This is a genomic window from Streptomyces sp. NBC_01520, assembly GCF_045040375.1.
In the GTDB taxonomy this organism is placed as follows: Bacteria; Actinomycetota; Actinomycetes; order Streptomycetales; family Streptomycetaceae; genus Streptomyces.
In genome coordinates this window covers 2,639,536-2,870,221 of the sequence record NZ_CP109404.1, presented here as the reverse complement: position 1 = coordinate 2,870,221, position 230,686 = coordinate 2,639,536, and the positions used below count along the sequence as shown (strand labels likewise).

Sequence of the window (230,686 nt, the reverse complement as noted above, 5' to 3'; positions counted from 1 at the left end):
ATGCCGCGCTGGTCGCACAGCTCGATGAAGTGAGCGCCCTTCTGGGCGGACTCGGAGAACAGGATCCCGTTGTTGGCGACGATGCCGACCGGATGCCCGTGGATCCGGGCGAAGCCCGTGATCAGCGTCTGGCCGTACTCCGCCTTGAACTCGGCGAACCGGGAGCCGTCCACCACCCGGGCGATCACCTCCCGTACGTCGTACGGCGTCCGCGAGTCGACGGGCACCGCCCCGTACAGCCCGGCGGGACCGACCTTCGGCTCGTCCACCGGCTCCACGGACCAGGGGAGCGCCCCGCGGTCCGGGAGCGTCGCGACGATGTTCCGGACGATCCGCAGCGCGTGGGCGTCGTCCTCGGCGAGGTGGTCGGTGACCCCGGAGGTACGCGAGTGGACCTCGCCGCCGCCGAGCTCCTCCGCCGTGACGACCTCACCGGTGGCGGCCTTCACCAGCGGCGGGCCGCCCAGGAAGATCGTCCCCTGGTTGCGGACGATGACCGCCTCGTCGCTCATCGCCGGGACGTACGCCCCACCGGCCGTGCAGGAACCCAGCACCGCCGCGATCTGCGGGACACCGGCCCCGGACATCCGCGCCTGGTTGTAGAAGATGCGCCCGAAATGGTCCCGGTCGGGGAACACCTCGTCCTGCATCGGGAGGAACGCACCCCCGGAGTCCACCAGGTACAGGCAGGGCAGCCGGTTCTCCAGGGCCACCTCCTGGGCGCGCAGGTGCTTCTTCACCGTCATCGGGTAGTACGTGCCGCCCTTGACGGTCGCGTCGTTGGCGACGATCACGCACTCGCGCCCGCTGACCCGCCCGATTCCGGCGATCACCCCGGCAGCCGGGGCGGCGCCCCCGTACAGCCCTTCGGCCGCCAGCGGGGCGAGCTCCAGGAAGGGCGAACCCGGGTCCAGCAGTGTGTCCACCCGCTCCCGGGGCAGCAGCTTGCCGCGCGCCACATGCCGGGCGCGGGCCTTCTCACCCCCGCCGAGCCGTGCCGTGGCGAGCCGCGTGCGCAGCTCCTCGGCGAGCGCGTGATGCGCCGCCTCATTGGCCTGCCAGGCCTCCGAGGCGGGATCGGCCGCGCTCACCAGGACCGGTGCCTGCTGCATCCTGTCGAGCCCCCTTGCCCGTACCGCATGAGTCACGGTGTCCTCCGCGACGGAGCGCGGGTTCGGATGTCCCGCTCCTCCGCTTGTGGCATCGTCGCGGGGGACACCGTTAATGAGCGTTAACACATTGCGAACAGGTTAACGAGCGCTAACCCGCCTGTCTAGAATGAATCTCCATGAGCACCAATGCCGCCGACCGCAGCGCCGCCCGTGCCGTCTCCCGTGCCGCGGCTCCCACCCGCCGTGAGCAGATCCTCCAGGAGGCCGCCCGCCTCTTCGCCGAGCGCGGCTTCCACGGGGTCGGGGTCGACGAGATAGGGGCGGCGGTCGGCATCAGCGGCCCCGGCCTGTATCGCCACTTCCCCGGCAAGGACGCGATGCTCGCCGAACTGCTCGTCGGAATCAGTGAGCGGCTGCTCGAGGGCGGCCGGCTCCGCGTCACCGAGGACGCCGACTCACCGGGCGGTTCCCCCCAGGCCCTTCTGGACGCCCTCATCCAGGGCCACATCGACTTCGCCCTGGACGACCGCCCCCTGATCACCCTCCACGACCGTGAGCTGGACCGCCTGCGCGACACCGACCGCAAGCGGGTCCGCCGGCTCCAGCGGGAGTACGTCGAGGTCTGGGTCGAGGTCGTCCGCGCCCGCTACCCGGCCCTCGCGGAGGACGAGGCCCGGGTCACCGTGCACGCCGTCTTCGGCCTGCTCAACTCCACCCCGCACCTCGCCCGCCCCGAAGCCCTCCCCGGCCGCGAGGCCACGGCCGCCCTGCTCCACCGCCTCGCCGGCGGCGCCTTCGACGCGGCGGCCGGCCCCAGCTGACCGGTGGGCTGCCCGTCGCTGGGAGACTACAGACCGCAAAGCGGGCGATATGCCCGCTTTTCGCGTCCTTCACCTCCCAGCGACCGCCCTTACGCGCGCTGGAGGTTCACCGGCCGCGGGCGCTCGGCGGCCGGAAGGCGTCCGGCGGGCCCGGGTGGTGTCCGACGGTCAATACCACCGGCACACTGCGCGTTCCTCACGGCACAATGGGTTCATGCCGATACCCAGCCGTGCCGCACTCGTCGAGCACCTCGTCCGCACACGTATCGCGGGCGATGTCGCCACTCCCCGCGACAACAACCTCTCCCACTACCGCAAGCTCGCCAACGGCGACCGCCACTACTGGCTGGGGCTGGAGCTCGGTGACCGCTGGCGCGACGAGCAGGACGTGCTCGCCGTGATGGCCGAGCGGTGCGGGGTCAGCGACGACCCGGAGCACCGGCAGGGGCAGGACACCATCGACCCGGAGCTGACGGTCGACGCCCTGGACCGGATGGCGGCCCGGCTGCGGAAGGCCGCGGCGGACGGTGAGCGGGTGCTGTTCGCGACCGGGCACCCGGGCGGGCTGCTCGATGTGCACCGGCAGACGGCCGACGCGCTGCGGAGGGCCGGCTGCGAGATCGTCCGGATCCCCGGGGGTCTCATGGCGGACGAGGGAATGGTCTTCCAGTTCGCGGACGTGGCCGTGCTGGAGCGGGGCGCGACCTTGTGGCACACGCACTCCCCGGTGCCGATGGCCGCGATCCTGGACGGTCTGGAGCGTGAGGGCCGGCCGCAGCCGGACCTGGTCGTGGCCGACCACGGGTGGGCCGGGTGCGCCGGGCAGCGCGGGCTCGACTCCGTCGGTTACGCGGACTGCAACGACCCCGCGCTGTTCCTGGGCGAGGCGGAGGGCACCCTCCAGGTCACCGTGCCGCTGGACGACCACGTCACCGACCCGCGGTTCTACGACCCGATGACGGACTACCTGCTGGACGCGGCCGGACTGCTCTGATCCGTTCCGTTCGCCGATGCGGCCGGACTGCTCTGATCCGTTCCGTTCGCCGAAGCGGCCGGACTGCTCTGATCCGTTCCGTTCGCCGAAGCGGCCGGACTGCTCTGATCCGTTCCGTTCGCCGATGCGGCCGGACTGCTCTGATCCGTCGACCCGCCGGACGCGGCCGACCGCTCTGATCCGTCCTGCCCGCTGGGCGCTGCCGGACCGCTCTGATCCGTGGACCGGGCGTAGCGGGCCGCCAGCTCCCGCAGGTGCGCGACGAGCTCGGGCGGCTCCGTCACGGTGAAGTCGAAGCCGAGCATGCCCAGGTGCACGGCGAGGCTGTCCAGCGAGTCTGCCCCGGTGTCCAGGACGCACGTCGTCCCGTCGACGACCTCCACCGAACCCACCGCGGGGCTGACGCGCTCCAGCACCGCGTCCGCGGGCGCGTGCACCGTCACCCGGGCCCGGTGGCGCCAGGCCGCGGCCGACGCCTTGCCCGCGACGTACGCGGCCGCGTCGCCCTGCGGGTCCGCGCGCGGGGCGAAGCGCGGGCCCGCCGGGGTGCGCGGGGTCATCCGGTCCGTGCGGAAGGTCCGCCAGTCGTCCCGGTCGACGTCCCAGGCCACCAGGTACCAGCGGCGGCCCCAGTTGACGACGCGCTGGGGCTCCACGAGCCGCCGGGTGACCGCCCCCGCGTGGTCGCTGTAGTCGAGACGCAGCCGCTCGTGATCGCGGCAGGCCGCCGTCAGCGTCATCAGCAGGTCGGTGTCCACGGCGGGGGTGGGCCGGTCGGCGGGCACCGGCACGGCGTACCTCTGGAGCGTCCGCACGCGTCGGCGCAGCCGGGCCGGCAGCACCTGCTCCAGCTTGGCCAGAGCCTGGAGCGAGGTCTCCTCCATTCCGGCCATGGCGCTCTGTGCCACATTGCGCACGGCGACCGTGACCGCGACCGCCTCGTCGTCGTCGAGGAGCAGCGGGGGCATGGCGCTTCCGGCGGCCAGCCGGTAGCCGCCCGTCGATCCGCGGGTGGCGTCCACCGGGTAGCCGAGCGTGCGCAGCCGCTCGATGTCGTTGCGCACGGTCCGGCCGCTCACGCCGAGCCGCTCGGCGAGTTCCGTCCCCGGCCATGAGCGGGGTGACTGCAGAAGGGACAGGAGCCGCAGCAGCCGTGCGGAGGTTTCCAGCATGGTCCGCAGCCTGCCGCCCCTCTAGGAATGAACCGTGCCTATATCGATCCTAGGATTCCATTCATGGAGAACAGCAGCAACACCGCAGACACGTCCGTCCGCCCCTTCCGGGTCGAGATCCCGCAGGCCGACGTCGACGACCTCCGGCACCGTCTCTCCCGCACCCGCTGGAACACCGGTGTGCGGGGCCTGGACGACTGGTCGCGCGGTGTGCCGGCCGGCTATCTGAAGGAGCTCGCCGCGTACTGGGCCGACGGCTTCGACTGGCGGAAGGCAGAGACACGGCTGAACCAATTCCCGCAGTACGTCACCGGGATCGACGGCCAGGACATCCACTTCGTACATGTCCGCTCGGACAACGCCGACGCGACGCCGCTGCTGCTGATCCACGACTGGCCGGGGTCGTTCGTCCAGTTCGTCGACGTCATCGAGCCGCTGTCGCGCGACTTCCACGTCGTGGTCACCTCCACGCCCGGGGTCGCCTTCTCCGGACCGCTCTCCTCGGCCGGCTGGAACACCGGCCGGATCGCCGGGGCGTTCACCACCCTCATGGCCCGCCTCGGCTACGACCGTTACGGAGTCCAGGGCAACGGCGGCGGCGCCTGGATCGCGGGCGAGATGGGCCGGATCGCCCCCGCGGACGTGGTGGGCATCCACGTCAACGGCCTGGTCACCTTCCCGTCCGAGGACCCCGCCGACTTCTCCGGGCTCACGGAGGGTGAGCAGACCCGGCTGGAGCGGCTGCAGCGGTTCCGCGACGACAAGATGGGCTTCAACGCCATCCAGTCCACCCGGCCCGACACCGTGGCGTACGGGCTGAACGACTCACCCGTCGGCCAGCTCGCCTGGATCGTCGAGAAGTTCAAGGAGTGGACGGACACCGCGAGCGAACTCCCCGAGGACGCGGTGGACCGCGACACCCTGCTGACCAGCATCAGCGTGTACTGGTTCACCGGTACGGCGGGTTCCTCGGCCCACCTGTACTACGAGACGGCCCACGACCCGAGCGCCTGGGCGCCCAAGGAGCGCGGCACCGTACCCACCGCGGTCGCCGTCGCCCTGCCCTCCGACGTGGCGATCCGCCGATTCGCCGAGCGCGACCACCACGTGGTGCGCTGGACCGAGTTCGAGCGCGGCGGCAACTTCCTCTCCCTGGAGCAGCCGGAGCTTCTGATCGGCGACGTACGGGAGTTCTTCGCAGGCCTGGGCTGACATCCCGCGGTACGTCGCCGGGGCCGGCTAGCCACCTGCGGCCCGGCGCCGTCGGCCGAGGCCCGGTGTCGGGTCGAGGTAGACCCGGCGGATCGCGGGGTAGCGCTCCCGCAGCTGCTGCTCGGCCTCCTCGCACGCCCACTCGACCTGCTCCGCGCTCGCCACGTCCCGGAAGTCGATCTTCGCCGCGATCAGGGTCTCGTCCGGACCCTGGATGAGCGTCGTCAGCTCCAGTACGTCGATGATGTGCGGGACGGAGAGCAGTTCCTCCCGCACCCCGGCCCGCACCGCCTCCGGCAGCGGGCGCCCGATCAGGAGCTGGGCGTTGGACCGGCCGAGCACCCAGGCCACGTACACCAGCAGGATCCCGATGAGGACGGACGCGATGCCGTCCCACACCCCGGAACCGGACAGCTGGCCGCCGAGCAGCCCGCCGGCGGCCAGCAGCAGCCCGACGAGGGCGGCCGAGTCCTCCATCACCACGGCCTTGACGGCGGTGTCGGAGGTGCGGCGCAGATAGTGCGGCGCCCCCACGCCCAGCCCGGCCGCCGCGCGCCGCACCTGCCGGACCCCCGTGCGCAGCGAGTAGCCCTCCAGCAGGAACGCGACACCGAGCACGAGGTACGAGACGAGCGGGTCGCCGAGTTCCTCCCCCTGCGTCAGTGTGTGGATGCCGTCGTACAGCGAGAAGACCGCGCCGCCGACGAAGGTCGCGACGGAGGCGAGCATCGCCCAGATGTACCGTTCGGCGCCGTACCCGAGGGGGTGTTCCTCGTCGGCGGGTTTCCCGCCGCGTCTGAGCGCGGTCAGCAGCATGACCTCGGTGACGGTGTCGGCGACCGAGTGCGCGGCCTCCGAGAGCATCGCGCTCGAACCGCTGATCAGGCCCGCCACCAGCTTCGCCGCGGCGATGCCGAGGTTGGCGGCGGCCGCGACGGCAACGGTGAACCTGGACTCCCCGCCCGTGCTCTTCTCGTCACTCATGGTGGGGAGTATGTCCGCATACGGGGCTTCAGTCCCGGGGGACGCGGACCACACCTTCCTGGATGACCGTGATGGCCAGCTGTCCGTCCGCCGTGTAGATCCTGGCCTGGCCGAGACCGCGCCCGCCCGACGCCGAGGGTGACTCCTGGTCGTACAGCAGCCATTCGTCCGCCCGGAAGGGCCGGTGGAACCACATCGCGTGGTCCAGGCTGGCCCCCACCACGTCACCTACGGCCCAGCCGCCGCGCCCGTGGGCGAGCAGCACGGAGTCGAGCAGGGTCATGTCGGAGACGTACGTCGCCATGCACACGTGCAGCAGCGGGTCGTCCGCCAGCTTGCCGTGCGTCCGGAACCAGACCTGGGAGCGCGGCTCGCGCGGTTCACCGGCGGTGGCGAACGGCGGGGCGTCCACGTACCGCAGATCGACGGCGGCCCGCGCCTCCAGCAGCCGGTCCACCATGCGCGGATCGGCGAAGCGGTCCGCGTACCTGGGCAGCATCTCCGCGGCCGTGGGCAGCGTCTCCGGATCAGGGGCGTACGGCATGGGCGCCTGGTGGTCCATGCCCTCCTCGTGCACCTGGAAGGACGCCGAGAGGTGGAAGATCGGCTTGCCGTGCTGGACCGCGACGACCCGCCGGGTGGTGAAGGACCGCCCGTCCCGGATACGGTCCACGGTGTAGACGATCGGCGCGCCCGGATCCCCGGGGCGCAGGAAGTACGCGTGCAGGGAGTGGGCCGACGGCGTCTGTCCGGCCCCGGACGCACCGGGGCCTCCCGACGTGCCGGGGGCTGCGGACGGGACCGTGCGGCCCGCGGCGACCAGGGCCTGTGCCGCGACCTGGCCGCCGAAGACCCGGGGCACGACCGCGCTGCGGCTCATGCCCCGGAAGATGTCCTGCTCGATCCGCTCCAGGTCGAGCAGATCGAGCAGGGATTCAAGTGCTGCGCTCATGGAGGAGAACGTAGCCGCTCTTACAGGCCCATGGACTTGGCGATGATCGACTTCATGACCTCGCTGGTGCCGCCGTAGATGCGGTTGACCCGGTTGTCCGTGTAGAGACGGGCGATCGGGTACTCGTTCATGAAGCCGTAGCCGCCGTGCAGCTGGAGGCAGCGGTCGATCACGCGGTGCGCGACCTCGGTGCAGAACAGCTTCGCCGAGGCGGCCTCGGCGGGGGTGAGCTCGCCGGCGTCCAGGGCCTCGATCGCGCGGTCGCAGACGGCCTCGGCCGCGTCGACCTCGGCCTTGCAGGCGGCCAGCTCGAACTTGGTGTTCTGGAAGGATGCGACGGTCTTGCCGAAGACCGTGCGGTCCTGCGTGTACTGCTGGGCGAACCGCACGGCGGCGGCGGCCTGCGCGTACGCGCCGACGGCGATGCCCAGGCGCTCCTGCGGGAGGTTCTGACCGAGGTAGGAGAAGCCCTTGTTCTCCTCGCCCAGCAGGTCGTCGACGGGCACCTTGACGTCGACGAAGGCCAGCTCGGCGGTGTCGGAGACCTTCAGGCCCAGCTTGTCGAGCTTGCGGCCGACCGAGTAGCCCTCGGACTTGGTGTCGACGACCAGGAGCGAGATGCCGTGGCGGCGGTCGTCGGCCTTGGGGGCGTCCGTACGGGCGCAGACGATGACCTTGTCGGCGTGGACACCACCGGTGATGAACGTCTTCGCGCCGTTCAGGACGTAGTGCGTGCCGTCCTCGGAGAGCTTGGCCGTCGTCTTCATGCCGGCCAGGTCCGAACCGGTGCCCGGCTCGGTCATGGCTATCGCGTACATGCTCTTGCCGCTGACGAAGTCGGGCAGCCAGCGCTTCTTCTGCTCCTCGGTGGCGTACGCCTTGAGGTACGGCAGGCAGAGCAGGACGTGGACCCCGGAGCCGCCGAAGGAGATGCCCGCGCGCGCGGTCTCCTCGTAGAGGACCGCTTCGAACTTGAAGGACTCCTCGCCCGCGCCGCCGTACTCCTCCGGCACCTCGATGCCGAAGATGCCCAGCTCGGCGAGCTTGTAGTAGAAGTCGCGAGGTGCCTGACCCGCCGCGAACCACTCGTCGTAGACGGGGACGACCTCGGCCTCGATGAAGGCGCGGATGGTCTCCCGGAACGCCTCGTGGTCCTCGTTGTAAACCGTACGGCGCACGGAGTGCCTCCTCAGTGGGCTTCAGCATCGGGCGGGGTCTGGCTAAGCGCTTGCTCAGTCCTGGTCAAAAGTTACCCGGGAGTCACGGTGGCTGTCCAGGGTGATACGCAGCACGCCCGCTGCTGCGGCGCTCCGCCGGTTCGCCCCACCGCCTCGCTTCCGTGGCGGAGGGTTTCCGGGGGTGAGCGCTGCGTATACCCCGATGGCGGTGGGCGGAGGGCGGGCGCACAGTGAGATGAGGAGCCGGCGAGGAGGAGAGCCGCCTTGCCGCAACAACCCTCTGTGAGGCAGCCATGGTTGATGTCGAGTCCCTGGGCGGGAGTTCAACGACAGGCAGGAGCGGGGGAGGCGCCGTGCGCGGCAGGACCACGATCGCCGACAACGTGGTGGCCACCATCGCCGGAATCGCCATCCGTGAGACGGACGGCGTGTATTCGGTGGGCCGGGGCGCGTCCAAGGCGCTGGGCGCTGTCGCGGGGCGGATACCCGGGTCCTCCGGCGGTGAGCGCTCCGTCAAGGTGGAAGTGGGCAAGAAGCAGACGGCGATCGATGTCGACATCAAGGTCGACTACGGCGTACCGATCCATGAACTCGCCGACCGGATCAGGGGCCGCGTCACGGACGCGGTGGAGACGATGACCGGTCTGGAGGTCGTCGAGATCAACATCAACTTCTTCGACGTCCACGTCCCGGGCGAGGACGACGACGATGACGACGGCTCGGCGGCGCCCACGCGCGTGCAGTGAGCCGAGCCCGGTGCGCAGGGCCCCGCACCGGCGTGCACCGGGCGGGGCGTGTGCAGGCCTGTGCGGGGCGTGTGTCATGGGGGCGTGCGGCGTGTGCGTGAGGGCCGGGCCCCCGGGGAACGGGACGGGGGCCCGGGAACCGCGCCTACTGGGGCTTGAACGAGCGGATCTGGTAGTTCCCCTGGAGGTTGCCGCCCTGTCCGGCCGGCGTGGAACCGACCCGTGAGTTGAAGTTGGTCTGCGTGTAGTACTGCACGCGGTGCTCGGTCTTGTTCCACACGGACAGGACGTTCCTTCCCTCCCGGACGAACGAGCAGTTGTCGGCGGTGTTCCGCATCTCGGCGGCCGTCCACTGACAGCGGGTCCCCTCGCCGTTCCATCCGTCGAAGGCGCAGAAGTACCCGTGCGTGCACCGGGTGAACGCGGCGCTCGGCGCGGCCGCCGCCGAGACGGTGGGCCTGCCGGCGTCGGTGGCCGACACGGGCCCGGTGCCCAGCCCGAAGGCCAGGACGATCGCGGTGGCGGCGAGTGCGGTGATGCGGTTCACGATGGAGCCCTTTCGCTGTTCGGTGACCGGGTGTCGTGCCTGGTCGCCAGCAGCGTGGCACGGCTGTGACCTGCGCAGACAGGACCAGAAGGAGGGCGCGCGAGGTCTACGGAACAGGCCTGGGCGCGCCTGCGTACCCCGGCGTGGAAGTGGCGTGCGCGGGGTGTTCGGCGGTGCGTTCGCAGGGTGTTGTCAGTGGTGTGGTGCAGCATCGGGCTGACGGAGCACCGAGCGGAGGGGGATCGCCGTGGCGATCACGAACCAGCACATGACGGAGTACGCGTTCCTGCGGGGGCTGTACACGGACGGCTACTTCCCCGACCACGTCGTCGACAAGGGCAAGGCCGTCCTGGTCCGGCTCTGCGAGCGGATCGAGGCCGAACCCCCCGCCGATCTGGCGGCGTTGTACGTGCTGACGACGGCGGCGACCGACGAGTTCAACCTCCTGGAGGCGGAGTTCGAGGCTGCCGGGAGCGAGATCGAGACGGTCGCCCGCGAGGAGATAGCCGAGGACTTCTGGGTCATCGCGACGGCGTACGGGTTCGCGGACGCGGACGTGGAGGAGCTGATCGCCACCAGGGAATGGTGACGGGACGCGGGAGCGGCATCAGGCCGCGGGGCACGGCGTCACCTCGTCGAGCACCGCGGCGACGGCTTCGATCTCCACGAGCTGGTCGGGGTAGCCGAGCACGGTGACGCCCAGCAACGTACTCGGGGCGTCATGGTCACCGAACGCCGCCCGGACCACGTCCCAGGCGGTCACCAGGTCCTCGCGCCGCGCGGACGCGACGAGCACCCTCGTACTGACGACGTCCTCCAGGGACGCGTCCGCGGCGGCGAGAGCGGTCCGCATGTTCTCGAAGGCCTTCGCCGCCTGGCCCGCGTAGTCCCCGACCGCCGCCGTCGAGCCGTCCTCGTCCAGCGGGCACGCCCCGGCGAGGAAGACCAGCCGTGCGTCGGCGGGTGCCGTGGCCGCGTAGGCGTACTCGGCGACGTCGGACAGGTGGGCGGAGCGGATCAGGGTAACGGTACGGGGCATGGCGTACAGGTCCTCCTGGGTGGAAGTGCCTTCATCCTCACAAGAGTTCTCCGTCTGCGCCTCGCCTTTTCGGCAGGCCCGCGCCGGGCCTCTAAGCTGAGGGAATGGGTGATGTGTACGCAGTGGATCTCGCGCTCGACCTCCGGGCTTCCGTGCCGGGCGCCGTGCTGGACGACCTTCGCCGGCACCTCGGGGCGCATCCGGGCGGGCAGGACGAGTCGCACGACGTCGAACCCCTGCTCGCCGAGCGGGGGCCTGCGGGGCGCATCGGTGGGCTCCTGGTGGGAGAGATCGCCCGCACGGGCGACGGCTGGTCCCTGACCGCGAGGCAGGAGATCCATGCCCAGCTCCTGCCCGATCTGGACCCGCTGCTGGAGCGGCTGGCACTCCACTCCGGCACCGAGGGCGTCATCGGGCAGATCCGGTTCTACGAGGACCACGTGCCGGACCTGCTGATCAACGAGGGGGGCACGCTCGTGAGGATGGCTCTGAGGCCTGCGCCGACCGGTGGCATCCCGGCACGTCCCCACGGGTGAGCGGCCGGCTCACAGCAGGCCGGTGAGATCGGGCCCCACCCCGTCGGCGGCTTCGACAGCCGGAACCTGAGCGCGCGCCCGGTCGGCGTACGTCTCCGAGACGCGGTGATCGGCCGGGAGCGGGACGGGAGTTCCGGTGCTGCTGGTCATGCTTTCGATCTTGCCAGGCGGCACTGACAGCAGTAGGAGCATCAACGAGCCCGGGACCCCTCGTGGGCCGGGGCGTTCAGGATCCATCGGGCCGCACCGCTCCGGCCGGCCGCGCGGTGTCCGGCGGTGTCCGTACCGTGGGCGCGCCCGATGCCGCCCGTGCGGTGGACGGGCGGACCAGCCGGTGCTGGGCCAGGCAGGCCAGCGCGAGCGTGGCGCCGAGCACCGGCCAGGCCGACGGCCCCACGCTCACGGCGACTCCGACGACGACCGGCCCCAGACTGCGCTGCGCCGACTGGGCCAGGCCGTGCACACCGAGGTAGGCGCCCTGTGCCTCACCGGGAGCGAGGGCGACGGAGAGTTCCCAGGAGGAGAGGGAGTGCAGGATCTCCGCCAGGGTGAAGGCGACGGCCGCGACGAGTACGGCGGCGGTGGCGAACCAGGGCCCGCCGGTGGCCGAGACGGCGAGCGCCGCCCCTCCGGTGAGGAAGGCGGCGCCGATCGGGACGAGCAGCCGGCGGGCGGCGGCCCGGGTCTCCCCGAAGCGCGACAGGGGAACCTGGAGGGCGATCACCAGAACGCTGTTGAGTACGAGGACGATCGGTGCCAGCCCGACCGGGGCGTCGGTGGCGTGGACGATCCACAGCGGGAATCCGACCTGGAGCACGCTGTCGTCCAGGAACAGCCAGATCTCCGTAACCGTGAACGAGAGATAGCGGCGGTCACGCCAAGGCGTCGGCACCTCGGTCCGCGCGACCGGAAGGGCCCTGTCGGTCGTACCGCCCTTCCCCATGACGACCCGGCCGGGGGCCGGCGGCTCCGTGCACCGCAGCGTCAGGACAGCCATGACCAGGTAGGACGCGGCGTTGGCGAGCAGCAGCACCTGATACGCGGCGACGGTGCCCACCGTGAGTACGGCGGCGGCTCCCGTACCTCCGACAGCCCATCCGATGTTCACCGCGGTGCGCTGGATCGCCTGGTAGCGCACGCGCTGCGGGCCGGCCACCCGCGCGGCGAACAGCTTGGTCAGCACACTCGACGCACGGTCGGGCAGCGCTCCCAGTGCCGAGTACAGGACCAGCAGCGCGAAGTCGTGCGTGGTCAGCAGCGCCACCAGGGCCGCGCCCCGCACCAGTTGGGCGGCGACCAGGAGACGGGTGACGGGAAAGCGGTCGGCCAGCCGCCCGGCGAGCGGGGGCCCGGCGATGCCCAGGACGCCGGACACGCCCAGCAGCATGCCGATCTGAGCGACCGACAGATGGGTGACGTAGACGAAGTAGAGCGTCGCCACACCCATCCACAGGCCGGTACCGACCTTGTCGATGATCGCGACCACCAGCATCAGGCGCCCGTCCCGGCCGCCCGGGACGGAGAACCGCCGGACGGACGGGACGCGGCTCGGTGTGGGCAGCATCAGGATCCCCCTTGACAAGCTTTTTGTATCGGTACAAACTCTGTGCTGTGGCAGAACAATATGGGATCACGGGCGGTACAGCCAGAGAGATTTCCGCTTCGGTCGAAAGCCGCGTGGCCGACGGCACGCTGGGGCCGGGCTCCTCGCTGCCCCCGGTGCGCCGGCTCGCCGAGGCGCTGGGTGTGAGCGCGGGGACGGTGGCCGCCGCGTACAAGGAGCTGCGCGGGCGCGGGGTCGTGATGACCCTGGGGCGCGGCGGCACGGTGGTGGCGTCCGCCCCCGCCGTCACCTCGCGGCGCCCTCCCCGGGTGCCGTCCGGGCTGCGCGACCTGGCGGGCGGGCACCCCGATCCGGCCTGCCTCCCGGTGCTGACCCCGCCCGCCCGGGTGGAGCCCGTGCCCGGATCCCACCGGGCCTCCCCGCGGCTGCCCGCACTGGAAGAGGCGGCCCGCGCCTGGTTCGCCCGCGACGGCGTGCCCACCGGATCGGTGACGTTCGCCCACGGGGCGCTGGACTGCATCGGGAGGCTGCTGTCCACCGAGCTCAAGCCCGGTGACGCCGTTGCCGTCGAGGACCCCGGCTTCCACCACCTCCTCGACCTGATCCCCGCGCTGGCACTGCGCATGCTGCCGGTGACGGTCGACGACGAGGGCATCCGCCCCGAGGCGCTCCGCGCGGCCCTGCGGGCAGGAGCCCGCGCGCTCGTGTGCAGCCCCCGGGGCCAGAGCCCGCTCGGAGCGCGCTTCACCCCCGGCCGTAGGGACGAACTCCTGTCAGTGCTGGGCGACTTCCCCGACGTACTGGTCATCGAGGACGACCACAACGCGGACATCGCCGGCGCGCCCCCGGTGAGCCTCAGCTCCGGCGGACCGCGCCGCTGGGCCCAGGTCCGTACCGTGTCCAAGCACCTGGGCATCGACCTGCGCTGGGCCGCCCTCGCCTGCGACCCTGCCACGCTCGCGCGCCACGACGGCCGGCTGCTGCTGACCTCGGGATGGGTCAGCCACATCCTCCAGACGACGGTGGCGGACCTGTTGACCGACCCGGCGGTGACCCGACTGGTGGCAGGGGCCGCCGACACGTACACCACCCGCCGTGAGGCCCTGGGCGCCGCGCTCGCTCAGCACGGCATCCCCTCCCACGGCGCGAGCGGCATCAACGTGTGGGTGCCCGTCCGTGACGAGTCCGCCGTCGTCAACGGGCTTCGTACACGCGGTTGGTGGACGGCGGCGGGCACCCGCTTCCGCATCGCGTCCCCGCCCGCGGTGAGGGTCACCACGGCGACCCTCACCCCGGACGAATCGACTGTCCTCGCCCGGGACTTCGCGGACGTACTGGCGGAGTCGCAGGCGGTGTACGGGGGTTAGAGGCGCCCGGCCTTGACGGCGGACACGAACGACGACCACTCGGCGGCCGGGATCACCAGGGCGGGGCCTTGGGGCGACTTGGAGTCGCGGACGGGGACGCCGGAGGGGTGGCCGTCCACGACTTCGAGGCAGCTGCCGCCTTCGGTGTTGCTGTAGGAGGACGCGCGCCAGCCGGTCAGTGCGGAACCGTCCTCAATGGTGTGCCTGGTCATGGGATTCGTAGCCCTTCGCTGTCGCGCGCAGCAGGTCGAGCGACTCCTTCAACGGCAGTGCGTCGCTCATTGCGAGATCGTAGATGCTCTGGAGGCGCGTGACCACGGCCGGGGAGTCGTGCAGCTTGCCCATGTGGAGCCCCTCGGAGTACGCCACAGGAGGCTGGTCCTCGAACCACATCAGAGTCAGCATGCTCTGCAGGAGCTGGTAAGCCCCGACGCCGTACGGCACCACATGGATACGAAGCCGTCGCTGCTCGGCCAGGCGGACGATGTGCCTGATCTGCTCGGCCATGACCGCAGCGGACCCGACGGTGCGATGCAGTACGCCCTCATCCAGCAGGGCCCAGACGACGGGTGCCACCGGATCGTCGAGGACGGTTGCCCGGTCGAGGCGTGTGACAACGAGCCTGTCACATTCCGCTTCACTCACAGGAGGGAACGCCGCGCTCAGAACCGCACGCGCGTACCTTTCCGTCTGGAGGATCCCTGGAACAAAGGCGTACGCGAACTCGCGGATCATTGTCGCTTGCTGTTCGAGCTGCCGAGCTGACTCGAAGTAGTCGGCGACAGCCGCGTCGTCTTCCGGCAGGAAGCTGCTCAGTACATTTCCCGTGTTCAGGGCCTTGTCGAGCCGTCGCGCGTCCTCCTTCGAGGGGATGCGGCGGCCCGCTTCGATGTGCGCGATGTGCGAACGGGTCATGACCGACGCGTCGGCCAGCTCCTGTTGGGTCAGCCCTGCGGCGAGGCGCTGTTCCTTGAACCAGTCCCCATAGCTGTTACTCAACGTCAACTCCCATGTGACGAAGCATTTGTCACCAACGACCCCCTGGCGAGCCTAGCCCGGCTCGTCCCACTCTGTGAGTGGATCGCTACCCAGCGACAGACGCCCAGGTCTGGCCCATGGGCACAGCCATGGGCATCACCCCTCACCACAAGGGAGTTGACGACGTGCTGCACCGCATCATCCGGATCCTTGAGACACTGCTGCGCCTCCTGCGACCTGCCCCGCCGACGTACCGGTTCCCTCCCCCTCCCGCACGGGTGACCTCCGAACCCGTCCTGGAGCGAGGGCTGTGGCTCGCGATGTACGGCATCGACATCAGGCCCTGCCCGACCTGCGGTGCGACGGTGACGGCATGACCGGGCGGGTGTCCGGCGCGGCACGGCTTCTGCCGTGGGCCGGCCCGGAGGGAAAGCCCTGCTATGTCCTCGGTGACGGGACGGGTGACGTCTCCCGGGTCGCGGACAACGTGGAGCGGGTCCAGCTCGGGATGGCTGGCGATCTTCTCGCCCACGCAGCCGACATGCTGGACGACCGCCAGGTCACCTCCGCGCAACTCCGCTACGTCGTGGCGCGCATGGCCGAGGCTCTGCGCGACGTGCACCGGATCGCGGAGAGCCGGGGCGCGCGCCTGGGCGCTGTGTCAGGACGGGAGTAGCGGGTCGGGCGGAGCCCGAAGGCTGGTCCGCAGGGATGTTCCCGTGAGAACCGCGAAAAATACGACACAAGGTGTCTGGTTTCGGGCCGAGCATGGTGTCACCGGTCCGCGTCGATGACGGACGTGGACCAGGCCGTGCGAACAGATGAGGAACGCAATGGGATTCACGCCCGACACATCGGCACCGGACCTAGACGGGAAGATCGCGCTGGTCGCGGGTGCGACACGGGGTGCCGGGCGGGGCATCGCCGTCCAGCTCGGGGCGGCTGGTGCGACGGTCTACGTCACCGGCCGCACGACTCGGGAACGGCGCTCGGAGTACGACCGCTCCGAGACGATCGAGGAGACCGCGGAGCTTGTCACCGCCGCAGGCGGAACCGGCATCGCGGTGCCGACCGACCACTTGGTGCCCGAGCAGGTCCGTGCGCTGGCCGGGCGCATCGATGCCGAGCAGGGGCGGCTCGACGTGCTGGTGAACGACGTCTGGGGCGGAGAGCAGTTGTTCGCGTTCGACAAGCCGGTGTGGGAGCACGACCTCGACAACGGGCTACGTCTGCTCCGACTGGGTGTGGAGACCCACGCGATCACCAGCCACTTCGTGCTGCCACTGCTGGTGCGTCGGCCGGGCGGACTCGTGGTCGAGATGACGGACGGGACGTCCGCGTACAACGGCACGCGCTACCGCAACTCGTACTTCTACGACCTGGTCAAGAACAGCGTGCTGCGCATGGCGTTCGTGCTGGCACACGAGCTGAAGCCGCACGGCGGGACGGCGGTGGCGCTCACTCCGGGCTGGATGCGTTCGGAGATGATGCTCGACGCGTTCGGCGTCACCGAGGACAACTGGCGCGACGCGTTGACCGAGGTACCGCACTTCTGCGTTTCCGAGAGTCCGTCGTACGTCGGACGCGCGGTCGCGGCGTTGGCCGGCGATGCCGGTGTCGCGAGCCGGAACGGTCAGTCGCTGTCCAGCGGGCAGCTGGCGCAGGAGTACGGCTTCACCGACCTCGACGGGTCGCGGCCTGACTGCTGGCGCTACCTGGTCGAGGTCGTCGACGCGGGCAAGCCGTCGGACGCGACGGGCTATCGGTGACGGGCACCGCTCACAGGCAGGAGACGGAGTCCTTCGTCACGGGGCCGTCCGGCCCTTCGTCGTCCCCAGCTCTGGCCCGAGTGTCATTCGGGCGTGTACACCGTCTGGATGCGGCGAGTGCGACACGAATCGGGTGGGAGTCGTCACCCGGATTTCATGTCGAGAGGATTTGAACATCGTTACGCTGCACCGCAGTTGTCGACAACGCGGAGGCCTGCAGTGGCGGAGCCGACATTCGGGGTCCTGGGGCCGCTCCAGGTGAAGGCGCAGGGTGTTCCGGTACGGATCGGCGGGGCCAAGCCCCGCGCCGTACTGGCGACCCTGCTGCTCCAGCCGAACGGCTTCGTCTCGCTGGATCTGCTGACGGAGGTCCTGTGGCCCGGCGGCGCACCTCGGTCCGCGGTCGCCAATGTGCGCACCTACGTAAGGACGCTGCGGCAGCGGCTTCCCCCTGCCGCCGTCGCGGGACTGCGTACCGAGCCCTCCGGTTACTCTCTGGACGCCGTACCCGGGGAAGTGGACATGCTGCTCTTCGAGCAGCAGCTCGCGGCGGCCCGTGCCGCCCGCGCCCGCGGAGAGGACGCCGCCGCACTGCGTGCCTACGAATCGGCCCTGGGGCTGTGGCGCGGCGGGGTGCTCCAGGACGTGCCCTCCAGCGTGGTGTGGGATCCGGCCATCACGCGCATGGAGGGGCTGCGGTCGGTCGCGGCCGACGAGTGTCTGGAGTTGCGGCTCCGGCTGGGGGACTACGCCCATCTGGTCTCCGGCCTGAGGTCCCGGCTGACCGAGAGTCCCCTGCGGGAGGACCTGTGGCGGATGCTGGTGCACGCGCTCGACGGCGCGGGCCGCAGCGCCGAGGCGCGGTCCGCGTACGCCGAGGCGGAGCGGGTGATCGCCGCCGAGCTCGGGATCGAGCCGAGCGAATCGCTGCGGGCCATCGGCGCCGAGGTCAACGGTTACGCCGGCCGCCGCCGTGCGGCGATGGCCGTTCCCGTCTGCCAACTGCCCATGGACATACCTGACTTCACCGGCCGCGCTGTCGAGGTCGCCGACCTGGAGCAGCTGCTGTCCACCGCCGGGCGGCAGCCGGTGGTCGCGGCGGTGTCGGGGCCGCCTGGTGCCGGCAAGTCCACGCTGGCCGTGCACGTCGCCCACCGGGTGCGTGACGCGTTCCCCGACGGGCAGCTCTACGTCGACCTGGCCGGAACGAGCGAGTGCCCCCGAGAGCCGGTGGACGTCCTGGCCGAGATGCTGCGTGGCCTGGGCGTCATCGACAGTGCGATACCCGGCGAACCGGGCGAACGCGCCGCGATGTTCCGTGCCCGTCTCGCCCAGCGGCGATTCCTCATCGTGCTCGACGACGCCGTGGACGGCGCACAGGTGAGTCCGCTGCTCCCCGGCACCGGCGGCTCGGCGGTGCTGGTCAGCTCGCGGCGCCGGATGCCCGGCCTGCCGGCGTATGCCTGCGCGCTCGGGCTGATGCGGCACGACGACGCCCGCGCCCTTTTCGGGGCCATTGTCGGCGCGGACCGGCTGCGCCGGGAGGGGGCCGACGCCGACCGTGTCCTCGCCGAGTGCGGATCACTGCCGCTGGCGGTACGGATCGCGGCCGCGCGGCTCGTGAACCGGCCCGGCTGGAGCGTCGGCACGCTGGCCGACTCGCTGCGCGACGAGCGTGGTCGCCTCGGGGCGGTCCGCCCCGGTGAGCTGGAGGTGCGGGCCGGTGTCGAACTCAGCTACCGCCATCTGCCCGAGCCCGCCGCCCACACCTTCCGCACCTTTGGCGACCTGCCCGACGACGCGGTCCCCGGCTGGCTCGTCGCCGTTGCGACGGGGTGCGACAGCGAGACCGCGGGAGGTCTGGAGACCCTGTTGGACGAACACCTCGTCGAAGTCGTGGGCAGGGACCATCTCGGGCTGAACCGCTACCGCATGCACGATCTGCTGCGGTCCTACGCCCGGGGCCTGACCTTGACGGGCGACCAGGACATACGGTTACGGCGCCGTCTCCACGTCATAGACGCGCTCATCGCCCTCGCCCGCACCGCCAACGCCGCCATGCCCACCCGCTTCCTCGGTGTGCTGGGCGAGCCCGACGAGCGGGGCCTGCCCGACGGACCGGCGCACGCTGTCGCCCCCACGGTGCGCGCCCGTCCCGTGGACTGGTTCGAGAGTGAGCACCGCAACCTCGTCGCCGCCGTCGACGCGGCCGTCCGGCTCGGGCGGACCGACCGGGCCGCCGACCTCGCGATCGAACTGGCGGGCTTCTTCGACATGCGCGGCTACTACGGGGACTGGCTGCGGACCCACCGGCTCGTGCTCGACGCCATGCCCCGTCACGACGACATCAGGGCGGCGGCTCTGCTGCGCAACCTCGGCCAGCTCCATCTCTACCAGGACCGGTACGCGGACGCGCTCGTCTCCTTCGACCGGGCCAGGGCGCTCTTCGCCGAGCTCGGCCACCGGACGGGGGAGGCGGTCGCCGCGGTGGGGTCCGGCTCGGTCCACCGGGTCATGGGTGAACTCGGTACCGCGCTGGAGACGTTCACCGCCGCGCTCCAGGACTTCGCCGCGACCGGCGACCGGCACGGGGAGGCGGTGGCACGCAACGCGATCGCCTCCGTCTGGCTGGAACGCAAGGACCCGGAGACCGCGGCCGGCTGGCTGAGCGGGGCCCTGGAGCTGTCCCGTGCCGACGGGGACCGGCACCGCGAGGCCCAGGTGCGCCGCCGGGTCGCCGTACTGCACGAACTGCGTGGCGAATCGCAGTCGGCGCGTGGCGAGCTGGAGCGCGCCCTCGGCATCTTCGACGAGCTGGCCGATCTGCACTGCGCCGCATACGTGCAGCAGAGCATCGCGGAACTGTGCCTGCGGCAGGGCGACGCCGGTGAGGCGTCGGCGCTGTTGATCGGGGCACTCGCCGTCCAGCAGCAGCTCGGGGACCGCCGTGCCGAGGCCCGGGTGGCCGGCCTGCTCGGTGAGTTGCACGACGCGACCGGCCGCAAGCAGACCGCGCGGCACTACTTCCACCGCTCCCTCGCGACGTGGCGCCGCCTGGGCCTGCCCGACGAGGCCGGACGGATGGACGCCAAGCTCCGCTCGATGCGCTGAGCGGCGGAGAAGGAGCCGGGTGCCGGGTGCCGGGGCCGGGTGCCGGTGCGACCACGGTCGCTCCGGCACCCGGCACCCGGCGGTGTGTCAGCATCTGTTGGTGCTGGTCTGGTTGCGCTTGAGGTAGTCGTTCCAGGTGACACCCTGGACGACCGCGACGACGACGGCTCCGTTGAGCTTCTGCTCGTAGTGCAGATGCGGGGTGATGTCGTAGAGGGCGGACGTGTTGCCGACCTCGCCGATCTTCTGGCCCACCCCCACCGTGTCGCCCGCGCTCACCGAACGCGTGTTCAGATGGGCGTACCGCGTCTGCCAGCCATCCCCGTGACCGATGACTATCGTGTTGCCGTACCCGGCGCCCGTCGAGTAGTACGACTCGAGGACCGTGCCACCGGCGCTGGCGAACACCCGGCGTCCCAGGTCGTCAGGGTTGCCGTTCGCGTCGTAGTGGTTCCAGTCGATCGAGTGCGCGGGACTGTGCCCGGACCAGTTGCTGCCGAGCCACGTCTGGCCGCACTCGAAGGGCATCTTGAAGGCGGGCCGTGCGGCCACGGCGGCTTCCGACGAGTCCACGACCGGCGCCGCCACAGCGACCGGAGCGGTGAGCGTGACTGCCGCGAACGCGGCCATGGTGATCAGCGACCGGCGAACATTCCTGTGCATGGTTCTCCCCTTGTCGTCGGGTGACACGGCGATTCAAGGAGGCGGGCATACACAGCGGATACATTCCGCCCGCCGAGCCCCACGAGCGCACTCCACGGTTCGGGGATACGGGTGGTGGGGGTGCGATGACGTCCTTCGCCATGGGGTCGTCCGGTCCTTCGCCGTTCCCCGCTCCACCGGGTGTCATTCGGGCGTGTGGACCGTCTGGATCAGGCGGTTCGACCGGCCCTTGCGGATGAGCACCCCTCGGCCCGCCGGCTGCCGGCTCGCGTACACCCCGGGGAACAGCTGGCCCTCGCTGCGGTCACCGGACATGAGGACGGCGGCCGCTCCCGACTCACGCAGACCGTGGACCAGCGGCTCGTACATGCCCCACGACGCGCCCGTCACCTGGCGTGACAGGACGAAGTGGAGGCCGATGTCCACCGCCGAGTGGATGTACGGCAGGAACGGGGCGAGCGGCGAATAGCCGTCCTCCATCAGTACGTCGTAGTCGTCGACGAGCACCACGATCCGGGGGCCGGTGCCCCGGCGACCGGGCTCCCCGTCCTCGGGGTCCTCGGGAGGAGTGCTGTCGTCGGGCAGCCGCTTCTCCAGTTCGGTGGCGACTCCGGCGGCGAGCCCCTCGCACAGCTTGGCGTTGTGGGCGTAGCCGCCGTCGAACTCCTCGGGGACCGCACCGCGCAGACCCTGCCGCGGGTCGATGACGGCGAAGATCAACTCGTCCTCGCCGTAGCGGTCGATGAGGCCGCGGGCAACGGTTCTGAGGAGATTCGTCCTGCCGCACCCGCTGTCGCCCAACACGATCAGGTGCTGGTCGTGGTGGAAGAGATCGAGCAGAACAGGAGCGAGCGCATCCTGGTCCAGGCCGATCGGCACCTGCCGGGGCTCGGCGGCCGGGCCGGGGAGCAGATGCGGCTCCAGGACGAGGGGCAGCACCAGGACGGGCTGGGCGACCTCACCGGTCCAGGCGGCGCGGACCGTACGAACCGTGCGGCCGAGGACCGCCTCCAGATCGATCGTGTCCACGAGTCCGTCCGTTCGCGGGAGCGCGGTCTGGGCGAAGAGTCCGCCGTCGGTCAGGACACGGCCCGGTTCGTGGGGTGACAGCGTCCCGGCGAGTGTCCGATCGATGCCGGACTCGCCGGGGTCGCTCAGGCACAGCTCGACCCGGGTGCCGAACGGCGCCTGGGTGGTGCCGGACCCGTCGCTCCGGCTGAGCGACCCGGCGACGACGTGGATGCCGTAGTCGCCGCCCCGCTCCAGGAGGTCGGCGACCGTGTCGTACAGCTCGTCGAAGTCGTCGCGCAGTTCGTCGAAGCCGTCGATGACGAGCACGATCTCGGCGGACGCCAGCTCGGGCAGCCGTCCCGCGGTGTGCAGGGTGCGCAGCTGTTCGACGGACGCGATGGCGTGCTCGCGGAAGAGGTCCTCGCGCGCATCGAGCATGCTGTGAACCATCTCGACCGTACGCACCGCGCGCTCGGGTTCCGCACGGCCCGCGATGCCGCCGACGTGCGGCAGCCCGGAGAGGACCTGGAGGCCGTCGTCGGCCAGGTCGAGGCCGTAGACGCCGACCTCCTGCGGGGTGTGGGTGAGTGCGAGGGACAGGACCAGTGTGCGCAGGAGGGTCGTCCTGCCGGACTGCGGGCCACCGATGACGGCGACGTGGCCGTCAGCCGCTGCGAGGTCCAGATACCACGGGCCCTGACTCTGTCCGGTCGGGTCGTCGAGCAGACCGAGCGGAACCTGCAGCGGGCCCTGCCGGCCGGCGAGCTGCATTCCGCGCGGGCCGGCTTCCAGCGGACCGGCGGCCTTGTCGAGGGCGAGCGCGACCGGAAGCGGTGGCAGCCAGATGCCGCCTACCGCAGGTGCTGCGTCCTCCAACTGCTCTACCACGACGTCCAGCTCGGTCGGCACGGCCTCCCGGTGCCCGGACACCGGTTCCCTCCGGCCCGAGTCGTCCGGTGCGGGCAGGGTGTCGAACGCCTTGTACTCCAGGGCGAGAGGCAGGCTCTCCACCTCGTTGGCCTGCGGTGTCGGTCCCCGGTAGTCGCCGGAGACATGGCCGGCCCTGAAGCGCTCGTAGTGACCGGTATCGGTCTTGAGGTAGCCGAAGCCCGGCAGCGGCGGCAGGTGGAAGGCGTCCGTGGTGTCCAGGACCGTGAGCGACTCGTCGGCGGAGAAGGTGCGCAGACCGATCCGATACGAGAGGTGGGTGTCCAGACCCTCAAGGCTGCCGTCCTCGATACGCTCGCCGGACAGCAGCAGATGCACACCGACGGAATGGCCGATACGGCCGACGATACGGAACAGGTCCACGAAGTCGGGCTTGGCGTCGAGGAGTTCGGCGAACTCCTCGACGACGACGAACAGGTGCGGCAAGGGATCCAGCTCGGGCCGTTCCCCGGAGCGCAGCGCGGAGTATTCACCGATGCCGGCGATGTCGCCCGCATCTTCGAGGACCTGCCGGCGGCGCTCCACCTCACCGGCGAGGGAGGCGTGGAGGCGCTCGACGAGGCCCGCCTCGTTCTCCAGGTCGGCGAGGGCACCTGCGACGTGGGGAAGCATCGCGAACGGCGCGAAGGTCGAACCGCCCTGGTGGTCGACGAGGATCAGGGCGAGGTCCTCGGGCGGGTGCGTCGTCACCAGGGCGAGGACGAGGGAACGCAGCAACTCCGCCCTCCCCGAACCGGTGGCGCCGACACACAGCCCGTGCGGGCCCATGCCGAGCTCCGAGGAGTCCTTCAGGTCGAGCAGCACCGGTTCGTGCGTGTCGCTGGTGCCGATGGGCACGCGCAGGAAATCGCGTTCGTCACGTGGGGCCCACAGCCGTGACAGGTCGAGGTGTGCCACGTCGCCGATCCCGAGCAGGCCGCCGAGGCCGACGGGGCCCGACAGCGGGGCGTCCAGCAGCGCTTCGGCGGACAGCCGCAACGGCGCCAGCATCCGGGCCAGGCTCTCGGCGAAAAGGGTGCTGACCTCGTCGACGGTGCCGTGGGCACTGACGGGTTCGGCTTCGCGCAGGTCCTCGACGAGCAGCTCGGAACCTTCGACAGTGATCCGGATGCCGACGTGTCCCGGTTCCTGAACACGCTGTTCGAGCAGGTGCAGGACGGTGACGCCCATGTCGGACAGGCCGACCGTGTTGTCGGGACGGGGCAGATCGACGGCGTCCTCGCCGTGCCCGTCGATGACGACGAGGAGCGGAGGAGCCACGGACAGGGCGTCCTGTCCGGCCGTTCCGGCCAGGCCCCGGCGCGCCTCGGCCGCGTAGGACGCGCGGCGGCGCAGGTCGGGGCCGAGCTGCCGCGCGAGCTGAGGGGGCGACGGGGCGATGCGGCGGGCGGCGACCGGGCCGTCGAACTGCTCCGCGTCAAGGAGGTGCGGGAGCCACATCGCCCAGCCCCAGTCGGCGATCCGGTCGCCGGGCACGGCGAGTGCCATGGCCACGTCGTCGGGGGCATGTGTCGCGGCGGTCTGGACGAGCAGGGCGCGGACCACTTGCAGGCAGTCCTCGCGGGGGCCGATCAAGCTGATGTTGCCGACCTGGTTCAGCGGAGCCGTGAGAGGCAGGTCGATTCCCGTACGGAAGCGGTTCACCAGCGCCGACGCCTCGTTGAGCATGAAGAGGTCCGGCGGAGTGAGGACGGACGAGCTCCCGTCGGCGATCCGCAGATCGCACACGGTCACCTCCCCGATGCCGACCCGCACACGCAGGAAGTCCGCATCGCTCCGGCGGCGTTCCCACAGGCGCGCAGGGTCGCGCACGATGTCGTACAGGGCGTACGGCGGCGGATCGAGCACATCGGCACGCTCCCGGCGCACACGCTCCTCCGAGGCGAACTCCTCACGCAGGTCCTCGACATAGGCGAGGTAGGCCTTCCGCCGGGTACGGCGGGTGCGCTGGGCCCTGCCGTACGGGGAGAGGAGGAGCGCGACGGAGCCGATGACAGTGGCGACGAGGACCATCGCCCCCAGTGCGGCGAACTGGTTGTCGCGTAGAACGGTCATCATCACGACGGACGTCATGACCCCGGCGACGGGGAGCAGCGACATCGCGATGGTGCCCGTCATCCCCTCGGGGAGGTTGGGCGGGGCCTCGATGGTGCGTGCCGGTGTGGCGGCCGGGGGTCGGATGGTCCTGGCCGGGCGGTGTATCAGTCGGGTGCTCATGGACGTCCGTCACTCACGCTCGGGCTCGGCATGGGGTCAGCGGCGCTTCTGCGACAGTTGGAAGACGTCCGCGGCGAGCCGGGTGACGGCCTGCCGGGTCGCGTGAGCGAGCAGTTCCGTACGGATGGCTCCGCCTGCGGCCAGGTGGCGGTCGAACGGGAGGACCTGGACGCTCGCTCCGGTGGACGCGAGCCGCTGCGCGGCCTTGTCGAGATCGATCCCCACATGTGGCGTCTGTTCGGTGAGTACGACGACCGTGCCCTCGATCACCTGGCGCGGCAGCGCCTGGATCCACTCCAGCACGTTGTGGGTGCTCGTGACGCCTTCCAGCGTGGCCGGTGCGGTCAGTACACGGGCCTGGGACGCGGAGAGCGCGACCCGGGCGACCTCGGCGGGCAGGGTCTCGCAGTCGACGACCGTCACGCCGAAGTAGCGGCGCAGGGAGACCATCACCTGCTCGTACGCCCTGGTGTCCAGCATCGCGCCGATCCGGCCCTGACTGCCGGGCAGCAGCCAGGCGTTGCCGGGGAGCTGGACGAGATAGCCGGTGACATCGAGCAGGGACATCTGGGGTTCGACGATGTCCGCCATGTCACCGGTGGTCCAGCGCAGCGACTGCGCACCGAGCCGCAGAGGCAGCGATCCGAGGGCCGGGTCCGCCTCGACGAGCAGGACCGGGTCCTGCCTGTAGTGCGCGTACGTGGTGCCGAGCAGCGCGGCGACGGTCGACTTGCCGGCGCCGCCCCTGATCGACGTGACGGCGATCTGCCGGCCGGTCGTGACGGGCTGCTGAAGGCGCTCGGCGGTGCGGGTGATCTCGGCCACCTCACGTGCCGCCGACGAGGAAACGATTCGTCGCAAACCGCGCACCGCCCGGGACGCGAAGGGCTCGCCGTGCCGCGGCTTGCGTACCGTTCCGGCCAGGCCGTCGTCCACCACGGGCCGGGAGTCGGGGGCGGCACGCGGCGGCCTGCTGCCGGGGGTGTACGACGCGGCGGGCGTCTGCTCCCGGCCCTGCTGAACCGCGGGTGCGGGTCCGGGGACCGTACGGGCGGCGTCCGGCAGCGGGGCACCGGGCGGTGGCAGGCCGGGCCCCGGCGCGGGGGCGCCGGTGCCCTGTGCCGGGCCGGTTCCGCCCCGCCCGGCGGGTGCGGCGGCGCCCCTCAGGTCGCGCAGCACATCGCCCTGCCAGTTGTCCGTGTTCGGCATGTCTGTCTTTCCCCTCCACCGCGCCGCCCCCGGCGGAGCGCCCGCGCGTTGACCCAGAACTTGTTGAGCAGCCGTCCGGGACTCAGAACTTGTTGAGCAGCCGTCCGAACACGCCGAACACACCTACGGCGAGCGGGAAGAGCGCCACCATGCCGATGGATTCGACCAGATCCGCCGTGCGGCGCAGCCGGACCCGCACATGCTCCGGCGGCTCCACCGCCAGCACCAGCAGCGGCAGCAGCGCTGCCGCACCCAGCACGGCGATCGCGCCCGCGCCCCCGGCATGCTGCATCCACAGCATCATCAGGCGCACCAGGAGGACCCCGGCGGCGGCCACGAGCGCCACCACCTCCACCACCAGCGGGAACGCGCGTGCCCTCGACAGGAGCACCACGGCGACGACGGAGGCCAGCACCACCGTCCACACCGTCGGCCGCCCGGACGAGGCGAGCAGCCAGCCCGCCGCAGCAGCCGAGACCGCCGCGACCAGGGTCGCGAGGGCCAGTCCCCGGTGCGTGGCCGCGAGAGCGTTGCCCACCTCGTGGCGGCTGACGGAGACGCCTCCGGAGCGGCGGTCGTCGAGCGCGGTGAGGCCGGACGCCATCAGGGCGATCCTCGGCAGCACACCGAGCAGCACCACCGAGAAGACCGCCATGGCGGCTCCGAGCCGGGCCGGGTCCTGCTGGACGGCGGCGACACACTCCCACACCACGGTGCCCGAGGCGGTCGCCGCGGCGCCGATCAGCCCGCCGCGGCCGAGCGGCGAGAAGTATCCGAGCAGCACCAGGGTCAGCACCAGCGCGCCCGCGACGGCGGCCAGACGCACGGTTCCCGCCCAGTCGTACGCGTCGGCCGCGGTCCATGCGGTGAGCACGCCGAGACCGCCGGAGACGGACAGCAGTGCGGTCGCGAGCCCACGGTTGCCCTGCTTGGCCCTGGCGGCGAGCGCACCGGACGCCAGGAGGACGAACGTGACCAGGGCGAGGGTGCCCGCGAGGGCGCCGAGCGAGAATTCCCGGCGGGCGAGCACTGCGGCGACCACCGCGAAGACGGTGGTGGCCACGCCCGCACTGGCCCGGCGCGCGACAGGACGCCAGCGCCAGGCCCGCAGATCGAGGTCGTCGGCCACCTGGTCCGTGACGTCGTGCACCACGGGGGCGGGCGGCGCGGAGTGGGACCTGACGAGCCGGAGCACGGCGCCGTCGGATATCCCGGCCGACGCCAGGGTGCTGTCGTGCGGCAGTGCCGAACCGTCGGACGTCAGCAACTGCCGGGTCAACGGGCGCGATGCGACCCGATCGTCGAGCAACTGGAGAATATCCGGGAGCAATTGCCCGATCGGTGTATCGGAGGGCAGGACCATGTCGGCCCGACGCCGCTCGCCGACCAGGGTCACCCGGCTCAGTTCCGTCCGGGATGTCATTGCTGTGCTCGCCACTTACGGCAACCTATCATCGCGATGTCGGGAGATTTCGGGCCAACTACGCATAGTCGTACGGTCGGCCTTCGGTCATTCCGGGAGAGGGCTCGCCACGGGCACGGAAAGCAAGGTGCCCATTTCCGGCCCGAATGCGGAATCTTCCTCGGTCAGGGTTGTTTCGTCGGTTTCGGTGCGGGCTGCCCGTAGTCCTGGGCCTGACGCTGCTGCTTGTCCTGCTCCGCCTGCTGTTTCTCCAGCGTGTGCTGGAGAAAGGACCACCCCACACACCCCGCGCACAGGACGGCCGCGACGGCGATCCCCGCGAATGCCTTCCCGAGCCGTTCGTCCGCCGTACGCCGGGCCCGCTGCGCGCCGAACAGGAGCGCGTCGCGCATCCGCCGACGGCGTACTCCCACCGATTCCAGCAGTTGGCTGTCGTAATCCCGTGCCATTCCGCTTCCACCCCCGTTGCTTTGCCTCTGCAACATAAGGCACCGGTTCGGGGCAGCACACCTCAGGGTGTGTGGCGCCCCGGACACCTGAGACCCCGTCACGCGCGGTCCGGACCCTCGTCAGCGCAGCGCGACCCACAACTCCGTGCGTACGTCCATGTCGTCCAGGTCCGCGTCCAGCAACGACGCGCACCGGGCGACGCGCTGACGGACCGTGTTGCGGTGGATCTTCAGGGCCACCGCGGTCCGGTCCCAGCTGCCGTGCAGGCTCAGCCAGCAGCGCAGGGTCTCGGCCAGGGGCTCCGTGAGCGGGGCCAGCAGGGTGCGGGCGTGGGCCTCGGCCAGGTCGGCGGGGATCAGCGCGGCCAGGCCGCCGGCGCCCGTGCGGTGCGTGGCCAGCGGGACGCGGGTCGCCTCCGCGCGGCCCAGGGCGCGGGCCGCCTCGGTGTCGGCGGCGGGCAGGGCCGTGACGGGGCACGGGGCGGAGGTGCCGAGGATCCAGCCCGTCTGCGCCGTCGCCTCGCGGGGGGCGGCGAGCAGGACCCGTACCGTTTCGCGGCCCGCGTCGACCAGGGGGGAGCCCAGCGAGGCGCCGAGGGCTCCGGCGGTGAGCGGGTCCGGGGTCCTGCCGTCCGTACGGCGGGCATGGACCACCGTCCAGGGAGCCCCGTCGTCGGCCAGGAGCGGGGCCACCTCCTGCGGGGAGGCCCCCAGCAGCATCCGTACGAGCGCCGCCGAGCGGCCCGCCGCGTCCGCACCCTGGTGCGGGGCGGTCAGCAGGGCGAGCAGGACGGCGGCGATCCCGGCGACGGTGTGGTCGCCGGGACCGCGGCCGCGGGTCGCCAGGGCCAGGGTCAGCCCCTGGCCGCCGCCGAGTGCGTAGGCGGACAGCTGCGTGCCGTCCAGGGTGTCGGTCGCGGAGGCGGGGGCGGACGTCCGGCGGCCGGGGGAGACCACCCGGGACAGCTGGGCCAGGGCGGCCCGCTCGTCCGGAGGGGAGCCGCCCGCCGCGTGCAGCTCCTCGCCCCGTGCCGTGAGCAGCACCGCCCGGCCCTCCAGCTGTACGGCCAGCTGGTGCAGCACCGCCGGCACCGGGTCGGGGCGGGCAGCCGCGGCCGCGAGGGCCTGCTGGGCGCGGGTCACCCGGCGCAGCTCGCGGTGGCGGGCCTCCGCCATCAGCCGCCACACCGCGCGCGCGATCGCCGTGAAAGGGGTCTCGGGGGGCACTTCCAGCAACGGCAGCCCGTGCCGGTCGCACGCCTCCACCAGTTCCGCGGGCACCGTGTCGTGCACCGGGGCCACCCCGAAGCCGAGCGCCGCCGCCCCCGCCTCCACCAGCCGCGCCACATACGTGTCCGCGTCCGTGAGCAGCACCCCGGCGCTCAGCAGCAGCTCACCGCCGAGCAGATACGGATACGGGTCGGCCATCTCGGAGGTGTGCACCCACAGCAGCTCCGCCCGGTCCGGCCCGGCGATCCTGCGCAGCCCCAGCTCCTTCCGGGCCAGCAGCTCGGCCAGCGGGATCGGAGGGGTCGGAGGAGCCGCGGGCGTCCGGTGTCCGGCGGGGGAGTCCGGCATGGAGGTTCCATCCGTTCAGTTGGCCGAGAATGGATGAAACGTACACTTCAGCATCGGCTTCCGGCCACCTACCGTCTTCACCACGCACGACCTGTGCGACGGGACGGGACGGAGGAGACCCATGGCCCATGGCTGTCGACTACGCGGTGATTGTCGTCCGTCCGGCCGGCATCCTCGTCATCGGGCCGGCCGCCATCGGCATCGCCATCGCACTCAGCAACGTCGTCGAAGCCCTGACGTGGCGTACAACCTGCTGGTCGGCGGACTGCTGGTGCCGATCCCCGGGGGTCTGCTCCGGCGCCGGGGCACGGCGGCGGGCGCGCCGGCCGCCGTCCGTGTGGGCGGCGTCGCGGTGATCGGGCTGATGGCTGCCTACGGGATCCTCACCGACGAGCCGGTCTCCTACGGGCTGCTGTCCTCGCTCGCGGTGTACGTGATCGTCCCGCCGGCGACGAGGCCGACGGACACCGCGGTGCCGACCGCCTGGCGCGAACGGCCGGCGGGGCGGGGTCCGGAGACCGGGCCCGCGGCCGTCCCGGAGCCGGCCACCACCTGACCCCCTGGCAGGACCCGTCGCGGTGGGCCCCGCGCCCCGCCGCACCCCGCACACTGGATACCGTACGAAAACCGAAGGAAAGGCACTCCGCCCCATGAGCAGCAACGAATCGCCGCGCGGCCCCGTCGACTCCTCCCGCGTCCCGCGGTACGCCGGTCCCGCGACGTTCGCCCGGCTGCCCCGGCTCGACGAGGTCGGCTCGGCCGATGTCGCCGTCGTCGGAGTGCCCTTCGACAGCGGCGTCTCCTACCGCCCCGGCGCCCGCTTCGGCGGCAACGCCATCCGTGAGGCCTCCCGGCTCCTGCGCCCCTACAACCCGGCGCAGGACGCCTCCCCCTTCGCCCTCGCCCAGGTCGCCGACGCCGGTGACATCGCCGCGAACCCGTTCGACATCAACGAGGCCGTCGAAACGGTCGAGGCCGCCGCCGACGACCTGCTCTCCACCGGCGCCCGGCTGATGACGCTCGGCGGCGACCACACCATCGCGCTGCCCCTGCTGCGTTCCGTCGCCAAGAAGCACGGCCCCGTCGCCCTGCTCCACTTCGACGCACACCTGGACACCTGGGACACCTACTTCGGCGCCGAGTACACCCACGGCACCCCGTTCCGCCGGGCCGTCGAGGAAGGCATCCTCGACACCGAGGCGCTCTCCCACGTCGGCACGCGCGGCCCGCTGTACGGCAAGCAGGACCTCACCGACGACGCCAAGATGGGCTTCGGCATCGTCACCTCCGCCGACGTCATGCGGCGCGGCGTCGACGAGATCGCCGACCAGCTGCGCCGGCGCATCGGCGACCGGCCGCTCTACATCTCCATCGACATCGACGTCCTGGACCCGGCGCACGCCCCCGGCACCGGCACCCCCGAGGCCGGCGGCCTCACCTCGCGCGAGCTCCTGGAGATCCTGCGCGGCCTGTCCTCCTGCCACCTGGTCTCCGCCGACCTGGTCGAGGTGGCCCCCGCGTACGACCACGCGGAGATCACCTCCGTCGCCGCCTCCCACACGGCGTACGAGCTGACGACGATCATGGCCCGCCAGATCGCGGCGGCCAAGGGAGCGCGGGGCAAGTGAGCCACGACCACGACGACCGGCCGCAGCTCACCCCCGCACAGGCCGAGGCGGCGCTGAACCCCCCGCCCGGACGCAACGGCGGCGACCTCGTGATCGAGACCCTCCAGGGCCTCGGCGCCACCACCGTCTTCGGGCTGCCGGGCCAGCACGCGCTCGGCATGTTCGACGCGCTGCGCCGCTCCTCCCTCACCTACGTCGGCCTGCGCGTCGAGAACAACGCGGGCTTCGCCGCCGACGCCTACGGCCGGATCACCGGCGAGGTCGCCCCGCTGCTCCTCTCCACCGGACCCGGCGCACTGACCTCGCTGGCCGCGCTCCAGGAGGCTGCGGCGGCGTCCGCGCCCGTACTGGCGGTCTCCAGTCAGATCCCGACCGCCGGACTCGGCGGCGGGCGCCACGGCTACCTGCACGAGCTCCGCGACCAGCAGGCCTCGTTCCGCGACATCGTGAAGTCCGTGCACACCGTGCGCACGCCCTCGCAGATCCCCTCCGCGATCGCCGCCGCCTGGGAGTCCGCGCTCACCGCCCCGCACGGTCCTGTCTGGGTGGAGATCCCGCAGGACGTGCTGCTCGCCGAGACGGTCCTGCCGGTCGTCAGCGCCCTCGACGCCACCCCGCGCGAGGTCTACCCGCGCCCGGAGCTCACGCTCGTCGCGGCCCACCTGCTGTCGCACGCCGAACGGCCCGCGATCATCGCGGGCGGCGGCGTCGTACGGTCCGACGCGACCGGCAAGCTGCGCGCCCTCGCCGAGAAGATCAACGCCCCGGTCGTCACCACCTTCGGCGGGAAGGGAGCCTTCCCCTGGGAGCACCCGCTCTCGCTCCGCTCCTGGCTGGAGGACCGGCACACCACGGACTTCCTGGAGGACGCGGACATCCTGCTGGTCGTCGGCTCCGGGCTCGGTGAACTCTCCTCCAACTACCACACGTTCGCCCCGCGCGGCCGGGTCGTCCAGATCGAGGCCGACGCCGGGAAGCTGGAGTCCAACCACCCCGCGCTCGGCATCCACTCCGACGCCCGCGAGGCTCTCTCCGACCTCCTGGACACGGTGGAGCCCCGCCCGGACGGCACCGCCGCCGAGCGCGTCCGGACGGTGCTGCACGCCGTCCACGACCGGATCGCCGCCCAGGACCTCACCCTGGAACAGCAGGTGATCGCGTCCGTCCGCGAGGCGCTGCCCGACACCGCGCCCAGCTTCTGGGACATGACGATCCTCGCCTACTGGGCCTGGTCCGCCTTCGACGCCCGCCACCCCAACACGATGCACTCGGCCCAGGGCGCGGGCGGCCTCGGCTACGCCTTCCCGGCCGCGCTCGGCGCCGCTGTCGCCGACGCCACGAAGCCCGTCCTCGCGGTCTCCGGGGACGGCGGAGCGATGTACTCGATCGCCGAGCTCGCCACCGCCCGGCAGTACGACCTGCCCGTCACCTGGCTGATCGTCGACGACGGCGGCTACGGCATCCTGCGCGAGTACATGACGGGCGCCTTCGGCGAGACCACGGCGACGGAGCTCTCCCGCCCGGACTTCGTGGCCCTGGCCGAGTCCTTCGGCGTCCCCGGGGTCCGCACGACACCGGAATCCCTGGCCGCCGACCTGGGCAAGGCCCTGGCGGCTCCGGGGCCGTCGGTGGTGGTGCTTCCCGCGCTGCTGAAGATGTTCGAGCCGACGCACCTCTAGCCGGTCCCGGTGGCGGCCGGGTCAGCCCCCGGCCGCCGCTCGCGCCTCGCCCACGGTCTCCGGTTCGGGCCCCACGGAGGAACGAACCGTGTCCGCGGCCTCCCGGGCAGTGAACGGCCGCGAGCGGAAAGACGACCCAACGAGTGACGGGAGCCCCGTCGGTTGACGCCGTGGTCCCAGGACCACCCGAGCCCCGCCTCCGACCATGGGCCGAAAATTGTTGCAGCGGGATGAAATCCGCAGCTGGGCGCGTTGGTCACGTGCGGTAGGTCAGGCGGATGCGGTGGGGCGAACGGGAGGCACGGGGTGGCGGTCGCGAAGGAGCAGGACGCGAAACAGGGCACGGAGCACCTGGACACGGAGCAGCAGGCCGTGCTGCCGCAGGGCTGGGGGCGGCGGCTGACCGGGTACGCCTGGCGCTACCGGCGCAACGTCCTGCTGGCCCTGGGCTCGTCCCTCGCCGGCATGGGCGTGATGGCCCTCGTACCCCTCATCACCAAGGTGATCATCGACGACGTCGTCGTCGACCACACCCGCTCCCTCGGCCTCTGGACCGGCCTGCTCATCGGCGCGGCCGTCCTCGTCTACATCGCCACGTACATCCGCCGCTACTACGGCGGCCGGCTCGCCCTCGACGTCCAGCACGACCTGCGGACCGACATCTACACGACCCTCACCGAACTGGACGGGAAGCGGCAGGACGAGCTGTCCACCGGGCAGGTCGTCGGGCGTGCCACCAGCGACCTGCAGCTGATCCAGGGGCTCCTCTTCATGCTCCCGATGACCATCGGGAACGTCCTGCTCTTCCTCATCTCCCTGGTGATCATGGCGTGGCTGTCGCTGCCCCTGACCCTCGTCGCCCTCGCCGTCGCCCCCGCCCTCTGGTTCATCGCCCGCCGCTCCCGCACCCGTCTCTTCCCCGCCACCTGGTACGCCCAGAGCCAGGCCGCCGCCGTCGCCGGAGTGGTCGACGGGGCCGTCTCCGGGGTGCGCGTCGTCAAGGGGTTCGGGCAGGAGGAGCAGGAGACCGGCAAGCTCCGGGAAGTCGGCCGCAAGCTCTTCGCGGGCCGGCTGCGCACCATCCGGCTGAACTCCCGCTACACCCCCGCCCTGCAGTCCGTACCGGCCCTCGGCCAGGTCGCGATGCTGGCACTGGGCGGCTGGCTCGCCACCCGCGGCGAGATCACCCTCGGTACGTTCGTCGCGTTCTCCACCTATCTCGCCCAGCTCGTCGGCCCCGTCCGGATGCTCGCCCTGGTCCTCACCGTCGGCCAGCAGGCCCGCGCCGGGGTGGAGCGCGTCCTGGAACTGATCGACACCGAGCCGTCCATGCGGGACGGCACGAAGGTGCTCCCCGCCGACGCCCCGGCGAGCGTCGAGTTCGACGACGTCCGCTTCGGATACGCCGCGCTGCGCTCCGCCTCCGCTCGTGACGAGGACCCTGGAAGCGGAGCCGCCGACCGCCCCGTGCTCGACGGGTTCTCCCTCACGATCGAGCCCGGCGAGACCGTCGCCGTCGTCGGCGCCTCCGGCAGCGGCAAGTCCACCGTCTCGCTCCTGCTGCCCCGCTTCTACGACGTGACGCACGGCGCCGTCCTGGTCGGCGGCCACGACGTCCGCGAGCTGACCCAGGACTCGCTCCGCGCCGCCGTCGGACTCGTACCGGAGGACAGCTTCCTCTTCTCCGAGTCGGTCGGCGCCAACATCGCGTACGGGGTCCCCGACGCCACCCGGGAACAGATCGAGCGGGCCGCACGCATCGCCCAGGCCCACGGATTCATCTCCGAGCTGCCCGACGGCTACGACACCAAGGTCGGCGAGCACGGCCTCACCCTGTCCGGCGGCCAGCGCCAGCGCATCGCGCTGGCCCGCGCCATCCTCACCGACCCCCGGCTGCTCCTCCTCGACGACGCCACCTCCGCCGTCGACGCCCGGGTGGAACACGAGATCCACGAGGCCCTGGCCCAGGTCATGGCCGGCCGCACCACCCTGCTGATAGCGCACCGCCGCTCCACCCTCGGCCTCGCCGACCGCATCGCCGTCCTCGACCGGGGACGCCTCGCGGACATCGGCACGCACGCGGAGCTGGAGGAGCGCTCCGCGCTCTACCGGCGGCTGCTCACCGACCCGGACGAGCTGGGCGGCACCTCACCCGGCCACCGGCCGGTCGAGGCCGCGGTGCCCGAGGACGACGACCGTGCGCTCCAGGAGGAGCTGGACGCCGAGTTCGACGCCGAGCGGGGCATCACCCCCGAGCTGTGGATCCGCAAGGAGGAGCCGCGCGACGCGGCGGCGGCCGGGATGCCCGCCACCCCCGAGCTGCTCGCCCAGGTCGACGCGCTGCCGCCCGCCACCGACACCCCCGACATCGACGAGGCGAGCGCCGTCCGGCCGGAGGAGTCCTACGGGCTTCGCAGGCTGCTGCGCGGCTTCGGGCTGCCGCTGCTGGCGAGCCTCGGCCTGGTCGCCGTGGACGCGGGCATGGGCCTGCTCCTGCCCGTACTGATCCGGCACGGCATCGACGACGGCGTCACGCAGATGGCGCTCGGCGCCGTCTGGGCGGCGGCGGGACTCGGTCTGCTGGCCGTCCTCGTCCAGTGGGCGGCGCAGATCGGGGAGACCCGGATGACGGGCCGCACAGGCGAACGCGTCCTCTACTCCCTGCGCCTCAAGATCTTCGCGCAGCTCCAGCGGCTCGGCCTCGACTACTACGAGCGTGAGCTGACCGGCCGGATCATGACCCGGATGACGACGGACGTCGACGCGCTGTCCACGTTCCTGCAGACGGGCCTGGTCACCGCCTTCGTCTCGGTCGTCACCTTCTTCGGCATCACGGTCGTGCTCCTCGTCCTCGACGTCCAGCTGGCCCTGGTCGTCTTCGCGACCCTTCCGGTGCTGGTCGTCGGCACGTTCTTCTTCCGCCGCAAGAGTGTCGAGGCGTACGAGCTCGCCCGTGAACGCATCAGCGTCGTCAACGCCGACCTCCAGGAGTCCGTCGCCGGGCTGCGGATCGTGCAGGCGTTCCGGCGCGAGCACGACGGCGCCGAGCGGTTCGCGGCGCGCAGCGACCACTACCGCCAGGCCCGGGTGCGCGGGCAGTGGCTGATCTCCGTCTACTTCCCGTTCGTGCAGCTGCTGGCCTCGGTCGCGGCGGCCGCCGTGCTGATCGTCGGCGCCGGCCGGGTCGACAACGGCACGCTGACGACGGGTGCGCTGGTCGCCTACCTGCTCTACATCGACCTGTTCTTCGCGCCCGTGCAGCAGCTGTCGCAGGTCTTCGACGGCTACCAGCAGGCCACCGTCTCGCTCGGCCGGATCCAGGAACTCCTGCGGGAGCCGACGTCCACCGCCGACCACGACCGGCCGAAGGACGTGAGGTCGCTGCGGGGTGACATCGCGTTCGAGGACGTGTCGTTCGCGTACGGATCGCTCGACGACGCGACGGTGAAGGAGGAGGCCCTCACCGGCATCGACCTGCGGATCCCGGCCGGTCAGACGGTCGCGTTCGTCGGTGAGACGGGTGCGGGCAAGTCGACCCTGGTCAAGCTCGTCGCCCGGTTCTACGACCCGACGGGCGGGCGGGTCACGGTGGACGGCGCCGATCTGCGCACCCTCGACATGACCGCGTACCGGCACCGGCTCGGCGTCGTGCCCCAGGAGTCCTACCTCTTCGCCGGCACGGTCCGCGACGCCATCGCCTACGGGCGGCCGGAGGCAACCGACGCGCAGGTGGAGGCGGCGGCCCGCGCGGTCGGGGCGCACGACATGATCGCCACCCTGGAGGACGGCTATCTGCACGAGGTCGCCGAGCGCGGCCGCAACCTCTCGGCCGGCCAGCGCCAGCTGGTCGCCCTCGCCCGCGCCGAGCTCGTCGACCCCGACATCCTGCTGCTCGACGAGGCGACCGCATCCCTGGACCTCGCCAGCGAGGCCCTGGTCAACCAGGCGACGGACCGGCTCACCGGCCGCCGCACCACGCTGGTCGTCGCCCACCGGCTGACGACGGCCGCCCGTGCGGACCGGGTCGTGGTCATGGCCGACGGCAGGGTCGCCGAGGACGGCACGCATGACGAACTCGTCGCCAGGGAAGGCCCGTACGCCCGGCTGTGGCGCACCTTCATAGGAGAGGGCATAGGCGAGGACGCCCCGGCGGGCGTCTGACACGCGCCGCGGCGCCGGAGAGGTCGGCGGGCGGGTTCGGTGGGAGGTCCGGCCGGAGGGAACCCTTCCGCCCGCTCCGTGCGTCGTACGCACATGCATACGCATGTGTGTACGAAGGCCGAAGGTTCGAGGGAATGGGTGGGGTGGCCGGGATGGTGAGACCGCTGAGGTCGTCGAGGCCCAGGAGAGGGCCCGTCGCCAGACGGCTGGGGGCCGGACTGCTCGTCCTCCCGCTGCTCGCGGCGGTCGGCCTGGTCCAGGCCACGTCCGGGGCGGCTCCGGCGCACGCCGCGTCGGCCTGTTCCGGACGGCTGGTCAAGAAGGTGACGTTCTCCACCGGTTCGCTGCGCGTGTACGAGAGCCGCGCCTACGCGTGCGCCGTCACCGTCGCCAAGAAGCCGGGCAAGCGCCGCACGATGCGGGTGTCGCTGCAGCCGCGCGGCGGCCGGGCGGTCGTCGACAGCGGCAACTACACCAAGCTGGCCGGGCCGGTCACGGTCCACGCGCTGAACCGCTGCGTCCGCGCGTCCGGTTCCGTCGCCGGGGTGTCGGCGTCCACCGGGTGGATCCTGTGCTGAGATCCAACCGGGTCTGGCGTGAGCGGTGTTACCCCCGCTAGGTTCACGGCGAATGTCGTGAATCAAGGGGAGGGTGCATGCGCAAGGCGCTCAGAGGGGTTCTGTCGCTCGCGGTGCTCATAGGCACGGTGAGTGCGACGGGAGCCTCGGCCGGTGCGGCCACCGCCGCGGAACCGACCGCGAAGCAGAGCAGCGGCTTCACCAGCAGCAGCGAGAGCAGCAGCGAGGACATCAAGGACCGCATCCTGGCCATCCCGGGAATGAGTCTGATCCAGGAGAAGCCGTACCCCGGCTACCGCTTCTTCGTCCTCGAGTACACCCAGCCGATCGACCACAAGCAGCCGTCCAGGGGCACCTTCCAGCAGCGGATCACGCTGCTGCACAAGGACACGACCCGCCCGACGGTCTTCTTCACCAGCGGCTACCACGTCTCGACCAATCCCAGCCGCAGCGAGCCGACGCAGATCATCGACGGCAACCAGGTCTCCCTGGAGTACCGCTTCTTCACGCCGTCCCGTCCGGAGCCCGCCGACTGGTCGAAGCTCGACATCTGGCAGGCCGCCAGCGACCAGCACCGGGTGTTCAAGGCGCTGAAGAAGATCTACTCCGAGAACTGGCTGACCACCGGCGGCTCCAAGGGCGGTATGACCGCCACCTACTTCGAGCGCTTCTACCCGAAGGACATGGACGGCGTCGTCGCGTATGTCGCGCCCAACGACGTGGTCAACAAGGAGGACTCGGCGTACGACCGGTTCTTCGCCGAGGTCGGCACCAAGGAGTGCCGCGACCGGCTGACCGGCGTCCAGCGCGAGGCACTCATCCGCCGTGAGCCGCTGGAGAAGAAGTACGAGGCGTACGCCGCCGAGAGCGGCTACACCTTCGAGACCGTCGGCTCGCTCGACAAGGCGTACGAAGCCGTCGTCATGGACTACGTCTGGGCGTTCTGGCAGTACAGCATGGTCGCCGACTGCGAGGCCCTGCCCGCCGACGCGCCCAACGCGACCGACGAGGAGATCTGGGACTCGGTCGACGGGATCTCCGGCTTCTCCGCCTACGCGGACCAGGGCCTGGAGGCGTACACGCCGTACTACTACCAGGCGGGTACCCAGCTCGGCTCGCCCGACATCGCCCAGCCCTGGCTGGGCGACCTGAGTCGCTACGGCTACCAGCCGCCGCGCTCCTTCGTGCCGCGCTCCATCCCGATGAAGTTCCAGCCGTCGGCGATGCGGGACGTGGACAGCTGGGTCAGGAACAACGCCCGGCGGATGATGTACGTCTACGGGCAGAACGACCCGTGGGGTGCCGAGCCCTTCCGCCTCGGCAAGGGCGCCCGTGACAGCTACGTCTACACGGTGCCTGGCGGCAACCACGGCTCCAAGGTCGCCGGTCTCGTCGCCGACGAGAAGGCGAAGGCCACCGCGGCCATCCTGCGCTGGGCCGGCGTGGCCCCGGCGGCCGTCGAGGCCGACCCCGCCAAGGCGAAGCCGCTCGCGAAGTTCGACGCGCGCCTCGACAAGCGGGACGCGGAGCTGGAGCGCAACGAGGGCACGCTGAGGCCGTAAGGCCGATCGGCGGGTCCGGCCTGAGGGCCTGACGGCCTGAGGGCCTGACGGCCTGACGGCCTGACGGCCTGGCCCTGTCCGGCCCTGTCCGGCCGTCAGGCCGCGTGCACCGGGTGGTCTCACACCCGGTGCACGCAGCCCACCGGCCGCTCGCCGCCCAGCTGGACGAAGAGATCGGTCGTGTCCGGGCACAGCGCGCGCCGCGCCACCGCCGAGCGGATCCCGAACTCCGGTGGCCGCTCGCCCGATCCGTCGCAGGCAATCTCCCTGACCTCGCCCTCGCGGGAGCCGTAGAGGCAGTCCCCGACGACCGTCGGCGGCCGCCCTGCCCGGGATCGCCCGGATGCGGGGGTTCCAGATTGCGCATGCACGCGTATCCGCGGGGCACGGCCGCCTTCCGGGAAGGCCCGCCCCCCGAGATGTGCAGCACGAAGTCCGTCGTGGGCGGACAGGCCGGGCCGTCCGACCTCGCGCCCGTGTGCCGCTCCAGCACGCGGGCCGCCGCCTTCTCGCTGCCGCACGACACCTCGCGCACCACGTCCCCGCGCGAACCGCAGTCCGCCGGTCCCAGGAACACCGCCCCGTGGCCCGGCGGCGGCGTACCGGCGGCCGTACCCGGCGTACCGCCCGCGGGCTGCTGACACGGCCTTGGGGCCATCGGTACAGCGTTGGCGTTACGCACTTGATCTTGGTCGTTTGGCACACATGATCGGCTCGCCGGGGGTGTTCAGCGGAAGATCCACGACCACGTGCGGCGGCTGGTTACGTCCGCGATATGCCCGTGGAATTTTTGACTGATGAGCAGGCCACCGCGTTCGGATCGTTCGCGGATGACCCGACGGAGACCTGAGCTGGAACGGTTCCTCTTCCTCGATGACGAGGACCGGAAGCTGATCGCGAAGAGGCGTGGTGATCACAGCCGTCCCGGTTTCGCGGTGCAGCTCTGTCCAGTCCGCTATGTCGGGCTGTTCCTGGACTACGACCTGCGTCGAGCGTCTCGTACGTTTCGAGGAGCCCCTCGTCGCGAGATTCCACCAGAACTCGGACCCCGGAAACGTGATGGACCTCATGCCTTTGGTAAGGCGTGCTGCACCCCAGCGCCTTTGGTCGATTCAGTGAAGCCCGAGTGATACGCGTGCGCTCCTGAGCTCGCGCGTTGGTGTCAGGAACGAAGGGTGCGCAGGCCGGTGCGGATTTCGCTGACCAGGATCTCGGGCTGTTCCAAGGCCGCGAAGTGCCCGCCCTTGTCGGCCTCGCCGTAGTGGATCAGATTGCTGTAGGTGTCTTCGATCCAGCTTCGTGGCAGGAGTGGGATGTCCTTCGGGAAGACGGTCACCGCGACCGGAAGCGTCAGCTTCGGGCCGGCGAGAGTGCCCGATTTGTTCTCCCAGTAGATGCGACCGGACGACGCTGCGCTGTTGGTGAACCAGTAGAGGGATATCGCGTCGAGCATGTCGTCCATGCTGAGGGCGTCCTCGGCGAGCCCGTGGTTGTCGGTCTTGGACTGGAACTTCTCGTAGATCCAGGCTGCCTGACCGGCGGGAGAGTCCGCCAGGGCGAATCCGACAGTCTCCGGCTTCGTGCGCTGAAGGTGGTTCGACCCACCTAGATCGTCGGTGTAGAGGGCGAGGGTCTCCACGGCGTAGCGCTCTTCGGGCGACAAGGTGTCGGGTATCTGTGCGGGAAAGGCGTACTGGGTGTTCAGATGAATTCCGAGAAGTCCCTCAGGTTGCATGGCCCCGAGGGCGGTGGTGACGACGGCACCCCAATCGCCGCCTTGCGCGGCCCATCTCGTGTAGCCGAGACGCTTCATCAGCTCCACCCACGCGCTTGCGATGCGCGATACGGTCCACCCGGTCTCCGTGGGCTTCTGGGAGAACCCGAACCCGGGGAGCGACGGGACGACGACGTCGAATGAATCGGCGGCGTCTCCTCCGAACGAAACCGGATCGGTCAGCGGGCCGATCAGCTTCAGGAACTCGACGATCGAGCCCGGCCATCCGTGCGTGAGTACCAGCGGCATCGCGTTGGGGTTCTTGGACCTGACATGGATGAAGTGGATGTCCAGCCCATCAATCTCGGTCAGGAATTGGGGGAAGCGATTGAGCTCGGACTCGAAGCGCCGCCACTTGTAGCCGCGCTTCCAGTAGTCGACCAGAGCTCTGGCGTTCTCTACGCGAACCCCTTGCGACCAGTCGCCCACCGTTTCCGGATCCGGCCATCGAGTCCTGGCCAGTCGCTGCTTCAGTTCGTTGATCTCCGAATTCGGGATCGAGACGGTGAACGGGCGGACGAGGGCCGTCCCCGCGTCGGCTCCAGGCACCGAGCCCGTCGACGCCCGCGCCTGGGCGGGGTGCGCCACGCCCACGAGGCCGAGTGCGACGCCGAGGGACAGGGCTTTTCGCCTGCTGTGATTTTCCATTGACTTACCTGCTTCCCTGAGAAGGCCAGACGGTTCTGGATTCCTTCGCGGACCTGCCAGTTGTGTGACCAATGTGTGGTGAGTCTGGTCGCACGGATGTGATTTTCCATTGACTAGCGAGGTGTGTTGTCGTCGGTAATGGTGGCGACCGAGGGCTCGTGGCCAATGTTGGCCCGCGGTCCGCCCAGTCCCCCTCCGGGGCGACTGCCTTCTTCTCCTGGGCTTCGAAGCACAGCGCAACGCTCCGTTGCACACTGGTGTGCAACGTACTTCATTGCACAGTGGTGTGCAAGAATGATGTCGTGCCTACCGAGTCCTCCCGCGTGCGCTCGATGAACGAGACACGCGATCGCATCCTCGACGTCGCCCTCGACCTGCTGGGAGAGAACCCCGACGCCGGCATGGGCGACATCGCCTCCGCTGCCGGCGTCGTCCGTCGTACCGTCTATGGCCATTTCCCCTCGCGCCTCGACCTGGTTCGGACACTCACGGAACGGGCCGTCACCGAGATGGCAGCCGTGCTCACCGAAGTCAACGCCTCCGACGCGGGAGCGGACGCGGCGTGGGCCGAGTTCATCGCCCGCCTCTGGCCGGTGGCGCACCGGTACCGAGTGCTGCTGGCGCTGCGCCGTGGCGAGTACGGCGAGGCGATCCACGCCCTGCTCGGGCCAGTCGACGAGCTCCTCGCCGACCTCGTGAAACGGGGCCAGGACAGCGACGTGTTCGCACAGCACCTGCCGGCGGGCATTCTGAGCCAGGTTGCCTACGGCGTCGTGTTCAGCATCGCGGACAGCGACCTGTCGAACGGGACCCCCGGCGCCCGAGCGGCGACGATCACGAGCCTGCTGATGCTGGGAGTTCCCGAGACGCGCGCAACTGCTCTCGTGGGCGACCGTCCCTGACCCGCAGCACTCGAGCGGAGCCGCGGATCGTCCTGCTTTGGACACGACATCGACACCGCACCCCGCCAAGAATCCGGTGAGAACAGGGCGATCGCGACGATGTGAGTAGCACGGTGCGGCTGGAGAGTGTGCCCGCGCAGACTGCCTCCCTCTCAGGCCCGTCGCCGACTTCTCACCAATGACCATCTGTGAGGGTTCTGCGAGAGCCTCCAGAGTGATCACGTTTCCGCAGGTCGCCACTCGCAAGGCATCCAGCTCGAACTCCTCACCGGGCCGCTCACCGGGATCTACGACCCCGACGGCATGGGCGCGATGTTCTTCGCGGTGCTCGCGGTCGCCGGGCAGATCGAGCGGAACCACATCCGGGAGAAGACTCTCGAAGGCCAGGTCATCGCCGCGTCCAAGGGCAACCACGGCGGACGGCCGAAGGCCATCGACGACGACATGCTCACCTCCCAAGGCCGTGACAGGCGGTCAGGGACAGCGCCGCCACCACGGGCAGCAGCGAGCGCCACACCGCCACCGCGTGGCGTTCGTCCATGGATGACCCCCGATACGTCTGTGGAAGACGTATACCCAGCGTGACCCGCCGGAGCGGGTACACGCCAGGTGTGCGGGTGCTTTGCGCCTCTTGGTGCCGGTTCGCCTACGCGCTCGGCGTACGTCTAGTACGACAGTCCGTAGCCGACCGGGTACAGCGTCTGCGTGGGTGTGTCCGCGCGCTGCACCGGCACGGGCAGCTTGCCCTCCGGGTCGGCCCGGCCGGCGATCACCCGGGCGGCCGCCCGTAGTTCGACGTCCGTCCAGGAGTACGCGGCGAGGCTCGCGGTGTACCCGGTGCCGGCCAGCTGGGCGATGTCGTACGGGTTGCGGATCGCCACCGTGACCACCGGGACCCCGGTCGCCGCGAGGGCGCTGACCAGGGTGCGCTGGGAGCTGGTCGCCGAGACGTTGTACGTGCCCACGATCACGGCGTCCTTGCCCTGCGCGGCGGCCACCGCCTCGGCGATCTTCGCCTGGGAGGGTGCCGTTCCGGTGGACAGGGCGGTCGCCGTGAAGCCCAGCTCGTCGAAGGCCCCGGCGAGCGTGGTGGTCGGCGGGCCGGTCGTGCCGGACGGGGAGGCCGGGTCCGCGCCGACCACGAGCAGATTCCGGTGGGACCTGCGGGACAGCGGCAGCAGCGAGCCGGTGTTGGCGAGCAGCGTGGTCGTGTGCTCGGCGATCCGGTCGGCGGCGGCCAGGTGTGCGCGGACGCCGACGGTGCGGTCCACGCGCCGGGACGTGACGTAGGGGTCGCGGAAGAGCCCCAGCTTCGCCTTCAGCCGCAGGATGCGCAGGACCGATTCCTCGATGCGGGCCACGCTGATCTCGCCGCTCTTCACCGCCTGCAGGACGGCGTTCCAGGCCACGGACAGATTCGGCGGGTTGAGCAGCTGGTCGACGCCGGCCTGCAGCGCGAGTACGGGGACGCGCTCGTCGCCGTACTTCGTGCGGACGCCCTCCATGCCGAGGGAGTCGGTGACCACGACACCGTCGTAGCCGAGCTCCTCGCGCAGGATGCCGGTGAGGATCGGCCGGGACAGCGTGGCCGGGTCCTCCGAGGGGTCCAGGGCGGGGACCACGATGTGCGCCGTCATGATCGAGTCGATGCCCGCGGCGACGGCTGCCCGGAACGGCGGGGCGTCCAGCTCGGTCCACTGCTCGCGGGTGTGGTGGATGTAGGGCAGACCGGTGTGGCTGTCCGTGTTCGTGTCGCCGTGGCCGGGGAAGTGCTTGGCCGTGGCGGCGATCCCGGCGCCCTGGTAGCCCTTCACCTGGGCGGCGACCATGCCCGCCACCGATTCGGGGTCGGAGCCGAAGGAGCGTACGCCGATGACCGGGTTGGCCGGGTTGACGTTGACGTCGGCGACCGGGGCGTAGTTCTGGTTGATGCCGACGGCGGCCAGCTCGGCCCCCGCGAGACGGCCCGCCGCCCGCGCGTCGGAGCGCGAGCCGCCCGCGCCCAGGGCCATCGCGCCCGGGACCAGCGTGGCCGGCTCGCCGACGCGGCAGACGATGCCGTGCTCCTGGTCCGTGGAGACGAGGAGCGGCAGGGGCGTCGGCCCGGCGAGCCCGGCCCGCTGGATGCCGTTGGAGAGATCCGCGATCTGGTGCGGGTCACGGGTGTTGTGCGCCCAGGTGAAGTAGATGATCCCGCCGACGTGGTACGTGGAGATCAGCTCGGCGGCGGTGCGGACCCCGATCTCGGTGAGGTTGGCGTCGATGTCCGCCTGGTCGGGCGCGGTGGCGGAGTGCCCGTACACCCGCATCACGAAGAGCTGGCCGACCTTCTCCTCCAGGCTCATCCGGGCGATGAGCCGCTTGAGGCGGCTGTCCGTGGAGGTGCCGGACGAGGCCTGGGCGGTGCCGGGAACGGTGACGACGCCGGTCGCCGCCGCGGCTGCGGTGGCTGCGGTGACGGTGAGGAGGGTGCGTCTGGAGGTGCGGTGGTGCACGTGAGCCCCTTCCGGTGCTGAAAGAAACTTCCAAGAAGGTACGGATATATGGAAAGTAACTGCCAGTCAAGAGGGCCGTCCGAGAAAGGGAGTGACACGCGGGAGGGTGGGTGGACATGCCCGGACATGGCCCGCAGTCGTGCCGCACGGCGGCCCCGGCGCACCGCTGCCACTCGCCCGGAGGCCCCGGCCAGGTGGTCGGCGCCTCCCTCAAGCGCTCGGGCACCCCCCGGCGCACCCCCGCTGAGCGCTCAGCACCACCGTCAAGCGCTCAGCACCCCCGCGCCGTGCTCCTGGAGCGCCGTCACCGCCGCCGTGATCGCCGGCCGTCGCGCCGCCCCGGAGCGCCACAGCGCGTACAGCCTGCGCACGGGGACGGGGTCCAGTCGCACCGCCACCACACCCGGCGGCAGCGGCCCCCTGCCGAGCCGCGGGATCATCGCCACACCGAGCCCGGCGGCGACCAGGGCCAGCTGGGTGTGGTTCTCCTCCGCCCGGTGCCGGATGTCCGGCTCGTACCCCGCCGCCCGCAAGGTCCGTACGAGCCAGTCGTGGCACACCGTGCCCGGTGGCTGGCACACCCACCGCTCCTTCGCCAGCTCCTCGCGCCGCACGGCCCTGCGCCCGGTCAGCGGGTGCCCCTCGGGCACCAGCAGGTCGCACCGGTCGTCGCCGATCACCGCCTGCGCCACCCCCTCCGGCGCGGGCAGCGGCGCGATGTCCCAGTCGTGCGCGACCGCGAGATCGATCACGCCCTTGGCCACCAGATCGACCGAGAGGTGCGGATCGACCTCGGTGAGCCGCGCGTCCAGGTCCGGATGGTCGCGTGCCAGCTCCGCCAGCACGCCCGGCAGCAGCCCGCGTGCCGCTGAGGCGAACGCGCCGACCGACAGCCGTCCGGCCGGCAGCCCCCTGCGCTCCTCCAGGCCGGTCTCCGCCCGCTCCACGATCGCCAGCAGTTGCTGTGCCGTGTCCGCGAGACGGAGGGCCTCCTCGGTCAGCGCGACCCCGCGTCCCCGTCGTTCGAGCAGGGTCGTCCGGGTCTCCCGCTCCAGCTTGGTGATCTGCTGGGAGACCGCCGACGCGGTGTAGCCGAGTGCGCTCGCCGCACCGGCGACGGAGCCGTGGACGGAGACGGCGTGCAGGGCGCGCAGCCGGGACAGATCGAGCACCGTGACCTCCGGACAGAAAGCATGAGGAACGCTTAATCCAACCATGAAGAAATCCGCGCTGGTGCTACACGGTCCGCGCGTCCGATCCTCGGTGCATGCGTCCCCTCCACATCGCCCTGGCCGCGCTGGTCGCCGCCGTCTGGGGTGTGAACTTCGTCGTCATCGAGATCGGCCTCGCCCACTTCCCGCCCCTGCTCTTCTCCGCCCTGCGCTTCCTCGTGGCCGCGCTGCCCGCCGTGTTCCTCGTCGGCCGGCCCACCGTCGCCTGGAAGTGGATCATCGGTGTGGGCCTGGTCCTCGGGGTGGCCAAATTCGGACTGCTCTTCGTCGGCATGGACCGGGGGATGCCTGCCGGGCTCTCCTCCCTCGTCCTCCAGGTCCAGGCGGTCTTCACCGCCCTCTTCGCGGCCCTGGCGCTCGGTGAACGGCCCGGCAGGGTACGGGTACTGGGGATGGGAGTGGCGCTCGCGGGCATCGGGGTCGCCGCCGTCGACGAGGGGGCGGGCGGCCCCGTCCTCGCCTTCGTCCTGGTCGTCGCCGCGGCGGCCTGCTGGGGCGTGTCCAACGTCCTCACCCGCAAGGCGGCCCCGCCCGACTCCCTCAACTTCATGGTCTGGGTGTCGACCGTCCCCGTCCTGCCGCTGCTCGGCCTGTCCCTGCTCGTCGAAGGCCCGGAACGCGATGCCGAGGCCCTCGCGGCGCTCGACCCGAGCGGCGTCGGCATCATCGTCTACGTCGCCTGGATCACCACGGTCTTCGGCTTCGGGGCATGGGGCTACCTCCTCCGCCACCACCCCGCCTCGTCCGTCGCCCCGTTCACCCTGCTCGTGCCGGTCTTCGGGATGTCCTCGGCGGCGCTGTTCCTCGGCGAGGACATCAGCCCGCTGCGATGGTGCGCAGCCGCATTGCTGGTCGGCGGGGTGGCGCTGACCTCGCTGCCCGGCGCCCGCGCCACCGTGCCGCGGACGCCCTCGCCCGCCGGGGAGCCGGCGGCGCGGGTCTGAGGCCTACTGCTTCGGCGCGCCCAGCCGCAGCAGGTGCTCCCGCCCCGCGGCCAGCAGCCCCGGCAGCTCCGGCGCGCCGGGGTGCCAGCGCTTCTCGTACTCCCAGCACACCCAGCTGTCGGCGCCCAGCACGTCCAGGGCGGCCTTCAGCGGCAGCACCCCGTCCCCGAGGGCCAGCGGCGCGGTGTCCTCGGCCGACGCGATGTCCTTCACCTGGAGGTATCCCAGGTGCGGGGCCAGCACCGCATGACTGACCACCGGCTCCTCGCCCGCCAGCCAGGTGTGCATGACGTCCCAGAGCGCGCCGATCCACCCGTGCCCGACGGTCCCCACCACCCGGGCCACGTCGGCCCCTGCGCGGTGCGAGTCATGGGTCTCCAGGAGGATCCGTACGCCCAGGTCGGCGGCGTGCGGAGCCGCCGCGCCCAGCCGTCGTGCGGCCGTCGCGTCGGCCTCGGCCGGGTCCTGGCCGCCGCCGCCCGGGAACACCCGGACGTGCGCCGCCCCCAGGTCGCGGGCCAGCTCCACCAGCTCGGCGAGCTCGGCCAGCACGGGCGCGTCGTCACCTTCGGCGGCGACCCGCACGTACCCGGCGAGGGTCAGGATCTCGACCCCGCCCCGCTTGAACTCCTCGACCACGGCGGCCCGTTCGAGCGGGGTGAGCCCAGGGTGCACGGGCTCCTCGGGATGGGTGCGCAGCTCCACCCCCTGGTACCCGTGCCCGGCGGCGAGCCCTACCACCTCGGCCACGGGCATCCCCGGCACTCCGAGGGTCGAGAAAGCGAGCTTCACGTAGGTGTCCTTCCCCTGGTCAGTTGAGGGAGCCCGGTCCGGCGCCCTCACCGGCTCCTGCCCGCCGGACCGGCCGGCACTCCTGTGCGCGGGCGCCCGGGGCCGCCGTCAGCCGGTGCCCCGCAGCACCTGCTCCAGACTACCGAGCAGCCTCAGCGCGTCCTCGCGCTGCGCTCCGCCCAGGGCACGGGCGGCGGCCACCGGGCCGTCCGCGTCACGTTCCGGGGTGACCACCCGCAGGGCCGCGGCGGCCTGCCGGGCGAACATCGCCAGCAGGTCCAGCTCGCGCAGACCGGACCGGGCCTGGGGCGACGGGTCCAGCACCTCCAGCACCCCGAGGATCCGGGAGTCGCTGATCAGCGGGGCCGCCATCAGCGCGTTCGGCACATAGGCGGTGGACTCGGCCAGCGAGCGGTCGAAGGACGAGTCGGCGGTCAGGTCGTCCACCACCATCGGCTCGCCCGAGGTCGCCACCCAGCCCGCGATGCCGCGCCCGGCCGGGAACCTGCGGCCCACGAGGAATTCCTCGCCCTCCCCGGAGACGGCCTGGAAGACCAGCTCGTCCGCCTCCTCGTCGAGCAGGAAGACCGAGCTGGCCGCGGCGCCGAAGATCGCGCGTGCCACGTCGACGACGGACTGGAGCAGTTCGCGCCGGGGGCCGTCGGACGGGGCGGCCGGGGACGCGAGGGGGGAATCAGTTCTCGGAGTCGTCACGGGTGTCTCCTGCCGCTGTGGAAGGACGCGGGCCCTGGTGCACGTTGGCCGCGGACAGATAGAGGGCGTTCTTGAGCTGGAAGACCGTCACCGTGGGGTGCGCGGAGAGGATGCGGGCGCACAGCCCGGCGACGTACGGGGTGGCGAAGCTGTTGCCGGTGGTGCGGATCGTCCTGCCGCCCAGCCACGGCACGGACACGTTCTGGCCCGGCCCGAAGAACTCCACCGGGGGCTCCGGGTTGTACAGGTGGAGCCCGGGATCGTCCTCCTGGTGGCTGCCGACGGAGATCACCGAGGCGAACCGCCAGGGGAAGCTCTCCACCGGGGTGTTGTGGGCCGAGGCGACGATGACCGTACGGGCGAAATAGGCGTTGTCGGCCAGGCTGTGCAGCTCCTGGGCGAAGCGGGTACGAGTGGTCGACAGGCTCAGGTTCACCACGTCGAAGCGCTGCTCCACCGCCCAGCGCAGCCCGGCCATCAGGACGTCGCCCGTCCCGGAGAACCGTTCGCCGAGCACCCGGACGCTGTGGATCTCGCAGTCGGGAGCGGTCCGGCGGATGATGCCCGCGCACGCCGTCCCGTGCCCGCAGGTGTCCCCGGTGGTTGTCGGCTCCACCGTGATGTCGCCACTCTCCCCGTCCTTGACCACCACCCAGGACCCGGCGAGCGGGCCGACCTGCGGATGGTCGCGCTCCACCCCCGAATCCACCACGCACACCCGCACGCCCCGCCCCGTGGCGGGTTCCTCGGGCAGCCCGCCCGGCGGTCCCGGATCCGCCAGTACGGGCACATCCTCGGGGCTGCGCCCCCGCAGGCTCCAGGTCAGTCCCTGCCCCGGTGCCGTTCCCGTGGTTCCCATCGGTCAGCTCCTCTCCGTCGTCGTGACCACGGGCCCGTCCCCGGCCCGGGTGAGACCGGCGGCCCGGCGGACCCCCGGCAGGTGCCCCTTGCTTGCGAAGTGGTTCCGTGCGGCCCGTGCCGACGCCAGGGCCTCGGCCCGCCGGCCCAGCGCGGCCAGCGTGCGGGCCCGGTCCAGCTCCGCCGTCGCCTGGACCAGCGGGGAATCGGTGAGCAGGGAGGCCCGTACCGCCCGGTCCGCGTGGACGACCGCCTCGGCCGGACGCTCACGGGCCGCCGCGAGCCTGCCCCGCAGGCCCTCCAGGTCGACGGCGTCGGCATGACTCAGGTCCGACGCCCCGCCCACGGAGGCGGCCCAGGCCGCCGCCCGCTGCGTCCGGCCGTCGTCGAGTTCGAGACGGGCCGCGTCGAGCGCGACGGCCGTCCGCATGCCGTCCGCCCCGGTACGCCGGGCCGCCTCGTCCGCCCGCGCCAGCAGCGCGAGCGCGGCGGAGCCGTGCCCGAGCAGCGACTCGACCGCCGCCCGGAACACCGGCAGGAAGACGTCCGCCTCGGCGAACCCCAGCTTCAGGGCCAGCGCCTCTGCCTCGGCCAGCGCGCCGTGCGCCTCGTGGGGCCTGTCCTGGAGCGCGTACAGCACCGCCAGCGGGCAGTTGAGCGTGAGCCGGACCGTGGGCCTGCCCGCCCCGTGCGCCGCCAGCAGGGCGCGGCAGCGGGTCACCGCCACAGGGGCCGGGACCGGGCCGCGCCACAGGGAGATCCCGATGGCCCCGAGGGCTCCGGCCCGTTCCGGTTCCGCCCCGGCGAGCACCGCGTGCTCCAGGGCCCGTGCCTGGTCGCGTTCCGCCTCCTCGTGCCGGCCGGAGCGCTGGAGCTGCTGGGCGAGCCTGAGGTGCGCCCGGGCCCGGCCGACGGAGTCCCCGGCCGCCTCGAAGACCGGCAGCACCGCCCGGGCCGTGGCCGCGGGGCCGGGCCCGGGGCCACGGGGATCCAGGACCGCGAGGGCCAGCCGGGCGTGCGCGGCCTCCACCGGGGCGGACGTCAGATCCCTTACCCGGCGCAGCAGTTCGGCCCCGGCCTCGGTCTGCCCGAGCGCCACCCGTACCTCGCCGAGCCGGCGCACGGATCCCGCACCCCCGGGGTCCAGGTCCACCGCCCGCTCCAGCAGGCTGTGCGCCCAGGGCAGGTCGGACCGGGCGGCGGCCTGCGCCCCGGCCCGGCCCAGCGCCGTGGCGGCACGGTCCCGCAGCCGCCGGGTGCGGTCGTCGAGCAGCCCCAGGTCGGCGCGGTAGCGGTGGGCCCGCTCCAGATGGCCGCCGACGGCACCGTCCCCGGCACGCAGCACACTGGGCAGCTCGGCCGCCCAGGCGTGCCGGTCCGCCTTGGCGCGCTTGGACAGCGAGGCGTACGTCACCTCGTGCACCAGCCCGCTGCTGAACCGGTACGCGGTCAGGTCCGTCGCCGGCGGGGCCGACTCCACCAGGCGCCGCCGGCCCAGCACCGTCAGCGCCTCCTCGACGCGCCGCAGGTCCTGCGCCCGGTGCCCGACGGTCACCGGCCCGGAGGCGTGCTCCTCGGCCGCCCGCGCGGACAGCTCCAGCAGCACCAGCTCCGCGGCGGTGAACTCCCGGCCGATCACGGCCGCCAGGTCGACCACGTTGCGCTCCGCCCTGGCCAGTGCCCCGATCCGGGCACCGAGCAGCGCCTGGAGCGTGGGGGGCAGCTCCGCGTCCGCCCCCATGGCTCCGTCCGCCCCGTCCGCTCCGTCCGGCGCACCGACCAGCAGCTGTTCCAGATAGAGCGGATTGCCTTCGGAACGGGCCAGCAGACGTTCGTCCACGGGGCCTCTCCGGCCGTCGATCCCGGCGAGTCCGGCGGCGAGCAGCGCGGCCTCCCGCGGTGGCAGCCCGGTGAGCTGCAGATGGCCGGCGTTGCGGCCCGGCCCTACGGGGCCGTTGTCCGCCGCGTCCGGCCGGCCCACGCAGACCACCAGCACCCCTGCGGGTCCCGCACGGTCCGTCAGCCGCTCCACCGTGCGCACCAGGAGGGGCGCCGCCGCGTGCCAGTCGTCGAGCACGAGGAGGACCGGGCGGGTCCGGGCGGCCCGGTCCAGCACCGTGGTCAGCGCGGCGCACATGTCCTCGAAGGGCGCGTTCGGGGTGCCGTCGTGGAGCAGGCCCCCGGAGAGCAGCGCCCGCGCGTCGTCGTCCGCGCCGTCCTCGTCCGGGTGCGCCGGGGCGGTCGCCGGCAGGGCGCGCAGGGCGTCGGCGAGGGGGGTGAGCGTGCCGTGGTCCCCGTAACTGCGGCACCGGCCCGCGCCGTACGCGAGGACGCCCTCGGCCGCGCGCCGCACCACCCACTCCCGTACCAGCCGGGTCTTGCCGACGCCCGCCTCGCCCGTGAGCCGCAACAGGCCCGGGCCGCCGCTGCGCACGGTGTCCTGCAACGTCGCGTCCAGGGCGCTCTGTTCGGCATGGCGTCCGACGAACGGGACGTCGAAGCGGCGCAGCTGCTCCGGGTCGTCCGTGCCCAGTGCGAGCAGCCGGTAGGCGTCCACGCTGTCCTGCTTGCCCTTCAGCCGGAGTGGTCCGGTGGCTTCGGCGGACACCGTCGGCCCGGCGGCGCGCAGGGTGTCCGGGCCGATGAGGATCTCGCCGGGGCCCGCGTTCTGTTCCAGGCGGGCGGCGATGTTGACCGTCTCCCCGGACACCAGGGCCTGGCGGGCCGTCGCGTCGCCGCCGGCCACCACCTGGCCGGTGTTGACGCCGATCCGGGTGGCGAGGCGGATGCCGAGCGTGGTGTGCAGCTCCTCGTTGAGACGCGCCAGCGCGTTCCGCATCCCCAGGGCGGCGGCCAGCGCGCGGCGTGCGTCGTCCTCACGGACCACCGGCACCCCGAACACCGCCATCACGGCGTCCCCGATGAACTTCTCCGGGGTGCCGCCCCGCGCCACGATCTCCGCGCTCATCGCCTCGAAGTACCGCAGCGTCACCGTGCGCAGGGTCTCCGGGTCCAGCACGCCGGACAGCGCCGTGGAGCCGACGAGATCGCAGAACAGCACCGTCACCGGCTTGCGTTCGTCGTCGGCCGGCGCGACGGTGACGGCGCACGGCGTTCCGCAGGAGGAGCAGAACCGGGCGTCCGGCGGCAGGTCCTGACGGCACGAGGGGCAGGTCATGAGAGTCCTTCTCTCCGGGAACGGGCGGCACTGCCCGGCGGGCGTCGGCCGGCACGGCCGTGACGTACCGGCCGCACCGGCCCCGACTCCGGGGCCCCTAGAACAGGGCCCCGCCGGCTATCTCGCCGTGTGCCTGGACCTCGGGTTCCACGGCGTCGAGCCTGCTCTTGATGTCGAGGAGCACGGCGAGTTCCTCCGGGGTCAGCTCGCTGAGCACGAGACGCTGCTCGTCGGTGAGCAGGTCCACGGGCAGCCCGGCCTCGTACAACGCGGCGGGCAGGACGGGCGGGCCCCCGCCGCCGTCGGCCGGGCGGGGGGCTCCGCCGCTCCCTGGCGGTCCGGTCATGGTGTGACTCCCATCGGTGAGGAAGGTCCGGCCCCCCGTGGCGACGGCGTCGCCGCGGAGCGCCCGAGCCGGACGAACAACTGGGTGAGCGCGTCGAGGGAGTGCAGTGCGCTGACCGTCACGGCAGCCTCCTGGTCCCGGGTCAGCGGCAGCCGGTCCAGCAGTGCGTACAGCTCGTCCAGATGGCCCGTGTCGAGCGCGGCGTGTTCCCGTACGGTCCGCAGTGCGGCGTCGGGCAGTCCCGTCAGCCGGGCGACGCGGGGGGTCAGACCAGGGGAGGGGGCGTAGCCCTCCAGCACCGCGATGTAGCCGAGCAGCGTCACCGGGTGGTGGTGCTCGATCCAGTAGTACTGGGCGCCGGCGAGTCCGGCGACGACCGGCGAGGGCATCGGGCCGAGGGCGTCCGCGGGGACCCAGCCCGCCGAGCGGAGGTCCTCCAGCAGCCAGGTGTCGTGCCCGTCCTCCTCCTGGACGTGCTCCGCCAGATAGCCGGCCAGCGGAGCGCCCAGCGGGTCGCCACAGGTGTCCAGCAGCCGGGCGCGCTCCCGGGCCCTGAGCATCAGCGGGACGGAGGCCCGCACCACGGCGTGCATGGCGCACAGATACCTCCGGTAGCGGGGCAACAGGTCCTCGGCACGCCACATGTGGTCCAGCGCGGCCCGCAGCCCGCTGTCCCCCAGCCCCAGGGTGATCCGCAGCCGCGCCGACGGGCTCGGTCCGGTGGCGCTCACCGGGCGCTCCGCCGGGCAGCGCCGGTGACGGAGCCGGTGGCCGGCCCGCCCGCGACGACGAGTGGTGCGTACGCCGCGCAGCCGTGCCGCCGGACGACTCCCTGCGGCCCGTCCGCCGCGCCCCGGTGGGCCGCCGCCAGGTCCAGCAGCGCCCCCGCCGCCCCGGACGCCAGTGCCCCGGCCACCGCCTCCTCGTCGGCGCCCAGTGCCCGGCAGCCCTCGCAGTACGAACCGGGCCGGGACACGGAGGACCGGGCGGACAGATGCGTGGGACCGACCGTACGGATCATGCGCAGCACCGGGGACTCCTGGGCGCGCCGGCGTACGGCCGCCCAGTCGTCGACCGCGATGTGCCCGAGGTCCAGGTGCGCGGGGACGGGCCGCCGGTCGACGGTGTCCTGGTTGCAGCAGGCCAGCACCCTGCCGTCGAAGGCGACCACGGGCCAGGCGGCCATCGCGCACGGCGACGCCGCGCCCGCGTCCGGCGCGGTACGGGCGGGCCGCGCCCAGGACGCGGCCCGGCCGAACGGGCGCACCTCGTTGACGAGGCAGGGCACCCGGCCGTCGAACTCCTCGTCGACGGCCCGGGTGATGTCCGCGAGATAGGGATCGGCCGCACCCGTCCCGGTGAGATGGAAGCTCACGGCCACACCCGTCTCCCGGATCCGGTGCACGGCACGGAACACGTCGGCCCGCGGGACCTCCCGCTCGTGGTGGACGTCCAGGCTGGCGGAGAAGTGGTCGACCCGGCCGATCGCGCGCAGGACCGCCGGCGGAATCTCCCGGGAACGGGCGAAGAACATGCCGCTGAGCAGCGCGGTACGCGAGCCGGCCCGGCGGGCGAGGGTGCTCAGCTGCCCGGCGAGCTCGGGCAGCAGCAGTGGCTCCCCGCCGGTCAGCATCACGACCTCGGGACGGTTCTGCTCGGTGAAGGAGCCCACGAAGCGCAGCAGTTGGCCTGCGTCCGGCTCCTCCCGCACGGTCATGGCCGATCCGGTGGAACAGTGGGAGCACCGCAGAGGGCAGCGCCGGGTGAGGCCGAGCAGCAGACCGGCGGCGGGGAAGGGCCGATGTCCGACGAGTTCGCCGAGTTCCATGCGGGGCCGCCTCCTTCAGAGGGCTGAGGCACGTCGGGCGCGTACCCAGGTTGCGCCGCGGCGGTTCGGCGACGGTCCACAACCGCTTCAGGAGCGGTATGTGCGCAGGTCGCCGGGGGGTCGAAGCCCGTCGTGCCGCCCGGGAACCGGCCGTCCGGCCGCGGCGAACTGGTCCCATACCGGTGCCATACCGGCGCCGAAGCGTTCGCCAGGCCACCCCTCCTAACTTTCTCGGCAACGGCAGGCACCGGGCCGCGGCGGACAGCCGAAGGATCCGGGCCGGCACAGCGACGAGTGGACGGAGACCACCATGTCCGAGAACACCAAGCCCGCCGACGACAACGAGACCCCCGAGGTCGAGGCGCACTCCGTCCTGGACCTCCAGGAGTCGGCGACGATCGACGGCGAGCAGCCGCCCGGCAGCTGCATCAGCCTGCTGAGCGTCGTCGAGGGCTGACCGGCTGCCGGCCACGTGCCACGTCCGTCCGAGGCCGACACCTCGGCGCCGTGGCGCCCGGCCGGCCGGAGACGGGGCGGCCTCCGTGGTTCACGGAGGCCGCCCCGCCCCGCTGCCCGGCCCGGTTCCCCTCTCGGGCCGCTCCTCCGCTCCAGCCGCCCCGACGCACAGGGAGCTCCCGATGGCCACGCCGCTCCGCTCCAACCGGGATTTCCGGCTGCTCTGGATGAGCGGCCTCTTCGCCGTTCTGGGCGCCCAGACGGGTGCCCTGGCCCTGCCCCTGCTGGTCCTCAAGGAGACGGGATCCGCGGTGCAGGCCGGCGCCGTGGGTACGGTGTCCGTCGGTGCCGTGCTGATCACGATGCTGCCGGGCGGAGTCATGGCCGACCGGGTCGAACGCCGCCGCCTGATGCGGCTGTGCGACGCGGGGAGCCTCGCGGCGGTCACCGCCCTCAGCCTCGCCGTCTGGTACGGGCACGCCCCCCTGGCGCTCGTCCTGCTGGTCGCGACCGCCGGAGCCGTGCTCAACAGTGTCTACGCCCCCGCCGCCTTCGGCCTGATGCGCGCGGTCGTGCCGCCCGACCAGATGGGCACGGCCACCGCGCGGCTCCAGGCGCGCACCTCCACGGTCCGGCTGGTCGGCCCTCTCGCCGGCGGTGCGCTGTTCGGTGTCCACCCCGCCCTGCCCTTCACGGCCCAGGCCCTCGGCCTGCTTCTGTCGACCGTCTGCGTCGCCCTCGTACGCACCCGCTCCAAGGCCAGGACCAAGGCCGGTTCGGTGTTCAGCCGCCGGGAACTCACCGCCGGGCTCACCTTCCTGTGGCAGCTGCCCTATCTCCGTACGGTGCTGCTCGTCTTCGGCCTGGGCATGAACTTCGCGTTCGGTGCGCTCACGTTCACGGCGCTCAGCGTCTTCTCCCAACACGGGAAGTCCGGTCTCGGCGGCGGATTCGTCATCACCTGCGTGTCCGCGGGCGCACTCCTCGGCGCGCTGCTCGCGCCCCGGATCGGCCCCGACCGGTACGGCCGGGCCCTCATCGTCGCCACCTGCTGGACCTGCGTGCTGACGGCCGCCGCACTGGCCTGGCTCCGCAGCCCGCTGGTGGCCGGCGTGCTGTGCGCGGTCTGCATGTGCCTGGCAACGGTCGCCAGCATCGGATTCCTGTCCACCCTGCTGACCGTCACCCCGGAGGACCGTGTCGGCAGGGTGCAGAGCGCGGCGACCTTCCTGTCCTCGGTCGTCCAGCCGTTCGGGCCGCTCGCGGGCGGCGCCCTGCTGACCGCCCTGGGCAGCCGCGCCGCCTTCGGCACGATCGGCTGCGTGCTGGCCGTGTCGGCGGCCGTGGTGACGCTCGCCCCCTCGGTCCGTGCCGGGGCGGCCCCGGCGGCCGGCGGGGCAGGTGAGGACACCAAGGACGCGAAGGCCTCCGACGGCACAGGCCCCGAACCGGCGGGAGCGGCCCTCGCACGCCCGGGGGACTGACGAAGAACGGTCGCGCGGCCAGCCCGACCGACCCCACGACGCCGCCGGTCCCGGCGCGCCCCGAGGAGGAAAGCCGTGCCCGGCATCCAGGAGACCCAGCTCTATTGCCTCGCCGACCGTACGTACTACGAGACCCCGGCACGGCTGCCGGACGAGGCGACCCGCTACCCGCTTGACGCCGCACCGCCACCGGCCGGATGGCGGCGCGCCGCCGCGGGCCTGTGGACCTCGCTGCTGCCCGAGGACCGCGAACCGGCCGAGCAGGGCTGGAAGATCCACGTCTCCACCGTGCCCGACGAGGCCGCCGCGACCCTGCGCGACACCGCCCGGATCTGCCTCCGCCACGGTGTGCCGTTCAAGTTCCTGCGCAGTGAGCAGGCACTCCTGCTCATGTCCGGCAAGTACATGGCCCGCAGCGGCGCCGGGAAGTTCCTCACGCTCTACCCGCCGGACGAGACCGTCTTCCTGACGCTGGTCGACGAGCTGTCCCGGGCCCTGCACGGGCGCCGGGGCCCGTACATCCTCAGCGACCTGCGCATCGGCGACGCCCCGGTCTACGTCCGCTACGGGGCGTTCGTCGCACGCTGGTGCCGCGACGCGGAAGGCGCACGTGTGCCCGCCCTGCGGCACCCGTCGGGCGAACTCGTGCCCGACACACGCGGTGTGGTGTTCCGGATGCCCGCATGGGTCACCGTCCCCGAGGCGCTCCGCCCGCACCTCGCCGCCCGTGCCGCCGCCGGCGACACCACCTTCCCCTACACCGTCACCGAAGCCCTCCAGTTCTCCAACGCCGGCGGGATCTACCTGGCCCGGCACCGGGACACCGGCCGGCAGGTGGTGCTGCGCGAGGCCCGCCCGCACTGCGGCCTCGACGCGGCGGGCGACGACGCGGTGCTGCGGCTGCACCGCGAGCACCGGGCGCTGACCGCGCTGGCCGGGCTGGACTGCGTGCCCGAGGTGTACGGGGTGCGGACCGTGTGGGAGCACCACTTCCTGATCGAGGAACACATCGAGGGAACCACCCTCTTCAACGAGATCGTCGCCCGCTTCGCCCTGGTGCGCGGGGCCGGATCGCCCGCCGAACTCGCCGCCTACACCGCCTGGGTGGACTCCGTGACCGACGGACTCACGCGCGCGCTGGCGGCAGTTCACGAACGCGGTCTGCGCTTCGGCGACCTGCACCCCTCCAACATCATCGTCAGGCCCGACGGCCGCGTGGCCCTCATCGACTTCGAGTACGCCACCGCCCTCGACGACCAGGACACCCCGCTGGCCGGCGCACCGGGCCTCCAGGCGCCGAGCGGCACACCCGGTGCCGAGGCCGACGCCTACGCGCTGTGGGCGACCTGGCTCACCATGCTCATGCCCCTCATGGAAATGGCCGGACACGACCGGGCCAAGGCCGTCACACTCGAACGGTGGGCCCGCACGCGCTACGGCCTGGCGCCCGGCGCCGGACCCCAACGCCCGGCCGCCCTGCGGGCCGTGTCCGGACCGCACAGCCGGGAGGGCGAGATCGCGGCCCTCCTCGGCGGCCCCGCCCCCGACTGGCAGGAGCTCCGCGCCCGCCTGCTGGCCGGCATCCACGCGGCAGCGACCCCCGACCGCCCCGACCGCCTCTTCCCCGGGGACCCCAAGGCGTTCGCCACCGGCGGGACGGACCTCGCGCACGGTGCGGCCGGGGTGCTCTACGCCCTGCACCGGATCGGCGCCCCCGTCCCGGACGCCTGGACGGACTGGCTCGCCGCCGCCGCCCGACGCCGCGACCCCGCAGCGGCGGGCGGCCTCTTCGACGGACTGCCGGGCACAGCCGTGGTGCTGGCCGGGCTGGGCCGCCGGGCGGAGGGCAGGGAGATCCTCGAACGGGCCTCGGCCGCCGCACCCCCGGCCGCCTCGGCCGACCTGCTCACCGGCCGCGCCGGCATCGCGCTCGCAGCGCTGCGCATGGCCCGCACGGGCGGCTCGGCACCCGACCCCGAGCTCCTCGAATCGGCCGTACGCACCGCCTGGAGCCTCGACTGCCTCGTCCGGGGCGACGCCGACGGTCCGCAGGTCCCCGCATCGGCCGGACTGCTGCGCGGGCTGAGCGGCATCGCCCTGCTGCACCTGGAACTCCACGCCCTGACCGGTGAGGGCTGGCTCCTGGACGCGGCCCGCACCGTCCTGGACCGGGAGGCCGGGCACTGCGTCACGATGCCCGACGGCACCGTCCAGGTGAAGGACGGGCGGCGCCATCTGCTCTACCTCGACCAGGGCAGCGGCGGCTTCGCCCTGGTGGCGCAGGCGTACCTGGCCCGGCGCGAGGCGCCCGGCCTGGCTGCCCTGCTCCCCGGGGTCCGCAAGGGCTGCGCCCTCGAATTCGTCCGCGAACCAGGCCTGTTCACCGGCCGCGCCGGACTCGTCGCCACCGCCGGCCAGCTGGGCGGGGACGACCGCACGGGTGCCGAGGTGCTCGCCTCCGTTCGCAATCTGTCCTGGCACCTGATCGCCGACGAGGACCGGCTGCTGGTCCCCGGGGCGCGGTTGCGGCGCTGCTCCGCCGACCTCGCCACGGGCGCGGCGGGTCTGCTGCTGGCCCTGCACTTCCTGTCCGGCGGCGAAGGGGCGCGACCCGGTGAACGGGCGGCGCCCCCCGGCCTGCTGGAGCTGCTCACCCTCGGATGAGCGGCAGCACCGGTCCGGTCCGCTCGCGGGCGTACAGACAGAGCAGGCGCGGTACCTCGTACAGCGCGGCGTGCGCCGTGACCTCCCCGGCCGGGGAGGTCACGGCACCGGAGTCGATGAGCGACTCGACGGTGCGGATCGCCACCCGTTCCCCGCATTCCAGCACGTCCATCGCGCTGTCCAGGGTGAAGCCGCCGTCCTGCGCGAGTCCGGCGAGCCGGGCCAGCGCCCTCCGGTTCTCCCCGGTCAGGTCCTGCCAGCCCGAAGCGATCCGCGACCGTACGGACACGTCCCCGGCGACCAGCTCGTCCAGCGCCGCCGACGGGTCGTCGAGCCGGGCCGCGTACTCCGCGAGCGGCAGATGCCGCAGCACCGCGAGGCGCATACCGCTCACGGACACGGCCAGCGGCAGCGCCCCGCAGGCCCGTACGATGCGCAGCGCCGAGGCCGGGTCCGTCCGCAGCCGCCCCGTCCCGATCAGCCTGCCCAGCAGGTCCAGCGCCTCCCCGTCGGCGAGCGCGGCCAGCGCGACCCGGTGCGCCGGGGCCAGTCCGGCCAGCTGACCGCGTGCGGTGAGGATCACCGAACACCGCCCGGACCGCGGCAGCAGCCCGCGCACCGAGGCCTCGTCGGGTACGTCGTCCAGGACGACCAGGGCCCGGTGCTGTGACAGCCAGCCCTGCCAGGCCTCCTCGGCCTCCGTCCCGTCCGGCGGGACGCGCACCCCGCACAGCCGCCCCAGCTCGCCCAGCACGTCGGCCCGGGTGCGGGCGACGCCGTCCTCCCGCCGCACCCGGACGTGGACCCGCCCGTCGGGGAACCCGTCCGCGAGGAGGTGGGCCGCCCGTACGGCCAGCGCCGACTTCCCGGCCCCGGCAGGGCCGGAGACGATCAGCACCCCTCCCTCCGCGCGGCCCGATTCGTCCAGCACCTCGCGCAGTTCGTCGTTGCGTCCGGTGAAGTCCCGGACGGCGGCGGGCAGCGACACCGGGGTGTCCCGGGCGGCGGCGGGCCGGGCCGCGCGGCCCCGGCCGAGCATGTCCGCGTAGAGGGCAGCCATCGCCGGACTGGGTTCCAGGCCCAACTCCCGCGCGAGCAGCTGCCGGTAGTCGTCGTACACCGCCAGCGCCTCCGCCTGCCGTCCGGACTGGTGCAGGGAGTTCATCCAGGCCGCCCGGAGCCGCTCCCGCAGCGGGTGGCGCTCCACCAGGTCCCGCAGACCGTCCACCGCGACGGCCGCCCGGCCCGTCTCGATCTCCGCCTCCGCCCAGTCCTCGTAGACCGTCAGACACCGGGACTCCAGACGCCCGGCTTCCTCCGCCACCCCGGCGGAGTCCCGCAGGTCGTGCAGCGGCTGCCGCTCACCCCACAGGTCGAGCGCCTCCCGCAGCAGCCGTGCGGCCGTGCGCAGGTCGCCCCGCTCGCCGGCCGCCCGGCCCGCGCGCGCCAGCGCCCCGAAGCGCAGGGTGTCCAGCTCGCCCTCGCCGATCCGCAGCCGGTAGCCGCCGTAGCCGTGCACCACCCGGTCACGGTCACCGTCACCCACGGATCCGAAGAGGGTGCGGGCCGCGCTGATGTAGACCTGAAGGTTCTTGCGCGCCGTGCGGGGCGGCGCGTCCGGCCACACCACGTCGGTCAGCACGTCGACCGGCACCGGAGTGTTGGGGCGGGACAACAGGGTTGCCAGGACCAGCCGTTGCTTGCGCGGGCCGAGCGGCAGCGGCCTGCCGTCCGCCACGGCGGTGAGCGGACCGAGGAGGGAGAAGTACACCGCACCGGTGGGAGCGGGAAGGACGGGAGGACGGATCATCAGCGGGCCTCCTGGGGTGGGGACGGGCGGCAGGCTGCCGTACCCCGCCGATCCTTCCGCCCCGCCGACCGGCGCACATCGGTGATCCACCCGCATCTTCCGGGGGCGCACCCGACCCAAAACGGCCCGTGCCCCCATGTTGCCGTGGCCTCCCCCCATCCCCCGGGCAGCAGACCCCGGCCCGGGGGACTTCAGGCGGGCTCGACCGCGTACTCGGCGGCGTACTCGCACAGGGCGGCCCGGTTCGCCCGCCCGGTCTTGCTGAGCAGACTGGCCATGTGCTTCTCCACCGTGCGGGGCGAGATGGACAGCCGGCGCGCTATCTGCTGGTTGCCCGGCCGGTCGGCCAGCAGCACGAACACCTCGTACTCGCGTGGCGTCACCCCGTTGGTGCGCAGCGACGAGGGGATCCGGTCCCGGCCACCGCGGTGCTGGGTGACGCTCGCCCCCGCCTGCCGCAGGGCGGCCCGGCACGCGGCCGCCACCGGCTGCACCCCGGCCCCGTAGAAGAACTCCTCGGCGGTACGCAGCCAGGCCACCGGCTCCCCCCAGCCGTCGGCACGGGCGGCGTCAGCGACCAGCCGCAGGCCGAGGTGGCGGGCCACCGGGAACTCCGCCGACCGTGCGTCGAAGGCGGCCACCAGCCGGGCCGCACCGGCACGGTCGCCGTCCCGGCCCAGCAGCACGGCCTCCGCCAGATCCAGGAACTGCCTGTTCCAGGCCAGGCAGGCACCCGGCGAGGCCGTCACGGCGTCGTACTCCCGCCGGTCCGCCTCGCCCGCCAGCACCCGCAGCAGCGGGCGCAGCCCGTAACGGCCGCTCAGGTAGAAGTAGCTGGGGTGGTCGCTCTCCCACGTCAGCGCGGCGTCCAGGTCCGACAGGGCGCGGCCCCGGTCCTCGTCCAGCAGCGCGCCGATCGCACGGCAGAGCCCCAGGCGCAGGGGCACCAGCAGGGACTGCTCCCCGCCCGCCCGGCGGAACGCGGTGAGAGCCCGGTCCATCTCGCGCCGGCGGCCGCGATGCGCGGCCATCGTCGCCCCGGCCAGCAGCAGATAGCGGTGCGCCGACAGGTTGCCGACCCGGGCGCTGGCCTCCGCCGAGCGGTCGATGATCTCCTGCGCCTCGCCCCACCGGGCGCACATCACCGCGTTCATCGCGAGGAGTCCGTCGACCGTCCGGGTCAGCAGCAGCGCGCCCAGCTCCGTGGCCGCCGCCCGCGCGGAGTGCAGCCGGGCCGCGTCACCGGTCCGCATGAAGCTGTTCGCACCCAGCCGCACCAGCGCCTCCACCCGCCACAGGGGCAGGGAGTGCTCGGTGGACAGGGTGAGCATCCGTTCCAGACACGCGTCGGCCGCGTCGAAACCCTTCTCCCGGGACAGCAGCGCCAGCAACTGCCAGGCCTGACAGGCGACTACGGGAAGGCCCTCGGCCTCGGCGGTCTCCGCGGCGGAGAGGGCCGCCCGCTCGGCCTCCCCGGGATCCCCGCGGTCCTCACCGGGGAGCAGCGACAGATGGCCGTCGACGACGACGAGCGCCGCGCGCCGGGCCGGGGAAGGCTCCGGGCCGAGCAGAGCGTGCGCCGCGCCGATCTGGCGGGCCGCGTCGGCGGCCCGCTCCGCCATCACCGCCACCCAGGCGATCTTGATGTGTGCGTCGCCCCGCCGGGCGGCGGCCTCGGAACGCGCCGGCACCGGCGGCAGCCCGTCCGTCAGCGCCAGGGCGCCGTCCAGATCCCCGCTCTCCGCACGGGCCACGGCAAGACCCTCGGCGATGGCGGCCCGGTCGGACTCGGCGGCCAGGGAGTGCGCCCGCTCCAGCAGCACCACGGCCGAACCGTGGGACCCCGAAGCGAGCATCCGTCTTCCGGCCTCCGCGAACTGGAGGGCCGCTCCCGTACGGTTGCCCGCCGCCAGTTCCAGGGACGCGACGAGCTGCTGTCTGTCCTCGTCCAGAGGCTGACCCGAGTGTTCGACGGCCGCGGCGGCACGGCGGGCGAGGGCGGCACGTTCGGCGGGGGCCAGCGAGGAGACCAGCGCCTCGGCGGTGAGCGCGTGCCGGAAGGTGTAGCGGTCGGGGGCCGCACCGTCGGGGGCGATCACGCCTGCCTCGACGGCGGATCTCAGGTGGGTGAACAGGGCCCGGTCCTCGAAACCGGTGACGGTCTGCAGCACGGTCACCGAGAACTGGCTGCCCAGGGTCGCCGCCGTCAGCAGCAGGTCCCGCACCGGCTCTTCCAGCCGGTCGAGCCTGCGGGCCCAGCTCCGCAGGATCCCGGACGGCAGGGCGCCGTCCGGCTGGTCCACGGCTTCCCAGCCGTCGTCGGCCGCGCGTAACTGGCCGGTGTCGAGCAGATCGGCGAGCAGCAGCTCCACCAGGTACGGGTTGCCCGCGGCGCGTTCGGCCAGCCGCCGCTGGACCACGGGCGGTATCCGCTCCGGCGGGGTCTCCAAGCAGGCCCCGGTCAGCAGCCGCACCTGTTCGTCGCCGAGCGCCCGCAACTCCCGCACCACCGCCGTGTGACGCTGCTCGGCGGAGCGTACGAGGTCCAGCGCGGCCCCCGCCTCCGGCCGCAGGGTGCCCAGCAGCAGGATCGGCAGGTCGGCCAGATTGTCGATGACGTACTCGACGACCGCGACGGTCTCCGTGTCGGAGTCGTGCAGGTCCTCCAGCAGGATCACGCAGCCCCTGTCCCTGCCCAGCACGGACAGCAGCCGCAGCAGCGCCTCCGCGAGCTCGACCACCGTCTCCGGATAGCCCGGGGACGAATCGCGCCGCCACTCCGGCACCAGCCTCGCCAACGCCGGGTGGTACGGCGCCAGTTCCGGATCGGTGGGTGTCCCGGCCGCCCGGAAGTGGGACGAGAGCGCCTCCACCAGCGGGCGGTACGGTACGACGAGACCGGTCGAGCTGGCCCGCCCGCGCAGCACCGGCATGCCCGACCCGTAGGCGCGGTAGGCGCATTCGCCCACCAGCCGGGACTTGCCGATGCCCGCTTCACCCAGGAGGAACAGCGCGCGCCCCGAACGCCGTTGTGCGGCGTCCAGGGCGCTGCTCAGCAGGCCGATCTCATCGTCTCGTCCGACGGTGACCGGCGAAGTGGCTCGCATGGCCGCAGGCTACTGGAGCGGCAGAGCGTGCGGCAGAGACCACATTCGGTGGATTACGGTGCGATATCGGGCGATGTGGTCACAACGGGTTCGTCATGGTCGTCCACGGCAGGTCGTGGGAGTAGCCGATGTCGCCCTCCGAAACGCTCAGGAGCCTGCTGCGCAGGCCCAGCGCTCCGCCGTGTCCGAGGGATATCTGTCCCGCGGGGTGCTCGGGGGCACCCTCGTGCGCCGTGACGGCTGCCTGCATGGCCGTTTCGCTGATCTGCGTCATCATCTCTGCCTCATCTGACTGGTCGACAACGGAGGGTGGAAGGGGACGTCGTCCCCGTGGTGGCCCCGGTGGAGGGGCGCATGAGCAGTGCCGGGCCGATCCGGTCGGGGAATCCCGCCCGCAGCAGCCCGTGTCCTATTCCCGCAAGGCCGGTGAGCAGCCCGGGATGAGGTACGTGCCCGGGCGTCCCGCAGTGCGGTCCCGCCCGGTCGGCGGCGGCCAGGAGTGTTCCGGTCCGGCGCACCCAGTGGGCGCGGACGCCCGGCAGGGCGCCGTGGCCGAGGAGCTCCAGCACACCCAGCTCGCCGTGGCAGAGGCTGTCGTTGGCCGGCGGTGGTGCCTCCGCCAGCTCGCCGGCCCGGGCGGCGAGCCAGCCGGACAGCTCCGGATCGGCCAGCGCGTCGGGGCTGTCGGCGACCGCGAGCGCGATCCCGGCCGCACCGTCGCACCAGGCCTGCCCGCCGCCCGCGCCGGAGACCGCGCGACGCAGGGCGTGCAGGCCGGCGGCGCGGTGACGGGACGCTCCGGGGGCGGGTGCGGGGTCGCGTTCGTTCCTTGCCCCGGACCCGGCTCGGGCTGCGGCCTCCGCCTGCCCCTCCGCTTCGGCCTCGGCTTCCGCTCCGGCGAAGCGCAGCAGTGCCCAGCCGATGCCCGCGGCTCCTTCGGCGAAGCCCCCGGCTTCCGGGAGCGGCGCCGCCGCGATCCGCTCCGCGCACCGCTCGGCGCCCCGCCAGGCCTCGGCCCGGCCGGTGGCCCGGTGCACCGCGAGCAGCGACACCAGCCCGCCCGCCGCACCGCCGCGCACCCCGTACCCGGCCTCCGCCGGACCCGCCGCGCAGCACAGCCGGGTGGCCGGTCCCGCCCAGTCCAGCACCTGGCGGTCGTCCAGCAGGACTCCCACCTCGGTCAGCGCGTACGCGATACCACCGAGTCCGGCGAAGGCACCCGAACCGAGCAGCCCGAGGTCGTCCACCCGCTCATGGAGGGCGTCCAGCAGCCCGGGGACGGGGGCCAGCGCCTCGCGGGCCGCTTCGGCATACCGCGACACCCCGGTCAGGGACGCCAGTTGGGCCAGGAAGAGCGCCGGTCCCGTGTAGCCGCCCGCGAGGTCCGCCGCCATCGGGGTGAGCCGCCAGTAGCGTTCGCCGAGCAGTTCCAGGCCGATCCAGTTGGTGCGGCCCCCGTGGTGGTAGGCCAGCGAGACGAGCTGGTCCCCCACCGACCGCGCGGCGGAGAGCAGGCGCTCCGGTTCCGGCGCGGTGGCCACGGTCAGCGGCCGGAGGCCGGTACCTGCCCGGTGCGCGGGCTCGGGGGAGGTGCTGACCATGGCGGCGCGGATGACGCGCTCCTGGTCCTGCCGGTCCACGGTGTCCAGGGCGCGCACCTTCGCCTCGACCCGCGCCAGCCCGGTGGCGGCCTCGGGACCCGGGACCCGGCGTCCGGTACCGCTCCACAGGTCCGTGGAGTCCGGCCTGGCGGCGAACACCGGTACGTCCCCGTGCCACAGCTCCGCGATCTCCTCGTCCTCCAGCCCCGGCAGCGCGGTGCTGCCCAGGGACGGGGTCCGCAGCAGCGCGAAGATCCGGTGCCGTTCGGCGGCGTCCCGCATCAGATCGGGGTGGGTGGACTCGTCCAGCAGGGTGGTGTACGTCCAGGTCGGCCGGGGCACGACACGTATCTCGTCCCCGGCGAAGAGGCGCAACAACCCCTTCTCGCCCAGGAGTTCACTCCGGGCTTCACTGACGGCCGTGTAACCCGCCCGGAATCCGTCGCACAGGGCCTCGGTGAACGAGGAGGGGTCGGCCGGAATCCCGCCGAGCCGGGGCCGGTTGGCCGACTCGGTGAACCGGCCGGCCTTCCGGACCAGCCGCATCCCGTCCGTCCCCGCCGCCGCCCAGCCCGCCGTCTCGATGGGGGAGTGGCCCGCCCGGCCGCCGCCGATCGCGGACATGTCGAGCGCGGTCGTGTCCCCGACGAGTAACTGGGGCAGCAGCCCGACGCGGTGCACCGAGGCGTGCAGCGCCCGAGCGGCCGGATCGGAGGACCGGGCCGGGACCAGCGGCGGATGGAACAGGGTCTCCACATCGACCAGGACGGGGTGCGGGCCGCAGGCGATCAGGTTCTCGTGGTGCAGGTCGGTGCCGTCCAGCATGTGCAGGAGCGCCAGCAGGGCGCCCTGACGCCGGTAGAAGCGGGTGGTCTCCTCCGTCGACTCGCAGGGCCGCTCCTCGACGAACTCGACCCAGCCGTACGCACCCCGGTCCAGCACCCTCGGGGTCCGCAGACCGGGCGTCGCGGGCAGTGAGTTGAACCATTCGACCAGGGTGTTGAAGTGCTGGTGGGCGGCGAGCGGGCGCGGCTTGTACACCAGCCGGGAGCCGTCGCCGAACCGCAGCAGCATCACCGACCTGCCCCCGCGGTGACTGTCACCCGCTCCGGCCTCGACCCCGGTCGGCCCCCCGGGCTCCCGGTCACCGAGGGCCCCGGCGCCCCGGTCGCCCAGCACCCCGGAGGCCCGCAGCAGCTCCCGGTCGGCCGCGAGCCTCCCCAGCATCTCCGCGAACGCCTCGGCCGCGTTCATGCTCGCCCGCGCCATGATCCGGGCCAGCACGGGATACCGGGTGACGAGCGAGGCGAGACCGGACCGGCGTGCCGTCAGCCGGAGGAAGTCCCGGAACCGCTCCCGCGTCCCGTCCCCGCCGAGCCGGCCGTCCCGCCGTGCCTCGTGCAGCTCCAGCACCAGCGTCCGGGCCGCGAGCCGGGCCAGGCGAGGGGCCAGATGGCACCGGAAGTCGTCCAGCACGGCGGCGGAGCACATCACGGGCCCGGACGCGTCGACTTCGGGCGTGACCGGCCCGCCCGCGCTCCCGCCCCAGGTCTGCCCGGCCACCTGTCCCGCCACCCGGTGGGCCGCCCGTGCCGCGAACGGTGCCACGACCAGCTCGAAGCCGGTCAGCCCCGGGTACTCCCGGTCCGGGACCACCACGTCGCGCGGTGCGTCCGCCACCACGTCCCGGACGAACACCGCCCAGTCGGGCTCCTCGGCGGGCCGCTGCCCGACGACACCGGACAACCACCACGGATCGCCGCCGTGCCCCCGGGGACCGAGAAGGCCGGAGGCGTCCGGCGCGTGCTGTTCCGCGCCGACGGCACTCGCGCGCCCGGCCGGCACATCAGGAAGAGAGGCGATCGGGTTCGCTCTGCCGTTCGGATCCTTCTGCGCCACCGCACACACCCCCCTGGCCCGGGGAGGCCTACCGGTCCTCCCGCACCCCATCCTGGGGGCGGGAGCGGGCCCGGCGCATGGGGGAGTCGCCCCCATCTTTAGGGTGCGTGGGCGACGGAGACGCAGGTGCTCCCTGAGCGGACGTACCGTCACATCCATCGCAGCGACGGATGGTTCACCCCCGGGGCGGAGCCGTGGACCCCCGCACCATCAGTTCCGCCTCGATCGTCGCGATGCCCCCCGGCGGCGGTGTCTCCTTGCCCATGGCCAGCCGCCCCGCCCGCGCGCCCGCCTCGAACAGCGGCAGCCGTACGGTCGTCAGGGCCGGCACCGCGTCCACGGAGAACGGCAGGTCGTCGAAACCGGCCACCGACACGTCCTCCGGGATGCGCAGCCCGCGGTCCCGGATCGCCGCACCGGCACCCAGCGCCACGGTGTCGTTCGCGGCGACGACCGCCGTCACCTCCGGTGCGCGGCGCAGGAGTTCGAGCGTCGCGTCGTAGCCGGAGCGCCGGTCGTACGGGCCGTGCACGGTGAGGTTCTCCTCGTCCGCGTACAGCCCCGCCGCCTTCATCGCCTCACGGTGGCCCTCCAGGCGGTGCCGGGTCGTGGTGCGTTCCAGCGGGCCCGCGACGTAACCGATCCGCCGGTGGCCGAGCTCCAGCAGGTGTTCGGTGAGGCACCGGCCGCCGCCCCGGTTGTCGAAGGCCAGCGCGGCCACGACCGCGTCCGTGTCCGGCAGCGGCGGACGCCCGCAGAAGACGATCCGGGTGCCCGCGTCCGCGAGCTTCGCCAACTTCGCGGCCATGGCGGCCTGATGGGCGGGATCCTCCAGCGCGCCACCGGTGAGGACGACGGCCGCGGCACGCTGGCGCTGGAGCAGCGTGAGATAGGTGAGCTCACGCTCGGGGGAGCCCCCGGTGTTGCACACGACGGCGAGCTTCTCGCCGCCCCCACGGCCGGAGCCGTCCCCGGGACCGCCGATCTCGCTCTGCGCGGCGCCCGCCATGATTCCGAAGAACGGGTCGGCGATGTCGTTGACGAGGATCCCGACGAGGTCGGACGTGGCGGCGGCGAGGGAGCTGGCCGGGCCGTTCAGCACGTAGTCCAGATCGTCCACCGCGCGCAGGACCCGGTCCCGGGTGGACGCGGCGACCGGATAGTTGCCGTTCAGCACACGGGACACGGTGGCCGGGGACACCCGGGCGCGGGCCGCCACGTCCGCCAGGGTGACTGTCATCGCTGTCCTCCGAGGAGTTGTGGAGCGGCCCCTCTTGTCCGGGCCGCTGTCGGCAGGCTAGCGTCATACCGAATAGAAAGCGCTTGCTACGGCTGTATGGAGGGAACTTTCGTGACACGCAGGACAGTGCGCATCGCCATGAACGGCGTCACGGGACGCATGGGATACCGGCAGCACCTGGTGCGCTCGATCCTCGCGATCCGCGAGCAGGGCGGCCTCGACCTCGGCGACGGCGAGGTGCTGTGGCCCGAGCCCGTCCTCGTCGGCCGCCGCGCCCACGCGCTGGAGGCGCTCGCCGCACAGCACGGTCTGACCGAGTGGTCGACCGACCTCGACGCGGTGCTCGCCGACGAGTCGATCGACATCTACTTCGACGCCCAGGTCACCTCCGCCCGCGTCGACGCGATCAAGAAGGCGATCGCGGCGGGCAAGCACATCTACACCGAGAAGCCCACCGCCACGGACGTCGAGGGCGCGCTCGAACTCGCCCGCCTCGCCCGCGACGCCGGAATCAAGCACGGCGTCGTCCAGGACAAGATCTTCCTGCCGGGCCTGCTGAAGCTGAAGCGCCTCATCGACGGCGGCTTCTTCGGCGAGATCCTCTCCGTGCGCGGGGAGTTCGGCTACTGGGTCTTCGAGGGCGACTGGCAGGACGCCCAGCGGCCGTCCTGGAACTACCGCGCGGAGGACGGCGGCGGCATCGTCGTCGACATGTTCCCGCACTGGGAGTACGTCCTGCACGAGCTGTTCGGCCAGGTCACGAGCGTGTCCGCGCACGTGCAGACACACATCCCGCAGCGCTGGGACGAGCAGGGCAAGCCCTACGCCGCCACCGCCGACGACGCCGCGTACGGCACCTTCCAGCTGGCGGGCGGCGCCGTCGCCCAGATCAACTCCTCCTGGGCGGTCCGCGTCAACCGCGACGAGCTCGTCGAGTTCCAGGTCGACGGCACCCACGGCTCCGCCGTCGCCGGACTGCGCAACTGCCGCGTCCAGCACCGCTCGGCCACACCCAAGCCCGTCTGGAACCCCGACCTGCCGGTCACCGAGCCGTTCCGCGACCAGTGGCAGGAAGTCCCCGACAACGCCGTCTTCGACAACGGCTTCAAGGCCCAGTGGGAGCTCTTCCTGCGCCACATCGTCCTCGACGAGCCCTACAGCTGGGACCTGATGGCCGGCGCGCGCGGTGTCCAGCTCGCCGAGCTCGGCCTCAAGTCCTCCGCCGAGGGCCGCCGCTTCGACGTACCGGAGCTGAGCCTGTGACCATCCACCTCCCGCAGGGGCCCTACGAGCCCCGCACCACCCCGCTCGACCTCGCACCGGGCAGCGCCGCGCTCGCCTCCCGTACGGTCTTCTCCGCAGCCCACGTCGTCGCCGACCCGTACGCCGACGTGAGCCCCGACGCTCCCGCCGTCGTCGACTGGGACGCCACCCTCGCCTTCCGCCGCCACCTCTGGTCGCACGGCCTGGGCGTCGCGGAGGCCATGGACACCGCGCAGCGCGGCATGGGCCTCGACTGGGCGGGCGCCGCGGAGCTGATCCGCCGGTCGTCCGCCGAGGCGAAGTCCGTCGGCGGCAGGATCGCCTGCGGTGTCGGCACCGACCAGCTCACCGGCCCCGCGACGCTCGCAGAGGTGCGTGCGGCGTACGAGGAGCAACTGGCCCTCGTCGAGGAGAGCGGCGCCCAGGCCATCCTGATGGCTTCCCGCGCGCTGGCCGCCGCGGCGAAGGGCCCCGAGGACTACCTGGAGACGTACGCCCATCTCCTGCGCCAGGCCACCGAACCGGTCGTCCTGCACTGGCTCGGACCGATGTTCGACCCCGCGCTGGAGGGCTACTGGGGTTCCCCGGACCTCGACGCCGCCACCGACACCTTCCTGAAGGTCATCGCGGAGCACCCGGACAAGGTCGACGGCATCAAGATGTCGCTCCTGGACGCCGAACGCGAGATCGACGTACGCCGCAGGCTGCCCGGCGGGGTGCGCTGCTACACCGGCGACGACTTCAACTACCCCGAGCTGATCGCGGGCGACGACCGGGGCTTCAGCCACGCCCTGCTCGGCATCTTCGACCCGCTGGGCCCGCTGGCCGCCCACGCGGTCCGGGTACTGGACACCGGTGACGTGGACGGCTTCCGCGCCCTCCTCGACCCCACCGTCGAGCTGTCCCGTCACCTCTTCCAGGCGCCGACGCGCTACTACAAGACGGGCGTGGTCCTCCTCGCCTGGCTGGCGGGCCACCAGGAGCACTTCACGATGGTCGGCGGCCTGCAGTCCGCTCGCTCGCTGCCGCACCTGGCGAAGGCGTACGAACTGGCGGACCGGCTGGGCCTGTTCCCGGACCCCCAGCTGGCCGAGTCCCGGATGCGCGCCCTGCTGACCGTCCACGGAGGAAGCCGATGAGCACCGACCTGTCCCGTCTGTCCATCAACCAGGAGACGGTCCGGCAGCTGTCCCTGCCGGAGCTCGTCGAGGGCTGCGCCAAGGAGGGCATCGGCAACGTCGGCCTGTGGCGCGCCCCGGTGCAGGAGTACGGCATCGAGCGCGCGGGGCAGCTGATGAAGGACGCCGGCCTCACCGTCACCAGCCTCTGCCGCGGCGGCTTCCTCACCGCGACCGACCCCGCGGAACGCGCCCGGGCACTGGACGACAACCGTGCGGCGGTCGACGAGGCGGCGGGCGTGAACACCGACACCCTCGTCCTGGTCTCCGGCGGCCTCCCGCCCGGCGAGAAGGACCTGCACGCCGCCCGGGAGCGCATCGCCGACGCACTGGCGGAACTGGCACCGTACGCCGCGGAGCGCGGCATCCGTCTCGCGATCGAGCCGCTGCACCCGATGTTCGCCTCGGACCGCTGCGTCGTCTCCACCCTGGCCCAGGCCCTCGACCTCGCGGAACGCTTCCCCGCGGAGCAGGTCGGCGTGGTCGTCGACGCCTACCACATCTGGTGGGACGACCAGGCGCCCGCACAGATCGCCCGGGCGGGCGCGGGCGGCCGGATCCACTCCTTCCAGCTCGCCGACTGGATCACCCCGCTCCCGGCGGGAGTTCTGGTGGGCCGGGGTCAACTGGGCGACGGCAGCGTGGACTTCCGTACGATGCGCCGCCAGGTCGAGGCGGCCGGCTTCGACGGACCGATCGAGGTCGAGATCTTCAACGAGGACCTGTGGGCCCGTGACGGCACCGACGTACTGGCCGAAGTCGCGTCCCGCTACCTGGAACATGCCTGCTGAGAGTCCTGCCGACAGGCACGGGTAAAGAGAGCGTCAAGGCGTACAACCATTTCGCACCATGCCCTGTCGTACTCGGCGTCGGGACTTCCGGGGAGGGGTCCGGGGGGATCGGGAAGCCCGACGGAGGGGGAAAGCGAGGGGGGTCCGGCCTGGTGGCCGGGCCCCATTCCGCTTCCTGGGGCAGCCGAACACGGAGATCGGCAACCCCTGACCACCCGCCTCACCTGACCACCACGCCTCACCTGACCACCACGCCTCAGTCGAACAGGTCGACGAGACCGTTCACCCAGATCGAGCAGAACGCGAGCACGAGGACCAGGCATCCCACCTTCGCGACGGACTCGGTGAACGAGCTCTTCCCCGGCTCGCCGCCGGAAGGGTCCAGGTGCGTGTCCCAGTCGACGGACCGGCCGAGGGCGGCGCTCGCAGCGATGCGCAGGGATGCCAACTGCTGCGCGGCGAAGGCGGAATCGGCCGCGGTCTCCGGGCCGCGCCAGGCCAGCGCCCTCATCCTGCGCACCGGATCGGCGTACCGCTCCTCGAAGGCGGCCGTCTCCTGCGGAGTGCGGTCCTCCTCCAGGTACATCCAGCGCCCGGCCTCGGCATCCTCGCCGTACAGCCGGTAGACCTCCGCCAGGCGCCGACGCGGCGCCTGCTCGCGGGGGAAGGACGAGACCAGCCCACGCAGCCGCTGCCGTGCCACGGGTATCCGTCCGACGGCCAGGTCCGCGTCGACGCGCGCAAGTGTTCCGGCGAGTGTCATGGGCGCATTCTCGACGAGCAACGGCCCGGCGAACGAACGGATTTCAGGACACCCGGACTCGTACGACACGCAAGTGCGCGGCGTGGCGGGGGCGGATCAGCCCCGCGGCGCCCGCCCGGTCCAGGCCCATGCCGCACCGCCCGGGGCCGCGACCGCTTTCCCGGTCTGTGCGCACCACCCGTCAGCCGTCGAATTCGCTCCGAGCCGCCTCGATGTGGCCGATGTGCCGGTGGGTCCAGTCGCACATCACGTCGACCGTCTTCCGCAGCCCCTGACCCGGCTCGGTCAGCGTGTACTCGACCTTCGGCGGGACCGTGGGGTACACGGTCCGCTCGACCAGGCCGTTGCGCTCCAGCATGCGCAGGTTCTGGGTGAGCATCTTGTGGCTGATGCCCTCGACCTCGCCCCGCACCTCACCGAAGCGCAGGGTGCGGTCGCCCAGTGCCTCGATGATCAGGAGCGCCCACTTGTCGGCGACGTCCGAGAAGATCTCCCGCGCCAGGGAGTCCGCGCGCCTCAAATCTGCCTGGGCCTCGGGCGAGCCCTTGAACTGCTTGGTAACCATCAGGTTCCCCAGTCACTGAAAAGTGCGTTCTTCCACGTCAGCCCACACTCTCCTACGGTTCCTGAGTAACCACAAGAGAGCACGCGCAGGCCGCTGGGGCCCGCGTGACAAGGAGGCGGACGGCATGGCCATCACCCTGACGAACCCCACGGGGCTGCCGGAGATCGACGTCTACCGACAGGTGTCGGTCGCGACCGGGACGAAGCTGGTCTTCATCGCCGGGCAGGTCGCCTGGGACGCCGACGGAACCACCGTCGGGGAAGGCGACCTGGCCGCCCAGGTCGAGCGGTGCTACCTCAACATCGGCACCGCCCTCGCCGGAATCGGCGGCACCTTCGAGGACGTGGCGAAACTGACCGTCCACGTCGTCGACTGGACGTCCGACAAGATGCCCCTGCTCCTGGAGGGGATCTCCCGGGCGTCCGCGAAGCTGGGCATCACCCCCGTACCGCCCGCCACGCTGCTGGGCGTCGCGGCACTGGACGTCCCCGAGCACCTGGTCGAGATCGAAGCCACCGCGGTCATCGACTGAGGGCTGCTGGGAAGGTCGTTGGGGAGTTACGGACGCCCGTATCGGACATATGGTGCCGTTTCCCGTCCGTAACTCCGCAGCGACTCTCAAACGGCTCCGGGGAGCGGGTTCTGGAACAGGGCGGACCAGAGGAAGTGCTTGCCGAAGCGGGGGGAGTCGGCTGGCTCGTCCCGCATCCGGCGCAGCGACGCGCGGGCGGGATCGACGCCGACGGCCTCCACACCGCGCTCGGCCAGCAGGAGGGCGAACACCCCGGTCCCGCACCCGATGTCCAGCACCCGGCGCGCCCCGAACTCCTCGGCCATCAGCAGGTAGGCGTCGAGGTCACCGCGATCGGGGTCGAGCGGGTCGTAGACCGCGGCGAGCCGGGGGTGCGCGAAGCATTCGTCAGCCATGCGGCCGAAGGTATGCGGAGTGGGCCGCCTCCGCCACGGCCGTGCGGCCGGCTCCGCCCGTCGCCGCCGAGCGGCCGACGCCCTCGCCCGCGTGATGTCGGTGCCGACCGGTACCGTCACTTCATGTCCACCGTGCCCAACATGGCCGTACTCGAAGGCGTCCTGGAGCGGATCACCTACGCCAACGAGGAGAACGGCTACACCGTGGCCCGCGTCGACACCGGGCGCGGGATGAACGACCTGCTCACCGTCGTCGGTTCGCTGCTCGGTGCGCAGCCGGGCGAGTCCCTGCGGATGGAGGGGCGTTGGGGCTCCCATCCACAGTTCGGGAAGCAGTTCACCGTCGAGAACTACACGACGATCCTCCCCGCCACGATCCAGGGCATCCGCCGCTACCTCGGATCGGGCCTGATCAAGGGCATCGGTCCCGTCATGGCCGACCGCATCACCACGTACTTCGGCGTCGACACCCTGGACATCATCGAGCAGCAGCCCAAGAGGCTCGTCGAGGTGCCCGGCCTGGGCCCGAAGCGGACGAAGATGATCGCCGCGGCCTGGGAGGAGCAGAAGGCGATCAAGGAGGTCATGGTCTTCCTCCAGACCGTGGGCGTCTCCACGTCCATCGCCGTCCGCATCTACAAGAAGTACGAGGACGCCTCGATCTCCGTCGTGAAGAACCAGCCCTACCGGCTGGCCGCCGACGTCTGGGGCATCGGCTTCCTCACCGCCGACCGCATCGCCCAGGCCGTCGGCATTCCGCACGACAGCCCGGAGCGGGTCAAGGCCGGGCTGCAGTACGCGCTGTCCCAGTCCACCGACCAGGGGCACTGCTTCCTGCCCGAGGAGCGGCTGATCGCGGACGCGGTGAAGCTCCTCCAGGTGGACACCGGCCTCGTCATCGACTGCCTGGCCGAACTCGCCGAGGACCCCGAGGGCGTCGTACGGGAGAAGGTGCCGGGGCCCGAGGACGGGCAGCCCGTCACCGCCGTGTACCTGGTGCCGTTCCATCGCGCCGAGATCTCCCTCGCCGCCCAGGTGCAGCGCCTGCTGCGTACGCCGGAGGACCGCATGCCGGCCTTCCAGGACGTCGCATGGGACAAGGTGCTGGCCTGGCTCGCGCGGCGTACGGGAGCCACCCTCGCCCCCGAGCAGGAGGCGGCCGTCCGGCTCGCGCTCAGCCGGAAGGTCGCCGTCCTCACGGGCGGTCCCGGCTGCGGCAAGTCGTTCACGGTCCGGTCCGTCGTCGAGCTGGCCCGTGCCAAGAACGCGAAGGTGGTGCTGGCCGCACCCACCGGGCGGGCGGCGAAGCGGCTCTCGGAGCTGACCGGCGCCGAGGCGTCCACCGTGCACCGGCTGCTGGAGCTGAAGCCGGGCGGGGACGCGGCCTACGACCGGGAACGGCCGCTGGACGCCGACCTGGTCGTCGTCGACGAGGCGTCGATGCTCGACCTGCTGCTCGCCAACAAACTCGTCAAGGCGGTGGCACCCGGTGCCCACCTCCTGCTCGTGGGCGACGTCGACCAGCTTCCCTCGGTCGGCGCGGGGGAGGTGCTGCGGGACCTGCTCGCCGACGGCGGCCCGGTGCCGGCGGTCCGGCTGACCACGATCTTCCGCCAGGCCCAGCAGTCCGGAGTCGTCACCAACGCCCACCGGATCAACTCGGGGGTCCCGCCGCTCACCCAGGGGCTGAGCGACTTCTTCCTCTTCGTGGAGGACGAGACGGAGGACGCCGGGGTGCTCGCCGTGGACGTCGCGGCCCGTCGCATCCCCGCCAAATTCGGCCTGAACCCCCGCCGTGACGTGCAGGTTCTCGCCCCCATGCACCGCGGTCCGGCAGGCGCCGGTCATCTCAACGGCCTCCTCCAGCAGGCCATCACCCCCGGCCGCCCCGACCTGCCCGAGAAGCGTTTCGGCGGCCGGGTCTTCCGGGTCGGCGACAAGGTCACCCAGATCCGCAACAACTACGACAAGGGGGAGAACGGCGTCTTCAACGGCACGGTCGGAGTCGTCACCGCCCTCGACACGGACGAGCAGAAGCTCACCGTCCTCACGGACGAGGACGAGGAGATCGTGTACGACTTCGACGAGCTCGACGAGCTCGCCCACGCCTACGCGATGACGATCCACCGCTCCCAGGGCAGCGAATACCCGGCCGTCGTCATCCCCGTCACCACGAGCGCGTGGATGATGCTGCAGCGGAACCTGCTGTACACGGCTGTGACCAGGGCCAAGAAGCTTGTTGTACTGGTGGGTTCACGCAAGGCCATCGGTCAGGCGGTACGCACGGTTTCCGCAGGCAGACGCTGTACGGCACTGGATTTCCGGCTTCGTGGCGGGCCGGGCGAAGACTTCGCGGAAAAATGATCGATCAAAACGGTGGGAAACATCACTGAGACCTTCCGGAACCGGATTTCAGGGGGCAGGATGAGTAAGTTGGCGGCACTCAGTGCCGTCGGTAGGTCCAATGGACGACCCCGAGTGCACTCTCCTGAGCCAAATGGGGGAGGGTGGAGAACAGTCAGGGCACCTCGAAGAAGAGGCACTACGTCGGTGAGGGATGACGTGAGCGAGCACACCAACAACGCTGTAGTACTGCGGTACGGCGATGACGAGTACACCTACCCGGTGATCGACAGCACCGTCGGCGACAAGGGCTTCGACATCGGGAAGCTCCGGGCCAATACGGGCCTGGTCACGCTGGACAGCGGATACGGCAACACGGCCGCATATAAATCCGCCATCACCTATCTCGACGGCGAGCAGGGCATCCTGCGGTACCGCGGTTACCCGATCGAGCAGCTCGCGGAGAGCTCGACGTTCCTCGAGGTCGCCTACACGCTGATCAACGGTGAGCTTCCCAAGGCCGACGAGCTGTCGGACTTCAAGAACGAGATCACCCAGCACACGCTGCTGCACGAGGACGTCAAGCGGTTCTTCGACGGCTTCCCGCGCGACGCCCACCCGATGGCCATGCTGTCCTCGGTCGTCAGCGCGCTGTCCACGTTCTACCAGGACAGCCACAACCCGTTCGACGAGGAGCAGCGCCACCTCTCCACGATCCGGCTGCTGGCCAAGCTCCCGACGATCGCGGCGTACGCGTACAAGAAGTCGATCGGTCACCCGTTCGTCTACCCGCGCAACGACCTCGGCTACGTCGAGAACTTCCTGCGCATGACCTTCTCGGTGCCGGCCCAGGAGTACGTGCCGGACCCGGTCGTCGTCTCGGCGCTGGAGAAGCTGCTCATCCTGCACGCGGACCACGAGCAGAACTGTTCGACCTCCACCGTGCGTCTGGTCGGCTCCTCGCAGGCGAACATGTTCGCCTCGATCTCCGCCGGTATCTCGGCGCTGTGGGGCCCGCTGCACGGTGGCGCCAACCAGTCGGTGCTGGAGATGCTCGAGGGCATCCAGGCCAACGGTGGCGACGTCGACTCCTTCATCCAGAAGGTGAAGAACAAGGAGGACGGCGTCCGCCTGATGGGCTTCGGCCACCGGGTGTACAAGTCCTTCGACCCGCGCGCCAAGATCATCAAGGCTGCGGCCCACGACGTGCTGTCGTCGCTCGGCAAGTCGGACGAGCTGCTCGACATCGCGCTCAAGCTGGAGGAGCACGCGCTCAACGACGAGTACTTCGTCTCGCGCAACCTCTACCCCAACGTGGACTTCTACACGGGCCTGATCTACCGGGCCATGGGCTTCCCGAGCGAGATGTTCACCGTGCTCTTCGCGATCGGCCGTCTCCCCGGCTGGATCGCCCAGTGGCACGAGATGATCAAGGAGCCGGGATCCCGCATCGGCCGCCCGCGTCAGATCTACACCGGTGAGGTCCTGCGCGACTTCGTCCCGGTCGAGGGCCGCTGAACCAGGCTTCCCCGGAGCTGCCGCACCACCTGAAGTACCTCTCGCGCGACCCGGCCTCTTCGGCCGACTGCCTTCGCCCCGCGTACCACGCTCGCTGACCGGAGCGTGGTGTCCGGGGCGATTCGGCGTTCCGGGGTTCTTTCACGTTCCGGGGCCTCCCGGCCGGCCCTGCGCCGGTGCGAGGCGCGCCCGGCCCCTGGCCGCTGAAGCGAGAAACGCCCCGCCGCCGATCCCCCCACGGGTCGACGGTCAGGGCGCTTCCCATATCCCGGAGCGGATTCCCCCCACGGGATCCGGCCGGGCGTCTGCAGGGAGCCGAAGCCCCCGTTGTTTTTCCGGTGGTGCCTATTCAGTTCGGTACTGCAGTGCGATCTGCCGGGGTACGTACGCACGGGAGGGCCGCTCAAAGCTCCCCGGTGCACGTGCCCCGGCCAACGCTTGCCAGGAGCGTCCCCCAAGACACTCCATCGGACGTCCCCCAAGACATCCTTGGCATCGCACTCTTAGACTCACCAACCCATCAGATGGTTACCCTCGAATCGGTGTGATCTAAGTCTCTTTGTGGAAATTACGTGAAGGAGCGCAACCGTAGACTGTTTGTCACGACGAATACCGACGAAAACGCCATAGCCGCACCTGCGATCATGGGGCTGAGCAGCCCGAACGCAGCCAAAGGCAGTGCGGCCACGTTGTAGCCGAAGGCCCAGAAGAGGTTGCTTCTGATGGTGGACAGCGTACGCCGTGACAGCCGGATGGCGTCAGCGGTCACCTTAAGATCTCCACGAACCAGCGTGAGATCGCTCGCTTCGATCGCCGCGTCCGTCCCGGTACCCATCGACAGGCCCAGATCGGCCACGGCGAGCGCCGCCGCGTCGTTGACCCCGTCACCCACCATCGCCACGGACCGGCCTTCGGCCTGAAGGCTCCTGACGACGGCCACCTTGTCCTCGGGCATGACCTCCGCGTGGACCTCGTCGATACCGACCGCGCGGGCCACCGCGTCCGCCACGGCCCGGTTGTCCCCGGTCAGGAGAATGGGCCTGAGGCCCAGCGCCCGCAGTTCCGCGACGGCCGCCGGGCTGCTGTCCTTCACCGCGTCGGCGACCTCCAGCACCCCCCGCGCCTCCCCGTCCCAGGCGACGACGACGGCCGTACGGCCCTGCTCCGCGGCGCCCGCCAGGGCGTCGGCCAGGGGCGGCGGGAGCGTGATGCCCGCATCGGCGAGCAGCCGGGGCCGGCCGGCCAGGACCTGGTGCCCCTCGACGGTGCCGCGTACCCCGAGACCGGGGACGTTGCCGAAGGACTCGACAGCGGGCAGGCCCGCGGCGGTGCGTTCGGCGGCCCCGGTGGCGACGGCCTGCGCCAGGGGGTGCTCGGAGGCGTGCTCCAGGGCGCCCGCGAGCCGGAGCACGTCGGCCTCGGTCGTCCCGGTGGCCGTGTGGACGGCACCCAGGGTCATGCGGCCGGTGGTCACGGTCCCCGTCTTGTCGAGGACGATCGTGTCCACGCGACGGGTGGTCTCCAGGACTTCGGGGCCCTTGATGAGGATGCCGAGCTGCGCGCCGCGCCCGGTGCCGACCATGAGAGCAGTGGGCGTCGCGAGCCCGAGGGCGCAGGGGCAGGCGATGATCAGGACGGCCACGGCGGCGGTGAACGAGGCCGTGATGTCGTCGGTGGCGAGCAGCCAGGCGACCAGGGTGGCCAGGGCGATCAGCAGCACCACGGGCACGAACACCGCGGAGATCCGGTCCGCGAGGCGCTGGGCGGCGGCCTTGCCGTTCTGGGCGTCCTCGACGAGCCGGGCCATCCGGGCCAGCTGGGTGTCGGCCCCGACACGGGTGGCCTCGACGACGAGCCGCCCGGACACGTTGAGCGTCGCCCCGGCGACGGAGTCGCCCGCGGCGGTGTCCACCGGCACGGACTCGCCGGTGAGCATCGAGGCGTCGACGGCCGAGGAGCCCTCGACGACGGTGCCGTCCGTGGCGATCTTCTCGCCGGGGCGGACGACGAAGCGGTCGCCGACGGCGAGCCGGCCGACCGGGACGCGTACCTCCGCGCCGCCGTGCAGGACGCTCACGTCCTTGGCGCCCAGGTGCATCAGCGCGCGCAGGGCGGAGCCGGCCTTCCGCTTGGACCGCGCCTCCAGGTAGCGGCCCAGCAGGATGAAGCTGACGACTCCGGCCGCCACCTCCAGGTAGATCGTGGAAGCAGGCTCGGAGCGGGTGACGGTGACGTCGAACCCGTGCCGCATCCCCGGCATGCCCGCGTCACCCAGGAACAGTGCCCACACGGACCAGCCGAACGCGGCGAGGGTGCCCACCGACACCAGCGTGTCCATCGTCGCGCCACCGTGCCGCAGATTGGTCCAGGTGGCGCGGTGGAAGGGCAGGCCGCCCCAGACGACGACGGGGGCCGCGAGCGTGAGGGAGAGCCACTGCCAGTTGTCGAACTGCAGGGCGGGGATCATGGCCATCAGGACGACCGGCACGGAGAGCGTCACCGAGACGAGCAGGCGCTGACGCAGTACGGCGAGGGCTTCGGCGGCCGAACGCTCGGCCGGGCTCTCCTCGGCGGCGCCCGTACGGTCCGGTCCATGGGTACCGGTGGTGTCGGCGGAATCGAGGGTGCTGGTGGTGTCGGTGCTTCCGGCCGGCCCGGCGGGTTCGTCGGCCGGGGCGGTCGCCCCGGCTTCCCCGGTACGGGGCGAGGGGTCGCTCGGACGCGGCGCCGGGGCCGCGCGGAGGACGGGCTGTGCGGTGTAGCCGGTCTTCTCGACGGTGGCGACCAGGTCGTCGAGCGTGGTTCCCGGTGTGAAGGAGACGCGGGCCTTCCCGGTCGCGTAGTTGACGGTTGCGGTGACCCCGTCCATGCGGTTGAGCTTCTTCTCCACGCGGGCCGCGCACGAGGCGCAGGTCATCCCGCCGATCGTGAGCTCGGCCTGGGAGGTCTCCGCCGCCGGGACCTCGGCTGCCGTGGTGCTGACCATGTCCGGACTCCTGGGTGAAGCAGGTCGGGCCGTTCCCCACCAGTATCCGCTTGTCCTGGTGACGGACCGGCCCGACGGAAGGTGAGGGGGACAGGTCCGGTCACCGGACCTGTTCCGCAGGGTGGGGCGGGACGGCTCAGGCCAGGCCCACGAGCTCGTAGCCCGCCTCGTCGACGGCGGCGCGCACGGCGTCCTCGGGGAGCGGGGCGGCGGACACCACGGTCACCCGGCCGTCGGCGGCCTCGGCCTTCACCGAGGTGACCCCCTCGATACCGGAGATCTCCTCCGAGACGGCCCCTTCGCAGTGGCCGCAGGTCATGCCCTTCACCTCGTACACGGCGGTGACGCCGCCGATCCGGACCTCGGCCGCCCCGTCCTGGCAGGAACCGGTGGACGAGCAGCAGGAACCGGTGGTCCGGGGGGTATCGGTTTCGGCGGTCATGTCGTTCTCCTCTTCGCAGGCACACATGGACGTGGCATGAGGGGGCACCGGAAGGCGCGGTGTGCCCACCCACATGACAGACTATACCCCTAGGGGGTATCGATTTCCTGTGGTGCCGGTCCGAGGTGCGGGTCGCAGACCAGTGGTTCCAGGTAGCGGTACATCACCGTCTTCAACTCCCTGATGTACGCCTCCCGTTCGGCCCCCTCGTGCGCCATGATCAGGTCGAGGCCGGCCTGGAAGAGGGTGAAGGACATGCTCGCGATGCGGTGGGCCCGGTCGGCGGGGAGCTCCGGAAGGTAGGCGCCGAGCAGCTGCTCGGTCCTGGTGAGCATCGTGGCGTGCAGGGCGTCGTGCTCCTGGGTGATGACGCCCGGGATCTCGGAGCCGTGGGCGAGGACGGTGAACGCCGGGTTCTCACAGTTGAAGGCGATCAGCGGGTCGAGGACCGTGTCCAGGATCCGGTCGAGCGGGAGCTCGAGGTCACCGGGGGAGAAGGCGGTGCCGTACGTCTCCTGCCAGCGGTGCAGCAGCTGGTCGCCGAGCTCGATGGCGATGGCTTCCTTGTTGGGGAAGAACTGGTAGAGCGTGCCCGGCGAGACGCCCGCCTCGCGGGCGATGGCGTTGGTGCTGGCCCCGTTGTAACCGCTGACGCAGAAGACGCTGGCGGCGGCCTTGAGCAGCTGGGCGATGCGGGCCTCGCCGCGCGCCTGGCGCCGGCGCGGCTTGGCGGCTCCGGTGTCCGGGGTGTCCTTGGCGTCCGGGGTGTCCTTGGCCGCGCCGCCCGCCTCGGCTCCGCGGGCCTGCGCGCCCCCTTCGTCCTGCTCGCTGCTCCGTGTGGGCGCAGCGGCCTTCCCTGTTCCGGCCTCCGGCACGGTCGATCCCCAGCTTTCAAGACGCGGTTGACAAATGCGAGAGGCCACTCGCATTCTGAAGAAACGCGAGCGAGGTCTCGTGTTTGCCAGTGTAAGTGGCAACGACTGACCCGTGCTGCCTTGTGCTGCCCGGGTCTGGGTGAAGGGGACACCGCACCATGTCCGAAGTCAACAGCCCGGAGCGTGTCGGGGGCTGGACCCGCCTCGTCACCGCGCGACCACGGCTCTCCCTGCTGACAGCCCTGGTGATCACGGCGCTCGCGGTGTTCGCGGGGAGCGGGGTGGCGGACCGGATGGGCAGCGGCGGATGGGAGGCCCCCGACGCCGAGTCGATGTACACGACCCAGGTGCTGGAGCGTGAATTCCCCGCTTCCCAGCCCAATCTGCTGTTGCTGATCGACAGCGGCAGCGCCTCCGTCGACGACCCCGCCGTGGCCGCGGAGGCCGCCCGACTCACGGAGCGCCTGGCCGGTGAGAAGGGGATCACGGGCGTCGGTTCGTACTGGCAGACGACGTCCCCGGCCCTGCGTTCCGAGGACGGGCACCAGGCGATCGTCGCCGCCCGGATCGAGGGGGACGAGAAGGCCGCCGGGGAGATCCTCGACCGGATAGCCCCCGCCTACCGGGGCGCGTCCGGCCCGGTGGAGGTCTCCGTCGGCGGGCCCGTCGCCGTGCGGCACGAGATGCAGACCATCATCCAGGAGGACCTGCTCAGGGCGGAGCTCATCGCCCTGCCGGTGACGCTGGTGCTGCTGGTCATGGTCTTCGGGAGCGCGATCGCCGCGCTGCTGCCCCTCGGTGTCGGCATCGTCGCGATACTGGGGGCCAACGCGGTGCTGCGTGGCATCACCGAGTTCACCGATGTCTCGGTGTTCGCCCAGAACCTCACCACCGCCCTCGGCCTCGGGCTCGCCATCGACTACGCGCTGTTCATCGTGCGCCGGTTCCGCGAGGAGCTCGCAGCCGGTGCGGACACCCGGGCGGCGATCGGCACCACCCTGCGCACGGCGGGACGCACGGTGCTCTTCTCCGCGCTGACGGTGGCGGTGTCGTTGGCGGCGCTGATGGTCTTCCCGCAGTACTTCCTGCGCTCGTTCGCCTACGCGGGCATCGCCGTGGTGCTCCTGGCGGCAGCGGCCGCCCTGACCCTGCTGCCGGCCGCGCTGATGCTGCTCGGACCGCGGGTCAACTCCCTGGACCTGCGCAAACTGCTGCGCCGCCGCAAGGGCGGGACGTCCCCCGCGGCGGAGCCTGCCGAGGGCGCGGGCAGGGGATGGTCCAGGTTCGCGGTACTGGTGATGCGCAGGGCGCCGCTCTTCGCCGGCGTCACGACGGTCGGGCTCGTCCTGCTGGGGCTGCCCTTCCTCGGGGTGAAGTTCGGTACGGCGGACGACCGGCAGCTGCCCGCGAGCGCGGAGTCCCGCGTCGTCCAGGAGCACATACGGGACGCCTTTCCCGGCAGCCCGGGCGGCGGCCTGGAAGTGCTCGCCGAAGGGGCGGCGACGCCCGCCCAGTACGCCGACTTCCGCTCCAGGATCGCCGCGCTCCCCGGAGTGCAGCGGGTCGACGGCCCGGTCACCGGTGACGGGTCCGCGTACTTCAACGTGCTGCCCGAGGGGGAGTCCGTCGGGCAGGAGGCCCAGCAGCTGGTCAGGGAGCTCCGGGTCGAGACCGCCCCGTTCGACACGTCGGTGACCGGCGCGGCCGCCGTCCTGGTCGACTCCAAGGACGCCATAGCCGACCGGCTGCCGTGGGCGTTGGGGATCATCGTCGTCGTGACCCTGCTGCTGGTCTTCCTGCTGACCGGCAGTGTGCTCATCCCCCTCCAGGCCGTCGTGCTCAACGCCCTCAGCCTGACCGCGATGTTCGGAGCGGTCGTCTGGGTCTTCCAGGACGGACACCTGTCCGGGCTGCTCGCCTTCACCAGCACCGGTGACATAGAGACGACCCTGCCCGTGCTGATGTTCTGCGTCGCCTTCGGCCTCTCCATGGACTACGGCGTCTTTCTGCTCTCCCGGATCAAGGAGGAGTACGACCGCACGGGCGACCACGAGCACTCGGTGACGTTCGGGCTGCGGCACACCGGCGGCCTGATCACCGCCGCCGCCGTGATCCTGGCGGTGGTCATGGTGGCCATCGGCACCTCACGGGTCACCAACACCAAGATGCTCGGGCTCGGGATCGCGCTCGCCGTGCTCATGGACGCCATGGTGGTGCGCAGCCTGCTGGTTCCGGCCGTGATGAAGCTGACGGGCCGGTTCACCTGGTGGGCGCCGGCACCGCTGCGCGCCTTCCATCAGCGGTTCGGGCTGAGTGAGGGGGAGCCGGCCCGGACGCCCTCCGAGGACCCTTCCGCCGAGGAGATATCCGGGCCCGAGGGCCAGGAGCGGGACAAGATCATGGCCGGGGCGTAGATTCGCCGGATCCGGCAGCCGATCCACGGCGGCCGATCCGACGGCAGCTGATCCACGGCAGTCGGTTCACGACGGCGGATCCACGGCAGTCGATGCACGGGAGCCGATCCACGGGAGGCGGGGCCGATGCGGGCAGTGGTGTTCGAGGAGTTCGGGCGGGAGGCCCATGTCCAGGACCTCCCGGATCCCGCACCCTCCGCAGGGGGAGTCGTGGTCCGGGTCGGGGCGACCGGGCTGTGCCGGAGCGACTGGCACGGGTGGATGGGCCACGACCCGGACATCGTTCTCCCGCACGTCCCCGGCCACGAACTGGCGGGAGTGGTCGAGGCGGTGGGCTCCGGAGTGCACAACTGGCGCCCGGGAGACCGGGTCACCGTGCCCTTCGTCTGCGCCTGCGGCCGGTGCGCCGCCTGCGCCGCGGGTGCCCAGCAGGTCTGCGAGCGGCAGACCCAGCCCGGCTTCACCCACTGGGGATCGTTCGCCGAGTACGTGGCACTGGAGGAGGCCGACGTCAATCTCGTCGCCGTCCCCGACGGGCTGTCCTTCGGTACGGCGGCCGGGCTCGGATGCCGGTTCGCCACGGCGTTCCGGGCCGTGGTCGGCCAGGGGCGCGTCGCACCGGGGGAGTGGGTCGCCGTACACGGCTGCGGTGGGGTCGGGCTGTCGGCCGTGATGATCGCGGTCGCGTGCGGAGCCCGGGTCGTCGCGGTCGACGTCTCACCGCACGCCCTGGAGCTGGCCCGGGCGTTCGGTGCCGCAGAGTGCGTGGACGCCTCCGCGCACCCCGCCGGCGCGGACGCGGCCGTACGCGAACTGACCGGTGGCGGTGCGCACCTGTCGCTCGACGCGCTGGGCTCCCCGGTCACCTGTGCCGCGTCCGTGCGGAGCCTGCGCAGGCAGGGCCGCCACATCCAGGTAGGGCTGCTGCCTTCGGCGGCCGGTGACCCCGTCGTGCCCATGGCGCGGGTGATCGGCCTGGAGCTGGAGATTCTCGGCAGCCACGGCATGGCCGCGCACGACTACCCGCCGATGATGGACATGGTGCGGGCCGGCACCCTGCGGCCCGATCTGCTGGTGACCTCCACCATCGCCCTGGACGCCGCCCCGGCGGCACTTGCCGCCATGGGCGGGGCACCTGGGGCGGGCGTGACGATCATCGAACCGGCGAAGCGGACCTGATCGTTCAGCGGCCCCGGTTGCTGGGACGGGACGCGATCCAGGCGAGGACGGTGTCCACGTACCAGTAGGGCTTCCCGTGCTGGACATCGTCAGGAGGGGGAAGGAGCCCGTGCTTGCGATACGAGCGGACGGTGCCCGGCTGGACCCGGATGTGCGAGGCAATGTCCTTGTACGACCAGAGCCTTCTGTCCGTCATGAATGACACCTCTCTCTGCCCCCGTACTCTGCGCGCCGCGTTCTCTGCCCCGTTGAACGACGGGGTCGCGGGCCGGGCAGGGGGCGTCGCGAGGCTGTGACACAAGTCCTACGGGACGCGTACATATGTGACGGAGAGGTGACTGCTGTGACGGGTGGGGCCGTGGAGCAGGGAGGGGATCAGGCGGAGGGCCGGGCCGGGCCGCAGGTGCGGAGGAACTCGCGGGTGCGGCGGGCGATGGGCAGCGGCTTGTCGGGCGGGCAGGGATACATGTCCTGCTCGACGATGGCGAACAGGTCCCGGCCCAGGGCGCGCGCGGCGTCCAGCACGGGCTCCAGCGCGGGGACCCCGCCGGGCGGCTCGCACATCACCCCGCGCGCCACCGCCGGGCCGAACGGCACCTCGTTCGCCACCACATCCGCGAGGATCCCGGGGTCGACCTGCTTGAGGTGCAGATAGCCGATGCGCTCGGCGTAGGTCTCGATGAGCTTCACACTGTCCCCGCCGCAGTACGCGTAATGGCCGGTGTCGAGGCAGAGCGAGACCAGGTCCGGATCGGTGGCGTCGAGGAAACGGTTGACGTTCTCCTCGGTGTCGATGTGCGTATCGGCGTGCGGGTGCACCACGATCCGCAGCCCGTGGCGGTCCCGCACCTCGCGGCCCAGTCGCTCCGTCTGGGTGGTGAGGTCGCGCCACTGCGCCGCCGTGAGCGTGCGGTCCTCCAGCACCTCGCCGGTCTTGTCGTCCCGCCAGAACGACGGGATGACCACCAGGTGTTCCGCGCCCATCGCCCGGGTGAGTGCCGCGATGCCGGCGACATGCGCCCAGGTCCGGTCCCAGACGTCCGGCCCGTGGTGCAATCCCGTGAAGACGGTGCCCGCGGAGACGGTGAGGCCGCGGCGGGTGGTTTCGTCCGCGAGCCGGGCGGAGTCCGTCGGCAGATAGCCGTACGGGCCGAGCTCGATCCATTCGTAGCCCGCCTCGCAGACCTCGTCGAGGAATCGGTCCCAGGGCACCTGCAGTGGATCGTCGGGGAACCAGACCCCCCACGAGTCGGGGGCCGAGCCGATGCGGATGCGGGCCGGAGAGGGTACGGAGGAGGTCATATCGCCCACCCTCCAGTCCTCGGAGAAGGGTGTCAAGAGTTCGTCCGAATGTCCGGACAAAGTGTTGACAGGGTTCCGGAGGAGGGCTAGACCTGGGGGCAGCCGAAGGGATACGTATGCCTGAGCCGTACGACGTGATCACCATGGGGCGGATCGGGGTGGACATCTACCCGCTGCAGACCGGCGTACCGCTGGCCCGGGTCGAGACCTTCGGGAAGTTCCTCGGCGGCTCGCCGTCCAACGTGGCGGTGGCCGCCGCCCGGCTCGGACGCCGGACCGCGGTGATCACTCGGACCGGCCGGGACGCCTTCGGCGACTATCTCCACCAGGAGCTCGGCACGTTCGGGGTGGACGACCGGTGGGTGACGGCTGTCCAGGAGTACCCGACCCCGGTCACCTTCTGCGAGATCTTCCCGCCGGACGACTTCCCCCTCTACTTCTACCGGCAGCCCAAGGCGCCCGACCTGGAGATCCGTGCCGAGGAGCTCGACCTGGACGCGGTGCGGGCGGCCCGGGTCTTCTGGATGACCGGCACCGGGCTCTGCGCGGAACCCAGCCGCGGCGCGACCCTCACCGCACTCCGCGCCCGAAGTGCGGCACGCGGGGCAGGTAAGGGGGAGGCGGAGGGCCCGCGCGCCACGGTCTTCGACCTCGACTGGCGCCCCATGTTCTGGGACACAGGGGATGGGGGCGGAGGGGACAGGAACAGGGAGGACGCGGACCGTGGGACCGGAGGGCAGTCGCCCGCGGATCGGTACCGCGAGGCACTCGCCCATGCCACGGTCGCCGTCGGCAATCTGGACGAGTGCGAGATCGCCACCGGCGAACGCGAACCGTACGCCGCCGCCCGCGCGCTGCTCGCCTCCGGGGTCGAGCTCGCCGTCGTCAAACAGGGCCCCGCGGGTGTCCTCGCCGTCCACCGCGACGGCACCACCACGGAGATCCCGCCCCTTCCCGTGGAGGTCGTCAACGGACTGGGCGCCGGAGACGCTTTCGGCGGCGCCCTCTGCCACGGGCTGCTCGCCGGCTGGGACACCACACGCATCATGCGGTACGCCAACGCCGCCGGGGCCGTCGTCGCCTCCCGCCTCGCCTGCTCGTCCGCGATGCCGTTCCCGTACGAGGTCGAACAAGCCCTCGCCGACGGTGCGGTCAAGGCGACGGCGGCCCCCGTACCGCCGGCAGCCCCAGGAACCCCCGGACCGGCAGCAAGCCCTGGAACCCCCGCACCGGCCTCCGGGCCTCCCGGAGCCGCCGCCCCGGACGGAACCCCCGGACTCCCCGGAGCCACCCCATGACCTCGCCCGCCGCAGCCTCCGTCGCCGATCTCGTCCGTCTCCGGGCGCACCGCCCCGAGGCCATTGCCGAGGCCGCCGCGGTCCGCCGCAGACGTCCCCTCGTCGGCCCCACCGGCCGCCTGATGATCATCGCCGCGGACCATCCGGCCCGCGGCTCCCTGGCCGTCGGAGACGACGGGTTCGCCATGGCCGACCGCTTCGGCCTCCTGGAGCGGCTCTGTATCGCCCTCTCCCGCCCCGGCGTCGACGGAGTCCTCGCCGGCGCCGACGTCCTGGAGGACCTCCTGCTCCTCGGTGCCCTGGAGGACAAGGTCGTCATCGGCTCCATGAACCGCGGCGGACTCGCGGGAGCCGCCTACGAACTCGACGACCGCTTCACCGGCCACCGCCCGATCGACCTGTCCCAGCAGGGCTTCGACGCGGGAAAGCTGTTGCTGAGGATCGACTACGACGACCCCGGTTCCCTGGACACCCTCCACACCGCCGCCCGCACCGTCAACGCGATGGCCGCCCACCGGCTGCCCGTCTTCATCGAGCCGTTCCTCTGCCACCGCACCGAAGGCAGGCTCCGCACCGACCTGCGGGCCGCGGCCGTCACCACCTCCATCGCCGTGGCCTCGGGCCTGGGCGGCACCTCCGCCTACACCTGGCTCAAGGTCCCCGTCACCGAGGACCCCGACGACATGGCCCAGGTCATGCGGACCTCGACCCTCCCCGCCGTCCTGCTCGGGGGCGAGGTCAAAGGGGACCTGGACGGCGCGTACGAGAAGTGGCGCCGGGCCCTGAGCCTGCCGACCGTCCGGGGACTGGTCGTCGGGCGGTCCCTGCTCTACCCGCGGGACGGGGACGTGGCGGCGGCGGTCGACACGGCCGTCGGACTGTTGTGAGTACCTGCGGGCGGGAGAGAAAGGGTAGGGATGCGGACATGACGAAGCGCGACGAGCAGCAGCGGTACCACCTCCGGTCCGACCGTGCCGCGAGCGGCCCCTACAGCCTCGACATCGACCCGGAGCGAGCCGGATGGGACCGGTCGAGCCTGCGTGTACTGGAGCTCGAGCCCGGTGGTGTTCATACCTTGGTAACCGGAGAGAGTGAATGGATCGTCCTCCCGTTGGCCGGTGCCTGTACGGTGCAGTCAGCAGGTGAGATCTTTGAACTACTGGGCCGGGAAAGCGTGTTCGGCGCAGTGACGGATTTCGCCTATCTGCCACGCGACGCCCGCGCACAGATCGCCTCCGGCGCAGGAGGCCGCTTCGCCCTGGCAGGAGCGAAGTGCGAGCGACCACTCCCCGCTCGCTACGGCCCCGCGCCGGAGGTACCGGTCGAGCTCCGCGGCGCGGGCAACTGCTCCCGGCAGGTGAACAACTTCGCGGCCGCCGACACGTTCCCGTGCGACCGCCTCATCGCCGTCGAGGTCCTCACACCGGGCGGCAACTGGTCCTCGTACCCGCCGCACAAGCACGACGAGCACCTGCCAGGCGTCGAGTCCGAGCTGGAGGAGATCTACTACTTCGAGGTCGAGGGCGACGGTCTCGGCTACCACCGCGTCTCACCGTCCCGCGAGGGCGGTACGGACGTCCTCGCCGAAGTCGCCACCGGGGACGCCGTCCTCGTCCCCGACGGCTGGCACGGTCCGTCCATCGCCCCGCCCGGCCGCACCCTGTACTACCTCAACGTGATGGCGGGCCCGGGGGAGAAGCGCGAGTGGCTGATCCGCGACCACCCCGGCCACCGCTGGATCCGCGACACCTGGCCGGCCCAGCCCGTCGACCCCCGCCTCCCGCTCCACGGCCCGCGGACCGGCCCGTGAGCACGCAACGGCCAGTGACCACGCCCCGCACCCCCGGCCCGGAGGGAAGCCGTTGACCACCCCGCACACCACCCCCGGACAGCCGACCCCCGGGCCCCCGATTTCCGGACACCCAGCCCCCGGGCCCCCAGCCTCCGAACGCCCCACCCGCAGGCTCACCACCGCCCAGGCCCTGATCGCCTTCCTGGCCCGTCAGTACACCGAACGCGACGGCCGCCGCCAGCGCCTGATCGACGCCACCTGGGGCATCTTCGGCCACGGCAACGTCGCGGGCATCGGCCAGGCACTCGTCGAGTCGGGCTCCGCGATGCCCTACCTCCAGGGCCGCAGCGAACAGGCCATGGTGCACGCCGCCGTCGGATACGCCCGCCAGTCCGGCCGGCTCTCCGCGCAGGCCGTCACCACCTCCATCGGTCCCGGCGCCACCAACCTCGTCACCGGTGCCGCCCTCGCCACCGTCAACCACCTCCCGGTGCTGCTCCTGCCCGGAGACACCTTCGCGGCCCGGCCCGCAGACCCCGTGCTCCAGCAGCTCGAAGTGCCGTACGCCGGAGACGTGTCGGTCAACGACTGCCTGCGCCCCGTCTCCCGGTACTTCGACCGGATCACCCGCCCCGAGGCGCTGATCCCGGCCGCCCTGCAGGCCATGCGGACCCTCGCCGACCCGGAGACGACCGGTGCCGTCACGCTCGCGCTGCCGCAGGACGTGCAGGCCGAGGCGTACGACTGGCCTGCGGAGTTCTTCGCCGCGCGCGTCTGGCACGTACGCAGGCCCGCCCCCGACCCGTACGAACTCGAACAGGCGGTCCGGGCGGTCCGCACCGCACGCCGCCCCCTGATCGTCGCGGGCGGCGGCGTCCACCACAGTGCAGCCGAGGAGACCCTCGCCGCCTTCGCCGCCGCCACCCGGATCCCCGTCGCCTCCACCCAGGCCGGCAAGGGCTCGCTGCGCCACGACCACCCCGCCGACGTGGGCGGCATCGGCCACACCGGCACCGCGACCGCCGACGACCTGGCCCGCGAGGCGGACCTGGTGATCGGGATCGGCACCCGCTACACGGACTTCACGACCGCGTCCGGCACCCTCTTCGCCGACCCGGCGGTCCGCTTCCTCAACCTCAACATCGCCGGCTTCGACGCCCACAAGCTCGCCGCCCTCCCGCTCGTCGCGGACGCCCGCACCTCCCTCGAAGCGCTCGCCGCCGCCCTCGCCGCACGCGGGTACCACGTCGACGCCGCCTACGAGACCGCGTACACCGACGCCAAGGACCGCTGGGAGCGGCGCGTCGACGCGGCCTTCGCCGCCCCCGACCCGGACGCCCGCCCCACCCAGGCCCAGGTCCTCGGGCTGCTCGACGCCCTCGTCACCGAGGACGACATCCTGATCAACGCGGCGGGCTCGCTCCCCGGGGACCTGCACAAACTGTGGCGGGCCCGCTCTCCGCGCCAGTACCACGTCGAATACGGCTACTCCTGCATGGGATACGAGATCCCGGCCGCCCTCGGAGTCCAGCTCGCCGCACCCGGCCGGCCCGTCTGGGCCCTCGTCGGCGACGGCACCTACCTGATGAACCCCACCGAGATCGTCACCGCCGTGCAGGAGGGCCTGCCCATCAAGCTCGTCATCCTGCAGAACCACGGGTACGCGTCCATCGGCGGCCTCTCCGAGTCGGTCGGCGCCGAACGCTTCGGCACGGCCTACCGGCACCGGGCCGCCGACGGGAGCTTCACCGGCCCGCCGCTCCCCGTAGACCTCGCGGCCAACGCGGCCTCGCTCGGCATGCGGGTGCTGCGCGCGGAGTCCGTACGGGAGCTGCGCGGGGCGCTCGCCGAGGCGCGCGGTGCGGACCGTCCCACTTGTGTCTACGTCGAGACCCGAACGCCAGACACTGTGTCGGGGCCCCCTCCGGCACAGGCGTGGTGGGATGTTCCTGTGGCCGAGACCGCGACCCGCCCGTCGGCGGTCGAGGCCCGCGAGGAGTACGACCGGCAGACCGCCGCCCGACGCCACCGTCTCTGAAGGAGTCCCGGAATGAAGACCGTCAACCACTGGATCGGTGGCAAGACCGTCGAGGGCACATCGGGCAACTACGGCCCGGTCACCGACCCGGCGACCGGCGCCGTGACCACCCAGGTCGCGCTCGCCTCGGCCGAGGAGGTCGACGCCGCGGTCGCCGCCGCGAAGAACGCGTACGAGACGTGGGGCACGTCCTCGCTCTCCGCGCGCACCGCCGTCCTCTTCCGCTACCGCGCCCTGCTGGACGCCCACCGCGACGAGATCGCCGCGCTGATCACCGCCGAACACGGCAAGGTGCACTCCGACGCGCTCGGCGAGGTCGCCCGGGGCCTGGAGATCGTCGAGCTGGCCTGCGGCATCACGACCCAGCTCAAGGGCGAGCTGTCGACCCAGGTGTCCAGCAGGGTCGACGTCTCCTCGATCCGCCAGTCGATCGGCGTCGTCGCGGGCATCACCCCGTTCAACTTCCCGGCCATGGTGCCGATGTGGATGTTCCCGCTGGCCATCGCCTGCGGCAACACGTTCGTCCTGAAGCCCAGCGAGAAGGACCCGTCGGCCGCCAACCTGCTGGCCGAGCTGGCCGCCGAGGCGGGTCTGCCCGACGGCGTCCTCAACGTCCTGCACGGTGACAAGGTCGCCGTCGACGGTCTGCTGGCCCATCCCGACGTCGCCGCCGTCTCCTTCGTGGGCTCGACCCCGATCGCCCGTCACATCCACGCCACGGCCTCCGCGAACGGCAAGCGCGTCCAGGCCCTGGGCGGCGCGAAGAACCACATGCTGGTCCTTCCGGACGCCGACCTGGACGCCGCGGCCGACGCCGCAGTCTCCGCCGCGTACGGCTCCGCCGGTGAGCGGTGCATGGCGATCTCCGCCGTCGTCGCCGTCAGTTCCGTCGCCGACGACCTGGTCGCCCGCATCAAGGACCGCGCCGAGAAGATCAAGATCGGACCGGGCACCGACCCCACGTCCGAGATGGGCCCGCTCATCACGGCCGCCCACCGCGACAAGGTCGCCTCCTACGTCACCGGCGCCGCCGCCCAGGGTGCCGACGTCGTCCTCGACGGCACCGGCCACACGGTCGAGGGCTTCGAGGAGGGCCACTGGATCGGCCTGTCCCTCCTCGACCACGTCTCCACGGACTCCGACGCCTACCGGGACGAGATCTTCGGCCCGGTCCTGTGCGTGCTGCGCGTGGACACGTACGAAGAGGGCGTCGCGCTCATGAACGCATCGCCGTTCGGCAACGGCACCGCGATCTTCACCCGGGACGGCGGCGCCGCCCGCCGCTTCCAGCTGGAGATCGAGGCCGGCATGGTCGGCGTCAACGTCCCGATCCCGGTGCCGGTGGGCTACCACTCCTTCGGTGGCTGGAAGGACTCCCTCTTCGGCGACCACCACATCTACGGCAACGACGGCGTGCACTTCTACACCCGCGGCAAGGTCGTCACCACCCGCTGGCCCGACCCGGCCGACGCCCCCACCGGCGTGGACCTCGGCTTCCCCCGCAACCACTGACCCGCGCCCACCGCACCCACCGATCCGCCGCCCCCGGGCCCCAGGACGGGGCCCGGGGCCCGGCGGCGGCGTGCGGAAAGCCGGTGGCAGACGGCACGGGCCGTGGACCATCCTGGGCGGATGACCGCACCGCACCACGAGATCCGCGCCCTGCACACCGCCACCACGGTCACCGTCTACCAGGCCTATCGGCCGGCCATCGGTCTCCCGGCGGCCCGGGACGGGCGTTTCCCCGCCGTGTGGAAGCGCGACCGCATGACCTGGATCAAGCCCAGCTTCCTGTGGATGATGTATCGCTGCGGCTGGGCGACGAAGGAGGGCCAGGAGACCGTCCTGGCCGTCGAGATCACCCGCGAAGGCTTCGACCACGCCCTCGCGAACGCCGAACTCTCCCACTACGTCAGGGGCGTTCACCCCGACCGCGCCACCTGGCAGCGGAACCTGCGCCGCGCCCCCGCCCGCATCCAGTGGGACCCCGAACGCGACCTCCACCTCAACCCGCTCCCGTACCGCTCCCTCCAGCTGGGCCTGTCCGGCGAGACGTCGCGCCGGTACGCCGACGAGTGGACGGTCTCCATCCGTGACGTCACACCGCTGGCCCGCGAGGTCCACGCGCTGGTGCGGGCCGGGCAGGACGACGCCGCTGCCGCACTGCTGCCGAAGGAACAGCCGTACACCGAGCGCCCGGACAGCAGGGCTCCCCGGCCCGCCGCGCCCGCCGCGGCTCAGGACGGGCCGCCGAACTCCCAGGTCCGCATCGCGAACACGCCGTCGTCCCCCGCCCCGGCCGCGCGACAGGTGGCCAGCGCCGCCTCGTTGTCGCGCTCCACGCCCACCCACATCCCGTAACAGCCACGCCTCCGCGCCTCGGCGGCCAGGGCGTCGGTCAGCGCCCGGCCGATGCCGCGCCGGCGGTACGGCGCGTCGACCGCGAGTTCGTACAGACACCTCTCCGTGCCCTTGTCCGGGTGCAGCATCTCGATGCCGGAGACGAATCCCGCCGGGGCCCCGTCCACATGGGCGATCAGCATCAGATGACCGCCCGCGGCCAGGAAGAGGGAAGCCCACTTCGGGGTCGGCGGACTGTCGTAGAGGTGCCCGGCCGCGAGGAGTTCGGCAGTGGTGGTGGCGGTGCGGATGTCCATGTACGGGTCCTTCGTGACGGTGGTGTACCGCGTACGGAGTACGGGGCGTGCCGGCTGTACCTCTCAGGGAGGCGACTGAGGTCACCCTTGCGGCTTCCCGGGGTAGGGCGCACTCCGTCTAGGGTCGAGTCATGGAGAAACCGACTTCCCGGTGGCGGCACCGGCTGCTGCCCCGTACCCGCGGCCGCTGGGTCGCGGTCGTCGCCGCGCTGGCCGTGCTGGCGGCCGCCGGCACCTGGACCGCCGTGGCGGACGACAGCGCGCCGTCCGTGCGCCGCGAGGACCGGATCATGCGGATGAACGGGGTGTCCGTCGACACCTCGTACTTCACGGCCGGCGGTTCGCAGCGCAGGCCGGCCGTGCTCATCGGGCACGGCTTCGGCGGCAGCAAGAACGACGTGCGCGCCCAGGCCGAGAAGCTCGCCGCCGACGGGTACGCCGTCATGACCTGGTCCGCCCGCGGGTTCGGGAAGTCGAGCGGGGAGATCACCCTCAACGCCCCCGACGCAGAGGTCGAGGACGTCTCCGGGCTCATCGACTGGCTGGCCGGCCGGCCCGAGGTGGAGCTCGACGCGAAGGGCGATCCACGGGTCGGCGTCACCGGCGCCTCCTACGGTGGCGCGGTGTCGCTGCTCGCCGCCGGGTACGACGAACGCGTCGACGCGATCGCCCCGGTCATCAGCTACTGGAACCTGGCCGACGCGCTGTTCCCGGACGGGGTGTTCAAGAAACTCTGGGCCGGGATCTTCGTCTCCTCCGGCGGCGGATGCGCGAAGTTCGAGAAGCAGCTGTGCGAGATGTACGAGCGGGTCGCGGTCAGCGGGAAGCCGGACACGGCCGCGCGTGAGCTGCTGACGGAACGGTCCCCCGTCGCCGTGGCCGACCGCATCGACGTACCCGCGCTCATCGTGCAGGGCCAGAGCGACTCCCTCTTTCCGCTCGGCCAGGCCGACGCCATGGCCAAGGCCATCAGCGGCAACGGCGCGCCCGTGTCCGTCGACTGGATCGCCGGCGGACACGACGGCGGGGACACCGAGGCCGACCGGGTCGAGGGCCGGATCGGCGCCTGGTTCGACCGCTACCTCAAGGACGACAAGGGCGCCGACACGGGACCCGCCTTCCGCGTGACCCGGACCGGAGGAATCGACTCCACCGACGGCGCCGCCCTCAAGCGCGGCGCGACCGGCGACTCGTACCCGGGACTGACCGGCGGGAGCGAGGAGGTCCGGCTGATCAACCGCACCCAGACCTTCGACAACCCCGCCGGAGCCAGCCCTCCCTCCATCTCGGCCGTCCCCGGCATCGGCGGCGGGCTCTCCCAGCTGTCCTCCCTCGGCGTCGGCGTCTCCCTCGACTTCCCCGGGCAGTACGCGCGCTACGACTCCGAACCGCTGGACACGTCCCTGCGCGTCACCGGCTCACCCACCGTCCGCGTGAACGTGCGGGCGAGTCAGGGCGACGCGGTGCTGTTCGGCAAGGTCTACGACGTCTCCCCGGACGGGAAGCAGCAGGTCCTGCCCTCCCAGCTCGTCACCCCGTACCGGATCGCACCGGCCCAGCAGGGCAAGCCCGTCGAGCTGGCCCTGCCCGCGATCGACCACGAGGTGGACTCCGGCCACCGCCTCCGCCTCGTGCTGTCCACGACCGACCTCGGCTACGCGTCCCCCGCCGAACCCGCGACGTACACCGTCTCCCTCGACGGGCCGCTGAACGTGCCCACAGCACCCGCCGTGAAGACCGCGGCCGCCACCCTGCCGTGGTGGGTCTGGGGGCTGCCCGCCGCCGCGGTCGTCATCGCCGCGCTGCTCCTGCTCACCGCACGCCGGCGCACCACGACCCCCGCACCCGACCCGGCACTCGCCGGCGTACCGCTGCAGATCACGGACCTGTCCAAGAAGTACGCCAGGTCCGCCGACCGGTACGCCGTCCGGGACCTCGGCTTCCGGGTCGAAACGGGCCAGGTCCTCGGCCTCCTCGGGCCGAACGGCGCCGGTAAGACCACCACCCTGCGCATGCTGATGGGGCTCATCACCCCCGACGCCGGAGAGATCCGGGTCTTCGGGCACGCGATCCGGCCCGGGGCGCCCGTCCTGTCGCGCGTCGGATCCTTCGTGGAGGGCGCCGGCTTCCTGCCGCACCTGTCCGGCCGCGCCAACCTGGAGCTGTACTGGCAGGCCACCGGACGGCCCACCGGGGACTCGCACATCGACGAGGCCCTGGAGATCGCCGGGCTCGGCGACGCCCTGGCCCGCGCCGTACGGACCTACTCGCAGGGCATGCGGCAGCGGCTCGCCATCGCCCAGGCCATGCTCGGCATGCCGGACCTGCTCATCCTCGACGAACCGACCAACGGCCTGGACCCGCCCCAGATCCGCGAGATGCGGGACGTGATGATCCGGTACGCGGCCGGGGGCCGCACCGTCATCGTCTCCAGCCACCTCCTGTCCGAGGTGGAACAGTCCTGCACCCACCTCGTCGTCATGGACCGTGGCCGGCTCGTCCAGGCGGGCCCGGTCGCCGAGATCACCGGCTCGGGCGACATGCTGCTCGTCACCACCGCGGCCGAGGTCTTTGAACCCCTCGCGGACAAGGTGGCGGCCCTGCCCGGCATCGGCTCCGCCGTCCGCGTGGACGACGGCCACGGGCTGCTGGTCCGCCTCGACGGCGCCACCCCGGCCCAGCTGGTCGCCGACCTGGTCCGTCTCGACGTGCCGGTGACGGGTGTCGGTCCGCATCGCCGCCTGGAGGACGCGTTCCTCACCCTCATCTCCGGAGGATCCGCATGAGCTCCGCCACCGAAGTCCGGGGCCCCGCCGAAGCCCCCGGCTACCACGCCCGCCGCACCCTGCCCCTGCGCGTCGAGGCGATGCGGCAGCTGCGCAGACGCCGCACCCTGCTCATGGGCGGGGTGCTGGCCGCCCTGCCCTTCATCCTCATCATCGCCTTCGCCATCGGCGGCACCCCCGGCGGTGAAGGGGGCGGCGGCGGTGGGGGCGGCTCGCGGATCAACCTCATGGACGTCGCCACGGAGTCCGCGGCGAACTTCGCCGCGACCTGCCTGTTCGTCTCCGCCGGCTTCCTGCTGGTGGTCCCGGTCGCCCTGTTCTGCGGGGACACCGTCGCCTCCGAGGCGAGCTGGTCCTCACTGCGCTACCTGCTGGCGGCGCCCGTACCCCGCTCCCGGCTCCTGTGGAGCAAGCTCGTCGTGGCGCTCGGCTTCAGCCTGGCCGCGATGGTGCTGCTGCCGGTGGTCGCGCTGGCCGCGGGAGCCGCCGCGTACGGCTGGGGGCCGCTCCAGCTGCCCACCGGCGGCGCGCTCTCCACCGCCGACACGGTGCCGCGCCTCGCGCTCGTCGTCGGGTTCATCTTCGTCTCCCAACTCGTCACCGCGGGGCTGGCGTTCTGGCTGTCGACCAAGACCGACGCACCGCTGGGCGCGGTCGGCGGCGCGGTCGGGCTGACCATCGTCGGCAACGTCCTGGACGCCGTCACGGCCCTCGGCACCTGGCGCGAGTTCCTGCCCGCGCACTGGCAGTTCGCCTGGGCGGACGCCCTCCAGCCCGAGCTCGAATGGGGCGGGATGGTGAAGGGCGCGGCCGTCTCGGTGACGTATGCCCTGATCCTGTTCGCGTTCGCCTTCCGGGGGTTCAGCCGTAAGGACATCGTGTCCTGACCCTGATGTTCCGTCCCGTTCCAGGGCGCTGTTGCCGCATCGAGACAGATCCGCAACACGTTCGTCCGATCCTGACAGGCACCCCGTACGTCACATTCACAGATGCCGACGACGTGGGGGGTACGGATGGAACGCCGGACAAGGACTCATCGGGGTGCGCTGGTTCTGCTGTTGGCGGGCGGGATGCTGCTGACCGGCTGCGGTGGTGGCGGCACGACCAGCGAGACCTCCGCGGACAAGGCCACCGGCAGCGGCGGACCACGCGGCGGGCAGCCCGTGCCCGCCGCGCCTTCCGCCGCACCGGAGCAGCAGGAGGACGGCGCACAGCGGAAGGAGGACGGCGACGCCCGTGAGGTCGCGCCGCCGGACTACCTGTCGACCTTCGCCCTGGACGTGGACACCGCCAGCTACGGCTACGCCCGACGGATGCTCGGCGAAGGGCGGCTGCCCGCGCCGGACACCGTGCGGCCCGAGGAGTTCGTCAACAGCTTCCGGCAGGGCTACCAGCGGCCGAAGGACAACGGATTCTCGGTGACCGTCGACGGCACGAAGGCCGCGGCGGGGGCGGGCGACTGGTCGCTCGTACGGGTCGGTCTGGCCACCGGGACCGCCGACGACTCCGGTGAACGCCCGCCCGCCGCGCTGACGTTCGTCGTCGACATCTCCGGGTCGATGGCCGAGCCCGGCCGGCTCGACCTCGCGAAGAAGTCGCTGGGCATCCTCACCGACGAACTGCGCGACGACGATTCCGTCTCCCTCGTCACCTTCAGCGGGGAGGCGGAGACCCGGCTCAAGATGACCCGGCTCGGCGGCAACCGCACCGAGATCCGGGACGCCGTCGACGAGCTGGAACCCGCGGACTCCACCAATGTGGCGGCCGGTGTGGAGCGCGGCTACGAGGAGGCGGTCAAGGGCCACCGCAAGGGCGCCAACAACCGGGTCGTCCTGCTCTCCGACGCGCTCGCCAACACCGGTGAGACCGACGCCGACGCGATCCTGGAACGGATCGGCGACGCACGCAAGGAGTACGGCATCACACTGTTCGGCGTCGGCGTCGGCAGCGACTACGGCGACGCGCTGATGGAACGCCTCACCAACAAGGGCGACGGCAACACCACGTACATCGGCGACGAGACCCAGGCCAGGAAGGTCTTCGTCGACCAGTTGCCCGCCCATGTCCAGCTCCGGGCCCGCGACGCGAAGGCCCAGGTGGCCTTCGACCGTAAGACCGTCCAGCAGTTCAGGCTCATCGGCTACGAGAACCGCAAGGTCGCCGACGAGGACTTCCGCGACGACAGCGTCGACGGCGGCGAGGTCGGCCCCGGCCACACCGTCACCGCGCTCTACGCCGTACGCCTCCGCGACGGCGCGTCCGGGCACGTGGCGACGGCCACGGTGCGCTGGCTGGACCCGAAGACCCGCGAGGCGCACGAGGAGACCGGGTCCGTGGAGACCGGGGCTGTCGACGGAAAGCTCTGGGACGGCGAGAACTCCAGGCTCCAGGTGACCGCGGTGGCCGCCTACTTCGCGGACATCCTGCGCGGCGGTGACCTTCCGGGCACCCCCGCTCTCGGCGAACTCGCCCGCCAGGCACGGAAGCTGGCCGCCTCCACCGAGGACAGCTCGGTGGAGAAGCTGGCGACGGCGATCGAGCAGGCCGACCGGATCAAGGGCGGCGGGGACGAGCCGCAGGGCGGCGGGGGAGAGGGCGAGGTCGGCTGACCACGGCGCGGGGCCCGCACGGCGCGGGGCCCGCACGGCGCGCGGCGCGGGGCCCGCACGGCGCGCGGCGCGGGGCCCGCACGGCGCGCGGCCCGGGTCCAGGCCCGGTCGGCCGGAAGCGTTCCGGGGGCCCGGCCCGCACCCCTCTGGGCCCGCACGGAGCGCACCCGGCGGCCCCGGCGTGACGGAAGCGTTGCACGAGGGCGTGCCTGCGGGCCTGTGCGTGCTGGGTGGCGCCGGGCCATCATGAGCCCATGTCCTATGCGCTCCTCCTGGCCGCCGTGCTCATCACCGGCCTCTACGCCGGCTTCATGCTGACGTTCATGATCGCGATCATGCCCGGCCTGGCCGGCCTGCCGGACGACCAGTTCGCCTCCGCGATGCGCCGCTTCAACGAGAAGGTTCCAGGCCCGGCCTTCCTCGTCCTCTTCGCCGGGGTGGTCCTCCTCCCCGCCGCCGTACTCGTCGCGGGGACGTCCGAGTGGCCGGCGGTCCTCGGCGCGCTCCTCTGCACCGTCGTCGGCCACCTGATCACGATCGCCGGGAACATCCCGCTGAACAAGGCGCTCGCCGGGTCGGAGGGCGGCGACGACAGCGCGGCCCGCACCGCGTTCGAGTCCCGCTGGAACGGCCTCCACCAGGCCCGGACCGCGTTCTCGCTCGTCGCCTTCACCCTGCTGATCGTCGCCGCCCTGTAACCGGCCGTCCCCCGTTCCGGGGGTGCCCGGACACGCCGGGGGCCGGGCTCCCCGGAACGGGGGACCCGGCCCTCGGCCGTGCCGTCTACGCGAGGTGGAACACCTCGGTCAGCGGGACCATCGCCTCGTCCGGCGCCTCCGGCTGTTCGAAGAACTCCGCCATCTCCCGCTGCCACCGGTCGTTGACGTCCGTCGCGGCCATCGCCTCGCGGGCCGCGTCGAAGTCCTCCGTCTCCAGATAGCCGACGAGCAGACCGTCCTCACGCAGGAAGAGCGAGTAGTTGCGCCACCCGGCCCCGGACAGGGCCGACAGCATCTCCGGCCACACCGAGGCGTGCCGCTCGCGGTACTCGTCCTTGCGGTCCTCGCGGACCTTCAGCAGAAAGCAGACACGCTGCATGGTGAAGCCTGCTCCCGCACTCAGAAGTTGAACTGGTCGATGTTCTTGGAGTCGAAGACGGTCGGCTCGCCGAGGATGACCTCGCCGTCCTTGCCGATCGTGTACTCACCCAGCTTGCCCGCCTTGAACTTCTCACCCTCGGCCCCGGTGATCTGCCCCGACGCCAGCGCGGCGGCAGCGTACGAACCGAGGTAGCCGAGCTCCTCCGGGTTCCACAGCGAGAACTGCTCGACGGTGCCGTCCTTGACGTACTTGCGCATCTGGTTCGGCGTACCGAGCCCGTTGAGGACGACCTTGCCCTTGTACGAGGAGTCGCTCAGGTAGCGGGCCGCGGCGGCGATGCCGACCGTCGTGGGCGAGATGATGCCCTTGAGGTCGGGGTAGGCCTGCATGAGGCCCTGCGTCTGCTGGAACGACTTCTGGTCCGCGTCGTCGCCGTACGCGACCTTGACGAGCTCCATGCCCTTGTACTTGGGGAGCTTGAGCTCCTCCTTCATGAACTCGATCCAGGTGTTCTGGTTGGTCGCGTTCTGCGTGGCCGAGAGGATCGCGACCTTGCCCTTGTAGTTCAGCTGCTCGCCGAGGTGCTGGACCAGGCTGCGGCCGATCTGCTCGGAGCTGGCCTGGTTGATGAAGAGCTGACGGCAGTCCTTCGCCGTGTCGGAGTCGTACGCGACGACCTTGATGTCCTTCTTCATGGCCTGCTTGAGCGGGCCGCACACCGCGTTGGGGTCGTTCGCCGCGACGAGGATGGCGTCCTGGCGCTGCTGGATCAGGGTGTTGATGTAACTGACCTGCGAGGAGGCGCTGGCGTCGGACGGGCCGACCTCCTTGCCCGTGCCGCCGTACTCCTTCGCCGCGGCGATGCCCGCCTCGTCGACGATCTTCTCGTACGGGTTGTTGATCTGCTTGGGCAGGAAGGCGATCTTCAGGCCCTTCTTCAACGGGGCGTCCGGATCGGCCTTCGCGGAGCCGGCGACCTTGGCGGAGCCGGTGTCCTTGCTGTCCTTCGTGGTGCCGGAACAGGCGGTCAGGGCGAGGGCGAGGGAGACGGCGGTGGCGGCGGTCGCGACGGCGCGGCGCCCAGCGGCATTGCGGAGCATCATGGCGGCGTTGTGCCTTTCGGAGAGGTACGGCGGAAGGGGCGTGGGGAAGGGCGTCATGACGACTGGGTCGCGGGGGTGTTCGCGGCCCGCCTGTGGCGTCGTTCGACGACGGTGGAGATGATCCGTGGGGTGAGGACGGACGCCACGAGGAGCAGGCCGGTCACGATGACCTGGACCTCGTTGGCGATGTCGTTGAGGGTGAGCAGGTTCTTCAGGACACCGATCAGCAGGACACCGGCGACCGCGCCGAAGAGCGTGCCCTTCCCGCCGTCGAAGTCGATGCCGCCGAGCAGGACCGACGCGATGACGAGCATCTCGAAGCCGAGTCCGTTGTCCGCACGGGCACTTCCGTACCGGAGGGTGAAGACGACACCCGCGAAGGCGGAGAACAGGCCCGTCACGACGAAGAGCAGCAGCTTGATCCGCTTGACCCGGATGCCGGCGAAGTACGCGGCCTCCTCCTGGGCGCCGATCGCGAAGAGCGAGCGGCCCAGCCCGGTGGCGTGCAGCACCACCGCGGTGACGGCAGCGAGGGCGACGAACAGCAGGACCGGGTACGTGAGGAACGTGCCCGGCACGGTCGTGGTGTCGACGGCCCAGTCCGCGTACGTCTGCGGGAAGTCCGTCACCGCGTCGCTGCCGAGCGCCACCGAGGCCAGACCCCGGTAGAGCGCCAGGGTGCCGATGGTGACGGCCAGGGACGGCAGGCCGACCTTGGTGACCAACCAGCCGTTGAGGAGACCTCCGGCGACACCGACCAGGAGGACCACCGGCACGATCGTCTCGAAGGCCCAGCCCGCCTCCCACAGCGCACCGGTCAGCGCACTGCCCAGGCCCAGCATGGAGGCGACCGACAGGTCGACCTGCCCGGCGACGACCAGGAGGGTCATCGGGAGGGCGATGATGGCGACTTCGGCGATGTCGTTGAAGGCGAACGCGAGGTTCTCGCTCGAACCGAAGCCCTCCGTGCTGCCGAGGCCGACGACGAGGACCGCCACCAGGAGGACACCGACCGCGGTGTCCCACCGCAGCGCCAGGCCGCGTACGAGAGAGGCCCGCGACGCGGGAGCCGTCTTTGTGTCAGGCGCCGTGGTCATGACGGGCGCTCCTCTTCCTCAGTGCGGCGGTCATCCGCAGGTTCACGATCCGGTCGACGCTGATGGCCAGCAGGAGGAGCGCACCGGTGATGGCGCCCTGCCAGAAGGAGTCCACCTTCAGGACGACCAGGACGCTGCCGATGGTGGTGAGCAGCAGGGCGCCGAGTGCGGCACCCCACACAGTGCCGGTGCCGCCGGTGATGGCGACACCGCCGACGACGACGGCGCTGACGACGGTCAGCTCCCAGCCGTGCGCGTTGTCCGCGACGACGGTGCCGAAGCGGGCCAGCCACAGCGCCCCGGCGAAGCCGGCGACGGCCCCGGAGAAGGCGTACGCGGCGAGTACCCGGCGGCGGATCGGGATACCGGCGAGCCGGGCGGCCTCGGGGCTCGATCCGATCGCGTACAGCTCACGGCCCGAGCGGTAGCTGCGCAGGAAGTAAGCGGTCGCCGCGAGCAGGACGACGGCGATGAGCGGCAGGTACGGGACGCCGAACAGGCTGCCGCTGCCGAGACCCAGTACCGCGTCCGGCACGTCGGAGGCGCTGATCTGCTCGCCCTGCGCCCACCAGTAGTCGATGCCCTGGATGATGTAGAGCATCCCCAGGGTCACGACGAGCGCCGGGACCTTGCCGAAGCTGACGAGGGCGCCCGACACCAGTCCGCAGACCACGCCGATGGCGATGCCGAGCAGCATCACGGTCAGCACCCCGTGGTCGGTCCCCGCGACGAACTTGCCGCAGGCGAACGCGGAGAGGCCGACGACCGAGCCGACCGACAGGTCGATGTTGCGGGTGATGACCACTGCGGACTGGCCGACCGCGAGCAGCACCAGGATCGACGCGTTGAGCAGCAGGTCCTTGACGCCCTGGTCGGACAGGAAGAGCGGGTTGGCCAGGTAGGTGCCGAGGATCAGCAGCACCAGCGCGCCGGCGATGGATATCTCGCGGGCCCGGAAGACCGTGTCCACGAGTGAGGAGGAGCTCCGCTCCGGCGCCTTCGTGGTGTCCGGCGGACTCTCGATGGTGGTGGTCATGCCGCTGCCCTCTCGTTGCGTCCGGTGGCCGCCGCCATGACCGATTCCTCGGTGGCGCTCTCGCGCGGGATCTCGGCGACGAGCCGGCCCTCGTGCATCACGAGCACCCGGTCGGCCATGCCGATGACCTCCGGCAGGTCGGAGGAGATCATCAGTACGGCAAGACCGTCCGCCGCGAGCGAGGACAGCAGCCGGTGGACCTCGGCCTTGGTGCCGACGTCGATGCCGCGGGTCGGCTCGTCCACGATCAGCACCTCGGGGCCGGTCGCCAGCCACTTGGCGAGCACGACCTTCTGCTGGTTGCCGCCGGACAGCACACCCACGGTGTCGGCCAGCCGGTTGTACTTGAGCTGGAGGCGTACGGCCCAGTCGGCGGCCCGGTCGTGCTCCAGGGCCCGGCTGACGAGCCCGTGCTTGCGGACCTCGTCCAGGCCGGTGAGGCCGATGTTGCGCTCGATCGACATATCCATGACGAGCCCGCGCTGGCGCCGGTCCTCGGGTACGAGGGCGAGCCCGGCTGACATCGCGGCCGTCGGCGAACCGGGCCGCAGCACCGTGCCGGCCACCTTGACCTCGCCCGCGTCGGCACGGTCCACACCGAAGACCGCCTGGGCGACCTCGGTGCGTCCCGCGCCGACGAGCCCGGCGAGCGCCACGATCTCGCCGCGGCGGACATCGAAGGACACGTCGTGGAAGACCCCCTCCCGGGTCAACCGGTGTACGGAGAGGGCGACTTCGCCGACCTCGGCGTCCTGCTTCGGGTAGAGGTCGTCGAGGTCGCGGCCGACCATCCTGCGTACCAGGTCGTCCTCGGTGAGCCCTTCCAGCGGCTCGGAGGAGATCCACCGCCCGTCGCGCAGGGTCGTGACGCGCTGGCACAGCTCGAAGATCTCGTCGAGGCGGTGCGAGATGAACAGCACGGCCGCACCCTCGGCGCGCAGGGCCTGGACGACGGAGAAGAGCCGGGCCGTCTCGCTGCCGGTCAGGGCGGCGGTCGGCTCGTCCATGATCAGGACGCGGGCGTCGAAGGAGAGCGCCTTGGCGATCTCGACGATCTGCTGGTCGGCGATCGACAGCCCGCGGGCGGGCCGGTCGGGGGACAGGTCGACGCCGAGCCGGCGCATCAGCCCGGCGGTGGTCGCGTACACGGCCTTGCGGTCGATACGCCCCAGCGCGCGCCGGGGCTGACGGCCCATGAAGATGTTCTCGGCGATCGACAGGTCGGGGAAGAGCGTCGGCTCCTGGTAGATGACCGCGATACCGGCGTCACGGGCGTCGGCCGGACCGTGGAAGACGACGGACTCGCCGTCGAGCAGCACCTCGCCGCTGTCCGGACGGTGCACCCCGGCCAGGGCCTTGATCAGCGTGGACTTGCCTGCGCCGTTCTCTCCGGCGAGTGCGTGGGCCTCGCCGGGAAACAACTGCAAGGACACGTCCTGCAGGGCCCGTACGGCACCGAAGGACTTGCTCACGCCCTTCAGGGCCAGGACCGGGGCCGGGTCCGGGGCGGACTGGTTCATGGGAGCTCCTCAGCGGTGGACCGTGTCGCTCCACTCGCCGTGAAAGGTTTCAATGAGGTTGCTCGGAAGCTAAACGGGGATTGCGGGCTCAGTCAATGGGTTGATGGCGAGAAGTTCACACAAGGAGGGTGATGTGTGACCTGAATGGGGGGAATGGGTGGGCACTCTTGACAGTGTTCGGGGCGGCCCACTATCTTCCCCGCGCTTGAATCGATTCACATAACGGTCGCGCATCGCTACTCTTACGAGTGCGCACCAGGAGTTCCGAGTTCGCCCCACCCGGGACGGAGGCGGCCGGATGGCATCGTTGTCGGGCGCATCGTTCCAGTGCCCGGGAAGCGGTGGTGTCCGTACGCGGCCGTACGCGGCGCCGGTCCGTACGCGGCGCCGGTCTGTACGCGGCCGTACGCGGCCGGTCCGTGCGGGCCCGTACGCGTCAGAGGGTGCTGCGGGCTCCGGCCGGGTGCCCGGGGCCGAGGAGGACGGTGAGGCCCGCCCGGCCCGGGACGGGCGCGGGGACCCGGTGCCAGCCGGCCCGCCGGTAGAAGCGCAGTGCGTCCTCGGCGTGGACCGAGGTGAGCAGTCAGCACCGGCCGTCAGGGGCCGTTTCGGTGACCGCAGCCAGCAATCGCGCACCCAGCCCGCCGCCGCGTGCCGCGGGGCCGACGGCCAGTTCGTCCACCTCCACGGCCCCGCACAGCCATGCCGCGACCCGGTCGGGCCCGAGGGCGGTGGCCACGTGCCCGTAGCTGCGGTCGGCCGGGAAGACATCGGGCGTGGTCCAGGCGGTGGCGAAGCCGGTCACGGTGCCCGCGTCGTCGAGGGCCGGTGCGGCGGTGAACCCCGGCCGCGCCGCGTCGGCGGCGAGCCGGCCGGCGTACAGGCCGGCCGTCGCGGGGTCCTCGTTCCACGGGGGCGCGGAGAACACGTCCGTATACACGCGCTGAATCCCGTCGGCGTACGGCCGGACGCCGACGCCGTCCACGGTCCTGACCCGCATTCCCCGTCCCCCTGCCGCCGGTGGGTGCCCGCGGGACAGGATAGGGCGAGGGTGGCTCCAGGGCCGGGCGGAAGGCCGACGGCAGGGCTTCGGGGGAGGTCCTACGGGGTGGCCGGCAGCAGATGCCCGGTGAACCACTCCCGGGCCAGCTCCGCGACCCGTTCCAGGGCACCCGGCTCCTCGAACAGGTGCGTGGCGCCCGGGATGATGTCGAGCCGGTTCTCGCAGGAGAGTGCCGCCTGTGCCTGCCGGTTGAGGTCGATCACCGTCGTGTCGTCGCCGCCCACGATGAGGAGCGTCGGAGCCCGCACCCCGGACAGGTCCGCCCCGGCCAGATCGGGGCGCCCGCCGCGGGAGACCACCGCTCCGATGTCCGAATCGGGTGCGGCGGCGGCCCGCAGCGCCGCCGCGGCACCGGTGCTCGCGCCGAAGAAGCCGACCGGGAGGGCCGCACGGTGCCGCAGCCAGGTGGTGGCGCCCGCCAGCCTTCCGGCGAGCAGCCCGATGTCGAAGACATTGGCCCGGTAGACCTCCTCACCGGGCGTGAGCAGGTCGAGGAGCAGGGTGCCGAGACCCGCACCGTTCAGGGCCGTCGCCACGGAGCGGTTGCGGGGACTGTGGCGGCTGCTGCCGGAACCGTGGGCGAACACCACGACCGCCCCGGCGTTCCCGGGGAGTACGAGGTCGCCGGCGAGCCCGACACCGCCCGTGTCCACCTCGACCTCCTCGGTCGCGGGTGCTCCGCCCCCGGGCGCCCGCGCCAGGAGGGCGACGACCTCCTCGTCGGAGGTCTGCGAGAAGTCGCGGTACCACTCGCCCACGGCCGAGAAGAGGCTCGGCGTGGAGAGGCACACGACCTCGTCCACGTCCGCGCGCAGCCGTTCGACGACATCCGGCGACGCCACCGGCACCGCGAGGACGACATGGGCGGCACCCAGGGCCCGCACGACCCGGCACGCGGCCCTGGCGGTCGCCCCGGTGGCGATCCCGTCGTCGACCACGACCACCGCCCGGCCGGTGAGGGGCAGACGCGGCCGGCCCTCCCGGTACGTCCGGGCCCGCCGCAGGAGCTCCGCCTCCTCGGCGCGCTCGACGGACACGAGATCCTTCTCCCGGACCCCGGCGTGGCGCACGATCTCGTCGCTGATGACCCGCACCCCGCCCTCGCCGATCGCGCCGAAGCCCAGCTCCGGGTGGTACGGGACGCCCAGCTTGCGGACCACGATCACATCGAGCGGCGCGCCCAGTGCCCGCGCCACCTCGAAGGCCACCGGGACTCCGCCACGGGGAAGCCCCAGGACGACGGGATCGCGCGCCCGCAGATGCCCGAGCGCCCCGGCGAGCCGTCGCCCGGCGTCCGTACGGTCGATGAACTGCACAGTGGTTCGCCTCCAAGGAGGGGAGACCGGAACGAACACACACCCCCACCTTCGAAACAATCCCATTTGCGCCGGTTCGGCAAGTCGGGGACGGTCGGGAGCATGGAACGAATCGGAGCGGTCCTGATCGACATCGACGGTGTGCTCACGGTGTCCTGGAAGCCGCTGCCCGGCGCGGTGGAGGCCCTGCGCCGGCTGCGTGCCTCCGGCATTCCACTGGCGCTCGTCACCAACAACACGTCACGGACCCGCGCCGTGATCGCCGACCGGCTCGCCGGTGCGGGCTTCCCCGTAGAGGCGGACGACATCCTGACCGCGCCCGTCGCCACCGCCGCGTACCTGCGCGAGCACCACCCGGAGGCCCGCTGCCTGCTGATCAACACAGGCGACGTACGGGACGACCTGTCGGGCGTGACGCTCGTCGAGGAGGAGGACGGCGAGGGCGCCGTACCGGACGTCGTCGTCCTCGGCGGAGCCGGCCCCGCGTTCACGTACGCGGCGCTCGACCGGGCCTTCCGCCACATCCAGCAGGGCGCCCGGCTCGTGGCGATGCACCGCAACCTCTACTGGCGTACCGCCGACGGGCTCGCCCTCGACACGGGTGCGTTCCTCGGCGGTCTGGAGCAGGCGGCCCGGACGGAGGCGGAGATCACCGGCAAGCCCGCCCCCGCGTTCTTCGCCGCGGCCCTCTCCCACCTCGGCGCCGCCCCCGCCGGAACGCTGATGGTGGGCGACGACATCGAGTCGGACGTGCTGGCGGCCCAGCGCAGCGGAATCACCGGCGTACTGGTCAGGACGGGCAAGTACCTGCCCGAGACGCACGCGGCAGCCGACGGCACCCCGGACCACGTCCTCGACTCCTTCGCGGACGTGCCGGCGCTGGTGGAAAGACTCGGACACTGACCCGCGACCGGACCGACCGGACCCGACCGGATACGGCAGGACCGGACCCACTGCCGGGCCGTGCCTAGCCGGGGCGAGTTCGGCGAGGAAGGCGCCATGCTTCCTGTACGTACGCTCCGGCGCGCCTGTTCGCGGAAGAGGCGCACCGATACCGGGCAACCTCAGACGGCGCCGTGATCGTGATCGCAGCAGTGGGCAGCTCCACCGCCACCTGCTCGGTGTCGAAGCCGGTGCACGTCTCCAGCGGCCACATTGCCCCCACGCGTGCGGGGATCACCCCGGCGTTACCGTCGGCAACGCCGCAACCTGGAGCAGATACCCGAGCTGCTCCGCCATCACATCCGGATCGCCGACTGGGGGCGCAGCACGGACTCCTCAATGACGATCGGGAAGCGCCGACCACCACGCCGGATGATCCGCGGCCTGAAGGAGCCATCGTCCGAGGTACTGGCAGCAGAGCCGCCCACGTCCTCGGCCTGGGCTTGGCCGACCTCCTGGCCCTGTCCCACCGCGAGCTGATTCGCCGCCCCGGCCCCGGCCCTCCGCCCGACGCGGCGGACCCCACGCCAGGGAGAGGCCCGCCTCGCGGCCTGACGGGGCTACCGGGCGGCCTCCTCGGGGGTCTCGTACCCCTTGATGACGGGGTTCTTCTTGAGGGGTTCGTTCTCGCAGCCGAGGGCGTCGGTGGCGTGCCGTGTCATGAGGTACAGGAAGCGGATCTGGCGATCCCGTACGTCCTGCTTCACCGCCGTGCCGACGTACGCCGTGTTCGCGACGTCCGCGACCAGAAGGTTCTGCCGCGCCAGTTTGTCCAGGCCGCCGGGCAGTTCACAGCGCACGCGGAGCGTGGACAGCGTCTCGTCGGACTCTCCGTAGAGGCCGTTGACGTTGTAGTAGGTGAGGGTGTCCGCCGGGCGCCCCGAGCCTTTGGGGCTCTCCCGGGACGTCCAGTGGAAGTCCACGCTCAGGGTGTCGCTGCCGGTGCCCCTCGGGCGTTCCAGGGAGAACGAGCACAACGACGTCCGATACTCCGTGCGCCCCGGTTCCTCCCGCGCCCGCAACTCCTCCTTCAGCCCTTCCGCGAGGTCGGCGCTGCTCTTCTCGACCCTGGTCCGGTACGAATCCGTGTCGAGCAACTGCCGGACGAGCTTGCCCTCGCGCGTGCCCGGGGCGGCCTCGCAGGGGTGGCTGATCGGTGGCTCAGGGCTTTCCGATGAGCAGGAGGTCGCTGCGAGGGCAAGCGCTGCGACGACGGCCGACCGCTTGAGAAAAGGAGACGTGGGCCTTCTTGGGTGGGTGGTCATTTGCTGGCCTCTGCCGCCCTTTCGGCATTCCTGTATGCCTTGATGACGGGGTTCTTCTTCAGTGGCTCGTTCTCGCAGCCGACGGCGTCCGTGGCCTTTCGTGCCATGAGGTGCAAGAAATGGATCTGGCGATCCCTGGCGTCCTGGCCGACGCGGGGGCCGACGTATACCGTGTTCGAGCTGTGGGCGACGAGCAGAGTGCGTTGCGAGAGTTGGCCCAATTCGCCGGGCAGGTCGCACTCGATGTGGAGCTTTGTCAGAGTTTCGTCCGATTCGCCGTATGCGCCGTTGAGATTATAAAAGCTGTGCGTGTCCGCGGGGCGACCGGAGGGATCAGGATTTTCTCGCGAGGTCCAGGAGAAGTCTGTTCTCAGGGTGTTTCCCCCGCTGGTCTTGGAATATTCCGGAGATATTGCGCACGTCTGAATTTTGAACGCCAAAATCCCAGGCTGCCACTCCCGCAGGTGTTCGTTCATTTTTTCCTTCAGGCCCTCGTCCGTATTGCGGATATTGATCTCGTATTGTTCTGTTCCCGGCAATTCCTGTACGAGCTTGCCTACGGTGGAGGTTCGGGGGTGGCTGCACATTTCGCTGATCACCTGATCCTGGTCCGCCCTGGTGCAAGAGGTCGCTGCCCCTGTCGACGCCGAAGCGACGATCGGACGCTTCAGCGACAGACGGATTCCCGGATCACAAGTGCGTGAGGGCAGCGTTCCGCCCGGCGTCGTGGCCGTCGCGGGCACTGTCCTTCGCGGAGACGAAGGCTCCCGATCCCGAGATGTCATTGTCCTCGCCCCACTTGTCGATGATCTTGTTGGTGCCGTCCATGCCCACGGCGAAGTTGTCGCTCGCGTCCTCCTTGCCCTGGGCCTCCGCAGCGTCGACGACATCCTTCGTCCAGTCGTAGGCGACCGCGTCGATGATCGACCCGCCCACCGTGCCCAGGACCGGAATCTCACCGATCAGACCATTCGCTCCGGCGGCCGAGTACGCGGCGGTGTCCTCGGCCCACTCCGCCTTGTCCTTCTCCTTGTCGTCGTACACGTCGGCGCCGATACCGTTGAGCGCGCCCATCGCGCCACCGATCTGACTGCCGCAGTGGTCCCAGTCCGCGCTCACACCATGCGTCTTGTCGCCGTTGTAGGGCTCAGTCCTGGCGAGCTCGTCGGCGACATAGGCCCGCTCGGTCTCGTACAGCAGGGAGAAGGCCGGCGCGTCCTCCGCTATACCGCGCATGACACGGACAAGGCTCGCCTGCCCCACGGCGAGATGTGAGTTGTCCCCCGACCCGTTGATGGAGTCCTTCCCTCCGATACCGCCGTACGCCGACTCCTGGCCGTTCAGGATGATGTGCGTGTCCGCCACGTAGTCGGTGAGTGCCCTCGCCATCGGCCGGCGGATGTTCTCCAGGTCCTTGGGGAACTCGTCCCCGCCCGCGTCCTCGTCCAGGAACCGGATGGCGTTATGCATCACGCGTGCCTGGCCGTCCGTGTGCGGACCCGGCTCGCCGGGCTTTCCGCCCGGCTCGTGGCCGGTCGAGGCGGCCTCGATGGCGGCCCCGAGGCCCGCCGCCTTCTCGGGATCGGGCACGTCCATGATCGCCCCGCCGGGCGCGATGATGTCGTCGTACGGCCACTCGCGGTCGGTCAGCAGGTACTGCAGGTGCTCGTTCTTGTTGCCCTCGGCCTCGGGGTCGAGGAAGTACTCCGCCGCCTCGGGGTCCTTGCTCATGATGCCGAGCAGGTCGTCCAGAGGGTCGACGGCCAGCCCGGGACGGGTCGCGTCGAACGCGTGCGCGCGCCGGTCCGGGTCCTCGTTCTTGATGATGTCGTGGCCGACGTCATTGAGGAATTCCTTGCCGTATCCCTCGCCGTGCTTCATCAGTGTCACGAACGCCTGGTAGCCGGAGGTGACTGACGCGCCCTTGTCGATCCGGTCCGGGCCCACGCCCTTCAGCCCGTCGAGGAAGGGCTTGTAGGCGTAACTGTTCGGGTCCTTGGTGCCGGAGGCGACGGTATTGGCGAGGATTTCGGAGATCGAGTTGTAGAGCTTCTTGTCGCTGGCGGACACACCCGAATCGCTTGACGCGAGGTGCATCCGGTCGGCGATCCGCACCGCGTCCTCGGCACCGAGGGCATGCAGATACGCCTCGCTGAAGTGCTTGTCCTTGGCATTCTCGCGCATGACATCGCTGTAGTGCCGCAGTTCCTTGTCCGAGGCCTCGCCGGACTTGACCTTCTCCGACAGGGCGATCGCCTCGACAGCCTCGACGTCACCGACCGGCTTGGCATTGAACCCGAAAGGCGCCGTGCCATCGGCACCGGACGCGTTCAGGAGTGCGGTCTTGACGTCCTGGTCGAATTCGTTGACCGCCTTCACCGCGGCACCGATGTTGCTGGTGTAGGACATCTCCATGTTCCTGAGCTCAGGGTCGTGGCGCACACCTTTCGCCGTCGCCGTGTCCACCTTGCTGTAGTCGTAACTGGCCACGCCGCTGTCGGAGACCTTCATCCCGGCCTTGACCGCGTCCGCGACAGCGGACTCCACCTTCGCCCTGAGATCCGTGAAATGCCCGTGGGCGTCCCGGAGCAGGGACTCCATGGCGAGGGCTTCCTTCTGCGCCGCGTCGTACTGACCGCGCGTCACCGCGAAATTGGGGGCGGCGATCGATGCGCTTTCCCCGAGCCATCTGTCTTCCTTGGTGACGCTCTGCACGTCTTTCTCGTACAGGTTCTCAAGTTTTTTGAGCCTGGTGGCCATTTCCTTCCAGCCGTCCGCGGCCGAAGTGAGCTTGGAGAGCTTGACATGCAGTATCTCGTAATAGCTGGGCATCGTTTCCCCCTCAAACGCCGGACAGACGTGAACGCACTCAGACTCCGGACACCCTGGAATGGAGAGGGATGAAACCCTGCCCCGTGGCGATGTCCTGATCGGTGAACCGGATCGACGTGGTCCGCAGGCTGGACTTCTCGCTGTCCAGCCGCGCCATCAGCCGCTTCACCTGAGTGTCCCAGTGCGCGTGTGCCTTCTTGAGGCCGGCTCCGGTGTCCCAGCCGCTGAACTCGCCGATAGCGTTCCGGGTTGATTCGTCGGCCGCGTCGGCCGCCCCTCTCGTCCCGGGCTCCAGATCGTTCTGGATGGTGTTCGCCGCCTTCTTCTTCGCGGCGGGAGCCGTGACCAGGTCAGGCGCGGAACCCGTCTGGCCTGAGTTGCCGGCGGGGAGCTGGTTCAGCCGCGTGTGCCCCGACTGCTGTTCCGTGACCGCCTGCTTCTGCCGCGCCCATTCCTCGTCGAACGACATGTGCATCCCCCTGTCTACGCCTGACTGAGGCCCCGGGAATCGCGTGTGCGATTCCCGGGGCCTCCAAGAACGACAGACCCCCCTTGACGCGGGGCCCTCTGATTCACTCTAGCCTCGGCCTTTCGTGACGGTCCGTCGGTGCATCCGGCGGACCGTTTCGGGTGTTCGGGCTGGTGGCGGCAAGGCTGATGGTCCGGCGCTCGTGCCGGGTGGGCGCCGGATTCCATGGCTCCGGTCGGGTGGTGCTGCTCGCGGGGAGGGGAACGCGTTGGTCAGCCGGGGTCCGGGAGAGTTTCGAGCCGTCCCAGGGCGTCGGTGATCACGTGGCTCCAGGCCAGTGGCGTGCGAATCTCAGGTGTCGGCGGCGGGCGGTGGTGACGAGCTGGGTGGCGGTGGAGAAGAGGCGGAGCCGGAGTCGGCGGGGTTCTCACCCGCGGGTTCCGCCGGTCAGAGCGAGCATAGGCATCCATGCGAGGACGGCGAGGGCGATCTCCAGCCAGACGTGAGCGCGGGCCTGGCTGATCGCGGTCAGTGCACGGCTCCACCGGCGGCGAGGGTGTCGATGAAGCGGGAGACCGTCGGATCTGAGGCCAAGGGCCCGAAAACGCCGGGCTCGGCCCGCAGCATGGCGACCCCGAGAGCGCGGGATCCAGCACCGTCTTGCCGGGGGCGCGCACCGCGCGGGGCTTCGGCCAGGGTGCCAGTGCCGTCGATATCGCCTGATCCACGCCGGACTTTCGGACCGTCTCCACCAGCAGCCCGGCCCCGGCCTGCCGGACCGCCCCGCGACTGCCGCCCGCAGGGCGGACACGCGGGTACGGCCCGATATGCTTCTTCGCCTGGAAAGTGCCTCCGGGAGGGGCGGGAGCAGGGCCCGAGACAATCCTCATTCTCACTGGTCAGAGGCGCCTTCTGGCTGGGTGCGGGTTCAGCGTGTCGGCAGGGTGAGCTCCGCCCACACCGCCTTCCCGGGCCCTGCCCGCCCGCCTGTGCCCCAGCTGCCGGCGAGCGCGTCGACGAGAGTGAGCCCCCGCCCCTCCTGGGCATCATCGGCCGTTGTGCGCCGCACGGGTGGTGCGGACGACGCGTCGTGCACCTCGATACGGAGGCCGCCGGGGGCTGGGACGTAACGGGTCTCGATCTCCCTCCCCGGCGAAACCCGCGCGTGGCGCCCCGCGTTGGTGAGCAGCTCCGACAGCACGAGCGTCGCCGAGTCCTCCAGGGCACCCAGACCCCAACGGGCCAGCGCCTTACGCAACTCCAGTCGCGCCAGGGCGACGCAGCGAGGGTGCCGGCTCCAGCGCAGGACCACCGGCTCGATGCGGGACCCCATCAGGCCGCCGCCTCGGCGTTCCACAGGACCAGTCGCTGCCGGGCGCGCTCCCAGCGCTCGAACTCGGCCCGGGGGTAGGGCAGAAGCAAGGCGCTGTGCCGGTTGGTCAGGCCTGAGTGGCAGGCGTGGACGAATACGACCGAGGGGCGGAACGCAACGGCGTCCGGTCCGCCGTCCGGGCCGGATTCGCCGCCCGGAGGAAACAGGACGTTCCGCAGCGGTCGGATGAAACGCGCGATAAACTTCGGCATTGCCGGGGACTCCTCTTCAAGTGCTTCGGCCGCGCCCCCGGACGTCTGCAAACGTCGCGGGGGTTTTTGTTCTTCCGGCGGTCCCACCTTGCCCGCTCGGGCAGACTGGTGGCATATCCCAGCTGTCACCAAAAGACCTGAGTGGACAGCGAGTTATGCGAAAGCGGGTTCGACCCAGGTGGAGCTGAACGGGGAATCGGGCAAGGTCACGCCGCGTGTGAGGCTGGGACGGCGGCTGCGCCGGCTGCGTGAGCGGAGGGGCCTTTCGCTGCGACAGTTGTCCGAACAGGTGGGCGGCTATTCGCACAGCTATCTGGGGCGCGTCGAACTGGGGGACCAGCTCCCGTCGGAGGCGCTGGTGACATCGCTGGACCAGTTCTTCGATTCGGACGGGGTGCTGGCCGATCTGCTGGAGATGGCACACGACAGCTCGGTTCCCGACTATGGCCGGGCGGTCGTGGGGAAAGAGCTCGAAGCGGACCGGATCCAGGTCTTTACGAGCAGCCTCATCCCAGGGTTGCTGCAGACAGAGGACTATGCGCGCGAATTGTTTCGTACGTCCCTTCCCGGGGAGCCCGAAAGTAAGCTGAACGACCGGGTGGTCGTCCGCATGAAACGACAGCGGATCTTTGACCGGCCCGAACCGCCATTTTATTGGGCGATCATGGATGAAGCGTCTTTCAAACGGCCGGTGGGCAGCCCCCAGCAGATGGCCGATCAGCTGCGATGCCTGCTGCGGGCTGCCGAGCGGCCGAAACTCACAGTCCAGGTACTGCCGTTCACCGAGGGGGCGCACCCGATGATGGGAGGGTGCCTGACCTTGCTCACGCTGCGGGACGGCGGGACGATGGCGTTCATCGAGAGCTTCAGTTCCGGCGAGACGGCGGAGTTGCCGAAACGGACACTCGATCTGACCCAACGGTTCGACGTGGCGCGCTCCTTGGCCCTCCCTATGGAGAAGTCCCTCGGCCTGATCCGCGAATACCTGAAAGAGTATGAAGATGAACGCGATTCCTGATGCATCCGCTCTGCACGCGTGGCGACGGTCGAGTCACAGCAACAACGGCGAAGGCGCCTGCGTCGAGGTCGCGGACGGCTACCCCGGCGGCGTCCCCGTCCGTGACAGCAAGGCCCCGCACGGTCCGGCGCTGGTGTTTCCCGCCGCCGGCTGGTCGTTGTTCGTCGCCGCGGTCAGGGGCGGGGATCTGCGCGGCTGAGCCACTGCCGGCTTCAGGCGCCGCATACGTTCCGGAGGCGGCCCGCGCGTTCCACTTCGTGATCATGTAACCGGTCTGCGACGGAGCCGTCCCGGAACGAAGGCGGCGGGATCCTCGCGGCCCACAGCCCCTCGTAGTGGTCAAGCAAGCAACGAGAAGCCGGAACAGCTTCGGCCTCAACCGCTGATCCACAAGGGCAATTCATGTCCGGCAATCGTCGCAAGGCCCTCCTCGTCACCGCAGCCCTCGTGGGCGGCACCATGCTGATGACGGCGTGCCAGGACTCGGCCACGGACTCCGGTGCAGCGCAGGGTTCTTCGTCCGCCACTCCGGCCGACGGTGCGGCCACCCCGTCCGGCTCGGCGACCCCGGACAGCGGCAAGGACGCCGGGAAGGGCTCCGACGCGACCGGTGAGGGAACCGAGGACGGGGCGGGCTCCGGCGCCGACACCGGCGACGGTGTGCGGGTGCCGGTCGGGCAGAGCTGCGGCGCCAACGACATCTCCTGGAGCACCAGGTCCGAGACCCAGGCCGGCGGATACATCCTGGTCACCGCGAAGGCGAAGTCGGGCATCACCTGCATCCTGCCGGCCGCGCTTCCGACCGTGGCGTTCGGTTCCGACGGCACCGAGGCGGGTCCCGCGGAGCAGGCCGTCGGCCAGCAGATCACGCTGAGCGGGAACACCACCGCCTACGCCGGGGTGAACCCGAAGGCCACCGGCGGAGACGGTGGCAAGGAGCTGGACAGCATCATCGTCGGCGTCGGTGCCGAGGACCCCGACCCCGTTTCGCTGCCGGTCGGCACCATCATCGTCCAGGACCCGATCGTCACCAACTGGCACACCTCCCCGACGGACGCCGTTCCCTTCAACTGAGTGGCCCGGCGCGGACAGCGGTGCCGTCGGTCGCACCGAGCCGACCGCGGCTGCCGGGCAGGGCGGATCGGTCAGGCGCTTGGCCTCGGCCGTGTTCCGGAAGGCGGATCCGTCGCACGATCCCAGAGCCGGCCGGCCCGGGTCGGCAACCGCGAACGGCGCGGGAGGACCGGCGGGCGGCCGCCGGCCCTCGATCGCGAGGAGCGACGCCTGGCGACAGCCCCACCGTGACCTGCGAGCGGTCCGGTGCTTACGCGTTCGCTACGGCGTTCTCGCTACGGTGCGGTGGCCCGCAAAAAAGAGACCCTCCCGAAGGAGGGTCCGGCATCGCACGGGCGGAGCGCCCCCGGCAGGACTCGAACCTGCGGCCAAGCGCTTAGAAGGCGCCTGCTCTATCCACTGAGCTACGGGGGCCGGTGTCGGCCTCGGTGGCCCGGAGGGCGCTGGATCAAGCCATCCGTGACCTTGCCGGGACAAGGATAGGGCTCCGATCGCCTTGACCCGGTTGCTTCACCTGCGTGGCACGATGTGGAGGTTCAGTGAAGCGAACCGATAATCGCAGGTAGGTGCGATTCACGCACCGCTTTTGGCGCCTCGCGTCCCGGGTGTTGTGCACTCGTTATGCCTGCGCCCCACTCGTCCCCTCTGTCCCCCGGGACGGATCCGCCGCGCAGAGGGGCCTATACGCTTCAAAAAGGCGTTAAAATTGGGCATTCTTCACATGTGGTAACCATGGATGTACGGCCCCAGCTCATCGACGCACTTTCCGCCCTGCGCGACCGTGTCGCTGCCGTGCGTCTTCCACTCCCTCTGCCGGGGGCCGCGCGCGCCCGGCAGACGAGGACCGAACTGCTTGCCCAGCTCGACGACTACCTGGTCCCGCGGCTCAAGGACCCCGAGGCACCGCTGCTCGCGGTGATCGGCGGATCCACCGGCGCGGGGAAGTCGACACTCGTCAACTCGCTGGTGGGGTGCCGGGTCAGTGAGGCGGGAGTACTGCGCCCGACCACGCGGACCCCGGTGCTCGTCTGCCACCCCGACGACCACCACTGGTTCGCCGGGGTGCGCGTACTGCCCGAACTGACCAGGGTGTGGCTGCCGCCGGGGCAGGCACCGGATCCGGACGGGCACGACCACCTGGGGGCGGACGGGAACCAGGACGGCACCGTGCTGCGGGTGGAGACCGCGGCGACCCTGCCCCGCGGGCTCGCGCTGCTGGACGCCCCGGACATCGACTCGCTCGTCGTACGCAACAGGGTCCTGGCCGCCGAGCTCATCTGCGCCGCCGACGTCTGGGTCATGGTGACCACCGCGTCCCGGTACGCCGACGCGGTCCCCTGGTACCTGCTGCGTACCGCCAAGGAGTACGACGCCTCCCTGGTCACCGTCCTGGACAGGGTGCCGCACCAGGTCATCGCCGAAGTCTCGCGGCAGTACGCGGCCCTCCTCACCCGGGCCGGGCTCGGCGAGGTCCCCCGCTTCACCATCCCCGAACTGCCCGAGTCCGCGGGCGGCGGCAGCGGCCTGCTGCCCACCACCGCAGTCGCGCCGCTGCGCGCCTGGCTCACCCACCGCGCGCAGGATCCGGCGGCCCGTCAGCAGGCCGTGGGACGCACGGCGTCCGGGGTCATCGACTCGCTCAACGTACGGATGCCCGAGCTGGCCGGGGCCGTGGCCGCGCAGTACGCGGCGGCGGTCCGGCTGACGGGGGTGGTGGAGGAGGCGTACGGCAAGGAGTCGTCCCGCGTCCGGCGGCGGCTCCAGAACGGTGCGGTGCTCGCCGGGGCCGCACGTACCCGGTGGCGCGGATACCCGCTCTACAGCACCGCCGAGGAACTGCTCGACGCACTCGTGGAGAGCCTGGGCGCACTGCTCCAGTGCGCGGTGGCCGCCGCCGACGAACAGATCCGCACCACCTGGCAGCGCGAACCCGCCGCGGGGGACTTCCGGTACGAGGACGCCGGCCGGGAAGCCGGCGGCTGGGGGCCGGCCGAGGACATCCAGGGCCGGATCGCGATGGCCGTACGGCGCTGGCGGCGGGTCCTGGAGGAACTGGCCGAGGAGGAGGCGCGGCTGCTGGAACGCAACGCCGCACCCGACGCCGAGACGGTGGCCGCGCTGCTGGCCGCCGTCCTGCTCGGCGGGCGCCGCGCCCGGGGAGCCGGGGAACAGCTCGCCGAACGGATCGGCGCCCAGGGCGCGCTGCGGCTGCGCGACAAGGGCGGGGCACTCCTCGCCGGCTGCCTGGAGCAGGTCCTGCACGGCGAACGCGACCGGCGGCTCACCCCGCTGGACGCGCTCGAAGTCGCTCCCGAACCGCAGGCCGAACTGATCGCCGCCCTGTCCGTACTGCAGAAGGAGAGATGGAAGCGATGACCGCTGTCACCGACCACGACCGCGACCGGGCCGAGGACACCGAAGGGCCCCAGGGGCGGAGCTGGGACGACGGGCTCATCGCACGGCGCGCCGCCGCCGCCGCCGCACAGGAGGGGGCGCGGCCGGAACGTCCCTCCGGCGACGACGTACGCCCCCAGGTGGAGGCGTACGGGCTGCCCGGCAGCCCCCTGCGGCCCCGGCTCGACGCGCTGCGCGAGCTCGTCGGGCTGTCCAGAGCCAGGCTCGACGGCGACACCCTCGCCGAGGCCGGACGGGTGCTCGACGAGGCCTCGGCCCGGCAGCGGCTCTCCTCCCGGCACACGGTCGTCGCCATCGCCGGTGCCACCGGCAGCGGGAAGTCGACCCTCTTCAACGCGCTCGCGGGCGTCCAGATCTCCGACACCGGACTGCGCAGGCCGACGACGTCCGCGCCGATCGCCTGCAGCTGGACGGACGGGGCCGCCGGACTGCTGGACCGGCTGGCCATTCCCGGCAGGCTGCGGCGCAGGCCGGTACAGGGGGGAACGGAGACCGACGAGGCGCTGCAGGGGCTCGTGCTGGTGGACCTGCCCGACCATGACTCGGCGGCGACCGGCCACCGGGACCAGGTGGACCGGGTGCTGGCGCTCGTCGACGCGGTGATCTGGGTCGTCGACCCGGAGAAGTACGCCGACGCGGCCCTGCACGAACGCTATCTGCGGCCGCTCGCCGGGTACGCCGAGATCACCTTCGTCGTCCTCAACCAGATCGACCGGCTGCCCGGTGAGGCCGCCGACCTCGTCCTCGACGACCTGCGCCGGCTGCTGGACGAGGACGGCATGGCGGTGGGGGAGCACGGCGAACCCGGCGCCACCGTCATGCCCCTGTCCGCGCTCACCGGCCACGGGGTGGGTGACCTGCGCGAGCTGCTCGGCCGGTTCGTCCAGGACCGTACGGCGGCGACCCGCCGCCTCTCCGCCGACGTGGACGCGGCAGCCGCACGGCTGCGGCCCGTGTACGTCGCCGAAGGACGCCCGGGACTGGGCGAGCGGGCCCGTGAGGAGTTCACCGACCGGCTGGCCGAGGCGGTGGGGGCCTCGGCCGCCGGGGAAGCGGCGGAGCGTGAGTGGCGCAGGAACGCGGGGCGGGCCTGCGGGACGCCGTGGCTGAGGCTGTGGCACTGGTACGAGTCCACCCGGCAGCTCGGCGGCGGCCTGGACCTCATGGCACAGGCCCTCGCCCCGCCGGAGGAGGAACTCACCGCCAGGCAACGGGTGGAGCAGGCCGTACGGAAGCTGGCGGACGACGCCGTCGACGGGCTGCCCGCACCCTGGGCACAGGCCGTGCGCGAGGCGGCGGTCAACGGGGCCAAGGGGCTGCCCGAGGCGCTGGACGAGCTGTCACGCAACGCGCAGGCGCAGGCGGCGGCGGGTGGCCGGGGGCGCGCGGCGGCGACCGCGGGCTCCGGCACGGCGACCGTCGGCTCCGGCGCTGCGGACCCGGACACGAAGGGTGCCTCGGTGCGTGGTCCCGGCCGCCCCACGGACAGGGCCGTCGCTCCCGTCGCCGGGGCGCTCGGCGGTCGTGGCGCCAGGCCGCCGCGGCCCGCGTGGTGGCCCGCCGCGGTGCTGGCACAGGCCTCGATGACGCTGCTTCAGATCTTCGGCGGGCTGTGGCTGCTCGGCCAGATCGTCGGTGTGATCGAACCCGGGCTGGTCACCCCCGCGCTGCTCATGCTGGCCGGAGTCGTCGGCGGACCGCTCGTGGAGTGGTCGTGCGCGGCCGCGGCACGCGGCCCCGCCCGCCGGTACGGGCAGGAGGCGGAGCGGCGGCTGCGCGAGACGGCGGCCGGATGCGGTCGGGCCAGGGTCCTCGACCCGGTCGCCGCGGAGCTTGCGCGCTATCGCGAGGTGCGGGAGCGGTACGTGACGGTGACGGAGTTTTCCACAACCGGCCGGTAGTCCACAGGCTTCAGCGGCATTCCCGAATTCCGTCCAGCATGGATGTCGGTGGTTCGCACGGGACCGTGAGGGCGCGGCGGCGGACGGCGTGGCGGGCAAGGCGGCCACGCTCCTCCGCGGCCTGCCCGGCGGACCCGTGCCGGGCAGGACAGAAAGACTGACAACGGGCCTGACAACAGGCCTGACTACAGACCTGACAACAGGCCTGATGAAACGCCGGACAGGGTCCGGACAACAGGCCGGCAGCAGGACGGAAACGGGGAGCGGGAAATGAACGACACATGGGTGACGCTGGTGGGAAATGCCGCGACTCCGGTGGACTTCCGGGAGACGGCGACGGGAGCCATGGCGCGATTCCGTATGGCGGTGACACCCCGGCGATGGGACCGCGAGAAGCAGATCTGGGCGGACGGCCGCACCAGCTTCTACACGGTGTGGGCCTGGCGGACCCTGGCGGCGAACCTCTCCGGATCGGTCGCCGTCGGAGAACCCCTTGTGGTGCACGGTCGTTTGAAGGTGCGCGAGGAGGAGCGGGACGGGACGTGGAAGACCTCCGTGGACATCGAGGCCGTGGCGGTGGGACACGATCTGACCAGGGGGACGGCCGCGTTCCGGCGGGTGGTCAGAGCCGAACCGGCACTGACCGCTCCGGCACATCGTCAGAAACCGGCCACGGAGATGGCTTCCGTGTCCTGAACACCCAGGCGCGCCGAAGCGGTCGATAACGATTGTGATTCGGAATGCTTATCTGACGGTATGACGGGGGACTGCCCTTCACTTGCTCTTTACGATTCCCCAGTACTCATGCGGCACTTGAGTTTGCTGGCGAGACACCTCCCACACGTGAACCATGCGTGAAGGTCTCGCCCGGAGGGGAATTCTGTGTTTTCTGTGTCTTCAGCAACCGCTTCGTCGTCCAGGGCGACGACGGAGCAGTCCATACGGAGCCTGAGCGGGGGTCGCCGACACGATCAGGAACCGGGCCGTGCCGGGCGGGGCCGCGGCCTCGCCCGGGTGGCCGCCGCGATCCTGGCCTCCGGCCTCGTCGCGGCCGGGACCCTCGTCGGCGCCACGGCGGCGGCGGCCGAGGAGACCGGCCAGCACCAGGGCGGCGCGACCGCAGTCCTGGACGGGCTGAAGACCTACGACCGCGCCGTGCTCCGCATCGAGGGCAAGGACGGCAAGGAGTCCAGGACCCAGGAGCTCCCCGCCGGACTGTTCGAGATGACCGTCGACGGCGGCGGAACGCTCAAGACGTACTGCATCGACATCCACAACCCCACCCAGGACCGGGCGAAGTACCTGGAGACCCCCTGGGACCAGAGCTCGCTCGGCGCCAACAACGACGCCGGCAAGATCCGCTGGATCCTGGACCACTCCTACCCGAAGGTCGACGACCTCGCGGCGCTCGCCCAGGAGGCCGGTACCGGCCCGCTCACCGAGAAGACCGCCGCGGCGGGCACCCAGGTCGCCATCTGGCGCTTCTCGGACGACGCCGACGTGACGGCTTCCGACGCGCAGGCGGAGAAGCTCGCCGACTGGCTGGAGGGCAAGGCCGAGAACGTGGCGGAGCCCAAGGCCTCTGTGGCCCTGGACCCGGCCGCGGTGTCCGGCAAGGCCGGTGAGCGGCTCGGCCCGATCACCGTCCACACCAACGCGGGCCAGGTCTCCGTGGCACCGCCGGCCGACGCCGCCGCCAGCGGGGTCACGGTCACCGACAAGGACGGCAAGCCCGTCACCGTGGCCGCCGACGGCACCGGCCTCTACTTCGACATCCCCGAGGACGCCGCCGACGGCTCCGCCTCGCTGACCGTCCAGGCCACCACCTCGGTGCCCGTCGGCCGGGTCTTCGCAGGGATCACCAAGAGCCAGACGATGATCCTCGCCGGCTCCAGCGAGTCCACGGTCACCGCGACGGCGACCGCCACCTGGGCCGAGAAGGGCGCCGTCCCGGCGCTCACCGCCGAGAAGAACTGCGCCAAGGGCGGCGTGGACATCACCGCGGAAAACAAGGGCGACGAGCCGTTCACCTTCGAGCTCGCCGGCACCAAGCACACCATCCCCGCGGGTGAGACCCGGACCGTGACGATCCCCGTCGCCGAGGACCAGGCGTACGACTTCACGATCACCGGCCCCGGCGGCTTCAGCAAGAACTTCAAGGGCGTCCTGGACTGCGAGACCGCGGGCACCCCGGTTCCGGGTGACGAGACCGACACCCAGAGTGGTTCCGAGCCCGTTCCCGCCCAGACCGGCACCAGCTCCACCGGCGCCGAGGGCGACCTCGCCGCGACCGGCGGCTCCAGCGCAACCCCCGTCATCGCGGGTGTCGCCATCGCCCTCGTCGTCCTCGGCGGCGGCGCGGTCTTCCTGCTCCGCCGGAAGAAGCCGCAGACCAGCGGTCAGTAATGACCGATGCGAGTGACTGATGTGACCACGGGCGCTTCGTGAGAACGCGCCGGTGAAGGGCCCGGTACGGACATCCGTACCGGGCCCCGTCGCGTTCCGGAGGGCCGGAAGGCACGTACCGGGGACCGGTACTGGTTTCCGTCCGGGTGCAGACGTCAGGCAAGATGGGTGTATCTGCCCACACCTCTATTGCTGCCGGACGGTTTCTCTTGGCTGAGTTCATCTACACCATGCGCAAGACGCGCAAGGCGCACGGCGACAAGGTGATTCTCGATGACGTCACCCTGAACTTCCTGCCCGGCGCGAAGATCGGTGTCGTGGGGCCCAACGGTGCCGGTAAGTCCACGGTGCTGAAGATCATGGCGGGCCTGGAGCAGCCGTCCAACGGCGAGGCGTACATCACGCCCGGTTTCAGCGTCGGCATCCTCATGCAGGAGCCGAAGCTCGACGAGTCGAAGACCGTCCTGGAGAACGTCCAGGACGGCGCCGCCGAGATCATGGGCAAGCTCAAGCGCTTCAACGAGGTCGCCGAGCTCATGGCGACCGACTACTCCGACGCGCTCATGGACGAGATGGGCAAGCTCCAGGAGGACCTGGACCACGCCAACGCGTGGGACCTGGACGCGCAGCTGGAGCAGGCCATGGACGCCCTGGGCTGCCCGCCCGGCGACTGGCCCGTCAACAACCTCTCCGGTGGCGAGAAGCGCCGTGTGGCGCTCTGCAAGCTGCTCATCGAGGCCCCGGACCTGCTCCTCCTCGACGAGCCCACCAACCACCTCGACGCCGAGTCGGTGAACTGGCTGGAGCAGCACCTCTCGAAGTACCCGGGCGCCGTCGTGGCCGTCACCCACGACCGGTACTTCCTGAACAACGTCGCCGAGTGGATCCTCGAGCTCGACCGCGGCCGCGCGATCCCCTACGAGGGCAACTACTCCACGTACCTTGAGCGCAAGGCCACGCGCCTCAAGGTCGAGGGCCGCAAGGACGAGAAGCGTCAGAAGCGGCTCAAGGAAGAGCTGGAGTGGGTCCGCTCCAACGCCAAGGGCCGCCAGACCAAGTCCAAGGCACGTCTCGCCCGTTACGAGGAGATGGCGGCCGAGGCGGACAAGATGCGGAAGCTGGACTTCGAGGAGATCCAGATCCCGCCGGGCCCGCGGCTCGGTTCCATCGTCGTCGAGGTCGAGAACCTCTCGAAGGCCTTCGGCGACAAGGTCCTCATCGACGACCTGTCCTTCACGCTGCCGCGCAACGGCATCGTCGGCATCATCGGTCCGAACGGCGCGGGCAAGACCACGCTGTTCAAGATGATCCAGGGCCTGGAGACGCCGGACTCCGGCGCCATCAAGGTCGGCGACACGGTCAAGATCTCCTACGTCGACCAGTCCCGCGCCAACATCGACCCGAAGAAGACCCTCTGGGCCGTCGTGTCGGACGAGCTGGACTACATCAACGTCGGCCAGGTCGAGATGCCCTCGCGGGCGTACGTCTCCGCGTTCGGCTTCAAGGGCCCGGACCAGCAGAAGCCGGCCGGTGTCCTGTCCGGTGGTGAGCGCAACCGCCTCAACCTGGCGCTGACGCTCAAGGAGGGCGGCAACCTGCTGCTCCTCGACGAGCCCACCAACGACCTCGACGTCGAGACCCTGTCCTCGCTCGAGAACGCGCTGCTGGAGTTCCCCGGTGCGGCCGTGGTCATCTCCCACGACCGCTGGTTCCTGGACCGCGTCGCCACGCACATCCTGGCGTACGAGGGCGACTCCAAGTGGTACTGGTTCGAGGGCAACTTCGAGTCGTACGAGAAGAACAAGGTCGAGCGTCTCGGCGCGGACGCGGCCCGTCCGCACCGTGCCACGTACAAGAAGCTCACGCGAGGCTGATCGTGGCTCGTCATATCTACAGCTGCCCGCTGCGCTGGTCGGACATGGATGCCTTCGGCCACGTGAACAACGTGGTCTTCCTCCGCTACCTGGAGGAGGCGCGCATCGACTTCATGTTCCGGCTGGCGCCGGGGGACGGCTCGCCGTCCTTCGCCGGCGGGTCCGTCGTGGCCCGGCACGAGATCGACTACGTGCGCCCGCTGGTCCACCGGCACGCGCCGGTGACCGTCGAGTCCTGGGTCACGAAGATAGGCGCCGCGTCGCTGACGATCGCCTATGAGATCAAGGACCCCGAGCAGGTCTACGTACGGGCGTCGACGATCGTCGTGCCCTACGACCTGGCCGAGGAGCGGCCCCGGCGGATCACCGCCGAGGAGAAGCACTTCCTCCAGGAGTACCTGGACCAGGAGCCGGCTGCCGCATGACGGTGCCCGTGCGGTCGCCGCAGTTCGCCGACGAGAGGGAGGCGGCGGATCTCGCCGCCTTCCTCGGCCGGCTGCTCCACTACGACCGGGCCGCCGCCGTCCGCCTCCAGGCGGGCGGCGGCGCACTGGCGGTGTTCGGCCGGCCGCCGTCGTTCGAGGTCCTCGCGATCCGTACGGCACGGCTGTCCGGCACGCACGACTTCGACACCACCGTCTCGGCCGGTGAGCTCCTCGAATCGCTGGACCCGGACGGAACGGCCGGGCCCGGCGCCCTGCCCGCACCCGTCACCGGCCCGCCGTGGACCGGAGTGCTGCCGCCGCGCGGCGGCTGGCGGGAACGCCCCGGGCTCCCGGGGCCGGAGAGCCTGCGCACCGCGCTCACCGCCGCCGTGACGGAATTCAGGGCCCGCGACACGGCCCTGCCCGAGGACCGGCGCACCCGGGCGGAACGCGACCTGATCGGCCGCGACATCTGGTCCCGCACGGTCGGCGACACCGAACTCCCGCTGCGCGCCGTGCACGCCGCCCAGTCCCTGGGCTTCCTGCGCCCGTCGCCCGGCTTCCCCGTCGCGCTGCTCACGGCCGGTTCGTGGCTGCGGCTGCGCACACCGTTCGGCTCGATCGCCCTGCGGGGCGCGGGCGGCGGCCTCGGCACGCTCGCGGTGACGGTCGGAACTGCCTGAGACCCCGAGTCGCGGTGACGGTCGGAACTGCCTGAGACCCCGAGTCGCGGTGACGGTCCGCACAGCCTGAGGACCCAGCGCCGTGACGGTCGTGACGGTCTGAGGCCCCCGCGCCGCGTCTACGCCTTCGGCGGCTCGTCCGGCCACACCCCGATGTGGTCCTGCTCCAGTTCCAGCATCACCCGGTGCTCCATGCCCAGCGCCTCGGTGTAGTCGGCGGGCAGCTGCAGCCGGCCCGCCCGGTCGAGCATCGCGTACTCCCGCGCCACCTGGGACTCCTGCCCCGTCGCCGCGTCGACCTCCGTGCGCCGCAGCACCTCGGAGGACGTACGGCCGTCGCGGATCGCCACCGTGCGGCGCACCTCGCCCGCCACCGCCTGGTCGTGGGTGACGATCACGATCGTCGTACCGAGCTCCTCGTTGGCCCGGCGGAACGCGGCGAACACCTGCTCGCCGGTGGCCGAGTCCAGCTCACCGGTCGGCTCGTCGGCCAGCAGCACCGAAGGGTTGTTGGCCAGGGCCACCGCGATCGCCACCCGCTGCTGCTGGCCGCCGGACATCTGCGCCGGGCGGCGGTCACGGCAGTCCGCGACATCGAGCATCTGCAGCAACGCATCGGCGCGCGCGGCCCGTTCACGGTTACGGCCGCCGCCGCGCAGCTGCATCGGCAGCGTGACGTTCTGTACGGCGGTCAGATACGACAGCAGGTTCCGGGAGGTCTGCTGCCACACGAAGCCCACCACGTCGCGGCGGTAGCGCAGCCGTTCCTTCGGCCCCATCGCCAGCAGATCGCAGCCCGCCACCTTCGCCGAGCCCGCCGTGGGCACGTCGAGGCCGGCCAGGATGTTCATCAGGGTGGACTTCCCGCTGCCCGAGGCGCCGACCAACGCCATCAACTCGCCCTCCGTGACGAGCAGATCGAGCCCCTGCAGGGCCTGCACCTCCACCCCGTCCGCGGAGAAGACGCGCACCAGCCGGTCGCAGGCGATCAGCGCGTCATGTCCGTACGACGGCCGGTCGCGGCGCATGACGGCCCGCTGTTCGAGCTCCGCCAGAGTGGTCTCTGTCGACGACGTCATCGGGTGTCTCCTGCCCTGAGTTCCTTGATCGATCCACGACGGCCCGCCCACCACGCCTGGACGCCCGCCACAGCCGCGGCGAGGACGACCACCCCCACTGCCGGCAGGGCCAGCGACCAGGCGTCGGCCCGCAGTGAAGCGCTGATCGGTGATCCGGACTCCCCGCCCGCCAGCGCGAGCGCCGCCAGGTCGACGCCGGGCGCCAGCAGGGCGATGGTCGCCCAGCCGACGAGCAGCCCGCCGGACGCGGCCAGCAGCGCCTGCGGCATGGCCTCGAACGCCAGCAGCCGCCTGCCCTGCCGGGTCGTGAGCCCCATGGTGCGCAGGCGCGCCAGCAGTGTCCTGCGCTCCGGCGCGGTCTGCAGCAGGGACAGCAGCACGGCGAGCAGCGCGTATCCGGCACCGGCCGCGACAGCCGCCCCGTAGATCCGCTCGGCCCCCGACTGCATCGGGGTGTCGACGAACGCCTCGCGTTTCTCCGCCCGCAGCCGCACGGTGAACTGCCCCGCGTCCTTCGCGGCGGCCCGCAGCTCCCCGGCGTCCGGTGCGGGACCCGTGACCATCAGCGTCGTGGGCCGCTGCGTGACGAGCCCCGCGGAGTCGACGACCAGGAAGCCGGAATCCGTCACCGCGGAGGTGCGCGAGAGGACGGCGGCGACCCGCACCGTGATGTCCCCGCCCTCCGACGCGATGGTGCGCGGCCCGTCGCCGAGCACCTTCGCCACCTCGGGGGAGGCGATCGCGGGCAGCACCTCGTCCTGCCCGCCCCCCGCCTTCAACAGGCCCGCGGGCAACGCGGGCAGGCCCGTCCCGCGGGCCAGCCGCGCGTACGACTCCGGCTCCACGCCCAGCAGGGTCGCCCGCTCGGTGTCCGACCGGGCGTCCAGGGCGGCGGCCAGCGGAACGCTGTACTCGATGCGCACGGCCGCCACGTCATCGACGCCGTCCATCGCCCGCACCGCGCGGGTCATGCTGTCCGGGACCGCGGTCAGCCCCACGTTCTCGCCGCTGATCCGGGCGTCCGCGCCGACCGCCCGCAGCGCCGCGTCGTCACGCGCGTCGGCGACCCCGGCCAGCACCGAACCGCCGAAGGCCGCCGTGGTCAGCGCGATCAGCAGGGCGAGCAGCGGCAGCGTGCCGCTCGTCGACGCCCGCCCGGCCCGTGCCAGCGACAGGAAGCCGACCGCCCCACGCAGCCGCGCGACGGGCCGGGCCGCCAGCCGCAGCGGCAGCGGATAGAACCGCACGAGGACGAGAGCCGCGATCAGCCCCACCAGGACGGGGGCGGAGCTGACCAGCAGGTCGGCGTCCGAGCCCGTCGTCGTACCCCTCCGGCGCAGCGCGGCGACCGCGCCGACCGCCAGGACGAGCAGGGTCAGCTCGGCGACCGTACGCCGCCGGGAGGGCTTCGCGTGCACGACGTCCTCGCGGGCCCCGTGCAGCAGCGGCCTGCGGTGGTGCAGCGTCGTGCGGAGCGGCAGTGCCACACAGACCAGGGCCGCGACCGAGGCGGCACCGACCACCGCGGGCCACCACCGGGCCTCCCCGATGACGAGGACGGCCAGCAGCAGCCCGAGCGCCGCGGCGGGCAGCACGGCCACCGCGGTCTCGGCCAGCAGCCGTCCGCCGATTCCCCGCAGCGAGCCGCCCCGGGAGCGCAGCAGGGCCAGCTCGTGGTGGCGGCGGGCGCCGATCAGGGCGCCCGTCATCAGCAGGACCACGGCGGCCACCGCGCCGATCCCCACGGCGGCGACCGTGACGACGGGGCCGATCGCCGCACCCATCGCCGTATAGGCGTCGAGAAGGGCGTCCAGGTCCGTGGTGAGCGTCGTGTTGGGCCCCACCAGGGCGCGCAGCTTCAGCAGCCCCGGGCCGTTCTCCAGCGAGGCGACGGCGTCCCGCAGCCCGGGTGCGTCGGCCGCGGTGAGTCCGGAGGGGTCCGGGGCGATGCGCCAGTACAGCTCCGGTTCGCCCGTCGTGGCCAGCAGCGCGGGCCCGGTGTCCGGGGCCAGGAGCAGTGTCGCCGTCCAATAGGAGACCGGCGTCGGGGAACCCGGGTCCGGGACCAGCGACGGGGCGCGGTACAGGGGGTCGACCGACCAGTAGCCGCTCTTCGGGTGCAGCGGGGTCACCAGGCCCGTGATGCGTACGGTCAGTGGCTTCCCGCCCTGGGTGGGCACCGCGATCGTGGAGCCCACCTCCATCTTCAGCTCCGCCGCCGTCTCCTCGGTGACGGCCGCCTCCACCTCACGGGTGGCGGCGGTCACCTCGCCGCGCGCGACGGGCCAGCGGCCCCCGGCCAGAGCGCTGTGCTCGCGGAGCGCCGACGGGACGGCGTAGTGCAGCCGGGGAGGCAGCGCGTCGGGCCGGGGCAGCCAGGACTCCTGCGCGACGATCGGCTCGGCCGTGTGGACCCCGTAGGAGGAACGCGGCACATCGGCCCGCACCGGTGCGGGAAGGTCCTTCAGCAGCGCACGGTCGACCTCGGCCCGCGGCCTGTCCCGCAGCACCTCCTCACGCGCCGGACGCGGCACCGCGAGCGACGGCGGGGGCGTGGTCACCTCGAGCACGCTCTGCCCCGGCGACGCCGTCGAGATGTCGTGGCGCAGCGCCTTCGTCCCGTACGCGTCCACGGCACGCGGGAACGCGGCGGCGAGGAAGGCCGTCAGGAACACCAGGACCGCGAGGGCGGCGGTGATCCCGGGGGCGGTACGCAGCCGGGTACGGACCCAAGGGGCGCAGGCGGCCGAGATCTTGGCGGCGGTCATGTCAGTTGTCCCCCTGGTGGCGCAGCGAAACGGCGGGATCGGCCCGCCTCAGCGTGATCGCGGCCACGATCAGCAACGGCAGCGCTGCGACGGAGGCCAGCAGCACGGCGACCTGCCCGGCGGGCAGCAGCACCAGGACGTCCGGCACCGGTCGGGCGGCCTGCCCCGTCAGCACCACGAGCGGCACGACGGCCCTGGTCAGCACGGCCCCCAGCGCCAGCCCGACCAGCACCGCGAGGGCGATCAGGATCCCCTGCTCCGCGGCGACCATCCTGGCCAGCCGCCTGCGGGACGTACCCAGAGCCCGCAACACGGCGAATTCGGCGGACCGTTCGCGCTGCGAGCCCACGAGGCCGACCGCGTAACCGACCGCGGCCAGCGCCGCGGCGACCGCGGCCACCGCCAGCAGCGCGGACTGCGGACCCGCCCCCAGCGGATCGTCCGCCAGAGCCTGGGCCGTCTCGTCGCGCACCAGCACCTGGGCCGGGTCCGTACCCGGCAGCTTGCGCAGCTCGGCCGCCACCACCGGCCCGTCGCCGGGGGCCGTGCTCAGCCACCACTCGGTGGGCGCCAACGCGGCACCGGACCGCTGGGCGAGCACTTCGGAGACGGCCCTGAGGTCCAGGAGCAGGCTCCCGCCGGGCTTCACCGACGACCCCGCCCCGCTTCCGGCGGCCGAGGAACCGGCGGCCGAGGAACCGGCGCCCGAGGAACCGGCGCCCGAGGAACCGGCGCCCGGGGAGCCGGCGGCGCCGGTGGTGGGCAGCTGCCGCACCGACTTCACCAGGGTCACCCGGACCGTCCGGCCGGACAGCGTGAGGTCGACCTCCTGGCCGAGCTTCGCTCCCGAGTACGTCAGATACGCGTCGGTCACCACCGCCTTCAGCGCGGGCGCCGCCGCACGGACCGCGGTGACCCTGAGCGTGCCCACCGGGCCGCCGCCGAAGAACGGCTCCGGCGTCAGGACGGCCCCCGTGCCGTAGCGGAAGGAAGGCTCCGCACCCGAAGCGCTCACCGGCTCCGGAGTCGCGCCCGGCCGCTCCTCCCCGGCCTCGGTCACGGTCGTCGCCGCCCGCCAGCGCACCCCGTCCCCGGCCCGGACCGGCTGCTCGCCGTCCTCGGCCGTCTGCGCCCTGAGCCCCGTCACCGCGACCAGCCGCTGCTGGGAGCGGTCCGCGGGCACGTCGCCGTCCACCTCGAAGCCGGTCACGGCCAGCCCGCCCGACGGGGACACGGGCACGGAGACGGTGTGCGTACGCCCGTCGACGGGAACGGTCCCGGCACCGATCCGGTAGCCGATGCCGTAACGGTCCTCCAGCAGCACGCTCACCAGCGGAGCCGCACCCGCCCGCTTCTTCTCCTCGGGCGCCGCGGTGTCGGTGATCCGCAGATCGAACACCGCCCGGGTGCTGTTCTCCGGCAGCGTCACCCCGGTACGCGTGGCCTTCGGCGGGGCGATCGCGTCGAACAGCTCCTGCGGTGCCGAGCCCGCGAGGTCCTCGCGCATCAGCATCCGCTCGCCTGCATGCGAAGTGTCCAGCGCCAGCACCTCGGCCGTCCGCCCGCCGGACAGGTCGACCGTCGTACGGAACGCCGGAGCCGCCTCGCGCACACCGGGCAGATCCGAGTACGGCGCCGCCTTCGCCGGGTCGTTGCCGAGCCCGGCCACGACCCGTACCGAGGCGCCGGACCTGAAGTCGGCCTGGTCGCTCTGCGAACGGTCCCAGGAAGCGGCCTGGCCGATGGCCAGCATGCCCGTCGCCACGGCCAGCACGATCAGCAGCACCGGACCCGCACCGCGCAGCGGACGGCGGCTGAACTGCCAGCCGGCCAAGGCCGCGGACAGTCCCCGGCCGCCCGCCGCGCGGCGCTCCGCGAGCCGGGCCGCCGGGGGCAGCAGGCGCAGCGTCAGCACCGTGCCCGCGAGCAGGGCCAGCGCCGGTGCGGCGACCAGCAGCGGATCGATGCCGAGCTCGCCCTCCCGGTCACCGCTGAGCGCGCCGCTGCCCGAGGTCCCGGTCTGCCGGTCCAGCTGCCAGTAGGCCACCCCGGCGATCAGCAGCAGCCCGAGGTCGGCACCCGCGCGCACCGGGGCGGGCAGCGCCGTGGCGCGGGAGCCCCGCCGCCCGCCCGCGCTCGCGGCCAGGGCGGGCGCCACCACGGCGAGCGCACACGCCAGCGCGACGGCGACGGCCACCAGCCACACCGAGCCGTTCACACCACCGCCGAGCTCCAGCCCGATCCGGGTGAGCTCGCTCCGGTCCGCGAGCAGCCGGGTCAGCGGTCCGGCGAGCAGCGGGGCGACGAGAGCGGCGGGCACCGCGAGCAGCAGTGCCTCGGTCGCGGCCAGCGAGGCGAGCCGGCCCCGCGAACCGCCCCGGGCCCGCAGGAGTTCCGTCTCACCGGCCCGCTCGCTGCTCAGCAGCCGGGCCACGAGCAGCAGGGCGTAGCCCGCGAGCAGGACCAGCTGGACCGCGACGATCATGATCGTCGAGCGGGACACCAGCAGCGCCCGGTCGATCTGCTCGACGACGGTGGGCAGCGAGGTCCGCACCGTGACCTTGCCGTCGAACACCGCGGCCGCCGACAACGCCTTCGGCCCGGCCGTCGACGCGCGGTGCAGATCCCCGGTCCGGTCGGTGGTCACCGTACGGAAGTCGGCACCGGCCAGCCAGGACACCCCACCGGCACTCAGCCGGTCGGAAGCCAGGACCGCGGGGTCGGCGAGCAGCGGACCGTACGTGGTGAAGACGACCTTGCGGACCCCGCGCCCGCCGAGCGTGTCCAACTGCCAGTAGGGGTCGGCCTGGTCGGACGCCTCGTACAGGCCGGTGATCTCGATCGTGAGCGGTGCTCCGCCCAGCCGGTCGGCGAGGGTGAGCCGCGTGCCCGTTTTCACCTTCAGGGCCTCGGCGGCGGCACGGGGGAGTGCGACCTGCACCGGCCCGGCCGGGGCACCCGCCCCGGCGACGGGCATGCGCCCCTCGGTCAGACGGACGCGGCTGCGGTCGAGCGAGGCGAGGTGTGTGAGATCGGGTTCACCCCGGCGGCCGACCGGAGCCTGGAGACCGCGGGGCAGCGCGTACGGTCCGGAGGTCTCCAGCTTCCGTACGGTCACCGGCAGTGCGTCGAAGGTGTCAGCGGCGGCCCGGCGGACCGTGGCGTCGGCCTCGGCGCGCCGGTCGCGCTCCACCTCCGCGGACACGAAGAGGGCGGCGGACTCGGCGGAACGGTGGGTCAGCGTGTGCCGCAGGGCGGCGTCCCCGACGGAACCGGAGAAGGCGGTCAGCGCCGCCAGTACGCAGGTGGTCAGCAGTACGGCCAGGAGGGCGGCCGCGAGAAGCAGCCGGTGCGCACGCACCCGCAGAAAGACGAACCCCGTCACCTGATCCCCCGAAACCCTCAGCAGCCGCACGCCCCCCGACGTTCCCAGGATGCTTTCAGAGCGCACCGGCTCCTGGAAACCGCTTGCGGTCGCTATTGATGGGATCGTGACCGATATCCGGCGGCGGAGCACCGGATTCCGCACGCCCGCGGAGGGGAGGGTCAGCCCTCGGTATTGATCATGGAAGCGGCGGCGTACGTGAGGTAGTCCCACAACTGCCGCTCGTGCGCGGCGGACAGGCCGAGCTCGTCGAGGGCCACCCGCATGTGGGAGAGCCAGGCGTCGTGCGCCGCACGGTCCACCTGGAACGGGGCGTGCCGCATCCGCAGCCGGGGATGCCCCCGGTGATCGCTGTAGGTGCGCGGACCGCCCCAGTACTGCATGAGGAACAGCGCGAAGCGCTCCTCGGCCGGACCCAGATCAGCCTCCGGGTACATCGGCCTCAGCAGCGGGTCGTCGGCGACACCCTGGTAGAAGCGGTGGACCAGACGCCGGAAGGTCTCCTCGCCGCCGACCTGCTCGTAGAAGGTCTGCTCCTGAAGCGTGTCGCGCGGAATCTCTGTCACCCGTCCATCGTCGCAGACGCACCGGCCGAGTACCGAGGTCCTAGGACTCCGGTACCCGGTGCGGGCGTGCGGGATCAGTCGCGGCGGACGGTGATCGTCGTCCAGGCCCCGACGTGCACCTGGTCACCGTCCTGGAGCGGGACGGGGACGTAGGGCTGGATCGGGTCCTCGGCACCGTTGAGCGTGGTGCCGTTGGTGGAGTTCTGGTCGACGACCGCCCAGGTGCCGTCCGGCTGCTGCACCAGCACGGCGTGCTGGTGCGAGACGCCCGGATCCTCCGGCGGCACGGCGAGGTCTATGTCGGGCGACTCGCCGGTGCTGTGCCGGCGGCGGCCGATGGTGATCTGGTTGCCCGTGAGCGGCAGATGCTGCTCGGGGGAGTACGCGGGCAGGTTCAGCCCGGTCGCCTCGGGGCCGCTGCGCTGCATCATCGCCAGGAAGTACGCACGGTCCGGGGCAATGACGGCCGACCAGGTGCCGGACGACCGGTCCTGGCCCTGGCCGGGGAACTGCTGCTGCGGAGGCTGGGGGGCCTGCGGAGGCTGTGACGCCTGGGGCGTCTGCGGTCCCTGCTGGAAGGACTGCGGAGGCTGCTGCTGAGAGGGCGGCGGCAGCATCCAGTCGTCGTCCCCACCGGTCCGCGGAGCCTGCGGCTGCGGCGGCGCGGACTGCTGCTGGAACGACGGCGGGGGCGGCGGTCCCTGCTGCCCCGGCCCCTGCGGCTCGAACGGTGAAGGCGGACCTTGCTGCCCCGGCCCCTGCGGCTCGAACGGCGAAGGCCGGCCGGGCGGCGGGCCCTGCTGTCCCTGGTGCTCGAAGGGGGACGGCGACTGCTGCTGGAAGGCCGGCGGAGGCGGCGGCCCCTGCTGGAACGGCGGCGGACCCGGCCGGCCCGCCTGCTCCGGCGAGAGCGGCTCCGCGGGCCGGTTCATCTGCGACGGCCGCGAGCTCTGGTAGTCGAAGGCGTCCCGCTGCTGCGGGGGCGACGGCGGTCCCTGCTGCGCCTGGAAACCGGGCGGCAGATTCAGGCCGGGCACCGGGCCACCGACGCCGCCCTGCGGGGCCAGCGGGGTGTACGACGTCGCCGTGTTCGTGAGGAAGTTCCAGCGGCACTCCTCGCAGAAGGGCGCCATCGCCTCACGCGGGGTGCGGCACTGCGGGCAGAGCTCGGCCTGGGCGGTCGGCCCACCGGAGCCGGAGCCCTGCGGGAAGCCGTAACCGGGCGCGGGTGGCGGAGGAGGCGGCGGCGGGACCGCGCCCGCGGGCGCACCCGCCCCGGCCATGCGATGTCCGCAGACCTCGCACCAGTCCTCGGAACCCGACTGGTGTCCGTTCGGGCAGGTCGGCATGTCGGCGCTTCCCCCTCTCCTCGTCCGGCCCGCAGGCCGTCATGCTCGTAGGCGCGCCGCGCGGCGGACCGGATGGCCCCCGTGCGGCTGTGTCGCTGTCGTGTACGCAGCTGTCGTTCTTGCCGCTATTTCTTGACGCGAACGGTCTTGGTCGAGCGCGTTTCGAGTGTCATCTCGTCCGCTTCCGCCACCCTCGCTTTCAGTCGCACAGTACCGGTCGCCGCGTCGACGACGTCGACCACCTTCGAAAGGAGTTTCGCGGTATCCGCGTTCCCGGAGGCCGAGGCGAGCTGCACCGCACGGCCCAGTTTCGCGGTCGCGCCGTCGAAGTCTCCTGATTTGCGCGCATCCAGGCCTTGTTGGATGACTTGCGCCAGTTCCGCCTGGCCTGTGTAGTGGGCGACCTGCGGGTTGATCGACGTGGACGCCACCATGTCGTCCGTCCACACCGCCCGTACGAGTCCCTGGGAAAGGGTCTGCGGGGTGGCGTCGGCCGACGTGGCGGGCAGGATCAGCGAGACACGCGCCGCCAGCATCTCCTGGCCGATCCCGGCCTGCGGAACCCGTACGCACACGTGGTAGTCCCGGGACTCGTCGCCCCAGGAGCCGGTCGGGTAGTCACCGGCGCGGGGGCCCGCCTCGGTGCGGCGGCCGGTCAGATCGGTGACCGTGGGTGCCACCTGCTTCACGAAAACGATCTCCACACCGACCGGCGTCCAGAGCCGCAGGCCCACATCCGCGACCTCCTTGCCCATCGCGTTCTCCATCATCTGCGTGAAGTCCGCGGCGAGCCCCGCCGGATCGGCGACGATGTCGGCCGTGCCGAGCAGGGCTGAGGCGACGGCTGTGACCTCTTTCACCTCCCAGTCGGTGCCGACACCACGGGCGTCACAGGTGAAACGGCCCGCACAGGACTCCAGCGCGGCCCGCAGATCCTCCGGGGACTCGTGCTCGTTGCGCCCGTCGGTGAGGAGGATTCCGTGCCGGATCTCCACATCGGCCGCCCCGAGCAGCCGGTCCGCGAGTCGCAGCCAGGTGCCGACCGCCGTACCACCGCCCGCGCTCAGCCGGCGCAGGGCCTCCTTCGCCTGGGCCCTCGTCTGCGCGTCGGCGGTCGCGAGGCGTCCGTTGCCCGGGTACACGTCCTTGGCCACGTGCGTCCCCGCCACCACCGCGAACAGCGTGCCGTCGCGCAGGGTGTCGATGGCCGCCGCAGTGGCGTCGCGCGCGTTGCGCATCTTCGTGGGCGGGTAGTCCATCGAGCCCGAGCAGTCGACCATGAGCACCACTGCCGCGTCCGGTGCGGTCCCCGCCGTTCGCGCGGGCGTCGGGGGTACTCCGGTCAACGGCACACCACCGGTGGTACCCCCACCCGTCGAGGTGACGGTGACGATCGCGTTGACCTCACGGCCGCCCTCGGGCAGGTAGGCGTTCTGGTACACCTCGACGGCGAACCGCGGCACGCCGGACTTGGAGAAGTTGGCCATCTGATCGGCTCCTCGATGCTCCACGTGTGTCAGGTGAAGACAGGTAAGCGGACAGGTTCGAGCAGGAAGTCGGGGCGAGGGAGGGACGAAGGAGAGGCGAAAGGGGGGACGAACAGACGGACCGGACGCGGCTCAGACGGTGCCGCAGGCCGATCCTGCCCCTCGGAACGGCACGGCGAACGGCAGCAGAGCCACTGTTACGTTGTCGTGGCCCCCGCCGTCGAGCGCGTGACCGACCAGCACCTGGGCGCCGTGCAAAGGACGTCCGTACGCGTCGGGCGGCACCGCCGCGGCCATCTCCACCGCCCCCTCCGCGTAGTTCCACAGCCCGTCCGTGCACACCACGACCAGCCCCGCCCGGTCCGGTTTGAAGGACGCGGTGTGCGGTTCGAGTTCGTACGCGTCGGCTCCGAGCCAGCCCGTGATGGCGTGGGCGCGCTCGTCCGCGTACGCCTCCGCCTCGTTCATCAGACCCGTCGCCACCATCTGCGCGGCCCAGGAGTCGTCCTCCGTGAGGCGGACGGGCGCGGCGGTGCGGTCCTCGGGCACCCAGTAGACGCGGCTGTCGCCCACCCAGCCGATGACCAGCAGCTCGCCCGCCGTGATCGCGCCGACCAGGGTGCAGGCCGGGGCGTTCTGATGGCGGTGCGGATCGTGCTCCATCGCGTGGCCAGGCTCCTGCGCCAGGGAGTTGACGGCCTCGGAGGCGGCGAGGATCGCCTCGTGCATCGCCTGCTGCGGATGCGTGCCACGCGGCAGGGAATCCAGCAGCGCCTCGTTGGCCGCGGTCGCCGCGGCTGCCGAGGCCTCGTCGGGACGGCTCGCCGACGAGACGCCGTCGCACACGATCGCGACGACGGCCGGTGAGCCGTCCGGCAGAGCCGTCGAGGACACCGCGAAGGCGTCCTCGTTGCGGTGGTGGCGCAGACCCCGGTCGCTGACCGCGGCCACCGAACCGAGCTCCTGCTCCATGTGGTCGCGCTCCCGGGGCTGGGCGTGGCCGCAGTTCTCGCAGTAACCGTCGGTGTCCACACGGCCGGAGCGGCAGGCCACACAGATCTTGCCGCCCGGGGCCGTGGCGGCCGCGGTGTGCTCCGCGGTACGCGGATCGGGCGCGGCCAGCTCGAAGTCGCCCGAGGCGCCTTCCGGGCCGTCCGGCTCGTCGAAACGGACCGCCGCCGGGGCCGCCGAGGGGACAGCCGCCTGAGCGGCCACCGGGGCCGCCGTCGGCAGGGGCTTGCCGCCCGAGTCCGTGCCGGGCAGATCGGTCGGGCGGTGCGTGGGCGATGGGAGGTCGGAGCTGTCGGCCTCGGAGGCGGGCGGCCACTCCACCGCACCGGCGGCCGGCGCCCGCTCCGCCGGACTCGGCCCCGGGATTGTGATGGCGACCGTGGGACGGTCCCCGGGGGGTGCGGGAACGGCCGAGAGGTCGTACCCGCACGCGCCGCAGAACAGGTCGCCCGACTCCAGGGGTTCCTCGCAGCCGGGGCACCCCGGCAAGGAGGCCTGCTCATGGATCTGTGACATCTTCACACCCAGGTCCGGGGGCGGAAACGGTTGGCCCGCTCCACCAGTTCGATCCTCTCGTCGCCCCGCTGCGTCAGCCGGGCGAGCATCCGGTACGAGCGTTCGAGACCGAACCTGAGGCCCTGCTCGTCCAGCTCACTGCCGAGCAGCGCCCTCGGCCCCGCGGCTGCGGGGGAGGCCGGACCCGGCGACCGATCCGTGGGACTACCGGAGAGTACCCAGTCAAGTGCCGTACCCAGCACCTCGGTCGACAACCGCTCACGGCGCACCGCGTCCAGACCGTAGTCCCGCAGCGCCGTCACCTGGTCCGCCGAGGCGGCCAGATCGTCGATCAGCGGCTCGTGCGGGGCGCGCTCGCGCAGCCGTGCCCGCACCGCGGCCACCCGCGCCGCCGTGTAGTGGATCGACGACTCCGGTACGGACTCCAGCGTCCGCACGGCCCCGGACCGGTCCCCGGCGGCGATCTGCACCCGCGCCAGGCCGAACGCGGCACTGACGAAGCTCGGATCGGTCGCCCACACCAGTCGGTAGTACTCGGCGGCGTTGTCCAGCTGGCCCAGGACCTCCGCGCAGATGCCCAGCGCCAGCTTCGGCGCCGGCTCCCCGGGGAAGGCGTCGTACACCGCGTCGAAGGACAGTGCCGCGTTCTCCTTGTCCCCGGTCACCAGGGAGGTGACCCCGCGGTACCAGACGACCCGCCAGTCCTCCGGATGCTGCGTCTCCACCGTGGTCAGCGCCCTTACGGCGGCGTCGAGTTCGTCCATCTCCAGCCGGGCGCGCAGCTCGCGCAGCCAGGTCTCCAGCGACGGGGCGGGCACGGTCTGCAGCGCGGAGACCAGCTCGGCGGGTGCCGACGTCATCACCCCGGCGAGGAATCCGGCGTTCGGGTCGTTGGCGTCGACCCGGGGGACCGGCAGGGCCAGCGAGGTCGCCCGCGCGTCGAAGTCCACCAGCCGGGGGGCACGGCCGTTGTGCACGGCGGGCAGCGGCCCCGGGACGGGAACCGGCGGACGCGGGGCCGGAACAGCCGCCCGGGACGGCGCGTACCCGGGAACTCCACCGGGGCCGCCCGCCGTACCACCGCCGGAGCCTCCCCCGACATGGGTGTCCGGGGCGTGCAGCGGACCCGCGCCCGGCACGCCGTGAGCGGGAACGGGAACGGGAGAGGAAGCGGGGGCGTACGGCGCGGGGACCGAAGGCGGCAGGGCTGCCGCCCCCGGACCCTGCGCCACGGGCACCGCACCGTTCTTCCGGCGTCCGAAGCGCCCCGCCGGAGCCCTGCGGGCGCCGAGCCGGGACACCTCACCGGTCAGCTCCCCGAACAACACCGTGTCCGTCACCCGGAGTTCCGTGCCGAACAGGGTCGAGAGCGCCGGGCGCGGGCGTCCCGTCTGCAGCGCCACCACCTCCCGCAGCACACCCGTCAGCTGCTCGGCCATCTCCGCGGCCGAAGCGAACCGCCGTTCCGGATCCGGGTCCGTGGCCCGCACCAGCAGCCGGTAGAACGACTCGTACCTGCGGAAGACGTCGATGTTGTCCGGATCGGGCAGCGAGTCCACGAAGACGTTCGTGTACCCCTGGAAGTCGAAGGTGAGCACCGCGAGCGTCCGCGCGACCGTGTACAGGTCGGAGGCGACGGACGGACCGACCTCGGCCACCTCGGGCGCCTGGTAGCCGACCGTGCCGTAGATGGCCGAGTCGGTGTCGTCCATCCTGCGCACCGCGCCCATGTCGATCAGCTTGAGCTGGTCCTCGGTCTGGATCGCGTTGTCGACCTTGAAGTCGCAGTACAGCAGGTTCCGGCTGTGCAGGTGGCCGAGTGCCTCCAGCGCCTCGATCCCGTACGCGCACGCCTGCTCCACCGGCAGCGGATCCCGCTTCCCGGCCGGGGTACGACGCTCGTTGGCGATCTCCTTGAGCGCCTTGCCGCCGACGTACTCCATCACGATGTAGCCGTCGAGCGAACCGGTGCGCTGGTCCAGGTGCTCCACGAAGTTGTAGATACGGACGATGTTGGAGTGCTCGATCTCCGCGAGGAAGCGCCGCTCGGAGATGGCAGCCGCCATGGCGTCCTGGTCCCCGGTGTCCAGCAGGCCCTTCAGGACCACCCAGCGGTCGGAGACCGCCCGGTCCACGGCGAGGTAGACCCAGCCCAGACCGCCGTGCGCCAGGCAGCCCGCCACCTCGTACTGGCCGTGCACGATGTCACCGCCGCGCAGCTTCGGCACGAAGGAGTAGGGGTGGCCGCACTTGGTGCAGAACCCCTCGGTGCGGCCCGGCCGTTCGCCGCGCGCCCGGCCCACCGGGGCGCCGCAGTCGGAACGCGAGCAGAATCGCTTCCGTTCGGGGACCTCGGGGTTCTCCATCACCGCCGTCTGCGGATCCGGCCGCGGCACGTCGGGGACGAGCACCAGGCCCGCGCCCAGCCGGCCCCGCCCGGACGAGGAGCCCGTCGAACTGCCCGCGGAGACCACCGACACCGAACGGGAGGTGGACGAACCCGACAGCGAGCGGGAGAGCCGCCCGGAGACCGAACGCCTGGACGTCGACGAACGGGACGACGCCCTCGACGACGCCCGCGAACCCGTCCGCTGCGACGTGCTGGCGCTGCCCCGGCCGCCCGTCCCACCGCCCACCGCGATACCTGTGGGCGGCGAGCCCAGCATGCCCGTCGAGGACACGACCGGCGCGAGACCGCACGTGTCGCAGTACAGCTCACCGCCGCCCATGTCCTCGTAAGCGCCCTCGCACGCGGGGCGCTGGCACTGCGTACTCATGATGTCTCCCCCTGTTCGCCGTGCCCGCCCCGGTCGCGCGGAGTCAGCAGATCCACGGCGGCCTGCTGGTAGCGCAGCACCGCCTGTCCGGCGACGCGCAGATCGCACGGCGCGCTCCACAGCATCCGGCGGGCCGCGTCGTACCGCTCGATCAGCAGCGGATCCTCCGCCAGACCGTGCCGGGCCACCTTCGCCCTGTAGGCGTCGAGCCTGCCACGCAGCTCCGCACGGATCGCGAGCGGCGCCGTGACCGACGTCAGCGACTCCCGGGCGCGCATCAGCTCCTCCTCGGCCTCCCGCTCCAGCGACTCCAGCAGCGGTGAGAGCCGGCTCCACTGGGCGTGCCTGCGGTACTCCGCCGCCACCGCCAGCCGCTCCTGCAACGCGGTCGGCGGTCCGCTGACCGCGGGCACCTCCGACGCGGCGATCTTCGCCAGCACCTCACCGCGCGCCGACCGGGCCTCGGTGAGCGTACGGTTCGCGCGCGACAGCAGGTCGCGCACCTGGAGCAGGCGCTGCTCGGCGTCCTGCCGGACCGCGAGCACCGCCTCGATCTCCCGGCGCACGTCCTCCAGGGCACGGGCCGCCCGGTCGTAACGCGTGGTGTCGGGACGCCCTGCGCCGGGCGCGGCGCTGCCCGGTCCCGGCATCCAGAACGCCAGCGGATCGGAGATCACCTGCACCCGCAGCGTGGCCAGCTCCTGGGTGATCGACTCCAGGTCGTCACCGGCCGGATGCTCCCCCGGCCGCACCCCGACGGAGTGCGCCAGCGAGCGGGTGCGGTGCAGTTCGGCCGCCAGCAGGTCTATCCGGGCGGGCAGCGCCGACCACACGGAGTCCGACGCGACGACCATGTCCAGCGAGCGGGCGTACAGCTCGTTCATCCGGGCGACGAGCTCCTCCAGCGTGAACCGCTCGGAGAGCCGGGCCGGACCGGTGAGCGACGCGCCCGGTCCCGCAGTGCCCTGGTTCGCCACGGTCACACCGTCGCCGCGCAGCAGATCGGTCAGGGCCACCATGTCGCCCCGGCCGGGGTAGCGGCGCCTGGACCGGATCTCACGGGCCGAGGCCAACGCCCTGGCGTAGGCGTCGAAGTACCTCCAGAGCAGCGTGATCGTCTGCTCGGTGGCGGCCCAGCGTTCCTTTGTGACACCGGTCAGATCGGCGCCCTCCAGGAGCCGGCGGCCGGCATGGTCCTGCAGGGCGAGGAGCGAGGTCTCGATGGCCTCGTGCTCCGCGCCGAGCCGGGCCAGGGTACGGTCCGCCTCGTCCCGGCCCATGACCGGGCCGGGGGGCCTCCCCGCGAAGCCGGGGAAGGATCCCGCCACGCTCATCGATCACCTTTCCGCTCGTTCCGCCGGACCCGGGGGTCCGGGCAGGTTCAGTTGCTCCGGTACTTGGGGGCCGGGGGCCCCTTGATCCCGGGCAGGCCCTCCGACAGCCACGCCTCGTACGACTTCATCCAGAGGCTCCCGGCACCGCCACGGCGGTAGTCGACCAGCACCTGGTTGACCCTGGCCACCAGATCGTCGGCGCCGAGCTTCGCCGCGACCCCGTAGTACTCCGTGGTGAACGGCTTGTCGCCCTTGAGCTCCACCGCCGGATCCTGCGCGGCCTGCCCCGCGGCCAGCGCGTTGTCCGTGACCACCGCGTCGACCTCGCCGAGCTGCAGCCGCACCAGGCAGTCCAGCTGGTTGGGGACCGTCAGCTGGTCCCGGTCCCGCTCGGTGCCGTCGCCCTCGTCCTCGAATATCGCGCCGTACGACTGCTTCTCCAGCGCCTCGAACGCCGTGGAGCCCTCCGCCGTGCAGACCCGCTTGCCGGCCAGGGACCTGTCGTACCCCGTGATGCTCGATTCCTTCGGCGCGAGGACCTGCTGCCCGGCCTGGAAGTAGGCCGTGGAGAACGAGACCTGCTCCAGACGCCTGCAGTTGATCGTCATCGTCCGTACGACGACGTCGACCTTGTCGTGCTCCAGCGCCGCGATGCGCTGGTTCGTGGGAATGGCCCGGAAGATCACCGCGTCCGGATCGCCCAGGATGTCCTTCGCTATGGCCCGCACCAGGTCGATGTCGAAGCCCTCCAGGGTGTCGCTCTCCGGATCGCGGTACCCCCACCGGAAGCTGTTCTGGTCGACACCGGCGATCAGCTTGCCGCGCGCCCGGATCCTGTCGATCGCCGGGCCGTCGTCCGTGGACGGAAGCAGGCTCGCCTCCGGATCCGTGCACGCGTCCGCCTTGGCGGGCACCGTGGAGGTCACCCCCTGGCCGGCCTCCTGCCCGCCGAAGGTGCCGTCACCGTGCGCCAACGGCAGCAGGGTGAGCGAGGCCGTGACGGCACAGGCCACCGCCATGCCCGTCACACCGCCCCACCCGCGCAGCCTGCGGCGCGCGGCCCAGACCTTCGCCCTGGTCATCGCTCCCCCTCTCACCGGTACTCCGAGAGCCTGCGGTTGACCCCGACGATCGTGGCGACCGCACCCAGTACGGCGAGGACGGCTGCCCCGATCGGCAGCCCGCCCAGCGCCCCGCGCCCGTTCTTCGCCGCCGCGGTGAACTCGCCCTGTTCGTGGGCGAGAGCCTGTCGCAGTGCGCCGTCCACCTGCTCGAAGGACTCACCCGTGGAGCCCTCCTTGCCGATGATCTGCTCCAGGGCGCCCTCGTAGTCGCCCTGGTCGTCCGTCGTCCGGGCCTTCTTGTGGCGGTCCTGCCACTCGGACACACTGCTGACGGCCTTCGCCACCGGCTCGCTCCCCGGGGTGCCTTCGGCGAGCTTCCCGGCGCTTTCGAGCTCCGTGCCGAGGGACTTCATGCCCGTGCTGTAGTCCGTCTCGTACTTGTCGCGCGTGCCGTCCGCCGTCAGTACCGCGCCTCGGGCGACCAGGGTGAGGTTCTCGTTGGCTCGTGCCTTCAGCGAATTGATCCGTGCCTTGTTGAGGACATCGAGGGACTCCTGCCCCTGTGCCATCGCCGCACGCAGCTCGGCCCTGGCCACCGTGTGCCCCACGGCCAGCCACAGCAGCACCACCGTGGCCGCGGCGGTCGCCGCGAGCAGCCCGTGGTTGAAGACGCGGTTCGTCCGGCGGTAGTTGCGCCGCTGCATCCACACCAGCGCGGCCAGCGCTACGAGGCCGGCCGCCAGCGAGAGGAACGGCCACTGCCGCGCGTCGGCCGAGTCGGTTCCGAGTCTGCTGGTCTCCGCCGCGTACAACCGCTCTGCGGCCGGAAGGAGTTCGTTCGTCATCTTCTGGTTCGCGTACCGGAGGTAGGCACCGCCGAGGGGCAGTCCCTGCCGGTTGTTGGCGCGGGCCCGCTCGACCAGGCCCGTGTACTCGGGAAGCAGCTGGTTCAGCGTGGTGATCTCGTCCCACGAGGAGGACGAGGCGTCGGTGTTCGCCGCCGCCTTCACCAGGAGCCTGGAAGCCTCCCCGATGTCCTTCTCGTACTGCTCGTGCACGTCCTCGGGCTCCTGCGCGCCCGCCAGGAAGCCGCTCGCCGCCATCGTGTCCGCGTCGGCCAGGGAGCGGTAGATGCTCGCCGCGTCCGCGCTCAGCGGCTGGCTGTGGGACAGCACGTCGTCCGCGGCCGAGGCCCGCCCGGAGATCTCCAGGGCCGTGACCGCGCCGAACGCCACGACCAGCAGCGCCAGTACGGCGCCGATGATCTGCAGCCTGCCCGGCTCGGTCGTCGCCGCGGTACGCAGCCGCTCGGCGGCAACCGACCGGACGTCACGACGCTGCGCGGGTACGGTCACGGGCACGGCCGGCCCACCCGGCGCGCGCTCCCGCGGCGGGGCCCCGTTCGGCTGGTATGTCACTTGACCTCCCCCTCGGTCACTGACGGCGGCCCGGACCCCCGGCCGATCGGGGGACTCGTGCCCGGCCAGAAGTATGGCCGCAGGAACCGGCATTCACCAGGAATGCCTCGATCCCGCATCGATCCCCGTATTCGATCAGGGCTTGCCCGGGCGATCAAGACGATCGCCCGGGCAAGCCCTGAGACATCCCCCGAAGCGGATCGATCCCCCCACCATGAACACGTACGGGACATCTGATCGGTTCCCGTGCGGAAGGGGCGTTCCGCGGCGCCGAAGCCGTTCCGAACACCCCTGCCGTTGCCCCCAGTGTGTCAGGTGTAGTGAGCACGCAGCCTGTTGTGCACCTCGGGCGCCGCCCCCGTACGGTCCAGGCCCAGCAGCGCCGCCCCCAGCACGGGGGGCTGTGTGACGACCCGGATCGCCGCCTTCGGAGCGCGCTCCGCCAGCAGACGCGCGATCCGGTCGTCCAGTCGCGGGTGCCGCGCGGCCAGGACGCTGCCGCCCAGCACCACCGGCACCTCCTCGTCCAGCAGCCCGAGCCGGCCGAGCGCGACCGATGCCAGGGCGACCACCTCGTCCGCCAGCCGGTCGACGAGACCCGTCGCCACGGGGTCCCCGGTCGCGCTCGTCGCGAACAGCACCGGAGTCAGCTCGTGCCGGGACCCGTGCGTGATCCGGCCCCGGTGCAGCGCCTCGATGAGCTCGTACATCGAGCCGAGCCCGAAGTGCCCCGGCAGCGTACGCACCAGCTCCGTCGGCTCACCGCGGCCGTCCTCCGCCCGCGCCGCGAACCACAGGGCCTCCTCGGCGAGACCCGAACCCCCGCCCCAGTCACCGGAGATCCGGCCGATCGCGGGGAAGCGTGCGGTACGCCCGTCCGGGACCATGCCGACACAGTTGATCCCCGCCCCGCAGACGACGGCCACACCGCGCGGCTCGTCGACCCCGGCCCGCAGGATCGCGAAGGTGTCGTTGCGCACCTCCACCGAGCCGCCCCACTCCCGGCGGAGCAGAGCCTCGGTCAACTCGGCCTCCTCCACCGGCAGATCGGCGTTCGCCAGACACGCCGACACATGGCCGACGTCCCCCATGCGCACGCCGGACGACGCCAGTGCCCGGCCGAGCGCGTCGGCCAGCACGTCGACGGCCGCCTCCACCCCGACCACCGGCGGCTGGAAGCCGCCCCCGCGGGCCGTGGCCAGCACGGAGCCGTCCTCGCCGATCAGCGCCACGTCGGTCTTGCTGTTGCCCGCGTCGACGGCGAGGACCGAAGCGTTCACGCCCACGCCAGGTGCTCCCGGTTGTGCGCGATCAGCCGGTCGGTGAGCGCCTCGGCGTACTCGTACTGGCCGATCAGCGGATGCGACAGCAGCGCCTTGAACACCCGGTCCCGGCCGCCCCGGAGCGCGGCCTCCAGCGCCAGGTCCTCGTACGCCGTCACGTTGGCGATCAGCCCCGCGTAGAGCGGGTCGAGCGCGGGGGCCGTGAGCGGGGCGGCACCCGTGCCGTCCACCCGGGCCTGCACCTCGATCACCGCGTCGTCCGGCAGGAACGGCAGCGTGCCGTTGTTGTACGTGTTGACCACCTGCACCGAGGACCCGCCCCCGCCCAGCAGCGCGGCCGCCAGGTCCACGGCCGCCTCCGAGTAGAAGGCGCCGCCGCGCCTGCCGAGCAGCGCCGGCTTCTCGTCCAGCGCCGGATCGCCGTACATGGCCAGGAGTTCCTTCTCCATCGCGGCGACCTCGGCGGCCCGCGACGGCTTCGTGCCGAGCTCCCGGACGACTTCGTCGTGCGCGTAGAAGTACCGCAGGTAGTACGACGGGACGACGCCGAGCCGGTCGACGATCTGCCGGGGCATGCGCAGGTCGTCGGCGATCGCGTCGCCGTGCTCCGCGAGGAGCCTGGGCAGGACGTTCTCGCCGTCCGGACCGCCGAGCCGGACCCCGAGCTCCCACGACAGGTGGTTGAGCCCGACATGGTCGAGGTGCACCTCGGAAGGCGTGACGTCGAGCAGCGCGGCGAACTTCCGCTGGAATCCGATCGCCACGTTGCACAGGCCGACGGCCTTGTGCCCGGCCTGCAGGAGCGCCCGGGTCACGATGCCGACGGGGTTGGTGAAGTCGATGATCCAGGCGTCGGGATTGGTCCGGCGGACCCGTTCGGCTATGTCCAGGACGACCGGCACCGTGCGCAGGGCCTTGGCGAGGCCGCCGGCCCCGGTGGTCTCCTGGCCGACGCAGCCGCACTCCAGCGGCCAGGTCTCGTCCTGGTTGCGGGCGGCCTGTCCGCCGACGCGCAGCTGGAGCAGGACCGCGTCGGCGCCCTCCACCCCCGCGTCCAGGTCGGCGGTCGTGGTGATGCGCCCCGGGTGGCCCTGCTTGGCGAAGATCCGCCGGGCCAGGCCGCCGACGAGCTCCAGCCGGTCGGCCGCCGGGTCGACGAGCACGAGCTCCTCGACCGGCAGGGTGTCCCGCAACCGTGCGAATCCGTCGATCAGTTCAGGTGTGTAGGTGGACCCGCCACCCACTACTGCGAGCTTCATGATCAGCCCTTTACTCCGGTCAGTGTGACGCCCTCGACGAACGCCTTCTGGGCGAAGAAGAAGACGGCGATCACGGGGGCCATGACCAGAACGGTCGCGGCCATGGTCAGGTTCCAGTCGGTGTGGTGCGCGCCCTTGAAGGATTCCAGGCCGTAACTGAGCGTCCAGGCGGCCGGGTTCTCCGAGGCGTAGATCTGCGGTCCGAAGTAGTCGTTCCAGGCGGCGAAGAACTGGAACAGGGCGATCGCCGCGATGCCGGGCTTCGCCATCGGCAGGACGACCCTGATCAGGGTGCGGAACTCACCGCAGCCGTCGACCTTCGCCGCGTCCAGGTACTCGTTCGGGATGGTGAGGAGGAACTGCCGCAGCAGGAAGATGGAGAACGCGTCGCCGAACGCCATCGGGATGATCAGCGGCCACAGCGTCCCGGACAGGTCCAGCTGCTTCGCCCAGAACAGGTACATCGGGATGATGACGACCTGCGGCGGCAGCATCATCATCGAGATGACCAGCATCAGTGAGAGCTTGCGGCCCCGGAAGCGGAACTTCGCCAGCGCGTACGCCACCGGCACCGACGACACGACGGTCAGGACCGTGCCCAGGCCCGCGTACAGCAGGGTGTTGCGCCACCAGGTCAGGAAGCCCGGGGTGTCGAGGACCCGCCTGTAGTTCTCCCACTCCCAGGTGTCGGGGGTGAGGTCCCGGGTCAGCGCCTGCTGGTCGCTCATCACCGAGGTCAGGAAGACGAAGACGAACGGCAGGACGAAGAACAGCGCGGCCGCGACGCCCAGCGAGTGGACGGCGATCCAGTGCAGCAGCGCCTTGCGGCGGGCGGTGCGCTCGGCGGGTGTCGGCGCGCCGGGCGCGGCGACGGGGCGGGGCGGGTCGAGGAGTTGGGTCATGGCTCAGTCACCGGCCTGGATCAGGTTGTTGCGGCCCCGCATCAGCAGTGCGGTGAAGGCCATGGCCAGGGCGAACAGGACGAGGGCGACGACACAGGCGGAGCCGTAGTCGAAGCGCTGGAAGCCGAGGTTGTAGACGAGCTGGGGCAGCGTCAGGGTCGACTTGTCCGGGTAACCCGGTTCGAACTGCTGCCCGGAGCCGCCGATCACACCCGAGGCGACCTTCCCCGCGACCAGCGGCTGCGTGTAGTACTGCATCGCCTGGATCACCCCGGTGACCACGGCGAACAGCACGATCGGCGAGATGTTCGGCAGCGTCACGAAGCGGAACCGCTGCCAACCGGACGCGCCGTCCAGCTCGGCCGCCTCGTACTGCTCCTTCGGTACGTCGAGCAGCGCGGCCATGAAGATCACCATCAGGTCGCCGACGCCCCACACCGCGAGCATGGTGAGCGCCGGCTTCGACCAGGAGGCGTCGTTGAACCAGCCGGGGGTCGGCAGGCCCAGATCGCCCAGGATCGCGTTGACGGGCCCCGTACCCGGGTTGAGCAGGAAGACGAACGCCAGCGTCGCGGCGACCGGCGGGGCCAGGTAGGGCAGGTAGAAGAAGGTGCGGAAGAGGCCCGTGCCCGTCCTGATCTTCGTGATCAGCATGCCGATGCCGAGGCCGAACACCACCCGGCAGGTGACCATGACGAGCACCAGCCAGAGCGTGTTGCGCAGCGACGGCCAGAACATCGGGTAGTCGCCGAAGACGTACGTCCAGTTCGTCAGCCCGTTGAAGACCGGGGCCCCGAAGCCGTCGTACTTCATGAACGAGAAGTACACGGTCGAGACCATCGGGTACGCGAAGAAGACGGTGAACCCGATCAGCCACGGCGACATGAAGGCCGCTGTCCGCAGCGCCGACCTGCGGCGCTTGGAGCGGAGTGTGTGCGTGGTCATCGGGGTCTACTTCGCCTTGGCGATGTCGGTGTCGATCTGCGCCGCGGTCTTCTCCAGACCCGCCTTCAGGTCCTTCACCGCGCCCTTCTCGTACTGGAAGCCGAAGTCCTGGATGGTCTGCTGGTACGTCGACCCGTTGACGGCGCCGTCGGGGGTGCTGGACCGCGGGTGCTGGGCGATGTCCAGGAAGGTCCTGAAGCGGGGGTCGAACTTCAGGTCCGGGGACTTCAGCGCGGCGAAGGTGGAGGGCACGTTGCGGATGCCGTTCGCGAAGTCGACCACGGCCTGCGTGTCGCTCGTCATGAACCTCACGAGCTCCCACGCGGCGTTCTGCTTCTTGCTGGCCGGGGCGATCCCCATGATCGTGCCGGACAGGAAGCCCTTGCCGTAGCTGTCGGCCTCGTCGTCGGCCACCGGCATCGGCGCCACACCGATCTCGAACGGTACGTCGGCGTCGGTGGCCATCCCCAGCCGCCACTCGCCGTCCAGCTGCATCGCGACCTGCCCGGTGTGGAACGGGTGCTTGCCGCCCCACTCGTCGCCGAACGTGGCGCGGTACTTCTCCAGCTTCGCGTAACCGCCCAGGTCCTCGACCAGCTTCTTCTGGTACGTGAACATCTCGGCGAACGCCGGGTCCTTGGCTATGTTCGACTTGCCGTCCGCGTCGAAGTACGTGTGGTCCCACGAGGACAGGTAGTGGTCGGCGACCGTCTCGTAGCCGTGGAAGGTCGGCATGAAGCCGAGCTGCTCGTAACCGTCGCCCCTGGTCACCGTCAGCTTCTTCGCGACCGAGGCCAGCTCGGACATCGTCTTCGGCGGCGCGGTGATCCCGGCCTCCTCGAAGGCGTCCTTGTTGTAGTAGAGGCCGTAGGCGTCGGCGAGCAGCGGCAGGGCGCAGCGCTCGCCCTCGAACCGGGTGTAGTCGAGCAGCACCTTCGGGAAGGTCTTCTCCAGGTCCAGCTTCGACTTCTCGATGAAGGGCAACAGATCGGCGAAGGCACCCGACGAGCAGAACTTGCCGACGTTGGAGGTGGTGAAGGAGGAGACCACGTCCGGGCCGTTCGAACCACCCGCGCGCAGGGCCTGGTTGAGCTTGTCGTCGTTGATGTTGCCGACGACGTTCACCGTGATGTTGGGGTGGGTCTTCTCGAACCGGTCGACGTTGTCCTGGACGGCCTTCACCTCGGAGGGCGCGCTCCAGCCGTGCCAGAAGTTGATCGTGGTTCTCGCGTTCGGGTCGTCGTTCGCGCCGGACCCGGCCTGGCCCGTACAGGCGGTGGCGAGGACCGAGATCGCGGCGACGGCGACAGCGGCGGTGGTCGTTCGGCTTCTGCGCATGGCAAAGCTCCCAGGGACAGGGGAAGGGGAGAAGGCAGGAGGGGGGTCAGCGGGAGGTGTCGAACACTTCGTCGCGGGTGTCGGCGAGGGCCCGTTCCAGGGCACCCCGCAGGACCGGATGGCGGCCGATCTCGCCGAGGACGAGACGGGGCCGGGACGCCGCGAGCTCGGCGAGCTCGGACTGGACCAGGGACCGCAGCAGCTCGCCGCCCGAGGCGACCAGCTCACCGGAGAGCACGATCAGGCCGGGGTCGAGCACGGCGGTGACGGACGCGAGACCGGTGGCGAGCCGCTGGGCGTACTGGCGCAGCAGCTCGGTCAGCGCGGGGTCCTGTTCGTACGCGGCGGCGGCCCCGGCCAGCAGCCCGGCCGCGACCTCCGCGTACGGCTGGTGCGGGGTCTCGATGCCGAGCGAGGTGGCGAGCCGGGGGACCGCCTGGGCGCCGGCCAGTTCCTGGAAGCCCCCGGCGTTGGCCTTGACGACCTGGCGTACGAGGGGGGTGCCCGGCACCGGCAGGAACCCGACCTCGCCCGCACCGCCGGTGAAGCCGCGGTGCAGCCGGCCGTTGATGACGAGGGCGGCGCCGAGGCCCTCCTCGTTCCACAGCAGGACGAAGTCCTCGTGTCCCCGGGCCGCGCCGAGCCGCTGCTCGGCCACAGCGACCAGGTTCACGTCGTTCTCGTACTCCACGGGCATCGGCAGGGCCGCGGCCAGCTCGTCCAGCAGGGTGGGGGAGTGCCAGCCGGGCAGGTGCGAGGCGTAGCGCAGCCGTCCGGTGCCGGGGTCGAAGGCGCCGGGGGTGCCGATGACGACGCGGTGCACGTCCGCACGGGCGAGCCCGGCCTCCTTGACCGCGCCGTCCAGGGCGTCCGTCACCTGCCGCACCACGCTGTCGGCGCGCCGCCCGGGGGTGCGCAGCTCGTACTCGCCGACCGTCCGGCCGGTCACGTCGGCGACCGCCGCGACGATCCGCCGCGCGCTCACGTCGAGGCCGGCCACATGGGCCGCGCCCGCGTTCACCGTGTACAGCTGCGCGTTGGGTCCGGGGCGTCCCTCGCTCGTACCGGTGGCCACGACGAGCCCGGCGGCCTCCAGCCGGGCCAGGAGCTGGGAGGCGGTGGGCTTGGACAGGCCCGTCAGCTTCCCGATCCTGGTGCGGGAGAGGGGGCCGTGCTCCAGGAGGAGGTCCAGCGCGGCCCGGTCGTTCATGGCGCGCAGGACGCGTGGTGTACCCGGCGTGCCCGGAGTGGTTCCCGCCATGACGGATGCACCTGCCCTCTGTTAGGAAAGTTTCCTATTCGGTGGGAGGAACGTATGGCGCACATCACCGGAACGTCAATGGTCTCCACCCCGGTGGCTGTCAAAGCGTTATCCGGGCGGGCCCGACGACGAAGGGGCGCCCCGCGCAATCGCGGGACGCCCCTTCGCCGGTGACCGGGCGGGTGCTACTTCGTCATGTTCGTCGGCGGTATCGGGGTGGCCGCCAGCGACTGCGGCGACGTGGTCGACGCGTACGCGGAGGGGGCGGCCATCCCGGCCGTCGGGTCGGCCGGGATCTCGCCGTCCGCCTGGAGGGGCACGGCGCCGACCATCCGGATGCCGGCCGAGTCGAGGGCCTGCTTGATCCGCCAGCGGAGCTCGCGCTCCACGCCCAGTGCCTTGCCCGGCATCGTCTTCGCCGTGACCCGGACGGTCATCGAGTCGAGCAGGACGGCGTCCAGGCCGAGGATCTCCACCGGGCCCCACAGGCGCTCCGACCACGGCTCTTCCTTGGCCATGGTCCCGGAGGCCTCCGTGATGGCCTGGCGGACCCGGTCCAGGTCCTCCGTCGGGCGGACCGTGACGTCGACACCGGCCGTGGACCAGCCCTGGCTGAGGTTGCCGATCCGCTTCACCTCGCCGTTGCGGACGTACCAGATCTCGCCGTTGTCGCCACGCAGCTTGGTGACGCGCAGACCCACCTCGATGACCTCGCCGGAGGCGACGCCCGCGTCGATCTGGTCACCCACTCCGTACTGGTCCTCAAGGATCATGAAGACGCCGGAGAGGAAGTCGGTGACCAGGTTGCGGGCACCGAAGCCCAGTGCCACACCGGCGACCCCCGCGGAAGCGAGCAGAGGCGCCAGATTGATCTGGAACGCCCCCAGGATCATCAGCGCGGCCGTGCCCAGGATCAGGAACGACGTAACCGAACGGAGTACGGAACCGATGGCCTCCGAGCGCTGGCGGCGGCGTTCCGCGTTGACCAGCAGGCCGCCGAGGGCGGTGCCCTCCACCGCCTGGGCGCTGCGGTTCATCCGGTCGATGAGATTGGTCAGAGCACGACGGATCACGTACCGCAGCACGAGGGCGATCGTGAGGATCAGCAGGATGCGCAGACCGGTGTTCAGCCAGGTGGACCAGTTCTCCTGCACCCAGCCCGCGGCGTTGCCGGCCCGCTCGGCGGCTTCGTCCAGCGAGCCTGCCGGCTCGGGTGACGGTGCCGCGGCCAGGAGGGCGGACAGGGACACGACGGGGACCTCCAGATGGGGCGACAGCAGATCAACCACAGTAACGAAGCGGAGGGAGTGGATCGTTGCCCGTACCGGGAGGAGAGACACGTCTCACCCGGGAGTGCGGGCGATGTGGCCCATTGCACATCGGGCCGGCGGCCGTGGTGAAGCGCCTGTTCCGGTCTGTCCGGGGGGTGCGTCCGGCCGGGTGGTGAGAAAAATCCCTCCGGCCCGTTACCCGCACGTGGTGGCGCTACGACCAGGCATGAGGAGAGACTGAGAGCGGATCGTCCCGGCGCGAGCCACGCGCCGCCGGCGTACAAGGAGGCATCCACGTGCCGCACGTCCTGGTTCTCAACGCGTCGTACGAGCCACTCGGCGTCGTACCGCTCCGCCGCGCGCTCGTCCTCGTCCTCGAGAACAAGGCCATCTGCCTCGAGGAATCCGGCGCCTTCCTGCACAGTGCCACCCGTGCCGTGCCCGCGCCCAGCGTCGTCCGCCTCAAGCGGTTCGTGCGGGTCCCCTACCGGGGGCCCGTCCCACTGACCCGCCGGGCCCTCTTCGCCAGGGACGGCGGTCGCTGCATGTACTGCGGCGCAGCCGCGACCAGCGTCGACCACGTCATTCCGCGCAGCCGCGGCGGACAGCACGCCTGGGACAACGTGGTGGCGGCCTGCCGCCGCTGCAACCACGTCAAGGCCGACCGGCACCTGCCCGAGCTGGGCTGGCGGCTGCGCCACCAGCCCGCCCCGCCCAGCGGGCTCGCCTGGCGGATCATCGGGACGGGGCACCGTGACCCGCGCTGGCTGCCCTACCTGCAGCCGTTCGGCGCGGACGACGTGATGGCGCGGATCGACGGGGTCCTGGCCGAGGAGCGCGGGCCCGGGCCGGCCGGGGGCCCGCGGCACTACTCGGCGACGGCGTAGGCCTCCACCGACCACAGCGAGTAGCCGTACCGCGTGGCGCGGCTGTCGGCCTGGATCCTGATGAAGCGGGTGTCCTTCGTGTCCATCCGGACCGATTCGCGCCCGCCCCGGCCCTGGCGCACGGTCGCCGCCGTGCGCCAGGTGCGGCCGTCCGCGGAGACCTGGACGCGGTAGCGGGAGGCGTGCGCGTCCTGCCACCGCAGCACGACCTGGCCCAGCCGGACGGGCACGGGCAGCTCGGCCTGCCACCAGGCACTGTCCTCGACGGGTGAGGACCAGCGGGTGTCCGGGTCGCCGTCCGAGGCGGCGGAGGCCGGGAAGTCCGCGGTCTCGTCGCCCGACGAGGACGCCGTGGCCGTACGCACCAGGTCGGCGCCCCCGGTGCGCGGGAAGGCCCGCACGGTCAGGGTGCTCTCCTCGCCGCCGAAGTTCAGCGGCACCTCGTACTCCCCGGCCGGGGTGTCCGCGGGCACGGTGATGTCCACCGGGACGTCGGTACGCGCCCCCCGTGGCACCGTCGTCTGCTTCGGCACCGTCACCTCGATGCCCTTCGGGGCCTTCGCGGTGAGCGCGCCCTTCACCTCGGCGGGCCGCCCTCCGGCCAGCCGCGCCTCGACCCGCTGCGTACCGCCGCCGATCACGGCGTCCGTCTCGCCGCGTGCGAGATCGAGCCTGGCCGCCGGTTCGTCACCGAACCACGGGACGAGCCCGCGCACCGCCGTGGAGGCCGCGCCGGGGCGCGCCCGTGACCTCGGGAGCCGACGGGCTGACGAGGACCGGGCGGGCGGAGGGGACCGCGACCCGGAGCGCGTCCGCCCGGAGGCCCTTCGTCGGCGTCTGGGTCCAGCCGGCCGCCGACAGGGAGCCGAGGCCGCGCCAGCCCTCGCCCGGCACGTGCGCCTCCAGGACCGCGCCCCGGGCCTCGGCGGGCCGGGTCATCGTGGTGACGGCCTCGACCGGGCGGGCCCAGTCGAGGTGGACCGTGCAGCTGCTCGTGTCGCGGTGCACCCCGTGGGCTCCGAGCCCACCACCCGGGCGGGAGGGTGTCAACGTGCGTGGCCGTTGTGATGGATATCCCTGATGTGTCACCTGGCGCGGCTCGCGGGTGTTACCGGGTGACCCGCCGAGTGACCGAAAACAGCCCATACCTGGCGCATCGGGGAACGTAGTGTGACCCACAGCACGTTGGGCTCGTTGTCATAACGCCTATGTCACGCCTACGCCTGCTCCCGCACCCACTGGGTAGGCCTGCTGTGTCCTGTTGTCCACGGCCAGGAGGCCACCGTGCCCGCTTCCGCGCAGCTTCTGCTCTCCGCCCTCTCCAAACAGGTACCGAGTCCGACAGGTCCCGCCCCGACCGACGCGCCCCCGATGATCAGCGAGCTGCCGCTCGCCGACGTGCGCCACCTCAGCGGTGAACCCGTGTTCGCCGATGCCGCTCCGCTGACCAGCGAGCCCCCGCTCGCCGACGCCACACCTCTCACGAGCGAGCCTCCGCTCGCCGCCGTCGCCCCTCTGACCAGCGAGCCGACAGCACCCGGCACCGCAGGGGGCATGGAGTCCCCAGGAGTCTGAATGGGCTTGTCCCGGCTCGCCGCACTGCACGGCGTCGCCACCTCCTTCTCCCCGTCCGCGGATGTCACGGTGTCCGTCCCCGACGACACGGTCACGGCCGTGCTCGCCGCGCTGGGCGTGGCCGCGAGCACCCCCGCGGAGGTACGGAGATCACTCGCCGCGGCCGAATCGGCGGCGGCCTCCCGACTGCTCCCGCCGACGGTGGTGACCTGGTCCGGGGAGCCGCTGCCGCCGGCCCTGGCCGCGCTGCCGACCGGCACGACCCTGACGGTCGACCCCGAGCGCGAGCCGGGGAGCGACGGTCCCGCACAGCTGCGGATGCGGGTCACGGCGCCGAGGGCGACACTCCCCGACGGCGATCCGCCGCGCACGCCGTCCTGGTGGACCGCGCCGCCCCCGGGGGTCCACCGGCTGACCGTCCGCACCACCGACCACCGCTACGCCACCGCCACACTCGTCGCCGCACCGGACCGCGTACCCCAGCCGCCCGGCCGCACGCACGGATTCCTCGTCCAGCTCTACTCGCTGCTCTCCGCCCGCTCCTGGGGCATGGGCGACCTCGGTGACCTGGCCGACCTAGCCGCCTGGTCGGGCCGGACCCAGCGGGCCGGATTCGTCCAGGTCAACCCGCTGCACGCCGCCGTCCCCGGCCGGCCCACCGACCCCTCCCCGTACCGCCCCTCCTCGCGGCGCTTCCCCGACCCCGTGCACCTGCACATCGAGTCGGTCCCGGAGTACGGGCACGTGACCGAGCCGGGCCGGGCCGCCCTGGACGACCTGCGCCAGGACGCCGCCGCACTCAGCGAGGCCGTGCTCAACAAGGGCGCGCTGATCGACCGGGACGCCGTCTGGGACCTCAAGAAGCAGGCCCTGGAGATCATCGCCCAGGTGCCGCTCACCCCCGGGCGGCGTGCCGCCTACTGCGACTTCCTGGCCGAGCAGGGGCAGGCCCTGGAGGACCACGCCCTGTGGTGCGCCCTGGCCGAGGTGCACGGCTCCGACTGGCGCGGCTGGCCCGCCGGACTGGGCGACCCGCGCTCCCCGCAGAGCGTCCGCGCCCGCACCGACCTCCTCGAACGGGTCGACTTCCACTGCCGGCTCGCCTGGCTGACGGACACCCAGCTCGCCGCCGCACAGCGTGCCGCGCGGGACGCCGGGATGGCCGTCGGGATCGTCCACGACCTCGCAGTCGGCGTCCACCCCGAAGGGGCCGACACCTGGGCCCAGCAGGACGCCTTCGCGCACGGCATGTCCGTCGGCGCGCCCCCGGACGCCTTCAACGCGCACGGCCAGGACTGGGGGCTGCCCCCGTGGCGCCCCGACGCGCTCGCCGCGTCCGCCTACGCCCCCTACCGCACCCTCCTGCGCGGCCTCCTCGCCCACGCGGGCGCCCTGCGCATCGACCACGTCATGGGCCTCTTCCGGCTCTGGTGGGTGCCCGAGGGCAGACCGCCCACCGAGGGCACCTACGTCAGCCAGGACGCCGAGGCGATGCTCGCCGTCCTCGTCCTGGAGGCGCACCGCGCCGGTGCCGTCGTCATAGGGGAGGACCTCGGCACCGTAGAGCCCGGCGTGCGCGAGGCGCTCGCCCGGCGCGGCGTGCTCGGCACCTCCGTCCTCTGGTTCGAGCGCGACTGGGACGGCACGGGACGCCCGCTGGCCCCGGAGAAGTGGCGCCGCGGCTGCGTGGCCACGGCGACCACCCACGACCTGCCGTCCACCGCCGCCCGGCTGACGGGCGACCATGTGACGCTCCGCCACCGCCTCGGCCTGCTCACCCGCACCCTGGAGCAGGAGCTGGCCGAGGACGCCACCGACACCGCCGAGTGGCTGTCCTACCTGGCCCGGCTCCGGCTGCTGCCCGAGGGCGAAGGCGACGAGGAGGCGGCCGTCCGCGCAGTCCACCGCTTCCTGCTGCGCACCCCGGCCCGGATGGCCGGGGTCTGGCTCCCCGACACCGTGGGGGACCGCCGCCCGCAGAACCTCCCGGGCACCTGGGACCAGTACCCCAACTGGCGCCTGCCCGTCGCCGATGCCGAGGGGCACCCCGTCACGCTGGAGGAGATCGCCGCCTCGCCCCGGCTGCACCGGCTGATGGAGGTTCTGGGACCCCGCTCGGACCGGCCGTAGGGCACGTACGGCACCCCCGGGCGCGCGCCGCTTCCGGGCGTTCGCTACGTTTGCACCGTGGACAAGAAGAACGCTATGCGCGCCGGCGCCGTCGCGGCCGGTACGACGCTGATGATGCTGCTCATGTCGTCCCCCGCGCTCGCTCTCACCCGCGACGACGGTGACGACCCGGGTCAGGGGATCGGACTGGGGGAGACCCTCGGGGTCTTCGTCGCACTGCCGATCGTCCTCTTCCTGGTGATCGTCGGACTGGTCGTGGTCCTCGACAAGTCCAAGAAGCAGGCCTAGAAGCTCTTCACGGATGCGCCGCCGGTACGCCGTACCGCGCGGCGCATCCGCATGTCCGGACACCGGTAGGTTGCGGCCATGACCGAGTGGGACGTCAAGAAGCTCCGCATCCTGCGCACCCTGCGCGACCGGGGTACCGTGACCGCCACCGCCGAGGCCCTCCTGATGACCCCGTCGGCCGTCTCGCAGCAGCTCGGCAATCTGTCCAGGCAGCTCGGCGTGCCACTCCTGGAGGCGCAGGGCCGCCGCGTCCGGCTCACCGACGCCGCGCATCTCGTGCTGCGCCACGCGGAAGCGGTCTTCGCCCAGCTGGAGCGGGCCGACGCGGAGCTCACCGGCTATCTGCGCGGCGAGGCGGGCCAGGTGCGTGTCGGCGCCTTCTCGACGGCCGTCCCCGCGCTCGTCGTGCCCGCCGTGCGGCTCCTGGGGGCCGAGGACCGGCCCGGCCCCCAGGTGCGGGTGCGGGAGGCGGAGGCGGCCCAGGCGTACGAGTTGCTCTCGGCCGGGGACGTGGACCTCGCGCTCTCCCTGACGGCGCACGCCCCGACGGCCCGGGACCCCCGCTTCACCTTGCTGCCGCTCCTGGCCGACCCCCTGGACGTGGCGCTGCCGGCGGACCACCGTCTCGCCAGGGCCGGGGGTCTGCGGCTGGCCGACCTCGCCTCCGAACCCTGGATCTTCGGCGGCTCAGGCCCCTGGTCGGAGATCACGAGAGCCGCGTGCGAGGCGGCGGGCTTCGTGCCCGAGCAGGCCCACAGTGCCTCCGGCTGGACCGCGATCCTCGCCATGGTGGAGGCGGGGATGGGCGTCGCACTCGTGCCCCGGATGGCGTCCGCCGCCCACCGTTCCGGTGACGGGGTGGCCATGCGGGTCCTGGACGCGGACCGGCCGCACCGCCACGTGGTGGCGGCGGTCCGGCAGGGGGCCGGGGAACGGCCGGCGGTCGCGCGGGTGCTGGCGGCGCTGCAGCAGGTGGCCGGCACCTTCGCCGGACAGGGCCCGGCCGGGATTCGTCGAGCCTCTCCTTGAGGGCCTTCGTTAAGCAGGACTGAAAGAACTGTGCGAAAAGTTTCGATGGACCTGATGGGTGGGTGGGGACGACAGTCGTCCCATGACCACCGACGCGAACGAGACCGCATTCCAGGACACCGACCCCCACGCCAATGACGCGGCCCCCTACGGCGGGGGCGACCCGTACGCCGACTACCGCGCCGCCACCGGACTTCCCTTCACCGACCTCGTCGACCTCGCGGACCGTCGCCTCGGCGCGGGCGTGATCGCGGCGAACGACGAGTTCTTCGCCGAGCGCGAGAACCTCCTGATTCGCGAACCCGCCGTCTTCGACCCCGAGCGCTTCGGCCACAAGGGCAAGATCATGGACGGCTGGGAGACCCGCCGCCGCCGTGGCGCGGACGCGGACCACCCCTTCCCCGCCCCCGGGGACCACGACTGGGCGATCGTCCGCCTCGGCGCCCCCGGGATCATCCGCGGCATCGTCGTGGACACCGCCCACTTCCGCGGCAACTACCCGCAGCGCGTCTCGGTCCAGGCGACGGCCTTCGAGGGCGCCCCGAGCCCCGAGCGGCTCCTCGCCGACGACGTGAAGTGGGAGGAACTCGTCCCGCCGGCCCCCGTACGCGGCCACGCGGCCAACGCCTTCGAGATCACCGGGGACCGCCGCCACACCCACGTCCGCCTCCGCCAGCACCCCGACGGTGGCATCGCCCGCCTCCGCGTCCACGGCGAGGTCGTCCCCGACCCGGCCTGGCTCGCCGCGCTGGGCACGGTCGACCTGATCTCGATCCTCAACGGCGGTACGTACGAGGACGCCTCCGACCGCTTCTACTCCTCACCGGCCCAGATCATCCTGCCCGGCACCTCCCGCAGGATGGACGACGGCTGGGAGAACCGCCGCCGCCGCGTCCGCGACACGAACGACTGGGTCCGCTTCCGCCTCCCCGCGCAGGGCGCGGTGCGCGCCGTCGAGATAGACACGGCCTGCCTCAAGGGCAACGCGGCCGGCTGGATCAGCCTTCACGGCCGTGACGGGGACACCGGCGAGTGGTCCGAGATCATCCCCCGCACCAGGCTCCAGCCCGACACCCCGCACCGCTTCGTCCTGGACACCGAGGCCGTGGTCACCCACGTACGCCTCGACACCTTCCCGGACGGTGGCGTGGCCCGGATGCGCCTGCACGGCTCCCTGACGGAAACGGGTGCCGCCGAACTGACCCGCCGCCACCGGCGGTCCGGCGCCTGACGCCCCCGGGCCACCCACGGCTCCCGCCCGGCGGACGGCCGCGCACGGCGAAGGGGGCGCCCCCAGAAAAAGGAGGCGCCCCCTCGGCCGTGCCGGAGGAGCTGCTACGCGGTCGCCGCCGCCGCGTCCGCCGCCCGGGCCTTCAGCGCGCGTTCCACGCCCGACCGGGACTCCGACACCAGCCGGCGCAGTGCCGCGCTCGGCTCCGCCGACGCCAGCCAGGCGTCCGTCGCGTCCAGCGTGGCCTGCGAGACCTGGAGGGCCGGGTACAGGCCGACCGCGATCTGCTGGGCCATCTCGTGGCTGCGCGAGTCCCACACGTCCTTGACGGCCGAGAAGAACTTCTCCGTGTAGGGAGCCAGCAGCTCACGCTGGTCGGTCTGCACGAAGCCGCCGATGACCGCCTCCTGGAGGGAGTTCGGCAGTTTGTCCGACTCGACGACCGAGGCCCACGCCTCGGCCTTCGCCTCCTCGGAGGGCTGCGCCGCCCGCGCGGACGTCGCGTGGCGCTCGCCCGCGGCCGTCCTGTCGCGCTCGTACTCCGCGGCGATCTCCTCCTCGTCCAGCAGACCGGACGCGGCCAGCCGCTGCACGAACGCCCAGCGCAGCTCCGTGTCGACGGCGAGGCCCTCGATCTCCTCGGTGCCGTCCAGCAGCGACCGCAGCAGGTCCAGCTGGAGCGGCGTGCGTGCCGTCGCCGCGAAGGCGCGGGCCCAGGCCAGCTGGTGGTCGCTGCCCGGCTCCGCCGCGCGCAGGTGTGCCAGCGTCGCGTCGGTCCACTGCGTCAGACCCGCCTCGCGCCACTCCGGTGCCGCGTACAGGTCCACGGCCAGCTTCACCTGGCGGTGCAGCGACTGGACGACGCCGATGTCCGACTCCTTGCCGATCCCGGAGAGGACCAGCGCCAGGTAGTCGCGCGTCGCCAGTTCGCCGTCACGCGTCATGTCCCAGGCCGACGCCCAGCTCAGCGCGCGCGGGAGGGACTCGGCGAAGTCGCCCAGGTGCTCGGTGACGACGGCCAGCGACTCCTCGTCGAGACGGACCTTCGCGTACGACAGGTCGTCGTCGTTGAGCAGGACGACCGCCGGGCGTGCGGTGCCCGCCGGGTAGGGGACGGTCGTGCGCCCGCCGTCCACGTCCAGCTCGATCCGGTTCGTACGGACCAGCTTCCCGGCCGCGTCGAGGTCGTAGCAGCCGATCGCGATCCGGTGCGGACGCAGCGTCGGCTCGCCCTTCGCCCCGGCGGGGAGCGCCGGAGCCTCCTGGAGGACGGTGAACGAGGTGACGTGGCCGTTCGCGTCCGTCTCGATCTCCGGGCGCAGGATGTTGATGCCGGCCGTCTCCAGCCACGCCTTCGACCAGGTCTTCAGGTCACGGCCGGAGGTCTCCTCCAGCGCGCCCAGCAGGTCCGACAGACGCGTGTTCCCGAACGCGTGCGCCTTGAAGTACGCCTGCACACCCTTGAAGAACGCGTCCTGGCCGACGTACGCCACGAGCTGCTTCAGGACCGAGGCGCCCTTCGCGTACGTGATGCCGTCGAAGTTCACCAGGACGTCGTCCAGGTCGCGGATGTCCGCCATGATCGGGTGCGTCGAGGGCAGCTGGTCCTGGCGATAGGCCCACGTCTTCATGGAGTTGGCGAACGTGGTCCAGGAGTGCGGCCACTTCGACCCCTCGGCGTACGCCTGGCAGGCGATCGAGGTGTACGTGGCGAACGACTCGTTCAGCCAGAGGTCGTTCCACCACTCCATGGTGACCAGGTCGCCGAACCACATGTGGGCCAGCTCGTGGAGGATGGTCTCGGCCCGCGTCTCGTACGCGGCGTCCGTGACCTTCGAACGGAACACGTACTGGTCTCGGATGGTGACCGCGCCCGCGTTCTCCATCGCGCCCGCGTTGAACTCCGGGACGAAGAGCTGGTCGTACTTGGCGAACGGGTACGCGTAGTCGAACTTCTCCTGGAACCACTCGAAGCCCTGCCGGGTGACCGCGAAGATCTCGTCCGCGTCGAGGTACTCGGCGAGCGACGGACGGCAGTAGATGCCGAGCGGCACCGACTGGCCGTCCTTCTCGTAACTGCTGTGCACCGCGTGGTACGGGCCCGCGATCAGGGCCGTGATGTACGTGGAGATGCGCGGCGTCGGCTCGAAGGACCAGACGTCGTCCTTCGGCTCCGGCGTCGGCGAGTTGGAGATCACGGTCCAGCCGGCCGGCGCCTTCACGGTGAAGCGGAAGGCCGCCTTCAGGTCGGGCTGCTCGAAGCTCGCGAACACCCGGCGGGCGTCCGGCACCTCGAACTGGGTGTAAAGGTAGGCCTGTTCGTCGACCGGGTCGACGAACCGGTGCAGGCCCTCACCGGTGTTCGTGTACGAGCAGTCGGCGACGACCTTCAGCTCGTTGGTACCGGCCCGCAGGCGCTTCAGCGCGATCCGCGAGTCGCGGAAGACGGCGGCCACGTCCAGCGCCTTGCCGTTCAGCACGACGTCGTGGACGGCCGGGGCGACCAGGTCGATGAAGGTCTCCGCACCGGCTTCGGCGGAGTCGAAGCGCACGGTGGTGACGGACCGGTAGGTGCCGCCCTCCTGCGCTCCGGAGAGGTCGAGATCGATCTCGTACGCGTCCACGGTCAGCAGGCGCGCCCGCTCCTGTGCCTCTTCGCGGGTCAGATTCGTGCCAGGCACGCGGTCATCTCCTTGATATGCGACTTTTTGGCCATCCTTCCACGTGGGGTACGCGCAGCGCGATGTCCGATTTCCGCCGGACCCGTGGAGGGGTCCGGGCCACGCTCGGAACATGACCGGTTACGAGGCACGACCCATCGCACCGACCGCGCTCGACGACCTCCGGAAGGCGGACGACGCGGGCCGCCCCTGCGTCCCGTACACGGCGACCGAGGGCGGTGATCTCCTGCGCTGCTGCCTGCGCGGAGCCGAACCGGGGGAGCGGATCGCCCTCGTCTCGTACGCGCCGCTGCGGCGCTGGGCGGCGGAGACCTGGGCCCGCCCAGGGGCGTACGACGAGCAGGGCCCGGTCTTCATCCACGCCGAGGAGTGCGAGGGGCCGGCGGCGGACCCGGACGGCTACCCGTTCGCGCGGGCGGGCGCGCTGCGCACGGTCCGCCGCTACGACGCGGACGGCCGTATCGTCGGCGGCCGGCTGCTGGAGATCCCGGCCGACGAGGAGCGGGGCTACGACGAAGCCCTCACGGAGGCCTTCGCCGACCCGCAGGTGGCACTGGTGCACGTACGGGCCGTGGAGTACGGGTGCTTCCACTTCGAGGTACGACGCGGGTAGCACCCGAGTTCCGCCTTCGGGTAGCTGGGCAGTTCCTACTGTTGGTAGGATGAAGGCATGAAGATCAGTGTGAGCTTGCCGCAGGAGGATGTCGCCTTCGTCGACGAGTACGCGGCGAAGACCGAGGCGGATTCCCGGTCTGCGGTGATACACGCCGCTATCGAGTTGCTGCGTGAGGCCGGGCTCGAAGCGGAGTACACCGAGGCGTTCGAGGAATGGGATGCGAGCGAGGACGCGGTCCTCTGGGACCGTACGGTCGGAGACGGAATCGCTGATGCGTAGGGGTGACATCCACCTGGTCGATCTCGAACCTGCCAGGGGCGGCGAGGCCAACAAGGTCAGACCGGCCGTGATCGTGTCCAACAACGCCGCCAACCAGTCCGTCCAGTTGAACGGCCGCGGTGTGATCACTGTCGTGCCCCTGACGTCGAACACCGCACGTGTGCTCACATTCCAGGCACTTCTCAGGTCTGCGGAGAGCGGGCTGCCGAGGGATTCGAAGGTCCAGTGCGAGCAGATCCGGGCAGTCTCCCTGGATCGCGTACTGAAACGCATCGGCACCGTTCCCCGTCAACGCATGACGGACATCGACGCGGCCCTGCGGCGGCACCTCGCCCTCTGAGGCATGCGAAAGGGCGGTCCCCGGACATCGGGGGCCGCCCTTTCACGGGTGGGAGGGTCAGCCCTTCAGCTCCGCCGCCACCAGCTCCGCGATCTGCACCGCGTTCAGCGCCGCGCCCTTGCGCAGGTTGTCGTTGGAGACGAACAGCGCGAGACCGTGCTCGACGGTCTCGTCGACCCGGATCCGGCCCACGTACGAGGCGTCCTGGCCGGCCGCCTGGAGCGGGGTCGGGATCTCGGAGAGCTCGACGCCCTCGGCGTCCTTCAGCAGTTCGTAGGCGCGCTCGACGCTGATCGGACGGGCGAAGCGGGCGTTGATCTGCAGGGAGTGGCCGGAGAAGACGGGGACCCGCACGCAGGTGCCGGACACCTTGAGCTCCGGGATCTCCAGGATCTTGCGGGACTCGTTGCGGAGCTTCTGCTCCTCGTCCGTCTCGAAGGAACCGTCGTCGACGATCGAGCCGGCCAGCGGCAGCACGTTGAAGGCGATCGGACGCCTGTAGACACCCGGCTCGGGGAAGTCGACCGCGCCGCCGTCGTGCGTGAGCCTGTCCGCGTCGGCGACGACCTCAGACACCTGGCCGTGCAGCTCCGCGACACCGGCGACACCGGACCCGGACACCGCCTGGTAGGTGGCGACGGTCAGCGTCTCCAGGCCGGCCTCCGTGTGCAGCGGGCGCAGCACGGGCATGGCGGCCATCGTCGTGCAGTTCGGGTTGGCGATGATGCCCTTGGGGCGGTTCCTGATCGCGTGCGCGTTGACCTCGGAGACCACCAGCGGGACCTCGGGGTCCTTGCGCCAGGCGGAGGAGTTGTCGATCACGACGGCGCCCTGGGCGGCGACCTTCTCGGCCAGCGCCTTCGACGTCGCACCACCGGCGGAGAACAGCACGATGTCCAGCCCGGTGTAGTCCGCCGTGGAGGCGTCCTCGACGGTGATGTCCGTGCCCTCGTACGTGATCGTGGAGCCCGCGGAGCGGGCGGAGGCGAAGAGCCGCAGTTCGGCGACGGGGAACTTCCGCTCGGCCAGGATCCTGCGCATGACTGTGCCGACCTGACCGGTGGCGCCGACGATTCCGACCTTCACAGGGACTCCTTCAAACGTACGAACGGGCACGGTTGCCGGTCCATGATGCGTATGTCCACGGCTTTCTTGTCCAATCCATTGTCCGGCAGACGGACAGCGGCAGACGGACAACGGGCGGGCCGGACGGCCGGGGCCGGGCAGCGCAGTGGGGCGGGAGCTCCTGAGAGCGCCCGCCCCACTGTCGTACGGATCACATGTTCAGCGTGGTGCCGTTACGGCGCGACCTTCTCGATCACGACGCTGCCGGTGCCCGCCGCGGTGCCGCGGGAGTTCACCAGCTGGACCTCGCCGAAGAACTGCCGGCCCTCGGGAGCCGCTCCGGCGACCAGGACCTCGGCGCCGACCTGGGCGGACGCGCCGTTGGCCAGGTTCACGGTCTTCGACTCGTCGACCTGGATCTCACCGAGCGACGACGAGTAGTAGACGTCGCGGTAGTCGTACTCGGTGGTCCCGGCCGGGACCGAGTAGCCGTCGATGATGATCGTGTAGGTGCCGGCCGCCGGGTTCACCAGGCTGACCGACTCCTCCGAGCCCGCCGTCGTCGAGGCGCCGACCTCGGCCCCGTCCTTGAGGACGTAGAGGTCGATGTCGGCGTTGGCGTCCGAGGTGTTGCCGATGGCGACGTCGAGCTTCTCGACGCCCTCACCGATGGTGACCTCCTTGACGTACTCGCCGCCCGTCGAGATCGACGGACGCTCGACGTCGGCCGAGCCCAGCGAGCCGCCCGTGAGCTTGCCCTCCAGGTCACCGGCGTTGTTGGTGACCGTCCAGTCCACCGCGGCCGGGGTGCCGATCTTCGCCTCGGCGATCGTCTGCACCGCCGGGTCGAAGGAGGCGCCGAGCAGCGAGACATCCAGCTTGTACGGGTTGTCCAGCAGCGGCGACGTACGGCGGGACTCGACCTCGATCTCCCAGACGCCGGGCTGCGGGTCCTTGTAGGAGCGCGTGTCCGGGCGGCAGGTGTTGGTCGGGCTCTCGTAGTTCGGGTAGCAGTAGATCGTGGAGCTGTCCTCCACCGCGACCCCGTAGGGGTGGATGGAGATGAACCGCGTCTGGCTGCCCGAGCGCAGGGCGCTCAGCGCGACCTCAAGGGTCTCCGCGCCCTCCGGCACGTTCAGGAAGTAGGACGTGGTGCCGTTGCGCTGCACCGAGCCCGTCGTCGAGAACGCGTACGCCGGCTTCACCAGGTCCTCGGCGACGACCACCGTGGACAGGATCTGCTGGTCCACGCCGACGGTCTTCTTGTCGTCCACCTGCAGGATCGCGCTGTGCACACCGGCGCTGCTGGGCTTCGCCTGGACCTTCACGGTCACCGGCTTGCCGAGCGGCAGCGAGACGGTGCTCGAACCGGTCAGCTTGAAGGTGCCGTCGTTGTTCTTCCAGGACAGCTCGTGCGCGACCGCGCGGTCCGGACCCGTGGTGCGGGTGACGGTGACGTCGTACGACTTCTTCTGGCCGGCCTTCAGGCCGCCCTCACGGTCGTACAGGCCCGTGCCGAAGCCCGGGGTCTTCAGCGCGAAGTCGATCGCGGTGTCGACCGGTGCCTCCACCGAGTACTCGTGCGCCGCGGCGCCCTTCTTCTCGATCTGCTTCCAGGCACCGACGATGTCGATCAGACCGGCACCCTGGGCGTGCGCGGGCACACCCTTGATGTGGGTGGCCGTGCTGGTCAGCGCGGTCCGCAGGTCCGCCGGGGGCAGCTCGATGTTCTTCTGCTTCGCGGCGGACAGGAGCAGCGCCGTGGCGCCCGCGGCCTGCGGCGAGGACATCGAGGTGCCCTGCAGCATGGAGTAGCCGGCGGGCAGCGTGTAGCCCGCCTCCTTGACCGGACCGCCGGCTGCCCAGGTCTGGGTGGTGTTGATGGACGCACCCGGAGCCGTCAGGATCGGCGCGAAGCCGCCGTCCTCACGCGGACCGCGCGAGGAGAAGGGCAGCATGTCGTACTTCGTGGTGACGTTCGAGCCGTAGTTGGCGGCCCAGGTCTCCTTGGAGATCGACGCACCCACCGAGATGACGTGGTCGGCGAGGCCGGGGTCACCGATCGTGTTGACACCCGGGCCCTCGTTGCCGGCCGAGATGACCAGCTGGACGCCGTAGATGTCGATGAGCCGCTTGTAGAGCTCGGCGCGCGCGTTGTTGCCGTCGTTGAGCGGCGGCAGGCCGCCGATCGACATGTTGACGACGTCGACACCGCGGTTCACGACGAGGTCGATCATGCCCTCGGTCAGCGCGATGTTCGTGCAGCCGCCGGACCAGGTGCAGGCACGCGAGGAGACGACCTTGGCGCCGGGCGCCGCGCCGTTCATCTGGCCGCCGAACAGGCCGTTGGCCGCGGTGATGCCCGCGACGTGCGTGCCGTGCGCGCCCTCGATGACACCGATGCTGACGTAGTCGGCCTTGTTTCCGGCCGCGTCGTAGACGACGTTCTTGCGGTTCTCGACGACGAACGGGATGCGCTCGGCGACGTCGGTCCGCGGGTCGTCCGTACCGAAGTAGGCGACCTGGTGCTCGTCCTTGTAGGGCTTCAGCACGGCGTCGTCGGCGAAGTCGGCGTTGCTGTTCAGGTCGACCCGCGTGGTGCCGGTGACCGGGTCGTACAGCACGCCCCACGCGTCGGTGGTGTCACCGTCGCGGTTGAGGTCGCCCGCCATGTCGCCGCCACGGGTGGCGGACTCCTTGAACAGGCTGAACCTGTACGTGCCGTCCGGTGCGGAGTACGTCTTGCCGCCGCTCGTGAACGTCGGGCCCGCCACACCCTCGACCATCTTCAGCCAGGTGCCGTCGCCGTCGTTCACCGGGTCGGTGGCCGTCACCCAGTCGACGATCTTGCGCTCGCCGGTGGTGGTCTTCTGCAGCGCCGGGTGGGCGACGTCGACACCGGAGTCCAGGACACCGATGGTGATGCCGCGGCCGTCGGCCTTCGGGTGCTGCTTCACGAAGTCGACCGCGCCCGTCTCGAAGGACGGGTTGTACGGGTTCTTCGCAGGGGTGTTCTTCCCGGGCGCCGGGTAACTGCCCGTCACCTTCGCCTGCTTGGCCCCCGTGGCCCGGTCGCCCGCGGGCGTCGGGTCGTCCAGCTTGATCTCCTGCTTGAGATCGATGCCGTACACGGACGACAGCTTCTGCGCCGCCTTGATGGTGGCCTCGGCCGCCGAGGTCGGCACGGTCGCACGGACGTAGCCGAGCTTGTCGTACGTCTGCCCCAGCACGGACCCCTTGACGGCGTCCAGCTGCGCGGTGACCTTCTCGGTCGCACCGGGGGCGGTGGCGACCATCATCGTGATGCTCTTCTCGCCCTTGGCCTCGGCCTTCGCCAGCACATCGGCGTCGGCCTCACCGAGCTTGTCGCCCTTGTCGCTGGTGGCGGCGGGCTTCACCGGCGCGGTCGCCGGGTCGTCGGCGGCGAGGACCGGGGCGGCGCCGGAGGCTGCCAGAGCGGCCGCCAGCCCGGCGGCGGCCGCGATGCGCGCCGCGCGTCTCGCCCCGGGTATGGAGCTGGGGGATTCCTTGGTCATCAGCATCCCTGTTGTGTGAACGAAAGAGAGAGTCCGAAATTCGGTACCCGATGACCGCTCAGCCTTTCGTAAATGACAGGGGTTTGTGGAGAGTTGACGGGGGCGAGAAACCGATATGGCGTAGACCCGCCACCGTTTCCGGTCCGCCATACGGGACGAACGGGGTGGAATCACCACCTCATCTCGGCAGGACCACCACATGGGCGGCCGGCTCGCGGTCCTCGGCCGCCGTCATCGCCGTACGCACCACCACCGCCTGCTGCGCCACCGCCTGCTGCGCCATCGTCTCCCGCAGCTTCCTCGGCGCGACCCGGACACCGTGACCCCGAGCCGCTCCAGACGCTCCCGCTCCGCGGTGAAGGCGACGTCCTCCGAGGTGTTGGTGACGTGCTCCTTGCGGGGCGCGCGGCTGCCGGGCTCCAGCGCGACGGCCTGCTCGGGCCGTACGCGTCCACGGTGCCCGGGAAGGCACCGCCCGGCAGGCACAGGTCCACGTGCCACAGCGGCTCCGGCAGTCCGTGCCGCGCACCATCGCGGAGAGCCGGCCCTCGGCCACCGCCCGGCCCTCGACGAGCAGCGCGTCGACGGCGTCGACCACGTGTGCCCGGCCCGGCAGCTCGGTCGCGCCGAGCTCCCGTACGACCGCGGCGGGCTCGCAGCGCCCGCCGCACCGCCTCCGTCAGGATCCGGCGCACCGTGCGGGCGTCCGTGCGGGCGTCCGTGAGGGCGGACACCGCGTCGGCGAGGGACCGCTCCACCGGGGCCGGCGGCACCCCTGGCCGGTGCTCCGGGCGGGGCGGCACGGCGGCCCGCGTCACCTGGACGAACCGGGTGGAGCGCAGCCGCCGTGTGCGCGGCACCAGCACGTCGATCCGGTGCGGCGCGATCACCGGCGGGGTGGCCTCGAAGCCGTACAGGGCCAGTGCCGCGAGCCCGGTCACCATCGCCTCGCCGTAACCCGGCCCGGACGGGCACGGTCCGACGCGCGGAGGCCGGCAGGCGTCCGGCGTCCAACAGGGCGCCGTGCAACCGCTCCTGACCCGTCGGCGGGCTCGGTCCAGCGGGTACACACCGGGGAGCAACTGCTGTCACCGGCCGCCGGGCAGCACTGCGCCGCGGTGTGCGCGGCGGTCACGCCCCGGGCGCGCAACTGCGCCGTGGACGCCCCAGGTACGCAACTGCGCCGTGAACCAGACGCGGGGGCGCGCTTCGTGGAGGGTGCGGGAGGACAGCGGCGTGTTCTGGGTCATGTCCCGGAGGTTCTCGCAGGGGCACGTGCCGCTCACCCGTGTTGCACGCCCGCGGACAACGCCGTCCTGAAGTACGACAGTGCGAAAGCCGAAATGAGCGGTCACGCCAGGGATTGCGCACCGTGCGCCCCGCACAGGTGTGCGGGGCGCACGGTCCGGCGACCACCGGCCGGGTCAGACCGCCGCGTCGCGCTCCTGGCCCCGCAGGGCCCGGGCCAGATCGTCCCGCGCCTCCAGGACCAACCGCCGCAGCGCCGGTGCCGCGGCCGGATGCGAGGTCAGCCACGCGTCCGTCGCCGCGAGCGTCGCGGGATCGTCCTGCAGCCCCGGGAACAGCCCCTTGACCACATCCATGCCGATCTGGATGGACCGCTCGTCCCACACCCGCTCGATCGCCTCGAAGTACGAGGCCGTGTACGGCGCCAGCAGCTCCCGCTGCGAGGACTGCACGAAGCCCGAGATCGTCGCCCCGACGAGCGCGTTGGACAGCTTGTCCGACTCCACGACCGCCGCCCAGGCCTGCGCCTTGACCGCCGCCGAGGGGCGCGAGGCCAGGCACCGCACCTGGTGGCGCTTGCCGGACGCCGTGTCGTCACGGGCCAGTTCGGCGTCGACGGCCGACTCGTCGGCCACCCCGTGCGAGGCCAGCGGGGACAGGAACGCCCACCGCAGCTCCTGGTCGACGTCCAGGCCCTCGATCACGTCCGAGCCGTCGAGCAGACCGCCCAGCAGCCGGAGGTCCGCGTCCGAGGTGGCGACCGACGCGAAGAACCGCGCCCAGGTCAGCTGGTGCTGGCTGCCCGGCTCCGCGAGACGCAGCTCCCGCAGCGCACCCTCGGCCAGCGCCCGGCCGCCCTCCTCACGCCACGCCGGCGCGGCGTAGTGCGTGAGCGCCGACTCCGTCCAGGCGTGCAGCATCTGGAGCACCCCGATGTCCGACTCCCGGCCGGCGAACGCCAGCACCAGGGAGACGAAGTCGCGGGCCGGAAGCAGCGCGTCCCGGGTCAGGTTCCACAGCGCGGACCAGCACAGCGCCCGGGCCAGCGGATCGGTGATGTCGCCCAGGTGCTCGCGCAGGGTGGCGAGGGACCCCTCGTCGAAGCGGACCTTGCAGTACGTGAGGTCGTCGTCGTTGACCAGGACCAGATCCGGCCTCTCGGCGCCCGTCAGCTCACCGATGACGGTGCGCTCACCGGCGACGTCCGCCTCGGCTCGGGCGTACCGCACCAGTTCGCCCTGCGGGGAGAGGCGGTACAGGCCGACCGCGACCCGGTGCGGGCGCAGCTCCGGGTGGGAGGCGGCCGCCTCCTGGACCACCGCGAGCTCCGCGATCCGGCCCGCCGCGTCGTATTCCACGGCCGGCGCCAGGACGTTGACGCCCGCGGTCTGCAGCCAGGAGCGCGACCAGGCCGTCATGTCGCGCCCGGACGTCTCGGCCAGCACCGAGAGCAGGTCGCCCAGCCGGGTGTTGCCGTACGCGTGCTGCTTGAAGTAGCGGCGCGCGCCCTCCAGGAACGCGTCCCGCCCCACGTACGCCACCAGTTGCTTCAGCACCGAGGCGCCCTTGGCGTACGTGATGCCGTCGAAGTTCAGCTTGGCGTCCTCCAGGTCACGGATGTCGGCCGTGATCGGGTGCGTGGACGGCAGCTGGTCGGCGCGGTACGCCCAGGCCTTGCGGTTGTTGGCGAAGGTGATCCAGCCGTTGGTGAAACGGGTGGCCTCCACCATCGAGAAGGACCCCATGAAGTCGGCGAAGGACTCCTTCAGCCACAGGTCGTCCCACCACTGCATGGTGACCAGATCGCCGAACCACATGTGCGCCATCTCGTGCAGGATGGTGTTGGCGCGGCGCTCGTAGGACGCCGAGGTGACCTTGCCGCGGTAGATGTACTCCTCTCGGAAGGTGACACAGCCCGGGTTCTCCATGGCGCCGATGTTGTACTCGGGCACGAAGGCCTGGTCGTACTTGCCGAACGGGTACGGGTAGTCGAAGTGGTCGTGGAAGAAGTCCAGGCCCTGCTTGGTGATCAGGAAGATGTCGTCCGCGTCGAAGTGCCGCGCGAGCCCCTTGCGGCACATCGCGCCCAGTGGGATCTCCAGCTTCGAACCGTCGTCGAACGTACGGGTGTAGAGGTCGCTCTCGCAGTGGTACGGACCCGCCACGACCGTCGTGATGTACGTCGAGATGGGCTTCGTCTCCGCGAACCGCCACTCCTCGCCCTCGTGGAACTCCTCGGCGCCGTTCGACCGGACCGTCCACCCCTCGGGCGCCGTGACCTCGAAGCGGTAGGGGGCCTTCAGGTCGGGCTGTTCGAAGTTCGCGTAGACGCGCCGGGCGTCGGCCGGCTCGTAATGCGTGTAGAGGTAGACCTCGCCGTCCTCCGGGTCGACGAAGCGGTGCATGCCCTCGCCGGTCCGGCTGTACGCGCACTGCGCGTCGACCACCAGGACGTTCTCGCCCGCGGCGAGGCCGTCCAGTGCGATCCGGCTGCCGTCGAAGACGGCCGCCGGGTCCAGGGCCTTCCCGTTCAGCGTCACCGTGGTCACGGCCGGGGCCACCAGGTCGGCGAAGGTCGACGCCCCCGCACGCGCGGCGCGGAACCGGATCGTGGTCAGCGAGCGGAACGTGCGCGGACCGGCGCTCCCGTCGGGCTCACCGACAGCGGAACGCAGGTCGAGGGCGACCTCGTAACCGTCGACGGTCAGCAGCTCGGCCCGCTCACGGGCCTCGTCGCGGGACAGGTTCTCACCGGGCACGGAACACTCCTTTGTGTCTCATTCGAACAGCTTTGATCCTCGCACGCGGCCGAAGAACCCGGCACCCGGGAATGGCCGGAGCGCCCCGTGGCGTTCTGGAACTCAGGTGCGAGACGACCTCATGAGGAGAGACATGCCCGAGAACAGCACGTCGAACGGCAGGACCCCGGCGGACTTCTGGTTCGACCCGCTCTGTCCCTGGGCCTGGATGACCTCCCGCTGGATGCTGGAGGTGGAGAAGGTCCGTGACGTGGAGGTCCGCTGGCACGTGATGAGCCTGGCCGTCCTCAACGAGAACAGGCTGGACGAGCTGCCCGAGGAGTACCGGGACATGCTGGCCACCAAGGCGTGGGGCCCGGTCCGGGTCGTGGTCGCCGCCCGCGAGAAGCACGGCGACGAGGTCGTCGGCCCCCTGTACACGGCCATGGGAACCCGCTTCCACAACAAGGGCGAGGGACCCACCCGCGAGGCCGTCGTGGCCTCGCTGGAGGACGTCGGCCTGCCGGTGGAACTCGCGGACTACGCCGACTCCGACGCGTACGACACCCAGCTGCGCGCCTCCCACCAGGAGGGCATCGACAAGGTCGGCCAGGACGTCGGCACCCCGGTCATCTCCGTACCGGGCCCCGACGGTGAGCAGATCGCCTTCTTCGGACCGGTCGTCACCCCCGCCCCGAAGGGCGAGGACGCGGCGAAGCTGTGGGACGGCACGCTGCTCGTGGCGTCCATCCCCGGCTTCTACGAGATCAAGCGGACCCGTACGCAGGGCCCCGTCTTCGACTGACCCGCCCCGTGCCGCACGCCGCGGGTTCCCGGCACTCCGGGGCCCGCGGCGTGCCGCGTCCAGGATTCCGGCCCGGCGACATCTTGCCGACCGCTCGAACTGTCGTTCATGATCGGGCGCATGCCAGCCGCCGCGCGTCCGGACGCAGCACCGCACCTGCCACGTACCGTACGGATCGGCTACGGGCTCGGCTCCCTGTGCACCGGCACCTTCGCCACCGTGCCCGGCCTGATCCTGCTCTACTACCTCACCAACGTCCTCGCCGTGCCCGCCGCCGTCGCCGGCGCCGCGGTCTTCCTGCCGAAGGCCTGGGACGTCCTGATCAACCCGCTGGTCGGCGCGCTCTCCGACCGCAGCCGGCTGCGCGGCGGACCGCGACGCCCGTTCCTGCTGACCGGCGCCTGCACCCTGCCGCCCCTCTTCGCGCTGATCTTCGCCGCGCCCCCGCTCAGGGGCGCCCCGGCCGCCGGATACGTCGCCGTCCTGTTCCTGCTCGCCGCCACCGCGTACGCCGTCTTCCAGGTGCCGTACGTGACGATGCCCGCCGAGATGACCGAGGACCCGCACGAGCGAGGGCGCGTCCTGGGCTGGCGGGTGGGATTCCTCGGCGTCGCCATCCTGCTGTCCGGCGCGCTCGCCCCCGCCGTCGCGCACGCCGACGGCGACACCCCGCAGAGCTACCGGCTGATGGGCGTCGCCGTCGCCGTGCTGCTGGCCGTCGGCATGTTCGGGGCCTGGGCCGCCACCCGGCGGGCCCCGGCGGTCGCCCGCAGCGAGGCCGAACCCTCCCTGCGGGCCCAGCTCGCCACCGCCCGCTCCCACCGTCCCTTCCTGTACCTCGCCGGGATGTGGACCCTGCAGGCCCTCGCGATCGGCGTGATGCTCGCGGGCGTCCAGTACTTCGCCACGTACACCCTCGGCTCTGCGGGCGCGGTCACACCGCTGTTCGCCTGCCTGATCGGCCCGCTGGTCCTGTTCATGCCGCTGTGGAACCGGCTGGCCCGCCGCAAGGGCGTGACGTACGCGCAGTGGTGCGCCTCCCTGCTCTACACCGCCGGGGCGGTGGCCCTCGCCTTCACGGGCACCGGCGGCCCCGTCGTCGGCTACGCGGCGGTCGTCCTCGTCGGCATCGCCTACGCGGGGCTGCAACTGCTGCCCCTGACGATGCTCGCGGACACCCTGGCCGCCGACGCCGCCCGCACCGGAAGGCGGCGGGCGGCGACCTTCACCGGGCTGTGGACCGCTGCCGAGACCCTGGCCTTCGCCCTGGGCGCCGGGGTGTTCGCCCTGGTCCTGGCCGTGACGGGCTTCCGCTCCTCCGACGCCGCCCACCACGTGGACCAGCCGGACGCCGCGCTGACCGGGATCATCACGGGGATGAGCGTGCTGCCCGCCGGCCTCGCCCTCGCGAGCCTCTGGCTACTGCACCGCTACCGCGAGCCCCCGACCGAATCCGTCCCCCTCCACGAGGAGCCCGCCCGTGCCGACTGACCCCGCTCCCGACCGCGCCCTGCCCGACGGACGCCCCGCCGTGGAGGTGCTCGCCGAACTGCGCGCCCTGCGCGAGAGCGACGCGCCGACCCGAGGGGGCCGCACCTTCGCCTATGTCTACGACGCGGGACTTGACGGCCTCGACGAGCTGGCGGCGGAGGCCTATACCGCGTTCGCGACGGTCAACGGACTGGACCCCACGGTCTTCCCGAGCGTCGCCCGGCTGGAGAACGACCTGGTCGCCGCGGTCGCCGCCCTGCTCGGGGCGCCCGGCGCCCAGGGCACGTTCACCAGCGGCGGCACCGAGAGCATCCTGCTCGCCGTCAAGACCGCCCGCGACCACGCCCGGACGGTCCGGGGCGTCACCGACCCGCAGCTGGTGCTGCCCTCCACCGCCCACGCGGCCTTCCACAAGGCCGCCGCCTACCTGGGCGTGGAGACGGTCGTGGTGCCCGTCGACCCGGCCACCTTCCGCGCCGACGCCGACGCCGTGGCCGCCGCGCTCACCGACCGCACGGTGCTGGTGGTCGCCTCCGCGCCCTCGTACGCCCACGGGGTGATCGACCCCGTCGCGGAGATCGCGGCAGCGGCCGCCGGGCGCGGGGTGCTGTGCCATGTGGACGCCTGCATCGGCGGCTGGCTCCTGCCGTACCTGCGGCGGGCGGGACGCGAGGTGCGGCCCTTCGACCTGTCCGTGCCCGGTGTCACCTCGCTCTCCGTGGACCTGCACAAGTACGCGTACGCCGACAAGGGCGCCTCCGTGGTCCTTTACCGGGACGCCGAGCTCCGCCGCCACCAGTACTTCGCGCACGCGGGCTGGCCCGGCTACCCCGTCGTCAACCCGACCGTGCAGGGCACCAAGTCCGGCGGCCTCCTCGCCCAGGCCTGGGCGGTGCTCCAGCACGTGGGGGAGGAGGGCTACACGGCCCTGGCGGGCCGGGTCGCCGAGGCCTCGGACCGGCTGCTGGCCGGACTGCGGGCGGTCGAGGGCGTGCGGGTGCTGGGCGAACCGGCCGCCGGGCTCGTCGCGTTCACGGCCGCCCGGGACGACGACGGCGCCCCCGACCTCAGCCTGCTCCTCCATCTCGCCGACGAGATGCGCGAGCTCGGCTGGTACCTCCAGCCGCAGCTCTCCTTCGACGGCCTGCCGCCCAACCTCCACCTCACGCTCACCCCGGCCACGGTCGGTCAGGTCGACGCCCTGCTCGACGACCTCGCGGTCGCCCTGGCGAAGGCCCGCGCCCTGGAGCCGGTGACGGTGGACCCGGGACTCGCCGAACTGGCCGCCGGGCTGGACCCGCGGACCCTCGGACCGGACGAGGCCGCCGCTGTCCTCGCCTTCGCCGGTCTCGGTGAGGGCACCGGACTGCCCCGCAGGACGGCCCCCGTGCTCGTCCTGCTGGACGCGCTGCCACAAGCGCTCAAGGAACGGCTCCTCGCGGAGTTCATCGGTTCCGTCTTCCGCGTCTGAGGACGCCGGCCCGGCATGGAGAACCCCGCGCCGCCCCGGCATGGGAGAACCCCCGCGAGTCATGTCCTCGCGGGGGTTCTCCGTTGATCCGCCTGCCGGGTGAGGCGTTGAGAAGACGATCACGAGGCAGGACGCCCGTGGGCCGTCAGGGGGCGAGCAGGAGCACGTCCGCGCGCTCCTTGGCCGCGGCGTACCGCTTCGCCACGTCCTGCCAGTTGACGACGCGCCACATCGCCTCGATGAAGTCGACCTTCTGGTTCTTGTACTGCAGGTAGAACGCGTGCTCCCAGGCGTCGAAGACCAGCACCGGGACCGAGCCCTGGCCGACGTTGCCCTGGTGGTCGTAGACCTGCTCGACGATCAGCCGGCCGCTGACCGGCTCGTACGCCAGGACGCCCCAGCCGGAACCCTGCGTGGTCGCCGCGGCCTTCGTCAGCTGCGACTTGAAGCCGGCGTACGAGCCGAAGGACTCGGTGATCGCGTCGGCCAGATCCCCCACACCGTCCGCCGCGAGGGGCTCGCCGCCGCCGTCGCCGGTCATGTTGTGCCAGTAGATCGAGTGCAGGATGTGGCCGGAGAGATGGAAGGCGAGGTTCTTCTGGAGACCGTTGACCGCACCCCAGACCTCCTTTTCGCGGGCCTCTTCCAGCTGCTCCAGGGTGTCGTTCGCACCCTTGACGTACGCCGCGTGGTGCTTGTCGTGGTGGAGCTCGACGATCTGCGGGTCGATGGCCGGTTCGAGCGCCGCGTAGTCGTACGGGAGTTCCGGAAGCGTGTACGTGGCCATGGGTTCGAACCCTCCAACTGCTGACTTGTTGTTATTGCAAGTTGTTCGCAATTGCAGGCTAGCAGGAGGAGGGCCCGAAAGTGATCAGCCTCCCGGCCTAGGACCGCAGACCGTCGCGCGCCGTCGCCGCCAGGTCCGGGAAGTCCGTGACGACCGCGTCCACCCCCTGGCCGAAGTGGAAGGCGTACTCCGCGAAGGCGTCACCGAATTCGGCCGGCGCGGTGCCCCTGCGGTACGCGGCCGGGAGGTACTGGTTCTCGGCCCGGAAGGTGTACGCGCCGACCTTCAGCCCCGCCGCGTGCGCGTCGGCCAGCAGGGTGAGCGGCGGCACGAGCGACGACTTGTCGGGCCCGATCCACCGCGCGTACGAGGCGATCTCGCGCAGCCCGGCCGGCGTCATCATCTCCTTGTAGGTGACCGGATGGCCGTACGGACCGCCGCTCGTGCCCAGCGCCTGCCAGAGCGGGAGCCCGAGCCGCGCCCGGGCCACCCGGTGGAGGCTGGACGGCTCGAAGGACTGGACGACGCAGTCGCGGGCGGTGAGCCGGTTGCGGCGGACGACCCGGACCAGCTCCGGTTCGAGCGGCAGGCCGATCGAGCGGAAGTACGTCGGGTGCTTCGTCTCGGGGAACACCACGATCCGGCGGCCGTGCTCCTTCGACAGCGCCCGGGCGAGGTCCACGACCTCCTGGAAGGTCATGATCTGCTCGCGCCCGTCGAAGACCGTGTTGCGGTTACGGACCAGGGGCAGCCGCTCCACGGCGCGCAGCGTCTTCAGCTCCGCGAGGGTGAAGTCCTCGGTGAACCAGCCGGTGACGGAACGGCCGTCCACCGTCTTCGTGGTGCGGCGGCCGGCGAACTCCGGGTGCAGGGCCACGTCCGTCGTACCCGAGATCTCGTTCTCGTGGCGCACGACCAGGATGTGGTCCTTCGTCGGAACGAGGTCGGGCTCTATCCAGTCGGCCCCGGCGCGCACCGCGAACGTGTAGGCGGAGGCGGTGTGTTCGGGCCGCCAGCCGGCCGCGCCCCGGTGGCCGATGACGAGCGGACCGTGGGACCGGCGCGTACCGCCGGACGTGGCCGCGACGGCCGGGGCGGCGGCGGCCGCCGAAACGGCGGCCGTGGCCAGGAGAACCGAACGGCGCCTCGGGTGCTGGGACATGCTGTCTCCTCGTGGCTCGGGTGGGAGACCCACGAAAGCCACGAGGGGTTACGACAGGGCGGACGGCGGCTTGCGGCATGGTGTACGGGCGTGGGTAGGGTCGACGGCGGGGCGTCGGGGGCCGACGGCCCGGAGAGGGGGACGGCGCGGATGAAGGTACGGGAGGGGCGCCCCGACGAGGCAGCGGCACTGACCGGGCTCGCACTGCGGTCGAAGGGGCACTGGGGGTACGACGAGGACTTCCTGGCCGCCTGCCGCGACGAACTCACCGTCCGCCCGGCCGATGTGAGCCCCCGGCGCACGCGGGTCGCGGAGGAGGACGGGCGCGTCCTGGGCTTCACCACCCTGGACGGGGACCCTCCCCGGGGCGCCCTCGGCATGATGTTCGTGGAGCCGGACACGATCGGCCGGGGCGTGGGCAGGACGCTCTTCGAGCACACCATGGCGCAGGCGCGCCGGCTCGGTTTCGCGGAGCTCACCATCGACGCCGACCCGAACGCCGAGCCGTTCTACGTGGCCATGGGTGCGGTACGCATCGGCGCGACGCCGTCGGGCTCGATCCCGGGGCGCGAACTGCCGTTGCTCCGCATCGATCTCGGCTGATTCCCCGGGCGGTCACGCCTTCACGGGCAGGCGGCCGTCGACCGCCCCGCGATCCCGCCGCAGCCCCGGTGCCAGGGCCGCGGTGACCGCGACGGAGGCCGCCGCCAGCACCGTGATCGCCGTCGCGCCGGAGGTCAGCTCGGCCAGGCTCCCGGCGAGCGCCGCAGCGACGCCCTGCATGGCGAGCATCCCGGAGGAGTGCAGGCCGAGGGCCTGACCGGCCATCGGGTCCGGGGTCAGCGCCATCAGGCGCTCCTGGAGCAGCAGGCTCGCCGAGAAGCCGGCCGAGGCGAGGGTGACGAGCACCAGGGCCAGGGGAAGCGCCGGTCGCAGCGCGAACAGCAGATAGGGCACCGCGAGCAGCAGGAGCAGGGGAGTCGCCAGGCGTCCCCGCCACCGCCGGGGGACGAACCGGCCCGCCATCGTGTCCCCGACGAGCATCCCGAGGGCCGCGCAGGCGAAGAGGAGCCCCGCGCGGTCCGGCATATAGGGGACGAAGAGCGATTCGCAGCCGACGACCAGCCCGTTGGGCAGCCAGAGCATGAGATACACGCGGCGACGGGGCGCCGACGACAGCAGGAGCCTGTTGGTCCGCCACGTCTCACCGGCCGACGGCCGGCCGGCGACCCTGGGCGGACGCCGGTCCAGGCCGAACCGCGCGGCACCCGCACCGGCCACGTACAGGGCGGCGGCGACGAGCAGCGTGCCGCGCGGGGACAGCACGGCCACCAGGACCCCGCCGGCCGCGTACCCGCAGATCTGCGTCGTGCCCGAGCACATGTTGAGCACGGAACGCCCCAGCAGATAGGCGTCCTTGGGCAGTACCTCGGTGAGCAGGCCGTACCGCACCCCGCCGACCACCGCCGCGACGACCCCCTCACCCAGCACGATCGCGAAGACCGCCGGGAGCGGGAGCCCGGGTACGGCCAGGAGGGCGGTCCCGGCCCCGAAGACGAGTGCCGCACAGCTCAGTGCGGCGCGCGGCGGCAGCCGGTCGGCCGCCGACATCAGCAGGGTCGCGCCGAACAGCTGGGCGAGCGAGGAGCCGAACATGGACAGGGTGGCGAGCAGCGGCGACCCGGTGGCGGCGTGGACGAGGGTGCCGAGCGCCAGCCCGCTCGTCGTCGAGGCGGCACCCTGGAGGGCGCCGGTCGCGAAGAGGGGCCCGAACTGCGGTACCCGGAACACTTCCCGGTAGGTGAGCATGCCGGGGAGTCTTGGTGATGCCTCCGCACGGCCGTTACTGTTTCGCGCGGAGGCGAAAGATGGGCTGGTGGCAGGTCAACGCGGACACCCTGGCGGCGGGCAGGTTCGTCGTGTCGGAGCTGACCGAGACCACCGCGACCCTTCAGGCCCTGGAGCGAGGAACGGCCACACACCCGGCCGAACACGCGTGGTTCGACCAGCACCGGCCCGCCTACCGGCAGCGTCTCGCCGACGACCCGGTCACCGCACAGCTCGTACGGACCGCTCTCGGAGGCCACTGGAACGCGGACTTCCTCACCCCCACCCCCACCGGCGAGGGCACGTTCGCCCAGAACCTGACACGCGTCCGCGAGACACCGCCCGCCGAGGCCCGCGCCGACCTGGAGGTGTCCAGGGGCGGCCCGCTCCCGGCGCAGCTGCGCCGCACCGACCTGCCGGAGCGGGCCGCCGGCCTGCTGGAGTGGGTGTGGGAGCGGATCGTGCTCCCCGACTGGCCGCGCCGCCGGCGGATCATCGGGGCGGACATCGTGGCGCGGGCGGCACAGCTGAGCCAGGGCGGCTGGGCCGCGGCGCTGGACGCGATGAATCCGGGCATGCGCTGGCTGGGCGGGAGCCGGCTCCAGATCAACCCGCGTGACTATCCGCCACGCGAACTCGCCGGGGTACAGCTGGTGTTCGCCCCGGTCACGCCCCGGCAGGGCTGGGTCTCCTGGGACGCCGCGGCGCAGCGGTACGCCGTCGTGTACGCCTGCTCGGGCACCCTGTCGGAGGCGGACCGGCCCCATGTCCCGGACAGTCTCGGCCGGCTGCTGGGGCCCGCGCGGGCCGGGGTCCTCGTGCTGCTCGACCGGCCCAGGACCACCACGGAGCTGGTGGCCCTGACCGGCCAGGGGCTGGGATCGGTGGGCCGGCACCTGAAGGTCCTGCTCGACGCGGGCCTGGCCGGGCGCCGGCGTTCGGGGCGGTCGGTCCTCTACTTCCGTACGGAGCCGGGCGAGGTGCTCCTCGGAGCTCAGCTCCCCGGCTGAGCGGGGCCCCCGGGCGCGGCCGCCTCCAGCTCGTCGACGCTGCCGGACATGATCGTTCGGATGTGCTCGGTGATGTGCTCGGCGGGCCAGTGCCACCAGGCGACGGCGAGCAGCCGGGCGATGTCCGCGTCCCCGTACCGGGTGCGGATCCGGGTCGCCGGATTGCCGCCGACGATCGCGTAGTCCGGGACGTCACCGGTGACCACCGCGCCCGCCGCGATGATCGCGCCGTTCCCGATCCGTACGCCCGGCATCACCGTGGACCGGTAACCGAACCACACGTCGTGGCCCACCACGGTGTCGCCCCGGCCCGGCAGGTCGGCCAGCATGTCGAAGTGGTCGGTCCAGGAGCCACCCAGGGTGGGGAAGGGGAACGTCGACGGGCCGTCCATCCGGTGGTTGGCGCCGTTCATGATGAACCGCACCCCGGTCCCCAGTGCGCAGAACCTGCCGATGACGAGCTTCTCCGGACCGTAGTGGTACAGCACGTTGCGGGTCTCGAACGCGGTCGCGTCATCGGGGTCGTCGTAGTACGAGTACTCGCCGACCTCGATGAGCGCCGAGGTGACCAGGGGCTTCAGCTGCACCACCCGGGGCTGGCCGGGCATCGGGTGCAGCACGGTGGGATCGGCGGGGACGGGACTCATCCCGGCACTCTCCCAGAAGACCCGTGCGGTGGGCACGGGAATTTCAGGCGCGCGGGCCGCGCCCCGCACGCTTCTGCCGGACCAGACCGGTCACGATCAGCACCGCGGTCAGCGCGCCGGTCGCCAACAGCTGTTCGCGAGTGTCGGGTTGACGCAGCATCAGGAGGAAGATCCCCGCCATGGCGAGCAGCGCCACGATCGTCAGGACCGGGAAGAGCCACATCCGTACGACGAGCTTCTCGGGCGATTCGCGCTCCAGCCGGCTGCGCAGGATCAGCTGGGAGACGGCGATGAAGACCCAGACGACCAGGATCACCGCGCCGATCATGTTGAGCAGCCACGGGAAGACGTCGTCGGGACGCACCGGACTCGCACATCGTTCACATCCAGGTACCGCCACGGCCGAAGTACGGCACCTCAGGACCTGCGGGCGCGCCACTGGCGTACGGCCGCGACGAGCAGCACCAGTCCGGTCGCCCCCGCCGACCACAGCACCTGAGGGCGGGCCGCCTCATCGGTGAGCATCAGCAGCAGGACGGCCGGCAGTGCCGCCAGCGTCAGCCAGGTCAGACAGGGGAAGCACCACATCCGCAGGGCGAGCGCGCCCGGTGCCTCGCGCTCCAGCCTGCGCCGCAGCCGCAGCTGTGAGGCGGCGATCAGGCCCCACACGAACAGCAGGACCGCGCCGACCGAGTTGAGCAGGTGGAGGAACACCGTGTCGGGCCACTTCAGGTTGAGCAGCACCGATACGAAGCCGAAGGCCACCGAGGCCAGCACCGCCCGCCGCGGCACCCCGCCCCCGTCGCTTCCCGAAACCTTGAGCAGTCCGCGGGGCGCCTCGCCGCGCTCGGCGAGCGAGAAGATCATCCGGGACGACCCGTACAGGTTGGCGTTGAGCGCCGAGAGCAGTGCCACGAACACCACGATGTTCATGATCTGCCCGGCCGACGGCACCCCGATCGAGTCCAGCACCTTCACGTAGGGGCTGAGCCCTGCCCGCTGCGCGGTCCACGGAAGCACGGTCACGATCACCAGCATCGAGCCGACGTAGAAGAAGAGGATGCGCACCACCGCGCCGCGCACCGCACGCCCCACCGCACGCGCGGGATCCTCGGTCTCCGCCGCCGCGATCGTCAGGACCTCCAGCCCGCCGAACGCGAACACCACCGTGAGCACGCCGGACACGACCCCGGCCCAGCCGTTCGGCAGGAAGCCGCCGTGCCCGGTCAGGTTGGTCATCCCCACCGCACCGGTGTCCGGCAGGAGGCCGAAGACGGCCAGTGCCCCCAGCACCAGGAAGACCACGATCGCGGTCACCTTGAGCGCGGCGAACCAGAACTCGAACTCGCCGAAATTCCGTACCGCCGTCAGGTTGGCAGCCGTGAACACCACCATGAACACCAGCACCCAGACCCACGGATCCACCGCAGGCACCCAGGAATGGGCGATCTGCGCGGCGGCCGTCGCCTCCACGGCGAGGACCACCACCAGCAGGAACCAGTAGAGCCAGCCCACACTGAATCCGGCCCAGCGGCCCAGGGCACGCTCCGCGTGCACGGAGAAGGAACCGGACGCGGGCATCGCCGCCGACATCTCGCCGAGCATCCGCATCACCAGCATCGCGAGCGTGCCCGCGATCAGGTACGAGACGACGACGGCGGGTCCGGCGACAGCGATCCCGGCACCCGAGCCGACGAACAGCCCGGCACCGATCACCCCGCCCAGCCCGAGCATCGTCAGATGCCGCTGCTTCAGGCCGTGGGCCAGGAGTTCGGACGGAACGGCGGGGTGCGTGGGGGGCGCGTCGTGCATGAGCTGCGAGTCACTCTCGGATCATTTATGGGGAACCTACAGTCTCACGCCTACCGACCCCTGCCCGCGCGCGGAGCCGCCACCATCCCCACCACCGTGACAAGCATCACGCCGACGAGTGATTGCGCGACGCTCTTTGTGTGAACCCCACTAACCCCTCAACCGCCGCTTTGTGGGCGGCTGATGGTGATCGAGCGATATTCCGTCGGCTAACGTCACCATCAGTCCGTCCCCACCCGTCCTGCTGCCCTCACCCGCGGAGTCCCGATGAGCACTGCTGCCGCCCCCACCCGTTCCGGAGCGGTCCTCGCCGACCTGCTGCCCGCCGCCCGGCACCGCTACGCCGTGGACACGGCCCTGGTCGTCGGCGGCGCCGCCCTCACCGGCATCGCGGCCCAGATCGCCGTGCCCGTGCCCGGCTCCCCGGTGCCCGTCACCGGCCAGACCTTCGCCGCGCTGCTCATCGGCACCGCGCTCGGCGCCCGGCGGGGCTTCCTCTCCCTCGCCCTGTACGCGCTCGTCGGCATGGCCGGCATGCCGTGGTTCTCCGAGGGCAGCTCCGGCGCGGGCGGCGCCTCGTTCGGCTACGTCCTGGGCATGCTGCTCGCCGCCACGGTCGTCGGCGGCCTCGCCCGGCGCGGCGGCGACCGTTCCGTGCTGCGGACCGCGGGGACGATGGCCGTCGGGTCCGTCATCATCTACGCGGTCGGCGTGCCGTACCTGGCGCTCTCCACCGGGATGTCGATGAGCGCCGCCGTCGCGGCCGGCCTGGTGCCGTTCCTGATCGGCGACGCGCTCAAGGCCGCGCTGGCCATGGGCGCGCTGCCCGCCTCCTGGAAGCTCATCGGGCGTCGCGGCTGACGCCGTACGCACCGCCGAAGAGGCTCGCCGGGTCGTGACGCGACACCAGACCGGCGAGCCTCTCGCGTGTCCCGGGTCCGTGGAAGCCGTCGGTGCGGTCCCCGCCGCCGAAGGAGAAGTTCAGCGAACGGCCCAGGGTGTACGGCGTCAGCCCCGCGGCCACCTCCGCGTACAGCGCCCGTACCGCGGAGACGTCCGTACCGTCCAGCGGTGACAGCAGCCGCAGCAGGAAGCCCGCCTCCCGGTGGGGCACCGCGCTGTCCTCGGCGGGCGGCACGGCCGGCGCCCCGCCCAGGTGGTTGAGCTGGACCACCGTCATCATCGGCGCCTTCGGCCCGGTCAGCTCCAGCAGCCGCCCGGCGGACCGGGCGTCCAGCTCGCGGAGCATCAGGCCGTCGCCGTAGTAGGCGTGCGGGAACGGCGGGTCGCTGTGGATGGTGTGGCTCTCGGCGTACGGCATCTCCCGCAGCGAGTCCGCGAGCGCCGGCCCGATCGCCCGCAGCGGCGCCACCAGGGCCTCGCCGTCCACCGCGCCGCCCGTGTACGCGACCCGCACGGAGACCACGTACCTGCCCCTGAACGGCTCGGGCACCTGGGGCAGTGCGGGGAACCGCAGGGCGGACACCGAGGACGTGCAGGCGTCCGGCACGGTACGCGTCCATTCCAGATAGCGGCGCAGCACCTCCGGGGCCGTGTCCCCGTCGAAGGTGACCGAGCCGCCGTACAGCCGCTCCACGGCAACCAGGCCGATCTCCAGCTCCGTCACCACACCGAGCCGGTGCCCGCCGCCCCGCAGCCCCCAGAAGAGACCGGGCTCGGTGGCCGGGGTGACATGGCGCAGGACGCCGTCGGCGGTCACCACGTCGAGGGAGCGGACGTGGTCGGCGGCGTAGCCGAACTCCCGGGCCAGGATGCCCAGTCCGCCGCCGAGCGTGTAGGAGACGGCACCGACGCCAGGGGCCGACCCGTTGAGCGGGGCGAGTCCGTACGGGGCCGCCGCCGCTATCACCCGGCCCCAGGTGACACCCGCCGCGATCCGCGCGGTGCGCCGCCCGGGGTCGATCTCCACGGAGTCCATCAGCCGGGTACGGATCAGCATCCCGCCCTCGACCGGGCCGGCCAGCCCGTGCCCGGTGGCGTGGACGGTGACGGACAGGCCGCCCGCAGCCGCGGCCCGCACGGCGGCCCGCACGTCGGCGGCCCCGGCGGCGTCCACCTGGACGGCCGGGGCGACGGGGAATCCGGTCTGGAAACCGGTGGGGGCGCCGGACGCGGGGGTACCGGACAGGGCATCGGGCTCGGCATCGGACAGGGCATGGGGCTCGGCATCGGACATGGGAAGGCTCTCCGCTCGCTCGCTGGACCACGTGGCGAGGGAGAGCCTCCCGGGTATACCTGACACCTGCCGTCAGGTATGGATATCCGTCACTCGACCGGGGCCGACGCCTTCCGGCCGCGTGACTCGCGCACCAGCGAAACGGCCACCACCAGTACCGCGACCAGCAGCGAGAGCAGCACCTGCTCGCGTCCGGTGTCGTCGGTCAGCATGTAGACGAGCACGAACGAGATCATCGCGATCGTCGCCCAGGTCAGGTACGGGAAGAGCCACATCCGTACGACCAGCTTCTCGGGCGACTCGCGCAGGATGATGCCGCGCATCCGCAGCTGGGTGAAACAGATGACCAGCCACACGAACAGGGCCACCGCACCGGAGGAGTTCAGCAGGAACTGGAACACCGTGTCCGGCCACTGGTAGTTGAAGAAGACCGCCACGAAACCGAACACGACGGACGAGAGGATCGCCGCCTGCGGCACGCCCTGCTTGTTCACCCGGGCGAAGGCCTTCGGGGCGTCGCCGCGCCGGCCGAGCGAGAAGGCCATGCGGGAGGCCGTGTAGAGGCCGGAGTTGAGGCAGGACAGCACGGCCGTCAGGACGATGACGTCCATGACCTGGCCGGCGTGCGGGATGCCGATGGCGTTCAGCGCCGCCACGTACGAGCCGTCCTTGACGATCGACGGGTCGTTCCACGGCAGCAGCGTCAGGACGATGAAGATCGAGCCCAGGTAGAAGATGGCGATACGCCAGATCACGCTGTTGGTCGCCTTGGACACGGCGCGCTGCGGGTCCTCCGACTCACCGGCCGCCAGGGTCACGATCTCGCTGCCCATGAAGGAGAAGACGACCATCAGCACACCCGTGAGGACGGCCCCCGGCCCTTCGGGGAAGAACCCCCCGGTGTCCGTGAGGTGGGCGAGGCCCGATCCCGGGTTGTCCGAGCCCGGCAGCAGGCCGAAGACGGCGAGCAGACCGACGACGACGAAGGCGCCGATGGCCACCACCTTGATCCCGGCGAACCAGAACTCGAACTCACCGTACGAGCCCACCGAGACCAGGTTGGCCGCCGTCAGCACCACCATGACGATCAGCGCCCAGGCCCACTGCGGTACGCCCGGGATCCAGCCCTCCAGGATCTTGGCACCCGCCGTGGCCTCGACGGCGAGCACCACGACCCAGAAGAACCAGTACAGCCAGCCGATGGAGAAGCCGGCCCAGCGGCCCAGGGCCTGGTCCGCGTAGGCGGAGAAGGAACCGGAACTCGGCCGGGCGACGGCCATCTCGCCGAGCATCCGCATGACGAAGACGACCATGAGGCCGACCAGCGCGTACGACAGGAGAATGGCCGGACCCGCGGCGGCGATACCGGCGCCGGAGCCGACGAAGAGGCCCGCGCCGATCACCCCGCCGATGGCGATCATCGAAAGGTGACGGTTCTTCAGACCGGCCTGAAGCCCGTCCGGGGAGTGCGGCTTGTCCGGCTCACCGGGCTGTCGGCCCGGCTCGGCCAGCGTCGTCTGCGACGTCATGGATCGAATCCTTACGTTTTCTGATCATGTGTGTCGGTCCTGCCTCCGCGGGGGTGGTGCGGAGGCAAGGCCACGCATTCAAGCCCGGCCGACGGCAAGAACGGAACCCCTTCCTCCGTTTCCTTGACCCGATCGTTGCCCACGTGGCGTTGCACACAGGCACCCGGACCGGACCAGCCGGACCGCCCGGTGGGTCCCGACCCCGCTGACGGTTACCCCGGTCCGTTCGTGCCACACTTCGCACCATGCGCGTGTACCTCGGCTCCGATCATGCTGGCTTCGAACTGAAGAACCACCTCGTCACATGGCTCACGGCCCACGGCCACGAGGCAGTCGACTGTGGTCCCCACATCTATGACGCCCAGGACGACTACCCGCCGTTCTGCCTCCGTGCCGCCGAGCGGACGGCCGCGGACAAGGACAGCCTCGGCATCGTCATCGGCGGTTCAGGGAACGGCGAGCAGATCGCCGCGAACAAGGTCAAGGGCGTCCGTGCCGCACTCGCCTGGAGCGAGCAGACGGCCGCGCTCGGCCGCGAGCACAACGACGCCAACGTGGTCGCCATCGGCGGCCGGATGCACACGCTGGAGGAGTGCACCAGGTTCGTCGAGATCTTCCTGGACACTCCGTACTCGGGCGAGGAGCGGCACACCCGCCGCATCGAGATGCTGTCGGCGTACGAGAGCACCGGCGAACTCCCTCCGATCCCGGCCCACCACCCGCAGCAGGGCTGAACAGCCCGCACCACCCGCTTTCCCGTGCCGCCGGGTCCCGCCCGGCGGCACGGTCGGTTCACCGAGGAGATCCGCCGTGCCCGAGGGGCATACGATCCACCGTCTCGCCGAGGACCACCGCGAGCGGTTCGAGGGCGGCCCGGTGCGGGTGAGCAGCCCGCAGGGGAAGTTCTCCGACAGCGCGGCACTGCTGGACGGCCGCACCCTCACCGGTGTCGACGCCCACGGCAAGCACCTCTTCCTGGGCTTCGAGGGATCGGCCTGGGTCCACATCCACCTGGGCCTGTTCGGCAAGCTCGGCTTCGGTACGGCGCCGGCACCGCCGCCCACCGACACGGTCCGGCTCCGCCTGGTCAACGACGCTCACCACGCCGATCTGCGCGGGCCCACCACCTGCGCGCTGATCACCGGCCCGGAGAAGCGCGCGATACACGACCGGCTCGGCCCGGATCCGCTGCGCGCCGACGACGGTGAGCGGTCCTGGCAGCGGATCTCCCGCAGCCGCGTCACGGTGGCCGCCCTGCTGATGGACCAGAAGGTCGTCTCGGGCGTCGGCAACGTCTACCGCGCGGAGGTCCTCTTCCGGCACGGCATCGACCCGTACCGCCTCGGCAAGGACCTGACGCGGAGGGAGTGGGACGCGATCTGGGCCGACCTCCGCGCCCTGATGCGCGAGGGGGTACGGAACAACCGGATCGACACGGTCCGCCCCGAGCACCTGCCCGAGGCGATGGGCCGGCCCCCGCGCGTCGACGACCACGGCGGCGAGGTCTATGTCTACCGCCGGGCCCGTCAGGCCTGCCACGTCTGCGGCACCGGGATCCGCACGGCCGACCTCGCGGCCCGCAACCTCTTCTGGTGCCCCGCCTGCCAGCGGGCCTGACCGGGCGGCGGGTCCACCTGGACGGATCGGCGGTTCCGGCACCCGGATCACGTCACGGGACAGACCTCGAACTCGTCCTGGAGCTGCCCCGTCCGGCGACCGGGCGCGGGAGCCGTTCCGTCGTCATATGCCATGGCTACCCGGGGTAAATCATAAGGGCGACCCAATTTCGAACACATTGTCACAGGGGTCCCCCTGCACCGGAGTCCTCCGGGTGGATAGGGTCCCGACAATGGCCCGTCGCACAGGAGTAGACGCGTACCCGGCCCGGTGGCGAAGATCGGTGCACCGGGCGCGTATCGCGCTGCGCAGGTCCGGGGTCGACTACTTCCGCGGTGACGGGTCCGACTGGATAGCCTTCGCCGGTCTGCTGCTCCTCATTCCGGCGATCACCTGCACCACCCTGCTCAACCCGGTCTGGTGCTCACCCACGGCCCTGGCCCTGCCGATCGTCGCGGGCGGCCTGCTGCTGAGGCCGGCCAGCCTGCTCAGTCTCTACGCGACCGCTGCCGCCGCCCTGATCGTGGAGTCCATCGCGCTGGGCCCCTACGCGGAAGGGCCCGCCCGGGTCACCCCGGGCACCGTCCTGGTCGTCGCCGCCTGCGGCTTCTTCGGGCTGATCCTCGCCCAGTTCCGCGCACGGGTCGGGGTGCCGTGGCGCCGCGGCGGCACGATGCTCTTCGACCTGCGTGAGCGGATCCGGGTCCAGAGCGCCCTGCCCCTCCTGCCCCAGGGCTGGCACCGCGAGATGGCGCTCCGCCCGGCGGGCGGCCAGTCCTTCTCCGGCGACTTCGTCGTCGCGGCCCGCACCAACGGCGGCCGCACCCTGGAAGCCGTACTCACCGACGTCTCCGGCAAGGGCATGGACGCGGGCTCCCGCGCCCTGCTCCTCTCCGGCGCCTTCGGCGGCCTCCTGGGCTCACTGCCGCCGCACGGCTTCCTCCCCGCGGCCAACGGCTATCTGCTGCGCCAGGACTGGGACGAAGGCTTCGCCACCTCCATCCACCTGGTCCTGGACCTGGAGTCGGGCGACTACGAGCTCCTCTCGGCCGGGCACCCGCCCGCCCTGCAACTCCACGCCGGGAGCGGCCAGTGGGAGGAGAAGGCCGCCGAGGGGCCGCTGCTCGGTGTGTACGACGGGGCCCAGTTCGACGCGGTGAAGGGCTCGTTGGCGCCCGGCGACGTGCTGATGCTCTTCACGGACGGCCTGGTGGAGGCGTCCGACCGGGACATGGCCGAAGGCATCGACCGGCTCACCGGCGAGGCCGACCGCTATGTCGCCACGGGGTTCGAGGGCGCGGCCTGGCACCTCATCGAGGCCTGCGCGAAGGACGTCAACGACGACCGCGCGCTGCTGCTGCTGTCCCGTCGCACCTGAACCGTATGGAAGCCGCCCAAAATGGTACACGCGTCAAGCTGTAGCCCCTGTGTCACTCGAACGTGAAGATCCCCGGTGTCGGGTACGGGGACGGCCGCCCCGTACCCGAGCCGGGAGTCGTCACGCCGGGACCGGCACTTTCTCCTGCTCCTTCGCCCGCGCTCCGGGCAGGATCCGGGCGAGCCAGTGCGACCGTCCGGCGGCCAGCGGTGCGAGGACCGCGAGGACGAGCACGTATCCGGCGATGAACGGAGAGAGCCGTTCGTCCAGCCCCGCGCCCGCCGCCATGGTGGCGAGGATCAGCGCGAACTCGCCCCGGGCCGTCAGGGTCGTGGAGATGTTCGCCGCGTACAAGGAGTTGAAGCCGTACACCCGTGCGGAGAAGATGCCGGAGAGCATGTTCATCGCGATGGTGAGCACCACGGCGGCCAGCACCGGCCACATCACGCTCGGCAGGTCCCCAGGGTTGATGGACAGTCCGAACGCGAAGAAGAAGATCGCGCCGAAGGCGTCCCGGAGCGGGTGGACCAGCGCGCGGATGCGATCCCCCGAGGTCGTGCTGCCGAGCATCAGGCCGACCATGAAGGCGCCGATCGCGTCCGCGACCCCGAACAGGTCGGAGACGCCGGCGACGAAGACCGCGGTGCCGAGGAAGGAGATGACGAGGAGCTCGTCGTCCCGGGTGCTGATCAGCCGGCTGATGACTTTGGTGCCGAAGCGGGCGACGAGGGCGAGCAGCAGCAGGAAGCCGAACGCTTTGGCGCCGTCCATCAGGGCCGCGCCCAGACCGTCCGACTTGGACAGGATCGGCTGCAGAGCGGCCAGGTAGAGGGCCAGGAAGACGTCGTCCACGACGATGATGCCGAGAATCGTCTTGGTCTCGGGGCTTTCGAGGCGTTTCAGGTCGACCAGGATCTTGGTGACGATCGCGGAGGACGAGATGCCGAGCACACCGGCCAGCACCAGTGCTTCGGAGAGGCCCCAGCCCAGGACGAGGCCGAAGCCCAGACCGGCGCCGACATTGAGGATCAGGTAGACGGTGCCCGCGAGCGCCATCTTCCGGCCGCCGGCCTTGAGGTCGTCGAGGCTGAACTCCAGCCCCAGGTAGAAGAGCAGCAGCACCAGACCGAGCGCGGAGAGCATCTCCAGCTCGTGGGGGTCCTCGACGAGGACGACCCCGGGGGTGTGCGGGCCGAGCAGGATCCCGGCCAGGATGAAGAGGGGGATGGTCGGCAGCCCGATGCGGCCGCCGACGCGGGCGAGGACGGCGGCCGCCAGGAAGGCGCCGCCCATGGCGATGAGCGTGTCTGCGTGTCCGATGAGCCTGATCCTTCGTTCGGTCAAGAGCGCGTCAAGGAATCGTCAGTAATTAGTTTACCGAATGATTGACACTGCAACTATGGACCCTTCGAAGAATCGCCCTCCACGGCGTACAGTCGGCGCATGCCGACCCCGTATCTGACCCTGGCCCAGGTCGAGATGATCGCCCGCGAGGCCCATCGCACCCAGACGGACAAGGCGGGTCGTCCGTACGCCGAGCACCTGGCCGCGGTCGCCGGGGGCGTGCGCGACCGTGGCGGCAGCGAGGCCCAGATCGCCGCCGCGTGGCTCCATGACGCGGTCGAGGACGACGCGCTCTCCCGGCAGTGGCTGGACGAGGCCCCGTTGCCGCGGGAGGTGAAGGAAATGGTCCTCGCCGTCACCAAGCGGGACGGCGAGGACCTGGTCGCGTACACCGGGCGGATTCTCGCCACGCCCGGCGCGCTGCTGATCAAGGAGTCGGACCTTGCACACAATGCGGACCCGGACCGTCTCGCGGTCCTGGAACCGGCAACCCGTACCCGGCTGACCGAGAAATATGCGCAGGTACGTGGGTTGTTGGGGCTCCCCGGAGGGGGAGTGGCCTCCGAGCGGCGGGATCAAGCCAACCCCGGATCGGGCTGATCCGGTGCGCCCGCGCGCCGGGCGGCACCGTAACGATCCGGACAGCGTCAGCGCCCGGCGGCGTCCCTGCGGAACGCCCAGTTCATGTCCGGCTCGGTGGCGAAGCGCAGCGCGCGCCGGACCGGCGGGGTGCAGAGCGCGGTCACCGCGGCGGCCGCGACGAGGGACACGACCACGAGTCCGGCGGGTCCCGAGAGCCACTCGTAGCGGTCGAACAGACCGAAGTACCCGGCGCCCTTGATCAGGAAGCCGTGCAGCAGATAGCCGCAGATGGTCCCCGCGCCCAGCACGGTGAACCACAGGCGGCGGCGCGGCACCCAGGCCAGGAAGGCGATCGTGAGAACCAGTGCGCACCCGAACATCGCCAGGGACATCACGGCGCCGGACCACCACGGGGCGTTCAGCTCCTGCGCGCTGCTGCTGCGGTAGAGCCAGCCCAACTGCATGCGCGGGGCGGCCCAGTAGGCGAACAGCAGGGCTCCCGCGAGCAGCGGCAGGGACAGCAGCCGCACCTCGCGCCGCCGCACCATCCGGAAGTGCTCGGGCTTCAGCAGGAGGCCGAGCACGAAGAACGGCAGGAACTGCAGGACACGCTGAAGGTCCAGGTCGTCACCGATGCCCGGAGTCACCGAGGCGAGCACCGAGATGCCCAGGGCGACCGCCAGCGGATGGCGCAGCGACTGCCACAGCGGTGTGGTGACCCGCCAGATGAACAGGGCGATCAGGAACCAGGTGAGGAACAGCGGGTCGAGCAGGGTGACCGGTGTGCCGTCCACGCCGCCGGCGTACCGCTTGAACAGCGAATACGCGGTCTCGAACAGCACATAGGGCACGGCGACCCCGGTCACCAGGCGCTTCACCTTGGCCCGGCTCATGTCGAACGACCGTGAGAAGTAGCCGGAGATGAGGATGAAGGCCGGCATGTGGAACGTGTACACGACCATGTACAGCGCCCGCGTGGTGCGGCTGCCGTCCATCACCGGTTCCCAGGCGTGCGCCACCGCGACCAGCACGATCGCGAGGTACTTCACATTGTCGAAGTAGGCGTCACGCCGCATCCGGGGAGCGGCTGCCCCCGAGCCGTCGGGGGAGGCGGCGCGGGTGGGCGCTTCGGAGCGGCCGGGAGCCGCGGAGCGGGTGGCGACAGGGAGGGAGGAGGCCCCGGCCGCCGTCCGGGCTTCCTCGTGTCTGGGCTCCGACTCCCGGGTCTCCGCGGGGATCGGGGCCCTCTGAATTTCGCTCGGAGCTTTGAACATCTACGGCACCTTAGACCCGTCGATCGGTATGCGTAAAACTCTCAGGAGATATCGCGTGTTCCCGCAGATTCGAAAATGAAACCGTCGGCAAACGACCGTTTCATGGTGATTCATCCACCTTAAACAGGGCATATGGGTGGTCAGTTGGAGAGAGTGAATTACGTCGCACGAACTCCTGGTAAAGCGCTGTGAATGAAGTGTGGGGATATGGAAACGATCACGGTGGCCGATATTCGAACTGCTTCGTACACAGCAGGTTCACAGAATTGTGGGAAGGGGCGTCGCGCCCTTGCGGGGCGCCCCCCGCACCCGGGGGCGCCCCGGCGTGCGGGGGGCGCGAGTATGGCGCGATCCGGTCAGTTCGATTCATCACCCGGCAGCACCCACAGGGGAGTTGGTGGCACGATGGTCACAACGGGGGTGTGCTCGGCCGCACACCGCCGGGCCGGCAAGGCGGACCGACCAAGGGTGTGATCAGTGTGGCCATTTCACTGTCTGTGGTGCTGATGCTGGGGATCATCCTGGTGGTGCTCATCCGCGGCGGGTCCCTCAAGGGCGGGCCGGCGGCCGTGGCCGTGCTCTTCGGTTTCTTCCTGGCATCGACGGGCATGGCGCCGTCGATCAACAGGTTCATGAACTCGATAGCCGACACGATCAACCAGATCAGCTTCTGACCGTGGGGGCGGCCCCTGGTCCGCCCCGGCGCGCGTCAGGGCCCAGCGCGTCAGGTCCGGGGTGTCCGGCGGCCGTGCGCGCGGTCGCCGGTGAACGCGAAGAGCCCGGTCCGACGAGTGACTGTCGAACCGGGCCCCTGCATGGAGCGGGCGACGGGAATCGAACCCGCGTAGCTAGTTTGGAAGACTAGGGCTCTACCATTGAGCTACGCCCGCAAGCGACGCGCCACAGGTCCGGTGGACCGCGGCACGGACAGCATCGTAGCGGGTCGTGGACGGTGCGCGCACACCCGAATCGGCGTGCCCCCGACAACCGCCTCCAGTGACCGCCTCCCGTGACCTCCTTCGAGGCCCGTCCCGTAAAGCGTCCGACGCACCGCTTGTCGGCATGTACCCTACGTGTCGCACCGACGGGGTGTGGCGCAGCTTGGTAGCGCGTCCGCTTTGGGAGCGGAAGGTCGTCGGTTCGAATCCGGCCACCCCGACCACCAGCAGGATCCACAGGCAAGATCGCGTTGTGGGAGTCATCCCGCTTGCCGTTACTATGCAAATTGCGTGCCCGTGTGTCTGATGTACCGGGCTCGATCCGCGAAGCCGCCTCTCGGCGGCCCAGCAGAACCCAAAGAAGTCAGCCACCAAGGAGACCGAACCGTGAAGAGCGCCGTGGAGACCCTGAACCCGACTCGGGTTCGGCTCAGCATCGAGGTGCCCTTCGAGGAGCTCAAGGACAGCCTCGACGCGGCGTACAAGAAGATCAACCAGCAGGTCACGGTGAAGGGCTTCCGTAAGGGCAAGATCCCCAACCGCGTCATCGACCAGCGGTTCGGCCGTGGTGCTGTGCTGGAGGAGGCCGTCAACGACGCCCTTCCGAAGTTCTACACCGAGGCTGTCAACGAGGGTGAGCTCAACGTTCTGGGCCAGCCCGAGGTTGACATCACCGAACTCAAGGACGGCGAACTGCTGGCCTTCACCGCCGAGGTGGATGTCCGTCCCGAGATCGAGATTCCGGACTACTCCGGCATCGAGGTCACCGTGGACGCACTCGAGGTCACCGAAGAGGACGTCGACAAGGCCGTGGAGCAGCTGCGCGAGCGCTTCGCCTCCACCAACCCGGTCGAGCGCGCCGCCGTCGAAGGCGACGTCGTGACGATCGACCTGGAAGCCAAGGTCGACGGAGAGGTCCTGGAGGACGGCGTGGCCGCGGGTGTCTCGTACACCATCGGTTCCGGCGAGCTCCTCGAGGGCATCGACGAGGCCGTGACCGGCCTGGAGGCCGGTGGCGAGGCCACCTTCGCCTCCGAGCTGAAGGGCGGCTCCGCCGAGGGCAAGGAAGCGGAGGTCACCGTCAAGGTCACCGCCGTCGCTTCCCGTGAACTGCCCGAGCTGGACGACGACTTCGCGCAGATGGCGAGCGAGTTCGACACGCTCGCCGAGCTCCGCGAGGACAGCCGCAAGCGCCTCGAGAACACCAAGCAGTACGACCAGGCCACGCAGGCCCAGGAGCGTGTCCTCGACGAGCTCCTGAAGCTGGCCGAGGTCCCGATCCCCGAGAAGCTCCTCGCGGACGAGGTCCAGACCCGCAAGCACAACCTCGAGCACCACCAGCTCGGCCAGATGGGTCTCGACCTCGAGAAGTACCTGGAGATCCAGGGCAAGACGCTCGAGGAGTTCGAGGCCGAGACCTCCGAGCAGGCCGTCAAGGGCATCAAGACCCAGTTCATCCTTGACGAGCTCGTCAACAAGGAGAAGCTCAACGTCAACCAGGAGGAGCTCACCGAGCACCTCATGCGGCGCGCAGCTTCCTCCGGCATGAGCCCCGACCAGTTCGCCCAGGCCGTCGTCGAAGGCGGCCAGGTGCCGATGCTCGTCGGCGAGGTCGCCCGCGGCAAGGCGCTCGCCGTGGTCGTCGAGGCCGCCAAGGTCGTCGACACCAACGGTGAGGTCGTCGAGCTCGAGGACGACGAGGACGAGGCCGCCGTCGAGGCGGTCGAGGGCGCCACGGAGGCCGCCGCCGAGGCCGCCACCGACGAGAAGAAGGACGACGAGAAGACCGAGGCCTGAGCCTCGTTCTGATCGGCTGATCCGATTCGCACGACGGGCTCCGGACGTATCGCGTCCGGAGCCCGTCGTCGTATCGGCCCATGCCCCGGAACCCTTGTGCGGACTGCTGACCTTGCGCTCCCAGCGAACAGTTGGGGAAGCGGGATGGCGTTGTCCCACCTGCGCGTTAGGGTCCATGAAGAGGAAGGGTCGGGGAGTCCCGGCCCACCCGGTACGAAGACGCTGAGACGGCCGGAGCCGTCAGAGACGAGCAGGTGGATACGTGACGAATCTGATGCCCTACGCCGCCGGAGAGCCGTCCCTCGGTGGAGGCCTCGGTGACCAGGTCTACAGCCGACTGCTCGGCGAGCGCATCATCTTCCTCGGTCAGCAGGTCGACGATGACATCGCCAACAAGATCACCGCACAGCTTCTGCTCCTTGCCGCCGACCCGGACAAGGACATCTACCTCTACATCAACAGCCCCGGCGGCTCGGTGACGGCAGGCATGGCGGTCTACGACACCATGCAGTACATCCCGAACGACGTGGTCACCATCGGCATGGGCATGGCGGCCTCGATGGGCCAGTTCCTGCTCACCGGTGGCACGGCGGGCAAGCGCTTCGCGCTCCCGAACACCGACATCCTCATGCACCAGGGTTCGGCCGGCATCGGCGGTACCGCCTCGGACATCAAGATCCAGGCGCAGTACCTGCTCCGCACGAAGACGCGGATGGCCGAGATCACCGCCCACCACTCCGGCCAGACCGTGGAGACGATCATCCGCGACGGCGACCGCGACCGCTGGTACACGGCGGAGGAGGCCAAGGACTACGGCCTCATCGACGAGATCATCACGGTCGCGTCGGGCATCCCGGGCGGCGGCGGCACCGGCGCCTGATCCGGGCCCACCCGGACCGGCACCACGCCGCACCCTCTCGTACGCCTCCCGTACGCCGAGCCCTCCAGCCCACATGAACGCCACCAGGATGGTGAACACCCACATGAACAACTTCCCCGGCGCCTCCGCGAGCGGCCTCTACACCGGCCCGCAGGTGGACAACCGCTACGTCGTCCCGCGCTTCGTGGAGCGCACCTCGCAGGGTGTGCGTGAGTACGACCCGTACGCGAAGCTCTTCGAGGAGCGCGTGATCTTCCTCGGCGTGCAGATCGACGACGCCTCGGCCAACGACGTCATGGCGCAGCTGCTGTGCCTGGAGTCGATGGACCCGGACCGCGACATCTCGATCTACATCAACAGCCCCGGCGGCTCGTTCACCGCGCTCACCGCGATCTACGACACGATGCAGTTCGTGAAGCCGGACATCCAGACGGTCTGCATGGGCCAGGCGGCCTCCGCCGCCGCCGTCCTGCTCGCCGCGGGCACCCCGGGCAAGCGCATGGCGCTCCCGCACGCCCGTGTGCTGATCCACCAGCCGTCCTCGCAGACCGGCCGTGAGCAGCTCTCCGACCTGGAGATCGCGGCCAACGAGATCCTGCGGATGCGCACCCAGCTCGAAGAGATGCTGGCCAAGCACTCGACCACCCCGCTGGAGAAGATCAGCGAGGACATCGAGCGCGACAAGATCCTTACCGCCGACGACGCACTGGCGTACGGTCTGGTGGACCAGATCGTGTCCACCCGCAAGACCACAGCCGGCGCGTCCGTCTGACATCGGTCTTTCCCCTTGGCACATTCCAGTAGCACGGCCCCGGCCGTGTGAACCGTGCCAAGGGGGGCCCGAACGGGGGGCCAGGCAAGGTACCGTCGGATAGAGGCACCAGGAGCCGCTGAACCAGGCTGCTCCCAGGCGAAGGGGAAGCACCTCGTGGCACGCATCGGTGATGGCGGCGACCTGCTCAAGTGCTCGTTCTGCGGAAAGAGCCAGAAGCAGGTGAAGAAGCTCATCGCGGGACCCGGTGTGTACATCTGCGACGAGTGCATCGATCTCTGCAACGAGATCATCGAGGAGGAGCTCGCGGAGACCTCCGAGGTGCGGTGGGAGGAGCTCCCCAAGCCGCGGGAGATCTACGAGTTCCTCGAGGGGTACGTCGTCGGGCAGGAGCCCGCGAAGAAGGCCCTCTCGGTCGCGGTGTACAACCACTACAAGCGGGTCCAGGCCGGGGAGAACGGCGGCGGCGCGAATCGCGACGACGCGATCGAGCTCGCCAAGTCCAACATCCTGCTGCTGGGCCCCACGGGCTCCGGCAAGACACTCCTCGCGCAGACGCTGGCCCGCATGCTCAACGTCCCGTTCGCCATCGCCGACGCGACGGCGCTGACGGAGGCCGGCTATGTCGGCGAGGACGTCGAGAACATCCTGCTGAAGCTGATCCAGGCCGCGGACTACGACGTCAAGAAGGCCGAGACCGGGATCATCTACATCGACGAGATCGACAAGGTCGCCCGCAAGAGCGAGAACCCGTCGATCACCCGTGATGTCTCCGGCGAGGGCGTCCAGCAGGCCCTGCTGAAGATCCTGGAGGGCACCACCGCCTCCGTACCGCCGCAGGGCGGCCGGAAGCACCCGCACCAGGAGTTCATCCAGATCGACACGACGAACGTGCTGTTCATCGTGGGCGGTGCCTTCTCCGGCCTGGAGAAGATCATCGAGTCGCGGGCCGGCGCCAAGGGCATCGGCTTCGGCGCGACGATCCGTTCGAAGCTGGAGATCCAGGCGAGCGACCAGTTCCAGGAGGTCATGCCGGAGGACCTGGTGAAGTTCGGGATGATCCCCGAGTTCATCGGCCGCCTCCCTGTACTGACCTCGGTCCACAACCTGGACCGCGAGGCGCTGCTCCAGATCCTGGTCGAGCCGCGTAACGCCCTGGTGAAGCAGTACCAACGGCTGTTCGAACTCGACGGTGTGGAGCTGGACTTCGAGCGCGAGGCGCTGGAAGCCATCGCCGACCAGGCGATCCTGCGCCAGACGGGCGCACGTGGTCTGCGCGCGATCATGGAGGAAGTCCTCCAGTCCGTGATGTACGAGGTCCCGTCCCGCAAGGACGTGGCCCGCGTGGTCATCACACCGGACGTCGTCCGCAACAACGTCAACCCGACACTGGTCCCGCGCGAGCCGCGCACGATCGGCAAGAACGACGACGGCGGCCGCCACGAGAAGTCCGCGTAGCGGCAGCGACGACGACACGTACGCCGTAGGGGCGCCCGGCCGGTGGCCGGGCGCCCCTACGCATGTGTGGTGCGGCTGATCAGATCTTGGTGCGCGAGGTGTTGTAGATCTTGGCGGCGAGGTCCGCCACGTCCTTCTGCGGCATGGCCTTGTTGGTCAGCATCGCGCCGATGTCCATGCCCACGACGATGCCGACCGTGCTGTAGTCGGTCCACACGCATACGGGCGTGGTGATCTCCTCCGGGCCCTTCGCCGCTGTCCCGTCGGCCTCTTCGTTGACCATCTTGATGCTCTGGCACTTCATCAGCGCCCCCTCGAAACCCGCGGGCTTGACGGCCTCGGGGCTGCCGACGAGCGAGACGTTCTCGCTGTCCTCGCCCTTCGCCATCTCCAGCTCGGCGTTCCTGAAAGCGCCGTCGATCACCTTCGCGGGGTCGGTGACCTCACCCCAGATGCCCATGAGCATGAGCTGCTTCATGGTGAGCGGGTTGTCCTCGGCACCGTTCACGTACGTGGCGGTCACCTCGTTGGGGTTCTTGACCCCCATGGCCTCCGCCTCGGCCTTGTCCTTGCCCGTCATGGGCTTCGAGGGCACCGCCTTGGCGGTGTCCTGCTTGTAGTCGTCCACCGAGGCGGCAGGCGTCAGCTTGTAGCCCTTGGTGGAGTCGGCCACGTCGCTGTTGCTGCTGCCGCCCGAGGTGAGGAAGTACACCCCGCCCGCGACGACCGCCAGCGCCACCACGGCCGCACCGATGATCAGGCCGGTCTTCTTCTTCGGTGCGGCCGGGGGCTGCCCGCCGTAGGCCTGCTGGCCGCCGTACGGAGGCGTGGGCGGCTGCTGGCCGTAGGGACCCGGCTGCTGCCCCTGCGGGTAGCCGTAGCCCGGCTGCTGCGGGGGCTGCTGCGGCGGGACACCCTGAGGGGCCTGCTGCGGGTAGCCGTACCCGGGCTGGCCCTGCGGCGGACCCTGCGGCGGCGGGCCGCCGTACGGGCCCGGCTGCTGGCCGTACGGACCGGGCTGGCCCTGCGGCGGCTGGCTGCCGTACGGGCCCGGCTGGTTGTAGCTCATTGGGCTGTCCCCTCCAGAATGCTTATGCGTTGCGGACATCCTGACGGAAGCGGCCCTGACATGGGGTGCCGGGCAGCACACCGTTACTGAACAAACCGGTTTCAGTGCACGACTGTGACGGGCCTAAACTGTGGCGCGTGACCGAGAACCCTTCGCAGCAGTCAGCCAGCACCCCCGAACTGCCGACCCAGTACGCGCCGGCCGAGGTAGAGGGGAAGCTGTACGAGCGCTGGGTGGAGCGCGGTTACTTCACGGCCGACCCGGCGAGCGAGAAGCCCCCGTACACGATCGTCATCCCGCCGCCCAACGTCACCGGGGCGCTCCACCTGGGACACGCCTTCCAGGTCACGCTCATGGACGCGCTGACCCGGCGAAAGCGCATGCAGGGCTTCGAGACCCTGTGGCTGCCCGGCATGGACCACGCCGGAATCGCCACCCAGAACAAGGTCGAGCAGCAGCTCGCAGAAGAGGGCAAGTCCCGCCAGGACCTGGGCCGTGAGCAGTTCACCGAGCGCGTGTGGCAGTGGAAGGAAGAGTTCGGCGGCCGGATCCTCGGCCAGCTGCGCCGTCTCGGTGCCGGTCTCGACTGGTCCCGCGAGCGGTTCACCATGGACGAGGGCCTGTCCAAGGCCGTCCAGACCATCTTCAAGAAGCTGTACGACGACGAACTGATCTACCGTGCCGAGCGCATCATCAACTGGTGCCCGCGCTGTCTGACCGCGATCTCCGACATCGAGGTCGACTACCAGGACGACGACGGCGAGCTGGTCTCGCTGAAGTACGGCGAGGGCGACGAGACGCTCGTGGTCGCCACCACGCGTGTCGAGACGATGCTCGGAGACACGGCGGTCGCCGTCCACCCCGACGACGAGCGGTACGCGCATCTCATCGGCAAGCGGATCAAGCTGCCGCTGACCAACCGTACGATCCCGGTCGTCGCCGATCACCACGTCGACCCGGAGTTCGGTACCGGCGCCGTCAAGGTCACGCCCGCTCATGACCCGAACGACTTCGCGATCGGCCAGCGGCACGGCCTGGAGTCCATGACGATCATGGACGAGCGCGGAGTCATCACGGTCCACGGACCGTTCGAAGGGCTCGACCGCTTCGAGGCGCGCTCCGCGATCGTCGCCGCCCTGCGCGAGCAGGGCCGTGTCGTCGCCGAGAAGCGCCCTTACGTCCACTCCGTGGGCCACTGCTCGCGCTGCAAGACGACCGTCGAACCACGCCTGTCGCTCCAGTGGTGGGTCAAGGTCGAGACGCTCGCCGGGGCCGCGGGCGACGCCGTCCGTGACGGTCGCGTCGAGCTCCACCCGAAGGAGATGGAGAAGCGGTACTTCGACTGGGTCGACAACCTCAACGACTGGTGCATCTCGCGCCAGCTCTGGTGGGGGCACCGCATTCCGGTCTGGTACGGGCCGGCGGGCGAGGTCGTCTGCGTCGGACCCGACGAGGAGCCGCCGAGCGGTGACGGCTGGACCCAGGACCCCGATGTCCTCGACACGTGGTTCTCCTCCGGACTGTGGCCCTTCTCCACGCTCGGCTGGCCCGAGGAGACCCCGGACCTCAAGAAGTTCTACTCGACCGATGTCCTGCTCACCGGGCACGACATCATCTTCTTCTGGGTCGTCCGGATGATGATGTTCGGTCTGTACGCGATGGATGGCGAAGTGCCGTTCAAGACCGTTGCGCTGACCGGCCTCGTCCGCGACGAGTTCGGCAAGAAGATGTCCAAGTCCAATCCCAACGCGGTCGATCCGATCGACTGGATGGACAACTACGGTTCCGACGCGGTCCGGTTCACCCTCGCCAAGGGTGCCAACCCGGGCGCCGACGTCCCGATCGGTGAGGACTGGGTCCAGGCCTCCCGTAACTTCGCCAACAAGATCTGGAACGCGACCCGCTTCGCGATGATGAACGGCGCGACCGTCGAGGGTCCGCTGCCTCCCGTCGAGCAGATGTCGGCGACCGATCGCTGGATCCTGTCGCGCCTCAACGCGACCGTCGCCGAAGTCGACGCGTTCTACGACGACTTCCAGTTCGCCAAGCTCAGCGAGGCCCTCTACCACTTCGCGTGGGACGAGGTCTTCGACTGGTACGTCGAGCTGTCCAAGACGACGTTCTTCGCGGGCGGCGAGCAGGCCAAGGTGTCCGCCCGGGTCCTCGGTGAGGTCCTCGACGTGACGCTGCGGGTCCTGCACCCGATCGTTCCGTTCGTCACGGAGCAGCTCTGGACGACTCTCACCGGCGGCGAGTCCCTCGTCGTCGCCGACTGGCCCGAGGACTCCGGCTTCCGCGACGACGCGGCCGAGAAGGAGATCGAGCTCGTCCAGCAGGTCGTCACCGAGGTCCGCCGGTTCCGCTCCGACCAGGGCCTGCAGCCCGGCCAGAAGGTCCCGGCCGAGCTCTCCGTGACCGGTACGGCGCTCGCCCCGCACGAAGCGGCCATTCGCCAGCTGCTGCGTCTGCAGCCCGCCGGTGACGGCTTCCACGCCACGGCGACGCTGCCGGTCGCGGGAGCCACGGTCGCCCTCGACCTCTCCGGCACGATCGACGTCGAGGCCGAGCGCAAGCGCCTGACCAAGGACCTCGGCGCGGCCGAGAAGGAGAAGGCGCAGGCCAACGGGAAGCTCGGCAACGAGGCGTTCCTGGGCAAGGCACCGGACAACGTGGTCGACAAGATCCGCGCCCGGCTCGCGAAGGCCGAGGCGGACATCGAGCGGATCACCGCCCAGCTGGCGAACCTGCCGCAGAGCTGATGACCTGAGGGCGAAGCCCCCGTACCCCCGACCGACCGGGAGTGCGGGGGCTTCGCCGTGCCCGGCCGGCCGGGCGGACCGCGCTCCGCCGTGCCCGCACGGAACATGGCCCGGGACACCCGTACGCGGCGCCGCACCGGGCGCCGCGCGGGATGCCGGTGCCCATCCGTAGACTGGCCCTGTGAGTGAGCCCCGCCCTTCAGACCGGCACGACGCGTCAGAGTCCGACGACACCTTCGAGGAGATCGTCGACGAAGCGACCCAGCGCGACCCCGACCTGGCGGTGATCGAGGCCGGGAGCCGCACGCTGCGCACCCGGTCAGGACCCCCGCAGGGCGACGCGGTCCCCGCACGCCCCACCGACCCCGAGACCGACCGGGCGCTCCGCGCCGTGGAACAGGAGCTTGCCGGCCGCTGGGGCGAGACCAAGCTCGAGCCGTCGGTGACCCGCATCGCGGCGCTGATGGACGTCCTCGGTGAGCCGCAGCGCGCCTACCCCTCGATCCACATCACGGGGACGAACGGCAAGACAAGCACGGCCCGCATGATCGAGGCCCTGCTCAACGCCTTCGAGCTGCGCACCGGCCGCTACACCTCCCCGCACGTCCAGTCGATCACCGAGCGGATCAGCCTGGACGGCACGCCGATCGAGGCCGAGCGCTTCATCGACACGTACAACGACATCAAGCCGTACGTCGAGATGGTCGACGGCCAGCAGGAGTACCGGCTCTCGTTCTTCGAGGTGCTGACCGGCATGGCCTACGCGGCCTTCGCCGACGCGCCGGTCGACGTCGCGGTCGTCGAGGTCGGCATGGGCGGCACCTGGGACGCGACCAACGTCATCGACGCCTCGGTCGCCGTCGTCACCCCCATCTCGCTGGACCACACCGACCGCCTGGGCACCACCCCTGCGGAGATCGCGGGCGAGAAGGCCGGAGTGATCAAGCAGGACGCGACGGTGATCCTGGCCCAGCAGCCGGTCGACGCCGCACAGGTCATGCTGAAGAAGGCCGTCGAGGTGGACGCCACGGTGGCTCGCGAGGGCATGGAATTCGGCATCGTCTCCCGTGAGGTCGCGGTCGGCGGCCAGCTGCTGACGCTGCGCGGCCTCGGCGGCGAGTACGACAACATCTTCCTTCCGCTCTACGGGGCCCATCAGGCGCACAACGCCGCGGTGGCGCTCGCCGCCGTCGAGGCGTTCTTCGGCATCGGTGCCGAGCAGGCCCGCAGCCTCGACATCGACGCCGTCCGCAAGGCCTTCCTCGCGGTGCTCTCACCCGGCCGGCTCGAAGTCGTGCGGTCCAGCCCGACCGTCGTCCTGGACGCGGCGCACAACCCCGCGGGCGCCCGCGCCGCCTCCGAGGGGATCACCGAGGCGTTCAGCTTCTCCCGGCTCATCGGGGTCGTCGGCGCCAGCGACGGCAAGGACGTCCGGGAACTCCTCGAAGCGTTCGAGCCGATCTTCGCCGAGGTCGTCGTCACCCAGAACTCCAGCGCACGCGCCATGGACGCGGACGCGCTGGCCGCGGTCGCCGTCGAGGTCTTCGGCACCGACCGCGTGCAGGTCGAGCCGCGCCTCGACGACGCGCTGGAGGCGGCCATCACCCTCGCCGAGGAAGAGGCCGAGTACGCGGGCGCCGGAGTCCTGGTGACCGGATCCGTGATCACGGTCGGCGAGGCCCGGCTGCTTCTGGGAAGGCACTGACCCTGTGCGTACGCTCTGTGCATCGACGCTGATCGGCGAGTTCTTCGTCATCGGCTTCGCCGGACTCGTCGCCATGAAGGCCGACGACCTGTCCATGACCACGGTCTGGACGGTGTGCGGCATCGGCATGCTGCTGTCCGTCCTGCTCTGCGGTGTGATCACCCGGCCCGGCGGTGTGCAGCTCGGCTGGGCGTTCCAGATCGCGCTGGTGCTGAGCGGCTTCTTCGTCCCGATGATGTTCATCCTCGGTGTGGTCTTCGCCGCGCTGTGGTGGGCCTCGGTCCACTACGGCCGGGTGATCGACGAGGCGAAGGCACGATGGGCGGCACAGGCCGAGGCACAGGAGAACGCACAGGCTCCGGCCGGAGGATGACGCAGCGTAAACCCGGCCGATGGGCCGGGCGCCTGCCCCTGTAATCTCACCCTCACCGCACCCGAAGTCTGCAAGGAGCCGCACATGACTCAGCGCACCCTCGTCCTTCTCAAGCCCGACGCCGTCAGGCGTGGGCTGATCGGCGAGATCGTCGGCCGCATCGAACGCAAGGCCGGCTGGACGATCACCGCGCTGGAGCTGCGCACGCTCGACCAGGAGACCCTGGAGCAGCACTACGGCGAGCACAAGGGCCGCCCGTTCTACGAGCCGCTCGTGGAGTTCATGGCATCCGGCCCCGTCGTCGCCCTCGTGGCCGAGGGCGAGCGGGTCATCGAGGGCGTCCGCGCCCTGGCCGGCCCCACCGACCCGATCGCCGCCGCGCCCGGCTCGATCCGTGGAGACTTCGGTACGGTCACCCGCGAGAACCTCATCCACGCCTCGGACTCCGAGGAATCCGCGGAGCGGGAACTCAAGCTGTTCTTTCCGGGACTTTCCTGACTTCGGCTCGGCCAATCAGCGCTCATGACCTGGGGCGACCGAAGTAATTCGGTCGCCCTTCGGCATAGGGTCAGGGATCGCGGGAACGCATCCTTCCGACGTAACGTCACCATGGGTGGAACGGGCAGCCGTTCCGCGCACAATGGCGAAGGACCCTCGCGCTGTGTCCGTGCATACGGCACTACGATGGAAGCTTCCACGCCCGCAGCGCCAACCTCGCCTACCTAGAACAAGCCATTTTTCGCTTCCTGGGAAGGCCCGACGCATCCTCATGGGGAACAAGGGGAACTCAATGTCGTTCATCGGCCGTGACATGGCTATCGACCTCGGGACTGCCAACACGCTGGTGTACGTCAGGGGGCGCGGCATCGTCCTGAACGAGCCGTCCGTCGTGGCCATCAACACCAACACCGGCGGCATCCTGGCGGTCGGCTCCGAGGCCAAGAAGATGATCGGCCGTACGCCGGGCAACATCGTTGCCGTACGGCCGCTCAAGGACGGCGTGATCGCCGACTTCGAGATCACCGAGCGCATGCTCCGCTACTTCATCCTCAAGATCCACAAGCGCCGCTACCTGGCCCGCCCGCGGGTCGTCGTCTGCGTGCCCTCCGGCATCACAGGGGTCGAGCGACGCGCCGTCATCGAGGCGTCGACACAGGCCGGCGCGCGCCAGGTGCACATCATCGAGGAGCCCATGGCCGCGGCCATCGGCTCGGGCCTGCCGGTCCACGAGGCCACCGGCAACATGGTCGTCGACATCGGTGGCGGCACCACCGAGGTCGCGGTGATCTCGCTCGGCGGAATCGTCACTGCCCAGTCGATCCGGGTCGCCGGTGACGAGCTGGACAACGCGATCATCCAGCACATCAAGAAGGAGTACTCGCTCCTCCTCGGTGAGCGCACCGCCGAACAGATCAAGATCACGATCGGCTCGGCCTTCGACCTCAAGAAGGACGAGCACACCGAGATCCGCGGACGCGACCTGGTCTCCGGCCTGCCCAAGACCGTGGTCATCTCCGCCGCCGAGGTCCGCAAGGCCATCGAGGAGCCGGTCAACGCGATCGTCGACGCCGTGAAGACGACGCTCGACAAGTGCCCGCCGGAGCTCTCGGGTGACGTCATGGACCGCGGCATCGTCCTCACGGGCGGCGGCGCGCTCCTGCGCGGACTCGACGAGCGGCTGCGCCACGAGACGGGCATGCCCATCCACATCGCCGAGGACCCGCTGGACTCGGTGGCCCTCGGATCCGGCAAGTGCGTCGAGGAGTTCGAGGCGCTCCAGCAGGTGCTGGACGCCCAGCCCCGACGGTAGAACCCGACGTTCCGCCGTACGGGCACTGCCGCCCCGTACGGCGGAACGTTGACATACAGGCACGAATATTCCGACGAGGAAGGCACGGCCGCCGCACGTGAGGGACACACGAGAGAGCCGGCTGCTCCTGGTGCTGCTGATCGCCATCGCGTTCGCTTTGATCACGGTGGACATCCGCGGTGGCGAGGAGTCGCCGGTGGACGGCGCCCGGCAGGCCGCCGCCACGGTCTTCGGACCGGTCGAGAACGGCGTAGCAGCGGCGGTGGACCCGGTGGGGAACGCCATCGGCGCCGTACGGGACTCCGACGACCGGCACGACCGGATCGCAGCCCTGGAACACGAGAACGCCGAGCTGAAGACCAGGCTCGGCAGCGACGACCGCAACAGCAGCAAGGTCCGTCAGCTCGACACCATGCTCAAGAGCGCCGGAGCCGGCCAGTACGGCATCAAGGCCGCCGAGGTCATCGCCATAGGAGCGGCCCAGGGGTTCTCCTGGACGATCACGATCGACGCGGGAGCGAACGACGGCCTCAAGCGCGACATGACCGTACTGAACGGGGAGGGACTCGTCGGGCGGGTGACCACCGTCGGTCCCGACACCGCGACCGTCCTGCTCGCCAACGACCCCGACTTCACCGTCGGCACCCGCATGGAGAAGACCGACGAGCTCGGCTTCGCCACCGGGCAGGGCTCCCGGCCGCTGTCGGTCCAGTTCCTCAACGGCAAGGCCGGCGTGAAGAAGGGCGACCGGCTCGTCACCTTCGGCTCCAGCAGGGACAAGCCCTTCGTCCCCGGGGTCCCGGTCGGCGAGGTGGTGCGGGTCGACCCGTCCGGCGGTGACCTGACCCGGACCGTCTACGTCCGCCCGTTCGTCGGCTTCACCAAGCTCGACATCGTCGGCATCGTCGTCCAGGCGCCCCGCGAGGACCCGCGCGACATGGTGCTGCCGAAGCAGCCCAAGAAGCCGGAGAAGCCCAAGCCCACCCCGACCGTCACCGTCACCGTCCAGCCCAACGGCGACCTCGTCGACGGCAGCGGCAAGGTCGTCGGCAACATCAACGAGAAGCCCGGGTCCGACGCCTCCGGGAACGCCGACGCCGGGTCGGACACCTCCGGGAACGCCGACACCGCCGCCGGTGACGCGGCCAACGAGCAGGAATAGAGCTGATCCCCATGCGCTTCAACCGGACGCTGCTCTCCGTCACCCTGGTCGTGGTCGCCCTCGTCGTCCAGGTCTCCGTACTCGCCCGCCTCCAGCTCCCCGGCGCCACGCCCGACCTGCTGCTCCTGGTCGTCCTCGCACTCGCCTTCGTGTACGGGCACGTCAGCGGCGCGCTCATCGGCTTCGGCGCGGGTCTTCTCGCCGACCTGGCGCCGCCCGCCGACCACGCAGCCGGGCGCTACGCCCTGGTGCTCTGCCTCATCGGCTACCTCGCCGGACTGGCCAGGCCCGAGAACGGCCAGCTCAAGTCGGCCTTCGCCCCGATGGCGGTCGTCGTCGTCGCGGCGATCGGATCGACCCTGCTGTACGCGGGCGTCGGCGCCCTCGTCGGTGACACGGCCGCCCGCCATGTGGGCCTGGGCAGCCTGCTGTTCACCGCGGTCGTCTACGACCTGCTCCTCGCGCCGTTCACCGTCCCGCTGATCATGGCGCTCGCCAGACGTACCGAGAACGATCCGATCGCCGAGAGCTCCGGCGGCGATGTCGCCGCGGGCTGGCTGGCCTCGGGAACCGGGCTGCGGATCGGCAGCCAGCGGGGCGGGCTGCGCGTCAAGGCCGCCCGCAACCGTGCCGCGCGCGCAGGAAGGATCAAGGGGGTCAAGCGACTGTGAGGCTGGACCAGCACCGGAACACCACCGGGGGCGCCCCGTGAGCAACATTCCCGAGACGGGCCGCACCCAGCGGGTCCAGATCCGTCTCGTCGTCATCCAGGTTCTTGTCTTCTCCCTCCTCCTGACGCTCGGCGGCCGGCTCTGGTACCTCCAGATCCGCAACGGCCAGGAGTACACCGACGAGGCCAAGAACAACCACGTCCAGCAGGTCGTGCAGCCCGCCGTCCGGGGAGCCATCCTCGACGCCCGCGGCGTACCCCTCGCCGACAACGAGACCCGGCTCGTCGTCTCCGCCAGCCGCACCGAGCTGATGAAGATGAAGGACGACGGCGTCGGTGTCCTCACCCGGCTCGGCGGCGTCCTGGACATGAAGCCCAAGGACGTCCTGGACAAGGTCCGGCTCTGCGACTCCAAGACCCCGCAGCCCTGCTGGAACGGCTCGCCCTACCAGCCGATTCCCGTCACCGACGAGGCCACCACCCAGCAGGCCCTGCAGATCCGTGAGCGCGCCGAGGACTTCCCCGGCATCACCGCCGAGCCCACCGCCGTACGCCGCTACGCCGCACCCGGCAAGGCCAACACCGCCCAGGTGCTCGGCTACCTCTCGCCGGTCACCGACGACGAGGTCACCAAGGCCCAGGACACCGAGTCGCCCTACCTGCGCTCCGACCAGGTCGGCCGGTCCGGACTGGAGCGCACGTACGACAAGGAACTGCGCGGGAAGGCGGGCGTCACCCGCTACGAGGTCGACAACCTCGGCCGCGTCATCGGCGAGGCGAAGAACGACGAGGCCGAGCCCGGCGCCAGCGTCGTCACCTCCATCGACGCCCGCGTCCAGGCCGTCGCCGAGTACGAGCTCAACAAGGCGATGGAGACGGCCCGCAAGGAGATGGACCGCAACACCAACGAGCTGTACAAGGCCGACTCCGGCGCCGTCGTCGTCATGGAGACCAAGACAGGCCGCATCGTCTCGATGGCGTCCCTGCCGACGTACGACCCCAACGCCTGGATCGGCGGGATCTCCGCCAAGGACTACGCGAAGCTCACCGGCAAGAAGTCCAACTTCCCGCTGCTGAACCGCGCCATCCAGGGCACCGCCGCCCCCGGGTCGATCTTCAAGGTCATCTCCTCGACCGCGGCGGTCAACGCCGGATACGACTTCGACGGCAACTACCCGTGCCCCAGCTCGTACTCCATCGGCGGCCAGACCTTCAAGAACTTCGAGTCCCAGGGCTACGGCAGCATCAGCCTCGGCCGCGCCCTGGAGGTCTCCTGCGACACGGTCTACTACGGCCTGGCGCACAAGGAGTGGCAGCGGGACGGCGGCAACGTCCCGAAGAAGAACACCAACGACTGGTTCTACAAGACCGCCCACCAGTTCGGCCTCGGCAAGGAGACCGGCATCGACCTCCCCAACGAGGTCCCCGGCCGCGTCCCCGACCGCCAGTGGAAGCAGGACTTCTACGACGCCAACAAGACGGCGTGGTGCAAGCAGGGCAAGAAGGACGGCACCTACGTCGAGATGATCGCGTACGAAGGATGTCTTGAGGGCTACAAGATGCGCGCCGGTGACTCCGTCAACTACTCGATCGGCCAGGGCGACACGCTCGTCACCCCGATCCAGATGGCGACCATCTACTCCGCGATCTCCAACGGCGGCACGCTCTACGACCCGACCGTCGGCAAGGCCATCGTCAGCGGCGACGGACAGACCGTCCAGGAGATCAAGCCCCAGGCGCACGGCAAGCTGCCCTTCAAGGGAGACACCCGCGACCAGATAGACGAAGCCCTCGCGGGAGTCGCGACCCGGGGCAGCGCCGCCTGGCGATTCGGCGGATGGCCCCAGGACAAGATCCCGATGCACGCCAAGACGGGCACGGCCGAGGTCTACGGCAAGCAGACGACCTCGTGGTTCGCCACGTACACCGAGGACTACTCGATCGTCATGACGATCTCCCAGGGCGGTACGGGCTCCGGCGCCTCCGGCCCCGCCGTGCGCAACATCTACAACGCGCTCTACGGGCTCGACGCCGCCGGCAAGCAGGACCTGTCGAAGGCCCTGCTGCCCAAACCCCAGAAGGCCCTGCCGAAGATCCAGCGGGACGGCTCCATCGTGTCCCCGAAGATCAAGCCGTACACCCCCGAGCCCCCGGCCGAGGACGGCACCCAGGCACTCGCGGCAGGCCTCGCCGGAGCCCCGGGGAGGCGGGACTGATGGCAGGCTTCTCCGTCTCGCGCTACGCCCCCGAGCGCTCCTCGTGGGCCAAGCTCACCGCCCGCGACTCCGTCGTACGGCGGCTGGACTGGCCGCTGCTCGGCTCGGCGCTCGCGCTGTCCTTCATCGGATCGCTCCTGGTCTGGTCGGCGACCCGTGGCCGTGACTCGCTCACCCACGGCGACCCGTACTACTTCCTCTTCCGCCACGCCCTCAACACCGGCATCGGCCTCGCACTGATGATCGGCACCATCTGGCTAGGGCACCGCACCCTCCGGGGCGCGGTCCCGGTCCTGTACGGCCTCTCGGTCCTGCTCGTCCTGGCAGTGCTCACACCCCTCGGCGCCACCGTCAACGGGGCGCACGCCTGGATCATCATCGGCGGCGGCTTCTCCCTCCAGCCCTCCGAGTTCACCAAGATCACGATCATCCTGGGCATGGCGATGCTGCTCGCGGCCCGCGTCGACGCGGGTGACCAGCTGTACCCCGACCACCGGACCGTCGCCAAGGCGCTCGGCCTGGCGGTCATCCCGATGGCGGTCGTCATGCTGATGCCCGACCTCGGCTCGGTCATGGTCATGGCGGTCATCGTGCTCGGCGTCCTCCTCGCGTCCGGCGCGTCCAACCGATGGGTCTTCGGACTGCTCGGCGCGGGGACGACGGGCGCCGTCGCCATCTGGCAGCTCGGCCTGCTCGACGACTACCAGATCGCCCGCTTCGCCGCCTTCGCCAACCCGGCGCTGGACCCGGCGGGAGTCGGCTACAACACCAACCAGGCCCGTATCGCGATCGGCTCCGGCGGACTCACCGGGACGGGACTCTTCGAGGGCTCCCAGACCACCGGGCAGTTCGTGCCCGAGCAGCAGACCGACTTCGTCTTCACGGTCGCGGGCGAGGAGCTCGGCTTCCTCGGCGCGGGGCTCATCATCGTCCTGCTCGGCGTCGTCCTGTGGCGCGCCTGCCGGATCGCCCGCGAGACGACGGAGCTCTACGGGACGGTCGTGGCCGCCGGGATCATCGCCTGGTTCGCGTTCCAGTCCTTCGAGAACATCGGGATGACACTCGGCATCATGCCGGTGGCGGGCCTGCCACTGCCGTTCGTGTCGTACGGAGGATCGTCGATGTTCGCCGTGTGGGTGGCCATCGGACTGCTCCAGTCGATCCGGGTGCAACGGCCGATGACGGCCTGAGCGTCACCGGTCCGCCGCGGGCCCCCTGCCCATCCGCGGACAACACGTCTAGATTCGGTCTATGGCGGACTCGAAGCGTGAGATCGAGCGTAAGTACGAAGCGACTCCCGAAACCCGGCTGCCCGACCTGACCCGCGTGGCCGGGGTCTCGGCCGTCGTCCACCGCGGCCTGAGGGAACTCGACGCCGTCTACTACGACACCGAGGACCTCCGGCTGGCCGCCGGTTCCCTCACACTGCGGCGCAGAACCGGCGGGGACGACGCCGGCTGGCACCTCAAGTTCCCGGTCGCCACCGGCATCCGCGACGAGTTCCGCGCCCCTCTCGCCGACACCCTGCCGAGCTCCCTCGCCGGGCTCGTCCGCTCCCGGGTCAGGGATGCCGCGGTGGCCCCCGTCGTCCGGCTGCGCTCCTCCCGCGACGTCCACCACCTCCTGGACGAGGACGGCGCCCTGCTCGCCGAACTCAGCGTCGACGCCGTCCGCGCCGAACGCCTCGCCGAGGACGGCCGGGGCAGGACGGCGGCCTGGACCGAGATCGAGGTCGAGCTGGCCGACGACCAGGACCCCGCCGTACTCGACGCCGTCGAACGGCGTCTGCGCAAGGCCGGCGTACGCCCCTCGGCCTCGGCGTCCAAACTGGCCAGGGCACTGGCCGAGACGGCCCCGAAGCGGCGCAGGACCAAGGCCGCAGAGGGGACCGGCCCGCGCACCGCGGGCGACCACGTGCTGGCCTACGTACGCGACCAGATCACGGCGGTCGTCGACCTCGACCCCGCCGTACGGCGCGACCTCCCCGACTCCGTCCACCGCATGCGGGTCGCCACCCGACGGCTGCGCAGCGCCTTCAAGACCTACCGCAAGGTGCTCGACCGCACCGTCACCGACCCGGTCGGCGACGAACTGAAATGGCTCGCCGCCGAGCTCGGGATCGACCGGGACCAGGAAGTCCTCGACGACCGGATCCGCGCCCGGATCGCCGCACTGCCCCGCCCGCTGCTCCTCGGCCCCGTCCGCGGCCGGCTGCGGCTCTGGTCCGTCGCCGGGCGCACCGGATCACGGCGCCGGATCGTCTCCGTACTCGACGGGAAGCGCTACCAGGCCCTGCTGGAGACCCTGGACGCCCTCCTCGCCGACCCGCCCCTGCTCCCCGGCGCCGCACAGGAGCCGGCCCAGGCCCTGCCCAAGGCCGTGACCAAGGACTACGAGCGCCTCGCCACCCGTATCGGCCGCGCCCTCGAACAGCCCCCCGGCGAGGACCGCGACCTCGCCCTGCACGAGGCCCGCAAGGCGGCCAAACGCGCCAGGTACGCGGGCGAGGCGGCCCGGCCCGCGCTGGGGAAGCCCGCCAAGAGGTTCGCCAAGCGCATGAAGGCCGTCCAGACGGTCCTCGGCGACCACCAGGACAGCGTGGTCGCCCGCGACGCCCTGCGCGCCCTGGCGGTCCAGGCCCACGGGGCGGGGGAGTCCGCCTTCACCTGGGGACTGCTGTACGGACAGGAGGAGGCCGCGGCGGCCGACCGGGAACGCGAACTGCCCGAGGTGTGGGCCGAGGCGGCGGACCCCGCACTGCGCACGGCTCTGAAGGGCTGAGCACCGGGGTAACCTGGATGGTCACCCCTGCCAGCTCAGATAGGTCCCCAGATGTCTGCCGAGTCGGTCTTCCCACAGCTCGAAGCTCTGCTCCCGCATGTGCAGAAGCCCATCCAGTACGTCGGCGGTGAGCTCAACTCCACCGTCAAGCCGTGGGACGAATGCGACGTCCGCTGGGCACTCATGTACCCCGACGCCTACGAGGTCGGACTCCCCAACCAGGGCGTCATGATCCTGTACGAGGTACTCAACGAGCGCGAAGGCGTCCTCGCCGAGCGCACGTACAGCGTCTGGCCGGACCTCGAAGAGCTGATGCGCGAGCACGAGGTGCCGCAGTTCACCGTGGACAGCCACCGCCCCGTCGGCGCGTTCGACGTGTTCGGGCTGAGCTTCTCCACCGAACTGGGCTACACCAACATGCTCACCGCCCTGGACCTCGCGGGCATCCCGCTGGAGTCCAAGGACCGCACCGTCGATCACCCGATCGTGCTCGCGGGAGGCCACGCCGCCTTCAACCCCGAGCCGATCGCGGACTTCATCGACTGCGCGGTCATCGGCGACGGCGAACAGGCCGTCCTGGAGATCACCGAGATCGTCCGCGCCTGGAAGGCCGAGGGCCGGCCCGGTGGCCGGGAGGAGGTGCTCTTCCGCCTGGCGAAGACCGGTGGCGTCTACGTCCCCGGCTTCTACGACGTCGAGTACCTGCCCGACGGCCGCATCGGCCGCGTCGTGCCCAAGAAGTCCGGCGTGCCGTGGCGGGTGTCCAAGCACACCGTCATGGACCTCGACGAATGGCCGTACCCGAAGCAGCCCCTCGTGCCCCTCGCCGAGACCGTCCACGAGCGGATGTCCGTCGAGATCTTCCGCGGCTGCACCCGCGGCTGCCGTTTCTGCCAGGCCGGCATGATCACGCGCCCCGTGCGGGAGCGAAGCATCACCGGCATCGGCGAGATGGTCGAGAAGGGCCTCAAGGCCACCGGCTTCGAGGAGGTCGGCCTCCTCTCGCTCTCCTCCGCGGACCACACCGAGATCGGTGAGATCGCCAAGGGCCTCGCCGACCGGTACACCGAGGACAAGATCGGCCTCTCGCTGCCCTCCACCCGCGTCGACGCGTTCAACGTCGACCTGGCCAACGAGCTGACCCGCAACGGCCGCAGGTCCGGCCTCACCTTCGCCCCCGAGGGCGGCTCCGAGCGCATGCGCAAGGTCATCAACAAGATGGTCTCGGAGGAGGACCTGATCCGTACGGTCTCCACCGCGTACGGCAACGGCTGGCGCCAGGTGAAGCTGTACTTCATGTGCGGCCTGCCCACCGAGACCGACGAGGACGTCCTCCAGATCGGCGACATGGCGGTCAACGTCATCGCCAAGGGCCGCGAGGTGTCCGGCCAGAACGACATCCGCTGCACCGTCTCCATCGGCGGCTTCGTGCCCAAGCCGCACACACCGTTCCAGTGGGCCCCGCAGCTCGGCGTCGAGGAGACCGACGCCCGGCTCGCCAAGCTCCGCGACAAGATCCGCGGCGACAAGAAGTACGGCCGGTCCATCGGCTTCCGCTACCACGACGGCAAGCCCGGCATCGTCGAGGGCCTGCTCTCGCGCGGTGACCGCCGGGTCGGCTCCGTCATCCGCGCGGTGTACGAGGCGGGCGGCCGCTTCGACGGCTGGCGCGAGCACTTCAGCTACGACCTCTGGATGAAGAGCGCCGAGAAGACGCTGCCGGGGTTCGGCGTGGACGTCGACTGGTACACCACCCGCGAGCGGACGTACGAGGAGGTCCTCCCCTGGGACCACCTGGACTCCGGCCTCGACAAGGACTGGCTCTGGGACGACTGGCAGGACTCGCTCGACGAGACCGAGGTCGAGGACTGCCGCTGGACCCCCTGCTTCGACTGCGGCGTGTGCCCGCAGCTCGACCTGGACATCCAGATCGGCCCGACCGGCAAGAAGCTCCTGCCGCTCACCGTGGTCAAGTAGCGACGAGGAACCGTCCGGGTGACAGCCCGGTGACGAAGGCCCGGCCGGGGAAACCCCCGGCCGGGCCTTCGCGTCCTGTACGGCATGGACCACGACACACGCCGGACGTCCGGGCCGTACGAAGGCGGGGAGGGCTGCCTGACCACCCTCATCAGGATCCCGGTGCGGATCGTCGTGCTCGTCCTGGTCCTGCCCGTACGGATGCTCTGGGACCTCACCGTCGCGGGGCTGCGGGTCCTGGACCGTGTCCTGCTGCGTCCGCTGGGACGCGCCCTGGAGTGGCTGTACGGCACCGTGTTCACGCCGGCCGGGCGGGCCCTCGCCCTGCTCGCCCACGCCGTCCTCGTGTGGCCCTGGATCGGACTGTGGCGTCACGTCCTCGTCCCGGTCGTGCGCCACGGCCTCGTCGACCCCCTCGTGTGGCTGTACGGCGCCGTCCTCACGCCGGCCGGACACGGCCTGCGGTGGGTGTACCGCAGAGTCCTCGTCCCGATCGGCCGGGCCGGTGTCGCCGCGGTCGCCGGGCTGTTCACCGTCCTGCTGGTGTGGCCGGCCGTCGGACTGTGGCGCTACGTCCTCAAGCCGCTCGGGACCGCCCTCGACCTGCTCGTCACCTACCTGCTCGTGGTCCCCGTCGCCTGGACGTACCGGCGCGTGCTCACCCCGGTCGGCCACGGCTTCCTGTGGGTGCTCCTCGGGCTGGGGCGCGGCTTCGCCGCAGCCGGGCGGGGGCTGGGGGCAGCCCTCCTGTGGCTGGCCATGACGCTGCTCGTCCTGCCCGCCGCCCGGGTGTACCGGCGGATCCTCGTCCCCGTCGGCCGGGAGATCGCGACGGCCGTCCTCGTCGCCTGGCGGATCGCCGGCTTCGTCTCCCGGGCCGTCGGCCGCGCCCTGGCATGGCTGGCGTGGCACATGGTCGGCGCGCCGGTCACCTGGGCCTACCGCGCCGTGTGCACGCCCGTCGGGCACTTCGTACGCGACACGGTCTGGGCGCCCACCAGGCGGGCCGCCCTGGAGGCGGGGCGCGCCGCCCGCGGCGCGGTGGGCGCGGCCCGTGCCGCCGTGCGCGCGGCGCGCCGGGACGCATGGCGCGCCTTGGTGGGACCGCCGCAGGTCACGGAGGCGCGGGAACTCGAAGGGTCCGCTGCGCGTACCCTGGGTAGGACAACGACTGTCCCCAGCGCGGCGCCCGCACCAGAGATCTCCCTGCTCGCCCACAAAACCGGCGAGCGGGGGTGAGCCGGAGCGGCACCCCGGGGCACCCTGTACTTCGTGGGCGGTGCGCCACCGCGTCCGCCCCGCACCGAGGAGAAGAACCACTGGGCAAGCGACAGCCCGAAGGCCCGCCGCCCGCACCGGCGGTGCAGCGCATCCGACTGCGCTACACCAAGCGGGGCCGCCTCCGGTTCACCAGTCACCGTGACTTCCAGCGTGCCTTCGAGCGGGCGCTGCGCCGCTCCGAAGTGCCCATGGCCTACTCGGCCGGCTTCACCCCGCACCCGAAGGTGTCGTACGCCAACGCCGCCCCCACGGGGACGGGCAGCGAGGCCGAGTTCCTGGAGATCGCCCTCACCGAGGCGCGGGATCCGGGAACACTGTGCGAGCTGCTCAACGCCTCGATGCCGGACGGCCTCGACATCATCGACGCGGTGGAGGCCCGTACCTCGGGTCTCGCCGACCGGCTGACCGCCTCCGTCTGGGAGATGCGGCTGGACGGGGTCACCGTCGAGGACGCCGAGAAGGCCGTCGCCGCATTCCTGGGCGCCGAGACCGTCGAGGTCCAGCGCCGCGCGAAGAACGGCATGCGGAGCTTCGACAGCCGTGCCGCCGTCGTCGATCTCCAGGCCCTTGATCCACAGCCTGATAGGTCCGGGGACAGGCCCTGTGCGATACTGCGGCTGGTTGTTCGGCACGTGACACCTGCCGTGCGACCCGACGACGTCCTGTCCGGTCTCCGAGCTGTGGCCGACCTGGCGCCGCCGGTCCCCGCAGCGGTGACCAGGCTGGCGCAGGGGCTCTTCGACGAGGAGTCCGGCACGGTGACCGACCCGCTCGCGCCTGACCGCGACGCGGCCCCGGCCGTAATTCCCACGGCCGACAGGCCCGCCGTCGCGACAGCGCCGGAAGGTGCAGGCTCCGCGTAAGGCGGTCGTCGTAGCGCAGCCCTTGGACTCGGGAGCCACCTGGGTCGGGCCGCGCACCGCCCCATAAGACTTTCGCCAGGCCGTACGTCAACGCGTACGGAACCGGCGAGCCAGACATCAGTTCCCGTGTGGCGCCCGCGCCCCGGACGGCGGTATCGCCCACATCGAGCGAACCGTGCCGGACCGGAATCAGACGCGGCGCCCGGGAGCACGACGGGAGAACCGCCCGCATGCCCGAGCAGATCGAACCCGGCACCGCCGGAAACACCGAAGACAACACCCCTGGGGACAAGCTGCCGCCGCGCCGCAGGCGCCGCGCCGCTTCCCGCCCCGCAGGCCCGCCGACCGGCGCGCCGGGCGAGGCCACCGAGGCCACGCCGGCCGTACAGGCCGAGAGCGCCGAAGCCCCTGCCGAGGCCGTCGAGGCCGCTCCGCCGGTCCGTGCGCGTCGTCGTGCGGTCCGTAAGGCGACGGCTCCGGCCGGTGCGCCGCAGGCCGCCGAGGTCGTGGCCGAGCCGGTCGCCGCGGCGGCGACCGCCGAGATCCCCGTGGCCACGGATGAGGCCGCTACGGAACAAGCCGCTACGGAAGAGGCCGTCGAGGCCGCTCCGCCGGTCCGTGCGCGTCGTCGTGCGGTCCGTAAGGCGACGGCTCCGGCCGGTGCGCCGCAGCCCGCCGAGGTCGTGGCCGAGCCCGTCGCCGAGACGGCGACCGCCGAGCCCCCCGTGGCCACGGAAGAGGTCGTCGAGACCCCCGTCGCCGAGGCCCCCCGTGGCCGTCGTCGCGCCACCCGCAAGGCGACCGCCCCGGCGGGCGCCCCGCAGCCGGTGGAGGCCCCCGAGCCCGCCGCTGCCGCCGAGCCCGCCGAAGCCCCTGAGGTCGCCGAGACCTCTGTGGCCGCCGAAGCCCCTGGGGTCGAGGAAGCCGCCGCCCCGCGTGGCCGTGCCCGCCGCCGCGCCTCGGCTCCCGCCGGTGCGCCGCAGGCCGCACAGGCCGTCGAAGCCCCGGCCGTGGCCGAACCCACGCCCCGTCCCGAGCCCGTCGAGCAGGCCGCGGAGGTTCCCGTCGCCGAGGCCGCCCCCCGTGGCCGTCGTCGCGCCACCCGCAAGGCGACCGCCCCGGCCGGTGCCCCGCAGCCCGTCGAGGAGATCGCCGAGCAGGAGGCCGCCGAGACCGGCGAGAGCCTCCCCGTCGTCGTCGCCGAGGAACTGGCCGCGGAGACCGAAGAGATCGAGGAGGCCGCGCCGCGCGGCCGCCAGCGCCGCCGTGCCACCGCCGCCGCGGGCCGCCCGGAGTTCACCGGCAAGGTCGAGGAGCCGGTCCGCAAGGGCCGCCGCGCCGCGCGCCCCGCCGTGGCCGTCTTCCAGGCGCCGGTCTTCGCCGAGCCGATGTTCCAGACCCCGGAGACCGCGGCCGCGGCCGCTGCCGCCGCCGGATCGCAGTACGAGGAGAGCGACGAGTTCGAGGAGCCGAAGGCTCCCGAGCGCGCCCCGCACAAGGCCGTGAGCCGGCAGGCCGCCGAGCCCGAGCCCGCCGAGGCCGATGCCGAGGCCGCACCCGCGGAGGCCGCCGAGGCACCGCAGGGCGGTTCGCGCCGCCGTCGCCGCCGTCGTGGCGAGGCCGTCGAGACCGAGCCGGCCGCGACGCCCGTCACACTCCCCGCCGTCGAGCACCTTGTCGAGGACGAGCACGAGGCGGAGGCCGAGTCCGAGGCGGACGCCGAGCACGAGGGCGACGACACGGACGAGTACGGGGACCGTCCCTCCCGCCGTCGCCGTCGCGGTGGCCGCCGCCGCCGTCGCGGTGAGACCAACGACGCGGACGACGCCGAGCAGCACTACGACGCCGCGGACCGTTCCGAGGGCGAGCAGGCCCAGGACGACGAGGACGAGGACGACCACGAGTCCGCCGCCTCCGGGTCCAGCAGCAGCCGTCGCCGTCGTCGTCGCCGCCGTCGCAGCGGGGACGCCTCGGGCGAGGAAGCAGCCACGGGCACCGACGACCCGGAGCGTACGGTCGTCAAGGTCCGCGAGCCGCGCCGCAAGGAGGCCGAGCGCGAGCCCGGCACCGGCTTCGACGAGGTCCAGTCCATCAAGGGCTCGACCCGTATGGAGGCCAAGAAGCAGCGCCGCCGCGAAGGCCGTGAGCAGGGCCGCCGCCGCGTCCCGATCATCACCGAGGCCGAGTTCCTGGCGCGCCGCGAGGCCGTCGAGCGCGTCATGGTCGTCCGCCAGAGCGGCGAGCGCACCCAGATCGGCGTCCTCGAGGACAACGTGCTCGTCGAGCACTACGTCAACAAGGAGCAGGCCACCAGCTACGTCGGCAACGTCTACCTGGGCAAGGTGCAGAACGTACTGCCGTCCATGGAGGCCGCCTTCGTCGACATCGGCAAGGGCCGCAACGCCGTCCTGTACGCCGGTGAGGTGAACTTCGAGGCACTCGGCATGGCTCATGGGCCGCGCCGTATCGAGACCGCGCTGAAGTCCGGCCAGTCGGTCCTCGTCCAGGTGACGAAGGACCCGATCGGCCACAAGGGCGCCCGCCTGACCAGCCAGGTCTCGCTGCCCGGCCGCTACCTGGTCTACGTGCCCGAGGGCTCGATGACCGGCATCAGCCGCAAGCTCCCCGACACCGAGCGCGCCCGGCTGAAGACCATCCTCAAGAAGATCGTCCCCGAGGACGCGGGCGTCATCGTGCGCACCGCCGCCGAGGGCGCGAGCGAGGACGAGCTGCGCCGCGACGTCGAGCGGCTGCAGGGCCAGTGGGAAGAAATCCAGAAGAAGTCCAGGAACAGCGGCAGCTCCAACGCGCCGACGCTGCTCTACGGCGAGCCGGACATGACCGTCAGGGTCGTACGCGACATCTTCAACGAGGACTTCTCGAAGGTCATCGTCAGCGGTGACGACGCCTGGGAGACGATCTACGGCTACGTCTCGCACGTGGCACCGGACCTTAACGACCGGCTCTCGCGCTGGACCTCCGAGGTCGACGTCTTCGCGACGTACCGCATCGACGAGCAGCTGATGAAGGCACTGGACCGGAAGGTCTACCTGCCCAGCGGCGGCTCGCTGGTGATCGACAAGACCGAGGCGATGGTCGTCGTCGACGTCAACACCGGCAAGTTCACCGGTCAGGGCGGCAACCTCGAGGAGACCGTCACCAAGAACAACCTTGAGGCGGCCGAGGAGATCGTGCGCCAGCTCCGGCTGCGCGACCTCGGTGGCATCGTCGTCGTCGACTTCATCGACATGGTGCTGGAGTCCAACCGGGACCTGGTGCTGCGGCGACTGCTGGAGTGCCTGGGGCGGGACCGTACGAAGCACCAGGTCGCCGAGGTCACCTCGCTGGGCCTGGTCCAGATGACCCGCAAGCGGGTGGGCCAGGGCCTGCTGGAGTCCTTCTCCGAGACCTGTGTCCACTGCAACGGGCGCGGCGTGATCGTCCACATGGAGCAGCCGACGACCACCGGTGGCGGCGGCGGCAAGCGCTCCAAGAAGCGCGGACGCGGCGGCTCCGGCCAGGACCACGAGCACGAGCACGAGCAGCACGTCCAGGACCACGAGCACGCCGAGCACCCGGCCGAGAGCGAGGCCGAGTTGGCTGCCGAGGCCGCCGCCCCGGTCGCGCTGCCCGAGCCGGAGTTCGCCGTGGACGAGGAGCTGTACAGCAGCCCGTCCGAGGCCGAGGCGGCGGCGACCCGTGGCCGTGGCCGCCGGCGCGCGACCCGCAAGGCGACGGCTCCGGCCGGCGCACCGCAGGCCGCCGCAGCCGCTCCCGTCACCACCCCTGCACCCGCTCCGGTTCAGGCCGCCGAACCCGCCCCGGTCGCCGAGGCGGAGCCGGTCGCGGCCGAGGAGCCGCGGTCCGAGGCGGCCGTCGAGACCCCGGTGGCCACTCCGGCCCCCGAGGCCGAGGCCGCACCCCCGGCACGTACGCGCCGCCGGGCCACCCGGAAGGCGACCGCCCCGGCGGGCTCGCCCAAGGCGGCCGACGAAGCGGCCCCGGTGCAGCCGGCCCAGCCCGCGGCGGAACCCGTCGCGGTCGAGGACCCGGTCGTTGAGGCTCCGGCGGCCGAGGCCCCGGTGGCTCCGGAAGCTCCGGCGGAGGAGCCGGCTCCGGCCGCCGCGCCGCGGGCCCGGCGCCGGGCGACCCGCAAGGTCACCGCTCCGGCGGGTTCGCCGGCCGGAGCGGACGAGGCAGCGGTCGTCGTGGTCACGGGCACCCCCGCGACCGAGCCGGCCACCTCCGCCGACACGCCCGACGCCCCGGCGGCGGACGACGCGGCTCCCGAGGCGGAGGCACCGGTCAGGAAGACGGCCGCCCGCAAGACCGCGAAGAAGGCCACGGCCAAGAAGGCGGCCACCAAGAAGACCGCCGCGAAGACGGTCGCGAAGACGGTCGCGAAGAAGACCACCGCGAAGAAGACGACCACGAAGAAGGCAGCGGCGAAGAAGACCGTCGCGGCCGAGCAGTCGTCACCTTCCGTGACGGCTTCGGCTTCGTCCGACACGCCGGGACCGTCGGCCGGCTGACCCGAGTCTTCATCGGTTGTTCATCGATCCGTGTCCCGCTTCGAACCCTTCGGAGCGGGACACGTGCTTTGTTTCGGAACTGATGCACTCGCTGGTTAACAGCCCCGAAATCAGCTGAGAAATCCCTGATAATGTGACGGCGGTCGCTGGCTGTGAGGTTCCTGGACGGAAACTACGGTCGGTGACCGACCCGGTTCAGGACAGACCGGGCCCAGATTCCTCGGTAGGGCGTCGGCATTTCGCCGGTGGGGTTATGCGCGGCCTCGTGAGACGTCCCGCACCCCGGACCTCTGCCTGTTAAGAGCTCTTGCGGTGTTCAAGGAGGACGTCCATGACGAGCATCAACGAGCAGCCGATTCCTGCTGCCCGCCCGGTCATCGGTGAAGAAGAGATCGAAGCCGCGGTACGCGTGCTGCGCAGCGGTCGTGTGGTGCAGGGCCCTGAGGTCGCGGCCTTCGAGGAGGGCTTCTCCGAGCTGGTCGACGGCCGCCACTGCGTCGCCGTCAACTCCGGTACCTCCGCGCTGCACCTGCTGCTTCTCGCCCTCGGTATCGGCCCGGGCGACGAGGTGATCGTCCCCTCCTTCTCCTTCGCGGCCTCCGCAAACGCGGTCCGCCTCGTCGGTGCCGACGTGGTGTTCGCCGACATCGAGCCCGGCAGCTACGGCCTGGACCCGGCCGCCGTCGAGGCGGCCGTCACGCCGCGCACCGCCGCGATCATGCCGGTGCACCTCTACGGTCACCCGGCGGCCATGGACAAGCTCATGCCCATCGCCGAGAAGCACAAACTCGCTGTCGTCGAGGACGCCTGCCAGGCGCACGCCGCAGCCCTGAACGGCACCCCGGTCGGCGCGTTCGGCGCGGGCGGAACGTTCAGCTTCTACCCCACCAAGAACATGCACTCCCTCGAGGGCGGCATGGTCACCACGGCCGACGCCGAGCTCGCCCGCACCCTGCGCCTCCTGCGCAACCAGGGCATGGAGCAGCGGTACGCCAACGAGATCGTCGGCGCCAACATGCGCATGACGGACGTGTCCGCCGCCGTCGGCCGCGTACAGCTGGCCAAGCTCGGCGGCTGGACCGAGCAGCGCCGCGCCAACGCCGCGTTCCTCGACGCGCACATCACCGCGCCGAGCGTGACGACGCCGCCGGTCGCCGAGGGCGCCCGCCACGTCTACCACCAGTACACGATCCGGGTGCGGGGCGACCGCGACGCCGCGATGGCGAAGCTCACCGAGGCGGGCGTCGGCAACGCCGTCTACTACCCGACCCCGATCCACCGGCTCAAGCCCTACTGGGAGCCGGACCAGAAGGCCGACCGCAACTGGGACCTGCCCGAGACCGAGCGGGCCGCCGCCGAGGTCGTCTCGCTGCCCGTCCACCCGTCGCTCAGCGAGGGTGAGCTGGCGCGCATCGCCGACGCCGTGAACGCACTGGGGGAGAACCTGTGACCGCCGCCGTACTGCGGGCCGGGCTCATCGGCCTCGGTTCCATGGGGCGTCACCACGCCCGTGTGCTGGCCGGACTCGAAGGCGTGACCCTGGTCGGCGTCGTCGACCCCATGGGCGACAAGAACGGCTGGGCGCAGGGCGCCCCCGTCCTGTCGACCGTCGAGGAGCTCATCGCCCTCGGCGTCGACTACGCGGTCGTGGCCTGCCCGACCGCGCTGCACGAGACGGTCGGCCTGCAGCTGGCCGACGCCGGTGTCTGCGCCCTGATCGAGAAGCCGCTGGCCGACACCGTCGAGGGCGCCCGCCGCCTCGTCGAGGCCTTCGAGTCGCGCGACCTGGTGGCCGGCGTCGGCCACATCGAGCGCTGCAACCCGGCCCTGCGCTCGCTGCGCAGCCGCCTGGAGGCCGGCGAGCTCGGTGACGTCTTCCAGGTCGTCACCCGCCGCCAGGGCCCGTTCCCGCACCGGATCGCTGACGTCGGCGTGGTCAAGGACCTCGCCACGCACGACATCGACCTGACGGGCTGGGTGACCGGCCAGACGTACACCTCGATCGCGGCCCACACCGTGTCGAAGTCCGGCCGCCCGCACGAGGACATGGTCTCCGCGGTGGGCCAGCTCTCCGACGGCACCATGGTCAACCACCTGGTCAACTGGCTGAGCCCGCTCAAGGAGCGCTTCACCTCGGTCACCGGCGAGCGCGGCTGCTACATCGCCGACACGCTCACCGCCGACCTCACGTTCCACTCGAACGCGGCGGTGGCCACCGAGTGGGAGGCGCTGCGCGCGTTCCGCGGTGTCTCCGAGGGCGACATGATCCGCTACGCGATCCCGAAGCGCGAGCCGCTGCTTGTCGAGCACGAGCTCTTCCGGGACGCTGTGCGGGGCGAGTCGGCAGATATCTGCACATTGCGCCAGGGGCTGCGTACCGTTGAGGTGGCGGCTTCGGTTCTGGAATCGGCCCGGAGTGGCCGAACGATTGTTCTTGAGACAGGAGAGCCCGCTCATCATGGCGGTTGAGAGTTCGGTGGCGGGGGCGCAGCGCGGCTCCCGTGGCAAGATCGTCATGCTGGTCGACAACGGCGTGAACGGTGACTCGCGTGTCCAGAAGGAGGCGCGTTCCGCGGCCGCGGCCGGCTGGGACGTCGTCCTGCTGGGCAAGTCCCCGACGAAGAGGGAGCAGTCCTGGCAGCTCGGTGACGCCGAGGTGCGGCTGCTGCACGTCCCGACCCCCATGCACCGCAGGCGGCACGAGTACCGTCGCGCCGTGCTGAGGTCGCCGCTCGCCTACAAGCCGGGCCCGCTGGCCGCGTACCGCAAGCAGCGGATGAAGGCATGGCGGACCGAGCTGAACATCCAGCTCATCCAGGCGGGACGACAGGGATCCGCCGTCGGCAGGCTCAAGCTGATGCCCCCGCGGCTCGTGTCGCGGGTCATGAGCAAGTGGGTCGGCCTGCGGGTCAAGCAGACGAACTCCCTGGAGCAGCGCCGCAAGGACATGCAGTCCCCGCTGGACCGCTTCACCACCGCCTTCTGGCTGCGCACCATGGGCGACCGGGCCTGGCGCCGGCTCGACCCGGCACTCTGGGACATGGAGCTCGCGTACGGGAAGGTCATCGACTCCCTGCAGCCCGACCTGATCCACGCCAACGACTTCCGCATGCTCGGTGTGGGCGCGCGGGCGAAGCTGCGGGCCGAGGCCAGGGGCCGCTCCGTCAAGCTCGTCTGGGACGCCCACGAGTTCCTGCCGGGCATCAAGCCGTGGAACTCGCACCCGCGGTGGCACGTCGCGCAGTGCGCCTACGAGCGTGAGTTCTCGCAGTACGCCGACGCCGTGACGACGGTCTCCGAAACCCTCGCCGAGATGCTCGCGGAACGGCACGGCCTGGAGGCCAAGCCGGAGGTCGTGCTGAACGCGCCCGACGCGGAGATCTCGCCCGAGCAGGCCGCCGAGCCCGTGCCGGACCTGCGCGAGCTGTGCGGGATCGGGCCGGACGTGCCGCTCGCCGTCTACAGCGGTGCCGCCGCCCCGCAGCGCGGGCTCGACATCATGGTCGAGTCGCTGCCGCAGCTGCCCGGGACGCACGTCGCGTTCGTCGTCCTGCGGCCCACGTCGGACTACATGAACCAGCTGACCGAGCGGGCCGTGGAGCTCGGTGTGTCGGACCGGCTGCACATCCTCCCGTACGTGCCGCACTACCAGGTCGTCCCGTTCCTGGCCACGGCGGACGCGGGTGTCATCCCGATCCACCACTGGCCGAACCACGAGATCGCCCTGATCACGAAGTTCTTCGAGTACTCGCACGCCCGCCTCCCGTTCGTCGTCAGCGACGTCAAGACGATGGGCGACATGGTCGCGCAGACCGGCCAGGGCGAGGTGTTCACCGCGGAGGACGTCGCGGACTACGTCCGCGCGGTCGCGGCCGTGCTCGCCGACCCGAAGAAGTACCGCGACGTCTACGACTCCGACGGGCTGCTCGACGAGTGGACCTGGGAGGCGCAGGCGGAGGTGCTCGACGGCGTCTACACCCGCGTACTCGGCGGCGGCACCCGCAGCAAGGCCGCCGTGCCAGTTGCTCAGGTGGTGGCATGACCGGAAGACCCGATGCCACCGTCGTCGTAGCCGTCTACAACACGATGCCCTACCTGACGGAGTGCCTGAACTCCCTCGTGCGCCAGAGCATCGGCCTCGACCGCCTGGAGGTCGTGGCGGTCGACGACGGATCGACGGACGGGAGCAGCGCCGAGCTCGACCGGTTCGCCGAGCGTTACCCCGGCACGGTCAAGGTCATCCACCAGGCCAACTCGGGCGGCCCCGCGGCGCCCAGCAACAGGGCCCTGGACGTGGCCACCGGCCGGTTCGTGTACTTCATAGGTTCCGACGACTACCTGGGCGAGGAAGCCCTGGAGCGGATGGTGGCCTACGCGGACGAGCACGGGTCCGACGTGGTCGTCGGCAAGATGGTCGGTACCAACGGCCGTTATGTGCACCAGAAGCTGTACAAGGAGAACGACCCGGACGTCAGCCTCTTCCGTTCGAGCATGCCGTTCACCCTCGCGAACACCAAGCTCTTCCGCCGCTCGCTGGTCGAGGAGCACCGGCTGCGGTTCCCCGAGGACCTGCCGGTCGGAAGCGACCAGCCGTTCACCATCGAGGCGTGTGTCAGGGCCCGGAAGATCTCGGTGCTCTCGGACTACACCTTCTACTACGCGGTGAAGCGCGGCGACGCGAGCAACATCACCTACCGGGCCAACCATCTGTCCCGGCTGCGCTGCACCGCCGCGATCATGAAGCACACCGCCTCCCTCGTGGATGCGGGCCCGGACCGGGACGCGCTGTTCAAGCGGCACTTCACCTGGGAACTGGCGAAGCTCGTCCAGGACGACTTCCCCGCCCTGGACGCCGACACCCGGCGCGAGGTCTGCGAAGGGATCGCGGCGCTCGCCGACGAGTACCTCACCGACGAGCTCAGGGACTCTCTGGACGTCAAACGCCGGGTGCGGATCTGTCTCGCACGGGCGGGTGCCGTGGACGAGCTGATCCGGGCCGTCACCGAGGAGGCCGAGCAGGGAGCCCCGCCCTTCCACCTCGAGGACGGCCGGGCCTTCGCGCTGTACCCCGGCTTCCGCGACGACGCCCTCGGCCTTCCCGACCGCTGTTACGAGCTGGTCGGCGAGGCCGTGCCCGGCCGCCTGGCCCAGGGGACGTCACTGGTCGCCGCGGAGTGGGACCAGGCCGGCGACGACCTGCACCTGATCCTCACGGCGCGGACCGGCGTCCTCGGCGACACCGGATCGCTGACCGTGCGCCTGGCCAAGGGCGCCATGCCCAAGAGCGCGGACAAGGCCGGCGCACGCCGGCTGCCGGCGGAGCAGGAACCCCCCGTCCTCGCGGGCGAGTTCACCCGTACCGTGTCCGAGGACGGCAGGGCGACCGTGGTGCGTGGCCGGATCCCGGTCCAGGCCACGAAGTCGAAGCTGGGCGTCCGCGTGTACGTGGACGTGGCGGGCTCGACGTACGAGATCCCGGTGAAGACCGGCGGCAGGCCGCTGCCCCTGGCCCGCCGCTGGCGGCAGGCCGTCCCGTACAGGGTGTCGGCGAACCAGAACCCCAAGGGCCGGCTCGTGATCACGACGGCTCCCCTGTGGGAGATCAAACCCGGTGCGGGCAAGCGGCTGCGCCACATGCTGTCCAGGCTGAAGAGGAAAGTAATCCGATGAACATCTGTGTAGTCGCGCTCGGCAAGATCGGCCTTCCGCTCGCCGTGCAGTTCGCAGCCAAGGGCCACAAGGTCATCGGCGCGGACGTCAACGAGAAGGTCGTCGAGCTGGTCAACGCGGCCACCGAGCCGTTCCCCGGCGAGCACGACCTGGACGTCAAGCTCAAGGAGACCGTGGGCGCGGGCCTCCTCTCCGCGACGACGGACACGACGGCCGCCGTTGCCGCGTCCGACGCCGTCGTGGTCGTCGTCCCGCTGTTCGTGGACGCCGAGGGAACCCCGGACTTCGGCTGGATGGACTCCGCGACGAAGGCGATCGCCGCGGGCCTCAAGCCGGGCACCCTCGTCAGCTACGAGACCACGCTGCCCGTCGGC

178 protein-coding genes, 3 tRNA genes and 11 pseudogenes (2 of these 192 running past the window's edge) are annotated in these 230,686 nt (G+C 71.4%); 97 read left to right on the top strand and 95 right to left on the bottom strand.

Annotation, left to right across the window (positions count from 1 at the left end):
- Nucleotides 1-1,112 carry the 5' portion of a carboxyl transferase domain-containing protein gene (locus OG524_RS12920; protein ID WP_405390700.1) on the bottom strand. 520 nt of this gene lie to the left of the window's left edge, so the window shows 1,112 of its 1,632 coding nt (coding positions 1-1,112); it begins with the start codon at nt 1,110-1,112; its stop codon lies beyond the left edge, outside the window.
- 176 nt (nt 1,113-1,288) lie between these two features.
- Between OG524_RS12920 and OG524_RS12915 the strand changes: the two genes are divergently transcribed.
- Nucleotides 1,289-1,933: a TetR/AcrR family transcriptional regulator gene (locus OG524_RS12915; RefSeq protein WP_405390701.1), complete on the top strand. Its 645-nt coding sequence runs from the start codon at nt 1,289-1,291 to the stop codon at nt 1,931-1,933.
- A gap of 214 nt (nt 1,934-2,147) precedes the next feature.
- Entirely contained in the window at nt 2,148-2,927 is a 780-nt protein-coding gene (locus tag OG524_RS12910; RefSeq protein WP_405390702.1) for a phosphatase, read from the top strand.
- Between the two features lie 200 nt (nt 2,928-3,127).
- On the opposite strand, the pseudogene OG524_RS12905 reads toward OG524_RS12910, so the two are convergent.
- Nucleotides 3,128-4,099, bottom strand: a pseudogene (locus OG524_RS12905) (helix-turn-helix transcriptional regulator); the annotation flags it as partial.
- 63 nt (nt 4,100-4,162) lie between these two features.
- Between OG524_RS12905 and OG524_RS12900 the strand changes: the two are divergent.
- Nucleotides 4,163-5,311, top strand: a complete 1,149-nt coding sequence (locus OG524_RS12900) for an epoxide hydrolase family protein (protein ID WP_405390705.1) — start codon at nt 4,163-4,165, stop codon at nt 5,309-5,311.
- A gap of 27 nt (nt 5,312-5,338) precedes the next feature.
- Here the strand turns inward: OG524_RS12900 and OG524_RS12895 are convergent, their stop codons facing one another.
- From OG524_RS12895 to OG524_RS12885, 3 genes are read right to left on the bottom strand one after another with little or no spacing between them, the layout of a single operon-like run.
- Nucleotides 5,339-6,295: a cation diffusion facilitator family transporter gene (locus OG524_RS12895; protein ID WP_405810282.1), complete on the bottom strand. Its 957-nt coding sequence runs from the start codon at nt 6,293-6,295 to the stop codon at nt 5,339-5,341.
- Nucleotides 6,296-6,323: 28 nt separating this feature from the next.
- The gene (locus tag OG524_RS12890) at nt 6,324-7,247 is read right to left on the bottom strand and encodes an acyl-CoA thioesterase (RefSeq protein ID WP_405390708.1); all 924 of its coding nucleotides are present in this window, start codon (nt 7,245-7,247) and stop codon (nt 6,324-6,326) included.
- Nucleotides 7,248-7,267: 20 nt separating this feature from the next.
- Nucleotides 7,268-8,425, bottom strand: coding sequence for an acyl-CoA dehydrogenase family protein (locus OG524_RS12885; RefSeq protein WP_031092198.1), 1,158 nt, complete (start codon nt 8,423-8,425; stop codon nt 7,268-7,270).
- A gap of 293 nt (nt 8,426-8,718) precedes the next feature.
- On the opposite strand from OG524_RS12885, the gene OG524_RS12880 reads away from it, so the two are divergent.
- Nucleotides 8,719-9,171, top strand: a complete 453-nt coding sequence (locus OG524_RS12880) for an Asp23/Gls24 family envelope stress response protein (RefSeq protein WP_405390710.1) — start codon at nt 8,719-8,721, stop codon at nt 9,169-9,171.
- A gap of 145 nt (nt 9,172-9,316) precedes the next feature.
- On the opposite strand, the gene OG524_RS12875 is transcribed toward OG524_RS12880, so the two are convergent.
- The gene (locus OG524_RS12875; RefSeq protein ID WP_405810279.1) at nt 9,317-9,718 is read right to left on the bottom strand and encodes a peptidase inhibitor family I36 protein; all 402 of its coding nucleotides are present in this window, start codon (nt 9,716-9,718) and stop codon (nt 9,317-9,319) included.
- A gap of 268 nt (nt 9,719-9,986) precedes the next feature.
- Here OG524_RS12875 and OG524_RS12870 point away from each other — a divergent pair, with 268 nt between their 5' ends.
- Nucleotides 9,987-10,307 (top strand): DUF5713 family protein, encoded by a 321-nt coding sequence (locus tag OG524_RS12870; protein ID WP_405393210.1) that lies wholly within the window; start codon nt 9,987-9,989, stop codon nt 10,305-10,307.
- A gap of 18 nt (nt 10,308-10,325) precedes the next feature.
- Here the strand turns inward: OG524_RS12870 and OG524_RS12865 are convergent, their stop codons facing one another.
- Complete coding sequence (locus tag OG524_RS12865; protein WP_405390712.1) at nt 10,326-10,757, bottom strand: RidA family protein; 432 nt, start codon at nt 10,755-10,757, stop codon at nt 10,326-10,328.
- A 104-nt stretch (nt 10,758-10,861) separates the two neighbouring features.
- Between OG524_RS12865 and OG524_RS12860 the strand changes: the two genes are divergently transcribed.
- Nucleotides 10,862-11,293 carry a hypothetical protein gene (locus tag OG524_RS12860; RefSeq protein ID WP_405390714.1) on the top strand — a complete coding sequence of 144 codons (432 nt, stop codon included), beginning with the start codon at nt 10,862-10,864 and terminating at the stop codon, nt 11,291-11,293.
- A gap of 9 nt (nt 11,294-11,302) precedes the next feature.
- On the opposite strand, the gene OG524_RS12855 is transcribed toward OG524_RS12860, so the two are convergent.
- Nucleotides 11,303-11,443: a hypothetical protein gene (locus tag OG524_RS12855; RefSeq protein ID WP_405390716.1), complete on the bottom strand. Its 141-nt coding sequence runs from the start codon at nt 11,441-11,443 to the stop codon at nt 11,303-11,305.
- Nucleotides 11,444-11,519: 76 nt separating this feature from the next.
- The gene (locus OG524_RS12850) at nt 11,520-12,857 is read right to left on the bottom strand and encodes an MFS transporter (RefSeq protein ID WP_405810276.1); all 1,338 of its coding nucleotides are present in this window, start codon (nt 12,855-12,857) and stop codon (nt 11,520-11,522) included.
- Between the two features lie 47 nt (nt 12,858-12,904).
- Here OG524_RS12850 and OG524_RS12845 point away from each other — a divergent pair, with 47 nt between their 5' ends.
- A complete protein-coding gene (locus OG524_RS12845) occupies nt 12,905-14,224 on the top strand; it encodes a GntR family transcriptional regulator (RefSeq protein ID WP_405810274.1) in 1,320 nt (439 codons plus the stop codon).
- Here the strand turns inward: OG524_RS12845 and OG524_RS12840 are convergent.
- Both OG524_RS12840 and OG524_RS12835 read right to left on the bottom strand, forming a co-directional pair.
- The gene (locus tag OG524_RS12840; RefSeq protein WP_405390720.1) at nt 14,221-14,436 is read right to left on the bottom strand and encodes a DUF397 domain-containing protein; all 216 of its coding nucleotides are present in this window, start codon (nt 14,434-14,436) and stop codon (nt 14,221-14,223) included. The genes OG524_RS12845 and OG524_RS12840 overlap by 4 nt on opposite strands.
- Complete coding sequence (locus OG524_RS12835; protein WP_405390721.1) at nt 14,417-15,223, bottom strand: helix-turn-helix domain-containing protein; 807 nt, start codon at nt 15,221-15,223, stop codon at nt 14,417-14,419. The genes OG524_RS12840 and OG524_RS12835 overlap by 20 nt, the downstream gene beginning before the upstream one ends.
- A gap of 116 nt (nt 15,224-15,339) precedes the next feature.
- Here OG524_RS12835 and OG524_RS12830 point away from each other — a divergent pair, with 116 nt between their 5' ends.
- The 4 genes from OG524_RS12830 to OG524_RS12815 all read left to right on the top strand — a co-directional run bounded on the left by OG524_RS12830 (nt 15,340) and on the right by OG524_RS12815 (nt 20,082).
- Complete coding sequence (locus OG524_RS12830; RefSeq protein WP_405810271.1) at nt 15,340-15,579, top strand: hypothetical protein; 240 nt, start codon at nt 15,340-15,342, stop codon at nt 15,577-15,579.
- Entirely contained in the window at nt 15,576-15,878 is a 303-nt protein-coding gene (locus OG524_RS12825; RefSeq protein WP_405810269.1) for a hypothetical protein, read from the top strand. Before OG524_RS12830 ends, OG524_RS12825 begins: the two co-directional genes overlap by 4 nt.
- 157 nt (nt 15,879-16,035) lie before the next feature.
- Complete coding sequence (locus OG524_RS12820; protein ID WP_405390724.1) at nt 16,036-16,971, top strand: SDR family oxidoreductase; 936 nt, start codon at nt 16,036-16,038, stop codon at nt 16,969-16,971.
- Between the two features lie 219 nt (nt 16,972-17,190).
- Nucleotides 17,191-20,082: an AfsR/SARP family transcriptional regulator gene (locus tag OG524_RS12815; RefSeq protein ID WP_405810267.1), complete on the top strand. Its 2,892-nt coding sequence runs from the start codon at nt 17,191-17,193 to the stop codon at nt 20,080-20,082.
- Between the two features lie 87 nt (nt 20,083-20,169).
- On the opposite strand, the gene OG524_RS12810 is transcribed toward OG524_RS12815, so the two are convergent.
- The 6 genes from OG524_RS12810 to OG524_RS12785 all read right to left on the bottom strand — a co-directional run bounded on the left by OG524_RS12810 (nt 20,170) and on the right by OG524_RS12785 (nt 29,580).
- A complete protein-coding gene (locus OG524_RS12810) occupies nt 20,170-20,745 on the bottom strand; it encodes a M23 family metallopeptidase (protein WP_405390726.1) in 576 nt (191 codons plus the stop codon).
- Between the two features lie 183 nt (nt 20,746-20,928).
- On the bottom strand, nt 20,929-24,921 hold the full coding sequence (gene eccCa, locus OG524_RS12805) for a type VII secretion protein EccCa (protein ID WP_405810265.1): 3,993 nt from the start codon (nt 24,919-24,921) through the stop codon (nt 20,929-20,931).
- Between the two features lie 36 nt (nt 24,922-24,957).
- The gene (locus OG524_RS12800; protein WP_405390728.1) at nt 24,958-26,130 is read right to left on the bottom strand and encodes a CpaE family protein; all 1,173 of its coding nucleotides are present in this window, start codon (nt 26,128-26,130) and stop codon (nt 24,958-24,960) included.
- An 82-nt stretch (nt 26,131-26,212) separates the two neighbouring features.
- Entirely contained in the window at nt 26,213-27,553 is a 1,341-nt protein-coding gene (gene eccD, locus OG524_RS12795; protein ID WP_405812455.1) for a type VII secretion integral membrane protein EccD, read from the bottom strand.
- Nucleotides 27,554-27,717: 164 nt separating this feature from the next.
- A complete protein-coding gene (locus tag OG524_RS12790) occupies nt 27,718-28,002 on the bottom strand; it encodes a hypothetical protein (protein ID WP_405390729.1) in 285 nt (94 codons plus the stop codon).
- A 120-nt stretch (nt 28,003-28,122) separates the two neighbouring features.
- Nucleotides 28,123-29,580 carry a PucR family transcriptional regulator ligand-binding domain-containing protein gene (locus OG524_RS12785; RefSeq protein ID WP_405390730.1) on the bottom strand — a complete coding sequence of 486 codons (1,458 nt, stop codon included), beginning with the start codon at nt 29,578-29,580 and terminating at the stop codon, nt 28,123-28,125.
- 164 nt (nt 29,581-29,744) lie between these two features.
- Between OG524_RS12785 and OG524_RS12780 the strand changes: the two are divergent.
- The 6 genes and pseudogenes from OG524_RS12780 to OG524_RS12755 form a co-directional block, all read left to right on the top strand.
- A pseudogene (locus OG524_RS12780) lies at nt 29,745-30,136 on the top strand (sodium:solute symporter); the annotation flags it as partial.
- A 94-nt stretch (nt 30,137-30,230) separates the two neighbouring features.
- Nucleotides 30,231-31,208: an agmatinase gene (gene speB / locus OG524_RS12775; protein ID WP_405390731.1), complete on the top strand. Its 978-nt coding sequence runs from the start codon at nt 30,231-30,233 to the stop codon at nt 31,206-31,208.
- A complete protein-coding gene (locus OG524_RS12770) occupies nt 31,205-32,887 on the top strand; it encodes a thiamine pyrophosphate-binding protein (RefSeq protein WP_405810262.1) in 1,683 nt (560 codons plus the stop codon). The genes speB and OG524_RS12770 overlap by 4 nt, the downstream gene beginning before the upstream one ends.
- 372 nt (nt 32,888-33,259) lie before the next feature.
- A complete protein-coding gene (locus OG524_RS12765; protein WP_405393213.1) occupies nt 33,260-37,048 on the top strand; it encodes an ABC transporter ATP-binding protein in 3,789 nt (1,262 codons plus the stop codon).
- 152 nt (nt 37,049-37,200) lie between these two features.
- A complete protein-coding gene (locus OG524_RS12760; protein ID WP_405390733.1) occupies nt 37,201-37,626 on the top strand; it encodes a hypothetical protein in 426 nt (141 codons plus the stop codon).
- A 77-nt stretch (nt 37,627-37,703) separates the two neighbouring features.
- Entirely contained in the window at nt 37,704-39,188 is a 1,485-nt protein-coding gene (locus tag OG524_RS12755; RefSeq protein ID WP_405810259.1) for a S28 family serine protease, read from the top strand.
- Nucleotides 39,189-39,307: 119 nt separating this feature from the next.
- Here OG524_RS12755 and OG524_RS12750 read toward each other — a convergent pair.
- Nucleotides 39,308-39,846: pseudogene (locus OG524_RS12750) on the bottom strand (hypothetical protein).
- 117 nt (nt 39,847-39,963) lie between these two features.
- On the opposite strand from OG524_RS12750, the pseudogene OG524_RS12745 reads away from it, so the two are divergent.
- Nucleotides 39,964-40,162, top strand: a pseudogene (locus OG524_RS12745) (DUF4158 domain-containing protein); the annotation flags it as partial.
- A 188-nt stretch (nt 40,163-40,350) separates the two neighbouring features.
- On the opposite strand, the gene OG524_RS12740 reads toward OG524_RS12745, so the two are convergent.
- On the bottom strand, nt 40,351-41,556 hold the full coding sequence (locus OG524_RS12740) for an epoxide hydrolase family protein (RefSeq protein ID WP_405390736.1): 1,206 nt from the start codon (nt 41,554-41,556) through the stop codon (nt 40,351-40,353).
- Nucleotides 41,557-41,942: 386 nt separating this feature from the next.
- Here OG524_RS12740 and OG524_RS12735 point away from each other — a divergent pair, with 386 nt between their 5' ends.
- Together OG524_RS12735 and OG524_RS12730 are read left to right on the top strand one after the other, a co-directional pair.
- Complete coding sequence (locus tag OG524_RS12735) at nt 41,943-42,512, top strand: TetR/AcrR family transcriptional regulator (RefSeq protein ID WP_405812454.1); 570 nt, start codon at nt 41,943-41,945, stop codon at nt 42,510-42,512.
- A gap of 303 nt (nt 42,513-42,815) precedes the next feature.
- Nucleotides 42,816-43,097, top strand: a complete 282-nt coding sequence (locus OG524_RS12730; RefSeq protein ID WP_405810257.1) for a hypothetical protein — start codon at nt 42,816-42,818, stop codon at nt 43,095-43,097.
- An 80-nt stretch (nt 43,098-43,177) separates the two neighbouring features.
- Here OG524_RS12730 and OG524_RS12725 read toward each other — a convergent pair whose 3' ends face one another.
- Together OG524_RS12725 and OG524_RS12720 are read right to left on the bottom strand one after the other, a co-directional pair.
- On the bottom strand, nt 43,178-45,007 hold the full coding sequence (locus tag OG524_RS12725) for a glycoside hydrolase family 3 protein (RefSeq protein WP_405390738.1): 1,830 nt from the start codon (nt 45,005-45,007) through the stop codon (nt 43,178-43,180).
- 263 nt (nt 45,008-45,270) lie between these two features.
- Nucleotides 45,271-46,179 (bottom strand): LysR family transcriptional regulator, encoded by a 909-nt coding sequence (locus OG524_RS12720; RefSeq protein WP_405390739.1) that lies wholly within the window; start codon nt 46,177-46,179, stop codon nt 45,271-45,273.
- A 95-nt stretch (nt 46,180-46,274) separates the two neighbouring features.
- Here OG524_RS12720 and OG524_RS12715 point away from each other — a divergent pair, with 95 nt between their 5' ends.
- Nucleotides 46,275-47,183, top strand: a complete 909-nt coding sequence (locus tag OG524_RS12715; RefSeq protein ID WP_405810254.1) for an EamA family transporter — start codon at nt 46,275-46,277, stop codon at nt 47,181-47,183.
- A gap of 3 nt (nt 47,184-47,186) precedes the next feature.
- Here the strand turns inward: OG524_RS12715 and OG524_RS12710 are convergent, their stop codons facing one another.
- The 7 genes from OG524_RS12710 to OG524_RS12680 form a co-directional block, all read right to left on the bottom strand.
- The gene (locus OG524_RS12710; RefSeq protein ID WP_405390742.1) at nt 47,187-47,975 is read right to left on the bottom strand and encodes a sugar phosphate isomerase/epimerase family protein; all 789 of its coding nucleotides are present in this window, start codon (nt 47,973-47,975) and stop codon (nt 47,187-47,189) included.
- Between the two features lie 108 nt (nt 47,976-48,083).
- Nucleotides 48,084-48,689, bottom strand: a complete 606-nt coding sequence (locus OG524_RS12705; protein WP_405390743.1) for a GAF domain-containing protein — start codon at nt 48,687-48,689, stop codon at nt 48,084-48,086.
- Entirely contained in the window at nt 48,670-49,548 is an 879-nt protein-coding gene (locus OG524_RS12700) for a S8 family peptidase (protein ID WP_405810251.1), read from the bottom strand. Before OG524_RS12700 ends, OG524_RS12705 begins: the two co-directional genes overlap by 20 nt.
- A 3-nt stretch (nt 49,549-49,551) precedes the next feature.
- The gene (locus tag OG524_RS12695) at nt 49,552-52,725 is read right to left on the bottom strand and encodes an adenylate/guanylate cyclase domain-containing protein (RefSeq protein ID WP_405810249.1); all 3,174 of its coding nucleotides are present in this window, start codon (nt 52,723-52,725) and stop codon (nt 49,552-49,554) included.
- Nucleotides 52,726-52,822: 97 nt separating this feature from the next.
- Nucleotides 52,823-53,071, bottom strand: coding sequence for an aroma-sacti cluster domain-containing protein (locus tag OG524_RS12690; RefSeq protein ID WP_405390746.1), 249 nt, complete (start codon nt 53,069-53,071; stop codon nt 52,823-52,825).
- The gene (locus tag OG524_RS12685; RefSeq protein WP_405390747.1) at nt 53,068-53,802 is read right to left on the bottom strand and encodes an iron-containing redox enzyme family protein; all 735 of its coding nucleotides are present in this window, start codon (nt 53,800-53,802) and stop codon (nt 53,068-53,070) included. Before OG524_RS12685 ends, OG524_RS12690 begins: the two co-directional genes overlap by 4 nt.
- Nucleotides 53,799-54,899 (bottom strand): radical SAM protein, encoded by a 1,101-nt coding sequence (locus OG524_RS12680; RefSeq protein WP_405810247.1) that lies wholly within the window; start codon nt 54,897-54,899, stop codon nt 53,799-53,801. The genes OG524_RS12685 and OG524_RS12680 overlap by 4 nt, the downstream gene beginning before the upstream one ends.
- A 310-nt stretch (nt 54,900-55,209) precedes the next feature.
- Between OG524_RS12680 and OG524_RS12675 the strand changes: the two genes are divergently transcribed.
- The 3 genes from OG524_RS12675 (at nt 55,210) to lanKC (ending at nt 59,503) form a co-directional block, all read left to right on the top strand.
- Nucleotides 55,210-55,356: a hypothetical protein gene (locus tag OG524_RS12675; protein WP_405390749.1), complete on the top strand. Its 147-nt coding sequence runs from the start codon at nt 55,210-55,212 to the stop codon at nt 55,354-55,356.
- A gap of 181 nt (nt 55,357-55,537) precedes the next feature.
- A complete protein-coding gene (locus OG524_RS12670; protein WP_405390750.1) occupies nt 55,538-56,839 on the top strand; it encodes an MFS transporter in 1,302 nt (433 codons plus the stop codon).
- A 75-nt stretch (nt 56,840-56,914) separates the two neighbouring features.
- Entirely contained in the window at nt 56,915-59,503 is a 2,589-nt protein-coding gene (gene lanKC, locus OG524_RS12665; protein WP_405390751.1) for a class III lanthionine synthetase LanKC, read from the top strand.
- Here lanKC and OG524_RS12660 read toward each other — a convergent pair.
- From OG524_RS12660 to OG524_RS12640, 5 genes are all read right to left on the bottom strand, one after another.
- Complete coding sequence (locus OG524_RS12660; protein WP_405390752.1) at nt 59,490-61,313, bottom strand: BTAD domain-containing putative transcriptional regulator; 1,824 nt, start codon at nt 61,311-61,313, stop codon at nt 59,490-59,492. The two genes, lanKC and OG524_RS12660, sit on opposite strands and share 14 nt — an antisense overlap.
- 191 nt (nt 61,314-61,504) lie before the next feature.
- Nucleotides 61,505-64,420 (bottom strand): AAA family ATPase, encoded by a 2,916-nt coding sequence (locus OG524_RS12655; RefSeq protein WP_405390753.1) that lies wholly within the window; start codon nt 64,418-64,420, stop codon nt 61,505-61,507.
- 79 nt (nt 64,421-64,499) lie between these two features.
- Nucleotides 64,500-64,694 carry a hypothetical protein gene (locus tag OG524_RS12650; protein ID WP_405393215.1) on the bottom strand — a complete coding sequence of 65 codons (195 nt, stop codon included), beginning with the start codon at nt 64,692-64,694 and terminating at the stop codon, nt 64,500-64,502.
- Nucleotides 64,695-64,704: 10 nt separating this feature from the next.
- Nucleotides 64,705-67,884 (bottom strand): type 2 lanthipeptide synthetase LanM family protein, encoded by a 3,180-nt coding sequence (locus OG524_RS12645; protein WP_405393217.1) that lies wholly within the window; start codon nt 67,882-67,884, stop codon nt 64,705-64,707.
- Nucleotides 67,885-68,095: 211 nt separating this feature from the next.
- Nucleotides 68,096-69,160, bottom strand: a complete 1,065-nt coding sequence (locus tag OG524_RS12640; protein WP_405390754.1) for a LacI family DNA-binding transcriptional regulator — start codon at nt 69,158-69,160, stop codon at nt 68,096-68,098.
- 111 nt (nt 69,161-69,271) lie between these two features.
- On the opposite strand from OG524_RS12640, the gene OG524_RS12635 reads away from it, so the two are divergent.
- The 3 genes from OG524_RS12635 to OG524_RS12625 are packed head-to-tail and all read left to right on the top strand — an operon-like array spanning nt 69,272 to nt 72,392.
- Entirely contained in the window at nt 69,272-70,423 is a 1,152-nt protein-coding gene (locus tag OG524_RS12635) for a Gfo/Idh/MocA family protein (RefSeq protein ID WP_405390755.1), read from the top strand.
- Nucleotides 70,420-71,562, top strand: coding sequence for a dihydrodipicolinate synthase family protein (locus tag OG524_RS12630; protein ID WP_405390756.1), 1,143 nt, complete (start codon nt 70,420-70,422; stop codon nt 71,560-71,562). Before OG524_RS12635 ends, OG524_RS12630 begins: the two co-directional genes overlap by 4 nt.
- Nucleotides 71,559-72,392 (top strand): sugar phosphate isomerase/epimerase family protein, encoded by an 834-nt coding sequence (locus OG524_RS12625; RefSeq protein WP_405390757.1) that lies wholly within the window; start codon nt 71,559-71,561, stop codon nt 72,390-72,392. The genes OG524_RS12630 and OG524_RS12625 overlap by 4 nt, the downstream gene beginning before the upstream one ends.
- 256 nt (nt 72,393-72,648) lie before the next feature.
- On the opposite strand, the gene OG524_RS12620 is transcribed toward OG524_RS12625, so the two are convergent.
- Together OG524_RS12620 and OG524_RS12615 are read right to left on the bottom strand one after the other, a co-directional pair.
- Nucleotides 72,649-73,155 carry a DUF6584 family protein gene (locus OG524_RS12620; protein ID WP_405810242.1) on the bottom strand — a complete coding sequence of 169 codons (507 nt, stop codon included), beginning with the start codon at nt 73,153-73,155 and terminating at the stop codon, nt 72,649-72,651.
- Between the two features lie 181 nt (nt 73,156-73,336).
- Complete coding sequence (locus tag OG524_RS12615) at nt 73,337-73,720, bottom strand: winged helix-turn-helix transcriptional regulator (protein WP_405390759.1); 384 nt, start codon at nt 73,718-73,720, stop codon at nt 73,337-73,339.
- 124 nt (nt 73,721-73,844) lie between these two features.
- Between OG524_RS12615 and OG524_RS12610 the strand changes: the two genes are divergently transcribed.
- The gene (locus OG524_RS12610) at nt 73,845-74,252 is read left to right on the top strand and encodes a RidA family protein (protein ID WP_405810240.1); all 408 of its coding nucleotides are present in this window, start codon (nt 73,845-73,847) and stop codon (nt 74,250-74,252) included.
- 161 nt (nt 74,253-74,413) lie between these two features.
- On the opposite strand, the pseudogene OG524_RS12605 reads toward OG524_RS12610, so the two are convergent.
- Nucleotides 74,414-74,647: pseudogene (locus tag OG524_RS12605) on the bottom strand (class I SAM-dependent methyltransferase); the annotation flags it as partial.
- Nucleotides 74,648-74,779: 132 nt separating this feature from the next.
- Between OG524_RS12605 and OG524_RS12600 the strand changes: the two are divergent.
- Together OG524_RS12600 and OG524_RS12595 are read left to right on the top strand one after the other, a co-directional pair.
- Nucleotides 74,780-77,011, top strand: coding sequence for an ATP-dependent RecD-like DNA helicase (locus OG524_RS12600; RefSeq protein ID WP_405812453.1), 2,232 nt, complete (start codon nt 74,780-74,782; stop codon nt 77,009-77,011).
- A gap of 198 nt (nt 77,012-77,209) precedes the next feature.
- Entirely contained in the window at nt 77,210-78,508 is a 1,299-nt protein-coding gene (locus tag OG524_RS12595) for a citrate synthase (protein ID WP_405390761.1), read from the top strand.
- Nucleotides 78,509-79,076: 568 nt separating this feature from the next.
- On the opposite strand, the gene OG524_RS12590 is transcribed toward OG524_RS12595, so the two are convergent.
- From OG524_RS12590 to OG524_RS12580, 3 genes are all read right to left on the bottom strand, one after another.
- The gene (locus OG524_RS12590; protein WP_405390762.1) at nt 79,077-81,494 is read right to left on the bottom strand and encodes a heavy metal translocating P-type ATPase; all 2,418 of its coding nucleotides are present in this window, start codon (nt 81,492-81,494) and stop codon (nt 79,077-79,079) included.
- A 136-nt stretch (nt 81,495-81,630) separates the two neighbouring features.
- Nucleotides 81,631-81,936, bottom strand: coding sequence for a heavy-metal-associated domain-containing protein (locus OG524_RS12585; protein ID WP_405390763.1), 306 nt, complete (start codon nt 81,934-81,936; stop codon nt 81,631-81,633).
- An 89-nt stretch (nt 81,937-82,025) separates the two neighbouring features.
- Nucleotides 82,026-82,811 (bottom strand): TetR/AcrR family transcriptional regulator, encoded by a 786-nt coding sequence (locus OG524_RS12580; protein WP_405810237.1) that lies wholly within the window; start codon nt 82,809-82,811, stop codon nt 82,026-82,028.
- A 158-nt stretch (nt 82,812-82,969) separates the two neighbouring features.
- On the opposite strand from OG524_RS12580, the gene OG524_RS12575 reads away from it, so the two are divergent.
- Nucleotides 82,970-85,225, top strand: a complete 2,256-nt coding sequence (locus OG524_RS12575) for an MMPL family transporter (RefSeq protein ID WP_405810235.1) — start codon at nt 82,970-82,972, stop codon at nt 85,223-85,225.
- A gap of 126 nt (nt 85,226-85,351) precedes the next feature.
- A complete protein-coding gene (locus OG524_RS12570) occupies nt 85,352-86,404 on the top strand; it encodes a zinc-dependent alcohol dehydrogenase family protein (protein ID WP_384497389.1) in 1,053 nt (350 codons plus the stop codon).
- 4 nt (nt 86,405-86,408) lie between these two features.
- Here the strand turns inward: OG524_RS12570 and OG524_RS12565 are convergent, their stop codons facing one another.
- Nucleotides 86,409-86,600, bottom strand: a complete 192-nt coding sequence (locus tag OG524_RS12565) for a helix-turn-helix transcriptional regulator (RefSeq protein ID WP_405390766.1) — start codon at nt 86,598-86,600, stop codon at nt 86,409-86,411.
- Between the two features lie 179 nt (nt 86,601-86,779).
- Complete coding sequence (locus OG524_RS12560) at nt 86,780-87,706, bottom strand: sugar phosphate isomerase/epimerase family protein (protein ID WP_405390767.1); 927 nt, start codon at nt 87,704-87,706, stop codon at nt 86,780-86,782.
- Nucleotides 87,707-87,822: 116 nt separating this feature from the next.
- On the opposite strand from OG524_RS12560, the gene iolC reads away from it, so the two are divergent.
- The 6 genes and pseudogenes from iolC to OG524_RS12530 form a co-directional block, all read left to right on the top strand.
- Nucleotides 87,823-89,004 (top strand): 5-dehydro-2-deoxygluconokinase, encoded by a 1,182-nt coding sequence (gene iolC, locus OG524_RS12555; RefSeq protein WP_405390768.1) that lies wholly within the window; start codon nt 87,823-87,825, stop codon nt 89,002-89,004.
- The gene (locus tag OG524_RS12550; RefSeq protein WP_405810232.1) at nt 89,001-89,891 is read left to right on the top strand and encodes a deoxyribose-phosphate aldolase; all 891 of its coding nucleotides are present in this window, start codon (nt 89,001-89,003) and stop codon (nt 89,889-89,891) included. Before iolC ends, OG524_RS12550 begins: the two co-directional genes overlap by 4 nt.
- A gap of 38 nt (nt 89,892-89,929) precedes the next feature.
- Nucleotides 89,930-90,814 carry a 5-deoxy-glucuronate isomerase gene (gene iolB / locus OG524_RS12545; RefSeq protein ID WP_405390770.1) on the top strand — a complete coding sequence of 295 codons (885 nt, stop codon included), beginning with the start codon at nt 89,930-89,932 and terminating at the stop codon, nt 90,812-90,814.
- 100 nt (nt 90,815-90,914) lie between these two features.
- Complete coding sequence (gene iolD, locus OG524_RS12540) at nt 90,915-92,834, top strand: 3D-(3,5/4)-trihydroxycyclohexane-1,2-dione acylhydrolase (decyclizing) (RefSeq protein WP_405812452.1); 1,920 nt, start codon at nt 90,915-90,917, stop codon at nt 92,832-92,834.
- Nucleotides 92,835-92,846: 12 nt separating this feature from the next.
- Complete coding sequence (gene mmsA / locus OG524_RS12535) at nt 92,847-94,346, top strand: CoA-acylating methylmalonate-semialdehyde dehydrogenase (protein WP_405390771.1); 1,500 nt, start codon at nt 92,847-92,849, stop codon at nt 94,344-94,346.
- A 120-nt stretch (nt 94,347-94,466) separates the two neighbouring features.
- Nucleotides 94,467-95,060 (top strand): annotated as a pseudogene (locus OG524_RS12530) (DUF4291 domain-containing protein); the annotation flags it as partial.
- 11 nt (nt 95,061-95,071) lie between these two features.
- On the opposite strand, the gene OG524_RS12525 reads toward OG524_RS12530, so the two are convergent.
- A complete protein-coding gene (locus OG524_RS12525; RefSeq protein ID WP_405810229.1) occupies nt 95,072-95,491 on the bottom strand; it encodes a GNAT family N-acetyltransferase in 420 nt (139 codons plus the stop codon).
- A 131-nt stretch (nt 95,492-95,622) separates the two neighbouring features.
- Here OG524_RS12525 and OG524_RS12520 point away from each other — a divergent pair, with 131 nt between their 5' ends.
- The 4 genes from OG524_RS12520 to OG524_RS12505 all read left to right on the top strand — a co-directional run bounded on the left by OG524_RS12520 (nt 95,623) and on the right by OG524_RS12505 (nt 101,584).
- Complete coding sequence (locus OG524_RS12520; protein WP_405810228.1) at nt 95,623-98,277, top strand: alpha/beta fold hydrolase; 2,655 nt, start codon at nt 95,623-95,625, stop codon at nt 98,275-98,277.
- Nucleotides 98,274-99,164: an ABC transporter permease gene (locus OG524_RS12515; RefSeq protein WP_405810226.1), complete on the top strand. Its 891-nt coding sequence runs from the start codon at nt 98,274-98,276 to the stop codon at nt 99,162-99,164. The genes OG524_RS12520 and OG524_RS12515 overlap by 4 nt, the downstream gene beginning before the upstream one ends.
- 126 nt (nt 99,165-99,290) lie before the next feature.
- A complete protein-coding gene (locus tag OG524_RS12510; RefSeq protein ID WP_405812451.1) occupies nt 99,291-100,886 on the top strand; it encodes a von Willebrand factor type A domain-containing protein in 1,596 nt (531 codons plus the stop codon).
- Between the two features lie 254 nt (nt 100,887-101,140).
- Complete coding sequence (locus tag OG524_RS12505; RefSeq protein WP_405390775.1) at nt 101,141-101,584, top strand: DUF1772 domain-containing protein; 444 nt, start codon at nt 101,141-101,143, stop codon at nt 101,582-101,584.
- Between the two features lie 85 nt (nt 101,585-101,669).
- Here the strand turns inward: OG524_RS12505 and OG524_RS12500 are convergent, their stop codons facing one another.
- The 7 genes and pseudogenes from OG524_RS12500 to OG524_RS12470 form a co-directional block, all read right to left on the bottom strand.
- Nucleotides 101,670-101,984, bottom strand: coding sequence for an L-rhamnose mutarotase (locus tag OG524_RS12500; RefSeq protein ID WP_405390776.1), 315 nt, complete (start codon nt 101,982-101,984; stop codon nt 101,670-101,672).
- Between the two features lie 20 nt (nt 101,985-102,004).
- Entirely contained in the window at nt 102,005-103,090 is a 1,086-nt protein-coding gene (gene rhaS, locus OG524_RS12495) for a rhamnose ABC transporter substrate-binding protein (RefSeq protein WP_405393222.1), read from the bottom strand.
- Nucleotides 103,091-103,143: 53 nt separating this feature from the next.
- Nucleotides 103,144-104,187: an ABC transporter permease gene (locus tag OG524_RS12490; protein WP_405810223.1), complete on the bottom strand. Its 1,044-nt coding sequence runs from the start codon at nt 104,185-104,187 to the stop codon at nt 103,144-103,146.
- Nucleotides 104,171-105,223 carry an ABC transporter permease gene (locus tag OG524_RS12485; protein ID WP_405390778.1) on the bottom strand — a complete coding sequence of 351 codons (1,053 nt, stop codon included), beginning with the start codon at nt 105,221-105,223 and terminating at the stop codon, nt 104,171-104,173. Before OG524_RS12485 ends, OG524_RS12490 begins: the two co-directional genes overlap by 17 nt.
- Nucleotides 105,220-106,743: a sugar ABC transporter ATP-binding protein gene (locus tag OG524_RS12480; RefSeq protein ID WP_405390779.1), complete on the bottom strand. Its 1,524-nt coding sequence runs from the start codon at nt 106,741-106,743 to the stop codon at nt 105,220-105,222. The genes OG524_RS12485 and OG524_RS12480 overlap by 4 nt, the downstream gene beginning before the upstream one ends.
- A gap of 436 nt (nt 106,744-107,179) precedes the next feature.
- Nucleotides 107,180-107,743, bottom strand: a pseudogene (locus OG524_RS12475) (GNAT family N-acetyltransferase).
- 101 nt (nt 107,744-107,844) lie between these two features.
- Nucleotides 107,845-109,122, bottom strand: coding sequence for a phosphoribosyltransferase family protein (locus OG524_RS12470; RefSeq protein ID WP_405390781.1), 1,278 nt, complete (start codon nt 109,120-109,122; stop codon nt 107,845-107,847).
- Nucleotides 109,123-109,224: 102 nt separating this feature from the next.
- Here OG524_RS12470 and OG524_RS12465 point away from each other — a divergent pair, with 102 nt between their 5' ends.
- The gene (locus tag OG524_RS12465; protein ID WP_405810220.1) at nt 109,225-110,025 is read left to right on the top strand and encodes an HAD-IIA family hydrolase; all 801 of its coding nucleotides are present in this window, start codon (nt 109,225-109,227) and stop codon (nt 110,023-110,025) included.
- A 273-nt stretch (nt 110,026-110,298) separates the two neighbouring features.
- On the opposite strand, the gene OG524_RS12460 is transcribed toward OG524_RS12465, so the two are convergent.
- From OG524_RS12460 to OG524_RS12425, 8 genes and pseudogenes are all read right to left on the bottom strand, one after another.
- Nucleotides 110,299-110,361 carry a hypothetical protein gene (locus OG524_RS12460; protein WP_405393223.1) on the bottom strand — a complete coding sequence of 21 codons (63 nt, stop codon included), beginning with the start codon at nt 110,359-110,361 and terminating at the stop codon, nt 110,299-110,301.
- 263 nt (nt 110,362-110,624) lie between these two features.
- Nucleotides 110,625-111,329, bottom strand: a complete 705-nt coding sequence (locus OG524_RS12455; RefSeq protein ID WP_405390783.1) for a hypothetical protein — start codon at nt 111,327-111,329, stop codon at nt 110,625-110,627.
- Nucleotides 111,326-111,928: a hypothetical protein gene (locus OG524_RS12450; RefSeq protein ID WP_405390784.1), complete on the bottom strand. Its 603-nt coding sequence runs from the start codon at nt 111,926-111,928 to the stop codon at nt 111,326-111,328. Before OG524_RS12450 ends, OG524_RS12455 begins: the two co-directional genes overlap by 4 nt.
- A 91-nt stretch (nt 111,929-112,019) precedes the next feature.
- Nucleotides 112,020-114,161 (bottom strand): hypothetical protein, encoded by a 2,142-nt coding sequence (locus OG524_RS12445; protein WP_405810217.1) that lies wholly within the window; start codon nt 114,159-114,161, stop codon nt 112,020-112,022.
- A 37-nt stretch (nt 114,162-114,198) separates the two neighbouring features.
- A complete protein-coding gene (locus tag OG524_RS12440) occupies nt 114,199-114,630 on the bottom strand; it encodes a hypothetical protein (RefSeq protein WP_405390787.1) in 432 nt (143 codons plus the stop codon).
- Nucleotides 114,631-114,902: 272 nt separating this feature from the next.
- Nucleotides 114,903-115,273: pseudogene (locus tag OG524_RS12435) on the bottom strand (transposase); the annotation flags it as partial.
- A gap of 285 nt (nt 115,274-115,558) precedes the next feature.
- Nucleotides 115,559-115,963: an ATP-binding protein gene (locus OG524_RS12430; RefSeq protein ID WP_405810215.1), complete on the bottom strand. Its 405-nt coding sequence runs from the start codon at nt 115,961-115,963 to the stop codon at nt 115,559-115,561.
- Nucleotides 115,963-116,214, bottom strand: coding sequence for a hypothetical protein (locus OG524_RS12425; RefSeq protein ID WP_405390789.1), 252 nt, complete (start codon nt 116,212-116,214; stop codon nt 115,963-115,965). The genes OG524_RS12430 and OG524_RS12425 overlap by 1 nt, the downstream gene beginning before the upstream one ends.
- Nucleotides 116,215-116,392: 178 nt before the next feature.
- On the opposite strand from OG524_RS12425, the gene OG524_RS12420 reads away from it, so the two are divergent.
- From OG524_RS12420 to OG524_RS12410, 3 genes are all read left to right on the top strand, one after another.
- Nucleotides 116,393-117,232 carry a DUF5753 domain-containing protein gene (locus OG524_RS12420; protein WP_405810213.1) on the top strand — a complete coding sequence of 280 codons (840 nt, stop codon included), beginning with the start codon at nt 116,393-116,395 and terminating at the stop codon, nt 117,230-117,232.
- On the top strand, nt 117,210-117,431 hold the full coding sequence (locus tag OG524_RS12415; protein WP_405810211.1) for a DUF397 domain-containing protein: 222 nt from the start codon (nt 117,210-117,212) through the stop codon (nt 117,429-117,431). Before OG524_RS12420 ends, OG524_RS12415 begins: the two co-directional genes overlap by 23 nt.
- A gap of 203 nt (nt 117,432-117,634) precedes the next feature.
- Complete coding sequence (locus OG524_RS12410; RefSeq protein ID WP_405810209.1) at nt 117,635-118,306, top strand: DUF4232 domain-containing protein; 672 nt, start codon at nt 117,635-117,637, stop codon at nt 118,304-118,306.
- 341 nt (nt 118,307-118,647) lie between these two features.
- On the opposite strand, the gene OG524_RS12405 is transcribed toward OG524_RS12410, so the two are convergent.
- Nucleotides 118,648-118,720: transfer RNA gene (locus tag OG524_RS12405), tRNA-Arg, on the bottom strand.
- 318 nt (nt 118,721-119,038) lie between these two features.
- Here OG524_RS12405 and OG524_RS12400 point away from each other — a divergent pair.
- The 7 genes from OG524_RS12400 to OG524_RS12370 all read left to right on the top strand — a co-directional run bounded on the left by OG524_RS12400 (nt 119,039) and on the right by OG524_RS12370 (nt 128,010).
- Nucleotides 119,039-120,682 (top strand): dynamin family protein, encoded by a 1,644-nt coding sequence (locus OG524_RS12400; RefSeq protein WP_405390793.1) that lies wholly within the window; start codon nt 119,039-119,041, stop codon nt 120,680-120,682.
- Nucleotides 120,679-122,622, top strand: coding sequence for a GTPase (locus OG524_RS12395; RefSeq protein WP_405390794.1), 1,944 nt, complete (start codon nt 120,679-120,681; stop codon nt 122,620-122,622). Before OG524_RS12400 ends, OG524_RS12395 begins: the two co-directional genes overlap by 4 nt.
- A 270-nt stretch (nt 122,623-122,892) precedes the next feature.
- Nucleotides 122,893-123,318 (top strand): single-stranded DNA-binding protein, encoded by a 426-nt coding sequence (locus OG524_RS12390; RefSeq protein ID WP_405390795.1) that lies wholly within the window; start codon nt 122,893-122,895, stop codon nt 123,316-123,318.
- Nucleotides 123,319-123,504: 186 nt separating this feature from the next.
- A complete protein-coding gene (locus tag OG524_RS12385; RefSeq protein ID WP_405390796.1) occupies nt 123,505-125,028 on the top strand; it encodes a Cys-Gln thioester bond-forming surface protein in 1,524 nt (507 codons plus the stop codon).
- A gap of 209 nt (nt 125,029-125,237) precedes the next feature.
- Nucleotides 125,238-126,902, top strand: a complete 1,665-nt coding sequence (ettA, locus tag OG524_RS12380) for an energy-dependent translational throttle protein EttA (protein ID WP_383182404.1) — start codon at nt 125,238-125,240, stop codon at nt 126,900-126,902.
- A gap of 2 nt (nt 126,903-126,904) precedes the next feature.
- Nucleotides 126,905-127,327, top strand: a complete 423-nt coding sequence (locus OG524_RS12375) for an acyl-CoA thioesterase (protein ID WP_405390797.1) — start codon at nt 126,905-126,907, stop codon at nt 127,325-127,327.
- Nucleotides 127,324-128,010: a hypothetical protein gene (locus tag OG524_RS12370; protein ID WP_405390798.1), complete on the top strand. Its 687-nt coding sequence runs from the start codon at nt 127,324-127,326 to the stop codon at nt 128,008-128,010. The genes OG524_RS12375 and OG524_RS12370 overlap by 4 nt, the downstream gene beginning before the upstream one ends.
- 119 nt (nt 128,011-128,129) lie before the next feature.
- Here OG524_RS12370 and OG524_RS12365 read toward each other — a convergent pair whose 3' ends face one another.
- The 18 genes from OG524_RS12365 to OG524_RS12280 form a co-directional block, all read right to left on the bottom strand.
- A complete protein-coding gene (locus OG524_RS12365; protein ID WP_405390799.1) occupies nt 128,130-129,089 on the bottom strand; it encodes an ABC transporter ATP-binding protein in 960 nt (319 codons plus the stop codon).
- On the bottom strand, nt 129,086-131,857 hold the full coding sequence (locus OG524_RS12360; protein ID WP_405810204.1) for an FtsX-like permease family protein: 2,772 nt from the start codon (nt 131,855-131,857) through the stop codon (nt 129,086-129,088). Before OG524_RS12360 ends, OG524_RS12365 begins: the two co-directional genes overlap by 4 nt.
- Nucleotide 131,858: 1 nt before the next feature.
- Nucleotides 131,859-135,242 (bottom strand): FtsX-like permease family protein, encoded by a 3,384-nt coding sequence (locus OG524_RS12355; protein ID WP_405810202.1) that lies wholly within the window; start codon nt 135,240-135,242, stop codon nt 131,859-131,861.
- A 161-nt stretch (nt 135,243-135,403) separates the two neighbouring features.
- Complete coding sequence (locus OG524_RS12350; protein WP_384501337.1) at nt 135,404-135,808, bottom strand: globin; 405 nt, start codon at nt 135,806-135,808, stop codon at nt 135,404-135,406.
- A gap of 74 nt (nt 135,809-135,882) precedes the next feature.
- A complete protein-coding gene (locus tag OG524_RS12345) occupies nt 135,883-137,157 on the bottom strand; it encodes an FHA domain-containing protein (RefSeq protein WP_405810200.1) in 1,275 nt (424 codons plus the stop codon).
- A 125-nt stretch (nt 137,158-137,282) separates the two neighbouring features.
- On the bottom strand, nt 137,283-138,644 hold the full coding sequence (locus tag OG524_RS12340) for a vWA domain-containing protein (protein ID WP_405390803.1): 1,362 nt from the start codon (nt 138,642-138,644) through the stop codon (nt 137,283-137,285).
- Nucleotides 138,645-138,776: 132 nt separating this feature from the next.
- Nucleotides 138,777-140,171 carry a PP2C family protein-serine/threonine phosphatase gene (locus tag OG524_RS12335; RefSeq protein WP_405810198.1) on the bottom strand — a complete coding sequence of 465 codons (1,395 nt, stop codon included), beginning with the start codon at nt 140,169-140,171 and terminating at the stop codon, nt 138,777-138,779.
- Between the two features lie 2 nt (nt 140,172-140,173).
- Complete coding sequence (locus OG524_RS12330; RefSeq protein ID WP_405810196.1) at nt 140,174-142,948, bottom strand: tetratricopeptide repeat protein; 2,775 nt, start codon at nt 142,946-142,948, stop codon at nt 140,174-140,176.
- Nucleotides 142,945-144,282: a hypothetical protein gene (locus OG524_RS12325; protein WP_405390806.1), complete on the bottom strand. Its 1,338-nt coding sequence runs from the start codon at nt 144,280-144,282 to the stop codon at nt 142,945-142,947. The genes OG524_RS12330 and OG524_RS12325 overlap by 4 nt, the downstream gene beginning before the upstream one ends.
- 47 nt (nt 144,283-144,329) lie before the next feature.
- Entirely contained in the window at nt 144,330-145,364 is a 1,035-nt protein-coding gene (locus OG524_RS12320) for a glutamate ABC transporter substrate-binding protein (protein WP_405390807.1), read from the bottom strand.
- Nucleotides 145,365-145,375: 11 nt separating this feature from the next.
- Nucleotides 145,376-146,764, bottom strand: coding sequence for a hypothetical protein (locus tag OG524_RS12315; protein WP_405810194.1), 1,389 nt, complete (start codon nt 146,762-146,764; stop codon nt 145,376-145,378).
- Nucleotides 146,765-147,075: 311 nt separating this feature from the next.
- Nucleotides 147,076-148,050 (bottom strand): N-acetylglucosamine kinase, encoded by a 975-nt coding sequence (locus OG524_RS12310; protein WP_405390809.1) that lies wholly within the window; start codon nt 148,048-148,050, stop codon nt 147,076-147,078.
- Nucleotides 148,041-149,306, bottom strand: a complete 1,266-nt coding sequence (locus OG524_RS12305) for a 6-phospho-beta-glucosidase (RefSeq protein ID WP_405810192.1) — start codon at nt 149,304-149,306, stop codon at nt 148,041-148,043. Before OG524_RS12305 ends, OG524_RS12310 begins: the two co-directional genes overlap by 10 nt.
- A 2-nt stretch (nt 149,307-149,308) precedes the next feature.
- The gene (locus OG524_RS12300) at nt 149,309-150,208 is read right to left on the bottom strand and encodes a carbohydrate ABC transporter permease (protein ID WP_405390811.1); all 900 of its coding nucleotides are present in this window, start codon (nt 150,206-150,208) and stop codon (nt 149,309-149,311) included.
- Nucleotides 150,209-150,211: 3 nt separating this feature from the next.
- Entirely contained in the window at nt 150,212-151,153 is a 942-nt protein-coding gene (locus OG524_RS12295; RefSeq protein WP_405390812.1) for a carbohydrate ABC transporter permease, read from the bottom strand.
- A 6-nt stretch (nt 151,154-151,159) separates the two neighbouring features.
- The gene (locus tag OG524_RS12290; protein WP_405390813.1) at nt 151,160-152,491 is read right to left on the bottom strand and encodes an ABC transporter substrate-binding protein; all 1,332 of its coding nucleotides are present in this window, start codon (nt 152,489-152,491) and stop codon (nt 151,160-151,162) included.
- Between the two features lie 46 nt (nt 152,492-152,537).
- Entirely contained in the window at nt 152,538-153,752 is a 1,215-nt protein-coding gene (locus OG524_RS12285; protein WP_405390814.1) for an ROK family protein, read from the bottom strand.
- A 185-nt stretch (nt 153,753-153,937) separates the two neighbouring features.
- A complete protein-coding gene (locus OG524_RS12280; protein ID WP_405393224.1) occupies nt 153,938-155,002 on the bottom strand; it encodes a mechanosensitive ion channel family protein in 1,065 nt (354 codons plus the stop codon).
- A 317-nt stretch (nt 155,003-155,319) separates the two neighbouring features.
- Here OG524_RS12280 and OG524_RS12275 point away from each other — a divergent pair, with 317 nt between their 5' ends.
- Complete coding sequence (locus tag OG524_RS12275; protein ID WP_405390815.1) at nt 155,320-155,910, top strand: HNH endonuclease; 591 nt, start codon at nt 155,320-155,322, stop codon at nt 155,908-155,910.
- Here OG524_RS12275 and OG524_RS12270 read toward each other — a convergent pair.
- Both OG524_RS12270 and OG524_RS12265 read right to left on the bottom strand, forming a co-directional pair.
- Entirely contained in the window at nt 155,892-156,626 is a 735-nt protein-coding gene (locus OG524_RS12270) for a discoidin domain-containing protein (RefSeq protein ID WP_405810188.1), read from the bottom strand. The two genes, OG524_RS12275 and OG524_RS12270, sit on opposite strands and share 19 nt — an antisense overlap.
- Complete coding sequence (locus tag OG524_RS12265) at nt 156,598-156,918, bottom strand: hypothetical protein (protein WP_405810186.1); 321 nt, start codon at nt 156,916-156,918, stop codon at nt 156,598-156,600. The genes OG524_RS12270 and OG524_RS12265 overlap by 29 nt, the downstream gene beginning before the upstream one ends.
- A gap of 276 nt (nt 156,919-157,194) precedes the next feature.
- On the opposite strand from OG524_RS12265, the gene OG524_RS12260 reads away from it, so the two are divergent.
- The 5 genes and pseudogenes from OG524_RS12260 to alc all read left to right on the top strand — a co-directional run bounded on the left by OG524_RS12260 (nt 157,195) and on the right by alc (nt 162,163).
- Nucleotides 157,195-157,485: a hypothetical protein gene (locus OG524_RS12260; protein ID WP_405390816.1), complete on the top strand. Its 291-nt coding sequence runs from the start codon at nt 157,195-157,197 to the stop codon at nt 157,483-157,485.
- Nucleotides 157,486-159,727, top strand: a pseudogene (gene malQ / locus OG524_RS12255) (4-alpha-glucanotransferase). It abuts the gene before it with no gap.
- Nucleotides 159,673-159,903: a hypothetical protein gene (locus tag OG524_RS12250; RefSeq protein ID WP_405390817.1), complete on the top strand. Its 231-nt coding sequence runs from the start codon at nt 159,673-159,675 to the stop codon at nt 159,901-159,903. Before malQ ends, OG524_RS12250 begins: the two are co-directional and overlap by 55 nt.
- A gap of 78 nt (nt 159,904-159,981) precedes the next feature.
- Complete coding sequence (locus OG524_RS12245) at nt 159,982-160,932, top strand: LysR substrate-binding domain-containing protein (protein ID WP_405390818.1); 951 nt, start codon at nt 159,982-159,984, stop codon at nt 160,930-160,932.
- Nucleotides 160,933-161,014: 82 nt separating this feature from the next.
- Entirely contained in the window at nt 161,015-162,163 is a 1,149-nt protein-coding gene (alc, locus tag OG524_RS12240) for an allantoicase (RefSeq protein WP_405390819.1), read from the top strand.
- Nucleotides 162,164-162,267: 104 nt separating this feature from the next.
- On the opposite strand, the gene pepN (OG524_RS12235) is transcribed toward alc, so the two are convergent.
- Entirely contained in the window at nt 162,268-164,844 is a 2,577-nt protein-coding gene (gene pepN, locus OG524_RS12235) for an aminopeptidase N (RefSeq protein WP_405390820.1), read from the bottom strand.
- A 112-nt stretch (nt 164,845-164,956) separates the two neighbouring features.
- On the opposite strand from pepN (OG524_RS12235), the gene OG524_RS12230 reads away from it, so the two are divergent.
- The 3 genes from OG524_RS12230 to OG524_RS12220 are packed head-to-tail and all read left to right on the top strand — an operon-like array spanning nt 164,957 to nt 166,079.
- Nucleotides 164,957-165,457, top strand: a complete 501-nt coding sequence (locus tag OG524_RS12230) for a DUF1203 domain-containing protein (RefSeq protein ID WP_405390821.1) — start codon at nt 164,957-164,959, stop codon at nt 165,455-165,457.
- A gap of 57 nt (nt 165,458-165,514) precedes the next feature.
- A complete protein-coding gene (locus OG524_RS12225; protein WP_383788219.1) occupies nt 165,515-165,739 on the top strand; it encodes a type II toxin-antitoxin system ParD family antitoxin in 225 nt (74 codons plus the stop codon).
- On the top strand, nt 165,732-166,079 hold the full coding sequence (locus OG524_RS12220; protein WP_405390822.1) for a type II toxin-antitoxin system PemK/MazF family toxin: 348 nt from the start codon (nt 165,732-165,734) through the stop codon (nt 166,077-166,079). The genes OG524_RS12225 and OG524_RS12220 overlap by 8 nt, the downstream gene beginning before the upstream one ends.
- Before the next feature lie 57 nt (nt 166,080-166,136).
- Here the strand turns inward: OG524_RS12220 and OG524_RS12215 are convergent, their stop codons facing one another.
- From OG524_RS12215 to pepN (OG524_RS12200), 4 genes and pseudogenes are all read right to left on the bottom strand, one after another.
- Nucleotides 166,137-167,165, bottom strand: a complete 1,029-nt coding sequence (locus OG524_RS12215) for an aspartate-semialdehyde dehydrogenase (RefSeq protein ID WP_405810182.1) — start codon at nt 167,163-167,165, stop codon at nt 166,137-166,139.
- A gap of 212 nt (nt 167,166-167,377) precedes the next feature.
- Complete coding sequence (locus tag OG524_RS12210; protein WP_405810180.1) at nt 167,378-170,686, bottom strand: S8 family serine peptidase; 3,309 nt, start codon at nt 170,684-170,686, stop codon at nt 167,378-167,380.
- A gap of 172 nt (nt 170,687-170,858) precedes the next feature.
- Nucleotides 170,859-171,930 (bottom strand): annotated as a pseudogene (locus OG524_RS12205) (hypothetical protein).
- Nucleotides 171,931-172,104: 174 nt separating this feature from the next.
- Complete coding sequence (pepN, locus tag OG524_RS12200) at nt 172,105-174,687, bottom strand: aminopeptidase N (protein ID WP_405390825.1); 2,583 nt, start codon at nt 174,685-174,687, stop codon at nt 172,105-172,107.
- Nucleotides 174,688-174,820: 133 nt separating this feature from the next.
- Between pepN (OG524_RS12200) and OG524_RS12195 the strand changes: the two genes are divergently transcribed.
- From OG524_RS12195 to OG524_RS12185, 3 genes are all read left to right on the top strand, one after another.
- Nucleotides 174,821-175,471 (top strand): DsbA family protein, encoded by a 651-nt coding sequence (locus OG524_RS12195; protein ID WP_405390826.1) that lies wholly within the window; start codon nt 174,821-174,823, stop codon nt 175,469-175,471.
- A gap of 120 nt (nt 175,472-175,591) precedes the next feature.
- Nucleotides 175,592-176,962, top strand: a complete 1,371-nt coding sequence (locus OG524_RS12190; protein ID WP_405390827.1) for an MFS transporter — start codon at nt 175,592-175,594, stop codon at nt 176,960-176,962.
- Nucleotides 176,952-178,433, top strand: a complete 1,482-nt coding sequence (locus OG524_RS12185) for a pyridoxal phosphate-dependent decarboxylase family protein (protein WP_405390828.1) — start codon at nt 176,952-176,954, stop codon at nt 178,431-178,433. Before OG524_RS12190 ends, OG524_RS12185 begins: the two co-directional genes overlap by 11 nt.
- 145 nt (nt 178,434-178,578) lie before the next feature.
- Here OG524_RS12185 and OG524_RS12180 read toward each other — a convergent pair whose 3' ends face one another.
- Nucleotides 178,579-179,220 carry a superoxide dismutase gene (locus OG524_RS12180; RefSeq protein WP_405390829.1) on the bottom strand — a complete coding sequence of 214 codons (642 nt, stop codon included), beginning with the start codon at nt 179,218-179,220 and terminating at the stop codon, nt 178,579-178,581.
- Between the two features lie 97 nt (nt 179,221-179,317).
- Nucleotides 179,318-180,382: a glycerophosphodiester phosphodiesterase family protein gene (locus OG524_RS12175; RefSeq protein WP_405390830.1), complete on the bottom strand. Its 1,065-nt coding sequence runs from the start codon at nt 180,380-180,382 to the stop codon at nt 179,318-179,320.
- A 150-nt stretch (nt 180,383-180,532) separates the two neighbouring features.
- On the opposite strand from OG524_RS12175, the gene OG524_RS12170 reads away from it, so the two are divergent.
- Nucleotides 180,533-180,985, top strand: a complete 453-nt coding sequence (locus tag OG524_RS12170; RefSeq protein WP_405390831.1) for a GNAT family N-acetyltransferase — start codon at nt 180,533-180,535, stop codon at nt 180,983-180,985.
- A 12-nt stretch (nt 180,986-180,997) separates the two neighbouring features.
- Here the strand turns inward: OG524_RS12170 and OG524_RS12165 are convergent, their stop codons facing one another.
- On the bottom strand, nt 180,998-182,191 hold the full coding sequence (locus OG524_RS12165) for an MFS transporter (RefSeq protein ID WP_405390832.1): 1,194 nt from the start codon (nt 182,189-182,191) through the stop codon (nt 180,998-181,000).
- A 59-nt stretch (nt 182,192-182,250) separates the two neighbouring features.
- Between OG524_RS12165 and OG524_RS12160 the strand changes: the two genes are divergently transcribed.
- Nucleotides 182,251-183,219: an ArsR/SmtB family transcription factor gene (locus tag OG524_RS12160; RefSeq protein ID WP_405390833.1), complete on the top strand. Its 969-nt coding sequence runs from the start codon at nt 182,251-182,253 to the stop codon at nt 183,217-183,219.
- Here the strand turns inward: OG524_RS12160 and OG524_RS12155 are convergent.
- From OG524_RS12155 to OG524_RS12145, 3 genes and pseudogenes are all read right to left on the bottom strand, one after another.
- Nucleotides 183,204-183,866, bottom strand: coding sequence for a CatB-related O-acetyltransferase (locus OG524_RS12155; protein WP_405390834.1), 663 nt, complete (start codon nt 183,864-183,866; stop codon nt 183,204-183,206). The genes OG524_RS12160 and OG524_RS12155 overlap by 16 nt on opposite strands.
- Before the next feature lie 43 nt (nt 183,867-183,909).
- Nucleotides 183,910-184,227: pseudogene (locus tag OG524_RS12150) on the bottom strand (amino acid transporter); the annotation flags it as partial.
- Between the two features lie 56 nt (nt 184,228-184,283).
- The gene (locus tag OG524_RS12145; protein ID WP_405810175.1) at nt 184,284-185,678 is read right to left on the bottom strand and encodes an amino acid permease; all 1,395 of its coding nucleotides are present in this window, start codon (nt 185,676-185,678) and stop codon (nt 184,284-184,286) included.
- 267 nt (nt 185,679-185,945) lie between these two features.
- Here OG524_RS12145 and OG524_RS12140 point away from each other — a divergent pair, with 267 nt between their 5' ends.
- The gene (locus OG524_RS12140) at nt 185,946-186,539 is read left to right on the top strand and encodes a biotin transporter BioY (RefSeq protein WP_405390836.1); all 594 of its coding nucleotides are present in this window, start codon (nt 185,946-185,948) and stop codon (nt 186,537-186,539) included.
- Here the strand turns inward: OG524_RS12140 and OG524_RS12135 are convergent.
- Nucleotides 186,520-187,875 (bottom strand): FAD-binding oxidoreductase, encoded by a 1,356-nt coding sequence (locus tag OG524_RS12135; protein ID WP_405390837.1) that lies wholly within the window; start codon nt 187,873-187,875, stop codon nt 186,520-186,522. The two genes, OG524_RS12140 and OG524_RS12135, sit on opposite strands and share 20 nt — an antisense overlap.
- A gap of 89 nt (nt 187,876-187,964) precedes the next feature.
- Nucleotides 187,965-189,404 (bottom strand): amino acid permease, encoded by a 1,440-nt coding sequence (locus OG524_RS12130; protein ID WP_405390838.1) that lies wholly within the window; start codon nt 189,402-189,404, stop codon nt 187,965-187,967.
- A 245-nt stretch (nt 189,405-189,649) separates the two neighbouring features.
- On the opposite strand from OG524_RS12130, the gene OG524_RS12125 reads away from it, so the two are divergent.
- From OG524_RS12125 to OG524_RS12115, 3 genes are all read left to right on the top strand, one after another.
- The gene (locus tag OG524_RS12125) at nt 189,650-190,138 is read left to right on the top strand and encodes a ribose-5-phosphate isomerase (RefSeq protein WP_405390839.1); all 489 of its coding nucleotides are present in this window, start codon (nt 189,650-189,652) and stop codon (nt 190,136-190,138) included.
- A 76-nt stretch (nt 190,139-190,214) separates the two neighbouring features.
- A complete protein-coding gene (locus OG524_RS12120) occupies nt 190,215-191,021 on the top strand; it encodes an Fpg/Nei family DNA glycosylase (RefSeq protein WP_405390840.1) in 807 nt (268 codons plus the stop codon).
- A 232-nt stretch (nt 191,022-191,253) separates the two neighbouring features.
- Entirely contained in the window at nt 191,254-192,399 is a 1,146-nt protein-coding gene (locus OG524_RS12115; protein WP_405390841.1) for a PP2C family protein-serine/threonine phosphatase, read from the top strand.
- Between the two features lie 120 nt (nt 192,400-192,519).
- On the opposite strand, the gene OG524_RS12110 is transcribed toward OG524_RS12115, so the two are convergent.
- The gene (locus tag OG524_RS12110; RefSeq protein WP_405393226.1) at nt 192,520-193,692 is read right to left on the bottom strand and encodes a cation:proton antiporter; all 1,173 of its coding nucleotides are present in this window, start codon (nt 193,690-193,692) and stop codon (nt 192,520-192,522) included.
- Nucleotides 193,693-193,842: 150 nt separating this feature from the next.
- Between OG524_RS12110 and OG524_RS12105 the strand changes: the two genes are divergently transcribed.
- Entirely contained in the window at nt 193,843-194,343 is a 501-nt protein-coding gene (locus OG524_RS12105) for an HD domain-containing protein (RefSeq protein ID WP_405810172.1), read from the top strand.
- A gap of 47 nt (nt 194,344-194,390) precedes the next feature.
- On the opposite strand, the gene OG524_RS12100 is transcribed toward OG524_RS12105, so the two are convergent.
- Nucleotides 194,391-195,599, bottom strand: a complete 1,209-nt coding sequence (locus OG524_RS12100) for an acyltransferase family protein (RefSeq protein WP_405390843.1) — start codon at nt 195,597-195,599, stop codon at nt 194,391-194,393.
- Between the two features lie 479 nt (nt 195,600-196,078).
- Here OG524_RS12100 and OG524_RS12095 point away from each other — a divergent pair, with 479 nt between their 5' ends.
- Nucleotides 196,079-196,273: a hypothetical protein gene (locus OG524_RS12095; protein ID WP_405393228.1), complete on the top strand. Its 195-nt coding sequence runs from the start codon at nt 196,079-196,081 to the stop codon at nt 196,271-196,273.
- 142 nt (nt 196,274-196,415) lie between these two features.
- On the opposite strand, the gene OG524_RS12090 is transcribed toward OG524_RS12095, so the two are convergent.
- Nucleotides 196,416-196,489, bottom strand: a tRNA-Gly gene (locus OG524_RS12090).
- 195 nt (nt 196,490-196,684) lie between these two features.
- Here OG524_RS12090 and OG524_RS12085 point away from each other — a divergent pair.
- The 5 genes from OG524_RS12085 (at nt 196,685) to clpX (ending at nt 201,444) form a co-directional block, all read left to right on the top strand.
- Nucleotides 196,685-196,761, top strand: a tRNA-Pro gene (locus OG524_RS12085).
- A 163-nt stretch (nt 196,762-196,924) separates the two neighbouring features.
- Nucleotides 196,925-198,334 carry a trigger factor gene (tig, locus tag OG524_RS12080; RefSeq protein WP_405390844.1) on the top strand — a complete coding sequence of 470 codons (1,410 nt, stop codon included), beginning with the start codon at nt 196,925-196,927 and terminating at the stop codon, nt 198,332-198,334.
- 274 nt (nt 198,335-198,608) lie between these two features.
- Nucleotides 198,609-199,214, top strand: a complete 606-nt coding sequence (locus tag OG524_RS12075; RefSeq protein ID WP_164494208.1) for an ATP-dependent Clp protease proteolytic subunit — start codon at nt 198,609-198,611, stop codon at nt 199,212-199,214.
- Nucleotides 199,215-199,302: 88 nt separating this feature from the next.
- A complete protein-coding gene (locus OG524_RS12070) occupies nt 199,303-199,986 on the top strand; it encodes an ATP-dependent Clp protease proteolytic subunit (RefSeq protein WP_019992624.1) in 684 nt (227 codons plus the stop codon).
- A gap of 156 nt (nt 199,987-200,142) precedes the next feature.
- Entirely contained in the window at nt 200,143-201,444 is a 1,302-nt protein-coding gene (gene clpX / locus OG524_RS12065) for an ATP-dependent Clp protease ATP-binding subunit ClpX (protein WP_056785577.1), read from the top strand.
- Nucleotides 201,445-201,523: 79 nt separating this feature from the next.
- On the opposite strand, the gene OG524_RS12060 is transcribed toward clpX, so the two are convergent.
- Nucleotides 201,524-202,513 carry a hypothetical protein gene (locus tag OG524_RS12060; RefSeq protein WP_405810169.1) on the bottom strand — a complete coding sequence of 330 codons (990 nt, stop codon included), beginning with the start codon at nt 202,511-202,513 and terminating at the stop codon, nt 201,524-201,526.
- Between the two features lie 137 nt (nt 202,514-202,650).
- Here OG524_RS12060 and OG524_RS12055 point away from each other — a divergent pair, with 137 nt between their 5' ends.
- The 19 genes from OG524_RS12055 to OG524_RS11965 form a co-directional block, all read left to right on the top strand.
- Nucleotides 202,651-205,272 carry a valine--tRNA ligase gene (locus OG524_RS12055; RefSeq protein WP_405810167.1) on the top strand — a complete coding sequence of 874 codons (2,622 nt, stop codon included), beginning with the start codon at nt 202,651-202,653 and terminating at the stop codon, nt 205,270-205,272.
- A gap of 181 nt (nt 205,273-205,453) precedes the next feature.
- Entirely contained in the window at nt 205,454-206,977 is a 1,524-nt protein-coding gene (locus OG524_RS12050; RefSeq protein ID WP_405390847.1) for a bifunctional folylpolyglutamate synthase/dihydrofolate synthase, read from the top strand.
- A 4-nt stretch (nt 206,978-206,981) separates the two neighbouring features.
- Nucleotides 206,982-207,350 carry a DUF4233 domain-containing protein gene (locus OG524_RS12045; RefSeq protein WP_405390848.1) on the top strand — a complete coding sequence of 123 codons (369 nt, stop codon included), beginning with the start codon at nt 206,982-206,984 and terminating at the stop codon, nt 207,348-207,350.
- A gap of 84 nt (nt 207,351-207,434) precedes the next feature.
- Nucleotides 207,435-207,848 (top strand): nucleoside-diphosphate kinase, encoded by a 414-nt coding sequence (ndk, locus tag OG524_RS12040; RefSeq protein WP_033299402.1) that lies wholly within the window; start codon nt 207,435-207,437, stop codon nt 207,846-207,848.
- Between the two features lie 292 nt (nt 207,849-208,140).
- On the top strand, nt 208,141-209,160 hold the full coding sequence (locus tag OG524_RS12035; protein ID WP_361885158.1) for a rod shape-determining protein: 1,020 nt from the start codon (nt 208,141-208,143) through the stop codon (nt 209,158-209,160).
- A 97-nt stretch (nt 209,161-209,257) separates the two neighbouring features.
- Nucleotides 209,258-210,322, top strand: coding sequence for a rod shape-determining protein MreC (gene mreC / locus OG524_RS12030; protein ID WP_405390849.1), 1,065 nt, complete (start codon nt 209,258-209,260; stop codon nt 210,320-210,322).
- An 11-nt stretch (nt 210,323-210,333) separates the two neighbouring features.
- On the top strand, nt 210,334-210,993 hold the full coding sequence (gene mreD, locus OG524_RS12025) for a rod shape-determining protein MreD (RefSeq protein WP_405390850.1): 660 nt from the start codon (nt 210,334-210,336) through the stop codon (nt 210,991-210,993).
- Between the two features lie 37 nt (nt 210,994-211,030).
- Nucleotides 211,031-213,208 carry a penicillin-binding protein 2 gene (gene mrdA / locus OG524_RS12020; protein WP_405390851.1) on the top strand — a complete coding sequence of 726 codons (2,178 nt, stop codon included), beginning with the start codon at nt 211,031-211,033 and terminating at the stop codon, nt 213,206-213,208.
- Nucleotides 213,208-214,398 carry a rod shape-determining protein RodA gene (rodA, locus tag OG524_RS12015; protein ID WP_405390852.1) on the top strand — a complete coding sequence of 397 codons (1,191 nt, stop codon included), beginning with the start codon at nt 213,208-213,210 and terminating at the stop codon, nt 214,396-214,398. Before mrdA ends, rodA begins: the two co-directional genes overlap by 1 nt.
- A gap of 61 nt (nt 214,399-214,459) precedes the next feature.
- Entirely contained in the window at nt 214,460-215,989 is a 1,530-nt protein-coding gene (locus tag OG524_RS12010) for a CHAD domain-containing protein (protein WP_405810162.1), read from the top strand.
- 51 nt (nt 215,990-216,040) lie between these two features.
- The gene (locus tag OG524_RS12005) at nt 216,041-217,966 is read left to right on the top strand and encodes a TIGR03960 family B12-binding radical SAM protein (protein WP_405810160.1); all 1,926 of its coding nucleotides are present in this window, start codon (nt 216,041-216,043) and stop codon (nt 217,964-217,966) included.
- Between the two features lie 84 nt (nt 217,967-218,050).
- A complete protein-coding gene (locus OG524_RS12000) occupies nt 218,051-219,205 on the top strand; it encodes a hypothetical protein (protein WP_405390855.1) in 1,155 nt (384 codons plus the stop codon).
- A gap of 122 nt (nt 219,206-219,327) precedes the next feature.
- Nucleotides 219,328-220,110 carry a TIGR03936 family radical SAM-associated protein gene (locus OG524_RS11995; RefSeq protein WP_405390856.1) on the top strand — a complete coding sequence of 261 codons (783 nt, stop codon included), beginning with the start codon at nt 219,328-219,330 and terminating at the stop codon, nt 220,108-220,110.
- A 230-nt stretch (nt 220,111-220,340) separates the two neighbouring features.
- The gene (locus tag OG524_RS11990; protein WP_405810158.1) at nt 220,341-224,642 is read left to right on the top strand and encodes an Rne/Rng family ribonuclease; all 4,302 of its coding nucleotides are present in this window, start codon (nt 220,341-220,343) and stop codon (nt 224,640-224,642) included.
- Between the two features lie 331 nt (nt 224,643-224,973).
- Nucleotides 224,974-226,092 carry a DegT/DnrJ/EryC1/StrS family aminotransferase gene (locus tag OG524_RS11985; protein ID WP_405390858.1) on the top strand — a complete coding sequence of 373 codons (1,119 nt, stop codon included), beginning with the start codon at nt 224,974-224,976 and terminating at the stop codon, nt 226,090-226,092.
- On the top strand, nt 226,089-227,111 hold the full coding sequence (locus tag OG524_RS11980; protein ID WP_405810155.1) for a Gfo/Idh/MocA family protein: 1,023 nt from the start codon (nt 226,089-226,091) through the stop codon (nt 227,109-227,111). The genes OG524_RS11985 and OG524_RS11980 overlap by 4 nt, the downstream gene beginning before the upstream one ends.
- A complete protein-coding gene (locus OG524_RS11975; RefSeq protein ID WP_405810153.1) occupies nt 227,101-228,684 on the top strand; it encodes a glycosyltransferase family 4 protein in 1,584 nt (527 codons plus the stop codon). The genes OG524_RS11980 and OG524_RS11975 overlap by 11 nt, the downstream gene beginning before the upstream one ends.
- A complete protein-coding gene (locus OG524_RS11970; RefSeq protein WP_405810151.1) occupies nt 228,681-230,312 on the top strand; it encodes a glycosyltransferase family 2 protein in 1,632 nt (543 codons plus the stop codon). The genes OG524_RS11975 and OG524_RS11970 overlap by 4 nt, the downstream gene beginning before the upstream one ends.
- Nucleotides 230,309-230,686, top strand: partial view of a nucleotide sugar dehydrogenase gene (locus OG524_RS11965; protein ID WP_361885189.1) — the 5' portion only. Its footprint extends 906 nt past the window's final position; the window shows 378 of its 1,284 coding nt (coding positions 1-378); its start codon is at nt 230,309-230,311; its stop codon lies off the right edge, out of view. Before OG524_RS11970 ends, OG524_RS11965 begins: the two co-directional genes overlap by 4 nt.

Excerpts from the sequence above, each read along its gene's own strand:
- OG524_RS12915 (WP_405390701.1), top strand. The coding sequence starts at position 1,289 with ATGAGCACCAATGCCGCCGACCGCAGCGCCGCCCGTGCCGTCTCCCGT.
- OG524_RS12910 (WP_405390702.1), top strand. The coding sequence starts at position 2,148 with ATGCCGATACCCAGCCGTGCCGCACTCGTCGAGCACCTCGTCCGCACA.
- OG524_RS12900 (WP_405390705.1), top strand. The coding sequence starts at position 4,163 with ATGGAGAACAGCAGCAACACCGCAGACACGTCCGTCCGCCCCTTCCGG.
- OG524_RS12895 (WP_405810282.1), bottom strand. The coding sequence starts at position 6,295 with ATGAGTGACGAGAAGAGCACGGGCGGGGAGTCCAGGTTCACCGTTGCC.
- OG524_RS12890 (WP_405390708.1), bottom strand. The coding sequence starts at position 7,247 with ATGAGCGCAGCACTTGAATCCCTGCTCGATCTGCTCGACCTGGAGCGG.
- OG524_RS12880 (WP_405390710.1), top strand. The coding sequence starts at position 8,719 with ATGGTTGATGTCGAGTCCCTGGGCGGGAGTTCAACGACAGGCAGGAGC.
- OG524_RS12870 (WP_405393210.1), top strand. The coding sequence starts at position 9,987 with ATGACGGAGTACGCGTTCCTGCGGGGGCTGTACACGGACGGCTACTTC.
- OG524_RS12865 (WP_405390712.1), bottom strand. The coding sequence starts at position 10,757 with ATGCCCCGTACCGTTACCCTGATCCGCTCCGCCCACCTGTCCGACGTC.
- OG524_RS12860 (WP_405390714.1), top strand. The coding sequence starts at position 10,862 with ATGGGTGATGTGTACGCAGTGGATCTCGCGCTCGACCTCCGGGCTTCC.
- OG524_RS12855 (WP_405390716.1), bottom strand. The coding sequence starts at position 11,443 with ATGACCAGCAGCACCGGAACTCCCGTCCCGCTCCCGGCCGATCACCGC.
- OG524_RS12850 (WP_405810276.1), bottom strand. The coding sequence starts at position 12,857 with ATGCTGCCCACACCGAGCCGCGTCCCGTCCGTCCGGCGGTTCTCCGTC.
- OG524_RS12840 (WP_405390720.1), bottom strand. The coding sequence starts at position 14,436 with ATGACCAGGCACACCATTGAGGACGGTTCCGCACTGACCGGCTGGCGC.
- OG524_RS12830 (WP_405810271.1), top strand. The coding sequence starts at position 15,340 with ATGGGCACAGCCATGGGCATCACCCCTCACCACAAGGGAGTTGACGAC.
- OG524_RS12825 (WP_405810269.1), top strand. The coding sequence starts at position 15,576 with ATGACCGGGCGGGTGTCCGGCGCGGCACGGCTTCTGCCGTGGGCCGGC.
- OG524_RS12820 (WP_405390724.1), top strand. The coding sequence starts at position 16,036 with ATGGGATTCACGCCCGACACATCGGCACCGGACCTAGACGGGAAGATC.
- OG524_RS12810 (WP_405390726.1), bottom strand. The coding sequence starts at position 20,745 with ATGCACAGGAATGTTCGCCGGTCGCTGATCACCATGGCCGCGTTCGCG.
- eccCa (WP_405810265.1), bottom strand. The coding sequence starts at position 24,921 with ATGAGCACCCGACTGATACACCGCCCGGCCAGGACCATCCGACCCCCG.
- OG524_RS12800 (WP_405390728.1), bottom strand. The coding sequence starts at position 26,130 with ATGCCGAACACGGACAACTGGCAGGGCGATGTGCTGCGCGACCTGAGG.
- eccD (WP_405812455.1), bottom strand. The coding sequence starts at position 27,553 with ATGACATCCCGGACGGAACTGAGCCGGGTGACCCTGGTCGGCGAGCGG.
- OG524_RS12790 (WP_405390729.1), bottom strand. The coding sequence starts at position 28,002 with ATGGCACGGGATTACGACAGCCAACTGCTGGAATCGGTGGGAGTACGC.
- OG524_RS12785 (WP_405390730.1), bottom strand. The coding sequence starts at position 29,580 with ATGCCGGACTCCCCCGCCGGACACCGGACGCCCGCGGCTCCTCCGACC.
- speB (WP_405390731.1), top strand. The coding sequence starts at position 30,231 with ATGAGCAGCAACGAATCGCCGCGCGGCCCCGTCGACTCCTCCCGCGTC.
- OG524_RS12760 (WP_405390733.1), top strand. The coding sequence starts at position 37,201 with ATGGTGAGACCGCTGAGGTCGTCGAGGCCCAGGAGAGGGCCCGTCGCC.
- OG524_RS12755 (WP_405810259.1), top strand. The coding sequence starts at position 37,704 with ATGCGCAAGGCGCTCAGAGGGGTTCTGTCGCTCGCGGTGCTCATAGGC.
- OG524_RS12735 (WP_405812454.1), top strand. The coding sequence starts at position 41,943 with ATGAACGAGACACGCGATCGCATCCTCGACGTCGCCCTCGACCTGCTG.
- OG524_RS12730 (WP_405810257.1), top strand. The coding sequence starts at position 42,816 with ATGGGCGCGATGTTCTTCGCGGTGCTCGCGGTCGCCGGGCAGATCGAG.
- OG524_RS12715 (WP_405810254.1), top strand. The coding sequence starts at position 46,275 with ATGCGTCCCCTCCACATCGCCCTGGCCGCGCTGGTCGCCGCCGTCTGG.
- OG524_RS12700 (WP_405810251.1), bottom strand. The coding sequence starts at position 49,548 with ATGGGAACCACGGGAACGGCACCGGGGCAGGGACTGACCTGGAGCCTG.
- OG524_RS12695 (WP_405810249.1), bottom strand. The coding sequence starts at position 52,725 with ATGACCTGCCCCTCGTGCCGTCAGGACCTGCCGCCGGACGCCCGGTTC.
- OG524_RS12690 (WP_405390746.1), bottom strand. The coding sequence starts at position 53,071 with ATGACCGGACCGCCAGGGAGCGGCGGAGCCCCCCGCCCGGCCGACGGC.
- OG524_RS12680 (WP_405810247.1), bottom strand. The coding sequence starts at position 54,899 with ATGGAACTCGGCGAACTCGTCGGACATCGGCCCTTCCCCGCCGCCGGT.
- OG524_RS12675 (WP_405390749.1), top strand. The coding sequence starts at position 55,210 with ATGTCCGAGAACACCAAGCCCGCCGACGACAACGAGACCCCCGAGGTC.
- OG524_RS12670 (WP_405390750.1), top strand. The coding sequence starts at position 55,538 with ATGGCCACGCCGCTCCGCTCCAACCGGGATTTCCGGCTGCTCTGGATG.
- OG524_RS12660 (WP_405390752.1), bottom strand. The coding sequence starts at position 61,313 with ATGATCCGTCCTCCCGTCCTTCCCGCTCCCACCGGTGCGGTGTACTTC.
- OG524_RS12655 (WP_405390753.1), bottom strand. The coding sequence starts at position 64,420 with ATGCGAGCCACTTCGCCGGTCACCGTCGGACGAGACGATGAGATCGGC.
- OG524_RS12650 (WP_405393215.1), bottom strand. The coding sequence starts at position 64,694 with ATGACGCAGATCAGCGAAACGGCCATGCAGGCAGCCGTCACGGCGCAC.
- OG524_RS12640 (WP_405390754.1), bottom strand. The coding sequence starts at position 69,160 with ATGACAGTCACCCTGGCGGACGTGGCGGCCCGCGCCCGGGTGTCCCCG.
- OG524_RS12625 (WP_405390757.1), top strand. The coding sequence starts at position 71,559 with ATGAGCACCGACCTGTCCCGTCTGTCCATCAACCAGGAGACGGTCCGG.
- OG524_RS12620 (WP_405810242.1), bottom strand. The coding sequence starts at position 73,155 with ATGACACTCGCCGGAACACTTGCGCGCGTCGACGCGGACCTGGCCGTC.
- OG524_RS12615 (WP_405390759.1), bottom strand. The coding sequence starts at position 73,720 with ATGGTTACCAAGCAGTTCAAGGGCTCGCCCGAGGCCCAGGCAGATTTG.
- OG524_RS12610 (WP_405810240.1), top strand. The coding sequence starts at position 73,845 with ATGGCCATCACCCTGACGAACCCCACGGGGCTGCCGGAGATCGACGTC.
- OG524_RS12590 (WP_405390762.1), bottom strand. The coding sequence starts at position 81,494 with ATGGTCAGCACCACGGCAGCCGAGGTCCCGGCGGCGGAGACCTCCCAG.
- OG524_RS12585 (WP_405390763.1), bottom strand. The coding sequence starts at position 81,936 with ATGACCGCCGAAACCGATACCCCCCGGACCACCGGTTCCTGCTGCTCG.
- OG524_RS12575 (WP_405810235.1), top strand. The coding sequence starts at position 82,970 with ATGTCCGAAGTCAACAGCCCGGAGCGTGTCGGGGGCTGGACCCGCCTC.
- OG524_RS12570 (WP_384497389.1), top strand. The coding sequence starts at position 85,352 with ATGCGGGCAGTGGTGTTCGAGGAGTTCGGGCGGGAGGCCCATGTCCAG.
- OG524_RS12565 (WP_405390766.1), bottom strand. The coding sequence starts at position 86,600 with ATGACGGACAGAAGGCTCTGGTCGTACAAGGACATTGCCTCGCACATC.
- OG524_RS12560 (WP_405390767.1), bottom strand. The coding sequence starts at position 87,706 with ATGACCTCCTCCGTACCCTCTCCGGCCCGCATCCGCATCGGCTCGGCC.
- iolC (WP_405390768.1), top strand. The coding sequence starts at position 87,823 with ATGCCTGAGCCGTACGACGTGATCACCATGGGGCGGATCGGGGTGGAC.
- OG524_RS12550 (WP_405810232.1), top strand. The coding sequence starts at position 89,001 with ATGACCTCGCCCGCCGCAGCCTCCGTCGCCGATCTCGTCCGTCTCCGG.
- iolB (WP_405390770.1), top strand. The coding sequence starts at position 89,930 with ATGACGAAGCGCGACGAGCAGCAGCGGTACCACCTCCGGTCCGACCGT.
- mmsA (WP_405390771.1), top strand. The coding sequence starts at position 92,847 with ATGAAGACCGTCAACCACTGGATCGGTGGCAAGACCGTCGAGGGCACA.
- OG524_RS12525 (WP_405810229.1), bottom strand. The coding sequence starts at position 95,491 with ATGGACATCCGCACCGCCACCACCACTGCCGAACTCCTCGCGGCCGGG.
- OG524_RS12520 (WP_405810228.1), top strand. The coding sequence starts at position 95,623 with ATGGAGAAACCGACTTCCCGGTGGCGGCACCGGCTGCTGCCCCGTACC.
- OG524_RS12515 (WP_405810226.1), top strand. The coding sequence starts at position 98,274 with ATGAGCTCCGCCACCGAAGTCCGGGGCCCCGCCGAAGCCCCCGGCTAC.
- OG524_RS12510 (WP_405812451.1), top strand. The coding sequence starts at position 99,291 with ATGGAACGCCGGACAAGGACTCATCGGGGTGCGCTGGTTCTGCTGTTG.
- OG524_RS12505 (WP_405390775.1), top strand. The coding sequence starts at position 101,141 with ATGTCCTATGCGCTCCTCCTGGCCGCCGTGCTCATCACCGGCCTCTAC.
- OG524_RS12500 (WP_405390776.1), bottom strand. The coding sequence starts at position 101,984 with ATGCAGCGTGTCTGCTTTCTGCTGAAGGTCCGCGAGGACCGCAAGGAC.
- rhaS (WP_405393222.1), bottom strand. The coding sequence starts at position 103,090 with ATGATGCTCCGCAATGCCGCTGGGCGCCGCGCCGTCGCGACCGCCGCC.
- OG524_RS12490 (WP_405810223.1), bottom strand. The coding sequence starts at position 104,187 with ATGACCACGGCGCCTGACACAAAGACGGCTCCCGCGTCGCGGGCCTCT.
- OG524_RS12485 (WP_405390778.1), bottom strand. The coding sequence starts at position 105,223 with ATGACCACCACCATCGAGAGTCCGCCGGACACCACGAAGGCGCCGGAG.
- OG524_RS12480 (WP_405390779.1), bottom strand. The coding sequence starts at position 106,743 with ATGAACCAGTCCGCCCCGGACCCGGCCCCGGTCCTGGCCCTGAAGGGC.
- OG524_RS12465 (WP_405810220.1), top strand. The coding sequence starts at position 109,225 with ATGGAACGAATCGGAGCGGTCCTGATCGACATCGACGGTGTGCTCACG.
- OG524_RS12455 (WP_405390783.1), bottom strand. The coding sequence starts at position 111,329 with ATGACCACCCACCCAAGAAGGCCCACGTCTCCTTTTCTCAAGCGGTCG.
- OG524_RS12445 (WP_405810217.1), bottom strand. The coding sequence starts at position 114,161 with ATGCCCAGCTATTACGAGATACTGCATGTCAAGCTCTCCAAGCTCACT.
- OG524_RS12440 (WP_405390787.1), bottom strand. The coding sequence starts at position 114,630 with ATGTCGTTCGACGAGGAATGGGCGCGGCAGAAGCAGGCGGTCACGGAA.
- OG524_RS12430 (WP_405810215.1), bottom strand. The coding sequence starts at position 115,963 with ATGGGGTCCCGCATCGAGCCGGTGGTCCTGCGCTGGAGCCGGCACCCT.
- OG524_RS12425 (WP_405390789.1), bottom strand. The coding sequence starts at position 116,214 with ATGCCGAAGTTTATCGCGCGTTTCATCCGACCGCTGCGGAACGTCCTG.
- OG524_RS12415 (WP_405810211.1), top strand. The coding sequence starts at position 117,210 with ATGAAGATGAACGCGATTCCTGATGCATCCGCTCTGCACGCGTGGCGA.
- OG524_RS12410 (WP_405810209.1), top strand. The coding sequence starts at position 117,635 with ATGTCCGGCAATCGTCGCAAGGCCCTCCTCGTCACCGCAGCCCTCGTG.
- OG524_RS12400 (WP_405390793.1), top strand. The coding sequence starts at position 119,039 with ATGGATGTACGGCCCCAGCTCATCGACGCACTTTCCGCCCTGCGCGAC.
- OG524_RS12395 (WP_405390794.1), top strand. The coding sequence starts at position 120,679 with ATGACCGCTGTCACCGACCACGACCGCGACCGGGCCGAGGACACCGAA.
- OG524_RS12390 (WP_405390795.1), top strand. The coding sequence starts at position 122,893 with ATGAACGACACATGGGTGACGCTGGTGGGAAATGCCGCGACTCCGGTG.
- OG524_RS12370 (WP_405390798.1), top strand. The coding sequence starts at position 127,324 with ATGACGGTGCCCGTGCGGTCGCCGCAGTTCGCCGACGAGAGGGAGGCG.
- OG524_RS12365 (WP_405390799.1), bottom strand. The coding sequence starts at position 129,089 with ATGACGTCGTCGACAGAGACCACTCTGGCGGAGCTCGAACAGCGGGCC.
- OG524_RS12360 (WP_405810204.1), bottom strand. The coding sequence starts at position 131,857 with ATGACCGCCGCCAAGATCTCGGCCGCCTGCGCCCCTTGGGTCCGTACC.
- OG524_RS12345 (WP_405810200.1), bottom strand. The coding sequence starts at position 137,157 with ATGCCGACCTGCCCGAACGGACACCAGTCGGGTTCCGAGGACTGGTGC.
- OG524_RS12340 (WP_405390803.1), bottom strand. The coding sequence starts at position 138,644 with ATGGCCAACTTCTCCAAGTCCGGCGTGCCGCGGTTCGCCGTCGAGGTG.
- OG524_RS12335 (WP_405810198.1), bottom strand. The coding sequence starts at position 140,171 with ATGTCACAGATCCATGAGCAGGCCTCCTTGCCGGGGTGCCCCGGCTGC.
- OG524_RS12330 (WP_405810196.1), bottom strand. The coding sequence starts at position 142,948 with ATGAGTACGCAGTGCCAGCGCCCCGCGTGCGAGGGCGCTTACGAGGAC.
- OG524_RS12325 (WP_405390806.1), bottom strand. The coding sequence starts at position 144,282 with ATGAGCGTGGCGGGATCCTTCCCCGGCTTCGCGGGGAGGCCCCCCGGC.
- OG524_RS12320 (WP_405390807.1), bottom strand. The coding sequence starts at position 145,364 with ATGACCAGGGCGAAGGTCTGGGCCGCGCGCCGCAGGCTGCGCGGGTGG.
- OG524_RS12305 (WP_405810192.1), bottom strand. The coding sequence starts at position 149,306 with ATGAAGCTCGCAGTAGTGGGTGGCGGGTCCACCTACACACCTGAACTG.
- OG524_RS12300 (WP_405390811.1), bottom strand. The coding sequence starts at position 150,208 with ATGACCCAACTCCTCGACCCGCCCCGCCCCGTCGCCGCGCCCGGCGCG.
- OG524_RS12295 (WP_405390812.1), bottom strand. The coding sequence starts at position 151,153 with ATGACCACGCACACACTCCGCTCCAAGCGCCGCAGGTCGGCGCTGCGG.
- OG524_RS12290 (WP_405390813.1), bottom strand. The coding sequence starts at position 152,491 with ATGCGCAGAAGCCGAACGACCACCGCCGCTGTCGCCGTCGCCGCGATC.
- OG524_RS12285 (WP_405390814.1), bottom strand. The coding sequence starts at position 153,752 with ATGGCGGGAACCACTCCGGGCACGCCGGGTACACCACGCGTCCTGCGC.
- OG524_RS12245 (WP_405390818.1), top strand. The coding sequence starts at position 159,982 with ATGACCGAGTGGGACGTCAAGAAGCTCCGCATCCTGCGCACCCTGCGC.
- alc (WP_405390819.1), top strand. The coding sequence starts at position 161,015 with ATGACCACCGACGCGAACGAGACCGCATTCCAGGACACCGACCCCCAC.
- OG524_RS12230 (WP_405390821.1), top strand. The coding sequence starts at position 164,957 with ATGACCGGTTACGAGGCACGACCCATCGCACCGACCGCGCTCGACGAC.
- OG524_RS12225 (WP_383788219.1), top strand. The coding sequence starts at position 165,515 with ATGAAGATCAGTGTGAGCTTGCCGCAGGAGGATGTCGCCTTCGTCGAC.
- OG524_RS12220 (WP_405390822.1), top strand. The coding sequence starts at position 165,732 with ATGCGTAGGGGTGACATCCACCTGGTCGATCTCGAACCTGCCAGGGGC.
- OG524_RS12210 (WP_405810180.1), bottom strand. The coding sequence starts at position 170,686 with ATGCTGATGACCAAGGAATCCCCCAGCTCCATACCCGGGGCGAGACGC.
- OG524_RS12195 (WP_405390826.1), top strand. The coding sequence starts at position 174,821 with ATGCCCGAGAACAGCACGTCGAACGGCAGGACCCCGGCGGACTTCTGG.
- OG524_RS12190 (WP_405390827.1), top strand. The coding sequence starts at position 175,592 with ATGCCAGCCGCCGCGCGTCCGGACGCAGCACCGCACCTGCCACGTACC.
- OG524_RS12180 (WP_405390829.1), bottom strand. The coding sequence starts at position 179,220 with ATGGCCACGTACACGCTTCCGGAACTCCCGTACGACTACGCGGCGCTC.
- OG524_RS12175 (WP_405390830.1), bottom strand. The coding sequence starts at position 180,382 with ATGTCCCAGCACCCGAGGCGCCGTTCGGTTCTCCTGGCCACGGCCGCC.
- OG524_RS12170 (WP_405390831.1), top strand. The coding sequence starts at position 180,533 with ATGAAGGTACGGGAGGGGCGCCCCGACGAGGCAGCGGCACTGACCGGG.
- OG524_RS12165 (WP_405390832.1), bottom strand. The coding sequence starts at position 182,191 with ATGCTCACCTACCGGGAAGTGTTCCGGGTACCGCAGTTCGGGCCCCTC.
- OG524_RS12160 (WP_405390833.1), top strand. The coding sequence starts at position 182,251 with ATGGGCTGGTGGCAGGTCAACGCGGACACCCTGGCGGCGGGCAGGTTC.
- OG524_RS12155 (WP_405390834.1), bottom strand. The coding sequence starts at position 183,866 with ATGAGTCCCGTCCCCGCCGATCCCACCGTGCTGCACCCGATGCCCGGC.
- OG524_RS12145 (WP_405810175.1), bottom strand. The coding sequence starts at position 185,678 with ATGCACGACGCGCCCCCCACGCACCCCGCCGTTCCGTCCGAACTCCTG.
- OG524_RS12140 (WP_405390836.1), top strand. The coding sequence starts at position 185,946 with ATGAGCACTGCTGCCGCCCCCACCCGTTCCGGAGCGGTCCTCGCCGAC.
- OG524_RS12135 (WP_405390837.1), bottom strand. The coding sequence starts at position 187,875 with ATGTCCGATGCCGAGCCCCATGCCCTGTCCGATGCCGAGCCCGATGCC.
- OG524_RS12130 (WP_405390838.1), bottom strand. The coding sequence starts at position 189,404 with ATGACGTCGCAGACGACGCTGGCCGAGCCGGGCCGACAGCCCGGTGAG.
- OG524_RS12125 (WP_405390839.1), top strand. The coding sequence starts at position 189,650 with ATGCGCGTGTACCTCGGCTCCGATCATGCTGGCTTCGAACTGAAGAAC.
- OG524_RS12115 (WP_405390841.1), top strand. The coding sequence starts at position 191,254 with ATGGCCCGTCGCACAGGAGTAGACGCGTACCCGGCCCGGTGGCGAAGA.
- OG524_RS12110 (WP_405393226.1), bottom strand. The coding sequence starts at position 193,692 with ATGGGCGGCGCCTTCCTGGCGGCCGCCGTCCTCGCCCGCGTCGGCGGC.
- OG524_RS12105 (WP_405810172.1), top strand. The coding sequence starts at position 193,843 with ATGCCGACCCCGTATCTGACCCTGGCCCAGGTCGAGATGATCGCCCGC.
- OG524_RS12100 (WP_405390843.1), bottom strand. The coding sequence starts at position 195,599 with ATGTTCAAAGCTCCGAGCGAAATTCAGAGGGCCCCGATCCCCGCGGAG.
- OG524_RS12075 (WP_164494208.1), top strand. The coding sequence starts at position 198,609 with ATGCCCTACGCCGCCGGAGAGCCGTCCCTCGGTGGAGGCCTCGGTGAC.
- OG524_RS12070 (WP_019992624.1), top strand. The coding sequence starts at position 199,303 with ATGGTGAACACCCACATGAACAACTTCCCCGGCGCCTCCGCGAGCGGC.
- OG524_RS12060 (WP_405810169.1), bottom strand. The coding sequence starts at position 202,513 with ATGAGCTACAACCAGCCGGGCCCGTACGGCAGCCAGCCGCCGCAGGGC.
- ndk (WP_033299402.1), top strand. The coding sequence starts at position 207,435 with ATGACTCAGCGCACCCTCGTCCTTCTCAAGCCCGACGCCGTCAGGCGT.
- OG524_RS12035 (WP_361885158.1), top strand. The coding sequence starts at position 208,141 with ATGTCGTTCATCGGCCGTGACATGGCTATCGACCTCGGGACTGCCAAC.
- mreD (WP_405390850.1), top strand. The coding sequence starts at position 210,334 with ATGCGCTTCAACCGGACGCTGCTCTCCGTCACCCTGGTCGTGGTCGCC.
- rodA (WP_405390852.1), top strand. The coding sequence starts at position 213,208 with ATGGCAGGCTTCTCCGTCTCGCGCTACGCCCCCGAGCGCTCCTCGTGG.
- OG524_RS12010 (WP_405810162.1), top strand. The coding sequence starts at position 214,460 with ATGGCGGACTCGAAGCGTGAGATCGAGCGTAAGTACGAAGCGACTCCC.
- OG524_RS12005 (WP_405810160.1), top strand. The coding sequence starts at position 216,041 with ATGTCTGCCGAGTCGGTCTTCCCACAGCTCGAAGCTCTGCTCCCGCAT.
- OG524_RS12000 (WP_405390855.1), top strand. The coding sequence starts at position 218,051 with ATGGACCACGACACACGCCGGACGTCCGGGCCGTACGAAGGCGGGGAG.
- OG524_RS11990 (WP_405810158.1), top strand. The coding sequence starts at position 220,341 with ATGCCCGAGCAGATCGAACCCGGCACCGCCGGAAACACCGAAGACAAC.
- OG524_RS11985 (WP_405390858.1), top strand. The coding sequence starts at position 224,974 with ATGACGAGCATCAACGAGCAGCCGATTCCTGCTGCCCGCCCGGTCATC.
- OG524_RS11975 (WP_405810153.1), top strand. The coding sequence starts at position 227,101 with ATGGCGGTTGAGAGTTCGGTGGCGGGGGCGCAGCGCGGCTCCCGTGGC.
- OG524_RS11970 (WP_405810151.1), top strand. The coding sequence starts at position 228,681 with ATGACCGGAAGACCCGATGCCACCGTCGTCGTAGCCGTCTACAACACG.